This window comes from Speluncibacter jeojiensis (genome assembly GCF_029589495.1).
Taxonomy (GTDB): Bacteria; Actinomycetota; Actinomycetes; order Mycobacteriales; family Mycobacteriaceae; genus Speluncibacter; species Speluncibacter jeojiensis.
Window position 1 is genome coordinate 1 of sequence record NZ_JAAIVF010000007.1, and the last position, 227,290, is coordinate 227,290.

The window sequence follows — 227,290 nt, forward strand, 5'->3', positions numbered from 1 at the left end:
CACGCCGAGCGAGCCGCGCACCGCCACCACAGTGCCCAGGTGTTCGCCACCTGACGGAGCGTTCGACAGCGCCGCGGCACCGGCGGTTCCGCCGTCGACCGCGCGCCGCGAGTACACGTACGTACGTGACGACACCCCGCCTGCCCCATCGGTCGCGGCGCCCAGAGTCCACCCAGATGGGACAGACGGGATCGTCGCATCCCACGTGGTGACGATCCACACCAGCAGATCCCCAGCTTGCACACCGGCCGGCGGGGTAGCCGACAGGGTCGCCGTGGTGGTCGAAACAGCGAGCGCACCGACGTACGTCGGTGGCGTGCCGGGCGCCGCGGACGCGGTCGCCGGCCGCATGATCCCAGTCGCCTTGATCCGCGGCGCAACCACGGCCGCGCCGGTCTGCTCGCCGCCAGGGAACAGGTTCGGCGACGGGTAGGTGTCGGCACCGGGGTAGGGGGCGGAGAATCCGTGTGCCGCGCGGAGGAACCCAGAACCGAGGAGGCGCGGTGCCCGCAGGCCCTCACCCCGCCCAGTTGCCGGCCGGACACGTCCGATCGCGGTCATGCGAGCCGCGGTGATGGTCACATCGCCCGATGCCGGCCGGACGCGTCCAGTGGCCCGCATCTTCGGTGCAACGATCAGCGCGTCCGCGGATACGACCGCGCTGCGAAGCATCGCGGTGCCCCGCATCTTCGAGGCGATCACATCGCCGTCGTCGAGGTGGCCCCACTTCAGTGGCGGGATCATGAACCCGGACGCAGTCATGCGCTGCACGGGGGCGACAAGCGCATCTGCGGTCACTGTGGGTGCCACGATCCGCCCGGCCGCAAGCATCCGTCCGGCGGCGATGTCGACGCACGTCGACACCGCGACCGCCTGCGACATCGCACCCGACCCGCGCATGACGCTAGCGGCCACCAGCGAGTCCGCGCGCGCTGCAGCGGCCCGCATCCGGCCGGCCGCGAGCAGCCGCGAGGCCCGCACCACGGCCGACCGAGTTCCGTCCCACACGACCTTCTCGCCCAGGTACGCCCGCACCACGTGCCGGGTGCCGACGCGCATGTAGGAGGCCGACTGGCCCCGCTTGAACACTCCCGGCATCCGCCGACCTCCTACCTAGCGTTGCGGTTGTCAGGCTGCGGTCAGGCCGGCGAACCCGAGCGCATCCAACGTGACCGCGAACTTGCCCGCCGTGGTCGACACGTCGCCACCGAAGTCGATCCACCCGATCAGCGGCTTGTTCGTCGCCGGGGTGTCGTCGTAGATCACCGCATACCGGGCGGTGATCGTCGACGCCGGCCACTCCGGGTTCGCGGCGGCGATGTTCACCGTGTCCGTGCCCGCGTCGTAGGTGACCGCAACCGAGTTGAGGGTGAGCCCGCCTGCGGTGTAGCCGGTGCCGACCGCCTCGCTCGTCACCTGCGCCTTGTACTGGTGCGCATCCTTGTCCGGCGAGTACGCGGACGTGACGAGCATGATCTTGAGTGTGTCGCCGCCGTTCGCCGACGATGCGATCTTCACCTCCTTGTTCAGTGCGGACAGGAGGAACTTGCCGTACATGGTTCCGGTGGCCATCGTGTGCTCCTAGTTCTCGGTGACGATGTAGAGGGTCTGTGGGTCGGGGGTAGCGATCTGCTCGTACGCGGCCTGGGTGAGCGCCTGGACGCGGTGCACGTCGCCGCCGTCGCGCACCCATCCAGTACCGGGCGGGAGCGCGTCGGGGAGACCAGCGTCGATCAGTGGCCACAGCCGGATCGGTGCCGAGCTGGCCGGGATCACGATGTCGTAGGCGTGGGGTCCGATCTGGACGCGCGCCGGGCCGGGGTCGAGGTCGGTGGTGGTGAGCACGCCCGCGACGAGACCGAACGTGTGCCGACGGGTGGTGACAGTGCCGGTGTGGGTGTCGTTCTCCCGCAGCACCGTCGTCCAGAACGTCACCGTCGACGTGTCAGGGACGCCGGCCAGGTCGGCGATCTGCTCCGAGATGACTGTCACGCGATCACCCGACCGAACTGGTACAGCGCCACGAAGTGCAGCACCTGCCACAACACGAACATGGGGCCTCCTAGCTGAGGGTGCCGCCGTCGGGGACGGTCGGCGCGTAGTTGATGTGGTCGACATCGCGGGACCAGCGCGACGCGTACAGGCCGGACTTCTCGGTGCCGCCGATGCACCGCACGTAGCTGCCGTTCGCGCCCCAAAACCACGACGACGCGTCCGGGCCCTTCCATGCCATCGACAGCCGTACCGAGCACCAATGGCTCGGCGCGGAAGGATCGTCCGCGGCCGGCATCGGCGGGAGCACGAACGTATGCGAGAAGTGCGACGACTGCTGCCGCTCCGGTGGCAACGGACCGTATGGTCCGGAGTCCCAGCTCGTCACCACCGTGGTCGCCTCGAACGCGCGAGCCGTGATGAGTCCGCCGGCGGCGTCGACCACCTCCACGATGTAGGTGGGGGCGATCGCCTCCTCGATGTGATGGGTCGCGAATACCGGAACGCCGCCGGGCAGGGTGTAGTAGTAGCGCAGCTCGTCGTGATACGCGCGGTAGGCGACGGACATCATCACGTCGACCCGCCACAGCCCACCGGCCGTGAGCCGGATCTGGCCGTGGTACTGGTCTGATGAGTCGATCGCTGCGTTCTTGGCCGGGCCGACCTGGCGGTCGAATGGGACGACGACGGCCGCCTTGTTCTGCGGGAGCTGCCAGCTGTGCCCCATCACCGCGCACCCGTAGCCGGACGAGTTGTCGAGCAGATCCGTGCGGTCGTTCAGGGTGAGCTGTCCGTCCTTCATCTCGGCGACCTTCGAGCGGAACTCGCCCTGCTTGGCGCGGAAGTTGTTCTGCGCCTGACCCCACGAGTCCAGCACGGGCGTCTTCATCGCAGCCTTCGCGGACGCTTCGGTGATGTCCTGGCCGTAGCGGGAGCCGACCACCCACGCGCCGTCCGGTGCGGAACCACCCGGTGTGGTCACGACAGCATCCCGCCGTCAGGGACGGTGGGCAGCACCAGCGCGTTGTCGATGCCGGTCGACCACTTGTTCACCGACAGCGCCGATCTGGTGGTGCCGCCGAAGATCCATGCGCCGGACTGCTGGTGCTTCAGCTCGAGGTGCACGGCGTAGTTCGGGCCCGGCAGCACGAAGGTGTGACTGAACGCTGCGGTCTCGGCGCCGGCCGACGTGATGACGACATCGAACGTCTTTCGGGAGAACTCCGTCGATCCAGTCATCACGACGATCGACAGCTGCGCCACCACGAACTGAGTCGACCCGAACCATCCCGGCGGGGGCGGGTAGAACGTCACGTGGGCGTCGCAGCGCCACAACCCCTTGGTGCCCATCGTGATGCCGTTCGACTCCGGGGTCGCGTCATCACGCGGGCCGATCTGGGTGTCGAACGGAAGTGTGATCCACTTTCCGCCGTTGACGTTCCAGTTCTTCGACATGAACAGGCAGCAGTAGCCGCGGGCGCCCTCGAGCAGATCGGTACGGTCGGACAGTTCCAGCTGCCCGTCCTTGAGGCCGTCGATCGCCGTGCCCCACGAGTCGAACTCGCCGTGCCACTCTTCCTGCGCCTCGCCCCAGCTGCCCAGCGAGGCGCCGCGAATGATCGCCTTCGCGGACGCTTCGGTGATGTCCTGGCCGTAGCGGGAGCCGACCACCCACGCGCCGTCCGGTGCGGAACCACCCGGTGTGGTCATCGGCTACTCCTCATGCAGGGGCGGCGGGTCGGGTACGTCGATCCCGGAATCCCGCAGCCGCTTGGCGACGTCGTGGTCCCACTGCGCGTGGGAGCGGAAGATGACTGCCCGCCTCGCCTTGTCTTCCCGGTCCGCCTTCTTGTGGTCGGCCAGCTCCTTGCCGAGCCGGTCGAGCTGCTTCTGCTGCGTCTCGACCATGTTCTGCGCGATGTCCGTGAACACCTTCGCGGTGTCCGCCCGCGTCTTTCGGTGCGCGAGCCACCAGGCGATGATCGCCAAGAAGATCGGCCCGGCGCCGATCGCGGCGAGCCAATCCTGGGCGCTATCCACCGAGCCTGCGCTCGAGGTCACGGCGCGCAGCATCAGCCGCGGCCGCGCCCTGCGCGATCACCGGCGCTGCAGTCGCGACGACGCGCTGCTGTGCCTGGCTGAGCCGAAGCTGTGCGCGCTGCAGGTTCCTGGCCGCCGACTCGACGTCGGGGACATTCAGAGTCACGGCAGACTTCGGCGCCGGTGCCGGGGTGCGGTCGACGTGCAGCACCGCGACCACGAGGCCCGCGGCGCCGAGGACCTGCGCGACCAGCCCCAGCCACTGATCCGACTGATCCGAGGTAATCCACCCGACCGCCGCGCCCGTCGCGAGCACCGCGGCGAGCACCGCGTACACCGCCTGCCGGACCGCCGGCCACTTCGCCATCAGCGCGCTCACCGCTGCACCCCCAGCTTGTCGGCGAGCTTCTCGGCGAGGCGCTCGGTGCGGTAGGTGGCGGCGTCGATGCACTGCTGGAACGTCGGCACATCGAAGTTCGGCGGCGCGGTTCCATCGGCCGGCGCTATCAGCGACGGACGCTGGCCGCACATCGCAGCGTGGATCGCTCGGGTCTTGTCGAGCAGTTCGCGCTGCTCGGCGTCGGACAGTGCCATCAGTAGACCTCCCTGGTCGGTGGGGTTGAGGCGCGCGTTCACGCGCCGGATGAACTCGTCCATCGGGAAACCGTCGCCCGGGTCGGAATGCCCGCCGCCGCGGCGCCCGAAGTCGCGGTGCCCGACAATGCCCTTCGGCCGGATCGGCCAGCCCGAGCGGCCACCGTCGCCGGCGTACACCGCGGGAATGCCGAACTGCTGGCAGGCCGCCGCCGCGGCTTGGGCGGCGCGGTCGAGCATCGCGGACTCGTTGAGCCCGTCCGCCGTGTCGGTCGACAGCCACCGGTCCGGCGACCAGCTCGCGTACGACCCGGCCAGGCAGATGTGCACCGCGATGTCGTTGGCCTCCATCGCGGCCCACGGGGCTTCGGTCACGGGCACGTTCAGCACGGTGCGCTCGTCGTCGACGGCGAGGTTGTAGGACACCTGGTTCGCGTTGCAGAACCGTGCGAGCCCAATCGCGTCACCGGTGCCGCCTTCCTGCGTGTGGATGGCGATGTAGTCCGTGCGGACGCGGGGGCCGTTGCTGTTGCCCGTCGCGTTCGCCGGGGTGGTGGGGTTGAACCCGAACAGCGTGTCGGTGATGCCGTAGTCCGGCACGGTCGCCTCCGGTGTCGTGCCGCGGGTGGCGGCGTCGTAGATGGTCTGCGCCTCGGCCATGCGCTCGTCGTAGCGGTTCGGGAACGCGGATGCCTGCACGGCCTGCGCCCACCCGCCCGGGGTGCGGTCGGCGAGCTCGTACGGCAGCTTCGCGAGTCGGGCGAAGAACAGGCCAGCCGAGCTGGTCGGGTCCATGCAAGTGCGGGCGTCCGCCCACCACCACTGCCCGTTCGCTCCGCGCCGCACCTGCTGCTGGAACGCACCGACGCTGAACCCATCGAAGCCCACCGCGTCGTGCGGCAGGTCGATACTCTCGGGCACCTTCGGGTTCGCGTAGACCACGATGTTCGTCTCGACGAGCATCGTCGCGATGCCGATCACGATGCCCCGCGGCGTGATACCGCGGCGTCGGCCCTCCGCGATCACCGCAGCGACGATCTGGTCTCGGGTGTAGTTCATTCGGCCGGCCACCTCCGCAGGATCTGATCGCGGTGCTTGCCGGTCATCTCCACCGCCAACACCCGCCGCCGCTCCTGCTCACCGGCCGCCATGAGGTAGCCGTTGACAGTCGAGGGGGAGTGGTCGCCGGGCTGGAACAGCTCACGCGCACCGGCCACTGCAGCGACGTCCGCCACTGGCGGCTTGTCCTTGACGACGCCGGTGTAGCGCAGCTGCTCCGCGACCACCTCCTGCTCGTGCGGGGTGTAGTCGTCCATGTTCGGGATCGACACAGGGCTCGGGTCGTCGTCGTCAACCGGCACCCACGCCGCGGACCCGTTCAGCGTGTGCTGCTGCCCGCGGTACGGGGCCCGGAACTTCAGCTTCGGCTCGGGCAGCTGCGAGACGTGGATCATCCCGTTCTCGTCGGCGAGCTGCGCGATCGTCGGGGCGTGCACGAACGCAAGATCGACCAGCCGCTGTGACCACAACTCCCGGGTGTCCGGGTGCATCGTGAACCCCTGGCCGGCCCCGCCGAACGGCAGCGCGACGAGTGCCCACTGGAAGCACTGCCGCGGATCGTCCTGATCGCACGTCTCGAGCGTTGGGAGACGCTCGCCCATCTACATCACCCCCAGTTCCTTGAGCATCGACAGGAAGTCCTGCAGCATCGAGAACGCCTTCATCACCGGGTCCTCGAATTGCCTTGCGCCGATGGTGATCTTCCAGTTCGGTGTCGTGGACCGATCCCACGCGAGCACCAGCTCGCTGACGCGGTCGACGAAGATCTTCCCGGGCATTTCCCGGATCGTTGTTCCGATGCGGTCGCCGAGGAAGAAGTGCCCGTGCCCGCGTTCACCGATCCGCCACGGACAGCCGTCTGCGATGGTGACCGTGTGGGATGTGGTGCCGCGGGTCTGGTACATGCCGGTGCGCATCGCCAGCAGCCACGCCAGGGTGTACGCCCGGTCCGCACCGTCCGCCCACTTCTCGTGGTAGTGTGACCAGCCCAAAGCCTGTGCGCGACTGACGTTCTTCCACTTGCCGAACGCGAGGATCGTGTCGGTGTACAGCGGCTTGAGCACCGCATCGATCGCGCCGCCCAACGGTGGGACGCCGGGGATCATCGCCGTGAGGTCGCCGACCGTCTGGATCGCTGCGGAGATCAGCTCGTTCACGCCGGGCATTGAGTGCCCGCCCGCGACCACCCCGACATCAGTCGGGGGTTTGATCGAGAACGACGACGACTGAATCCCGGTGTGCGGTCCGTCGCGGAACACGACCGCCGGCATCGACGGGACCGTGCCCATCCAGCCCGGCTCCCGGTACTGCGCAGGGATGTTCGGGTCCGGCACAGTCTCCACGGTCTCGTCGAGCCCGTTGCCGCCGATGTTGACCAGCTCGCGGATCAGGCCGCCGAACAGGTCGCCACCGAACGATGTGCCGGTGTTCCACGCGGACTTGTCGACCAGGTCGAACACGAGGCAGCCGTGCCGCACGTTCGCGCCCGGCCACGGGGGAGGGTCGCCCTTGAGGTGGCGGCGGCACTCCCACGACAACTGCGCGTCGTCGACGGTGTTCTTCCCGACGTCGTGCATGTTCTTGAACCGGGCGTGCACGATCGCGCCCACTGACCGGTCCGGCTCGAGGTCAGGCTTGACGACCATCGACCAGGTGGACTGGTCGAGGTTGTTCCACTTTGACGGGTCCATCGGATTGTCCGGCAGCATCCACAGCGACGCCTCGAGCCGAAGGATGTTCACGAACAGCGTCGTTTTCAGCGCCCACTTCGCCGGCCCGAACAGCACCCACAGGCGCGGGAACTGGATCTCCGCCGGCAGGAACGGATTCGACCAGGCGAGGATGTGTTTCAGTTCCTCGTAGTCGTGCTTGAAGATGATCCGGCAGGTCCGCTGTCCCTGCTCGTTCGTGACGATGAGGACGTCGTCCATTCGTCCGGACCAGCGGGCGCCGTCCTTGTCGACGGTGACGTGGATGTTCTGCGTGGACCGGTTGTGGACCTCGTACGCCCAGCGGGACAGGAAGTAGTCGACCGGCATCTCGATCGAGGCTGTTCCGGTCTCGTTGTCGAGCCACTGGAAGTTCGCGGAGTTCTCGCGCTTGCAGATCCCGCGCAGATTCCAGTTGCCGTCCCACAGCCGGACCAGCGGCGGTGCGATCCGCTGGACTCGGTCCTCGCGGAGCCGGTCGGCGATCTCGGCGAACGCGGAATCGAAGTCGATCTGCGGGTCGATCGTTGGTGCCGTCACCGGTCACCTCCTCTCACTCAAGCCCCCACGGCCGCGACCACGGCCGCCGGCACCGCACCTGCACCGACCAACCGGACGCCGCGTTCGACACCCCGACGGGCAGTTGGGTTTCTGGCGTGTACGGCGGCACCGAATACAGGAACGCAACCCCATTCATCTGCGCCCACAACGGCTCACCCGATCCGGGTTTGCCGAGCTTCCCGTTCGACTTGCGCAGGAACGTCACGACCTGCCCGTCGCGGGCCTCCGGGTCGGTGTCGACGAGGATCGACTGATTGGCGATCGACGGCCCGGGCATCCAGATTTGCCGGGCCGCGTCCTCATCGGCCCGGTCGTATTCGTCGCTGCCGAACGAGAAGTCGGGCAGCAACGCCTTCGCGGCGGGCACCGACTGTGGTTGCCACACCAGCCATATCGGGTTGTCGGTCGGGTTCGACACGGCGACGTCGCCGAGTTGTACCTTGTGCCCGGTCTCCGATGACGGATCGGCCGGTCGGGTGTCGATGGTCGACGTCCAGGTGTCGGTGACGTCGTCCTCCCACCACCACGGGTTGTGGGCACGGCACGTCATCACCACCCGCTCCACCTCGCCCTGGAACGGATCCGACTCCGGTTTGAAGATCGGCTGCTGCGCCAGGCGCAACGACAGATACCGGCGGGACTCCTCCGTCTCGATCCACAGTCGGCAGTCCCTGTCGTACGCCCACGCCTTGCGCCACTCGGAATCGTTCTGTGCCCACGAGTTGCCGTTGTCGTCGGTGATGACGACACCGAACACGATGTCCCGGTGCAGATTCCGCAGGCCGCCGTAGTCCGATCCCGTCTGGAATGCGGCCGCGTTCGCGATCGTCTGCACCGGGGCATCCCAGATGCCGTCGACGTCGGTCGCAAGGTAGACACCCTGGTCGCCGCATCCCTCACCGGAGAGCCGGAACCAGGTCCCGTTCACCCCTTCGAGTTCGACGATGGTGTTCACCTGCTACCGCCCATCCCGGCGGCCTGCTGGCGGCGCCGCTTGTCGACTTCCCGGAACGCTTCCTGCACATCGGCGACGACGATCGTCACGCCGTCGTTGACGCCCTTCGCGCCGAGCTTGAACAGCTGCGGCAGAGCACCATCCGAGCCGGACACGCCGAGGTCGGACAGGAACTGGTCGGTGTTCGCCTTCGCGAAATCGTTTAGCCCATACCGCTTCTCACCGCTGTAGGCGGATTCAGCACCGGTGCCGCCGACCGGAGGTGTCGACGACGGCGTGGACCCGCCGGGCGTCGTGGACGTGGACGGCTCGACCGGTCCGCCGGTCATGCCACGGAGCACGTCGACGAAGTCGGGCCGCTCGAGCACCTTCACCAGCCGCTCGAACGCCTCGGTCATCTCCGGCGACAGAACCCGCTCCGGCTTGAGGGTGTTCTTCATCATCGCGCCGATCCCGTTTGCGATGCCGCCGTTGTCGTACCAGCCGTTCTGTTCCCAGAACGCCTTCGCCGCCAAGGGATCGCCGTAGCGGTCCTTGATGTACCGGGCGCCGGCCGCGCCCTGGATACCCGGGTTCGGGTTCTCGTCGGGCAGGTACTGCGCCTTGGTGGAGTCCTTGAACTGGAACAGTCCGAACGCGCCACCATCGGGGTTGCGGTTCGTCGGGTTCCAGCTGGATTCCTTGCCGATGATCCACTGCGCGGCATCCCATTCGGCGCCGGTGTCCCACCCGTAGGCGGCGAACGCCTGCTTGACCTGATCCATCACCGGGCCGGTCCCAGGCGTAGACGAACCGCCTTCGGAGCTGCCCGCCTTGCCGGCGAGGAAGTCGTACACCTTGCCGCGCATGTGGTCGAACACCGTCTTCGGCAGACGGCCCACATCGGAGTCCCCGAAGGCGGGGATGTTCCGTCCGATCGGGGCCATGACCGCGTTGAACGCGTCCGCGACCCGTCGCCGCAACCACCCGAATAGGCCGCCGCCTCCGGACCCGGAGCCGCCGGACTTGAACTCGCCGCCGATCTCGGGAAGGAAGTACCGCAACCCGAACATGCCGTTGTCCGCGCCGCGGGCGGGACCGCCCCAGCGGACACCGTTGTCGCCGGACGATTCGGCGTTGGTGCCGTCGATGGTGCCGGCCATGTGGGAGTTCTCCCCACCGCCGCCACGCATGACGCCGATCGACACCCGGCCGCCGAGTCCGGGCTTCCAGCCCATCGACTCGAAGTTCGATTCGGTGTTGAACTGGCGGCCGGATCGGGCGGCCATCCCATTGAGCACGTTGATGATCCCCGACCACAGGCCGGAGCAGTCCCACGACGGGTCACCGACACCGCCGTACTGGTACGGCTTTCCGTCCTCGCCCGCCATGAACGCCTTCGCTCGGCCGACCGCCGCGTCCGCTGCGGATCCGCCACCGGCGAGGTAGGTGCGCCCGTTCGCGCCGACGAACATGCCCTCGGCGAGCGCCTTCCCGTTCGCCGTGACCGGGTGGTAGTTGAGCCGGTCCAGGTTGCTGGTGCCGATCGCCGACACGGCCTTCGCGTTGAGGACGTACTCGCCGTTCGACAGCATCGCGGGGATCTTGTCGTCGGTCGGCCCGCCCGGGCCGGACACCCGGCCGCCGGTCGCGAACTTCGCCAGCTCGCCGAGCTTCGCCTCGGGCAGCTCCGGCAGGTGTAGCCATCCGGCGACCTTGTTCCACGCGTTGCGGATGCCGTTGTTGTAGACGGCATCGACGACGAACTTGACCGGCTTGGCGACGATCCCGCGGATGGTGTCCCACACCTTGCCGATGAACCCGACCGCGGAGTCGAACGCGGTCTTGACCGTGTCGAGCCCGGACTTGAGCACGGTCCACGCCGGGGTGATCACATTGTCGATCACCCAGCGGATACCGGCACCGAGACCGTCCCACGCGGGCTTGATGACGTTCTCCCACACCCACTTGAAGAAGTCACCGACCGCCCCGAGCGCCGCCTTCAATGCCGACCACGCCGGGTTGATGACGTTCGCCCACACCCAGTTGATGCCGTTACCGAGCGCAGTCCACGCCGGGTTGATCACCGAGTTCCACACCCACGCGAAGAACGATCCGACCGCGCCGAGCGCGGCCTTGAGCGCACCCCATGCGGGCGAGACGACGTTCGTCCACACCCACGAGATGCCGGCACCGAGCGCATTCCATGCGGGCTGGATGACGCTCGTCCACACCATCTGGAAGAACGCGCCGACCGCGGAGAACCCCGCCTGCATCGCCTCCCACGTCGGGGCGAGCACGGACATCCACAGCCACGATGCGACCGCAGCGAGCCCGTCGAACACCGGCTTGATGACGCCGACCCACACCGACTGGATGACCCCGGAAAGCAGGTTCCACGCGATCATCACGGGGGTGATCAGCACGGCCATGAGGACTGCCGCGGCGATGCGCGCCGCGAGGGCGAGACCATCGAACACCGGCTTGATGATCGAGTTCCAGGTGAACGACAGGGCCGCGCCGATCGCGTTCCACGCCACCGTGAACGCGCCCTTGATCTGATCCCAATACTTCGTGACCACCGCTACCAGAGCGCCGAGCGGTCCGCCGATGATCGTGATGATCAGCCGCCAATGGTCCTTGATGAAGTCGACAGCACCGCCGATGCCCTTCGCGATCCCCGACGCCACACCGGAAATGACCTTCCCGAACGCGGCGAACGTCGGCTTCAAAAACCCATTCCACACCGCCGAGGTGGCCGTTTTGATGCCGTCCCACGCGGACTGAACCACCTTGCGGAAGCCCTCGAAATGCTTGTACGCGTAGATGACACCAGCAACCAGCCCGGCCAGGGCAACCACAATGAGGGTGACCGGGTTTGCGTCCATCACGAGGTTGAGCGCGGCCTGCGCGATCGTCCACGCCTTGACCGCACCGACGACGGCGAGGATCGCGCCGCCCATCGACCCAAGGATCGCGCCGATCGGCTTGAGCACGTCGACATGCTGGCCGAGGAAGTCCATCGCCTTCGAGATGTCGCCGAACACCCGCTCGGCCACCGGCTGCAGGTCGGCCATGATGTTGTTCTTGAGGACGACGAGCTTGTCCTTGAACGACACCGTCGCATCGGCGGTCGCCAAAATGCCGTCGCCGGCGACAGCGGCGGACTTGTGCAGGTTGTCGAGGTTCAACACCCCTGCCTGGAGGGCGTCGAGGAAGGCTGGGGCCTGCTTCGCGCCGAACAGCTTCGCCGACAGGTCCAACGCGCCCGCCTCGTCGCCCGCCGCCAGCATCGCGTCGATGCCGTCGACGGCGTTGTTGAGTGCGACGTTCATGTCCTCGCCGGGCTTGGCGACGTTGACCAGGCCCTTCGCGAGCCCCTTCGTCATCGCATCCGCGTCGAGACCGGACTTTTCCAGCCGGGTCATCAGATCCGCCGACTCGCCGATGTTCAGTCCCAGCGCCCGCAGGCTCGGTCCACCCTTGTCCAGGCTCGCGACAAGGTCGTTCACGGACACGCCACTGTTCTGCGACGCCTTGAACAGTTGATCCATCGCCGCGCCGGTGTCCTGCGATTCGACACCGAACCCACGCATCGCCTTGCCGAGTTGCTGCACATTGATCGCAGCACCCTGCAACCCGCCCAGCTCGACAACCTGACGGCCGACCGTCTTGAGGGCATCCCCGGTCAGGCCCATCGTCTGATTGACCTGCGCGGTGGCCTTGCCGATCTCCTCGAAGCTGGCCGGCGTTTCCCGGCCGATCTGCGTGGCAACCGCGTTGAGTTCCTTGAGCTTGTCGCCGCTCGCGCCGGTCGTCATCACGATCGTGCGGGACATCTCGTCGAACTGGGACCCCATATCGAACAACTGCTTGCCGACCATGCCGACCGCACCGGCGGCGATCGCACCGAACGCCTTGAGGTGATCCCCGGAGACGATCGACTTCTTTCCGATGTTCTCCACACCGGTCGCGGCGTCGTCGGAGGCCCGCTTGACGCCGTCCTGCGCACGCTCGTAGTCGGCGGACGCCGCCGACACCTTGCGGGTGGCGGCCTCGTGCCCGCGCTTCGCGTCGGCGACCCGGGCTTCCGCCGCGGCGATCTGCGATGCGGTCGCGTTCGACTTGTCCCGCGTCTCTTGCAGTTTCAGCTCCGCGACACGCACCTTGTCGGATGCGCTGGCCTCCTTGTCGCGGGCCGCCGCGAGGGTGCCGGATGCTTTCTCGACGGCAGCCTTCGCCGACTCGATCCCGACTGCCACAGCCTGCCCGGCATCCTGCCCGGCCTTCTTCCCGGCCGTGACCAGCGGAGCGCCGAGTTCGCCCGCAAGGTTGCCCTGCAAGCCCTTGAGCACGGGGATTACCTGGAGTGCGGCATAGCCGATGGTCGTCACGGGCGCACCACCTTTCGGCTAATCGGAGGGTTGCGTGCTGGTGAGTGCGCGTTTCTCGCGGCGGCGTTTCGCCGCGATCCGCTGCCGCCGCAGCCTGGCCCGCTCCGGGGTCTCGCGCACGTCGATGCCTTGCTTGCGCGGGTTCGGCCGGGCCGGATGCTCCTTGCCGGACAGGACGTGCACGACGTCGGAGAGCAGGTAGGCGTGATCGTCCCAGCGGGGGCGGCCGTCGTTGAAGTGCTTCACAATCCGGGCGTCGCCCGGCAGGTCCTGGATCATCACCCAGATCTCCCGCAGCGTGAGCCTGCGGGTGCCGTCGGCGGCGAACCTCCACCGATCCGAGTAGCGGACCCCGTAGATGCGACGTAGGTCGGCTTCTACGAGGTCCGCGTGCTCGTCGAGGAATCGGTAGAGGAACGTCAGTTTCCCGCGCCGCCGAACCCGAACTCGTCGGCGATCCGCTCGGAAAACGCTTCGAAGTCCCGCTTCTTGGGGTGCCGGACAATGAACTGGGCCCACTGCCTCGGGCCGAGTAGGTGCTCGATCGCGTCGATGTGCTGCTGCCTCGAGAATGCCTGCACCGCGAGGATTGGCCAGTCGTCCTGATCGGCCGGGACTTCGTACTCGCGGCCGCCGAACTCGATGACGACCATCTCGTCACCCTCGGCTTCGCGCCGCGGCGCGGGCTTGCGCTTCTTGGGCTTGCGGTCCTGCGGGCGCGGCGCGTTCGCGGGGATCTTCGACCGCTGCCGGGTACGGGCGCGGGCGGCCTGCAAGTCGTCGGCCGGCTCGGCGACCGCATCGGTGTCCTCGAAGTCGTCGTCGAAATCGTCGATGTCGTCGTACTGGTCGCTCATGGGTGCGGGTTCCCTTCATGGTTGGTGGTGAGTCCGTCTCGGCGCACGAGCGCCGGCGCGATCGCGACGACGACCTCGGATGCCGCAGCGTGCGTGAAGCCCTCGGCCATCAGGTCGGAGTGCAGCGCGTACAGCGCGGCGGCCGTGGACCGGCTCGCAGCCGATGGTTGGTCGAGCCGCTCGATCTCGTCGCGGGCCGCGGCCACAGCGGCAGCGATCCGCGCTCGTTGCGAACGTGGGTACGGTCCGGCGTTGCCGAGTCGCTCCCACGCGGCCTGGATCTCTTCTTCGGTCGGTAGAGCCATGTGCGGGTTCTCAATTCGTGCGTGTGCGGGTTCCTGGATGTCGGCGGCGCGGCGAACCCGCACGGAACTCCGCGCCGCCGACGCTCAGGGGGTCATGAGACTGTGACGGTCCCGGACGGGGTCAGCGACGCACCGGAGCCGGTGAGAGTTCCGCCGTTCGCGAGGGTGACCGTGTAGGGGCCGCCCGCCGAGCCGGTGACGGTGACGTTGCTGGCACCGACCGTCGACAGCGCGCCGACCGCGGTCTTGACAGCCGCCGCGGTCGCGTCGTACGCGATCCCTGCGGTGGTCTGCCCGTCGACGGTCAGCGTGAACGTGCCACCGGTGGGGGAGCCGCCGAGCGCGACCGTCTTGGTGACCGGGGAAGTGGAGGCCTGCCGGTCGAACAACTCACCGGCACCGTTCGCGAACAGGCCGCACTGGACCTCCCACTTGGTGATGTCGGACTCGTTGCGGTTGTTCGCGGGCACCCAGATACGGGCGCGCTGCGTCGACCACAGCCGCTCCTTGTCGCCGAAGTCGGACGTCGTCTCGAAGCCGATCCACCGGTAGACGGGCTTGGGCATGACGAGCTTCGTCTCGGTCGACCCGGGCCAAACCAGACCGCGGACAGTCGGGTTGTCCTCGAGCGGACTGAACTTCCGCGACAGCTCGAAGTTCTTGGCGCCGATCTTGATCAGGCCGATGCCCCAGCCGTAGTGCTTGGCCTCGTCGGACGACCGGTCCTCGGAGAATCCGTCGTCGCCGTCGAGGATGCCCGCCTCCGGCCAGATCGCGTCGTCGACGTCGGTGGCGATGTCGGTCGGCAGCGCCGGGCGGGTGGGAGCGTCGGACAGGAACACCCGGGCATCGGCCCAGATCTTCGCGAGGTCAGGGTTTCTGGCCATGACAAATAGCCCCTCTCGGGTTTGGGTTGATGTGAGGTATGCGGGTTCACCCACCCGTGAGGGGTGGTGGAATCGAGTGCGCCCGATCAGGCGGTGGTGCGGATGGTGACGCGGAGCAGGAACGACGCCATCGCGGCGTGGTTGTCGCCGTCGCGGGCGTCGAGCAGCGCCGACGGTTCGGTGGTGTGCGCGACACCCGGGATACGGTCGGCGAGCAGGAATCCCATACAGCGGGACGCGACGGCACGCGCCGCGCTGCGACCCTTCGCCCACACGGTCACCCGGATCATTGGATGGGTGGCGACCGGCCACGACGCGGCGCCGCCGTCGTCGAACACGGCGACATGCGCAGGCCGGTCGGGGGTCCAGGTGGCGGGCAGGTTCAGCGCGACCGTCACCCCCGGATCGGTGGCCGCGAGCCGCGCCGCGAGGTGGTCCTTGACCTTCCCGGCCGCGTCGGCGGGGAACCGCAGCGGCCGGGTCACCGCAGCTTCACCGGGATACCGAGGGCGGCGGCGGCCTTCGTCAGCGCCCCGTCCTTCGCCTGCCGGTCGGCCGGCACCCTCACCGTTGCGGCCCTGCGGTCGGTGGTGTACTCGACCACCTCCGCGCCCGTGCCCGCGTTGGCGGCAATGTCCCGGGCCGCGGCGTTGACGACGGCCGCGAACTCGGGAGACTTGAGCAGTTCGGCGATCTCGCGCCGGTTGAGTTTGATGCTCACCCCGGTCTCGCTCATCACCCCTCCGTCCGGTAGGCGTCCACGACCAGGCAGGGCAGGTCGTCATCGGGCCAGTCGCTGCCCCCCGCGACGACGTGATAGTCACCGCCCCGCACCGTCACCACCGCGCCGGTGGGGATACCGCCGGCGGGCGGGGCGGTGAGGTAGAGGCGGATGGTATTGCGGATCGTGTTGCGGCCGTGCACCAGATGCTCGACCGGGCCGAGCGGTTCGACCACACACCCCGACACCGTGACCGGAGCGCCAGGATGCGTGACCGGATCGTCGTTGCCGTCGACCCCGACGCCAGGACGGAACGTCACCGTCTCGGTGTGCATCACAAGTTCCTGTAGGTGCGCGGCAGCCGGATCGGGTCGACACCGGGTGACCGGTCACCGAAGAACGCCCGCGGGCCGGTCGGCTTCCACAGCCCGAGCAGCTGCAGGTGCGATTCGGTGAAGTCGAGCATTTCCGCGAGCCGTGTCGGATCGGCCGCCGCACCGGACTCGGTGCGCGGCCCAACCGTCTTCGACCACGATCCGCGGCCCTCGAACTGGTTGCGCTCGAGTGCCGACCGGACCACACCGATCGACACGATCTTCGCGGCCGGGTCGGCGGCGTCGATGCCGGGTTTGCGGCCCCGGATCCACAGGGCCGCCGCGGTCAGCAGCAGCCCGGCCCAGGATCGTTCCACCGCCGAGAGGGGGCGCCAGGTCGCTTCGACGTCATCCGGTGTGGCGAACGGGTCCATGACGCCCACCTCCCATCGGGTGTTGTATTCAGTCGGCGAGCGCGATCAGCTCGGACTTGGACAGCTTCTCCGCCTCGGCCTGCTCGAGTCCCTGCGCGACCGCGTAGGCGACCCACGTCGACTTCGGCGCAGTCGCCGCCGGACGGCCGTCCTTGACCGGCTTCACCTGCGGCGGTTCGATGCGGCCGCCCCGGCTAACGATCAGACCAGCATCGGCGAGCCGGTGCGCGTCGGCGTCGGCGAGGTGCTCGATCGTCGCGCCCCGGTAGTGGTAGCCGAGCCTGCCCAGCTCGTCGGCCACCACCACCAGCGGCGCAATCACGGTGAACGACACGGTCAGACCTTGTTGATGAAGATCGCGGCGTTCGGCTCGGTGATCACCGGGACGGTGACGCGGCGGGCACGGATGCGCCACTGGTCGTTCTCGTCGTCGCGCATCGTCTTGACCTCGATGCCGGCGGCACCGTCGGAGGTGACGTAGCCGGGGCCGCCGAGCTGCTCGTCGGCCATGCCGCCGAGCACCCGCGAATCGAGGACCAGCGCCTTCCCGCCGACGGGCAGGTTCGGGGTGCGCAGCCACCGCAGACCGGCCACGACCGGGAAGTCGCCCGTCTGCACCGGCGCCGAACCGTTCTCCCGCGGCAGCAGGTTCGCGATCTTGTCGTCCGACATGACCGCCGCCCACGTCAGATCGTCGACGACGACGGTGTCCGGCTCGTAGCCCTGATTCAGGGCGCGGATCGTCGCCACCGCCTTGAGCACGTCCGCGAGGATCTTCGGGGTGCCGGCGGTCCAGTTACCGGACCCGGCGCCGCCGGTCGCGTCCATCGTCTGGGTGACCTGCGAGGCGATCGCCGACATGGTGAACCCGTCGATGGTCTTCACGAGCTGGTTGACCTGCTTGGTCAGCGCCCGGTTGATCGGGTCGAATGCGGCCCGCTTAATCGACTCGTCGGTGATCAGCGAGTCCTGGCCCCACTTGTCGACCTTCGCCAGCTGCGCCGGTCCGGTGCCGATGGTGGTCAGCGGGTACTCGGCGCCGGGGGCGACAGCCTGCGGCGAGCGGTCCGAGTAGATGTTCTCGTTCTGCTCGTAGAGCACCGCGCCGCCGGACACCTGGAACCGCGACGACAGCAGCATGTCGCCGACGAACCGCTGCTGCGCGATCGTGCGGAGCTGCCGCAGGATCAACGTCGGGGATGCCATGAACCGGTTCGCGCTGAGCACGTCACCCGTGAGGACGGGCGGCTGCGGCGGGTAGGAGATACCCATGATGAAACCTCTTTCCGCCCGTCACGCGGGCAAAGGGAAACCCCGCCGGCACAGCGCCTGGCGGGGTTGAAGTGGTAGTGCGGTCGGGCCGGGTCAGCGGGCGAGCTTGACCCACACCTTCCCGTCAGCAGCGGTCGAGATCGCGACACCGACGACCTGGCTGTAGTCGGTGACCGAGCCGATGGTGGCGACCTTGCCGGACGCGGCGGGAATGACCGCGGCCCCAGCGGTGATCGCAGCTGACGCCGCGAGTTCCTGCACTCCCTCGGTCAGCACGGTCACCCGGGCACCGGACGGCGCGTCGTAGGCGGCGACGCCAACCCACGCGGCGGTCGCGGTGCTGGTGGGGGCGACGGTCTTGTCGCCGGAGATGGCGAGCAGCTGCCCACCGGTGACCGCCGCGGAGGTGGTCAGGGTGAACTCGTCGCCGTCGTCGAAGATCGGTGCGTAGTCGGACATGGTCACGCCTCCTGTCGGCCCGAGATGCGGGCGAAGAACTCGTCGTCGGACACGGTCTGCGGGGCGTCGACGGCGTGGCCGATCTCGGCGACCGGGATCGTCCCGGCGGCCAGCGAGTTGAGCACCTCGGCGTGACCCGGATCGGCGGCCAGCAGCGACACCCACCGGTCCCGCGATGCGGGCGCGATCTTCCCGGCGGCGACCGCCGAGTCGACCAGCGCGGACCGGTCGTCGGCCTCCTGCCGGGCGCGGGCCTCCTCACCGCGGCGGGCCGCGGCCTGCAAGGTGGCGAGCTGCGCGGCGTCGATGGCGACAACCCCGTCGGGCAGCCCCGCGGCCGGCGCAGCGGCCGGGTCGGTCGCGGCGTCGAGCGCCTCGTCACGCTCCGCGACCACGGCGGTCACGGCGGCCAGCAGGGCCTCGTCGGTGACCTCGGCATCGGTGATGCCGAGCGCCTCCCGAAGACCCTCGTTCAAAGTCGGCATGATGCCGTCCTCTCGGTTGATTTCGGATTCCTCTCCACGCTCGGCAGAGAGAGTGTGTGCGGCGATGATCGCCGGGGCGGGCGCCTGGGTTCGGCCCGCATGGTTGAAGATCGACAGGTCGAACGACGCCGACACCACGGCATCCGCCGTGCCGGAAGGGGTTTCGACACGATCCGCCAGGCCCGCGTCGACAGCCTCCTGATCGGAGAACCACGTCTCGGCGTGCATCGCGGCCCGCCACTGCTCGACCGTGCCACCAGCACGCTCCGCATAGATCGAGGCGATGTTGTTCGACACCCGCTCGAGGTTGTCGGCCATCTCCTGCATCGCCTTCGCGTTCCCGGACAGGGCGCCGGACGCGTCGTGGATCATCATCTCCGCGTTGCGGCTCATCACGACCTGATCACCGGCCATCGCAATGAAACTGGCTGCGCTGGCGGCGAGCCCGTCGACGACGGTCGTCACCGTGGCGGAATGCCCCCGCAACGCGTTCATGATCGCGATGCCGTCGAACACGTTCCCGCCAGGAGAGTTGATCCGCACCGTGATCGCCGGCGCGTCGATGCGGGCGAGATCACGCACGAAACTGTCAGCCGAGACGCCCCAGTACGAGTCGATCTCGTCGTAGATGAACACCTCCGCCGCCGTATCCGGTTCGGTGTTGTTGACGATCCGGTACCACGGCTCGCGCTTGCCCATCGGGCCTCCTGTGCTCACGGGGTCGTGCCCGTCGTGTCCTGCTTCGGCGGCAACCCGAACTGGGTGCGCACCGACTGCTCGAGCATCCGGTCGGGGAACAAGATTCCGGCATCGACGAGCAACTTGATCGCCTCCGCAGTCGCGTCCCGGCGGCTGCCGATCTCGTCGAACACGATCTTCGGGGCGATCTCGTCCTCGCCGAAGTTGATGTCGACGATGTCCTCGACGATGTGCTGGTTCGCGGTGTCCGCGACCTGCTGCGCCAACGTTTGCAGCGACAGGACGAAGAAGTCCGCGAACGTCGACCCCAACGCCCACGACCCGGTCTGCGCGCCGAGGTTCAGGAAGTGCGCCAGCACCGCCCGGCCGATCTGCTCGTCGTGGTAGCGGATCGCCGGTGTCGCATCGGGCAGGTTGCCCTCCACACCCAACAGCCGCAGCTTCGCCTCCCACGGCACCGCCGCGCCCGAGGCGTCCCCGGACCGGAACGACGTAGCCATGTCCCGGCCGGCTTCGATGTCCTCGGTCGAATCCGACGGTCCGGCCTGGTACACGGGCACGCCCATGCCGTTGCGTTCGATGGTTTGTGCCTGCACCCGCAGCAGCCGGTCCTTGATCACCCAATGCTTGTAGGCGGGCCGCAGCAGCGAGTTACCAATCCAGTTTCCGCCCTCGCGGTCGTGCACGTACGCGACCAGCCGCGACACTGGGATCACCGACGACGACGGGGAAGTCGTGCCGTAGTCACCGGCCACACCCATCGGGTATTGGGCGATCGACTCGAGCCCACCGTCGCGGGCCACCCTGATCGACGCGATGGTGCGCGGCATCCGCGGCGCCAGCTTCGCCAGCCGGGCATGACCCGCAGCGTCGATGCGGTACACCTGCTCGAAGAACATGTGCCCGTACTGGATCATCAACAGCGCCAGTTGCAGATGGTCGCCCCACGCGAACCGGCCCTTGGAGCGGGTGGCGTGCAGCTGGGGTTCCTCGCCGAGCAGCGGCAGCCGCAGATCCTCCGCGACCATCTGCGCCACCTCGGGTCGCGCCCCGTTCGGGTCGATCCGCCACTGGGTGCGGCGCACCGGAAGTGTCACCGCCCGCAACACTGACGTGACCTGCGCATCCTGGCGGCGCATCATCTCGTACACGCGAGACGACATTGGCCACCGAAGCTCCGGCGTCGACTCGGCATCGAGCTGCCAGTAGTCGCCGGGATAGGCGACGGCATAACCGATCTCAGACTTTGGAACACTCGTGATGTCGGGCATCGTCACCTCCTCTCAGAATCCGGCGGACATCAGGTCGGCGGTCTCACTGAGCACGCCTCCACTGTCGGTCTTCGTAAACGTCGGCCGCTGCGGCGTTCTCGTCGCCCGCGCACCGAACGTGAGCAGCGCCCACCGCGCCAACGTCGCCGCGACCAGCGGGGAAATCACCTGCGCACCCTTGCGGTTCCACGCCCACCCGCCGCCGGACAACTCCCGCTTCGTCGCACCCTCGAGCGATTCCGCCAGTAGCGGATCACCGGTGTGCGACAACAACTGTCCGACCGCGTCGTCGTAGAACCCGCCGCACGCCTGCACCAACTGCGCAGCGGTCGTCGTCTCCGGCTCGATGCCCTCATTGAGCAGGTCCGGTAGCAGCGACATCGCCGGGGACTGCTTGTCGATCACCAGCGCGCACGGATTCCACCGCGCCACCAGATCGACCAGCGTCGACACCACACCGGCGGTCGGTGCCTCATGAAACCCGACCTCGAGGTGGATCTGCCAGGTCGCGGTGCGCGACGCCGCAGCGATCGAACACCACTGCCGCGACGGGTCCATGTCCACCGCCAGCGCAATCGGACCGATCAGCTTCGGTGACGCATCGGCCATGCCCGACCACACCTCCGGGTCAATGACCCGCTCGTGGTCATCGGCGTTCGGATCAACCCAGATACCCAACCGCTCACGGGCGAACTTCTCATCGTCCATACCGTTGCGTTCGACCGACCGCACAAAGTCGCGGTCCAGGCGAATATCCAACCCAGGGTTGGCGATCCACCACGCCCGCTCATCGTCAAGATCCGCATCATCGGGCGCGGACCACTCGTAGAACGACAGCCGGTCCTCACCGGCAATGCCGCGGGTTCGAATCTTCGCGAGCTGCTCGGACGCCTCCATACCGGCCGAGGACACGTACCAGATCTGCGCATTCGGCACCGCCGCCAACGTGGGCAGCATGTCCGCGATCAACTCCGAGTCGAGGTTGAACGCCTCATCGAAAAACATGGTGTCGCCGGTGAACCCGCGACCTGACCCGTTCGAGCGGGCGAAGAACTGCATCCGGCCCCAGTCCAACTCGATGCCGGTCTCTTCGTTCGACTGCCGATACCGGCCCTTGACGAGCCGATCCAAGTCCGGGGTCTGCTGGCACAGGTCGCGGATGCGTCGGTACATCTGCTTCGCCGTCTTGAACTGGTGCGCCGAGTAGATGATCATCGGATCCCGCGTGAGGAACATCGCGGCGAGCTGGCGGGCCTCGATGACCGCGCCCTTGCCGTTCTGCCGCGGCACGATCAACCCGATCTCGAACGCCGCCCACTTCCCACCCCGGCGTTCCCCTAGCGACTCCTCGAGCACGAACTGCTGCCACGGGTCCAGCTCGAGTCCGGCGTGCGCGGACAGGTCGATCGCGTCCTGGCCGAGCGTCGAGAAGAACGGCGGGCAGCTATGAAGACGCGGACGCTGATTGTCGATCACGTCGACGCTTGGCGAGGTCGTCAAGGAACGATCCCTCCTCCGACGTGCTCGACGCGGCGATCTCGGCGAGCACCGACTGCAATCGGCCGGCGAGCGCCGCCACATCCCGCGGCGACTCGCACATCTCCAAATCGGCCGCCAAGCGGTCCCTGAGCGCGGTGAGCGCCGTGACCTGGTCGCCCGATGCGACAGCCGCCGCGAGCCCGCCAGAATCGGCCACGGGCACCTCCTGTGCGTGTGGAAATTCGGCGTGGGGAGAGAGAAGCCTGACTGGCTGCCGTGGGGAGTCATGGCCCCCGGGTCGATATTTTTCGGCGGATTGCCTTGTCACCAGTCCAGGGCGCACCAGCGGGACCGGTCCGATGGGGTCGGTTCGATGTGCTGCCCGGTCAGTGCGGGGCGTTGCGTGTCCCTGCTGCCGTCTCCGCGCTTCTTGTTGCACCGCCCGTGAAGCAGCCGGTCGGCTTTGGTGCCTCCATGGGCTCTAGCGACGCTGTGGTCGGCCGCGAGTGCTTCGTTGTCCCAGTTGCGGGCTGGGTCTCGGTGCATCGGCTGGTTGCACCACCAGCACGGTGCGCCGTCGACGTGTCGCGTAAGGAGCCGATCGCGCTGCTTCTGGTGTGACCAGCCGAGACCTTTCTCGGTGGTGGTGCGGCCCGTCATGTCCGCGCCCGCATCGCCTCTGACCTCTGGGCGAGGAGCTTGTCGATCTGGTGGGGGATGTCCTTGTGGCGCAGTCGGTAGCCGTGTGCGTCGTAGCCGCGCTGTGCGAGACGGAGTTGCCCGTCGATGCGGGCGATGGTCTCGGCCGGGGTCATCGCTTGCGCCAACCCGCGCGAGGGATCGGGTCGTGGTGGCAGTGCACGTGCACGGTGATCGGCTCGACCGGTGCGGGCTGCTGCTGGGCGATGGCCTGCCCGATGCGGATGAGCACCTGGCCGGTGAGCGAGGTGATGGCGTCGATCGGGTTCACGACCGGGCCACCAGGCGGTAGTGGTCTGCTCGTCCTCGGCAGGTGACGTTGTGGCGGTGGAGGAGTCGACAAGCGATGCGGCCGGTGATCCAGACGGCGTGTTCTGCGATGGTGTCGATGACGTTCACGCTGGCTCCTCCGCGAGTGAGGGAAGTTGAGCCGGTTGGTAACCCGGTCCGGCGGCCGGGCCCGCGTGCGCTGGCAAGCTGCAACGGCGGGGGTCAGTGCCCGTCAGGACAGCGAGGTCACGACGGGGAGCAGAGCGAGAGCGAGCTTCCCGAGAGCGGGGAGGAACTCGACGAACGCAACGAGGGTGGTGGTCAGCATGTGGTCACCCCCTCTCGCATTGCGTGGTGGGTGGGGGTGTCCTCGGCCAGTGGGCCGTCGCCGTGGTCCCGCACTGGCCGAGGAATCACGAAAGCCGCGGCGTGCTGTAGGCACACTGCGGCTCCGTGGGTCACTCTACGCGATTGTTGCGGGTTGTCACGCACCCGACTGTTCGGTGACGTCGGGTGCGCCGATCAGTCGGGCGAGGAAGGCCAGCTGGTCGGGTGGCCAGTGGGTTCCGCACACCGCGCAGTGGCACCCCTCGGCGTCGATGTGGAGGACATCAGCGCGGATGGTTTCCCCCAACCCGTCCCGCCGGTAGACGTACCGTTCGCCGCACTCTGGGCAGGGCTCGCGGACTTCCATGCGGGGTCCGCCGGCGAGGATCGTTTCGGCTGCGCGTACCCAGCCGTGGATGGTGTTGGTGATCTGCCGAGCTTGCCCGGTGTCCTGGGGTCGCCAGGGCCGGTGGGCTAGTCCGGCGAGCAGGGACAGGATGTGGCCCTGCTCGGGTGTGGCCCAGGCGCGGACTGTGGTGTCGACGGTGGTGATCCAGTCGATCGTCTCCAACCATGCTGGGGCGCTGGAGTTGAAGGCGCCGGGGGAGACGCCGCGCTTCGACTCGTGGACGGCCTGCTGCATCTGGACGTACAGGCATGGCGCGGTCAGGGTGCGGCCGTCGTGGATGGTGGTGCGCACCCCGGTCAGTCGGTGGATCGCGGTGTCCAGGTGGTGGAGCGCGTCCCGCAGGTTCTCATCGGTGCTCATGTGATCGCCCATCCGCCTTTCCCCTTGAGTCTCATGGTCTGACCGCGTTGCTTGCTGCGACGGAACTTGTGGATGTGGTCGGTGGGTTCGCCGTGCTCGGCTACGACGGATTCGATGTGGTCGGCGAGCGACGTGTCCGGCGTGAACCATTCGCGGCCGTCCGCGAGGCAGTGCGCGAAACGGTGGTGCATCTGCCGCTCGGTGTCCTTCGAGCCGGGGTGCACCGCGAGCAGTTGCGTGTCTGGCGGGTAGGCGCGCATCCGCCGGCGAACGTCCTTCGAGTACCCGATTTTGATTCGGTCGCCGATCCGCGCGTAGTAGACTTCCCCGGCCGAGTAAAGGCCGTGTGCGAGCTTCCCAACGGCGTCGACCAGGTCGATGTACGCCCTCCGAGCGGTCGTCCACTCCGCTTTCAGCGTCGCCACGGCCTCGGTGCGGGTGATCGGTTCCAGATCGGTGTCGGTGATGAGGCGCAAACCTCCGGTGTCAATGTCGGTCACTGGTCGGCCTCCTCGGTGTTGGTTTCAGCGATGACGGACAGCGTGTAGCCCTCGGGCGCCACGGTCACCGGATGCGTCGGATGCACCGCCACCGTGATGAAGTCCCCGATCCGCAGGATGATCGACGTTTCGTCGAGTGAATCCGTGACGCTTTCGAGCGGGCCGGCGATCAGCGTGCCGTGATAGCGAAGCGCGACGGTCCGGCCGATGTGGTCGCTCCGGTAGGTCGGTTGCCCGTCCATGCCGTTGGTGGCGAGTTCGACCGCGGCGACCTCGCCGGCGCCGGGGTTGGGGAGTGCGCGCAGTCTCCCCGCGAGTTCGAGCTTCACTGGTCGGCCTCCTCGGGGGTCCAGAGCACGCGGGCGGGGAATGCCTCGTCGTTGAAGGTTGCTGGCGATCCATCACCAGCCGTGAACCAGTGGCCGCGGTCCTTCTGTGCCGCCAGGACGCCGCCGATGGCGACGATCGTGTAGTCCGGCAGCGCCGCCAGTTCCTCGACGTTCTCGATCACGCGGGGACGGCGGTAGCCAGCGGCCAGGATGTGCTCGGCTGTGTCATGCCAGTCCTTCGGCACGGTGGACTCGATGATCCACAGCGGCGGACACTCGTTCATCAGCTCGGCCAGGTGGTCACGGTCGGTGTCGCTCATCGGGTGGCCTCCTCGGCTAGTTGGGCGGCGGCGCAATCGTCGTGCCACACATGGGTTTCCCACTCTTGGCCATCGTGACCATCGGGCAGTGACGGAAACATGACTCTGTCGAGCTGCCAGATCAGCTGCCCGTCCTCGATGGGGTTTGCGCACCGGTCGCACTCGGTGTCCGTCGAGCTCTCGCAGGCGCACACGTCCGGGTTTCGGTCGGTGCACCCAGTGAAGTCGAACCCGTCAGCCTTGAACGGGGCTGTCGGCTTGTCGGCGATCATGTACCCGGCCTGGTCGAGCGCGGCGAGGATGTTGTCGGCCTTCTGTCGGTGTGCATCGCCCGCACCGTTGGTGTGCCAGGTGCAGGCGGCTAGCTCAGCGGCGATCACGTCGGCGGGGGTCTGCGCGGTCACGGCAGGACCTCCGTGAAGGGGCCGTGGGCGGTGTCCCAGTCGGCGCTCAGCTCAAACTCCTCGGACCTGACCCGATGTGGTGGCTCGATCGGGGTCCATGTGCACCCCTGACGGTCCCGCACCTCGACGTCGTGCGGCACGTCGGCGAGCGAGTCCCAGGCGCGGGCAACGCGGATGCCGGACGGCATGGGTGTGCAGTCGCCGAACCACTTGCGGGCGTACTCGATGTTCTTCTGGTCTGCCGGGTGGATGGAGTCGGCGCCGCGCAGCGCGATCTGCGTCGCCGCGATCACCTCCGGCCCGATGACCCGTGCCCTGTCGGGGATCAGGTGGGCCTTGGCGGCGCGGGCGACAGCGATCCAGCTCAGACTGGGCGGCTCATCCGACATCTCGCCCCGGCCGCCCATGTGCCACTCATGCCTGAGCACCCGTGCCAGTTCCTCCACCTCCCGGTCAGCGACGGCGTACGCCTCCATGTCCCGAATCACGCCCTCGATGACGGTCATCGCGTGCTCGCCGATGCCGCAGCCGGACAGGTAGTCGAGGTGTGTCCGCATCGTCTCGGCGGTGATGTCGATCTCGGCGGTCGGCTCGCTCATGCTCGCACCGCCTGCATCTGTCCGAGCGCGGTGTCAACGGCGTTGGTGTCGACAGGCTTCTCGTCGAGGCCGGAAATCCGTCGCCATGCGTCGATGGCGTGGTTCGTGAACTCGATGAGGGCGGCGGACTCGGCAGCGGACTCGGCGGCGGACCAGGCGGCGGACCGGGCGGCGGACTCGGCGGCGGACTCGGCGGCGGACCAGGCGGCGGACCAGGCGGCGGACTCGGCGGCGGACCAGGCGGCGGACCAGGCGGCGGACTCGGCGGCGGACTCGGCGGCGGACCAGGCGGCGGACCCGGCAGCGGACCGGGCGGCGGACCAGGCGCTTTCCATCTCACCCTTGGCGACCTTGCGGTGCATCTCGGCGATGCGCTCGATCACGACAGCGCCGTCCTTGTCGGCCGCACGGATCGCACCCCACACCGGCGACGTGAGCATCTCCGCCATCCACTCGTGAATCACCGAGTCCGACACGCCTGCGGTGCCGACGGTGCGCCAGCCGAGATCGAGGGCGATCACGGCGTTCTCGGGCGACAGGAACCCGTCTGGCCCGGCCAGGTTGTCATTGACCATCTGCACCAGCGACGCCAGCGGACGCGCCGAACAGGACGGGTAGTCGGTGATCTTGGTGTCACCGTTGATGTAGCTGATGACGTTCATGGCGCAGCCCTTGCCACTGCCGGCGCCGTGCGAGCCCTGCGCGAGACGAAGCGGGTTGGTGATGCGGGACAGGTCGAGATCGGTCACAGGGAGCCTCCAAGGGTGAGTAGCTGGCAGATGGTCAGCCGCATAGTCGGGAAGGTGACGGCGTGGCCGTGGGCAGCCCACGTGCCGGTGGCGGATGTCAGCTCCATGTTCCGTTCCTTTCGTCGAGCTTCGCGAGGGCCTCGAACATGAGGCCGGTGGTGATGGTCACGGCGGCTGCGATGCCGGCGGCGGCGAGTGCGGTCGCCGCGAGGGTGGTCCGCAGGCGGGTCATCGGACTGCTCCCGATTGGGCGAGTGCGGCGGCGAGCATGTTCCTGATGGCCGCAAACCGCGGGTTACCCACGGCCCGTTCGGTGATGTGCACCCGATCCGAGGTGGTGCGGACCCCTCGCAACTGGTCGGGGTGGGTGACGATCAGCGCGGCCCGGGCCCGCCAGATGGGGAGCGCAGCGGTGGCGCAGTCCTGACCGTCGCGCAGGTTCAGGGCGACGATCACGTCCCCGTTCACGCGACCACCTCGAGGCGGCTGGTGAACACGGCGACGTCGGTCGAGGACAGGTTCTCGCCGGACGGCCTGTTCGACGGTTCGTCGAGGCGGGTCAGGCCGGCGTAGTTGCCGACGATCCGGTCGACATGCCAGGTGCCGAGCATGTCGGCGATCGTCACCGTGTCGCCGACTGTGGGGGTAGGGGTTGTCATGGCTTGTGGTCCTTCGGGTTACGGGACGATGGGGGAGCAGTCGACGGCCAGCCACATCTGCGAGCCGACGCCCCTCTCGGCGCGGTGCAAGATCGGCATGATCTTCGACATCCACTCAGGGGTGTCATCGGGGACGAGGCCGGCATCGACCAGGCCGTCGCAGATCGCCTTCAGGTCGCCGACGAGGTTGTCCTCGTCACGACGCCGGTTGTCGCGGGGCCGATAGTGCAGCTCCACCCGGACGTGGCCGGCCGGTTCGATCTGCCGTTCCCGGATCAGCGTCGCGACGTCGTGCCGGATCTGCGCAACCTTCTTCGCCTTCACTCGGTAGTGGTCGCGGCCGTTGAGGGACAGCATCGGTGTCGTCCACGGCAGGGTGATCGTGTGGGCGGCCATCAGAACGGGGGCTCCTCGGTCTGCTGCGGCGCGTTCGCGGCACCCCACGGGTCATCCGCTGCCGGAGCGCTGTTCGACGCTCTCGCGGCCTTCTGCGGCTTTGCGGTCGCGTACTTCAGCGACGGGCCGATCGAGTCGATCAGCAGCGACGTGGCCGAGCGCTTGTCGCCGGTGTTTCGGTCGGTCCACTGCTCGGTCTTGAGCCGGCCGGTGACGACGATCTCGCAGCCCTTTGTCAGCGACTCGGCGACGTTCTCCGCTTCCTGCTTGAACAGGGTTCCGCGGATGAAGAACACGTCGCCGTCGACCCACTCGTTGCGGTCGCGGTCGAACTTGCGGGCGTTGAACGCGAGGTTCATGGTCGCCACGGCCACGCCCGAGGGTGAGAACCGAAGCTCGGGATCAGCGGTGAGCCGGCCGGTTCCAGTCATGATGGGCAGGGACATCAGGCATCCTTTCGCGCCGCTTCGAGGGCGGCGATCTTGTCGTCGATTCGTTGGTCGAGCGCGGCCTCATAGACGCGCCGTTCGTCGGAGGTCATGCGGTCGAGGCGCTCGCGCCGGACTCGGCGCGCGGCCTTGACGATGTCCGCGGGCAGAGGCTTGAACCCGCTTCCGAACTCGCAGTAGGCGATCGAGACGCCTTCGATCAGGTCCGTGAGCTGCAGCCCGTAGCGGGCGAACACGTCGCCCCACGCGATCGCCATCGCCTCGCCGCCGTTCGGGAACCACGGGTCGTGCGCGGCGCACTTCGTCAACACCAGGGCGCCGATGCGCTTGTTGTCGCTCATGAGATCGCCTTCTGGTCGGTGTCGTTCGCGATCGCGAGCCAGCCGGCAATCTTGTCGTCGTGCCGGGAGCGGCCAGTGGCGCCACGGGCGGGGAGCGGTTCGTCGAGCCAGCCGTCCCGGTTCAGCCATCCCTCGGCGTACTTCGTGAACTGGTCCTCGCGGTTGGGGTCGGTCGCGTATCGGCTGGCGCCAGCGACCAGCTCGGCATCGTCGGCCCGGCGCCGAGCGCGGCGCCACGCCTCAAGGGCTTTCCGCTTCCCAGACTTCCGGGGGTACGCGGTCCAGAACTCCTCGAACGCGGCCGGATAGGTCGCGGGGTCGCTCGACGGCGCAGCCGGTGAGCAAGAGCTCTTTTCCTCTGTTCCCCTGTTCCCCTGTTCCTCTGTTCCAGTCGATGGGGACTCGCGACACTCTCGCGAGGATTCCGCGACAACCTCACGAACGGTTGCGTTCTCGCAGGTCGGGAGCGGGTAGCGGGGCTTGTTCGGCCGGTCGATCCGCTGGTGCTTCTCCCAGTTGGTCACGTACAGCAGATCCCGCGAATCGACGGTGTAGCGGATGATGCGACGAGCCTCAGAAAGCTGCTGCAACCCTCGCGACACCCTCGCGAATGTCTCGCGAGCATCGCGCTCGACGTCATCGGCGAACAGGTCTGTCGTGATCAGTGAAAGCCGGTCCTGCCCAACCCCGTTGTCGTCGACGTACGACCACAGCCCGATGAACAGCAGCCGCGTGTCCCAGTCGGCGATCGTCGAGATGTCCTGAGACCGCCAGAACTCGGGCTTGATCGAACGAATCCTCATCAGTTCTTCACCTCCGATCCGAACGGGCAGAACCCGGCACCGAAGTGCCACTCGTAGACGGCTTCCGACTCGAACTCGAGTCCGCAGATGCACCTGGTCATGCCGGCCGCCAGGGACTCTGCGGGTCGCGGCGGACGATCGGGAACGTCGCCTCGCCCTGCGCGCGGGTGATGTCGAGAAAGTCGGCGCACGCCTTCGCGCTGACGCGACGGACACGGGTGTGCAGGTGCCGATGCGGGGTGTCGCACCACACGCCGACACCGTGCAGACACCCCACGTCGACGACGTCGGCGTTGAGCGTGCAGACGCCCTTGGCGTGCACCCAGTCGCCGCATAGCAGGTCCAGCAACGTCGGCGCGCTCACCACAGCACCTCCTGTTCGACGATGCCGCCGAGGTCTGTCAGCAACACCTGACGGCCACGCCACCGCACCGGTACGTGCGCCGGCTCGTCGTTCTGTGACACCAGCCAGCCCGCCCGCAACGCCCGCTCACGGTTCGACTCGATGTGCGCGTGGCACACCCAGCACACGTGCAGCAGCCCGGATGGGAAGTTCGTCGAGTCACGCTTGGTGCCGCCCATGCCTCGGGCACGACGGTGGTGGATCTGGTGCGCGGTCAGCAGGCACGCGGGCCCGGCGATGACCTCGCAGTCGCCACCGGACCGGGCGAGCAGCGCGTCGACCTGATCCTGCGACGGCCCGGTCTTGCGGCGACTCATGACGCACTTCCGAAGTTGAGTGCGCCTTGCGCGAGCCGCTTCGCGATGACCTCGCAGTACCGTTCATTGAGCTCGACACCGACGGCCCGGCGCCCGGCGGTCGCGGCGGCAACGAGGGTGGATCCGCTGCCGGCGAAGGGGTCTGCGATGACCCCGGCCGGGCATTTGTCGATCAGCCGCCACAGCAGGTCGATCGGCTTCTCGTGCGGGTGCAGGCGCCCGTTCTTCGCGGTCGACTGGACTGGCGGGCAGGTGAGGACGTTGGAGTCCCGTCGCCCGGTGAATCCCTTCCCGAGCACATAGATTTCCTGGTCCGACGGCTTCCAGGGGACGGACAGGTCACCCATCCCGAGTGCACCCTTGGTGTCCCAGATCAGTCGGGTGTGGGTGCGTTCGGGGCGTGGGATGCGCCAGGTGCCGAACACGAGCGCGGGCCGGTCACCCCACGCGGTGAGGGCAGTGTCGCGGGCTGCGGTGTCCTTGTCTCCGAGGATTGATGCGGCCAGGTCTGCGCGACGGCTACCGGATTGGTAGTCGATGCCGTAGGGCGGGTCGGTGAGCAGCACGTCGGCGTCGAGCCAGCCGTCCAAGATGCTCATGCGCCCTCACCCCGACCGGCCAGCTGGACCTCGGCCCGCACCGTGGCGCCGTGCGACCGGCCGACGTCGATCCGTGACTGCAGGGTTCGGACGGTGCGCTGCAGCCCGCGAACGGTTGCCTCGGATACCCGAGCGGCCAGCCGAATGTCGTGGGTCTCGATGACCGCCTGCGACTTCCGGAAGTCCACGGACCCGGACACCCGCACGAACGCCTTGGCCTCCGCGAGTTTCGCGTCCTCGGCCAACTCGGTGGCGCGGATGTCCTCCTCGTTGAGTTGCTGCGTCACCTTCTCCAGCTCGCGGGAGAGGGCCAGCAGGTGCCGCGCCACACCATTGGCGTCGAGCTGCCCAGGCTCGATCATGACTGCCCCCGGTAGAACTCGGTCATCTTGCGGATCGCGTCGACGTCGGTCGAGTCGCGCAGCTCCCCGTTGCCGTCGTTGCGGAACGTCTCCACAGCCTCGGCCGGGTCGATGCCCTTGAACTTCAGCGTCGCCAGCAGGGCCTCACGTGCCTCGTCGGCCGGCGACTTCGCGGCCCGCTCGTGCGTGTCAGCGTCCGGGTCAGGCTCCTGCGTCGGCACCGTGAGCCCCTGCAGCAGGAACGTGCGGTACGCCACCGACTGCGCCTTGCTCACCGCCTTGTCGCCGGCGTCCGCGGCCTCGCCGTACGTCGACCCGGCGAAGCTGTCGCCCGCGGGACCGAACACCGTGTACCGCATGTGCACGGTCGCGTTCCGCATCTGCCCGCCGGCCTTCGTCGGGTACCGCTCCGACTCGATCGACAACGCCTCCGGGATGATCACGACACCGTGCTCCCGCAGCGCCGGGCCGACCGTGTTCATCGTCGCGTCGATGCCACGGAAGTTGAAGTTCTGCTGCGTGTTCCGCTCGCTCTTGGAGATGCCCAACACCTCGGCCATCACCGCGGCGAACGCCTCGTGAACGGTAGGCTTCTCGGTCACTGCGCACCGCCGATCGCCAGCACCGCGCCGAGGTCGATCTGGCCGCGGGCGTACATGCCCGCGATCAGCACATCCGCTTCCTCGCTGGCGGTGTAGCGGGCCGTCGTCTTCCGCGCCTCCGGCACAGACACCGCGGTCCCGGCCGGCAACTCGCTGCCCGCCGCGTGCGCTGCCAGTACGCGGGTGATCACGTCCTTGCGGGCCCACTCCCGCAGCCGGACGATCTCCTCGACCGCGTCGGGGTCCTCGTCGTACATCCACGGGATCACGACGGACTCGTCGATCTCCACGACCGGCTTCGGCTTCGTCGCCCGCGGGATCAACACCATCCCGATCTCGCGGCCCTCGTCATCGACGACCGCCTCCGAGCCGCGGGCCATGTCTTCCGCCAGCTCGAGCTTCGCCGCGGACTCGACCTCCGCTGCCTTCTTCTTGATCGCGGCCGCGATCGCGATGCGCCGCACAATGTCCTGCCTGCTGCTCATTGATTGTTCCTGTTCTGCTGCGGCCAGCTGGTGACAGCGGCCGGGTATTCGAGGTCGACGGGGAAGATGTGATGGCCGGCGCGGGTGTAGGTGAGGATCACGCGGGGTTCGCCCGATGCGGTGTGGATCGCGGCGGTGCGGAACACGCGGGCCAGGCCGTCGGTGATGATGCAGCCGTACGGAAGTCGTTCGACGTCGTCGGTTGTCCACAGCATCATCGGGATCACCCCTCAGCCAGCGCGGCCGACATGCGCGCGGCCAGTGCGGGCGAGACTGACGCGGACCAGTACACGGACCCGTCCCGAATGATCTCGACCCGCTTCCGTCCGGGCGTGAAGTCGGATTCGATGGTGAGATAGTCACTGCCGCAAGGGATCGTGATCATCGGTCGTCTCCTTCATCGCCGGTGCGGCCGGTGTAGATGAAGCACCACGGCTCGTGTTGGGGGAATCCGGGTGCGGTGCCGCCGCACGTGCACTTCGAGTCCTGGGCCACGTCACCACCCGCCGATCGCGCCGATGTGCTGCGGGCAGCCGATGAGGATCGACCAGCCGAGCATCTGCCCGGTCGCGAATCCGCCGGTCCCGGCCGCGACGTGGTCGGCGATGATGTCGGCGAACGTGCCACCGGCGTCGAGTCGCGCGCAGGCGGGGTTGACCGAGGACGAGGTGGCGGCGGTGGTCGTGCTGGCCGACGCGGCCGCCGGTGCGGCGAAGGTGGCCGCGGCGATGACGGCGGCGGCGATCAGGGTGTTACGCATGGTGGTTCCCCTCCGGGAGGATGTGGTTCGGGAAGTGCTGGGCGAGTGCTGCGGTGATGTCTGCGCACACGGTGTCGAGGTCGTCGCCGTCGAGCGTCGGAACCTGCGTGACGAGGGCGAGCGCGGCGAGGGCGTATCGGACGGCGAACCGGTCCGCGAGCGACGGCACGGTGATGTTGTCGACGAGCGCGGAAAGGTCGCACTCGGCCCCGAGCGGCGCGGTCATGACCACACCCGCAGGAACGTGCCGGCGTCGATCACGCCGAGCGCGACAAGGCAGAGGCCGGCCAACACGGACAGGTCGTAGAAGACCCACGGCAGGCTGCTCATCGGGTCACCCCGTAGGCGATGCCCCACGCGACGACCAGGCCGATCACCGCAATCACGAGGAGCGCGTGCAGGATCTGCCGGGCCGACACCTGCTGGCAGGCGGTCGGCGCATCCAGGTCGGTGTCGGGCGTGACCAGCTCGCCGCGGTCGACGATCGTCTCGACCTCATCGAGCCAGTGGGCGGGTGCGAATCCTGTGGTCACGATGCGTCCCCTTCGCAGTCGGTTTCGTCGGCGTCGATTCGGTCACCGATGAGGTCTCGGATTGCTTCAGGGATCGCGGCGAGTCGGAGCGCTCGGACCTCGGCGAACCGTTCGGCAACGGCAGCTTGGTACTCGTCCCAGTGGGCGACGATCAACTGCTCCCGCGCGGCGCGCTCGACTTCGGCGCGCTCGCCGCCGGGGGATGAAGCGAACTGGCCCGCCAGGTGACTCACGCACACGACGGAATGGATTCGCTTCTCGCGCCACTCGCCGTGGCGCACGTAGGTGCCACGGGGGTAGAGGATCATCTTCGATGCGACCGGCGGCCCACACGGCGACCGCTTCTGCTTCCCGGCCTGACTGCACACCAGTCCGTCTCCGGGCGACCAGGGCCGAATGAAGGTCTCGGTCTCGTTCCGCTCGCCGATCTTGATCCAGTCGCTCACGCCTTCACCGCCGCAACGTCGAGGGTCAGCGGGGCGTAGTGCTCGCGCCACACCTGCTCCATGAGGGGCCGGTCGGCTTCGGTGTAGGCACGCACCTCGCGGGTCTGCCCGTTCGACAGGTCCAGCGGATACATCTCCGGCTCGCGGCCGTGCTCTGCGATGTACGCGGCCTTCACGCGCTTCCCGAACACGCCGGCAACCGACTTCAACTTGGTGCGGGACAGGTTCTTTCCCTTGAGGAAGTCCTGCGTGTACAGCGGCTTGCGGGTTTGGTCGAGTTCGGCGTGCTCACCCAGACCGCGTGCCAGCACCACGCGGGCACGCGCCTCGAGGTGGTCGGGGTGGATGAGGCCCTGCGCGGCCTGGCACAGCTCCATCTGCGCGCGCGCCTGGAAGATGAGGGCATTCGCCTGGTGTTCGGTGGCGCGGGGGTTGATGACACCGCCGTCGTGGAAGTACGCGTCGAGCGCGTCGGCGGCCTCGGCCTGGTAGGCGACGATCACCGGGCGCGCGGCCTCATTCACGCGCTTCTCGTCGATGGTCGCGAGCCACATCGTGAACGTGCGGCGGTCGATCATCGCCATCTCGCGCGCCTTGCCATCCACGGCAACCGTGGCCCTCAGGTCCACGGTTGCCCACGACTTGGTCTTGAGCTTGCGGAGCTGCTTCGAGTGGTCGATGCCGAGCGCATCGCAGGCGTGGCGGAGGGAGACCATCGGCTGGCCGTCGATCTCGGCCGCGGTGATCGGGGCGTCGACGCCGGGCACCGGGATGGTGGCGAGTGTCGTATCGTTGGTCATGTCTGACCTTTCCTCTATTGGGTGTTGGACACCGGCCGTCAGCAGTTGCGCCTGCTGGCGGCCATTCATCTACGAGCCGGTGATCGATGCGGTCTGCTGATCCAGCCAGGCTTGGACGTCGGACCAGCGGTAGCGGATCTGGCGGTTGCCGAGCTTCACGAACTTCGGCCCGGCCCCCCGGAATCGCTTCTGCGCGAGGTCGCTGACAGTGACTTGCAGGTACTCGGCGACCTCTGGTGGCGTCGCGAGCCTGCTGTTGGGTGCGGGCATGTGGAACGTCTCCCTGGTTACTCGTTGGAAGTTGGGCCGAAGGATCGCAGTGTGGCGATCGCGCTGTCGGCAGGTCCGTCTGGCGTTCGTCCCTTGACCTGTGCCAGCCAGGCCTCGATTGCGTCGTCACCCGTCACGTGGTCCTCCGATTCGTTCTGCGAGTTGCTGCATGAGTGTCGTCGCAAGCGCGGTCTCGAAAACCTTTGATAGACCGCGGTTTCCGCGTTCTGCCTGCGATAGTGATGCCACCGATCGACGTACGCCAGTGGCTTCTTCGACGAGGTTTAGGAGGCTGGTCTCGGTCAGTCCGAGGAGTTCGCGGAGGCGTCTGACGGGGAGTGAGACGGTGGCTTCCGGAACCCGCTTCCGACCCTCAGGTCCGCGTCGTTCGTCACCGGTGAGCATGGAATGAGCATAACCACGATGGAACCAGAATGGAAGTAATTAGAAGTTGGTAAAAACGCAGGTCGCGATCTTGTAACGGTTTCCCCAGGTGGTGGAACTACGCCAGTGTCATTTGTCCTGGTCGTGTGACAGTTGGAAGTTTCGCGCTTATGGCTTGCTTTTACCGAGAACCTGTTTCACACTGATGCGTATGGACGCAGACATGGCCCGCCTTGGGCAGGTCATCCAACAGCGACGTGACAACGAACTGGGGCTTACCCAGGAGGAAGTCCGAGAGGCCGGCGGTCCATCGATCGCCACGCTGTCGGCACTGGAGAACGGGGTAGGCAAGCCGCCGAGCCGGGCCACCCTCCGCAAACTCGACGCCGCCCTCCAGTGGTCACCCGGAAGTGCAGAGCGTGTATGGCGAGGCGGCACACCCGATGCGCTGACGCCGGCCGTACCGCTGACGGAGCTTGATCGCACCCACGCGAAGTACCGCGCGCTCGCGCAGGCCGGCTCGGTCAGTGGAATGGTTGTCGTCGCGCTTACTCGCGTGGCTAGGGTGTCGGAAGTCGCAGGCAACATCGCGCAACTGGCGGCGAAGCTACCGCCGAGCGACGAGGCCGACGCGCTGGTAAATGCAATCAGCGAGCAGCTTCTGACGGCGACCGACGAGCTTCTCGTTGCTGCAGTCGCGAGCGAGAAGGGGCCGGGCATTCTCTCGGCGCTTGAGCAGAGGCTCGCCCGGACACTCCCGAACGAGATCGAATCGTGACCAACTGAGTGTCACGAATTACATCCCGATTGAGATAGTCGGTTCGTGAACACTGACAGAACATGCACAGGCTGCGCCCCTACTGATTGTGAGAATTGTGTGATAGGACAGTTCCCGCACATGGTGGCTCGGGCATCAGACATGCTCCGTGCGATCCGCAGCCTGCGCGACGCCGACGATGGGCAGAGGTTCGGTAGCTGATGGCAGCTATTTCCCCCTACATGACGAGCTCTGGGCAGAAGCGGTACCGCGTCAGGTACCGCACCCCAGATCACCGGCAGACCGACAAGCGCGGGTTCACAACGAAGAAGCAAGCCGAGGCATTCGCAGCGACCATCGAGGTTGCGAAGCTGACCGGCTCCTACGTTGCGCCAGCGGCCGGCCGGGTAACGGTCCGGGACTACGCCGACATGTGGCTCGCCGGGAAGGCGAACCTGCAGCCCTCCACCCGGGCCCGGTACCAATCGAGCCTGGACGCGCAGGTCCTCCCGAAGTGGGGAGACATCTACATCTCCGCGATCACTCACGAGGGTGTCCAATCGTGGATCGGCAGCATGAGCGACCAGATGAAGCCGGGCAGCGTGCGAAAGCATCACACCGTCTTGCATCAGATCCTCGCTACCGCGGTGAAGTCGAAGCGGCTGGTCGCCAACCCGGCCGCGGACATCGACCTGCCCAAGCAGGACGAGAAGCAGCGCCGGTACCTCACTGCCGGCCAAGTGGCATCCCTCGCGTCGGCCGCCAAGGCTCGGGCCGACATCGTCTATACGCTCGCCTACTGCGGGCTGCGCTGGGGCGAGCTGGCCGCGCTGCGCGTCGGCAGCGTCGACCTCGACCGCGCGCGCTTCTACGTGCGCCAGTCGGTGACCGAGGTCAACGGGAAGCTCGAGTGGGGCGCCCCGAAGTCGGGCAAGGGCCGAGACGTACCGATCCCGGCATTCCTGGTCGCGCGTCTGAAGAAGGTCGTCGACGGGCGGGCGCCGGAAGAGCTGGTGTTCCCCGCGGGCGGCGGCGGGCCAATGCGCGTGCGCAATGCGCGCCGCGACTGGTTCAGCGGCGCGGTGAAGACTGCCGGCTGCCCGGATGGATTCACACCCCACGAGCTCCGGCACACCTGCGCGAGCCTGGCGATCCGCGCCGGCGCGAACATCAAGACGCTGCAGCGGATGCTCGGGCACGCGTCGGCCTCGCTGACGCTGGACCGGTACGGGCACCTGTACGAGGACGATCTCGGTGCGGTCGCTGACCAGCTAGATAAGGCGGCGCGTGATGCTGGGTCATGCTCGTAGCTTGCGGGCGAGTGTGGGCAAAATGTGGGCAAAGGTCGCGGTGTCGTTGCCTGCTGGATGCCCAGATCATGCCTATGACCTGGCGATCGAGTATGTGCCCTCGGCAGGATTCGAACCTGCGACACCCGCTTTAGGAGAGCGGTGCTCTATCCCCTGAGCTACGAGGGCGGGGACCGGTGGCAGTGTACCCGGCGCGCGTGCGGTCACGCACACCGTGAGCGAGGTGTCGGCAAGCCCCCACTTGCTCCGGCTCGCTCCGTCCTCGGTTGACCGCCGGCGCCGGGCGGGTCTAGGTTACTCAACCGTCAGATGTGTGTGTAACTGGTGGTAACGGAGGAATGGAGCGGCGGCATGCGACCACTCGCGCTTTCCGTACCCGACGTGGCGGTGCCGGACCGGTCGGTGACCGGCCGCCGCATGCTCGCGCTCGCCGTCATCTGCCTCGCCGAGTTGCTCGTGGTGCTCGACAACACCGTCGTCAACGTCGCGTTGCCGTCGATCGGTGCCCAACTGCGCGCGACGATGAGCGGACTGCAGTGGGTGGTCGACGCCTACACGCTCACGTTCGCCGGCCTTTTGCTGGCGTTCGGGCACCTCGGGGACCGGCACGGCCGGCGCCGGGCCATGACGATCGGCCTGATCGGCATCGCCGTCATGTCGGTCGGCGGTGCGCTCGCAGGGGACCTCGGTCAGCTGATCGCTGCGCGGGCGGCGATGGGGGTGTGCGCGGCGGCGGTGTTCCCCGCCACGCTCGCACTGATCATCAATCTGTTCCAGGATGCCCGCGAACGCGCCATCGGCATCGCCGCGTGGACGGCGATGGCGGGCTTCGCGATCGCCATCGGCCCGACCGTCGGCGGCTGGCTGCTCGACAACTTCTCGTGGCACTCGGTCTTCTGGGTGAACGTGCCCGTCGCGGTCCTCGTCGCGGCGGCCGCCGTCGCCGTGGTCCCCGAATCGCGCGCCGACCACAGCGGGCGCGTCGACCTCCTCGGCATCGCACTGTCGTTGATCGGGGTCACGGTGCTGGTGTGGACGATCATCGAGGCGCCGCACCACGGCTGGCTCTCGACCACCAGCGTGTCCGGCTACCTCGCCGCGGCGATCACGCTCACCGTCTTCGTGTGGTGGGAACTGCGCACGCCGTCGCCGGTGCTGAACATGCAGCTGTTCCGGATCCGCCGGTTCTCGTTGCCCGCGTTGGCGATCGCGGTCGGCTACTTCTCGATGTTCGGGTTCCTGTTCATGATCACCCAGTACTTCCAGGCGGTCCGCGAGTACACCCCACTGGAGTTCGGCATCCACTCGCTGCCGTTCGCTGCGGCGGTCGGGATCGGGGCGCCGGTGGCGACGCTGGCGGCCCAGCGGTTGGGCACGACCGCGGTGATGGTGTGCGGTCTGCTCGTCCTCGCGCTCGGCATGTTCATCGCCGGGCAGGTCACCGTCGACACGCCGTACTTCGGGCCGGTGCTCGTCTCGATGGTGCTGATGGGCCTGGGACTGGCGATCGTGCAGGGTCCGGCCACCGAATCGATCATGGCGTCGGTGCCGCCCGAGCAGGCCGGCGCCGGGTCGGCCGTCAACGACACCACCCGCGAGATCGGCGGCACGCTCGGCGTCGCGGTGCTCGGGTCGATCCTCGCCTCGGTCTACACAGGCAAGGTCGGGCCGCGGATCGATGCGATCCCCGACAGCATCATGACGCCGGACCAGAAGGGCATCGCCCGCCAGACCGGACTGAGCGTGCTCGAGATCGCCAAGCACAAGGTCAACCCGATGTTCGCCGACCAGAAGGCGGCGCTGATCCACGCGATGAAGGTCGCCAGCATGGACGGCTTCCACGTGGCCTCGGTGGTGACGGTGTCCGCGGTGCTGGTGTGCGCCGCGGTCGTCGCCGTGTTCCTGCCGTGGCGTCCCACCGGGACCTCGGTGCTGCTCGGCTGGCGCGGCGGCGCGGCGACCGATCGCGAACGCGTCCACATGCCACAGTGAGCCGGTGACCGATCGCGACCTGCCCCGCACCGATCCCGCACTGGCCGAGGTGCTCGAGGAATTGCGGCGGCGCGAGCCGATCTTCCACCGCCCTGAGTCGGGGACCACCCGCGCCGACTTCGAGGCGATGACCGCGCACGACTTCTGGGAGGTCGGGGCGTCCGGGCAGCGGTATGACCGCGAGTACGTCCGGTCGGTGCTCGACGCGCGGGACCGGGACGCGGAAGACCCCTGGCAGACAAGCGACTTCCGGTGCGCCCGGCTCGGCCCTGACGTCTACCTGCTGACCTACACACTGGTACAGGGGCCACGGGTGACCCGCCGATCCACCGTCTGGGAACGCCGCGACGACCGATGGGTGATCCGCTATCACCAGGGCACCCTCGTCGGTTCCGGGCCCGGGCCCGAGCCGCCTGTGTAAAACTCGGGTATGGGCGTGCCGAGTTTCCTCTTGGGCGGCAGCCGTGTCGTGGCGCTGGTCGCGATGTCGGCGGGGGTGCTCGCTGTCGCGGGCTGCGGGACCGGCGCGTGGCCGTCGAACGCCGGCACCAGCACGTCGCTGCCGCCGACCGCGACCACCCCGAACATTGCCGCGACCGCGGGTGCGTGCGGGTTGCTGACCCCGGCGGAGGTCATCGCCGCGACCGGCGCCGAGGTCGGGCGGGTGAGCTACCTGGGCGACGGATGTGTGTGGGAGCGAACGCAGGACGGCAGCGATCCGGTGCTGAACCTGCAGACGACGACCACCCAGGACGGCGACATCGCCACGACCTTCGCCCGCCGCCGTGCCGAGTTGGCCGATCCCACCCAGAACCCGGGTATCGGCCAGGCGTCGTTCGTGGTCAGCGGGATCCCCGGCGCGGTCGACTGGGTGCAGGACGGCAAGATGTTCGACCTGCGCATCATGGACAGTGGCCCGGGGGTGGACCGGAACGCGGCCGCGCTCACGTTGGCTCAGCAGGCCTCCGCGCGGGTGGGCCAGAGTTGACCGGGAGGCGGTCGTGGCGTTCTATCGGCAACTCGGCACCGTTCCCCCGAAGCGGCACACACAGCACCGCGCTCCGGGCGGGGAGCTGTATCACGAGGAGCTGATGGGGGAGGAGGGGTTCACCTCTGACTCGTCGCTGCTGTATCACCGCGGGGTTCCGTCGGCGATCGTCGACAGCCGGGTGTGGGAGTTCGGGGACCAGGCCACAGTCCCGAATCATCCACTGCGCCCGCGGCATCTGCGCCTGCACGAGCTGTTCACCGACTCCGCCGCCCGGGCCGACGCGGTGACCGGCCGCCGGCTGTTGCTGGGTAACGGCGACGTGCGGCTGTCGTACGTGGTGGCGCGGCGCGAGTCGCCGCTGTACCGCAATGCGGTCGGCGACGAGGTGGTGTTCGTGGAGTTCGGCGCCGCGACAGTCGAGACGGTGTTCGGCGCCCTGCGCGCCCGTGCCGGGGACTACGTGCTGGTGCCCCGGGCGACCACCCACCGGTGGGTACCGAACGGTCCGGCCCCGTTGCGGGCGTATGTGATCGAGGGCTGCGGGCACATCGCACCGCCGGACCGGTACCTGTCCCCGCGCGGCCAGCTGCTCGAGAGCGCGCCGTACTGCGAACGCGACCTGCACGGCCCAGGCGACACCCTGCTCGTCGACGCGGCCGATGTCGAGGTGTTGGTCAAGCACCGCACCGCGGCCGGCACGGTCGTCGGCACCGCGATGGTGTGCGCCACCCACCCGTTCGACGTGGTCGGCTGGGACGGCTGCCTGTATCCGTACACCTTCAACGTCGCCGACTTCGAGCCGATCACCGGCCGCGTGCACCAGCCGCCGCCGGTGCATCAGGTGTTCGCGGGCAACGGATTCGTCGTGTGCAACTTCGTGCCTCGCAAGGTCGACTACCACCCGCTGTCGATCCCGGTGCCGTACTACCACTCCAACGTCGACTCCGACGAGATCATGTTCTATTGCGGCGGCGACTACGAGGCGCGCAAAGGCGCCGGCATCGGTCGCGGGTCTGTCTCGGTGCACCCCGGCGGCCACACACACGGCCCGCAGCCGGGCGCCTACGAGAACAGCATCGGCATCGAGTACTTCGACGAGCTGGCGGTCATGGTCGACACGTTCCGGCCGCTCGAACTGGGCGAGGGCGGACTTGCCTGTGAGGACCCCGAGTACGCGTGGTCGTGGGCCGGTCGGCGCGGTCCGGCGGGCGGAGGTGGGAGCGGTGCGTGAGCTGGTGGCCGGGCTGTGTGACGATGCGGCGCTGTTCCCTCCGGGCGACGCCGAGTTGCGCCTCGCACTGCGCGATCACGCCGACCACCGCCGCGGACCGCGTGCGGAACTGCTGGGCCCCTTCGTGATTCCTGCCGCGCGGATCGACGAGGTGGCGGCGGCCGCGACCGCGCCGGTCGACGTGTCGGTCACGGTCCCGGGCGGGCCGGCCGAGGCAGGGGCGGCGCTGACCCGGCTGCAAGCGATGCCGCACCTGACGGTCCGCGCCGTCGAGGTCGCGCTGCCGGAAGGACTACCGGTGACCGCGGGACTGTGCGGGGCGGTCGCCGCACTCGAGGCGCCTCGGGTGTATCTCGAGGTGCCGCGGGACGACCGCCGCGCCGCCGTGCTCGACGGGATCGCGGGCGGGGTGTTCGCGAAGCTTCGCACCGGGGGACCGACCGCGCGGGCGCACCCCGACAGCCGGGAACTGGCCGACGTGCTCACCCGACTGGTCGCCGCGGGGATCGGGTTCAAGGCCACCGCCGGGCTGCACCGTGCGATCCGGCACCGCGACCGCGCCACCGGATTCGAACAGCACGGGTTCCTCAATGTGATGCTCGCGGTCCACCGCGCGCGGTGCGGCGACTCGGCGGCAGAGCTCGCCGAGGTGCTCGAGGAGCGAGACGGCGCGCGCATCGTGGAAGCGCTGTGCGGGCTTGACCGGTCGCAGATCACCCTGTTGCGCAGCTCATTCCACTCGTTCGGCACGTGTAGCATCGCCGAGCCGATCGCCGACCTCGTCCGACTGGGACTGATCGCAGAATCGAGTGTGAGCCGATGACCGCCGTCGACATCCCCGCGGGATCGCCCTTCGGACTGGACAACCTGCCGTACGGGGTGTTCTCGACGCCCGGCACCGCACCCCGGGTGGGGGTCCGCGTCGGCGACCGCGTGCTCGATCTTGCGGCGCTGTTCGAGGATCTCGAGATTCCCGATCCGGCGCTGTCCGCCGACTCGCTGGGGCCGTTCATGGCCCAGGGCCCGGCGCGCTGGGCGGAGGTCCGCGACCGCCTGCAAGACGAACTGGCCGGGCACTCGCGGCGTGGCGAGTTCGGCCAGTTCCTGCACACGCTCGACCGGGTGCACCTGCACCTTCCGTTCCGAGTGGGCGACTACGTCGACTTCTATGCCAACGAGCACCACGCACGCAACCTCGGTGCGATCCTACGGCCGGGATCCGCGGCACTGCACCCGAATTGGAAGTACCTGCCGGTCGGCTACCACGGTCGGGCCGGGACGGTCGTGGTCTCGGGGACCGAGGTGGTGCGGCCGAGCGGGCAACGGCGCGGCATCGAGACCGACATGCCGACGTTCGGGCCGTCGCAGAGACTCGACATCGAGGCCGAGGTCGGATTCGTCGTGGGGGTGCCCAGTCGGCGCGGCGTCCCGATACCGCTCGGCGATTTCGATGCGCACGTCTTCGGGGCGGTGCTGGTCGACGACTGGTCGGCCCGCGACATCCAGGCCTGGGAGTACGTGCCGTTGGGCCCGTTCCTGGGCAAGTCCTTCGCGACGTCGATCTCGGCGTGGGTGGTGCCGATGGGGGCGCTCGAGCACGCGCGGATCGCCCAGCCGCCGCAGGATCCGGAGCCGCTACCGTACCTGCGCGGTGACCGGGCGTGGGGGCTGGATCTGGCGATGGAGGTCAGTTGGAACGGTCAGGTGGTCAGCCGGCCGCCGTACGCCCAGATGTACTGGTCGCCCGCGCAGATGCTCGCGCACCTGACGGTCGGCGGGGCGAGCGTGCGCACCGGCGACCTGTTCGCGTCGGGCACGGTGTCCGGCGCCGAGCGAAGCCAATGCGGATCGCTGATCGAGTTGACCTGGGGTGGAACGGAGCCCGTGACGGTCGGCGGTCGGCCGAGCACGTTTCTCGAGGACGGCGACGAGGTCGTCATCGCCGCGACAGCGCCGGGGCCGGGCGACGCGCGGATCGGGTTCGGTGAGGTCAGGGGGCGGGTGATCGGTCGACCCGAAACCGCCGGCTGAGCGGCGCGAGTTCGCCGGGCGTACCGAGCGCGGTCCCGGCCAGCGGAACACCTGCACTGCACATGTGATCCGGATTACATGATGAGCCGAAAGGCTGTGCGGTGGAGGGAGCGGAATGTCGGGTCGAGTGACAGACAAGGTCGCGTTCGTGACCGGGGCGGCGCGTGGGCAGGGACGGAGCCACGCACTCAGGCTCGCCGAGGAGGGCGCCGACATCATTGCTCTGGACCTGGCAGGCGGCATCGACAGTGTGACGAGGTTCTATCCGCCCGCCACGGCGGAGGACCTCGCCGAAACGGTCCGCGGGGTCGAGCGGCTCGGCCGGCGGATCATCGCAGACAAGGCCGATGTGCGCGATTTCGACGCGGTGCGATCGATCGTCGACCGCGGCATCGCCGAGCTGGGCCGCATCGACATCGTCGTCGCGAACGCCGGCATCTTCATCAGTGGTGAACCGGCACATCGGATCACGGAGGAGGAGTGGGACGACGTCCTCGACGTCAACCTCAAGGGAGTGTGGCACACCTGCAAGGCCGCAATCCCGCACCTGATCGAGCAGGGCGACGGAGGATCGATCGTCCTCACCAGTTCCACCGCGGGAATCAAAGGCCCAGCCAAGACGGCTGCCTACGCATCCAGCAAGCACGCGGTCGTGGGTTTGATGCGTGCCCTGACAAATGAGCTGGGCGAGTACAGGATTCGCGTCAACACGGTCCATCCCGGTGCCACTGACACGCCGATGATCATCAATGACCGCTGCTACGGTCTCTTTCTCCCGGGAGTGGAGCACCCGGCGAAGGAGCAGGTGGCCCCGATGTTCGCGGCCACCAACGCGATTCCTGTCCCGTGGGTGGAGCCGGTCGATGTCTCCAACGCGGTGCTGTTCCTTGCCTCGGACGAGGCGCGTTATGTGACGGGCACGGAACTCAAGGTCGACGCCGGGTTCACCACCCGCTGAGGTCGGAGGAGGAAGCAGAGATGACGACGCAGTTGGATCACCCCACCCTCGATGCAGACGCCGTCGCCGAGGTAGCGCAACAGTGGCTGAGCGGCTTCGCCGAACTGCTGCGCACGGCGTCCGGCGGCGAGTCGCTTCTGCACCAGAACCTGTGGTGGCGCGACCTGCTCGCGTTCACCGGGGATCTGCGCAGCCTGCACGGCCGCGACAAGGTCGATCGGCTGCTCGCCGTTGCGCTCACCCAGCACGTGCGCGGCGAGCAGGTGGACCCGACTTCACCGCCGGTCTTCGTTCCGGTGGGCGAGGGGGCAATCCGTCTGCTGTTTCGGTTCGACACGCAACTCGGGCACGTGCGCGGCGTCGCGAGCCTGGTGTTCGACCGCGGCAACTGGCGGGCACGGAACCTGCTCACCGCGTTGGACTCGCTGGCCGGACACGAATCGGCGATTGGTGACAGTCGACCCCAGGGCACCGAGATGCCCGAAGGCAGGATCGAGTACTGGTCGGCGCGGCGAGAGCGTGAGCTCGACTGCCGGGACCGCGATCCGGAGGTCCTCGTGATCGGCGCCGGACACTCCGGTCTCGCGCTGGCCGCGCACCTCGGCGCACTGGGCGTGCGAACCCTCCTGGTCGATCGCGCCGAACGGGTCGGCGACAACTGGCGCGGCAGATACGACTCGTTGGTGCTGCACGATGCGGTGTGGTCCAACCACCTCCCGCTGATGCCGTTCCCGCCTAACTGGCCGGTGTTCACACCCAAGGACAAGATGGGCGACTGGCTCGAGCTCTACTCCCGGGCAATGGAACTGAACGTGTGGACGCGTTCGGAGGTCGTGGAGACCACGTTCGATCCCGACGACCGCAGGTGGACCGTCGTGGTGGACCGTGACGGCACGCGCCGCACTCTGCGCTCGTGGCATGTCGTGCTGGCCACCGGGCTCAGCGGCACCGAACCGATGATGCCGGACTTCGAGGGGACAGAGGACTTCACCGGCGAACTGCTGCACTCGAGCGACTACCGGACCGACCGGGCGCGCCGCGGAACGCGGACTGTGGTGATCGGCACCGGCAACAGCGGCCATGACATCGCACAGGACCTCCACGAGTCCGGCGCCCGGGTGACGCTCGTGCAGCGGGGTCCCACCCACGTCGCCAGCGGACGCGCCCTCTCGGAGCGCGGACGCTTCCGGTACGGCGAGCACACCGAAACCGATGTGGCGGATCTGCTCGACGCGGCCGTCGCCCGGCGGGATCCGCAGTTCGTGGACGGGCTGCGGAGGGGGGTGGGCCTGCTGGCGGAAGAGGATCGGGATCTACTCGACGGGCTCACCGCCCGCGGCTTCGTGCACAACAGCGGACCGGACGGGGCAGGGGTGATGATGCTGTTCCTCACCCGCAACGGCGGCTACTACATCGACGTGGGTGCGTCGCCGATGATCGTGGACGGCCGAATCGGGCTGGCTTCGGGAGCGATCAGCCGGCTCGTGTCGGACGGCTTGATCCTGGCCGACGGTACATACGTCCCGGCCGACACGATCGTGTGTGCCACCGGCTTCCGCGGCATCCTCGAGACCGCGCGGAACATCCTCGGTGACGACGTGGCGGACGCGTGCACCCCCGTGTGGGGGCTCGACGACGAGGGCGAACTGCGCTCGGTGTGGCGACGGTCCGGCCACGACCGCTTCTGGCTGAACGGCGGGAACTTCATGCTGGTGCGAAACTACAGCAAGTATCTGGCGCTGCAGATCAAGGCCGACCTCGCCGGAATCGAACTGCCCGGGCTCTGCTGACGGCGGTGCACTGGGGAGTCCCACCTCCCTAGCCCCTTGTCGCCGAGACCATCCACCGGTCGCCCTGATGCGACGACTCGTCGAGCGGCGGGGGAGTGCGCCCGTACTTGCGGGCGAGGTCCGCGGTCGGGAAGACCTCGCCGCGCCAGCCGTAGCGGTCGAGCCACCGGGTTGGATCATCGGGCCCGTTCGAGCGCAACAACTCTCGCCACTCGTCACGGTCGATCGGGCTGTCCGGAAGCTGCGGCAACGTCTGCGCATCCTCGAGGAAGTGGGAGCTGGTCAGTGTCGCGCCCAGCCGGCTGCCGGGCGCCGACATCGCAGCGATCCGGGTCATCAGCACGTCGACGTCCTGCGGCGTGAGGTACATCAGCAGTCCCTCGAGTACCCACGCGGTCGGATGGTCATCGTGGAATTCCGCTCGGCGCAGCACATCCGGCCAGTCGGTGCGCAGGTCCACCGGCAGCGTCACCCGGGTCACGGTGGCCTCCGGCTGCGCCGCGCCGAGCACCGAGCGTTTGAACTCCAGCATCGGAGCGGTGTCGACCTCGAAGATCGTCACCGGCGCCGGCCAGTCCAGGCGCAACGCACGGGTGTCCAGCCCGGCGCCGAGGATCGCGACCTGCGTGCAGCCGCCGCGGACCGCGTCGAGCACGAAGTCGTCGAGGAACCTGGTGCGGGCCGCCATCCACAGCGTCAACTGGTCGTCGCGCGGCTCGTCGGCGGCCTCGTGCTGCGGGATCCACCCCGAGGCCTCGACGAACGCGTGTGCCCAGGGATCGACGAAAAGATGGTCGGCGCGGAGGCTTTCGCGCTCGCGTGCGGCCGCCACCAGCACCGCGGTCTTGCCCACGCCACTCGGTGCGTTCATCACCACTCACCGTTCCTCTCGCTCACGCGTCCTCGCCGACGGGATACGGCGGAACGCCGATGCCGGTCACCCGTAGGTTTCCCCACGGGTCGCGTTCGGTCAGCCGCGCCGACCGGACCGGGCCGTCGCCTATCTGCAGCGCGGCGGCGGGGGTCGACGGGGTCGTCAGCGTGTCCGTGGACGGATCGCGGCTGATCCGTCCGTACCAGTGGAAGTGGCCGTCTCGCGGGTCGAGGTGGCCGGTCAGGTGTACGTCGGCGGACACCCGCTGCGGGCCGACGACGAGCATGGCCGGGCCCTCGTACAGGTCGGGGTCGGTGCGGTCGGCGGCCGAGGTCAGCTCATAGTCGTCGGGGTCGACCCGGCGCAGCCGCCGTCGGAACGCCCGGCCCGACACGGGCCGCGACTCACGACCGAACGCGCGCTGCACACTCAGCCGCACCTCGATCCGGGTGGCGCCCGCGCACTCCATCAACTCCACACCGCCACGGATGTGCCGCCGCCGTGCGTTGGTGACGAGCCTGCGGTCACCGGGAAGCAGGAACAGATTCGGGAATCCGGCGATCGCGACACCCAGGAACGGGTGCGGACCGTCGCGCCACGCCTGCCCGATGGTCACCCCTGCCCGCCCGACGAGATGATCCCGCGGCGAGGGGCCGGCGCCGCGCCAGACGATGATGCGCGGATGTTCGACGGCGCCTCCCGGGTGGCGCACCGCCCAGCGGTCGGTGTCTTCGTCGAACTCGCATGCCGTACCGGCACTCACACCGATCACATCGGAGGGGAGTCGGGTCGTGGCGGTCACGGCGGCACCGCTCAGTCGAGGAAGCCGCCGCGACGCCACCCGCGGCGGGCCAGCGGACCCATCAGCCCGGAGTCGTCGAGGAACCGGCCCAGGCCCGCGAAGCCCATCAGCCGCGCTCGGCGGAAGTTCTCGTTGGCGCGGGCCTGCCGCTGCGCCTCGACCGGGTCGAGCCCGGCGCGTGCATAGATGCCGCGGTGGGTGAACAGGTGGTACATCAGCAGGCCGCCGAGCCCGTTGACGTTGCCGACGATCAACCGCTCGAGATGGCCGGCGTGCTGCATCCGCCGCCGCACACCCTCGCGGGCGAACCGGATGTGCCGCGACTCCTCGGTGACGTGGATGCGCATGAGCCGGGCGATCATCGGCTGCAGTTGCGGGTCGGCCATCATGCGGCGCTGCAGCGAATCGAAGATCTCCTCGCCGATCAGCGCCGACACCCACAACAGGGAGCCGCGGAAGGTGTGCGGCAGCAGGTTCACGACGAGCAGGCGCCAACCGCGCAGCCGGAACGGCCGCGCGCCGGCGGTGTCGATGGCACGGCCGAACATGATCATGTGCCGCGTCTCGTCGCCGATCTCGGTCAGCGCGTAGTGCGGGTGCCGGGCGGTCGGGTCGTCGTGCAGCAGCGAGCGCAGCAATGCCTGGTTGAGGATGTTCTCGAACCAGATGCCGACGCTGAGTACGTTCGCGAGTTCCTGTCGGGACAGCTCGATGCGCTCGGACTCGCTCATCGTGTGCCACAGCGGGGTGTCGTACAGCGAGAGCAGTTGCGGCGGCAGGAAAAACTTTTCGGGGTCGAGTCCGGCGTCCCAGTCGATGTCGACGATGGGCTGATACGAGCGCGTGACCGACCCGGCGAGCAGGCGTGTGGCGACGGTGTCGCGGTCGGGGACCGTTGTCGACGGGGAGGTCGTGGCGGCGTGGACCGCCGGTGGGCCGTGCCGAATCGTGTGCGTCATGGTCGATCACTCCCGAGCTGAGGAGTTCGCAGATCCCTCAATTCCGAAGGTAGGCCGTATCTGTGATCCGCGTCAACAGGTATCGCGGTCGGCGGGTCCGGTGGGTGTCGCGGAGTCCGTCGGCGCAGAATCGGTCCATGCGGAACACACTTGGCATGATCACGGTCGGCGCCGCCCTGCTGCTGGGGGTCACCGCGTGCGGCAGCACCCACGAAGCGCAGGCGCCCTCGGTGCCGACCGAGTTGCCGCCGAACACCGTGCTGGTGCGGGACATGCAGTTCACCCCCGACCACCTCACGGTGAAGGCGGGGCAGACTGTCACCTGGAAGTTCGACGACCAAGGGATTCCGCACGACGTGACCGGCACGGGACAGGCCGCGGGCATGCTGAAGTCCAGCACGATCGCCAACGGCACCTTCTCGTACGTCTTCAAGGATCCCGGCACGTACGACTACATGTGCAGCCTGCACCCCCAGATGACCGCCTCGGTCACCGTAGTTCCCTGAGATGTCTCGGTGGGCTGACTGCCCGCTGCGACGTCAGGAGCCGTAGCCGGTGATGCCCGCGCGGGCGTACTGCGCGAACGGGCCCTGCGCCCCGCTGTAGGAGTTCAGGTCCACCGGCCCGGACACGCCGGGCAGGCGACCGGAGTCGGTGTACTGCCAGAACGTCCAGTTGGTCCAGCCGCCGGGCAGCGGTCCCGGGTTGTTCTGGCCGTTGTAGCTGGCGATCCACAGCGGGTAGTTGGCGAACTGGGTGGTGTTCGCCATCGCGTTGCGCCAGAAGTTCGGGTACGTGTAGATGATCGGCTGCCGTCCGGTGAGCGCCTGCACGGTGTCCAGGTACTGGTGCAGCCAGCCGATGAGCTGGGCCGGGGACTGGCCGGCGGCGTTCTCGAAGTCGATGACCGGCGGCAGGTCCAGCGGTCCGTTCTGGCCGAGCACGACCGCCGAATAGAACGCGGCCTGCGCGACCGCGGGCAGGCTGGGGTCGGCGTAGTGGTAGGTGCCGCGGGCGACGCCGGCGGCGCGCATCAGCAGCGAATCCTGCACGAAGTACGGATTGACGTAGTTCAGGCCCTCGGTCGCCTTGACCATCGCGAACTGCTGGCCCGCGCCCCGGACCTGGAACCAGTTGATCAACGTTCCGTTGGTGTGCTGCCATGAGGAGACGTCGGGTCCCTGCTCGGCGGCCGCGACACCGGGCGCGGCCAGCAGCAGGGCGCCGGCCATCACGGCGGGCAGCAGACGCAGCGGACGTCGGAACAGTTTCACTCGAGGATTCGGCACCGTGTGATGCTAGGCATACACCGCTGTCCGTGTCCTGTCATCGGGCAAGCAGTTCCCTGAATACCGCGTCGGCGCGGACGGGCACGGGTCAGTCCACGCGCTGGTAGCTGAGGAAGCGGTAGCGCAAGCCGGTTTCGGACGACTGCCACTCGCTCGGTGCGGCGGTCCACTGCGGCCCCAACTCCGGCGCGTAGGCATCGCCCTCGATGTCCAGGTCGATTTCGGTGACCTCGCAATGTCCTGCGAGTTCGAGTGCGGCGCAATAGATCTGTGCGCCGCCGATGATCCAGCACCGGCTCTCGCCGGCGAGCGAGACCGCGTCGGCGACCGAGCCGGTGGTCTCGGCGCCGTCGAGGACGAGGTCGCGCTGCCGGGTCACCACGATGTTGCGGCGGCCCGGGAGGGGACGGAACCGCGGCGGCAGCGAGTCCCAGGTGCGTCGGCCCATGACGACCGTGTGGCCGGTCGTGGTCTGCTTGAAATGTGCCATGTCCTCGGGCAGTCGCCACGGGATGGCGTTGTCGCGGCCGATCACGCCGCGGCGAGCCTGCGCCCAGACGAGGCCGATCCGGTCGCGGTCGTGCTGGTCCCGGTCCACCTTCTCCCGCCCCACTAGACGGCCACCGGCGCGCTGATCGCCGGGTGGTGGCGATAGTCCACGACCTCGATGTCCTCGTAGGTGTAGTCGAAGATCGAGTCCCGTTCGGCGAGCCGCAGCCGTGGGTACGGGTACGGGTCGCGGCCGAGTTGTTCACGGACCTGTTCGACGTGGTTGTCGTAGATGTGGCAGTCGCCGCCGGTCCAGACGAACTCGCCGACGCCCAGTCCGGCCTGCGCGGCCATCATGTGCGTCAGCAGCGCATAGCTCGCGATGTTGAACGGGACGCCGAGGAACAGGTCCGCGCTGCGCTGATACAGCTGGCAGGAGAGTTTGCCGTCGGCGACATAGAACTGGAAGAACGCGTGGCACGGCGGCAGCGCCATCTGCGGGATCTCGCCGACGTTCCAGGCCGAGACGATGTTGCGGCGCGAGTCGGGGTCGGTCCGCAGCAACTCGAGGGCCGCGGTGATCTGGTCGATGTGCTCGCCGGACGGGGTCGGCCACGAACGCCACTGCACGCCGTAGACGGGGCCGAGTTCGCCGTCGGCGTCGGCCCACTCGTCCCAGATCGTCACGCCGTGTTCCTGCAGCCAGCGCACGTTCGAGTCGCCGCGCAGGAACCAGAGCAGTTCGTAGACGATCGACTTGAGGTGCACGCGCTTGGTGGTGATCAGCGGGAAACCCTCGGACAGGTCGAAACGCATCTGGTGGCCGAAGACGCTGCGGGTTCCGGTGCCGGTGCGGTCGGACTTGGGGGTGCCGGTCTCGAGGACGTGCCTGAGCAGGTCTTCGTACGGGGTCCGGATCGCCGTGGCCATGGTGTCCAAGTCTGCCATGCGCGGTGGACGGCGTCCGCGAGGGCGGTGCCGGGGATGGCCCGCGCCGATACACTGGGACGGGTCCCCGGACGCTCTGTTGGAAGGAGCACCGCGATGGCTGCTGATGAGTTCACCGACATCGACCTGGTCTCCGGTGCGGAGGTGGGTGAGCCGCCGAGTCAGGACGACGCGCCCGACGACGGCAGCGAGACTCTCGACGACCTCGCCGTCGACCGCGAGGCGAACGAGGCCGACGTGGTCGAGCAGGTCCTCGAGGTGTCGTACGACGAGGACTATCCCGAGACCTCGCACGGGTGAGCGATCGGGGCCGGCCCCGTCTCCAGTAGCGTGTGCACCCATGCGCAAGGTGTTCGTCATCGGTATCGGTGCAGGTGACCCGGACCATCTGACCGTCCAGGCGATCAAGGCGATGAACCTCGTCGACGTGTTCTTCGTCCTGGACAAGGGGGCCGCGAAGGACGAGTTGGTGCAGTTGCGCCGGCAGATCTGCGCCGAGCACATCGTCGGCGACGACTACCGCTTCGTCGAGGCCCCCGATCCTGCGCGCGACCGCACCCCGGACGACTACCGCGGCGCCGTGCTCGACTGGCACGAGTTGCGGGCGTCGCTGTACGGCCAGATGATCCGCGACGAGCTGGGCGAGGACGGTTGCGGGGCGTTCCTGGTGTGGGGCGATCCGTCGCTGTACGACAGCACGCTGCGCATCCTCGACATGGTTGCCACGTCGGGTGCGGTGGCGTTCGAGTGCACGGTCGTTCCCGGGATCACCAGTGTGCAGGCGCTGGCCGCCGGGCATGCGATGGTGCTCAACCGGATCGGCGAACCGATCCACATCACGACCGGCCGACGGTTGCGCGCCGGGTTGCCCGACGGTGTGGAGAACGCGGTCGTGATGCTCGATGCGGAATGCTCGTTCGAGTCGGTGGCAGAGGGCGACGCGGGGGACGCGTGGGACATCTATTGGGGCGCGTACCTCGGCACCGCGGACGAGACGTTGATCGCCGGGCCGGTGCGTGAGGTCCAGGGCGAGATCGAGCGGGTGCGCGGCGAGATGCGCGAGCGCAAGGGCTGGATCATGGACACGTACCTGCTGCGGCGCGAGAGGTAACTCGGCCACGGAGTTGGCGGCGTTCGGGGCGCACGTACTTGCTGCGGCGCGAGAGGTAACTCGGCAGACTGGGGTCCATGCCCGAACTGCCTGAGGTCGAGGCGCTGTCGAAGTTCCTGCAGCAACATGCGGTGGGAGCGGTCATCACGAGGGTCGACGTGGCCGCGCTGAGCGTGCTCAAGACGGCGGATCCGCCGGTCGGTGCGCTCGCGGGCTCGGATGTCACGGGGGCGGCGCGGTTCGGCAAGCATCTCGGTCTGCGCTGCGGCGACCTGTGGCTGATAGCCCATCTGTCGCGTGCGGGGTGGGTGCGCTGGGTGGACGAGCCGAGCCCGGCACCGCCGAAGCCGGGTGGCAAGGGCCCGCTGGCATTGCGGGTGCACCTGCTGGCGCCGGAGGCGACCGCACCGGCGATCGACCTGACGGAGGCCGGTACCCGCAAACGGCTTGCCGTGTGGGTGGTGGCGGATCCGCTGCAGGTGCCGGGCATCGCACGGCTCGGGCCGGACGCGTTGGCGGTGTCCGAGGACGAGTTCGCGGCGCGGCTCGCCGGAACCGCGCAACGGATCAAGACTGCGCTGACGGATCAAACGGTGCTGGCCGGCATCGGCAACGCCTATTCTGACGAGATCCTGCACGCAGCAAGGCTTTCGCCGTTCGCCACCGCGAATCGGATGACCGAGGGTCAGGTTTCTGAGTTGTATGCGGCAATGCGTGCGGTGCTTGAGGATGCGGTGGACAGGTCGGTCGGGCAGGACGCGGCGCGGCTCAAGGGCGAGAAGCGCTCGGGGCTGAGCGTGCACGGCCGGACCGGTCTGCCGTGCCCGGTGTGCGGGGACACCGTGCGTGAGGTCGCCTACGCGGAGCGGTCGTTCCAGTACTGCCCGACCTGTCAGACCGGCGGCAAGATTCTGGCCGACCGCCGGATGTCGAGGTTGCTCCGTTGATCCGGACCCGGCCGCACCGCACTCAGAACGGTGGCGGGTCGTCGTCGGGCGCCGGTGGCACGATCGGCGGGCTGGTCATCCGGGGCGGGCGGGTCAGGCGCGGTGCCAGTGGCGGGCTGTGCGGTGCGCTCGCTCCGGTGGGGAGCGTGCCGGTCGTCGACGTCCAGTAGATCGCCTGTCCGGCGAGTGCGGTCGCCTGCCATAGTCGCATGGTCTTGAGCTGATGGTGAAACAAGCACAGGCACTGCAGGTTCGACAGGATCGTCCATCCGCCGCGTCGCGGATCGTGGTGGCGGTAGGCGACGATGTGGTCGAGTTGGCAGCGGGCCGCGGGCACGTGGCAGCCGGGAAAGCGGCAGTGCTGGTCGCGGGCGCGCACGAGTGCCGCGGTGGCCGCGTCGGGTCGGTAGTTCAGCGAGCCGGGCGGCGGTTCGGCGTGGCCGCCGTGCCCGTCGGGATGTTCGCCGAGTGCCAAGGCGGCGTCGGCGGTGATCGCCGCGAGCAGCACGTCGGCCATCTGGCTCCGGCCCCACGGTGCGCGACGGCGAGTGCGCAGGGGAGCCCAGGTGGGAAGAGGTCCGGCCGATCGGCGGCTACCCCGGGCGCGATAGGTGTGCACGCAGTAGCGTGGCGGCGCAGAGGTCGGCGTTTCGCTGCCGTCGTCGTGGTCCTCGGTGCCGTTCGCGGTATTGCTGTGTGCGGGACTCTCTTGTGCGGCATTGTCATTTGGAGCGTCGTTGTCCTCCGTTCCGTCGCCGATTGCACTGCCGTCGTCGTCACTGCCCGCATTGTCGTGCGATATGAGTCCGTTCTGTTCGGCGAGGTCGAGAGTCTCGGTGAGCATGGCCTGCCAGGTGGCATCGCGGGCGAGCTCGCGGGCGAGTTCCGGATCGATGGGTCCGTGGCCGTGCAGGTGCGCGGGGTTGGCGAGCAGTCCGAGAAGCGTTGCGACATCGACGGTGATCTGCACCAGCGGGGTCCGGCGACCCGGGAGTGCCGGTACGCCACTGGTCTGCGGACAGTCGTCCCGTCGGCATGTGCACGCGAGGTGCGGCTCCCGATGCAGGAGGGCGAGGAACGCATCCGCGAGCCGGTGCGCGGGCAGGCGCCGGTCGTGCTTGCAGACGGTGTCGGCCATCTCGGTGACCAGTTGCCATGCCTGCTGCCCTTCATCGGGCGTTAGTGTGGCCTCGAACCTGGACAGTTCGTCCTCGGGCACGAGTTTGACCCTGCGGAGGATGCCGGCCTCGGCGCGGTTCTCGGCGGCCTCGTCCGGAGCCTCCCGTGTGATGATGGCCGCGACCTCGGTGCCCAGCGGGCCGGGGGAGAGATGTCGGGCCGCGGCGAGAATGGCCGATTCGATCCGGGCTGCGGTCGCAGGTTTCAAGAAACAGGTGCTGGTGACGACCCTACGGACCCGCGCATAGTCGAGTTCGCCGGATTCGAATGCCGCACGGATCAAGGGGAGACGCAGGTGGAGTTCGACGCCGGTGTCGGCGTAGTTGCCGGCCATGGTCTTCGAGCAGCCCAACCGGACAGCGACTTCGGCGACCGCTCCGTTACCGCAGTCGATGATGTCGCCGTTGCCGAGCTGCACGTCACGCTCGATCCAAGCCTGCAGCAACGCACCGGCCGCGAGGACCTTCGCTGCGGCGGAACGGTTCTCGGCGCGGCAGGCCGTCGAGACGGCAGCGAGCATTCGCCGGTCTTCCCCTCGATGTTCCCCCGTGTCGATCATGACAAATATCGTACACGTGTTCGACTATCTGTGGGGTGAGTTGAATCAGTTCGGCGGAACTCATTGTCGGACTGGCCGACTCGCTGATGGCGGAGGGGCGAACGGGTCTGGTCGCAGGGTCTTGCGGCACCCGAGAACTCAGTCGGTCAGGATCAACGCCGCGCTCTCGGTGACGGCGATCGTGTGCTCGCTGTGCGCGGTGTTCGAACCGTCCGCGGACCGGATCGTCCACCCGTCGGGGTCGTAGACGATCCGGTCGGTGGCCGCCGCGAACCACGGTTCCAGTGCGAGCGTCAGCCCGGGCTCGAGTCGCATCCCCCGTCCCGCGCGGTCGCGGTTGGGCACATGCGGGTCCTCGTGCATGGTACGGCCGAGGCCGTGACCGCCGAAGTCGGTGTTGACCGGGTATCCGTACCGATCCGCGACCGCGCTGATCGCGGCGGAGATGTCGCCCAGTCGGTTTCCCGGAACCGCGGCGGCGATACCGGCCGCGAGCGCCTCCTCGGTCGCCTCGATGAGTCGCACGTCGTCGGGCCGAGGCGTGCCGACGATCAGGCTGCGTGCCGAATCGGCGACCCAGCCGTCGATGGACACGGCGATGTCCATGCTCAGCAGGTCGCCGTCGCGTAGCGCGTAGTCGTGCGGAAGTCCGTGCAGCACTGCGTCGTTCACGGACAGGCAGATCACGTTGCGGAACGGCCCACGGCCGAACGAAGGTGCGTAATCCCAATAGCAGGAGACGGCGCCCCGCTGCTCGATCAGGGTGCGCGCGCGTTGTTCGAGGTCGAGCAGGTTCACCCCGACCTGTGCGCGGTCGGCGAGGTCGTCGAGCAGACCGGCGATGAACCGGCCGGTGGTGCGCATGAAATCGATCTCGCGGTCCGTCTTGAGCTCCAGCACTGGGCAACCTTCTTCTCGAACGTACGGTATTAAAATACCAGCCTAGTCGATGATGCCGGTATTTTCATACCGACTTGGCTAGGATGGCGGCATGGTGCGTTCCCCGCTGACCCCGCAACAGATCGCCGCCGGCAAGCGCCTCGGTGCGCGACTGCGGGCGGCTCGTGGCGAGCGTCGCCCCGTCGAGGTCGCCCAGGCCGCCGGCATCTCTCCGGAGACGCTCCGCAAGATCGAGACCGGCCGTCTGGTCACGCCGGCGTTCTCGACGGTCGCCGCGCTCGCCGCGGTGCTCGACGTGCCACTGGACGACCTCGCGCGGATCTGCCTGCCCGCACACGAGTTGCAACAGACCGGGTAGCCCCCGCGAACTCGGCCTGCAACCGAACTCAGCCCCGCCGGGCCTCCAGCAACCGCAGCCACACCTCGCTCATCGTCGGATACGACGGCACCGCATGCCACAGCCGTTCCAACGGCACCCGGCCGACCACGGCGACGGTGGCGGCGTGGACGAGTTCGGCGATGTCGGGGCCGACGAACGTCGCACCCACCACCGTGTCGGTGGCGCCGTCGAGCACCAACTGCGCGCGACCGCGGTAGCCGTCGTTGTGCAGCGCCGACCCTGCGACCGCGATGTCCACCGAAACCGACTCGACGGCAAGGCCGTTGGCGCGCGCCTGTTGCTCGGTGAGTCCGACCGACCCGACCTGGGGATCGGTGAAGACCACCTGGGGAGTCTGGGTGCGGTCGGCGCTCGCGGTGTAGCGCGGCCCGTCGAGCGCTCGGCCCGCGGCACGTGCCGCGATGACGTCGCCGCACACGCGGCCCTGGTACTTGCCCATGTGCGTCAGCGCCGCCCGCCCGTTGACGTCGCCGACCGCGTACAGCCATCCGCCCGCCACCCCCGCGACGGCCAGGTGATCGTCGGTGTCCAGGGCTCGGCCCCGGGTGAGCCCGACCGACTCGAGCCCCAGGTCGGCGGTACCGGGCCGGCGGCCGGCCGCGACCACGATCTCGTCGACGGTCACCGTCTCCGCGTCGGTTGCCGTGCCCAACGAGACGGTCGCGGGCCCGCCGTGCACCCAACCCTCGCCCGACGCCCCCGGTGCCGCCCGGCGCACCGACCCGAGTTCGGTCTCGAAGAGGATCCGCGCGCCGAGTTCCCGCAACCGTTCGACGACGCGCTCGCCCGCCCACGGCTCGGACCGGGCAAGCAACGACGCTCCGCGCACCACCATCGTCAGTTCCCGAACCCCCAGCGCGAGTAGCCAGGTCGCGGACTCGCAGGCGACCACTCCGCCGCCCAGGACCAGCACCCGCTCCGGTACCTCGTGCAGATTGGTCACGTCACGCGACGTCCACGGCAGCGCCTCCGCGAGCCCGGCCACCGGGGGCACGGTCGCCGCGGATCCGGTCGCGAGCACCACGGCCTCACGCGCGTGCAACTCCAGCGCGCCGCCGGGCCGGTCGACCTCCACGGTGCGATCTCCCACGAGCCGTCCGTGGCCCCGGATCACCTCGATCCCGGCGGACCGGGCCCAGTCCACCTGGCCGCTGTCGTCGTGGCCGTTGGTGAACGCATCTCGCCGCGCCAGCACCGCCGACACGTCCAGCGGCCGGCCGTCGACCAACCCTCGGACGCCCGGCATCGCGCGGGCCTGCGCCAACACCTCGCCCGGCCACAGCAGTGCCTTGCTCGGCATACAGGCCCAGTAGGAGCACTCGCCGCCGACCAGTTCTCGCTCGACCAGCGCTGCCGTGCGCCCGCCACCCGCGACCGCATAGGCGGCGGCGTTCTCGCCCGCAGGTCCGCCGCCGATCACCACCACATCGAAGACCCGACGCTCGGCCATGGCATCGAGGCTAGTGGGTGCTTTTCGCTCTAGAGTGCACTCTCATGATTCGGACCAAGATTCTGATCACCGGCGCCAGCTCCGGGTTGGGCGCCGAGATGGCGCGTCGCTTCGCCGGCATGGGCCGCGACCTGGCGCTGTGCGCCCGGCGGACCGACCGGCTCGAGGCGCTACGCGACGAACTGCTCGCCGAGTACCCCGGGATCACTGTCGTGGTCCGGCAGCTGGACGTCGACGACCACGCCGCCGTGCCCGAGGTCTTCGGACAGCTGCGCGACGAACTCGGCGGGGTGGACCGGGTGATCGTCAACGCCGGCATCGGCAAGGGCGCCGTGATCGGCACCGGCCGCGCCGACGCCAACCTGGCCACGGCGACCACGAACTTCGTCAGCGCGCTGGCGCAGGTCGAGGCCGCCATGGAGAACTTCCGTGCGCAGGGCTCCGGGCACCTGGTGCTCATCTCGTCGATGAGCGCGGTACGCGGACTGCCGCGCAAGAAGGCCGCCTACTCGGCAAGCAAGGCCGGACTTTCCGCGATCGGTGAGGCGCTGTCGATCGAGCTCGCGAAGAGCCCGATCGCGGTGACGACGGTGCTGCCGGGCTTCATCGCGACCGACATGTCCGCTCAGGCCGACGATGCCACGATGGTCGCGCCGCTCGATCGCGGCGTGCGATCGATGGTCGCCGCGATCGAGCGCGAGCCGCGTCGTGCCTGCGTTCCCGGCTGGCCTTGGCGGGCAATCGATCTGGTGATGCCGTACCTTCCGGGGCAGGTCGTGTCCCGGTTCGCGTGACTCAGCTGCTACGCCCGCGCAGCCCGCGGTAGCGCCGCACCAGCGTGTCCGTGGACGAGTCGTCCTGCGCCGCAGGGGATTCCGTGGAGGTTAGCACCGGCACCAGCTCGATCGCCTGGGTCTTGCCCAGTTCGACGCCCCACTGGTCGAACGAGTCGATGCCCCAGATGACGCCCTCGACGAACACCGCGTGCTCGTACAGCGCGATCAGCTGACCGAGCACCGACGGGGTCAGCTTGGGCGCCAGGATCGTCGTCGAGGGGCGATTGCCGGGCATCACCTTGTGCGGCACGACATCGAGTGGAGTGCCCGCGGCTTCCAATTCCTCGGTGATCTCCTCGGCGGTCTTACCGAAGGCCAGCACCTTCGTCTGTGCGAAGAAGTTCGACATCAACACGTCGTGCATGCTGCCTTCGCCGTCGATGGTCGCGCGGTCCTCGGTCGGCTCGGCGAAACCGATGAAGTCCGACGGCACCAACCGCGTGCCCTGGTGCAGCAATTGATAGAACGCGTGCTGGCCGTTGGTACCCGGCTCACCCCAGAAGATCTCACCGGTCGACGTGGTCACCGGGGTGCCGTCCGCGCGCACGGACTTGCCGTTCGACTCCATCGTCAGTTGCTGGAGGTAGGCGGGGAAACGCTTGAGGTCGTTCGAGTACGGCAGCACCGCGCGCGAGTCCGCGTCGAAGAAGTTGCTGTACCAGACGCCCAGCAGTGCGGCGATCACCGGCGCGTTCTGTTCGAGCGGGGCGGTGGCGAAGTGTTCGTCGATCGTGTGGAAGCCGGCGAGGAACTCCGTGAACTGCTCCCGGCCGATCACCGCCATCAGCGACAGGCCCACCGCGGAGTCCACCGAGTAACGGCCGCCCACCCAGTCCCAGAAGCCGAACATGTTGTCGGTGTCGATGCCGAACTCCGACACCCGGCCCGCGTGGGTGGACACGGCGACGAAGTGCTTGGCGACCGCGCCGTCGAGGACGGACTCGCCGGCCCGCTCGCGCAGTCCGTCGAGCAGCCAGCGGCGCGCCGCGGTGGCGTTGGTCAGGGTCTCGAGCGTCGAGAACGTCTTGGACGCCACGATGAACAGTGTCGTCTCCGGGTTCAGCCCGCTGAGCTGACCGATGATGTCGGCGGGATCGGCGTTCGAGACGAAGCGGGCGGAGATGCCGCTGTCCGCGTACGCGCGCAGCGCCCGGTAGGCCATCACGGGGCCGAGGTCGGAACCGCCGATGCCGACGTTGACGACGGTCTCGATCCGCTCGCCGGTGGCGCCGCGCCATTCGCCCGACCGCAGCCGATCGGTGAAATCGCCCATCCGCGAGAGCACTTCGTGCACCTCGTGGACCACGTCGGTCCCGTCGACCGACAACGACGCATCGGCGGGCAGGCGCAGCGCGGTGTGCAGCACCGCCCGGTCTTCGCTGGTGTTGATGTGCTCGCCGCGCAGCATCGCGTCGCGGCGGGCCTCGACGTCGGCGGTGCGCGCGAGATCGACCAGCAGCCGCAGCGTCTCCCGGGTCACCCGGTGCTTGCTGTAGTCGAAGTAGAGGTCGCCGGCGGTGACGGTGAGGTCACTGCCGCGCCCGGGATCCGCCGCGAAGATGTCGCGCAGGTGCTCGTCGCGAACCTCGGCGTGGTGTGCGGACAGTGCGCCCCAGGCCTGGGTACGGGTGATATCGGTTGCGCTCGTGGCGGGGTCGGTCATACTCGCGGCTCCTCATCGCCCGACGGACGTGTCGACGTGCTGGACCGAGCCTAGTGGCCACGGCGCGCCGGGGAACACATCATCCCGGTGACTGACGCGGCAGTCGCGGTCCGGCCCTCCGGTTCCGCCGTCGCGCTCGGTGAACCGGTTCCCTCAGTGGCCCAGGCGCCCGCGGCCGAGACGCAAAAGCAGCATCGCCAGCGTATGCCCCTCCTCGCCGAGGTCGCTGAAGCGCTCGATCACCTTCATCTCGCGGCTGTGCACCAGTCGGGTGCCGCCGTTGGCCATCCGGGTGCGACCGATCTGCTGGGAGATCTCGGAGCGGCGTTTGATCGCGGCGAGGATCTCGGCGTCGAGGCGGTCGATCTCCTTGCGCAGCTCGTCGATCTCCTGCTCGCCCATCGGGGCCTCCACGGCGTCGGCGAGGTCCGCGGCCGGCGTCGCCGCTGCGTCGGGTGTCTGCTGTGTCGCTGCCATGATGCTCCCTGTCGTGTCGGGCCCCGGTGTCACGGACCTACTGGTCGTGGACCTCGTGTCGTCGTCACCCCCGTGTCGGGGGCGCGGTGCCGGCCGTTACCGATGTCAGCAGTTCCCGTCCGCCTCCTCCAGGAGTCGGGTGTGCGGTCCGTCCCCGGTCGCAGCCCCCGCGAGGTGTGAGTATGGGCTCATTTTGCCACGGGGCCCCATCCGGGCCAACATCGCGCCGGGCCGACGAGGTGCTGGTCGGGGTGGGCGACCGGTGTCGCTGTCGGTGCACGCCGGTACCGTTGAGGCACGATGAACACACTTCCTTCGGCGGCCCCCGGATCCAGTCGGCACACCGGCGCAGAGGCACTTCTCGACGGTTTGAACCCGCAGCAGCGCGCTGCGGTCGTGCACACCGGATCGCCGCTGTTGATCGTCGCAGGGGCGGGGTCGGGCAAGACCGCGGTGCTCACCAGGAGGATCGCCTATCTCCTGGCCGAGCGGGGTGTGGGGCCGGGGCAGATCCTCGCCATCACGTTCACCAACAAGGCCGCGGCCGAAATGCGTGAGCGGGTCGCCGCACTCGTCGGCGCCCGTGCCAACGCGATGTGGGTGGCCACGTTCCACTCGTCCTGTGTGCGCATCCTGCGGGCGCAGGCCGCGCTGGTGCCGGGCATCAACTCGAACTTCTCGATCTACGACGCCGACGATTCGCGCCGGCTGCTCACGATGATCGCCAAGGATCTCGACCTCGACACCAAGAAGTTCTCGCCGAGGCTGCTGGCCACGCACATCTCGAACCTGAAGAACGAGCTGATCGACCCGGAGCAGGCGAGCGCCGACGCGGCCGGGGACCCGGCCGAGCTGCCGCGCCTGATCGCGACCGTCTACACGCACTATCAGCAGCGGTTGCGGTCGGCCAACGCGTTCGACTTCGACGACCTGATCAGCGAGACCGTCGCGCTGCTGCAGTCGCACCCGCAGGTCGCCGAGTACTACCGTCGCCGGTTCCGGCACGTGCTGGTCGACGAGTACCAGGACACCAACCATGCGCAGTACGTGCTGGTGCGCGAGCTTGTCGGGCTCGAGCCTGCCGACGGCGAGCCGGGTCGGGTGGCACCCTCGGAGCTGTGTGTGGTCGGCGACGCCGATCAGTCGATCTACGCGTTCCGCGGGGCGACGATCCGCAACATCGTCGAGTTCGAGCGGGACTATCCCGACGCCCGGACCATCCTGCTCGAACAGAACTACCGCTCGACGCAGAACATCCTGTCGGCCGCGAACGCGGTCATCGCGCGCAACTCGGGCCGACGCGAGAAGCGGCTGTGGACCGACGCGGGCGAGGGTGAGCTGATCACCGGCTACGTGGCGGACAACGAGCACGACGAGGCCTCGTTCGTCGCCGCCGAGATCGACCGGCTGGTCGACGAGGGGGAGGCGACGTACGGCGACGTGGCGGTGTTCTACCGCACCAACAATTCCTCCCGCGCGCTCGAGGAGGTGTTCATCCGGCTCGGTCTGCCCTACAAGGTGGTCGGCGGCGTGCGCTTCTACGAGCGCAAGGAGGTCCGCGACATCGTGGCGTACCTGCGGGTGCTCGCCAATCCCGACGACGCGGTGAGCCTGCGCCGGATCCTCAACACCCCGCGCCGCGGCATCGGCGACCGCGCCGAGGCGTGCGTGGCGGTGCACGCGGAGAACACCGGCCTCGGCTTCGCCGCCGCGTTGCGGGCGGGCGCCGAGGGGACGGTGCCGCTGCTGAACACCCGGTCGCAGAAGGCGATCGCCGCGTTCGTCGAGATCATGGACGGGCTGCGCACCCTGCTCGACAGGGACGGGGTGCCCGACGTAGGCGACGTCGTCGAAGCGATCCTCGACCGCACCGGCTACCGGGCCGAACTCGAGGCCAGCAGCGATCCGCAGGACGGCGCGCGCCTGGACAACCTCAACGAATTGGTCAGCGTGGCACGCGAGTTCAGCGCCGACGCGGCCAACGTGGCGGCCATGGTCGAGGACACCGGGGATGCAGGTGACGGGGACGCCGCGCCTGCGGACGAGGGCGCTCCCGAACCGGGCTCGGTGGCCGCGTTCCTCGAGCGGGTGTCGCTGGTCGCGGACTCCGATCAGGTGCCGGAGTCGGGTGCGGGCGTGGTCACGCTGATGACGCTGCACACCGCCAAGGGACTGGAGTTCCCGGTCGTGTTCGTCGCCGGCTGGGAGGACGGGCAGTTCCCGCACATGCGTGCGCTCGGCGACCCGGCCGAGCTGTCCGAGGAGCGCCGGCTGGCCTACGTCGGCATCACCCGGGCCCGCCGCCGGCTGTATCTCACCCGCGCGGTGCTCCGCTCCGCCTGGGGGCAGCCGATCATGAACCCCGAATCGCGTTTCCTGCAGGAGATCCCGGCGGAGCTGGTGCACTGGCGCCGCGAGGATCCGGGCGTGAGCGGCGGCAGTCCGGGCGGCGGAGGGCGGGGCGTCGGCGGATGGGGCTCCGGGGGATTGGGCGGCGGCCGGTTGATCGGCAGCGGACGGCCGTCCTCGCGCGAGTCGGGCAGCTTCGGCAAGGCGCGGCCGCGCAACAACGACCTGGTGCTCGTCGCGGGCGACCGGGTCAGTCACGACAAGTACGGTCTGGGCACCGTCATCTCCTGCGACGGCGTCGGTACACGCGCGACCGCGACCATCGACTTCGGCAGCGCCGGAAAGGTGCGGCTGATGCTCATCGGTGGCGTGCCGATGATCAAGCTGTGAGGCCGCGGCTCCAGGATGCCGCCGTGCGGTGAGGTCGCGGCCGGGCGGTGAGCCTCAGCCGGCGTAGTGACCGAGGCTGATGCCGCGCTGCGCCAGCCACGGCAGCGGATCGACCCGCTGGGAGCCGTCAAGCCAGATCTCGAAATGCAGGTGCGGCCCGGTGGAGAACCCGCGGTTGCCCACCTCGGCGATCTCGTCGCCGGCCAGCACGTGCTGCCCGACCTGCACCAGCGACCGGTCGATGTGACCGTAGACGCTGACCGTGCCGTCGTCGTGCCGTAGCCGCACCCACATCCCGAAGCCGCTGGCCGGCCCCGAATCGATGACGGTGCCGTCGGCGACGGCATGGATAGGGGTGTCCATTGCGGCGGCGATGTCCACCCCGCCGTGGATGGTGCCCCACCGCGTGCCGAAGACGGAGGTGAAGATGCCCTGTGCCGGCAGCGCGAACAAGGGCCGACGGGAGGCGGCGTCGCGGGCAGCGCGGTCGGCCGCGTACTTGGTGCCCTTGGCGAGTTGCTCCGAGAAGGTGGCGAGGTCGTCACCCTGGGCGACGGTGAGCACCTGCGCATCGCCGGCGGGTTCGTGCGACGAACTGCCGCCGAGTGCCTGCAGCCCGCTGCCCGAGGCGAGTGCCACGTCCGAACTGTCCGACACCGACGGACCGGCGCCGCGCACCATCGACTGGCCCGCGGCGACGACCGCGCCCGCCGCGACGGCGACCACGGCCACCCGGCCCTTGATCGCGTGCGGCGGGGTCGGCACCCGATGGGCGCCGCGACGTCGGCTCTGCGGGGTGGCGGAGGTGTCCGGGGCGGCTGTGGGTGCAAACGAGGCGGCTGCATCGAGGACCGGCAGTTCCGGCTCGGCAGGCTCGACGGCTCGGGACGCGGGCGTCGACGCGGCGAACACCTCGGTCGGTGCATCCGCGGGGACGGGGGTGAACCACCGGCGCGACTGCGCGTCGGACGTCTCGTGCGCGCCGTGCCGTGAATGCGACGGAGTCGTGTTGCGGTACACCGGGATCCGGCGAGTCCGGTCGTCGTCGCGGTCCATGGTGGTGTCGAACGTGTCGGTGGCGCCGGCATCGGGGGCGGGGCGGGAAGTGGGCCGGCTTGCCCCGACGAAACGGCTCTGCGTGAAGGACGTGCGGTCGTGCGCCAAGGTTCGACAACTCCCGTCCGCGGTCCAGGTCGTGACCAGATCGTTATTTCAGCCTCGGCGACGTTAGCCAACCGATCATGTGAAAGGCAAGCCTCAGGGCGGCGTGGCAGAGAGTGTGTGGCAGCTCACAGTCGCATGGTCGATGGGTGCGGTCGCCGAGTCGTGCCGGACGGTTCGTCACCGAGATCGGCTTGTCGCGACGGGTCAGGAGCGCCGCCGGCCGATACCGTCGTGCGGGTGACACGCTCCTCTCGCTCGGCCGCCCGGTCCCGCTCCGGTTCCCGGGGCGCCGCGGCTTCCCGTCCGATCCCGAAGCGACCGGCCGGGAAGCAATCGGCCGGGACGCGACCGGCCGCGAACGCGACGCCGCACAGATGGCGGACGGCCGTCGCGGCGTGGACCTCCGGCGGGACCGGCCCGGTGCACCCGCGGCATCGGGTGGCGGTCTGGACGGCGCTGATCGGCGCGCTCGCCGTCGCGGTGGCCCCCGCCCTCGCGCCCGCACGGACGGTGCACGGCCCCGGCCCCGGCGGCGCGATCTGGCCGGCGGCGGTCGTCGTCGCGCTGTGTGCCTTCGCCCCGGGGCTGCTCGCGGCGCTCGCGCTGCGGTCGCGGCGCGCGAGCCTGGGCGCCGGTCTGCTGGCGGGTTCCGGTGCTGTCGCCGTCGGGCTGACCGTCCTGGACGTGCAACTGCTGGTCGGGCCCATCGACGCGAACCGGCTCGAGTTGCTGCGGCCGCTCACGGCGGCGCACCTGTCGCCGGGACCGGGCGCGGTCGTGGTGCTCGTCGGCCACCTGCTCGCCGTCGCCGCCGGGCTGGTGGCGCTGTCGGCCGCCCGGCGGCTCGACGACCAGCCGATGCCGGATCGTGAGCCGGACGGCGAGGAGGGGCGCGCCGTCGGTGCGCAACTCGGCTCCGCGGCGGTGCTCGCGGTGTCGGTGGCGGCAGCTGTCGCGGTGGTCGGGCTGTTCGGCGCGGCGCTGACGTCGTCCGATCCGGTGGTGCTGACGCACTCGGTCGTCGACGCCCCCTATCCGGTCGCGTTCGGGACCGTCGCGGTGGTGGCGGGCCTGCTGCTGGTGGTCGCGATGGCGCTGGTGACCTGCTCACGGTGGACCTCCGCCGGGGCGCTGACCGGGGCGGGCCTGGGTGTCCTGCAGCTGTCGGGCGGACGGCTGACCGCCGGACTCGGCGCCGGTGACCGGATCGGGGTGTCGGCGGCGACGGTGTGGTCGACCGTCGCAGCGGTGGCGCTTGTGGTGATCGGACTCGCGATCCCGGTGGTCGCGGACCTGCGCGACCGTGCGGTCCCCGCGCCGGTGCGGGCGGGGAACGGACGGGCGCCGTCGATCGGCCGCGCGCATCGGGTCGCTGGTCTGTGCGGTCTCGTGACCGCGGTGGTCGCGGTGGTCGGCGCGGTGCTCCCGGTACTGCGGGTCTCCGCGGGCCTGCCGGAACCGCGCATCTACGCCACCCGGGTGGAACTGGCCGCGGGCGTGCTCCTCGCGATCGTGGCGGTGTGGCTGCTGCTAAGCGAGTACGCGGTGCGGGTCCGTCCGGTACTGGCGGTCGTGTGGACGGTCCCGCTGCTGGGCGCGACCGCGGTGCTGGAGTCGGTGGTGTTCGCCTCCGATGTGCCGGGTGTGGGGCTGGGGCCGGGTGCGTTCGCGGCCGGCCTCGTCGTGATCGGTGCGGTGACGACCGGGGTGGCGGCCGGAATGGCCGGTGCCGCAGAACGTTCGGAGATCGACACCTCGGTCGATCCGGAGGTCGACCGGCCCGGCGCGGTGGTCACCGGCATCGGCGCCGCGGCCGCGGTCGTGTCCTTGGTGTTGCCGCTGTACACGGCCCCGGATGTCGGCGGGCGGAGCTTCGCCGCCGCCTGGATCGGGCATCTGCCGTGGGGCTGGGACGTGTGGGGGCAGGTGGTGACGGCCGTCGCGATCGCCAGCGCGGCCTTGGTCGCGGCCCGCGCGCGGCCGGCCCGCGGCGCGGCCCTGTCGGCCGGCTGCACGATCGCGGTCATCGGCTATCTGGCGACCGGGCCGCTCACGTGGGCGCGCGTCCCGGACCATCGAGTGGGACCGGCGATGTTCGTCGGGGCGCTCGCGGTCGTAGGCTTGGGCGCGGGTGCGGTGATGGCCGGGCGGAGAGCGGCTCGGGGCCAGTGACCTGCACCACTTCGGACCGGGGCTGTGATTGGCGTGCTGACGCGGGTCGATACAGTCCGAAAGACCCGCTCCTACCCCTCGGGCGGGCATCAACGCAGACGAGACGGTGAGCAGATGGATCTCTTCGAATACCAGGCGAAGGAACTCTTCGCCAAGCATGACGTGCCCACGTCGGCCGGCCGTGTTACCGACACTGTCGCCGGTGCCCGCGAGATCGCCGAGGAAATCGGCAAGCCCGTGATGGTCAAGGCGCAGGTCAAGGTCGGCGGCCGCGGCAAGGCGGGCGGCGTCAAGTACTCGGCCGACGCGGACGCGGCGCAGGCGAACGCCGAGGCGATCCTGGGCCTGGACATCAAGGGCCACGTCGTCAAGAAGCTGCTCGTCGCCGAGGCGAGTGAGATCGCGGAGGAGTACTACATCTCCTTCCTGCTCGACCGCACCAACCGCACCTACCTGGCGATGTGCTCGGTCGAGGGTGGCGTCGAGATCGAGGTCACCGCCGAGGAGAACCCCGACGCCCTCGCGAAGATCCCCGTCGACGCCGTCAAGGGTGTCGACCTCGCGTTCGCGCGCCAGATCGCCGAGGCCGGCAAGCTGCCCGCCGAGGTCCTCGACGCCGCGGCGAACACGATCCAGAAGCTGTGGGAGGTCTTCATCAAGGAAGACGCTCTCCTCGTCGAGGTCAACCCCCTCGTGCGTACGCCCGACGACCAGATCCTCGCGCTCGACGGCAAGGTCACCCTGGACGCCAACGCCGACTTCCGTCAGCCCGGCCACGCCGAGTTCGAGGACAAGGACGCGACGGATCCGCTCGAGCTCAAGGCCAAGGCCAACGACCTCAACTACGTCAAGCTCGACGGTGAGGTCGGCGTCATCGGCAACGGCGCCGGTCTGGTCATGTCGACCCTGGACGTCGTCGCCTACGCGGGCGAGAAGCACGGCAACGTCAAGCCGGCCAACTTCCTCGACATCGGCGGCGGCGCCTCGGCTGCCGTCATGGCCGCGGGCCTGGACGTCATCCTGAACGACGCGCAGGTCAAGAGCGTCTTCGTGAACGTCTTCGGTGGCATCACCGCGTGTGACGCCGTCGCCAACGGCATCATCGGTGCGCTGCAGACCCTTGGCGACGAGGCCAACAAGCCCCTCGTCGTGCGCCTGGACGGCAACAACGTCGAAGAGGGTCGCCGCATCCTCGCCGAGGCCAACCACCCGCTGGTCACGGTCGTCGCAACCATGGACGAGGCTGCCGACAAGGCTGCCGAGCTCGCCTTCGCAGCGAAGTAAGGGACACACAACAATGGCTATCTTCCTGACCAAGGACTCCAAGGTCATCGTCCAGGGCATCACCGGTGGCGAGGGCTCCAAGCACACCGCCCGGATGCTCGCGGCCGGCACCCAGGTCGTCGGTGGCGTCAACGCGCGCAAGGCCGGCACCAAGGTCTCGCACACCGACAAGGCCGGCAACGCCATCGAGCTGCCCGTCTTCGCGACCGTCGCCGAGGCCATGAAGGAGACCGGCGCGGACGTCTCGATCGCATTCGTCCCCCCGGCCTTCTCCAAGGACGCCATCGTCGAGGCCATCGACGCGGAGATCCCGCTGCTCGTCGTCATCACCGAGGGCATCCCGGTGCAGGACTCCGCGTACGCGTGGGCCTACAACGTCGAGAAGGGCGAGAAGACCCGGATCATCGGCCCCAACTGCCCGGGCATCATCACCCCGGAAGAGGCCCTCGTCGGCATCACCCCGGCCAACATCGCGGGCAAGGGCCCGATCGGGCTGGTCTCCAAGTCCGGCACCCTGACCTACCAGATGATGTTCGAGCTGCGTGAGTACGGCTTCTCGACCGCCATCGGTATCGGCGGCGACCCGGTCATCGGCACCACCCACATCGACGCCATCGAGGCGTTCGAGAAGGATCCCGAGACCAAGCTCATCGTCATGATCGGCGAGATCGGCGGCGACGCCGAGGAGCGTGCCGCCGACTACATCAAGGCGAACGTCTCGAAGCCGGTCGTCGGCTACGTCGCGGGCTTCACCGCCCCGGAGGGCAAGACCATGGGCCACGCCGGCGCCATCGTCTCCGGCTCCTCGGGCACCGCCCAGGCGAAGAAGGACGCGCTCGAGGCCGCGGGCGTCAAGGTCGGCAAGACGCCGTCCGAGACCGCCGCGCTGGCACGGGAGATCCTCAAGTCGCTGTGACACCGGGATCTGCCGATCTCTTCCGGAGACCGTTTTCGGCAGGTCATCTTCCGCGCTGCTCCTGACCGAGGGTGCGCCCGATCCGACCGATCGGGCGCACCCTTTGTCGTCTCCGTGGTCTAGCGTTGTCCCTTGCGTCACAATCGAGACATCCGACAAGGAGAAGACATGACGTTCACGCCCGGGCCGGGGGGCTACGGCGCCCCGCAGTCAGGTGGCCAGCCGCAGGGTCCGCAACAGGGTGCCCCGGCACCGCAGTCGCAGCAGTCCCAGCAGGCCTATACCGCGCAGTCCGCGAGCGCCGAGGCGCAGCCGGCCGCGGCCGGTGGGACGGAGAACGCCGGCAACGGCGGGCTGCCCCGGATCATGCGCCTGGTCGTGATCGTGCTGGGTGTGCTGAACTTCTTCCTGGGCTTCCTGCCCTACGTCTCGGCCCAACTGCCCTACGGCAACGCCAAGGTGTCCGAGAACTTCTTCGAGTTCGGTGTCCCGACCATCGGACTCTCGCTGCTCCTGCTGGCCGGCCTGATCGTCGCGACCGGACTGCTGCCCAAGCAGGCCGAGCAGCTGGGCCTGGCCGCCGCCTCGGCGATCGCCGGCTTCTTCGCGCTGCTGTTCGTGACGTTCGCGCTGGGCGACAACATCAACGTCGAGACCGGGCCGATCGTGGTCCTGGTGCTCGGGTTCATCCAGGCGCTGATCGCGGTCGCGCTGCTTCTCGTCGACGCTGGCATCGTCAAGCTGCCCGAGCCGAAGCCGGCGCCCGCGCCGGGCTACGGGATGGGGCAGCCCTACGGCCAGTACGGCCAGCAGCAGTACGGGCAACAGCAGCAGTACGGTCAGCCCCAGCAGGGCTACGGGCAGCAGCAGTACGGCCAGCAGCAGTACGGGGCCGGGCAGCAGGCCTACGGCGCACCCCAGGCCCAGTCGCCCCAGGCTCCCTCGACCCCCTACGGCCAGCCGCAGCCGTCTCCGGGATACACCGCGCCGCAGCCGGGTACCGGTGGCCAGCACGCGGCGACGCCGCAGCCGTACAGTGCGCCGACGCCGACGTACGGTCAGCAGCCGGGTCAGCCGGGTGCGTCCACCGGGCAGCCCCCGGCGTCGTCGGCCGACGATGCGACGCGGGCGTTCCCGACCCAGCCGGGCTCGGACCAGCCGGGCTCGGGCCAGCCGCCGAACCAGGGCTGATCGCCGGTCACTGCGGCGCGCCTGAGCGGGGACCGGCCGGTGGGATGTCACGCTGGTCGCGATGAGTCTGCTGCTCGACCGCCGCAAAACCGCCCGCAGGGGGGCGACCCCGGAACAGATGCGTTCGCTGATCCGGGTCGCCTTCGTACCGTCCGGCATCGCGGTTGCGCTGATCGCCGCGATCACGTTGGTGACGCTGGTGAGTGTCGACAGCAGGCTCACCGGAGTGTTCGGGGCGATCGCCTCCCTGTGGCTGGCGGTGCACCAGGTCCCGGTGCAGATCGGCAGCACCGACATCGGTGCGCTGCCGCTGCTGCCGACCCTCCTGATGATCGCCGGCGTCGCCCGGTGTTGCGCGCGGGTCACCCGCCCGGAGGATCCGCCCCCGATGCAGCTGCGCATCGTCGGTGCCGCGGTCGGCGGTTCACTGGTCGTGACCGTCATCGCCTTGGCGGTGATCCAGGACGCGACCTCGGTGACCGAACTGTCGAGCCCCGACACGCTGATCGCGCTCGGCGGCGTCGCGGGCATCCACGCGCTCGGTGCGGTCCTGGGTGTCGGGCGGCAGGTGTGGCGGCTGACCGGAGAGCGCCTGCAGGTGCCGGACTGGACCCGGACGTCGCTGCGGCAGGGCACGATCGCCGGGATGTCGCTGCTGGCCGCCGGGTCGGTGCTGATCGTCGTCGGGATGCTGCGGAACTGGTCGGCGGTCGGCGACCTGATCGGCGCCGAAGACGACTGGGTCGGACAGCTCGGCCTGGTGCTGCTGTCGATCCTGTACCTGCCGAACGTGATCGTCGGCGCCGTGGGCACCCTCGTCGGCACCGAGATGCACATCGGCGACGCGACCTTCGGGTTGTTCCACGTCACCGGTGGACCGGTCCCCGCACTGCCCATCCTGGGGGTGCTGCCGCACGCCGAGACCGGCGGTGCCTGGCTCGCACTGCTCGCCGTGATCGTGGTGATCGGCGTGCGACTGGGACAGGGCTGCCACCGCGAGCGCACCGGTGCGATCGTCCTGCTGCGCACCGTGCTGACCGCCGCCGTGGGCTGCGGGACGGCGATGGCCGTTGTCGGCTTCCTCGCCGGCGGGCCACTGGGTTCGTTCGGCTATGTCGGCGTCGAACCTCCGCTGCTGGGGCTGCTCGTCTTCGGATGGCTTGCCGTGACGGGGTCGGCCACGGTGCTGTTGGTCAAGCGGTTCGGACCTCTCCGGCGCCGACGCCGTAAGCCGCAGCAACTGGCGGCCGACGCGGAGCAACCGGCGCGCGACGCAGCCGCGAACATGATCGTGATGCCGACGACGGCCGCCACGGAAGCGGGCCGTGTGGAGTCGAGCGGCGACGTGTCGGACGAGGTGTCGCCGGACGGCGCCGACGAGGACCCGGCAGACCCCGACGAAGCCGCGGCGGAGGCGGATCGGGCCGAATCGGACGACGCGGCATCCGAGCAGGTGACCGGGGTCACGGACGAGGTTTCGGAGCAGGACCTGCCGGAAAGTGCCGCCCACCCCAGCGACTAGGCTGCTACCCGGCCGGAGTTCTTCCGGCTGTTCCGCTTGAGTGCACAGGAGATGCAGCGCTGAACGCCCCGCATGAGTCCGACCGGTTGGTGCCCGACCCGCCGGCCCGGCTCGTCGTACTCGCATCCGGGACCGGCAGCCTGTTGCAGGCGTTGATCGACGAAGCCTCCAGGCCCGAGTACCCCGCGCAGGTCGTCGCGGTCGGTGTGGACCGGGTCTGCGAAGCGGAGGAACGGGCCGCGCGCGCCGGCATCGGATCCTTCCGCGTGCGCGTCGGCGATCACGCCGACCGCGCCGCGTGGGACCGTGCGCTGTCGGACGAGGTGGCCGCGCACCGGCCCGATCTCGTCGTGTCGGCCGGGTTCATGAAGATCCTCGGCCCCGAGTTCCTGGGCCGGTTCCAGGGCCGGGTGATCAACACCCACCCGGCGTTGCTGCCGGCCTTCCCCGGCGCACACGCCGTCGCCGATGCGCTGGCCTACGGCGTCAAGGTCACCGGCTCGACGGTGCACCTGGTCGACGGGGGAGTGGACACCGGCCCGATCCTCGCGCAGGAGGCCGTGAGTGTGCTCGACACCGACGACGAGTCGAGCCTGCACGAACGAATCAAGGTGGTGGAACGGCGGCTGCTGGTCGAGGTGGTCGCCGCCGTTGCCACCCGTGGAGTTGTAGTTTCCGATGGACGAAAGGCCGTGATCCCAAGTGAGTGACCGCAAGGCTGTGCGCCGCGCGCTCGTCAGCGTCTACGACAAGACCGGGCTGGTCGAACTTGCTGCCGGGCTCCACGCAGCGGGCGTCGAGTTGGTCTCGACCGGATCGACGGCCGGGAAGATCGCCGACGCCGGGATCCCGGTGACCAAGGTCGAGGACCTGACCGGCTTCCCCGAGACCCTCGAGGGCCGGGTCAAGACCCTGCACCCGAGGGTGCACGCGGGCATCCTCGCCGACACCCGCAAGCCCGAGCACCTCGACCAGATCGCCGAACTCGGCGTCGAGGCGTTCCAGCTCGTCGTGGTCAACCTCTACCCGTTCCGGCAGACCGTGGCCTCCGGTGCGAGCGTCGACGAGTGCGTCGAGCAGATCGACATCGGCGGGCCGTCGATGGTGCGCGCCGCCGCGAAGAACCACCCGTCGGTGGCCGTCGTCGTTTCCCCGGACCGGTATGCCGACGTGCTCGGCGCGGTCGAAGCCGGCGGGTTCACCCAGGCGAAGCGGGTCGAGTTGGCCGCCGCGGCCTTCCGGCACACCGCCGAGTACGACGTTGCGGTCGCCGGCTGGATGACCGACCTGATCGAGGGTGAGGACGAGTTCACCAGCTGGCTCGGCGCCACCTGGGACCGTGTGACCGTGCTGCGCTACGGCGAGAACCCCCACCAGGGCGCCGCGCTGTACATCGACAACTCCGCGGCGCCGGGACTGGCGCAGGCCGAGCAGCTGCACGGCAAGGAGATGTCCTACAACAACTACACCGACGCCGACGCGGCATGGCGTGCGGCGCATGACCATTCGGCCCCGTGCGTGGCGATCATCAAGCACGCCAACCCGTGCGGCATCGCGGTGTCCGGGCTCGAGGGCGACGGCGCGATCGCCGACGCGCATCGCAAGGCCCACGCCTGCGACCCGGTCAGCGCCTACGGCGGCGTGATCGCCTCGAACCGTGAGGTGACCGTCGAGATGGCCGAGCAGGTCGCCGACATCTTCACCGAGGTGATCATCGCGCCGTCCTATGCCGAGGGTGCGGTCGGAGTCCTGCAGCGCAAGAAGAACATCCGCGTTCTGCTGGCTCCCGCTCCAACCGAGACCGGCGTCGAGTTGCGGCCGATCTCCGGCGGGCTGCTTGTGCAGGAGCGCGACCGGTTGCAGGCCGACGGCGACAACCCGGCGGCCTGGACGCTGGCGACCGGCGAGGCGGCCGACGAGCAGACCCTGATCGACCTCGAGTTCGCCTGGCGTGCCTGCCGCGCGGTCAAGTCGAACGCGATTCTGCTGGCCTCCGGCGGGGCGACCATCGGTGTCGGCATGGGCCAGGTCAACCGGGTGGACTCGGCCCGGTTGGCGGTCAGCCGCGGCGGCGACCGCGTGCAGGGTTCGGTGGCCGCATCCGACGCCTTCTTCCCGTTCCCGGACGGCCTGCAGGTGCTCACCGAGGCCGGCGTGCGCGCGATCGTGCAGCCCGGCGGATCGGTGCGCGACAACGAGGTCATCGAGGCCGCGCGCGAGGCGGGCGTCACCCTGTACCTGACGGGGTCGCGGCACTTCGCCCACTGACGGTCAGGCCCACCAGGTGATCGGACCACTGACGATCAGCGGGAGGTGCGCGCTCGGCTCAGCCGGGTGCGCACCTTCTGTCGCATCCGGCATCCAGACGGGGCCTGCCCGCACGGGCGGCGCCGCGGCCGGTCAGGCGGCGTGGTCGACGATGTTGCCCGAGATGACCACCTGGGCGGCGCCCCGGTCGAGCAGTTCGCGCGCCAGCACCGTGGCGGCCTCGCGCTGACCGGCGTCGGTGTGCGACAGGTCGAGCGTGATCGCGTGCCCGGTCAGGTCGGAGGGCAGGTCGGCGGGCAGTCGGTCGTGCGTGAGTTGGTTGAAACGCAGTTTCATCGGTGTTTCCTTGCTCTTTCGGTGGATCCGGCTCAAGCCTGGATCGGGTAGATGGTTGCCGCGTGTGCGGCGGGTGTCGCGGGGGCGACGGTGCGGCGAAGAACGGATGTCGGAAAAACGAGCGGTCTGAAAAGGAAAGGCACCCGGGCGGTCGGGCCCTGGGTGCCGAGAACGTCGATCTGCGGGTGATCAGAAACGATCTCGGGGTACGAGCATGCCTACGAGCCAGGAGCGCCACGCCGGTGCAGGTGTCGCCGCGAATACGTGCATGGTGCGCTTCCTTCCGTTCTCGTCGTGCTCGGATCTTGGTTAGCGAAGGACGTTACACCATCCGACGCGCGGAGCGGAAATGACCTCGCCGAACCGGACAAATCCTCGTAGCGTGGAGCAGGTGACCGTGATCACCGTTTCCGCACCCCCGGACACCACCGTCGGCGAGTTGCGCGCCTCCGGACACGTGCAGTCCTCCGTCAAGGACGAGATCCGGCGCAACCTGCTCTCCGCACTGCGTTCGGGCCGGGATCCCTGGCCGGGCATCCTGGGGTTCGGCGCGACGGTGCTGCCCCAGCTCGAACGCGCCCTGATCGCCGGCCACGACGTGGTGCTGCTCGGCGAGCGCGGCCAGGGCAAGACCCGGTTGCTGCGCACGCTCGTCGGGCTGCTGGACGAGTGGACGCCGGTGATCGCCGGCGCCGAACTGGGTGAGCACCCGTACGAGCCGATCACTCCCGCCTCGCTGCGTCGCGCGGCCGACCTCGGTGACGAGCTGCCGGTGACCTGGCGGCACCGCAGCGAGCGCTATTCGGAGAAGCTGGCCACTCCGGACACCAGCGTGGGCGACCTGGTCGGCGACGTGGACCCGATCAAGGTGGCCGAGGGGCGCAGCCTCGGCGACCCCGAGACCATCCACTTCGGGCTGATCCCACGCGCGCACCGCGGCGTGATGGCGGTCAACGAGCTGCCCGACCTCGCCGAGCGCATCCAGGTCGCGATGCTCAACGTGATGGAGGAGCGCGACATCCAGGTGCGCGGCTACAACCTGCGTCTGCCGTTGGACGTGCTGCTGGTGGCCAGCGCGAACCCCGAGGACTACACCAACCGCGGCCGCATCATCACCCCGCTCAAGGACCGATTCGGCGCGGAGGTCCGTACCCACTATCCCCTCGAGGTCGCCGACGAGATCGCGGTCATCGGGCAGGAATCGGAGACCGTCGCGGAGGTCCCCGAGTACCTGTTCGAGGTGCTGGCCCGGCTCACCCGGATGCTGCGCGAATCCAGCTCGGTGGACCAGCGTTCGGGGGTGTCGGCGCGCTTCGCCATCGCCGGCGCGGAGACGGTCGCGGCGGCGGCGCTGCAGAGGTCGGCGCGGGTGGGCGAACCGGAATCGGTGGCCCGGCCGGTGGATCTGGGCACGGTCGTGCCGGTGCTGCGCGGCAAGGTGGAGTTCGAGTCCGGCGAGGAGGGCCGCGAGCTGGAGTTGCTCGAGCACCTGCTGCGCCGGGCCACCGCGGAGACCGTGCGCGAACGGCTCGGTGGAATCGACCTGGCCCCGCTGGTGACCGCCGTGGAAGACGGCGGTCACGTCGTCACCGGTGAACTGGTCTCCGCGGCAGAGCTTCTGGCGTCGCTTCCCGACATCGAGGTGATCGACGTGATCGGTTTCCGGCTGGGGGCGCGGACCGCCGGTGAGCGGGCGGCCGCGGTCGAGTTCGCCCTCGAGGGGCTGTATCTGGCCCGGCGGATAGCCAAGGAGACCGAGGACGACGGGAGGACGGTGTACAGCTGATGGCCGACCGTCCGAGCTTCGACCTGCGCCGCGCCCACTACGGGCGCTATGCGGGTGGACCCGATCCGCTCGCGCCGCCGGTCGACCTGCGCGAGGCGCTGGCAGCGATCGGTGACCAGGTGCTCGAGGGGGTCTCGCCGCGCCGCGCGCTGCGCGAGATGCTGCGCCGCGGGTTCGCCGGTCGCCGCGGCCTGGACGCGCTGGCCGAACAGGCAAACCGCAAGCGACGGGAGATGCTGCGGCGCAACAACCTCGGCGGCACGCTGGACGAGGTCAAGCGGTTGCTGGACGCGGCCGTGCTCGAGGAGCGCCAGGAGCTTGCCCGTGCGCTCGACGACGAGGCGCGCTTCGCGGAACTGCAGATCGCCGAGCTGAGCTCGTCGCCGGCCAAGGCGGTGCAGGAGCTGTCCGAATACGACTGGCGCAGTGGGTCGGCCCGGGAGAAGTACGAGCAGATCCAGGACCTGCTCGGCCGCGAGATGCTCGACCAACGGTTCGCGGGGATGAAGCAGGCGCTCGAGAACGCGACCGATGCGGACCGGCTCCGCGTCGAGGAGATGCTGCGAGATCTCAACGCGCTGCTCGAATCCCACGCGCGCGGCGAGGACACCGGGCAGCAGTTCGAGGACTTCATGGACCGTCACGGCGAGTTCTTCCCGGAGAGCCCGGACAGCGTCGAGGAGCTGATCGACTCGCTGGCTCGCCGTGCCGCCGCCGCCCAGCGGCTGCGTCACTCGCTCACCGAGCAGCAGCGCCAGGAACTCGACGCCCTGGCGCAGCAGGCATTCGGCAGCCCTGCGCTGGCGGATCAGCTCGCCCGGCTCGACGGCAACCTGCAGGCCGCGCGGCCGGGGGAGGACTGGGAGTCCGGCCGCGAGTTCCGCGGCGACAACGGCATGGGACTCGGCGAGGGCACCGGCGCGCTGGCCGACCTGGCAGAACTCGAGGAGCTGTCCGAGGCGCTGTCGCAGTCGTATGCGGGCGCCGAACTCGACGACATCGATCTCGACGCGCTCGCCCGTCAACTCGGCGACGAGGCGGCCGCGTCCGCGAAGACCCTCACCGAACTCGAACGGGCGCTGCACGACCAGGGGCTGCTCGACCGCGATCCGGAAGGCCGGCTGCGGCTGTCGCCGGCGGCGATGCGCCGCCTCGGCCAGACCGCGCTCAAGGACGTCGCCACGCAACTGTCGGGCCGGACCGGCGGTCGGGACACCCGGCGCGCAGGTGCCGCCGGCGAGGTTACGGGTGCGAGCCGGCCCTGGGCGTTCGGCGACACCGAACCCTGGGATGTCACCCGCACGGTCGTCAACGCGGTCGTGCGCAGCGCCGCATCGGAATCCGGCCCGCCCGTGCGGATCAGCGTCGACGACGTCGAGGTCACCGAGACCGAACAGCGCACCCACGCGGCCGTCGCGCTGCTCGTCGACATCTCGTTCTCCATGGTGATGGAGGGCCGCTGGGTCCCGATGAAGCGCACCGCGCTTGCGCTGGAACACCTGGTGCGCAGCCGTTTCCGCGGCGACGATCTGCAGATCATCGCGTTCGGCCGCTACGCCCGCACCATGCGCATCGACGAGTTGGCCGGCCTGGACGAGGTGTTCGAGCAGGGCACCAACCTGCATCACGGCCTGCTGCTGGCCGGCCGGCACCTGCGCCGGCACCCGGCCGCGCAGCCGGTGGTGCTGATCGTCACCGACGGTGAGCCGACCGCTCATCTCGAGCCCGACGGCGAACCGTACTTCGACTATCCGCCGCACCCGCTGACGTTGGCGCGCACCGTGCAACAACTCGACGCGCTGGCCCGGATGGATGCCCAGATCACCTTCTTCAAGCTCGGCACCGATCCCGGGCTGGCCCGCTTCGTCGACCAGATGGCCCGGCGGGTGGCCGGGCGGGTGGTCGCGCCGGAACTCGACGGACTCGGCGCCGCGGTCATCGGCGACTACCTGACCTCGCGCCGCCGGCGGTGAGTCCTGTTGCGCTGCCGACCGGCCCTGAGCGGATAGTGTGCAAGTTCATGGACCGCGTGGTCCTTGGCGGCGTCACGGGGACGACCGAGCCGTGGCGGACTCTGCTGCATTACGTTGCACGTTGACACGTTATGTTTACGGTCCGGTCGGGTTCGGCCGGAGCGGGAATCGGCGGGCTCAGCCGAGCAGCGCCGCGCCCAGCGCGATGGCCGGCACCGCGGCCAAGGTGGTCACCAGCCCGGCGTCGCGCGCGAGCATCATGCCGCGTTGGTAGCGGCTGGCATAGGTGAACACGTTCTGCGCGGTCGGCAGCGTCGCGATGATGACCGCGGCCAGCAGCGCGTGACCGCTCAGGTCGAGCAGGTAGCGGCCGATCAGGTAGGCGACGAGCGGTTGCACGACGATCTTGAGGACCGTGGCCAGCGCGACGTCGCGCCGCGGGCTCTCGCCGCGTTTGAGGACCCGTACGCCGTTGAGCGAGATCCCGAACGCCAGCAGCGCGCCCGGGACCGAGGCCCCGCCGAGCAGATGGAACGGCTGCGCCAGCGCCTCCGGCAGCGACCATCCGGTCACCGCCGGCAGCAGTCCGGCCAGTCCGGCCAGCACGATCGGGTTGCGGAACGGCTGGACGAACGGCGCGTACCAGGCGGGGGAGCGGTCGTGCAGGACGGTCAGGTCCATGGCGGTGAGCGCGATCGGCGAGTAGATCACGATCTGGAACAGCAGCAGCGGCGCCACGAACGAGGCGTCGCCCAGGACGAACACCGCGATCGGGATGCCCAAGTTCACCGAGTTCACGTACGACGACGCCAGCGCGCCGATCACCGCCTCCGGGATCGCCCGATGCCACCAGAGCCGGGCCGCCACCAGGTAGCAGAGCCCCACGAGGAGGGCGCTGCCGCCGGCCACGAGAAGATCACCGACAGATCGGCGTGGGCGAGCGAGTCGAACAGCAGCGCCGGGGTGGCGACGAAGAACACCAACCGGCTGAGCACCTGCTCGCCGGTCGGGCCGAGGACATCGCGGCGGCCGAGCACGTAGCCCACCGCGATGATGATGAAGATGACGGAGAAGCCGGCAACCACACCGGACACGACGTGGCCGACCTCCCTGGACTCGGATGCCGAGTCAGTCTAGAGAGGGCGGCGCACGGTCGTACCGTCAGGTCAGGCCCAGTACGGGCCCGACATGAGCTTGAAGCTCGGCATGTCGGAGATCTTCACCGAGTACTCGTAGAGGCGGGTGTAGCCGGTGCGGCTGATCCGCCAGCCGTCCTCGCCCTTGACGTACTCGTCGGAGTAGATCGACGCGCCGTTGATCATGATGTCGTACTTCGGGACGATCACCGTGTCGGACAGGTACCAACTGCCGGTCGCGTGCACACCGTCGTCGGCGACGTCGATCTCGGGGTTGCCGAGGTGGTGTTCGGAGATCAGCCGCGGGCTCATCACCTTGCTCAGGTGCGCGATCAGCTCGTCGCGCGAGTCGAAGTGCAGGTCCTTGCCGTAGTCGGCGGTGACATCCGGCGTGAGCGTCTCGGCGAGGTCGTCCCATTGCCGGGTGTCGACGTCACGCATGTAGCGGTACTTGAGCCGGCTGATCTCGGCGATGGCGACCAGGTCCATCCACGTGCTCCTTCGAATGTGCGTCGAGCCGCCAGTCGGCCCGGGCCGAGAGTAGAACACATTCTAGTTTTGAGTGTGTCGTTCCTGGTGAGTGGGAGCTCGTCAGCGGTTCGTGTAGGGCAGCAGCGCCATCTCGCGGGCGTTCTTGACCGCGATGGCGACCTGACGCTGCTGCTGCGGGGTCAGCCCGGTGACGCGGCGCGAGCGGATCTTGCCGCGGTCCGAGATGAAGGTGCGCAGCAGGTTGATGTCCTTGTAGTTGACCTTCTCGATCTTCGCCGCGAACAGCGGGTTCTTCTTGGGCTTGCGGCCCTGGTCGGCACGCGACTTACGTGACGGAGTGCGTTTGACAGCCATGGTGGGTTCCTACTCGATCGACTTGTGCACGGGCAGCTCGCCGGACGGGGCCGCCTCGCGGAAAGCTCCCGCGACATCCCAAACTTACGCAGTGGAGCGGGGGCCGTCCATCGGCGTGGCCGCGCGCACCGCGCCGGATCCGGTCTCAGACGACTCTCAGCCCATAAGGTGAAACTCGTGAGCATGCGAATCTTGGTGGTCGACGACGACCGGGCCGTGCGGGAGTCGCTGCGGCGCTCGTTGACGTTCAACGGCTATGCGGTGGACACCGCGACCGACGGCGCCGACGCGTTGGAGAAGATCGGCCAGTCCCGCCCGGACGCGCTGGTGCTCGACGTGATGATGCCGCGGATGGATGGACTCGAGGTCTGCCGGCGGCTGCGCAGCACCGGTGACGACCTGGCGATCCTCGTGCTCACCGCGCGCGATTCCGTCTCCGAGCGGGTGGCCGGCCTCGATGCGGGCGCCGACGACTACCTTCCCAAGCCGTTCGCGCTCGAGGAACTGCTGGCCCGGCTCCGGGCGCTGCTGCGACGCGCGTCGTCCGAATCCGAGGCCGAGTCGCAGGCGCTGACGTTCGCCGACCTGTCGCTGGACCCGGTCACCCGCGAGGTCGTCCGGGGACAGCGCTCGATCAGCCTGACCCGCACCGAGTTCTCGCTGATGGAGATGCTGATGAGCAACCCGCGCCGGGTGCTCACCCGCAGCCGCATCCTCGAGGAGGTCTGGGGATACGACTTCCCGACCTCGGGGAACGCGCTCGAGGTCTACATCGGCTATCTGCGCCGCAAGACCGAGGCCGACGGTGAGCCGCGGCTGATCCACACGGTGCGCGGTGTCGGTTACGTGCTGCGGGAAACCCCGCCGTGATCGGTGCCCCGCCGCCGGGGCCGCTCGACCCGCCGCGGCCGATGCGGCCGCCGATGCCGCTGACCCGGTCGGTCTCGCTGCGGCTGCGGGTGACGGCGCTGGCCGCGACGGTCGCGGCGGTGCTGGTCGGCGTCATGGCGGTGACCACCTATTTCGTCGTGCGCGAGGCGCTGTACAACGCCGTCGACACGCAGTTGCAGAGCCGGGCGACGACGTTCATCGACAGTTCGGCCATCGCGCTGGACCCGCGCGGGGTCGCGGCGTTGGCGGCCGCGTTCTCGTCGGACATCAGTGTGGCCCTGATGTATCCGGACGGGTCGATCTACGCACCTGGCCACACCATTCCGATCGGCACACCGGAGATCGCCGTGGCCAGCGGCAAGGCCGGCTATTCGCTGCGCACGGCGGACGGTCAGCGGATTCTGGCCGAACGGTCCTCCACCGGGGTGACGCTGGTGATCGCGCAACGGCTCGCGCCGACCAAGGAGGTCCTCGATCGGCTGGCGCTGGTGCTCGGCATCGTCGGCGGTATCGGTGTGGTGCTGGCCGCCGCGGCCGGCACCGCGGTCGGGCGCACGGGGCTGCGCCCGGTCGCCCGGCTGACCTCGGCGACCGAGCGGATCGCGCGGACCGACGACCTGACCCCGATCCCGGTGACAGGCGACGACGAACTGGCACGGTTGACGACGAGCTTCAACGCCATGCTGCGGGCGTTGGGCGAGTCCCGCGAACGGCAGAGCCGGCTGGTCGCCGACGCCGGCCACGAGTTGCGCACGCCGCTGACCTCGCTGCGCACCAACATGGAACTGCTCATCGCCTCCAGTGAGCCCGGCGCGCCGAGCCTGCCGCCGGCCGACATGGCGGATCTGCGCACCGACGTCATCGCGCAGATCGAGGAACTGTCCACCCTGGTCGGCGACCTCGTGGACCTCGCCCGCGAGGATGCGCCCGAGACGGTGCACGAACGCATCGACCTGAGCGAGGTGTTGTACCGGAGCCTGGAGCGGGTGCGGCGGCGCCGCAACGACATCGAGTTCCAGGCGCAGGCGGTGCCGTGGTTCGTGCACGGCGATCCGGCGGGGCTGTCGCGGGCGGTGCTCAACGTGCTCGACAACGCGGCGAAGTGGAGCCCGCCGGGAACGACGGTCCGGGTGCTGCTGCGCCAGATCGACTCCGTCCATGCGGAACTCGCGGTCGCCGACGCCGGTCCCGGGATACCGTTGGCCGAGCGTGAGCTGGTCTTCGAACGGTTCTACCGGGCGACGGCGTCACGGTCGATGCCAGGCTCCGGGCTGGGCCTGGCGATCGTGCGCCAGGTCGTCGTCCGCTATGGCGGCACGGTGACGGCGTCGGAGGCTCCCGGGGGCGGCGCGCTGATCCGCATGGTGCTCCCCGGCGAGCCGGGAACTCGGGAAACGGATAGGGACGTCTCAGAGAAGTCTCAGCATGAGCGGGAAGAGTGAACCCCGAACGAAGTTCACGTGGGTGGTCGAGCCCGTGCGGTCGTGAAGACCGAAGGTCTGTCCACAAGAGGGAAAGCGACACAGATGAGCGACGAGCGCAACGAAGGCGCCGATCGGCCTGAGAACGCCGGAAGCGGTGCCCCCTCCCCGAAGCCTTCAGGCGAGCCGGATCACGGCGGCCCCGAGCAGGCGGCCCAACCGCCGGTGGGCCCGGGTGCGACCGAACTGGATGCCGCGAGTGCGGATGCCACGAGTGCCGCCGCCGACTACGGCACCACCGGATACGGCAACCAATACGGGTCGAGCCCGTACGGGTACGGCACCGGTTACGGCCAGGGTCAGTACGGTCCGGGCCAGTACGGCCAGGGGCAGTACGGCGCCGGACAGTACGGTCCGGGCCAGTACGGCACCGGACAGTACGGTCAGACCCAGCCCTTCCCGACCGGGTCGCCAACCGAGTCGGGAGCGGCGCCGGACGGCGTGAACGCGCCCGGGACAGGATCCGGCGTCGGCACCGTCACCACCCCGGTCCGGCGGCGGCCGGGAGCGGGGACGTTCGTCGCCGGGGCGCTGGCGTTGGTGCTCATCTCCGGCGGCGTCGGCGGGGTCGCCGGCGCCTACTTCAGCAGCCACAACAGCAACGACGCCGCGGTGGTCGGCTCGCTCAGTTCGACGGCGACCAAGGCGCAACCGGCCTCGGCGCCCGAGGGCTCGGTGCAGGCCGTGGCCGCGAAGGTGCTGCCGAGCGTCGTCCAGATCCAGGTCCAGGCGGGCCGCAGCGGCGGCGAGGGCTCAGGCATCATCCTGTCGAAGGACGGGCTGATCCTGACCAACAACCACGTGGCGACGGCCGAGTCGAACGGCCCGGTCAAGATGATGGTGACCTTCTCGGACGGCTCGACCGCCCCGGCCAAGCTCGTCGGCGCCGATCCGACCTCGGACATCGCGGTGATCAAGGCCGACGGCCGCGACAATCTTTCGCCGATCGCGCTCGGTTCGTCGTCGAACCTCGCGGTCGGGCAGCCGGTGGTCGCCGTGGGTTCGCCGCTGGGGTTGGCCGGCACCGTCACCTCGGGCATCGTCAGCGCGCTCAACCGGCCGGTCGCCACCAGCGGCGAGTCCGGTGACCAGAACACGGTGATCGACGCCATCCAGACCGACGCGGCCATCAACCCGGGCAACTCCGGTGGCGCGCTGGTCAACATGAACGGCGAACTGATCGGCATGAACACCGCCATCGCCACGCTCGGCGGCAGCGCGGGGATGGGCGGCGGCCAGTCCGGATCGATCGGCCTCGGCTTCGCCATCCCGGTCGACCAGGCCAAGCGCATCGCCGACGAGCTGATGAAGTCCGGCAAGGCCACCGAGGCGATGCTCGGCGTGACCGTGCCCAACCAGGACACCGTCAACGGCGCCTCGGTCATCGACGTGTTGCAGGGCGGTCCGGCCGACAAGGCGGGCATCCCGAAGGGCGTGGTCATCACCAAGATCGACGACCGGGTCATCGACAGCGGCGACTCGCTGATCGCGGCCGTGCGGTCGCACGCACCCGGCGATCAGGTCCAGGTCACCTACACCGATCAGAACGGCGGCAACGCCAAGACGGTGCCGGTCACGCTCGGAACCGCGCCGTCGGGTGGAGGACGATGAACATGCCGTGGACGGACGAACGGGTGATCGCGTTCCCCGGCACGCCGGGTGGAGCGCAACCGGCGGGCGGCATTACGGTGGACCTCATGGAGATGCAGAACCCGATGTCCGGCCGCGCACTCGTGGTGATCGTCGACGATCGGGCGGCGCACCAGGGCACCCCCGACGCGACCGGGCCGCTGGTCACCGAACTGCTCACCGAGGCAGGCTTTCTCGTCGACGGGACGGTGCTCGTCGCCGCCGACCCGGTCGCGATCCGCAATGCGCTCAACACCGCGGTGATCGGCGGGGTCGACCTCGTGGTGTCGGTCGGCGGCACCGGGGTGTCGCCGCGCGACGTCGCGCCCGAGGTGACCTCGGAGATCCTCGACCGGGAGATCCCGGGCATCGCGGAGGCGCTGCGCACGTCGGGGTTGGCGGCCGGTGCCGTCGACGCCGGTCTGTCCCGCGGCGTCGCGGGCGTGTCCGGGAGCACCCTCGTGGTGAACCTCGCCTCGTCGCGGGCCGCGGTGCGCGACGGCATGGCCACCCTCTCGCCGCTCGCCGGGCAGGTCATCGCGCAACTGTCCGCGATCGAGGGCTGATCGGACCGGTCCCGTGAGCGAGCAGCCGAAACAGCAAGGCCCGGACCGGGCCCGGATCGACCGGGCCCGGCTCGACCGTATCTTCGGAACGGTGCTGCCGGAGACCACCGACGACGAGCGGGACCCCTCGGGTGCCCCGCAGTCCGGCGCGGCACGTGCGGCGGCCTCGGACGAGTGGCTGCGCCGCAACGTGCCGCCGCATCACGGCTGAACGGTCCGGACTGCGCCCGGCCGGTGAGCCGGCGGCGGGGTCATTCGGTGCCGGGTTCACTCAATGCAGGGTGACGGTCACGGTTCGGGTCAGCGAGGCCGCGGCCACGGCGGCGGCCTGCTCGGCGGGCAGGGCGATCAGCACGATCCGGTCGCCTGCACCGGTCCTGCCGCCGGTGGCGTTCGGCACCAGGACCACGACCGCGCCGACCGCGAGGGTGCTCGCCTGGGGTTGCAGGTCGGTCCGGTCGGGGTCGGCGGCCAGCACATCGACGCGGTCGCCCTCGCGGATCAGATCGGTGAGCGCCGCCTCGGGAAGCCGGATCGGCACCATGCGCGCGTCGGGGACTCCGGCTGCCGCAGCGGCGGACCGCGGGCCGAGCAGCCGCAGGTCGGTGATGATCTCGCCTCGTCGGACCGGGCCGGTCACGGTCTGCCGGAGCACGCTCGCGGCACCGCTGACCGCGCCCTCGGGGAGCGCATCGGGCGGGCGGTCGACGATGTCGATGTCGCCGGGGCCCAGCAGCCGGCCGGGGGAGAGGTCGTGCGCGGCGACCACCACGGGAACACGGTCACGACCGACGCCATCCCGGATGAGCAGCGCGACCGCGCATGCGAGCAGCAGCACGGCGACGACGCGCCGGGCCGCCGTGGTGCGGGACCATCCCGGCCGCAGCAGTCGCTCGAGTCGCTCGCGCGGCGCGGGTCCGAGGCTCTTCTCCGCGTCGTGCGCCAGCCTGCGGGCAATCGATCGACGTCCCCACTCCACCCCGTACCCCCCGATCCGCGGACAACTGCCATGAGCAGGCTAGGTCCGGAACGGCCGTGAGGCCGGGCGGTCGGGGTCGGCCTGTGGAGATTCCGAGAGGTTGTGGAGAGCCGGGCTGTCAGCCCGCGGCGGCGGCCGTGGTGGTCGAGCCGCTCGACGAGGAGGAGCTGGTCGACGAGCTCGACGCGGCGCTGTCCGACTTCGCTGCCGGCTCGCTGGCCGTGGAGCTGCCGCCGCGGCTGTCGGTGCGGTAGAAGCCGCTGCCCTTGAAGACGATCCCGACCGAGTTGAACAGTTTGCGCAGCTTGCCGGAGCACTGGGGGCAAACGGTGAGGGTGTCGTCGGAGAACGACTGCACGATGTCGAACCGGTTGTCGCAATTCGTGCAGGCGTAGGAGTAGGTGGGCACGGGGCTCCTCGCGTTCTCTGTGTGCCGGGTCGGTGTGGCCGGGCGTTCTCGAGTGTGGTGGCGGCAGGGCCGGGGCCGTGCCTGGCACTCCGCTGTCATGAGTGCCAACAACGACCATGGTACGGGTGTTCCCGACGGGCACCGTCGTCCGTGCCCGTTGTCGGGATTCGCCGGGGTCGGGAGGACCCGGGCGAGCGGGTGTCAGCCCGGCGCGAGCCGGACCGGTCCCGACGGTGTCAGCGCCCAGCCGACCCGGATGTCGTGGCGATCCGCCGGCAGTTCCGGGACCACCTCGTCGTCACGGACGACGGCCATGAGCACGGTGCCGGGCCCGGCGTGGACGAGGGTCCGGTCGTAGTAGCCGGCGCCGCGGCCCAACCGGACCCCGCCGCGGTCCACGGCGAGCGCAGGCACCAGCACCAGCGCCGCTTCGGCGACCTGTTCGGGAGCCAGCGGTGGGCCGACGGGCTCGCGCAGACCGAACCGGCCGGCCCGCAGTCCCGTCGCCCCCGAGAACTCGCCCCACTGCAGCGGCCCGGGCGGCCCGGTCACCGGGAGCAGCACGCGGGCGCCGGCCGAACGCAGCGCGTCGAGCAACGCGAGCGAGCCGGGCTCGGTCCCGGATGGGACATAGGCGCAGACCGTGCGCCCGCCCACCGCGCACGGCAGTGCGCCCGCCGCGACGATCCGGGCCAGCTCGGTGGCCTCGCGTTCGCGCTGCTGGGCGGGGACCGCGCCTCGGCCCTGCAGGGCCCACTCGCGCCAAGGCGTCTTGCCGTCGTCGGGACGCGGGGGGTCGGTGTACACCCATGTACCTTTCGTCCGAATCGGCCGGGTCTTCGGAACCGGTCCAGTGTGGTCTCGGCTTGCCCTGGGCTGTGGCGGTCGGGCACGCTGCCCTGGTCACTCAGGGCTGTGTCCGTCGTCGCTGTGTCCGTCGTCGTGGGCCCGGGCGATAGCGACTTCGAAGCGTCTTCACATCGACGTCTGAGCACCGATCGTTAGGGTAAGGGAATGACAGAGGCCGGCCATCAGCAGACCAAGCCGTTTCGCACGGCGATCGTGCCCGCAGCCGGGCTGGGAACCCGTTTCCTCCCTGCGACCAAGACGGTGCCGAAGGAACTGCTGCCGGTCGTCGACACCCCGGGCATCGAACTGGTCGCGACCGAGGCCGCCGAGGCAGGCGCGGACCGTCTGGTGATCGTCACCTCCGAGGGCAAGGACGGCGTGGTCGCGCACTTCGCGCACGACGCCGCGCTCGAGGACACGCTGGCGCGGCGCGGCAAGACGGAGTTGCTGGCGAAGGTGCAGCGCGCGCCGGGGCTGCTGAACGTGCAGGCGGTCGTGCAGGAGTCGCCGCACGGACTCGGCCATGCGGTCGGCTGCGCGGAGAGCGTGCTCGCCGACGACGAGGACGCGGTCGCGGTGTTGCTCCCGGACGATCTGGTCCTGCCGGTCGGTGTGCTCGACCAGATGGCGGCCGTGCGTGCGCGCTACGGCGGAACCGTCCTGTGCGCGTTCGACGTGCCGCGTGAGCAGGTGAGCGCCTACGGCGTGTTCGCGGTCGACGCCACCGGCGCCGGCAGCAATGTGCTCCGGGTGACCGGGATGGTCGAGAAACCCGCGCCCGCCGACGCCCCGTCGACACTGGCCGCGGCCGGTCGCTACCTGCTCGACCGCGCGATCTTCGACGCGCTGCGCCGCATCGAACCCGGTGCGGGAGGCGAGATTCAGCTGACGGATGCGATCGCCGAACTGATCGCCGAGGGCCACCCGGTGCACGTCGTCGTGCACCGCGGTGACCGACACGATCTTGGAAATCCCGGTGGATACCTCAAGGCTGCGGTTGACTTTGCACTCGACAGTGAAGAGTACGGACCGGAGCTGCGCGCCTGGCTGATCGATCGGCTGGGACTTCCACTCGCTATCGGCGAGTTGGAGGTGGAAGAGCTCCGAAGGGAAGGATTGAATGCGCTCGGTTGAAGAGCAGCTGAGCAGAGTCACCGCTTCGGCGGTTGCCCCGCGGCCAGTGCGAGTCGCGATCTCTGAGGCCCAGGGCTTGCTGTGTGCCGAAGAAGTGGTCACCGAACGGCCACTGCCGGGGTTCGACCAGGCGGCCATCGACGGATACGCGGTGCGCAGCGTCGACGTGCACAAGGCCGGCAGCGGTGAATTGCAGGACGACGACGGCAATCCGGTCGAGCTCACGCTCCCGGTTGTCGGCGAGGTGGCCGCCGGTTCGCGGCAGCCGACCCGGCTGCAGCCGCGGCAGGCGGTCCGCGTGGAGACGGGTGCTCCGCTGCCGACGCTGGCCGACGCGGTCCTGCCGCTGACCTGGACCAACGCCGGGCACGCCCGGATCGTGGTCCGCCGACCGGTCCGGTCGGGCGACTACGTGCGTCGGATGGGCGACGACGTGCAGCCCGGCGACGTCGCGGTACGCGCAGGCACGGTGATCGGCGCCGCGCAGGTCGGGCTGCTCGCCGCGGTGGGCAGGGACAAGGTGCTGGTGCACCCGCGTCCGCGGCTGTCGGTCATCTCCGTCGGCGGTGAGCTGGTCGACATCGACCGGTCGCCGGGCGCGGGACAGGTCTACGACGTCAACTCGTATGCGCTGGCGGCCGCGGCGCGCGATGCGGGCGCGGACGTGAGCCGGGTGGGCATCGCCGGCACCGACCGGCGGCGGTTGCGCGAGGTCGTCGAGGGGCAGCTGATCCGCTCCGAGATCGTGGTGATCGCCGGGGCGGTCGGCGGCGGTGCCTCCGAGCAGGTGCGTGAGGTCCTCGCCGACCTCGGCGACCTCGAGGTGGGCCGGGTCGCGATGCACCCGGGCTCGGTGCAGGGCTTCGGACTGCTCGGCCGCGACGAAGTGCCCACGTTCCTGCTGCCGTCGAACCCCGTCAGCGCGCTGGTGGTGTTCGAGGTCATGGTCCGTCCGCTGGTGCGAATCGCACTGGGCAAGCGGCAGCCGATGCGCCGGGTCGTGCGGGCCCGGACGGTCGCGCCGATCTCCTCGATCGACGGGCGGCGCGGTTACCTGCGCGGGCAACTCATGCGCGACGAGGCCACCGGCGAGTATCTGGTGCAGGCCCTCGGCGGCGCGGCCGGTGCGTCCTCGCACCTTTTGGCCACGCTGGCCGAGGCGAACTGCCTGGTCCTGGTCGATCCGGAACTGACCGCGGTGGGGACCGGCGACGAGGTCGAGGTGGTGTTCCTTGCCCAACGCGGCTAGCCGGGCCCGACGCGCGGGGGACCGGTGAACGAGGAAGCGCCGTGGTGAGCTTCGAGCGCCCGGGCTCGGTGAACCATCCGGGCTGGCCGGCCAGACTCGGGCCGTTGACGGTGGCGGCCGGCGAGGTCCGGCTGCGACCGGTGCGCATGCGGGATGCGGCCGCGTGGAGCAGGGCGCGGATCAGCGACGAGAAGTACCTGCGCCCGTGGGAGCCCACCGGGGTCGGTCCGTGGGACGCCCGCCACCACGTCAGCGCCTGGCCGGGGATGTGCGTGAGCCTGCGCGCCGCGGCGCGGCGGGGCCTGATGCTGCCGATGGTGATCGAACTCGACAGGCGCTTCAGCGGGCAGTTGACGATCGGCAACATCGTGCGTGGCCCGCTGCGGTCGGCGTGGATCGGCTACTGGGTCGCCAGTTCGGTCAAGGACGGCGGGGTCGCGACGGCCGCGGTCGCGTTGGCCGTGGACCACTGTTTCGCGGTCGCCGGTCTGCACCGGCTCGAGGCGACGGTCCGCCCGGAGAACCTGGCCAGCCAGTCGGTGCTGCGCAAGGTCGGCTTCCGGGAAGAAGGGCTGCTCCGTGACTACATGGACGTCGACGGGGCGTGGCGCGACCACATCTTGGTGGCGATGACGGTGGAGGACCACGTCGAGTCGGCGACCGCGCGGCTCGTGCAGGCAGGCCGGGCGAGTTGGAACGCCCCGCAATCGAGCAGGTCGTGATCGGGTCGCCGCGACGGGCGGCGACGACAACCGGGGTGTCGGGATCGGTGTCGAGCGCGGACGGGCTGTGAGGAGTCCCGAACAGCCCTGTAGGAATCACGATCAACAGCGGCGTGCCTGCCAGTTCGGCGTGGGAAGTGCGGATAGCCTGAACCTCTCGGTGGACGTCCGCCGGGAGCCGGAAGCGTGAGTGTCGGAAGCAAGAGGAGGTCACCGACGTGCCGAACTCGCTTTTGTGGATCGGACTGGTCGCGGTGTGGCTGTTCGTGCTCGTCCCGATGCTGATCAACCGGCGGGAGCCGATCCGGCGCACTGGCGACGCGACTCTGGCCACGCGGGTGCTGCACCGCGGCGGCATGGCCAGGATGGTGCGCCGCAAGCCCGGTCGGCGCAGCGATCCGGCCTGGTTGAGATCCAATGCGCGGGTCGCCGTCGACGACATCGGTGACGACGCGGCAGCCGACGAGCTTCCGGACCCCGCCGAGCGGACGGAGAAGCAGGCCTTCCCGACCGAGGACGTGCGGTCGAGCGAGGATGCGCCGTCGAGCGAGGATGCGCCGTCGAGCGGGAACTCCGTGGCGGCGGACGCGGCCGAAGCCGAGGCGGTGCATGCCGACGCTGCCGATGGCGATGAGGCTGCGGCGGATATCGAATCCGGTGGTGCGGTGGCTCCTGTCGTCCAGGCCGGTGAAACCTCCGGCGCAGGAGCCGATTCCGCTTCTGAGAGCAAGACGAAGTCGACTTCGGCGTCAGTGTCTGTGTCCGGTGGCACGCTTGCCGACCGCATGCTCGGCCGGACTCCGACGGTCGTCGCCGACGTGGCGTCCACCCCGACTCCGCCGGTCGAGGAGTCCGAAGCCCCCGCGACGAAGGACGAGGCCGATCGGGATCTCTCCGAAACCGTTGCGGCAGAGATGGACCAGCCCGGGGCGGACGACCCGCTGCCGCCCCCGGCGCCCCGCAGGCGCGGTCGCGGCGGCTTCGACCCCGAGGCGGATGCCGAGGCTCGGGCGGTGCGGTACGCGTCCCGGCAGCGGACGGTGGTGGGCCTCACGGTCATGGCGCTGGCGACGCTGGTCCTGGGGTTGCTGGTGTTCTCGCCCCTGCTGTGGCTGCACGGCGTGATCGACGTCCTGCTGGTGCTGTACCTGACGTATCTGCGGCGGCAGGTCCGCATGGAGCAGGAGATCCGCCGTCGCAGGATGGCGCGTCTGGCGCGTGGCCGGCTGGACAATGCGGGTCGGGAGCGTCGGCGTGGACCTGTCCCGGAACGGCTGCGACGGCCGGGTGCGGTGGTCCTCGAGGTCGACGACGAGGACCCGGTGTTCGACCACCTGGAGTTCTACCATCCGGCGGTGCACCACGACATGGCGCGCGCCTCCGGCCAGTAGGTCTCCGGGCGGCGGGCATCAGGCCGGAACCGGTACCTGGAAATGATGTCTGACATGCCGATTCGTTGTTTCCCTCCGGGGCCTGCTATCGTTTCCACGTCAGCCGGTGAGGCCGACGCGGGGCTGTGGCGCAGTTGGTAGCGCGACTCGTTCGCATCGAGTAGGTCAGGGGTTCGATTCCCCTCAGCTCCACCACCGAGAGGCGCCTTCCGAATCCGGAAGGCGCCTCTTGTCGTATTCGGGTGGGTGCGCTGCCGGTTCGACCCTGCGCCGCGGGCCGTGGCGGCCGAAGTCCGCTCGGGCACTAGGCTCTTCGTTCATGGCACGGCGATCCGGATCGGCAATCGCGGTCCTGCTGCTGCTCGTCGGCCTCGCGGCCTGCTCGTCGGCGCCGGACCCGCACGAGGTCGATGCCGACCGCGTCGAACACGCGCTGGCCGCGCTGCCCGAGGTGACGACGGCGAGCGTCGACTACACCGATCGGCCGAGCATCGGTCCGCGTGTGCAGGCGGTCGTCCGGGTTCGGTCGGGCGCCGACCAGCGGGCACTGGTCGCGATCAGCACCACCTTCGCCGCGCAACGCGGCGCCGCCGGGCTGGGCTCGGCGCCGGCGGATCTGCGCATCCAGGTGCCCTTCCCCGGAGAGTCCGCGCAGTCGCGCCAGGAGTTCCGGCAACAGGATTTCGGTGTCCCGGAGGCGGCATTGAGCGGGCAGATCGGACTCTGGCGAGATCTGGTGCGCGCCTTCGGTCCCGCCGTCTCCGGCGTGCTCACCGCCCGGACGGCCGTCGACCCCGCGACTTTGCCCTTCCGGCAGAAATTCACGGTGGACGTCCCGTCCGACGGTCGCAGCACGACCACGCTACTCGACGCGTACCGGCGGCTTGCGGCATTGCCCGGCGCCGACGATCCGGTCCACTACTGGGAGCTGGTCGACGCGGGCACTCCGCTGCGCTCGAGTCTGTCGTCGCCGTACGGGTTGCCGTCGGAACAGGTGACGGCGACCTGGAGCGAGCTCGAGGACGCATTCTCCAATCTGCCACCGGGCAGCGACTCGGGGCTGTCGCTGGTGGCCTACGACGGCCAGTGGACGGTGGACAGTCAGATCACGCTCCCCGGCGTCTCGATGACAACGGTCCCGCCCGGGTCGTTCGCGCCCGCGACCTACCGCACGCTGGTCTGGCCGCTGCTCACCGCGCAGACGCGTGTTCTCGCGCGGACCGGGCGGCCCTTCGCCTACCGGGTGGCCAGGGTGGGGGTGCCCGGGCCCGACGGCGGCTACGACTACTTCGTGCGGCTCGCGCCGAACGAGTGCCTGCGGCCGATCGACGACACCGGGGGCGGCTGGGGCCGGGACTTGCGCAACTACTACGAAGCGCTGCCCGAGCACCTGCCCACCAGCTGTCCCTGAGCAGCCGGCTACAGGGAGACGTCCCCGGTGGGACCAAGTAGTTGATTGCTCAACTACCGCTTGTATGCTGCGAGTCATGACCCCGTCACCGTTTCGTTCCGTGGTAGTGCTGCTCGCCCGCGTCGGGCTCGGCGTGATCTTCTTCGCCCACGGCTGGCAGAAGTTCTTCACCTGGGGCATCGACGGCACCCAGGCCTCGTTCGACAAGATGGGTGCCCCGCTGCCGGACGTCTCCGCGGTGCTCGCCGCGACAGTGGAGCTGGTCGGGGGTGCGGCGCTGATCGTCGGTCTGGCCGTCCCGGTCTTCGCGGTCCTGCTGTTCCTGGACATGCTCGGGGCGTACTTCATCGTCCACGCCGGCCACGGGATCTTCATCGGCGGCGGAGGCTACGAGCTGGTTTTGGGCCTCGGCACGGGCGCGCTGCTGCTGGCGGTCACCGGGGCGGGCCGGTTCAGCGTCGACCAGCTGCTCGGCTCACGGGCGATCTGGAATCGGCGCCCGGTCGCGGCCTGAACCGACCGCCCGCGGCCGCGGACCGAACCGGCCACGGCCGATACCCGGCGGAGCCGATCGAGCTCTGCGATACTTCGCGGCATGTTGATCATCGGGATCCTGGTGTTCGGAATGCTCATCGGTGCCGCCGCGCAGCTCGTGGTGGGCAAGTCGAACGCAGGCATCGACTGGGGCCTGGCCTTCGCCGCCGGCGTCATCGGGTCGTTCATCGGTGGGCTGCTCGTCAGCCTGATCGCCGGTGACGGCCTCGCCTTCCGCCCCAGCGGGATCATCGGCTCACTGGTCGGCGCCATCATCGTGACCACGGGGTGGTCGTGGTGGCGGAGGCGCGCGTCCGTGAACGGCTGAGGTTCGAGCGGTCAGGCGCCGGTGGCGCGCAGGGCCTGCTCGACCAGGTGCAAGGCCTGCGCGTCGTCGATTCCCAGATCCCGCAGGGTGCGCACGTAGTCCATCGCGGCCCGCTGGGCGTGCAGGCGGGTGGTGTCGCCGGCGGCGGCGATGAACGAGCCCTGACGCCCGCGGGTCTCGATGGCGCCGGACTCCTCGAGTTCGCGGTAGGTCCTGGCCACCGTGTTCGCCGCCAGCCCGAGGTCCGCGGCCAGTGCGCGGACCGTGGGCAGGCGGGCTCCGGCGAGCAGTTCCCCGCGCCGCACCAACTCGAGGATCTGCAGTCGTAGCTGTTCGAACGGCGGCGTCGACGACGAGTCGTGGTCGATCCGAATGTCCAGGCTCATAGCTTGCGTCACCTTCCCGGTGGTGCGTCCCTGTGTTGTGTCAGCGCCAACTGGGCAGCCAGAGTTGCTGCTGCCATTGTTCGGGGGTGAGTGCACCGGCGGTCAGGATCGGCCACAGCCAGATGAAGTTCACCACCACCAGTGCGACGTAGCCGCTGACCAGCATCAGCCCCAGTGTGCGTCGTTCGGGATGTGCGCGTGCCCGGCCCAGGATCTGTCCCAGCGTCAAGGCCAGCAGGATCACCATGAACGGCGCCATCGGCACGGCGTAGAAGTAGTACATCTGCCGGTCCAGGTTCAGGAACCACGGCAGGAAACCGGCCAGGTAGCCGACCAGTGCGGCCGCGAAACGCCAGTCGCGACGGACCACCGTGCACCACGTCGCCCACGCCAGCAGCGGCACCGCCAGCCACCACATGGCCGGCGTGCCGACCAGCATCATCGCGCGTACACACTCGTTCGCGTCGCACCCCTTCACCTGCGGACCCTGGGCGAAGTAGTACAGCATCGGGCGCAGGCCCATCGGCCACGTCCACGGCTTGGACTCCCACGGATGGTGATAGCCCGCCGAGTTCGTCAGGTGCTCGTGGAAGTTCAGGACGTTGCCGCTGTAGTACCAGAGGCCGCGCAGCGCGGGGGGTACGAACGAGAAGTCGCCGTCGGTGCCGACCTTGTAGCCGACCACGTGCCGATCCACGCCGATCTCGCTGGCGAACCAGGCCCAGAAGCTCGCCAGGTACAGGCCCAGCGGCAACACCACGAGGCTGGCGACCGAGCGCCACGAGTCACGGACGAACGTGCCGAGCCAGGGACGCTGGACCCCGTAGGCGCGCCGGGCTGCGACGTCGAAGCCGACACACAGCAATCCGAAGAACGCCACGTAGTAGAGGCCGCCCCATTTGCAGGCGCAGGCAAGTCCGAGCATGACGCCGGTGGTGAAACGCCACCAGCGGAAGCCGAGTCGCGGACCGAGCGGGGTGTCGGCGATCCGCCCCTCGACCCACACACGGTGCAGACGCCGGCGCACCTGATCACGGTCGACGATCAACGCGCCGAATGCGGCGACCACGAACAGGGCCTGGAAGATGTCGAGCATGCCGAGCCGCGACGAGACGAACGTGACACCGTCGGCGATGACGAGGATGCCGGCGATGGCGCCCACCAGGGTGGACCGCGCCATGCGGCGGGCGATCCGGATGACGAGCAGCACCAGCACCGTGCCGACGACCGCGGAGGCGAACCGCCACCCGAACCCGGTGTACCCGAAGATCGCCTCGCCGATCGCGATCAGCTGCTTGGCCAGCGGCGGGTGGACCACCAGTTCGTAGCCGGGATTGTCCTCGATCCACCCGCCGTGCAGCATCTGCCAGGCCTGGGGGACGTAGTGCTTCTCATCGAACACAGGGGTGCCGGCATCGGTCGGGTACCCGAGCAGAACGAACCTGGTCGCGGCCGCTATCGCGCTGAGGACCAGCGTGACCACCCAGCCCCGGAATCGGTCGGTCGGCCCGAAGTCCGGTGCGGGAGCGAGGGGTTGCGGACTGGTGACGGGCGTGTCCTCCGGCGGGCAGGGTGGCTTGTCGGCCGCGTCGGTCAGGGTCGTCACGCGATGATCGTAGGCTGTGCAGCCATGAGTGGGCGTCTGGTACTGGCTGCAACCCCGATGGGCGAGATCCGCGATGCGTCGCCGCGACTGTGCGAGGCGCTCGGCTCCGCCGACGTCGTCGCCGCGGAGGACACCCGGCGCACCCGCACGCTGGCGGCCGCGCTCGGCGTGCAGATCACAGGCAAGGTCGTGAGCTTCTACGACCAGGTCGAGACCAGCAGGCTGCCGATGCTCGTCGCCGAGGTGGCGCAGGGGAGGACCGTACTGTTGGTCACCGACGCCGGCATGCCCTCGGTCAGCGACCCGGGGTATCGCCTGGTGCAGGCCTGCGTGGCGGAGGACCTTCCGGTCACCTGCCTGCCCGGTCCGTCTGCGGTGACCACTGCGCTCGCGTTGTCCGGGCTGCCCGTGGAGCGGTTCTGCTTCGACGGATTCCCGCCCCGCAAGCCCGGTGCCCGCCGCGCGTGGTTCGAGACGCTGACATCCGAGCCGCGGGCGTGCGTGTTCTTCGAGGCGCCGCACCGGTTGGCGGCCTGCCTGCAGGACGCGGTCGACGTACTCGGCGGCGACCGTCGGGCCGCAGTGTGCCGGGAACTGACTAAGACGTATGAGGAGGTCAAGCGCGGCACCCTCGGCGAGCTGGCCCAGTGGGCAGCCGAGGGTGTGCGCGGTGAGATCACCGTCGTGCTGGAGGCGGCGAGGCCGGTTGCCGCGGATCCGGTCGAACTGGTGGATGTGGTCGAGCGGCAGGTGTCCGACGGGGCCCGGCTCAAGGACGCGTGCGCGACCGTTGCCGCCGAGGCCGGGGTGTCCAAGCGGGAACTGTACGAGGCGGTGCTGGCGGCTCGGCGGGACTGAGCGGTACCGCAGAGCACGACACACCGAGGATCGACGCGGCCTTGTCGAGGCATTCCTGCCATTCCGCCGCGGGATCGGAGTCGATCGTGATGCCGCCGCCCACGCCGAGCCCGACGGTGCCGGTGTCCGCACCCGGATGGTCGGGCGCGAACTCGACCGTCCGGATCGCGACGTTCAGTTCGAGTCCGGCGAGCGGGGAGGCCATGCCGACCGCACCGCAGTAGACCCCGCGGTGCTCGGGCTCCCATTCGGACAGCAGCTGCCGGGCCCGGTGTTTCGGCGTTCCCGTCACCGAGGCCGGCGGGAAGGTGGCGGCGAGGAGCCCCGCATTGCCCACCTGCTCGGGGACGGCGGCGGCGACGGTCGACACCAGATGCCATACCCCCGGGGCAGGGTGCACCGACAGCAACTCGCGCACCGTCACCGATCCGGGCAGCGCGAGGCGCCCGAGGTCGTTGCGGACGAGGTCGACGATCATCACGTTCTCGGCTACGTCCTTCACCGACGCGCGCAGGCGCGCCGGGTCCGCGCTCAGCGGCAACGTGCCCTTGATCGGGCTCGACCGCACCTGCTCGCCGCGGCGGGCGAGAAACAACTCCGGCGACAGCGAGGCCACTGCGCCCCACTCGCCGGCGACGAACGCGGCTCGGGCGGGCGAACTGCTGCGCACGGCGTCGACGAAGAACCCGAGCGGCTCCCCGCGGTATCGTCCGCCGAAACGGCCGCACACACACGCCTGATAGACCTCGCCGGCGCGGATCGCCTCGAGACAGGCCTCCACCCCGCGGCGGTGCGCGGCGCGGTCCGGCGGCGTCCACCCGATGTGCCACTGCGCGGGCTCCCGGTGCGCGGTCCCGTCCCGCGCGGTCGTTTCCCTCGCATCCCCGGTCGGCGGGTCCGGCTCGACCGCGGCGCGCAGTTCGGCCGGGCACGGGACGCCGGTGAGCGACTCGTACCACCAGCAGCCGGCCTGGTCCTGGCGCAGCACACAGTCGGTCCAGCCGCCCGCCGCCGACGGCAGGCGCGGTTCGGCCGCACCCGAGGCGACGGACCGGTCGGGATAGCCCAGATAACCGATCCACCCGCCGCCGACGACCGGGCGAGGGGCCGTGGGTGTCGCCGGTGCCGCCGGACCGGCCATGGCCACGTCGAACGCGGACGCGGGCGGGTGCGCGACCGCCCGGACCGACGGCGCCAGCACCGCCCGTGAGTCGAACCAGTTGCCGGTCAGCGCCGCCGGCGGTGCCAGCCCCGACCGCGCCGACCTGTGGTGCAGCGCCGACAGCACCGCATCCGCACTGCCGAGGTCGCCGAGCCGATCGATCCGCACGGCATCAGCCTGTCATCGGTCAACCGCGCTCGATCCGCCGGGGACCGGTGGCCAGGTTCGCGTCGTCGGCCGCCGCGCGCCCGGCGTGCCAGCCCTCGGCGTCGACCGGGCGGGCCCGGGTCGTCCTGGTCCGCGGGAACAGCCGGGTCAGTTCGGCGTCGACCGCCGCCGACCGCCGCGCCAACGCCGGCAGCAGGTCGTCGACCGACAGGTGCGCCTCGGCGGCCGCCTCCGCGGTGGCCCGATCGTCCGCGCGCTGCAACCGCTCACCGATCCGGTCGGCGAAACCGGTGTAGAACGCCTTGCGGTAGGCGGTCGTGCGATGGCCGGCCGCGCCGGCGAGCCCGCCGGACGCGCCCTTGGCCCCCTGCAGCGCGCGGGTGGCCTGTACCAGCAGCGAGGTGAACAGCATCTCGACCTGCTCGAGGTCGATGCGGTGCCCGACGATGGTGGCGATCGCGACATCGGGCGCGAACACCGCCTGCACCCGGTTGGCCCGGCCGATGACCGCCAGCAGGTGGAACTTGGCGCCGACATAGGGGTTCTCCAGATGGACCCGGCGAGCCCCGGCCTTCGGACCGGCCGACCCCGGATCGGCGGCCAGCAGTGCAGCACCGATCGCATACCGCGTCATCAGCTCCTGCGCCTTGGCGGTGAGTGTCTCGGCCTCCTCTGGGAAGTCGGTCGATTCGGCCTTGGCCAGCAGCCCGCGGATCCGGCCGAGCACGCGCGGGTCGACCGCGCCCGGCTCGTCGTCCTCGGCGCCGGACCGCGCGGCGGGCCATCGGCTCGGCGTCGCACACAGCGGGACCCACCTGGGCAGCCGCGCCCACAGCAGCGACAGCGCGCGCCGCTGGTGCGGCGTCGTCGCCTCGGCGCCGGGGCGGGCCATGTCGCGCACCGCGTGCAGTTGCCGGACCCACTCCCGTGGCGCCCGCGCCTCTGCCCGGCTGACCGCGGCCTCGTGCACGACCGCCGACGCGGCCAGCGCCGTCAGGCTCCGGTCCGTCGACCGGCGCGTGACGTGCAGCACGTCGGCAGGCTGCCAGCCGCCCTCGTAGAGCGTGCGCAGCGCGTCGATCAGCAGCAGGTCCTCCACCCCGATGCCGACCGACTCCGCGTCCACCGTCTGCGTCATCCCGATCACACCCCTGTCTCGAAGAAACGTTCGATTCGCGATGTGGTGGAGTATGGCCTCGGCCACCGACAAGTTACGTCGACCAGTACCGCCGTACTCCGACGCGCGGCCGGACCAATAGGCTGGGGGTCATGTCTACCCCTGTGCTCACCGCGGTTGCCTGGCCTTATGCGAACGGGCCGCGCCACATCGGCCATGTTTCCGGGTTCGGCGTGCCGTCCGACGTGTTCGCGCGCTTCCAGCGAATGTCGGGCAACGACGTGCTCATGGTCTCCGGCACCGACGAGCACGGCACGCCGATCCTGGTGCAGGCCGACGCGGAGGGCATCACCCCGGCGCAGCTGGCCGACCGCTACAACCGGGTCATCGTCGGCGACCTGCAGGGGCTGGGGCTGAGCTACGACCTGTTCACCCGCACCACCACCCGCAACCACTACGCCGTGGTGCAGGAGCTGTTCCGCACGCTGCACCGCAACGGCTACCTCGTCCCCAAGACGACGACCGGCGCGATCAGCCCGTCGACCGGGCGCACGCTGCCCGACCGGTTCGTCGAGGGCACCTGCCCGATCTGCGGCTACGACGGCGCGCGCGGCGACCAGTGCGACAACTGCGGCAACCAGCTCGACCCGATCGATCTGGTCAACCCGCGCAGCAAGATCAACGGCGAGACGCCGAAGTTCGTCGAGACCGAACATTTCTTCCTGGACCTGCCGGCGCTGGCCGACTCGCTGACCGGCTGGCTCAAGGGCCGGACCGACTGGCGTCCGAACGTACTGCGGTTCAGCCTGAACCTCATCGAGGACATGCGCCCGCGCGCGATGAGCCGCGACATCGACTGGGGCATCCCGATCCCGCTCGAGGGCTGGGCCGACCGTCCGGACAAGAAGCTCTACGTGTGGTTCGACGCGGTCATCGGGTACCTGTCCGCGAGCATCGAATGGGCCGCCCGCATCGGCGAGCCCGAGGCGTGGCGCAAGTGGTGGACCGATCCGCAGGCCGTGAGCTACTACTTCATGGGCAAGGACAACATCACCTTCCACTCGCAGATCTGGCCGGCCGAGCTGCTCGGCTACAACGGCAAGGGCGCCAACGGCGGCCAGGTCGGCCCGCTCGGCGAGATCAACCTGCCGACCGAGGTCGTGTCGTCGGAGTTCCTGACGATGAGCGGGTCGAAGTTCTCCACCAGCCGCGGCACCGTGATCTACGTCGGCGACTTCCTTCGCGAGTACGGCCCGGATGCGTTGCGGTACTTCATCTCCGTCGCGGGACCGGAGACCCAGGACACCGACTTCACCTGGGACGAGTTCGTCCGGCGTACCAACAACGAGCTGGCCAACGAGTGGGGCAACCTGGTCAACCGTTCGGTGTCCATGGCGCACAAGAACTTCGGTCAGATCCCGAAGCCGGGCACCCTGACCGACGCGGACGCGGCGCTGCTGCAGACTGCGAAGGCCGCCTTCGACACCGTCGGAGCGCACCTGGGCCGCAGCCGATTCCGTGCGGCGGCGGGTGAGGCGATGCGCGTGGTGACCGCGGCCAACCGGTACATCTCGGACACCGAGCCGTGGAAGCTCGCCAAGGATCCCGACCAGGCCGACCGCCTGGCCACCGTGCTGCACACCTCGCTGCAGGTCGTCTCGGACGCGAACGCGATGCTCACGCCGTTCCTGCCGCACTCGGCGCAGAAGGTGCACGAGGCGCTCGGAGGTCAGGGCGTGTGGGCGGCGCTGCCGGAGATCCGCGAGGTCGACGACCTGGTCTCCGAGGTGCTCCCCGAGGGCCCGGTCGGTGTCGGCCTGCCCGCCGAGGGGCGCAGCTACCCGGTCATCATGGGCGACTACGCGAACGAGCAGGCGCAGTGGTCGCGCACGGAGATCACTCCCGGCACGCCGCTGGCGAAGCCGTCGCCGCTGTTCGCCAAGCTCGACACCGCGCTCGGCGAGACCGGGCCCGAGTGGGCGCCGATCGCCAAGTGAGCAAGCGGCCCGCCCCGCCCCTGCCCGAGCGGCTCGCGCCGCTGGTCGACGCGCACACCCACCTGGACGCATGCGGAGCGCAGGATCCGTCGGCCGACGGCGGCGCCTCGGTGGCCGCGATCGTCGACCGTGCCGCGGCGGTAGGCGTCGGGCGGGTGGTGACCATCGCGGACGACCTGCAGGCCGCGCGGTTCGCGGTCGCGGCCGCGAACTCGGACCCGCGGGTGTACGCGGCGACCGCGCTGCACCCCACCCGCGCCGACGCCCTCGACGACGCCGCGCGGGCCGAGTTGGAGCGGCTCACCGAGGATCCGCGCGTCGTAGCGGTGGGGGAGACCGGACTGGACTGGTATTGGCCGGGCAGGCTCGACGGCTGCGCGGAGCCGCAGGTCCAGGTCGAGGCGTTCCGTTGGCACATCGACCTGGCCAAGCGCCGCGGCCTGCCGGTGATGATCCACAACCGCGACGCCGACGCGGACGTGCTGCGGATCCTGGCGGAGGAGGGCGCGCCGGAGACGGTGATCTTCCACTGCTTCTCGTCGGGCCCGGAGACCGCGCGGGCGTGCATCGACGCCGGCTACGTGCTCAGCTTCTCGGGCACGGTGAGCTTCAAGAACGCCCGCGGCACCCGCGATGCCGCGCAGCTGGTTCCGGCCGGTCAGCTCATGGTCGAAACGGACGCGCCGTTCCTGACACCGCACCCGTACCGCGGCGCGCCGAACGAGTCGTACTGCCTGCCGTACACGGTCCGGGCGCTGGCCGAGATCCGCGGCGAGGATCCCGTCGAGACCGCCCGCGCGACGACCGCGACCGCCGAGCGGGTGTACCGGCTGGCGTGACCGACACGCCGGTCAGTTACCCACATCACATTCTGCTTGATCGTCGCTGGTGGTGGCCGTGGTCGGGCGGCGGCTCGTGATCTTCCCGGCGGGGTCGGTTTGCGCGCAACACACCGTTTCGTTACCGTTTCGTGATCGAGAAGGCCGGGATGGGGATATCCCGGGTGCACATGACCCGAAGGGCGCTGCGCCACACGGGTTTCCGTAGCAATCACTGCGTGCGCCCACCCCTGCCCGGGGACAGCCAACTCAGGGGCTCCATGTCAGCGCTGGCGCGTATCAACGGCACACCCTCCCGTCTGCTGCGGGTGGTGCTCGGCGCACTGCTGATCACGCTGGTGACCGGTGCGCTGATGGCGGTCACCCGACACAAGACCGTCACGCTGCAGGTGGACGGCCACACAGTCGAGTTGAGCACGATGAAGTCCGACGTCGGTGGCGTGCTGCGTGCTGCCGGTTACTCCGTCGGCACCCGCGACGAGGTCGTGCCGGCGGTGACGACGCCGGTGAGCAACGGCGAGACCATCGTGTTGCAGCGGGCCAAGCAGTTGACGGTCTACATGGACGGACAGCAGCGGGAGATCTGGACCACGGCCACCACGGTCGACGAAGCCCTCAAACAGTTCGACATCCTGGCCCACCGTGCCGAGGTCTCTGCGTCCCGCGCCCAGCGCCTCCCGGTTTCCGGCATGACCTTGCACGTGTCCAATCCCAAGGTGATGCTCGTCGACGACGCGGGCAAGATCACGCCGGTGTTCAGCGCGCAGCAGACGGTCGCGGACGTGCTGCAGGAGATGGGCGCCCCGCTGGGGCCGGAGGACAAGGTCGTGCCCTCGGCCGACACCCCGACCGACGCCGACATGACGATCCGCGTCACCCGCATCAAGACGGCCACCCAGGTCGTGTCCGAGCCGGTGGCCCCGCCGGAGCAGAAGACCGACGACCCGACGCTGGTGCAGGGCAAGACCGAGGTCGACAAGCCCGGGGTGCCCGGCGAGCAGACCGTGACCTACCGGGTCACCACCACCAACGGCCGCGAGTCCGCCCGCGTCAAGGTCTCCGCGGTCGTGATCAAGCCCGCCGTCCCCGCCGTCGTGCGGGTCGGCACAAAGCCGGGGCCGCCTCCGGTGCCGGCGGGCAGCATCTGGGACGCGATCGCCGCGTGCGAGTCCACCGGCAACTGGCACATCAACAACGGCAACGGCTTCTTCGGCGGTGTGCAGTTCACCCAGCAGACCTGGAATGCCTTCGGCGGCGACCAGTACGCGCCGCGCGCCGACCTCGCGACGCGGGACGAGCAGATCGCCGTCGCCAAGAAGGTGCAGCAGGCGCAGGGCTGGGGCGCGTGGCCGGTGTGTTCCGGACGTGCCGGAGCCAACTGACGGCGAGATCCGTCCCGCTGATTTTCCCCGGTCGCCGGGCGCACGGTACGTTTCCCAGGTGTCAGATCCTAGCTCTTCGGACGGTGGCCCGCGCGGGCGCGCGGCGCTGCTCGGCCCCGCCGAGGTCCGTGCGCTCGCCGACGAGCTCGGCGTGCGCCCCACCAAGACTCTGGGACAGAACTTCGTGCACGACGCGAACACCGTGCGGCGCATCGTGGCGGGAGCCGGCGTCGGCGCCGACGACACCGTCCTGGAGGTGGGGCCCGGACTGGGCTCGCTGACCCTCGCGCTGCTCGACGTCGTCGGCTCGGTGATCGCCGTCGAGATCGACCCGGTGCTCGCCGAGCGACTCCCGGCCACCGCGGCCGAACGGGCGCCCGAGCTGGCCGACCGCTTGACCGTGGTGGGGGCGGACGCGATGAAGGTCCACGCCGCCGACCTGCCCGCCGAACCCACCGCCTTGGTCGCCAACCTGCCCTACAACGTGGCGGTGCCGGTGTTGCTGCACCTGTTCTCCGAGCTGCCCTCGCTGCGCACCGCACTGGTGATGGTGCAGGCCGAGGTCGCCGACCGCCTCGCCGCGGACCCTGGCAGCCGCACCTATGGGGTGCCCAGCGTCAAGGCCCGCTACTTCGGCCGGGTCCGCCGCGCCGGGTCGGTCGGCCGCGCCGTGTTCTGGCCGGTGCCACAGGTCGAATCGGGTCTCGTGCGGATCGACCGGTACGACGAGCCCGACTGGCCCACGGACGACGAGCACCGGCGCCGGGTCTTCGCCGTGGTCGACGCCGCCTTCGCGCAGCGGCGCAAGACGCTGCGCGCGGCGCTCGCCGGGTGGGCGGGATCGCCCGCGGAGGCCGAACGGCGGCTGCGCGCGGCCGGCATCGACCCGTCCGCCCGCGGTGAGCGGCTCGATGCCGCGGCGTTCGTGCGTCTGGCCGAGACCGACTGACCGGCTAGGCTTGACCGCTGTGCTCAGCGTCGTCCCCGACCCCGTCGTCGTCACCGTCCCCGCCAAGGTCAACCTGCATCTCGCGGTCGGTGACCTGCGTGACGACGGCTACCACGAGTTGTCGACCGTGTTCCAGGCGCTGTCGCTGAGCGACGAGGTCTCGGTCGTGCCGGCCGACACGCTGACCGTGCAGGTTCAGGGCGAGGGCGCGCAGTTCGTGCCGACCGACAACCGCAACCTGGTGTGGCGGGCCGCCGAGGCCGTCGCGGACCGCGCCGGGCGCGAGCCGGCGGTGAAGATCAGCGTGCGCAAGGGCATCCCGGTGGCCGGCGGCATGGCGGGGGGCAGCGCCGACGCGGCCGCGACCCTGCTCGCGCTCGACCACCTGTGGGGTCTGGAGCTGGACCGCGCGACGCTGCACGAACTGGCGGCCGACCTCGGCAGCGACGTCCCGTTCGCGCTGCACGGCGGCACCGCGGTCGGCTCGGGCCGCGGCGAGCACCTGCTGCCGGTGCTCGCACGGGACACGTTCCACTGGGTACTCGCGCTGGCCAAGGGCGGGCTGAGCACCCCGAAGGTGTTCGCCGAACTGGACCGGCTGCGGGCGGAGGGCAGACCGCCGCGGGCCGGGACGCCGGACGCGCTGATGCAGGCGTTGGCCGCGGGGGATGCCGCGACCCTGGCGCCGCTGCTGGTCAACGACCTGCAACCGGCCGCACTGTCGTTGATGCCGGAGTTGCGCCGGACCCTGCGTGCCGGGGAGGCCGCCGGCGCGCTGGCCGGGATCGTGTCCGGCTCCGGGCCGACCTGCGCGTTCCTGTGCGCCGACGAACAATCCGCGATCCAGGTCGGCGCGGAACTGGCCGGGGTGGGCGTGTGCCGGACCGTGCGGGTCGCCGCCGGACCGGTGCCCGGTGCCCGCCTGGCGGACATCGAGGAAGGGCGCTGATGGCGAATCTGGTGAATCTCGAACAGGTGTCGAAGTCCTTCGGCATCAGGCCGTTGCTCGACCAGGTGTCGCTGGGCGTGCAGGAGGGCGAGCGGATCGGCGTCGTCGGACTCAACGGCGGCGGCAAGACGACGCTGCTCGAGGTGCTCACGGGGGTGGCCGAGCCGGACGCCGGGCGGGTGAGCCGCATCGGTGGGCTGCGGATGGCGGTGGTCACCCAGCGCGGCGAACTGCCCGCGGGGGCCACGGTCGGCGAGGTCGTCTTCGGCGGGCTGGGGCTCGCCGAGCACGAGTGGGCGTCGAACCCGCGGACCCGCGAGGTGCTCAAGGGAATCGGGTTCGGCGGTTCTCACCTGGGCGGGGACTCGTCCGGTGCGGTGCGCGAGTTGCACGCCAAGGTCGATGATCTGTCCGGCGGGGAGCGTAGGCGCGTCGCGCTCGCCGCGGCGCTGGTGCAGGACCTGGACCTGCTGGTGCTCGACGAGCCGACCAACCATCTGGATGTCGAAGGAGTGCAGTGGCTCGCCGAGCACCTGGTGGGCAGGCGCAGCGCGCTGGTGGTCGTCACCCACGACCGCTGGTTCCTGGACACCGTCGCCACCCGCACCTGGGAGGTGGTTGGCGGCAAGGTCGAGAGCTACGAGGGCGGCTACAACGACTGGATCTTCGCCCGCGCCGAGCGTGACCGCCAGGCCGACGCCTCGGAGGAGCGGCGTCGCAACCTGGCCCGCAAGGAGCTCGCGTGGTTGCGCCGCGGCGCCCCTGCCCGCACGTCGAAGCCGCGCTACCGCGTGGAGGCGGCCGAGGCGCTGATCGCCGACGTGCCGGCCCCGCGTGACTCGGTCGCGCTGGCGTCCTTCGCGCAGCGCCGACTGGGCCGGGTGGTGCTCGAGCTCGAAGACGCGACGCTGGCGACGCCGGACGGCCGGGAGCTGGTCTCGGATCTGACCTGGCGGCTCGCGCCGGGGGAGCGGGTCGGACTGGTCGGGATCAACGGGTCCGGCAAGACCACCCTGCTGCGGGCGCTGGCCGGTGAACGTGAGCCGGTCAGCGGCAAGAGGATTCAAGGCCAGACGGTGCGACTGGGCTGGCTGCGTCAGGAACTCGACGACCTGCCCACCGACATCCGGCTGCTCGACGCGGTCAAGGACGTGGCCGAGCGGATCACCTTGGGGGACAAGGAGGTCTCGGCTTCGCAGCTGGCCGAGCGGCTCGGCTTCAGTCCGGCGCGGCAGCGCACGCCCGTCGGCGACCTGTCCGGCGGTGAGCGGCGCCGCCTGCAGCTGACCCGGGTGCTGATGTCCGAGCCGAACGTGCTGCTGCTCGACGAGCCGACCAACGACCTCGACATCGACACGCTGCAGCAGCTCGAGGACCTGCTCGACGGCTGGGCCGGGACGATGGTCGTGATCAGCCACGATCGCTACCTGATCGAGCGCATCTGCGACTCGGTGTGGGCGCTGTTCGGGGACGGCAGGTTGACCAATCTGCCCGGCGGCATCGACGAGTACCTGCGACGCCGCGAGGCGCAGGCCGCCGCCCGCCCGGCCTCGGCGCAGACACAACCGGCCGCGGGTGGACAGGACTCAGCGGCGCCGAAGCGCGACGGGGCGGCCGAGCGCGCCGCGCGCAAGGAGCTGTCGCGTCTGGAGCGCACTGTCGCGAAACTCGACGATCGGGAACGCGAGCTGCACGCCGCGCTGGCCGAGGCGGCGACCGAACCCGCGCGGCTGATGGAGCTGGATGCGCAGTTGCGCCAGGTGGTCGCCGACAAGGAGGCGGCCGAGGAGCAGTGGATGGAGTTGGCGGCCGACCTGGATTGATCGGGTCGGGCGCGGTGTGTCGCGCGCTCCAGAGTTGCAACTTTGCACAGAGTTGCAGGTCTTCGACCTTTTCCGGGAGTCGACAGGTCATCCCCGGAAGACGGAACCGCTCGACACGGCAGTGATCGGGTGGAGACTGGGGACACGAGCGCTGTGCGACTGGCGGAGGTGTGAGATGTCCGGCCCGAGTTTCGATCAGCCGGGAGTGCCCCGATACGACCTGTCCGGCCCCGGGTTTCCGCAGCCCGGTGCGGTGCCGTATCTGACGGTGCGTGCCGCCCGCGAGGCGATCGACTGGTACACCCAGACGTTCGACGCGGAACTGCGCGCGGAGCCGATCGTCATGCCCGACGGCCGAATCGGGCACGCCGAGCTGTCGCTCGGTTCCGGGGTGGTGTACCTGGCCGAGGAGTTCCCCGAGATGGGGTTGCTGGCACCGCAGCCCGGCGCGACCTCGGTGAGCCTGATGCTGCCGGTCGCCGACACCGACGTGGTGCTCACGCGGGCGCGGCTCGCCGGTGGGCGGGTCGAACGATGGACCTACGAGGGGCACGGACGGCGCAACGCGACGCTGATCGACCCGTTCGGGCACCGCTGGATGCTTGCCGGCCCGCTCGCGCAGGCGACCACGGTGGACGGCTCCGCTCCGGGGGTCTGACGGCGGACCGACCCCGCCCCGGACGGCACCGCGTGCCGTGTCGGGCTTAGGGTGCGAGAAAGGTAGGTCCGTCGAAAGGGGTCCGGTGAGTTCGTCGTCGCAGTTCGTACAGACCAGGGTGGAACACGGGGTGGGGGAGATCCTCCTCGACCGGCCCACGGCGCTCAACGCGCTGGACATCGGAATGATCCGCGACATGCACGACACGCTGATGGCGTGGCGTGACGACGATGCGGTCCACACGGTGCTCGTGCGCAGCGCGATCCCCAAGGCGTTCTGCGCCGGCGGCGACATCCGCGCGGTGCGCGAGGCCGGGCTCGGCGGCGACACCGAGGCAGTGTGGGGGTACTTCTCGGAGGAGTATCGCCTCGACCAGTTGATCGCCGACTATCCGAAGCCGTACGTCGCGGTGATCGACGGTGTGGCGATGGGCGGCGGGCTCGGGATCTCCGTACACGGGGCCTTCCGGGTGGTCACCGAGCGTGCGGTGCTGGCCATGCCGGAGACGGCGATCGGCTTCATCCCCGACGTGGGTGCCAGCCACTTCCTGTCGAACCTGCCCGGCTCGATCGGGATGTACCTCGGGCTGACCGGGACCCGGCTGACCGCGGCGGACGCGGTGGAACTGGGCCTGGCCACCCATTACGTGCCGAGCCTCGAGTTGGACGACTTCATCGCGGACCTGCTGGCCGAGGACATCGACACGGCGCTGGCGAACCACATGCGCCTGCCTCCGGCCGGAGCGATTCTCGACCGCCGCGAGCGCATCGACGCGGTGTTCTCGGCCGACACCGTCGGCGGGATGCTCGACCGCCTGGTCGACGAGAAGGGTGACGACGACGGTTGGGCTGCCGAAACCCTCGCGGCGCTGGTCAAGCATTCCCCGTGGTCGATGAGCGTGACCGCGGAGCTGATCCGTCAGGGCAGCGGCAGCACGCTCGAGCACTGTCTGGGTCGCGAACTACGGGTTGCGGTCAAGATGTCGCGCTGCCCCGACTTCGCCGAGGGCATCCGCGCGGTGCTCGTGGACAAGGACCACGCCCCGACGTGGGACCCGGCGACGCTGTCCGGGGTGGACCCGGAAGCCGTGCGGGAGGTCTTCTCCACCCCGATCTGACCGGTCGAAGATAAAACTGTCGTCCGATACAAAGGGCGCGAAATCCCTGCTCCGGCAGGGGTTTCGCGCCTTTTCTGTCACCTCGTGCCGCTTTCTGTGGCTCCTCCCACTCAGTGAGACTGCCGTGATCTAGAACGCACAGTTCCTTTTACTGTTCTCCGCGTCACAACGTGAACCGCGCGTCAGCGCGCGGCCGGCAAAGGAGTTCGAAATGGGATCTACCGCTGCAAGCATGGGCGCATGGGGCAACGTTGCGAAGTACGCGGGTCTCGCCGCGGGTCTCGCGAGCGGCCTCGCCGGCGTCGTCGGCATCGGCCTGCTGCTGGCCCCGATGTCGGCCTGACATCTGCCGCATGAGCTTTCGGCAATGACGGGCGACGACGACGGTGTCGGCGTGCGTCATTGCCGGTTCTGAGGGTCGGGCGGTCTCGCCGACATCGAGGTCCCACCCAGCGGGAGCGGCGTGAGCCACATCTCACTCCCGCACATACAGTAGTTTCAGTCACATCAGCAGCGCACGAAAATGCGCCTGGTACTTAGGAGTTCGAAAATGGGATCTACCGCTGCCAGCATGGGCGCATGGGGAAACGTTGCGAAGTACGCGGGTCTCGCCGCGGGTCTCGCGGGCGGCCTGGCCTCCGCCGTCGGCATCGGCCTGCTGCTGGCCCCGATGTCTGCCTGATCCCCTCAGGATCGCTTTCGGGCGAGGGTCGGCGCCGTGGTCTGGACGGCGCCGACCCTCGCCTTCTGCGTTCGCCCGGCCCCTCCCGTTGGGAGGGGTCGGGCGAAACCAGTACCGGGACAGTCAGTCCGCGGTCGCAACCAACGGCTCGAGCGTGAGCTCGGGCAGTTCCTTCTGGATGTACTGCAGGCGCCACTTGTCGCTGAACAGTGCCAGCAGCACCCCGTCGCTGCGGGTGAACACCTCCACCCCGCGCTGACGACCCAACTCGTCCGCCGACTCGGCGTCGGTGCGCCGCGCCAACGCGTAACCGAGCGGTTCGAGCCGCGGCTCGACGTTGAACTCGGCCTTCATCCGGGCGACGACCACCTCGAACTGCATGGGGCCGACCGCGGCCAGCACCGGTGAGGCGTCGCCGCGGATGTCGTTGCGCAGCACCTGGACCACGCCCTCCGAGTCGAGTTGGTCGACAGCGCGGCGGAACTGCTTGTACTTGCTGGCGCTGTCCACCCGGACCACCGAGAAGTGTTCGGGCGCAAAGGAAGGGATCGGGGGGAACTCGATCTTCTTGTCCACGTACAGCGTGTGCCCCGGCGCCAGCGCGGTCGCGTTGACCAGGCCCACGATGTCGCCGGGGAAGGCGGTGTCGACCGTCGACCGTTCGCGGCCGACGACCGTGTGCGCGTACTTCGTGGTGAACGGCTTGCCGGTCTGCGCGTGCGTGACGACCATTCCGCGCTCGAACGTGCCGGACACGATCCGCATGAACGCCAACCGATCCCGGTGCGCCGCATCCATACCGGCCTGCACCTTGAACACCACCGCGCTGAACGGATCGGTGGTCTGCCGCGCGGTCTCGTCGACGCCGAGCCGCTGACCGGGCGGCGGCGCGAGCGCGACCAGCGTGTCGAGGATCTGGTGCACCCCGAAGTTCAGCATCGCGGACGCGAAGATCACCGGCGAGGTCTGGCCGGCGAGGAACAGCTCCTGGTCGTGATCCTGACCGGTCGCCGAGAGCAGCTCGCTCTCCTCCGCGGCGGTCTGCCACGCGTCACCCTCGCGCTCGGCCGCGGCACTCGGGTCCAGCAACTCCTCAGGTGCGATCTTCGCCCCGCCGGCGGTCCGGGTGAACCGGACGTACTCGGTGGCAGCACCATCGATGCCGCGCCGGAGCAGACCGCGGAAGTCGCCCGCCACACCGACCGGCCAGAACAGCGGTGTCGGGGTCAGGCCGATCCGGTCGTTGATCTCGTCGAGCAGTTCCAGCGGCGCGCGGCCCGGACGGTCCCACTTGTTGATCACGGTGATGACCGGGATCCCGCGGTGGCGGCACACCTGGAACAGCTTGAGCGTCTGCGGCTCGAGGCCCTTGGCCGCGTCGATCAGCATCACCGCCGCGTCGACCGCGGTGAGCACCCGGTAGGTGTCCTCGGAGAAGTCCGAGTGACCGGGGGTGTCCACCAGGTTGATCACGTTCGCCGGGGCGTCGTCGTCGCCGTCGGGCGCGGTGTAGTTGAACTGCAGCGCGGTCGAGCTGACCGAGATACCGCGGGCCTTCTCCATCTCCATCCAGTCGGAGACGGTGGATTTGCGTCCGGCCTTGCCGTGGATGGCGCCGGCCTCGGAGATCACCCGGGCGTGCAGCGCGAGCGCCTCGGTGAGCGTCGACTTGCCGGCGTCGGGGTGGGAGATGACCGCGAAGGTGCGGCGACGGCCCGCTTCGGCGGCGACGGATTTGGCGGACGCCGGCACGGACTCGGTTGTCACCGGGGATTCCTCACTTCACGGATCGGTTCGGGCGGAAGATTGACGGGTGGGCGGTCAGGGAGACCGGCAATCCAGGGTACTCGGGCTGCCCCGCGGCGCCGCAGGCGTGTAACACGCGGCCCGGCGCCGCGGAAAACCGGAGTGCAGGGCTCGCCGGCCGTGCGGGCCCGCCGAGGGGCGGAGGAGCAGCCGTGAGCAGGTTCACCGACGAGATGTTTGCCACCGCCGCCGCCAGCCCGCGCGGGCTGATCACCGGCGAACCGCACGGCGCGGTGCGCCGCGACTGGGGTGAGGTCCACCGGTGCGCGAGGCATATGGCCGGCGCCTTCGCGGCGGCCGGTGTGGGCCGCGGCGACGCGGTCGGGGTGCTGGCGGGTGAACCTGCCGACATCGCGCCCGCCTGCCAGGCGATCTGGATGCGCGGCGCCGCCCTGACGATGCTGCACCAGCCGACTCCGCGCACCGACCTCGCGGTGTGGGCGCAGGACACCGAGATCGTGCTGCGGATGATCGACGCGCGGGTGGTGGTCGTCGGTGCGCCGTTCGAGGCCGCGCGGCCGCTGCTGCTCGAGCGCGGCGTCGTGGTGCTCACCGTCGACGAACTCGCCGCCGGTCCGGACAGCGACCCGCTCGAGGTCGCCGAGAGCGACATCGCGCTGCAGCAACTGACCTCGGGCTCGACCGGCCGGCCCAAGGCCGTGCAGATCACGCACGCCAACTTCTACGCGAACGCCTACGCGATGATCGACCGGGTCGAGTACTCGTTCGACAAGGATGTGCTGATCAGCTGGCTGCCGCTGTTCCACGACATGGGGATGATCGGATTTCTCGCGGTGCCGATGCAGGTCGGCGCGGAGGTTGTGGCGATCACGCCGCTGGAGTTCCTGCGCGCCCCGCTGCTGTGGGCCGAGCTGATCGGCAAGTACCGGGGCACGGTCACCGCGGCGCCGAACTTCGCCTACTCGCTGCTCGCGCGTCGGCTCCGGCAGGCGCCGGACGGTGGGGTCGACCTGAGCTCGGTGCGGTACATGTGGAACGGCGCCGAACCGGTCGACCCCGACACGATGATCGCGCTCGCCGATGCCGGCGCTCGCTTCGGCCTCGACCCGCGGGCGCTGGCGCCGTGCTACGGCATGGCGGAGACGACGCTGGCGGTGACGATCCCCGCGCCGCTGCAGGGACAGATCCTCGACGAGGTCGACCCCGACCTTCTCTCCGCTATGGGCACCGCGGTGCCGTCGACCCGCAGCAACGCGCGCCGGCTGGCCACCCTCGGCCCGTTGGTGGCGGGCCTTCAGGGGCGGGTGGTCGACGAGGAGGGGACCGTGCTCAACCCCCGTGGGGTCGGCGTCATCGAGGTACGCGGGGCCGCGGTCAGTCAGGGCTACCTGACGGTCGACGGGCCGGTACCCGCGCAGGATGCCGACGGCTGGCTCGACACCGGCGACGTCGGCTACTTCACCGAGGACGGGCTGGTCGTGGTGTGCGGACGCATCAAGGACGTGATCATCATGGGCGGGCGCAACATCTATCCGACCGACGTCGAACGCGCCGCCTGCGCTGTACGCGGGGTCCGCCCGGGCAATGCGGTCGCGGTGCGCCTCGACGCCGGCCTGAAGCGGGAGAGCTTCGCGGTCGTGGTGGAGACCAACGACTTCCGCGATCACGCCGAGGTGCTGCGGATCGAGCACGACGTCGCCCATGCGGTGTTCGCCGAGGCGGGCGTGCGGCCCCGCATGGTCGCGGTGCTGGGGCCGGGAACGATCCCGAAGACCTCCTCGGGCAAGTTGCGGCGCGCCCGCTCGGCCGCCCTGCTGGGCTGACGCGGGTTCGCCCCGGTTGCCCGAGTTGCGCAGTCCCGCCGTGTAACTCGCGTCCAGGCGATAGCCTGATCGGGTACCCGCGTGCGGTACGCGCGCCCGGGCTTCCGGTCGGGGGAGTGATCGCCGATGGGGTGGATCCGCACGTCAGCCGCAACGGTTGTCGCGATCGTCGTGACGGCCGCGTCGGCAACCGCGTACACCGCGTACACCGTGTTCGCCGCGCTGCCTGCCGCCGCCGCCGCGCCTGAGGACCCGCCCGGGACGGTGGTGGCGGTCGGCCCGCTCGACTCGCAGCACCGGTTGCCCGGCGCGGCCCGGAATCTCCTGGTCACCTACTGGTCGGAGGGCCCGCACGACCTGCCGATGCTCAGCACCGGGGCGGTCTACGTGCCGCCCGGCACTCCGCCGGCCGGCGGTTGGCCGGTGGTGTCCTGGGCACACGGCACCACCGGACTGGCGGACGGTTGCGCGCCGACCGTCGAGAAGCCCGTGCCGAACGCGGTCGCCTACCTGACACACTGGCTCGGCCAGGGCTACGCGGTGGTCGCCACCGACTACGTGGGCCTCGGAACGCCGGGCCTGCTGCCATACCTGGACGGACGGTCGGCGGCGCACAGCGTGATCGACATGGTCCGGGCCGCGCGGTCGGTCGACCGCGACCTGGCCGCCCGCTGGATCGTCGTCGGCCAGTCCGAGGGCGGCCAGGCCGCGATGTTCACCGCGCGACTGGCCACCGGGTATGCGCCGGAACTCGATTACCGGGGCGCGGTCGCCACCGGCGTCCCCTCGAACATCGAGACACTGTTGCCGCTCGGTGGGCCTCAGTTCCCGCCGCTGCCGCTCGTCGGCACCGGCGTGTTCATGGCCTACCTGTTGGCCGGCATGCAGGCCTACTACCCGGATCTCGACGTCGGCTCCTACCTCAGCCCGTTCGGGCAGACGGTGGTCAACGAGGTGCAGGGCCTGTGCTATCCGCAGGCCGCCGCCCGATTCGGGCACGTGTCGATCGGACAGTTGCTGTCCCGCTCCGTCGACACGCCGGGCCTGCGGGCCCTGGCCGCGCGCCTGCTGGCCATTCCGACCAGCGGCTACGACCGGCCGATCTTCCTCGGCCAGGGACTGATCGACACGATGGTTCCGGCGGTCCTGACCGCCAAGCTCGTCGCCGACCTGGCGGCGAACCGAGTGGACTTCACCCTCCACGCCTATCCGACCGGCCACGTTCAGACGGTCGCCGCCGCGCTGCCGGACACGACGCCGTTCGTGGCGCGACTGCTGCCGGTCAGTCCGCGGTGAAGAACAGGTCCATGCTGACGAAGAACCAGGCGAGCAGGCCGGCGAGCGCGAGAAACGCGATGGCCAGCGGGAGGGCGAACTGGCGGGCGGGGCGCGACGGGATCGTCGCCAACGTGCACAGCAGGACCGCAACGCCGGGGACGGCCCAACTGACCCAATACCCGACAGCGGGTGGGTCGATACTCAACGGCAGGCCCTCGGGGTGCACCGACGGTTGCGGCACATCGAAGACACTCTGCATCCACCACACGAACGGGACGTAACCGAGCACCGCGAGCGCTGCACCCGCCGCCGCACCGAGCGTGATCCGTAGCGACTTGCCGGTCGACGCGGGCACCACTGGCTCGGTCTGGTTCATCGGCTCGCCGCTCAGCGGCCGTGCACTTGGTTCTGCGCGGCCTCGAGCCCGTGCTCGAGCAGCTGCTCGACCGCATCGGCGGCTTCCTCGCAGACGAGGTCCAACTCCTTGCGCTCGGCCGCGGAGAACGGCTTGAGCACGTACGCAGCCGGGTCCATCCGGCCCGGCGGGCGGCCGATGCCGACCCGCACCCGCAGGTAGTCCTTGGTGCCCAACGACGAGCTGATCGAGCGCAGCCCGTTGTGCCCGCCCTCGCCGCCGCCGAGCTTGAGCCGCACGGTGCCGAAGTCCAGGTCCAGCTCGTCGTGCACGACGACGACGTTGGCGGGGTCGATGGAGAAGAACTGCGCGCACCCGGCGACCGGACGGCCCGAGAGGTTCATGAACGTGCGGGGCTTGGCCAGCACCACCGATCGGCCCGCCATCCGGCCCTGAATGATCTCCGCGCCACTTCGCTTGTGCGCGCTGAACTTTCCGCCCATGCGTGCCGCGAGCACGTCGGCGACCATGAATCCGACGTTGTGGCGGGTGCGCTCGTACTGCGGGCCGGGGTTGCCGAGTCCGGCGACCAGGGCAGGGGCATGGGTGCTCACGTGTTCATCCTGTCAGGGCGGGTGCGGGGCGCTCAACGCAGCAGCGGCGCGCCACCGGATAGGTGGCGCGCCGCTGCTGCTGGTGCAGAGAGTCGATCAGGCCTCGGCCTCGGCCTCGGTGGCCTCGCCCTCGGCGCCCTCCTCGGCCGGTGCGGCCTGGGCTTCGACGATGTTCACCAGCAGCAGCTCGGCGTCGTCCTGCAGCGCGGTGCCGGAGGGCAGGGTGACCTGTCCGGCCAGGAACTGGGTGCCGACCTCGGCACCCGCAATCGACACCTCGACCTGCTCCGGGATCGACAGCGCGTCGGCCTCGAGCTTGATGGTGGTGGCCTCCTGGGTGACCAGCGCGCCCGGGCCGGCCTCGCCCACGAGCACGATCGGCACCTCGACGGTGACCTTCTCGCCCTTCTTGACGACCAGCAGGTCGGCATGCTCGATGTAGTTGCGGATCGGGTGCACGACGACCGACTTGGTCAGCGCCAGCTGCTCCTTGCCGTCGATGTCCAGCGAGAGCACGGCGTTGGTGCCGTGTGCACGCAGCACGGCCGCGAAGTCGCGGGTCGGCAGGTTCAGGTGCACCGGGTCGGTGCCGTGACCGTAGAGGACCGCAGGAACCTGTCCGTCGCGGCGCGCACGGCGCGCGGCACCCTTACCGAATTCGGTGCGGACTGCGGCGGTGAGACGGTTGGCGTCAGACATGACGGGCTCCTTCGCGAATGGGTGGTAGGTGTTCTTGTCGCGGCGGATGCGCTCGCGCGAACACGACCCGAGGGAAGCCCGAGAGTCGTAGTCGCGTCGATCACGGTGAGCCAAACTGGAGACGAACTCGAATGGTTCACCCTCGCCGAGACAACTCGAAAGAGCCTACCGTACGGGCGGCGGCGTCGCGAACCGGCGCCGCCGCCGGCAGGTCAGCTCGCGGCCGCTGCGGACCGTCCCGCGCGGCGGCCGAAGAAGCTGCCGTCGCCGAGTGAGGCTCCGGACGCGTAGCCGCCCGCGCACACGCCAGAGGTGCAGCGGCCCGCCGCGAACAGGCCTGGGATCGGCTCGCCGGACACGTGCACCACCTCGGAGTCGACGCTGGTGCGCAGGCCGCCGAGTGTGAACCCGCCGGTCATGCCGCGCAGGTCGATGGCCGCGACGGGCGATCCGATCGGCTTGGTCCACTCGGCCTTCTTGCCGAACATCGGGTCCTCGCCGTTCGCCGCGTGCCGGTTGTAGACGTCGACCGTCGCCTGCAGCGCGCCGCCGGGCAGTCCCATCTCCGCCTCGAGTTCCTCGACGGTCTCGCACACCCACTTCGGCTTGTGGCGCAGGAACGGGGTCGCGCTCGGCCGGGTGTGGGCCTCGTCGTGCGCGGCCTCGTCGATGATCAGGAACGCCTCGTTCTTGTTCTCGTACAACGTGGCCTGGCCGACGCGGCCCGGGTAGGTGTCCTCATTGATGTATCGCTGCCCCCGGCCGTTGACCAGGATCCCGCGGATGTACAGCTGCGGGTCGCAGAAGAACGCGACCTCGGCGGCGTCCATGTGCGCCAGGTCCGCGCCGAGGGCCTGCGCCATCTGGATCGCGCGGCCGTCGTGCTCCTCGATCGACGCGGCGGGCCGGCCGACCATCTTCGGCGCGTACGACCGCAGCATCGTGTCGTTGTAGGCGAAGCTGCCGGTCGCCAGCACGACTCCGCGTCGGGCGCGGAAGGTCACCTGCTTGCCGTACTGCTTGGCGACCAGCCCGACCACCCGTCCGTCCGCGTCGACGACCAGCGTCTGCGCGCGAACGTCGTACTCGGCGCGCACCCCGAGCGCGGTGGCGGTGTCAACCAGCGGCTTCATCAGCATGTAGCCGCCGCCGCGCTCGCCGCCGCTCTGCTTGTCGGACATCTGTGGGACGTGGCCGCGTGGCGCGGCCGGGATGGTGGCGTTGAACGGCGCCGCGTTCTCACCGCCGGTGTACTGCAGGCCGTCGTCGTACGGCGGCTCCCAGCCCGGCTCGCCCCAGAAGCTCTCCTTGAACGGCACCCCGCACTCGTCGACCAGCCAGTGGTAGTGGTCGACGCTGCCCTCGCAGTAGGCGTCGATCTTCGCCTCGTCGGTCCCCGGCCCGAGCGCGGCCTTCATGAACGCCTTCATGTTCTCGACGGTGTCCTCGAAGCCGCAGGCCTTCTGCAACGGGGTGCCGCCGCCCATGTAGATGAAGCCACCGGCCATGGCGGCCGCGCCACCCCACCCGCCGGTGCGCTCGAGCACCAGCACGTCGGCCCCGGCCTGGGCGGCGGCGACCGCGGCGGAGGCCCCCGCCACACCGAAACCGGCGATCACCACGTCGGCTTCGTGGTCCCAGTGGGCGATCTGGTCTGCGGGCAGCGGACGGATCGAGGTGGCATCGGGCATGGCAGGTCCTCTCGCAGATATTCGGGTCGGCATGACATTCGGCATGCCACGCTGATCCTGGTGTGTACCCGCCGGCCGTGAGGGCGGGGAAGGTGCTTCCCGGTCAGCGGTCGGACGTGGAACAGGCCCCTACTCCGGCAGGATCTCCAGAATGTTCTCGACCGGCCGGGCCAGCCGCACGCCGCGCTCGGTGACGACCAGCGGCCGCTCGATCAGGATCGGGTGCGCGATCATGGCGTCGAGCAGCTCGTCGTCGGATGCGTCGGCGAGCCCGAGCTCCTTGTAGATGTCCTCTTTGGCGCGGATCGCCTGGCGCACCTGCAGCCCGGCCTGCTCGATCAGCGAGGCGAGCTCCGCGCGCGTCGGCGGCTCGTCGAGGTAGTTCACGATGGTCGGCTCGATGCCGTTGTCGCGCAGCAACTGCAGCGTCTTGCGGGACGTGCTGCAGCGCCTGTTGTGATAGATGGTGGCGTTGGACTGGTCGCTCATGTCGTCAGCCTATCGGCCGGGTGCGACAGGGGCGGCGACACAACGGGCCCTTGCGGATTCCTCGCATTCGGGCCGTCGGCGCTCTACTCTCGGGAACGCACGGTTGATCGCACGCGGGGGCGTTCTGCGCGGCCCCGCCGAGGATCCGGTCCGGAGGCCGCATGGCACTGGCAGTCGATTCACCCGCGTTGACCTCGCGCGCCGCTGCCGAGGCCTACGTCGGTGGGGTGTGTTTCAAGCTCGGTCCGCCGGAGCTGGTCGGTGCCGAGCTCGAATGGCTCACGGCCTGCCCCGGAGACGATCTGCGCCGCCCGTCTCCGCAGCGGCTCGCCGGAGCGCTCGGTCATCACGCGCCCACCAGCGTCGCCCCCGAATCCCCGGCGATCCCGCTGCCCGGCGGTTCGGCCGTCACCGTCGAGCCCGGCGGCCAGATCGAGCTCTCCAGCGCGCCCCACGCGTCCGTGCGGGAACTGTGCACGGCGATGTCGGCCGATTCCGCAGAGTTGATGAGCCTGCTGCGGTCCGCTGCCATCGCGCCGGTCCCCGGGGCAGCCGACCGCGAGCGCTCCGCCGACCGGATCCTGCAGCACCCGCGGTATGCCGCGATGGAGCAGCTGTTCACCAGGGTCGGCCCGTTCGGCAAGTTGATGATGTGCAACACCGCGGCGGTGCAGGTGAGCGTCGACGCCGGGATCGACCGGGCGCAGGCCCGACGGCGCTGGCAGTTGCTCAACGCGATCGGTCCCGCGCTGGTCGCGGCTTTCGCGGATTCGCCCCGGCTGTGCGGTGCGCCGGGCGACGAGTGGGCCTCGCAGCGGATGCGCACGTGGCTGGAACTGGACCGCGACCGCACCAGAGCGCCCGAGGGGTCGCCGGTGCCGGTCGCCGACTACGCCGCGTGGAGTCTCGACGTGCCGCTGCTGTGCGTGGTCGGGTCGGGTAGCTCGTGGGCGGCGCCGGAAGGGGCGAGTTTCGCGGACTGGATCGACGGTGCGCTGGACGACGAATTGGGCCGCGAGCCGACGACGAAGGACCTCGACTACCACCTGACCACGCTGTTCCCGCCGGTGCGGGCCCGCGGGCATCTCGAGGTGCGCTACCTCGACGCGCAGCCCGGCGACGGCTGGCGCGTGCCGATCGCGGTCGTCGCCGCGCTGACCTCATCCGAGGCCGTTGCGGAGCAGGCACTGTCGATCGCCGACGGCACAGTGGGGCAATGGCGGACGGCCGCCCGGCGAGGCCTGCGTGACGGTGAATTGCGCGGTGCCGCAGTGCAACTGCTCGAGCTGGCGGCCGCGCATGCAGAGGACGCCGGCTTCGCGGGCGAGATCGGCCTCGCAGCGGCGCGATGTCGTCGGCGGCTCAGTCCGAGCCAGGAAAGGAACCGATGAGCGACATCGAACTGCTGCGATCGCGGGCCGAGGCGGAACTGGTGCGGGCGCGGGCGCGGACGACGCTGCTCACCGACAGCATCGACGACGCCGCCCTGGTCGCCCAGCACTCGCCGCTGATGTCGCCGCTGGTGTGGGACCTCGCACACATCGGCAACCAGGAGGAGCTGTGGCTGGTGCGCGACGTCGGGGGGCGTGAGCCGCTGCGGTCGGACATCGACAGTCTGTATGACGCCTTCCAGCATCCCCGCGCGAGCCGCCCGGCGTTGCCGCTGCTGGGGCCGCAGGAGGCCCGCGGATATGTGGGCACCGTCCGTGACAAGGTGTGGGATGTGCTGGGCCGCAGCAGCTTCGGCGGGCGCAGGCTCGAGGAGTTCGGCTTCGCGTTCGGGATGATCGCCCAGCACGAACAGCAGCACGACGAGACCATGCTCGCCACCCATCAGCTCCGCCGCGGCCGACCGGTGCTCGATGCGCCGGCGTCCCCCCGCGCCGCGCGACCGCCGCAGGCCGACGAGGCGATCGTGCCGGGTGGGCCGTTCCTGATGGGCACCGACGCCGAGCCGTGGGCGCTGGACAACGAGCGGCCACAGCATCGGGTGGACGTGCCGGCGTTCGCCATCGAGACCGCGCCGGTGACCAACAGGCGGTATCTGGAGTTCATCGCCGACGGCGGCTATCACCGCGAGGAGTTGTGGAGCACCCGGGGCTGGGCGCACCGGCTCGCCGAAGGTCTTGTCGCGCCGCAGTTCTGGGAGCGTGACGGCGACGCCTGGTGGCGACGGCGGTTCGGCGCGCTCGAGCCGATCGCCGAGTCCGAGCCGGTCGTGCACGTGTGCTGGTTCGAAGCGCAGGCGTTCGCCCGCTGGGCCGGCAAACGGCTGCCGACAGAGGCGGAGTGGGAGAAGGCCGCGCGCTACGACCCGAGCGGACGCTCGCGCCGCCACCCGTGGGGCGACGAGGACCCGGACGCCACGCGGGCGAACCTGGGGCAGCGGCACCTCGGGCCGGCGGAGGTCGGTGCGTACCCGGACGGGGCGTCGGCGCTTGGTGTGCACCAGATGATCGGCGACGTGTGGGAGTGGTGCTCGTCGGGCTTCGAGCCGTACCCCGGCTTCGCCGCGTTCCCGTATCGGGAGTATTCCGAGGTGTTCTTCGGCGGCGACTACCGGGTGCTGCGCGGTGGATCGTTCGGCACCGACGAGGTGGTCGCGCGCAGCACCTTCCGCAACTGGGACCATCCGATCCGGCGGCAGATCTTCGCCGGGTTCCGGCTCGCCCGCGACCTGACCCCGGACGAGATCTGACGTCGTGTGCCGGCACCTGGGGTATCTCGGTCCTGCGCGGCCGGTCTCGGAGTTGCTCACCGCGGGCGAGAACTCGCTGTACCGGCAGTCGTGGGCGCCGCGGGACATGCGCGGCGGCGGCACTGTCAACGCCGACGGCTACGGCGTCGCCTGGTGGGGCCGGGAGGACCGGTTGGTCCGCCACCGCAGTGCCACGCCGATCTGGTCGGACCCGGCGGTCGAGGGCGTGCTGAGCGCGGCGACGTCGGGCGCGGTGGTGGCCGCGGTGCGGTCCGCGACCGTTGGCATGCCGATCAGCGAGGCCGCGTGTGCGCCGTTCGTCGACGAGTGGTGGGCGTTCAGCCACAACGGCCGGGTCCCGGGGTGGCCGGAGTCGTTGGTGCCGTTGGCCTCACAACTCGATGTGATCGACCTGATGACGATGGAGACGCCGACGGACTCGGCGGTGCTGTGGGCGGCGGTGCGCGCCCGGCTGCGGGTGATGAACCCGGAGGTCGCGGTCGCGTCGGTGGTCCGCGAGGTGGCCGGGGCGGTGCCCGGCGCGCGGCTGAACCTGCTACTCGGCGACGGCCGCGTGCTCGTGGCGTCCGCGTGGGACCACGCGTTGGCGGTGCGGTCCACCCCGGACGCGGTGTACGTGAGTTCCGAACCGTTCGACGACGAGCCCGGCTGGGAACAGGTCCCGGACCGTCACCTGGTGGTCGCCCGGATCGGCGAGGTGACGGTGACGGAGATATAGAAGGAGCGCGATGAGCACGGTTTCGCTGGATGTGCACCTGACCCCCGAGCAGCTTGCCGCGGCGCTGCGGTCCGATGTGCTGCAGGGGCTCGCGGACTCGCCGAAGTGGTTGCCGCCCAAATGGTTCTACGACTCCCGGGGCAGCGAGCTCTTCGACGAGATCACCCGGCTACCCGAGTACTATCCGACTCGCACCGAGCGGGAGTTGCTGCGGCGCAGTGCCGGTGAGATCGCGATGGTCAGCGGGGCCGACACGCTGGTCGAACTGGGGTCCGGGTCCTCGGAGAAGACCCGGCTGCTGCTGGGGGCGATGCGCGACGCCGGGCATCTGCGCCGGTATGTGCCGCAGGACGTGTCGGTGAGCGCTCTCGGCGGCGCTGTCGAGCAGATCGGTGCCGAGTTCCCCGGTGTCGAGGTGCTGGGGGTGGTCGGCGACTTCACCGGCACCCTCGAGGCGCTGCCCGGCGGCCGCAAGCGGATGATCGCGTTCCTCGGCGGCACGCTCGGCAACTTCGTCCGGTCCGAGCGCGCCGACTTCCTCGGCGAGGTGGCGAAGGTGCTCGCGGCGGGCGAGAAGCTGCTGCTGGGGGTCGGGCTGGTGACCGACCCGGCGGTTCTGGTGCCCGCGTACGACGATGCGGCCGGGGTGACCGCGGAGTTCAACCGGAACGTGCTGCGGGTGGTCAACCGCGAGCTGGGCGCCGACTTCGCGCCGGAGTGCTTCGATCATGTCGCACTGTGGGATTCCGTGAACGAGTGGATCGAGATGCGGCTGCGGGCCCGCACGGCGATGACCGTCACCGTCGCGGATCTGGGCCTGACGGTCGACTTCGAGGCGGGCGAGGAGATGCGCACCGAGGTGTCGGCGAAGTTCCGGCTGCCCGGGATCGAGGGGGAACTGGACGAGGCCGGCTTCGACGTGGTCGGGCAGTGGGTGGACGAGCGACGGCGGTTCGCGCTGGTGCTGGGGGAGCGGCGGTAGGGGATGGGGTTCGCTGTCAAGGTCATCGCACCGAGTTGCGGGTGCCTATCAGGATCTATCTGCAGGTATCAAGAAAACTTGATAGTCGGTCGCTGTCCGGCGCTGGTGTAGCGCCGGACAGCCCGGCCCGAGTCAGCCCCGATTTCGCCGCTCGTACCGATCCCGCGCCACCTGGTACGCCTGATGCAGTAGCTCCTTCGCCGGTTCGGCCGTGACCGCCGCCGGGCTGATGACCGAAATCCACCCCGCAGCGCCGTACACCGGGTGGGCGAAGAACGCGTCCGGAGCGGCAGGGTCGGCCCCGTCCTCGGTGTGTTCCTGCGCGAGGCCGCGCCCCGCGTCGATGTTCAGCCGGAAGACTCCGGGGCGGTCCAGGCGCGATGAGTCGTCGCCGGGGTAGTTCTTGGTGACGATCGTCGCGAACGGTTGCGTTCGCTGCGGCATCACGCCGTCGGGCGCGTAGTAGAAGAAGCTGTCGCCCCACGCGAGCGCCGGGCTGCCGTCCCCGTCGGCCGCAGTCACCGCCAGCGCGCCGTCCCAGCCGGATACCAGAGTGATGATCGCGTCGATGTCCACGAGGTCAAGCCTGTCATCGACTCGGCGGTTCCGCGCGCTGACCGCAGTGGCCCGGGTTACCAGAGCGCCGCTCGCGGGTGGCTCCGGCGGATACAATCGAACTTTCCGCACCGGCACGGGGGGCTCTGGTTAGGAGCTGATCTCGTTGGCCGATCAGGCGAAGCTCCTCGACTACCTGAAGCGGGTCACCACGGAGCTCTACCAGGTGAAAGCGCGGCTTCGCGAGGCCGAAGGTGCGACCCGCGAGCCGATCGCCGTCATCGGGATGGGGTGCCGGTATCCGGGCGGGGTGAAGTCGCCGCAGGATCTGTGGCAACTGATCGAATCGGGCTCGGACACCGTGACCGGATTCCCCGACGACCGGGGCTGGCCGCTGTCGAAACTCTACGACCCGAAGGCCGAGCAGGCCGGTACGACCTACACGACCGCGGGCAGCTTCCTCGACGACCCGGCGGGATTCGATCCGCAGATCTTCGGCATCTCGCCCCGTGAAGCGCTGGCCATGGATCCCCAGCAGCGGCTGCTTCTCGAGACGAGCTGGGAGACCTTCGAGAGCGCGGGCCTGGACCCGCGGTCGGTGCGTGGCCGCCGGATCGGGGTCTTCACCGGACTGTCCGGCATCGACTACGGAACGCTGGCCGGCGGTGCACCGCCCGAAGATCTCGCCGGCTACTTCATCACCGGCAACGCCATGAGCGTCGCCTCCGGCCGTGTGGCCTACAGCTTCGGGCTGACCGGGCCGGCGATCACCGTCGACACGGCCTGCTCCTCGTCGCTGGTGTCGATCCACCTCGCCATGGCTGCGCTGCGCAGCGGCGAGTGCGAACTGGCGCTCGCGGGTGGGGCGACCGTCATGGCGACCCCGGGGGTGTTCGTCGAGTTCAGCCGCCAGCGCGGCCTGGCCAGGGACGGTCGGTGCAAGGCGTTCGCCGCCGCCGCGGACGGTACGGCCTGGGGCGAGGGCGCCGGCGTGATCGCGCTGGAACGCCTGTCCGATGCGCAGCGGAACGGGCGGCGCATCCTCGCCGTCATCCGGGGCAGCGCGGTGAACCAGGACGGCGCGAGCAACGGGCTGACCGCGCCGAACAGACAGGCTCAGGAACGCGTGATCCGGCAGGCACTGGCCAGTGCTGGATTGGGCCCGGCCGACGTCGACGCCGTCGAGGCGCACGGCACCGGCACCACGCTGGGCGATCCGATCGAGGCGTCCGCGTTGATCGCCTGCTACGGCCGCGATCGACCTGCGGGCCGGCCGTTGTGGCTCGGCTCGGTCAAGTCGAACCTCGGGCACACCCAGGCGGCCGCGGGGGTCGCGGGGGTGATCAAGATGATCACCGCGATGCGGTGCGGCGTGCTGCCGCAGACCCTGCACGTCGACCGCCCGACCCCCCACGTCGACTGGTCTGCCGGAGCGGTGTCCCTGCTCACCGAGAACCGGGAGTGGCCGCAGGTCGATCGGCCCCGCCGGGCCGCGGTCTCGTCGTTCGGCATCAGCGGCACCAACGCCCACCTCATTCTGGAACAGGCACCGCCGGTCGAACCTCGACCTGACGAAACTGTCGGCTCCCCGAGCGAAGTCGTGGCCTGGTTCGTCTCCGGCCAGACCGAGGCGGCATTGCGGGCTCAGGCGGAGCGGGTGCGCAAGTGCGCCGCAGACCACCCGGAACAGGCGCCGGCCGTGGTGGCCGAGGCGCTGCTGCGATCGCGAGCGACCCTCCCTCACCGCGCGGCCGTGATCGGTGATGAACCTCGAGGCCTGCTGGTCGGTCTCGATGCGCTCGGGCGGGGCGCTCCGGCGCCCAATGTGGTCGCCGGTGTGGCGGTGGAGACCGGGGACCGGCCTGTCTTCGTCTTTCCCGGCCAGGGCGCACAGTGGGTGGGCATGGCCGTGGACCTGCTGGACACGTCTGCGGAGTTCGCCGAGGGCGTGCGCGAAGTCGCCGGGGCGCTCGCTCCCCACACGAGCTTCTCCTTGCTCGACGTGCTTCGGGACCGCGACCCGGCTTCGCTGGATCGGGCCGATGTCGTCCAGCCCGCGCTGTTCGCGGTGATGGTCGGACTTGCGCGACTGTGGCGCGCCCATGGCGTCGAACCCGCCGCCGTCATCGGGCACTCGCAGGGCGAGATCGCCGCCGCCTGTGTGGCAGGCGCCCTGAGCCTGCCCGATGCCGCGCTGGTCGTCGCGGCGCGGAGCAAAGTGATCGCCGCATCGGCGCGCCGCGGCGGTGGGATGGCCTCGGTGGCGTTGTCGGCCGACGACGTGCGGGAGACGATTCGACCCTGGGCGGGCGCCGTCGAGGTGGCGGCGATCAACGGGCCGTCCGCAACGGTGCTGTCCGGCCGTGCCGATGCGCTCGACGAGTTGGTCGAACGGTGGCAGCGTGACGGTGTCCAGGCCAAGCGGATCGCCGTGGAGTACGCGTCGCATTGCGCGGACGTGTCGGTTCTGCGCAGGCCGATTCTGGACGTCCTCGCCTCGATCACGCCGCAGCGTTCGCGGATTCCGTTCTACTCGACGGTATCCGGCGGCGCGGTGGACGGCACCACCCTCGACGCGGACTACTGGTATCGGAACCTGCGCCGGCCGGTGCGGTTCGAGCAGGCGACGAGGGCGCTGATCGCGGACGGGTATCGACTGTTCATCGAGTCGTGCAGCCATCCCGTCCTGACCGCTGCGCTCCAGGAGACCCTCGACTCGGCGGGCGTCACCGGCCACGTCAGCGGGACGCTGCGCCGTGATCGCGCCGACCTACGGCAGTTCACCACCGCGCTCGCGGAGGCTCGGGTACACGGACTGCACGTCGCGTGGGATCGGGTCGGCTGGGCCCGACACGAGGACGGGCAGCCGTGGGTCGACCTGCCCACGTATGCCTTTCAGCATCGACGCTTCTGGTTGGACGAGTCCGAGTCGCCGGGTGACGCCGCGTCGACCGGTATGGATCCGGGCGGACACCCGATGCTCGCCGCATCGGTCGAACTCGGCGAGGGCCGGGGCATCGTCTTCACGGGTCTGCTCTCACCGGAGCGGCTTCCGTGGTTGCGCGACCATGCCGTGGACAGCACCGTGCTGTTGCCCGGGACGGCGTTCGTGGAACTCGCGCTCCACGCGGGCAATCGCGTCGGCTGCGGGCAGCTCGAGGACCTCGCCATCGAGACGCCATTGGTGATCCCCGTCGAGGGCGAGGTCGCCCTGCAGGTGAGTGCACTGGCCGACGGTGACGCCGGGAAGGCCACGGTGACGGTGCACTCCCGGCCCGCCGACGCCTCGCCGGAGACGCCGTGGACCCGGCACGCCACCGGGACACTGTCCGCGGCAGCGGATTTCGTCGAGCCGTCGCAGCAGCGGTGGCCGCCGACGGAGGCCACGTCGATCGACACCCGGGGACTGTACGAACAGCTCGACCAGGCCGGCTACGGGTACGGGCCGACCTTCCGCGGCCTGCGGGCGGCATGGCGCCGCGACGACGAGTTGTACGGCGAGGTGCGGCTGCGCGGTGAGGACCCGGCCGCAGCGGTCGTGGGGTACGGGATCCACCCGGCGCTGCTCGATGCGGCACTGCATCTGATAGCACTGGGATCGACCGACGCCGGTGCCGGTGGGATCCGGTTGCCGTTCGCCTGGGGCCGGGTGCAACTGCATGCGGTCGGCGCGACGAGTCTGCGCGTCCGCATCACCCCGATCGGTCCGGAGCGATGCCGGATAGTTGCATACGACGCGGACGGACGTCCGGTGCTGACCTCGGATTCGTTGACGCTGAGGGAGATCGGCGACACACACCTGTCCGCCGCGGGTCCGGCCGGCAGCCTCTACCGCGTGGACTGGATACCGATCGGTGTGTCCGGAGTGGGAACGGTCGACCTCTTACCGCTCACCGAGGCACTCGCCGGAGCCGACCCCACCGGTCACATCCTGTGGTTGTCCGGTGAGCCGGGCGAGGCATCGGACGTCCCGACCCGGGCGCACGCCGCCGCGGAGACGACATTGCGGGCGGTGCAGTCCTGGCTGGGTGACGATCGCCTGGCGGAAACCCGGTTGCTGGTGACGACCCGACTCGGGGTCGCGGTCCGCGACGACGAACCGATGGACGACGTGTCCGCTGCCGCGGTATGGGGTCTGATCGGTGCCGTGCAGCACGAGCACCCGGACCGCATCACGCTGGTGGACCTGGATGCGACAGTCGGGGTGTCCGTCGATTCCGGGCTGTTGTCGGCGGCGTTGTCGGGCAACGAGCCTCAACTGGCGATCCGCGACGGCGTGCTGCTGGCCCCCACGCTCGTCCCGGCGCCGGAACCCTCGGACAGCGCACCGGCTCACTTCGACCCGATCGGCACGGTGTTGATCACCGGCGGCACGGGGACGATCGGCAGACTGATCGCCCACCATCTCGTCGCCACGCACGGGGTCCGCCGACTGGTGTTGACCGGCAGACACGAACTCGATGGCGACGACGAAGCCGAACTGAGGGCCGAGCTCACCGAGGCGGGGGCCGAGATCGCAACTGTCGCCGCCTGTGACGTGGCCGACCGCTCGGCGGTGGCCACCCTGCTCGCGGGTATCCCCGACCTGTCCGGCGTGGTCCATGCGGCCGGGGTGCTCGACGATGTGACCGCCGCCAACATGCGCCCGGAGCAGTTGCACGCCGTGCTCCGACCCAAGGTGGACGGCGCCTGGAATCTCCACGAGCTCACCCGGAATCGAGATCTTTCGGCGTTTGTGTTGTTCTCCTCCGCGGCGGGCGTGCTCGGCGGCGCCGGACAGTCGAACTATGCGGCGGCGAACGTCGTACTCGATGCACTCGCGCAGCATCGCCGCCTCCGCGGACTGCCGGCGATCTCGATGGCCTGGGGATTGTGGGACAGGCCCAGCGGGATGACCTCCCACCTGAACTCGGACGACCTCGACCGCCTGCGGCGCAGCGGAATCGACACGATCGGTCAGGAGTCGGGTCTGGCACTGTTCGACTCGGCGCTCAAGGTGAACCGTCCGCTGATCGTGCCGCTGCGACTCTCGGCCCGCACGGCTCGATCCGACGCCGACTCGACACCGCCGATCCTGCGCCGAGTGCTCGGACTGCGCCGTCGCCACGCCGCGGCGGCCGATTCACCCACCGGCCTGGCCGAGGAGTTGCGGGCGTTGGATCCCGATGTCCGGCACGGCAGAATGCTGGATCTCGTCACGACGCACGTGGCGGCCGTGCTCGGTCACGAGGGTAAAGAGGCGATCGACCCGGAGCGAGCCTTCAAGCAACTCGGCTTCGACTCGCTGACCGCCGTGCAGTTGCGCAATCAGCTGGCCACGGCCACCGGCGTCAGCCTCCCGGCGACCCTGGTCTTCGACCATCCGACCGCCGGCGCGCTCGCCCGGGAACTCGCGGCGCGCGTGCTCGGTGGCAGTTCTGTCGCGCAACCGGCGCCGCCGGTGCGCACCGGCCGCCGCGACGACCCGATCGTCATCGTCGGAATGGCCTGCCGATATCCGGGCCGGGTGTACAGCCCGGATGACCTGTGGCAGTTGGTCTGCGACGGCCGTAACGTCGCGGGTGCCTATCCCGAGAACCGGGGCTGGGACCTCGGCGAGGTGTACGACCCCGACCCGAGCCGTGCGGGGACGACGTACATGCGCGAGGGCGGGTTCCTCTACGACGCAGACGAATTCGATGCCGAGTTCTTCGGGATCAGCCCGCGCGAAGCGGTAGCGATGGACCCGCAGCACCGCCTGCTCCTCGAGAGCGCCTGGGAAGCGCTCGAACGGGTAGGGGTGCAGCCGGATTCACCCGACCTCGTCGACACCGGCGTGTACATCGGCATGATGGGCGGCGACTACGGCTTCCAGCTGATGAGTCGGCGGAACGTCGATGCTGAGGGCTATCTGATGACCGGGACCAGCAACAGTGTGGCCTCCGGACGGATCTCGTACTCTCTCGGCTTCACGGGGCCGGCGGTCACCGTCGACACGGCGTGCTCGTCGTCGCTGGTGGCGATGCATCTCGCGGCGCGGGCGCTGCGCGACGGCGAATGCACGCTGGCGCTGGCCGGCGGCGCGACGGTGATGTCGACGCCCGGGATACTGGTCGAGTTCAGCCGCCAACGCGGGCTCGCCGCGGACGGGCGGTGCAAGCCGTTCTCCGACCGGGCGGACGGCACCGGACTCGGCGAGGGCGCGGGCATGGTGGTGCTCGAGAGACTGAGCGACGCCGAACGCAACGGTCACCGGGTGCTGGCGATCATCCGCGGGTCGGCGGTCAATCAGGACGGTGCATCGAACGGGATCACCGCGCCGAACGGCCCCTCCCAGGAACGGGTCATCCGACAGGCGTTGGCAGATGCGTCGCTCGGCCCCGCCGACATCGACGCCGTCGAGGCACACGGCACCGGGACGACGCTCGGCGATCCGATCGAGGCGCAGGCCCTGCTCGCCGTCTACGGGCAGGACCGGGTCGGTCAACCGCTGTGGCTCGGTTCGGTCAAGTCGAACCTCGGTCACACCCAGGGGGCGGCGGGAGTCGCCGGAGTCATCAAGATGGTGATGGCGATGCGGCACGGGATATTGCCCGCGAGCCTGCACGGCGACGCCCCCACCCGACACGTCGACTGGACGGCGGGTGAGGTCTCGCTGCTCGCCGAATCGGTCGCGTGGCCGCAGACGGGACGGCCTCGCCGCGTGGGCGTCTCGTCGTTCGGTATCAGCGGTACGAACGTGCACATGATCCTGGAACAGGCGCCTGACGCTCCCGCGCCGGAGGTGACGCAGCCAGCGTCCCGGTCCCCGTTGGTCTGGGTGATCTCCGGAAAGTCCGATGATGCGCTGCGTGCGCAGGCGGCGCGACTCGTCGGCTTCGTCGACCGGGCTGAGACCGAACTCCCTGATCCGGCCGATCTCGCCTACTCGCTGGCCACCGGTCGAACCGCATTCGCCCACCGCGCCGCGGTGATCGGGCGGACCGCTGGAGATCTGCGCGAGGGACTGGCCCGCATCGCCGCGGGACGGGCGGGTGGAAACGTCGTCGCCGGGACGAGCGTCCGGGGCAAGACCGCCTTCATGTTCACCGGCCAGGGGGCGCAGCGGATCGGGATGTGCCGCGGGCTCTACGCCACCTTCCCGGTCTTCGCGAACGCGCTGGACGAGGTCTGTGCGGCACTCGACGATCATGTGGAAATTCCTGTGCAGCAGGTGCTCTGGGGTGAGGAGGCGGATCATGGGAAGCTGGACAGCACCGAATTCACCCAGCCGGCGTTGTTCGCCGTCGAGGTCGCGCTGTACCGGCTGCTGCGGGATTGGGGCATCACCCCCGACTTCCTGATCGGTCATTCCATCGGGGAGCTGACCGCAGCGTACGTCGCGGGAGTGTTCAGCCTGCCCGACGCCGCCGCACTGGTGGCCGAGCGCGGCCGATTGATGGAGTCGACAGAGCCGGGTTTGATGATCGCGGTCCGGGCTCGCGCGGAGGATGTCATGGCACGGGTCGGCGGGGGTGTCGATCTCGCGGCGGTCAACGGTGCCGAGGCGGTGGTCCTGGCGGGCGCCGCACCGGACGTTCGCGTTGCGGTCGACACGTTGGCCGCCGCCGGGCTCAAGACGACGAGCCTACGGGTCGAGCGGGCCTTCCACTCGGTGCTGATGGACCCGGTCCTCGACCGGTTCACCGATGTCGTGTCGAGACTGAGCACACGGCCGCAGACGATTCCGATCGTCTCCGACGTCACCGGACGCCTCGCCACCGACGACGAGCTCGGGTCGCCGGACTATTGGGCGCGGCACCTGCGGCAACCGGTGCGCTTCCATGAGGGAATGTGTGCGCTGGACGAACTCGGCGTCACCCACTGTGTCGAAGTCGGCCCGGGGGCGGGCCTGGCCGCGCTGGCCGCCGAAGTGGTCCCGAACGCGATTCCGACGCTGCCCGGACGCGGCGACGAGGCGCAGGGGATCGCCGAGGCGATCGCCGCCGCCCACGTGCAGGGCATCACGATCGACTGGGAACGGGTCCTGCCCGGTCGGCAGCGAGTGGAACTGCCCACCTATGCATTTCAGCGACGTTCCTTCTGGCCGTCCGCGTCGGCGCGCAACCTCGGCGACCCGACCGAACTCGGGCTGTCCCCGTCGGATCATCCGCTGCTCGGTGCGGCGGTGACCCTCGACGACGACGCGACGCTGTTCACCGGACAGCTCTCACTGCAACGGGATCCGTGGCTGGTACGGACACCTGTCGACGACGACAGGACGCCGGCCGGCGAGGCGAAGGCGGTGTTGCCGACGGTGCCGGTCGAACTCACCCTGTACGTCGCGCACCACGTCGGGCTCGACCACATCGACGAACTCACACTGCACAATCCGCTGATGCTCTCGTCGTCGGGATTGGCGTCGGTCCGGGTGCTGGTGTCACCTTTCGGCACCAATGGCGTTCGGACGGTGACCATCTCGTCGAATGTCGGCGAGGACGACGTCTCGGCCGATTGGGTTCGGAACGCCTCGGCGACGATTGACGACGTCGTGGGACCCGTTGTCGGGGCACGGTACGAGGATGCGGGGGACGGGGTGGCCGCGGTACGCGTGGGGGACGGGACCGACACAAGTGGCTACGGCCTGCATCCTGCGCTGTTGCAGTCGGCGCTCGAACCCATCCTCGGTTGGGGCGGTTGGCCGCTGACCTGGTCGGGAATTCGCCTTGTCACCGCCGGCGCCGAGTCGTTGTCGGTGCGGTTCGCCGCCGGTGAGGACGGGGCGCATCGTATCGTCGCCCTCGGCCCCGACGGCGCGGCGGTGCTGACCGTCGATGCGCTGCAAGTGGTTTCGAAGGCCGTCGACGGCGGCGGTGCCGAACGTGCGGCGCAGCGTCTGTACCGGCCGGGTTGGGTCCGGGTCGAGACAGACTCGGATGCGACGATCGGCGGCCCGGTCCAACTGCTCGAGTGCGAGGTGGACGGTCGCAACGGCCCGGAGACGACCCACGAACTGTGCGCGCGGGTACTGCGTCGCCTGCAGGAATGGCTCGGCGACGACGGCGTCGGCGACAGCACCCTCGTGATCGTGACCCACGATGCGATGGAAGTCGACGACGGCGACCGCAGGGGCCGCGCCGACCTCGCCGCCGCCGCGGTGTGGGGTCTGGTGGGTTCCGCGCAGAACGAGAACCCGGGCCGGTTCGTGCTTCTCGACCTCGACGACAAGTCGGACGTCGAGGTCGCGATTGCGTCGGCCCGGGCGAGCGGGGAGCCGCAGGTCGCGGTTCGGGACGGCGTCGTGTTCGCACCTCGGGTGCGGCGGACGCATGTCGACGCCGATGCCGACTCGCCGCTCGATCCGCAGGGCACCGTGCTGGTCACCGGCGGCACCGGTGCCGTGGGATCGTTGGTGGCCCGGCACCTGGTCGCCGAGCACAGGGTCCGACATCTGCTGCTGGTGAGCCGGCGCGGACCCGCCGCCGAGGGGTGCGACGAACTCTGCCGTGACCTGAGCGCCGTGGGGGCCGAGGTGAGCGTCGTCGCCTGTGATCTTGCCGTCGAGGCCGCGGTCGCGGAGATGCTCGCGCAGATTCCGCCGGAGCACCCCTTGACGGCGGTGATCCACGCAGCCGGCGTGGTCGACGACGCGACCCTGGAATCGCTGACCCCCGAACGGTTCGACGAGGTGTTGCGACCGAAGGTCGACGCGGCCGGGCACCTGCACCGGCTGACGGCGGGACTCGACCTGAGATCGTTCGTCCTGTTCTCCTCGATCGCAGGCATCATCGGGTCTCCGGGACAGGCGAACTACGCGGCAGCGAACACGTTCCTCGACGCGCTCGCCCGCCACCGCGACACCCTCGGGCTGCCCGCATGCTCTATCGCATGGGGGATGTGGGCCACACCGAGCACCATGACGGACAAGCTCGGCGCGGCCGATCTGACCAGGATCCGTCGCAGCGGAATGATCCCGTTGACCACCGCCGACGCACTGACGCTGTTCGATGCCGCGCTGAGTGCCCACGTACCGAACGTGGTCGCCGCTCGCTTCGACAGCGCGGGTGCGGTCGAACCTTACGTCCCGGCACCGCTGCGCGGCCTGATCCGGACTTCGCGCTCGCGTGCCGCGGACCCGTCCGCGATGGGACGAAACGGGTCCGGGCCGCAGGATTGGGCGCAGCGTCTCGCGGGTCTGTCGATTCCCGAACAGCGGCATCTCATGCTCGAAATGGTGCGGGGCGGGGCCGCGACGGTACTCGGCTACGACGCGGCGGATTCGGTCGAGCCCGACCGGGCGTTCAAGGAACTCGGCTTCGACTCGCTGGCCGCGGTGGCACTGCGCAACCAACTCGGTGCCGCCACCGGGCTGCGTCTGCCGCCGACCATGGTGTTCGACCATCCGAGCCCGCGTGCCGTCGCCGAATTCCTACGCGCCGAGCTCGTTCCGGATCCGGTATCGGTCGCCCACGCCGACATCGATCGTCTCGGCACCACCCTTGCGGAGTTGGGAGACGACGGCGAGGCCCGGGCGGAGATCGCACAGCGACTGGCGAGCCTGTTCACGCAGGTCGGCGCGGCCGGCGGAACGCAGGACGGCGCGGTCGACCGGATCGACGCGGCGAGCGGCGACGAGATCCTCGACATCATCGACCGCGGCATGTGAGGAACCCGGCTGTTCATCCGCCGTCAGCCGGCGAGGCGACGCGACCCTGCAGCTGTGCGACCACGTCGGCCATCAGGTGGTCGTGGTCAGGATTGTCCGGCAGCGCCAGCGTGACCCCGACCGACATGCCGGACGAAGCCACCGGGGCGAGCCGACCGCGGATCACCTCGGCGAGGGTGTCGTAGCGGGCCGTCGGCACGATCGCGCCGAGCACCTCGTCGGTGACGACCGAGCCCAACCGGTCCCAGGCGTCGCGGCGCACCAGTTCGGCCAGCTCCGGCTGCAGGTCGGGGAAACCGTTCCGGCACAGCGCGTCTCGATAAGCTGGGGTCGAGTAGAGGAAGGCGAACAGCCGTCGTCGCCGTTCCCGCTCCGCGGCGACGTCCGCGTCGGTCGCGCCGGTGATCACCTGCAGCCCGGCGACGATGTCGAAGCCGTCCAGGGATCGGCCGGCCGCCGACGCTCCGGGGGCAAGCGCGGGAAGACACTCGTCGGTGAGATAGCGCGCATCGGAATTGGTTGGGTGCGTGACGAGTCCGTCGGCCGTCTCGCCCGCGACACCGCACATACGAGGTCCGACCGCGCCGAGGTAGATCGGCGGGACCGGGGTTTCGGTATCGGGTCCAGGGTTGAAGTACGGCTGCATGCGGGTGAACCGGTACTGATCTCCTCGGTACGCATGCAGTTCACCGGTGCGGAAGGTGTCGAACGCCGCGCGGACCACACCGACGTAGTCGCGCATGCGGGCCGCCGGCGCAGACCAGGGCATCGCATAGCGGTCTTCGATGTTCTGCCGGATCTGGCTGCCGAGCCCGAGGTGGAACCGCCCCCTCGACAGCTTCGACAGGTCCCACGCCGTGTACGCGGTCAGCAGGGGACTGCGCACGAACGCCAGCGCCACCGAGGTGCGGACGACGATCCGCTCGGTCGCCTGCAAGGCGAGCAGGGCGAGCAGGAACGGGTCGTGCACGGTCTCCGAGACGTGCAGCCCGTCGTACCCGGCGGCCTCCGCGCGGCGCGCGAACCCCGCGACCGCGCCGGGGTCGATGGCGGCGTCCGTTCCGGTGTAGACCTTCATCGGTCCGTTGTACCCGGTGACGGCCACCGTCGTCGCGGCCCGCTCGGCCTGGTGGACGACCGGCATGGCGACGGCGGGGATGGTGTCTCGCTCGGCTGGAAATGTTCGCAGAGTTGGAACCTTCCGCACACTTCCAATTCTCGCGTGGCGGCGAGACATGCAGTCCGCCGGCGTCAGGAACGCCGCTCGTAGCCGGTGCAGCGATCCCGCTAAGGTAAGGCGAACCTAAAGCTGTGGTAGCTTCCCTCCGTCAAATCTTGAGTCTCGTCGAAGTGCCGTCAGGTTCTTCGCATCACGAAGGAGCACCACCATGGGTTCGTCTGCTGATCAGCTCAACCAGTTCTCGGCCGTCGCCGGACTCGCCGGCGCACTCATCGCGCTGGTCGGCGCGGGCGCGGCGGTGGCGGCGCTGTCTGCCTGATTCGGCGAACGACGCCGCGTCGATGCCGGTCCCGTACGGTCGGGGCCGGCATCCCCTCACTGGTCAGGCTGCGCGACTGTCGATGAGCTCCGCGACGATCGACGCCGCGACCGCGCGCTGGACGGCCGCGTCGATCTGCGCCTCGTGGCCGCGGCGGGCCGCGACCGCCAGCCGGTCCGCGCATTCGTTGAGTGGATGGCCGGAATGCCCACGCACCCAGGAGAACCGGACCTTCCTGCCGAGCAGTGTGTGGCGGATCCGCTGCACGATTGCCGTGACCTCACCGTCGTCGGACTCGATTTCGAGGCATCGGTGGCGACCACAAGTTCGGGCAGGTCGACAAGTGCGGCCGGCGTCGACTCCTCGGGCAGATCCTCCTCGGCCCGAACGAATTCGGACAGCACCTCGGCGGCGTCCGCGAGCAGCCGCACGAACCGGCCCCGCGCGGCCGGCACCAATCGCACGTGCGGAAACGACCCGGCAACCGCGGTCAACTCGCGCCGGACCCCGCTGTCGGCGATGTGCAGTGGAAGCGGCTGCGCGAACGTCTCGGCGTGCCGATACAGGTGCGCGAACGCATCCAGTGCGGCCCCGTAGCGCGCCTCGGCGGTGTGACCCGCGTGTGTGAATGTCTCACTGGACTGTCCGCTCGGGCCGTCCAGCAGCGCCGCGGCAAGGGTGACGTCCTGTCCGTCCAGTCGGAGGCGGCGCAGGTGCTCCGCGGCGAGTGCCTCGAACAGCGGCGTCGGTGCGGGCGAGGTCATCACGGGTGTAGTCATCGCGGGCAGGGTCATGGGTGCGGCAACTCCTCCAGGTCGGCGATCAGAACACCATGATCAACATTGAAGGAGGGCCTGACAAAGCAAAACCGCGATAGCTGGGGTTATCAAGCCGCCGAGAAATTCTGTCGGCAAGATCGGCTACATTGCTCAGGACACCGGCGACCGCCGATTCCTGCACTGTAGAGACGAGGTGTGACACCCGATGCCCGGACAACCCGAGTTGCTGCTCTCCAAGCCGGACATCGCCGCGCTCGCGAAGGTCAAGCGCCCGGTCGTCTCGGTGTGGATCGGGCGTTATCGCGAGGGTGACCGCCCGTTTCCGACCGCGGTGCGCCGCGGCGCCGGCGGGCGGGAGTGGTTCCGCGCCGACGAGATCGCCGACTGGCTGATCGACCGCGGGCTGGGCAACAACACCTCCCTGCGCGAGGACCTCGCTCTCCATGCCGCGCTCGACCACTCGGCCGACCTCTCCGCAGAGACGATGTTCGACGGCACCACCGCACTGCTGTGCCTCAAGGCGCTGCTCGGCGAGCAGCTGGCCGAGTTCGACCCCGACGACCTGCTCGACGAGGCCGACGACCTCGACCCCGACGACGAGTTCCTGCTGAGCGAGCTGACCGCGCTCGGCGACGAGCTGGAAACACTTGCCCGGCATGTCGATTCGATGGTCGATGCGGCCTATACCCCCGCAGCCGCGTTCGAGGAGCTGATGGCGGGCCGGTTCCGCCGCGGGCACGCCGACCTCGCGGACAGCGCGCTGTCGCGGTCTGCGCTGCGTCTGTGCGCGCAGGTGTGTGCGGCGATGGTGCCGGACACCGCGGTCGAGTCGACGGTGTTCGTCGACCCGTGGGACGGCAGCGACCTGCTCGTCGCGCTGCGCGGCGAACTGGACGAGAGCGTATCCGTGCAGGCGGCCACCGGCACCGAGTCGACCGCGGCCGGCCGGTTGGCGCGACGCCGCCTCGCGACCCACGGGTGGCACCGCGCGGACGGGGGACTCGGCGGGTCCAGTCCGGTGATGGCGCTGACCCAGTTCCCGTCGCCCGCGACGCTCGCCTGGACCGACGAGCGGATCCTCACCGCGATCGACGACCTCGTCGTGCAGATGGGACCGGACCAGCGCGGCGTCATCATCGGACCCGCATCCGCGCTGATCGACACACTGGCAGGGCGGGACGAGGAGGCGATCCGCTCGGGCCTGCTGCGTACCGACCGGTTGCGCGCCGCGGTCCGGTTGCCCGAGGGGTTGTTGCTGACCCGTCCCGGTCAGGCGATGGCGCTGTGGGTGCTCGGTGCCGCCGACCCCGCGATCAAGCCGGCCGACCGCTGGACGGTGCTTGCGGACCTGTCGGCCGGGGGACTGGACGATGTAGCCGCGGAGGCGCTGACCTCCGACGTGCTGGCGGCGCTGGGCACGTGGGAGTCGGTGCGCGCGCACGCCTTCCGCTACGGCGCGGTCGTCAAGACGGCCGAGGTGCTGGCGTCGGGAACGCTGACGCCGCCGCGCCGACCCGGGCGGGCGCAGGTGCGCGGCGGCCAGGCGGCCGGGCGGGTGCTGAGCCTGGTCGACGCGGTCAACCATGCGAGGTCGGTGGAGCCGCTGCGGTTGACGGTCGAGTACCGGGAACGGTCGACGGGCGTGTTGCCGACGGCGGGTGAACTGTCGGCGCAGTCGCTGCTGCGGGTGGTGCCGGGTAACCGGATCGCCGAGCGCGACATCACCTCTCGACCCGATGAGGTCGGCGCGGTGCCGGTGATCGGGGCCGACGAGGTGACCGGCGCGGTACGGCTCGGCACGCGCTGCATCGACCGTCTCACGCTGACCCGCGACTACCCGAACAGCCGCTACACCGAACCCGGCGACGTCGTGTTCTGCAGCAGCGGCAGTTTCGGGGCGATCGTCGACGAACAGGGCTCGTCGGTGGTGTGCTCGCCCGCGCGGATCCTCCGGGTGCGAAGGCCGGAGTCGTCCGGCCTGGTGCCCGAACTGATCGCCGCGCACCTCAATTCCGGCGACGGCCCGGCGCTGTGCCGCACGCCGTGGCGCCAGTGGACGATCCCACGCGTGCAGGCCGGCCAGGTGCGGCCGACCCGCGCGGCGCTGGCCGAACTGTCGCGACGACGCCGGGAGGCCGCCGCGCTGGCCGACCGGCTCGACGCGTTGACAGGCGAACTGACCCGGGGCATCGCGCACGGCGCGCTGACGCCCACCCAGATGTCGATGAAGGAAGGCTGAAAACCAGTGCCCCCCAGGAAGAAGACGGCCGAACAGGCGCCGTCGACCATGAAGGAACTCAAGGACACCCTGTGGAAGGCCGCCGACAAGCTGCGCGGCTCCATGGACGCGTCCCAGTACAAGGACGTGATCCTGGGCCTGGTGTTCCTCAAGTACGTCTCGGATGCGTTCGAGGAGCGGCGCGGGCAGATCCGCGACGAGTTGCTCGCCGACGGCATCGGCGAGGACCAGGTCGCCGACTTCCTCGACGACAAGGACGAGTACCTGGGCAACGGCGTGTTCTGGGTGCCGCCGTTGGCCCGGTGGTCGTACCTGGCGGCGAACGCCAAGGGCGTGCAGGCCTCCGAGCAGACCCCGGGGGTGACGGCCGGCGAGCTGGTCGACCAGGCGATGCGCGAGATCATGGCCGGAAACCGTTCCGCGCTCGAGGGCACGCTGCCGATGATCTACAACCGCGACAGCGTCGATCAGCGCCGGCTCGGCGAGCTGATCGACCTGCTGGGCGACACCCGCTTCACCGGGCACGGCGCGACGCGGGCGCGGGATCTGCTCGGTGAGGTGTACGAGTACTTCCTGGAGAAGTTCGCCCGCGCCGAGGGCAAGCGCGGCGGCGAGTTCTACACGCCCGCCGGGGTGGTGCGGGTGCTCGTCGAGATGCTCGAACCGTTCGAGGGTCGGGTGTACGACCCGTGCTGCGGCTCGGGAGGCATGTTCGTGCAGACGGAGAAGTTCATCGAACGGCACGGTGGCAACGCGACCGAGGTGTCGGTGTACGGGCAGGAGCTCAACGAGCGCACCTGGCGGATGGCGAAGATGAACCTGGCGATCCACGGGATCAACGGGAACCTCGCCGATCGGTGGGAGGACACATTCGCCCGCGACAAGCACCCGGACCTGCTGGCCGACTTCGTGCTGGCGAATCCGCCGTTCAACATCAAGGACTGGGCGCGCAAGGAGGACGACAGCCGTTGGCGTTTCGGTGTACCGCCGGCCGGAAACGCGAACTACGCGTGGATCCAGCACATCGTCTCGAAGTTGTCGGCTCGGGGGAGTGCCGGCATCGTCATGGCGAACGGGTCGATGTCGTCGAATTCCGGTGGCGAGGGCCAGATCCGCGCGCAGCTGGTCGAGGCGGACCTGGTGTCGTGCATGATCGCGTTGCCCACACAGCTGTTCCGCAGCACCGGCATTCCGGTGTGCGTGTGGTTCCTGTCCAAGGACAAGGCGAAGGGCCCGAAGGGGAGCGTCGACCGGCAGGGGCAGGTGCTGTTCATCGACGCGCGCGACCTCGGCCACATGGTCGACCGGGCCGAACGGGCGCTGTCCGATGAGGACATCGCGAAGATTGCCGGCACCTTCCACGCCTGGCGCGGAACGCAATCCGCCGCGGGTGCGGAATATGTCGACGAGCCGGGCTTCTGCTACTCGGCGACCCTGCCCGAGATCAAGGAAGCCGACTACGCGCTGACCCCGGGCAGGTATGTCGGTGCCGCGCCGATCGAGGACGACGGCGAGCCGATCGAGGAGAAGCTGGAGCGGCTGACGAAGGAGCTGTACGCGCAGTTCGACGAGAGCGAGCGGTTGGCGAAGGTCGTGCGGGAGCAGCTGGGGAGGGTGCTGTGAGTACTAACCTGGGTGATCACGTCAGCCTTTGCCGCGGCACGACCTACAAGAGTCTCCTCCTCGATGAGCCGGGCCCAATGCTTCTTGGCCTAGGCTCGATCCAGCGTAACGGCGGCTTCAAGGGCGATGGGCTGCGCACGTATGGCGGGGATAGCCCTGCGAAGGTCCTGATATATCCGGGTGACATCTACGTTTCGCTGAAGGACGTAACTCATAGCGCGGACCTGCTAGGAGCCGTGGCGTGCGTTCCGGAGCAGATTGAATGTGGCCGGTTGACACAGGACACCGTGAAGTTGGAGTTCGATGGTCTGCCGATCGATCGGAGGTACGTCTACTGGGCGTTGCGGACTCCTCAGTACCGCTCCTACTGCCGGGAACGTGCGACGGGCACGACCAACCTCGGGCTATCGCGAGCAGACTTTTTCGCTTTCGGACTTCCCGCGCCCACCAAAGAGAGGCTGGCGCTTGTCGAGTTGTTGGACTCGATCGACGACAAGGTCGCCGCAAACCGCAGGCTGGCAGAGACTGCGGACGAACTCGCGGAAACGATCTTCCGCAATGCAGTTGCCGGTGATGGTCCCGACCATGAGCTGCGCGAGGTCGCAGGTCTGATTACTCGGGGAGTGGCACCGAAATACACCGACGACGAGACCGAACTGACAGTCCTAAACCAGAAATGCATCCGAAGCAAGCGAATCGACCTGACTCCAGCTCGAAGGACGTTATCCGCCAAAGTGGCGGATACCAAGCGCCTGTGCATAAACGATGTTCTGGTAAATTCCACTGGGGCAGGGACTTTGGGGCGTGTCGCTCGCTGGGTGCTGGGCATCGAAGCCACTGTTGATTCGCACGTGTCGATCGTCAGGTTTGACCCCACACGAGTCGACGAGGTGTGCGCGGGGTTTGCCGTCCTGCATATGCAGGAGGTCATTGAGATGATGGGTGAAGGAAGCACAGGGCAGACAGAGCTGTCTCGAGACCAACTCGGCAAGCTGCGCCTGCGATTCATTGCACGGGAACGTGAGCCACATGTCTCCGCTCAGCTTCAGTCACTGTCCTCGGCGTCGATCGTGCACCTTGCAGAGAACGAGAAGCTTGCCACCCTCCGCGACACCCTGCTCCCGCGCCTTATGTCCGGCGAACTCCGGGTCAAGGACGCCGAGCGCCTTGCCGAGGCTGTTCTGTGACCCACGACACTCGGCAGGAAGTCGACCCGTTCGCCGGCCTCACTCGCAGTCCAGAGCGGGTAGTCGCCGAACTCACATCCGTCGACTGGGCGGACCTGCAATCACTGGTCGAGCGGGTCAACGCACATTCTGGGGCGTTCGGCAGCTTTCAGCCCGCCGAGCAGATCGGTGAGAACCACTGGGCAACGGGCTATCCCGTCCACAACGAATTGGTCAGAGAGGCGACGCAGTTCGTCTACGAGCGCCAACTCGTGCTCCTCGGATTGAACTGGACCGAGTGGGATGAGGGGCAGCGCCGATACCAGCGCGGCGAGTTCATCGACGAGATCGCGCAACTCGATCTGCGAGAAGTATTGGCGTACATCACGATGCTCATTCGTGCCGACCGCTTCTCCGAAGGTGCGTTGCTCGACGCATTCGACAGGCGCGTGATGCCCGCGTTGCTCAACCGACTGCTCGACTTCAAGCCCCGAGGTAGAACATGAAGCCGTTCCTTCCGTATCTGCGTGTGCTCGCCGGGTTCCTCGCGGCCGTCTTCGTGTGGGTGTCGCTCAAGTCGCTGGTCCACGGCGAGATCGCCGGTGCCGTCGTCGGCCTGCTCATGGGTGCCGGTATTGCCTATCTGGCGGTCGGGCAACCGCTTCGGCAACGTCGTGCGCACCAGCGCGACGAGTACGCCGCGCTGGCCGCGCGTGCCGATGCCGCCTACGCCGCGGACCTGCGTGGCGACACGGTTGTGCCACCGCCTCCTCCCGCATCGTTGAAGCCGAAGGCGCGCAAGGGCGTTGTGATCGCGGCTGTCGTTGCTGCCGTACTGTTCCTGTTCGGTGTGGTCAATGATCTGACCGATGGTGATCAGCAATCGAAGCCGTCGTCCGGTCCAGCGGCGACGTCGATTGCGCCGGCGCTACCGGTGCGCGCGAGCGCAATGCCGCCGACCACCACCGACGCGCCGACCACCACGATGGCGCCGACCACGACGGCCGAGTCCGCGGCGGTGACGACCGCACCGCTGCCGGCGGCCGCGGCGAGTGCGGCGGGCGGCGACATGCCGGACGTGATGTGCATGAACCTGCAGGACGCGCAAGATCTGATCCAGCAGCACGGTGTGTTCTACTCGCGCAGTCGCGACGCGACCGGCAAGGGGTGCCACCAGGTTCTGGACCGCAATTGGGTTGTGGTGCAGCAGTCTCCGTCGCCGGGAACGCCGATCGGTGAGGGCGACGCGGTGCTGTCGGTGGTGAAGAAGGGCGAGCCCGGCGACTGCTCGTAGGCTCCCCTCGGGTCTGCCCTGTGCAGCGCCCACTTGCGATAGGTTGGCGCACATGGGGCAAGTGGCGAGGGGCTCGGCGCTGACAGGCGCGCTTGTCGTCGTGGTGGCGGCCGTTGCGGGCTGTGGCGGCGACTCCGACACTCGTTCGGCGATCACTCTGTCGACTCCGACGTCATCGGCGCAGCTTCCGCCCAACGTGAGTCCGCTGTCCAAGTCCGGGAGGATCGACGTGGGGTCCGGTTCGGCCGCTGCGCCCGCCACCGAACCTCCGGTGTCACTGCCGACATTGGAGTCCGTGCCCCCGGGTGTCAGCGCGATGGCGCCGCCGGCAGACGTGGCGGTGACGGACGTTCACATCGAGCACCACCCGGATTTCGATCGGGTGGTGTACACATTGGCCGGGGACGGCACCGTCTTCTGGCAGGCCAAGCGGGTTGCCGAAGCCGTCCAGCACGGCGAAGAGGGTGCGAGGGTGGACGTCGACGGCAGAGGACTGCTGCAGGTCGACATCATGGGGACGTCGCCGAGGACGAGCAGCGGCGCGCAGCAGTATGCAGGCCAGGTCATGTCGCCGGCGCAAGCGCAGTCGATTGCCGCGGTGTCCATCGGTGGGAGCGTCGGACAGATCACCCAGTCGTTCGTCGGCACCGTCGCACCTCACCCGGAATTCGCCGCACACACCATCACGGAACCCACCCAGCTTGCCGTGGACATCTATCGATAGGCGGGGCTCCGGCTGCGAAGGAGCCCATCGGTTTTCGTCAGGGCGTCGACGCCGGCTGCCACTCAGGTGCCGGCAGGCATGAACTGGGAGATCAGCCGAGCGGTGTCCTCGATGCCCTCGCAACTGGGGGCGTCGGGGGCGACGGATTTGGACGTCCGGGTCAGGATCACGATGCCGTAGGAAGTCTGCATCGCCAGCGAGCACCCGCCGTCCTCAGGAATTGTCAACGCCTGGCGTTTGTCGATCACTGTCGGCGTGAAGGCGGTGTTTTCCCGCTTTTCCTTCGCCTGTTCCTCCGCGAAACCGACATTTCCGGACGAGATGCTGATGACAAAGTCTGACGAATTGAAGCTGCAGGACAGGAAGGTGTAGTCGCCGGCGGGAAAGTCGGTCTTGCGGCGGGTCTCGGGACGGTAGCCGAGCTGGGTGATCTGGGCGTCGCTCAGGTCGAGGCAGGGGTCGAAGGCGACCGGCGGGCGACCGGAGTTGTCGGTGATGCGGGGCGTGCGGGTCGTGGTCGGTGCGGCAGTAGCAGAGGTCGTGGGCGCCGCGGTTCCTGTCGACGGCGACGAGCACCCCGAGAGCACCGCGGCTACCGCCAGTGCCAGCACGCCCACCAGGCGACTACTTGTGCTCACAGGTCGGCCGCCGAGTTGCGGAGCCTCGCGGCATTATCGGCCTCCGCTTGGGCGAAGGCCCCGCCACCGGCGGCGAAGTTCTCGCGGATTCGAGTGAGCTCGGCCCGGAACTGCGCGATGCGCCCGCGGATCGACGCCTCACCGTCGACGGCTTTGCGCGCGAATCCGGCCTGCAGCGCCTGCGCTGACGGGATGTCCCCGAACCCGCTGAGCATTGCGAGTCGGGAGGTGTCGTTCTCGTAGACGGCGAGCTTGTCGAGCAGCCGATCGCACTCGGCGACCAACTGCTTTGCCACATCCGGTTCCAGTCGAACTGATTTCCCCATGATTTCCCCCATCACGTTGTCGCGTACGACTCGCCCAGGAATGGTAGTGGAGGAGGTTGCTACCGTGTTTGGGCAGGTGTTGGGGTGGCACGCCGGGGTGCGGTGAGCGGGGAGGGCTCGGGGTGAGTGGCGGAACGCTGGACGTACGCAGTTTGGATCCATTGGCGCAGATTCTGGCGCGCAGCGCCGACGTCCTGGAGAGTGCGGCAGGCAATGTGCACGGCTCCGCGGATGCGGGTGTGTCGACAGGCGCTGTGACGTCGGCGCTGACCGCGGTCAGCGCGGCGATGAGCGCTGTCACGATGGCGGCCGCGGAGTCAGCGGATCTGGTGCAGCGCAACTCTGCAACCTTCCAGTGCACCGAGTCGGACAACGCGGCCGCGTTGCGGCAGGCAGGCGGCGGGTCATGACCGAGGGACTCGACACGCATGTCGCGGGCGACGAGAACTCCTGCCACGCGCTCGCGGCGTCCATGTCCGCCGTGGCGGGCAGCGTGCAAGCTGGTGCCGATGCGTTTCTGAAGGCACGTAGCTCATCTGAATGGGTATGGGCCTCCGGCGATGAGTTCCGCACGAAGGTCACCGCGATGTCGAACACGACCGATCGCGTCGAAGACCAGTGCCGGCGATTTGCTCAGGCGTTGACCGCGTTCGCGAATTCGCTGGCGGCGGTCAAGGCGACGATGGCGTCGATCCGGGCCAGGGCGGTCACCGGGATGCTGACCGTCACCGGTGAGACCATCGACTTTCCGACACTCGGCGGTGCGTCGGCGATGGTGGTCATCGACCAGATCAAGCTGATCGCCTTCGGCGAGGCACTGGAGGGGGTCGCCGCCGCGCGGGTCGCCGAAGCGAACGCGCACCATGCGCTCGAAGCTGCATTGGCACGGGTCACCGAGCAACTCGCCACCGTGCCGAGCGACCCCTCGCTGGTATTGGGCAACCAATCGGCGGGTCGACGACGTCGTGCCCGCGGCGCACACGGTGCTGGTCGATCCCGACCGAAGCGTCGACGGGTGGTCGCCGAACGCGGTGTTGCTACACGGTGTGTTGTCGGCAGCGGTCGACCCGTACGAACTGCGACCCGCTATCTGCTCTGGCCGACCTCGCCGATGACGTCGATGTGATCAGTTCCGGACTCCGTGTGAGTTGAGTTCCACGTCCGCCGGCCCTCGGCGACCCGTGCGTGAATGTGAGACACATCACTCGGACGGTTCGGGAACATTTCCGGCTCAGCGCACATCCAATGTTCGTCCGATCAACGACGAACAAAGGAAAATGCAATGGACGCAATGGATCTGCTCAACACCGGTAGCACTGGCGCGAACAACCTGCTGACCCTCGCGGGAAACGGCGTCGCGCTCGCCTCCAACATCGTGGGCCTCGTCTTCGCCTTCATCTGAGCGCGCCGGGCTCGCCGCCTCGAGAGGGGAGGGCGGCGAGCCGGGGCTCGGCGCGTCAGTTCGCGGTGATGATCTCGTAGTACGTGAACGAATGGCCCATCGCGTCGCAGCTGAAGCTGCCGTGGAATCCGGTCTGGCAACTGGAACCGGCATGGGAGACCTGGACGCCCGCGGTCGCACCCGTCCCGGAGGGATGGCCGACCGTGGAAATGTCCGGGTTCCCGCCCGGCAGCGTGTGCGGTGTCCCGATGTCGAAGGCGGGATGCGCAGGAGCCCAGGGTACGTCGATGACGACCTCGTTGACGGGGAACGGCACCGTCAGATCCGAACTCCCACTGCCGAGGTCGATCGACATGTAGTTCGACGGGCTGGTGAGGTCGCATCCGACCACGCCCGCATCGTCGATCGAACAGTTGAAGATGCCGTCCGAGAAGTAGACGGTGCCGGGCGTGTCGGCGTGCGCAGCCCCGGCGAACAGCACCGGCACCGCCGCGGCGACCGCAACTGCGGCGGCGGCCTTCCTTGGATCAAACTTGCGCATGTCGTCCTCCTCGTTCATCGCTGGGTGTCGAAGTCGGGAAACGGGTTTCACGAGGACGGTGGGAACGTGCCGTGTGCCTGTACGTGCACGCCGTCCCAGGTGAACGTGACCACACTCGGCCCGCCTCGGGGGCAGCACAACGGGTCGTCGTCGATGATCCACCGATACCGTACCGCCACCGAACGTGCGTCGCTGCCGATGACGTCGGTGTACGAGTACGGTTGCGGGGTTGCGGTGCCGACGTATTCGCCATCGTGGAAGAACAGCACCGCGGAAGCGAACGTGCCGTCGTTGGTTGCCGAATCGTCGACCTGCATCCACGACAGGTCGGGGCAGCCGGCGGAAAGCGGTGTGTCATCGGCCTTTCCGACCTGCCACGGCCCCCCGGCAGGAGCGGGTCCGAGCGTTGCGACGGCGTCGCGGGCGAACGCGGAGTTCGCGTCGAAGCAGAGGCCGTGACCGCTGCCGTTCGGAGGTTGTGCCGCGGCGGCGGTCGCCTCAGTGGTCTGCGCAGGAAAGGTGTGCGATGCGGAGGTGTAGTCGGCGTATCCGCGAGAGAGCGGTGGGCCGTTGCCGGCGCAGGCCGACGCCATCACCGCGATTCCCGCGACGATGAACACAGCCCTGGCGCGCATTGCTCGGTCCCAACTCTGCCGACGAAGGTACTGGCTGTGAAATCGCTGCCGCCGGACTCGTTGTTACCGCCCCTTGTGCGGCGCGACCGATTGTGGGGACCAGTAGTCGAGCATCTGAGTGAACGCCTCGCACGCGGAGTTCGAGACGCCATACGGCGCTTCGAGGTTCACGCTCAACGGAAAACCGAGCCCACGTGCCTGGTCGACCACCCGGCGATACAGGTCGACCAGGGCCCGCTGCCGTTGGTCCGCCGCCCGGACAGCCACCTCGGCGACGAACCGTTGTTCGGCGCGCACGTATTCGTTGCCCGGATCGTGCAACAGCCAGTCGATCAGCCCGACCTTCTCCTCGGCGGCGGGTATGAACCCGAACGACAACACGATTTCCGGACGTTGATCGGTGCGCGCGGCGAAGGCGCGCAGGAAGTCCACGATCCGGTCCGAGTAGAGCAGCTGCGTCAGTGCGAACGTCGCGCCGCGCTCGCACTTCTCCACCAGTCGGTCGACTTCGCCTCGGCGAGTGGGGATCACGATGACGCCCGGTCTGCGCATCAACTCGCCACAGCGTGAGAGCGCCTCCGCGACGCCGAGCCCTGGGCAGGCCGAGCGGGGGAGTCCGTGGGGCTTGCCGACGAAGGCCACCCCGGCCATGCCCGCGTCGCACAGTCGCCGTAGCCGGTCGGCGAGCTTGCGCTCGTCCAGCAGTACCGTGACCTGCGCGCACAGCCCCGCGACGCCGTCGAGCCGCGACCGGACGATCTCCCAGAAGTCCAGTACGTCCATGCGTTCGCTCATCGGCACCGGGCGGTCCGAATCCTCCGGGATGATTCCCGGGATCATCACGTGCCCGATCCGGTCGGTGAGACCGTGGGTTCGACACTGTTCGACGACTCGGTCGGCGATCTCGACCGCACGCCCGGCGCCCGCGCTCGACTCGGGCGGTGCCAGCTCGAGCGCCACCGTGTGGAAGGCCGGGGCGCCCGCCTGCTCAGACACGCTCGGCAGTGACAAGCCACGCCGGTGCGAGCAGACGACCCTGGCCGTCGGATTCGAGTGCGGCGATCGCCGCCACGAGCGGTGCGGGCGCGCGTCCTTCGAACTCGGATCGCGTGAATGCCGTTGTGTATGTGGCCGGCCGAACGTTCTGGATGGACCATCCGGTGGCTGCGAGGTTCTCGCGGAGGTTCGCCTCGGTGATCCGGTACGGTCCGGGGAACGCCTCGGGAACCCGGTCGGAGAAGCACAGCAGATGCAGCCGCGCGCCCGTCCGGCACGCCCGGTGCACGGACGCGGTGTAGTTCTGGCGCAACTCCTCGGGGAAGCAGTGGTACAGCGCGCTGTCGATGACCGTGTCGAATCGCCCCGCGTAGCCGGACAATTCGAAGGCGTCGGCGACGGCGAACTCGACCGACTTCGCCAGCCCTCGGGTGCCGGCGCGTCCGCGTGCGATCTCGATGGCGGCGGGGGAGGCATCCAGGCCGACGGTGTGGTGCCCGCCCGCGGCCAGCATCAGGGTGTTCTCCCCGGGGCCGCAACCGATGTCGAGCACATCGCCGCTGAACTGGCCGGACGCCTCGAGTTTGCGCACCACCGGCTGCGCCTCGCCGATGTCCCACGGGACCCGATCGAGCAGGAACTCCGGGGGTGCGCCGCCGGATTCGGCGGCGCCGGACTCCTGACCGGGGTGCGCCAGGGCTGCGAAGTCACCGCGATAGACGGCGTCGAAATCCGAGGGCCGTGGCGGGGTGGACGGCTGGGCGGCCTGCTCACTCATCTGCTTGCTCCTTCCCGACGGGAGCGCCGGGACGGGCCACGCGTCGGGTGAGCTCGTCCACGCACGCGAGAGCCAGTCTAGTGCGCGGCCGGCGCGCGCGGCAGACCTCGCGCGCGTTCGCTATACGGATCCGGTGCGTTCGATGATATTCACCTGCAACTGCGGGACGGTGGTGTTGCCACCGGCCTGGGTGTCGTAGCTGAACGAGCCGAGCACCTTCGCGTACATGGTGACCAGGTCGCCCTTGACGGTGTCCGCGATCAACGCGGGGGTGTCGCCCACGACCATCGTGTTCTGGTCGTAGTCGTAGCCGTCATCGGAGGGGCTGGCCCCGGTCCGGGCGAGGAACCGTCCGGTCCCGGTGGCGGAATCGAACTGGGTGACGCGACCGTAGACGATGACCTTGCGACCGATGGCCGCGGCGGGGTTCTTGGTGATCAGCGCGAAGTCGCGGTCGCTGAGCTGCTCGTAGGTCGACGGGTCCTGCTTGGCGGCCTCCTCGGCCTGCCGGCGCGCCTCCTGCTCCTGGCGCGCCTTCTCGGCCGCAGCCTCGGACTGCCGCCGCTGCTCGGCCTGTGCGGGCGATTCGGTGGTGGTCGCGGCGGCGACGGTGGTGGTGGTCGGCGTGCCGGCAGCGGCCTCGTCGGTCGACTGGGCGGAGCAGGCGGCCAGGCTTGCGCCGATGGTCAGTGCGGTCGCGGCGACGAGCACACGTGCGGTCGTCGAGGTCCTGGTCGAAGTCATGGTGGTCTCCTCTGCGTGTTGGTGAGGGACCGCGGGCCTCGCCCCTCGACGAGGCCCGCGGAAGTGGGGTGCTCTCAGGCCGCGGCTGAGCCGAGCGCGAGCAGCGGCAGCGCCATCGGCAGGACGGTGCTGCCGACGACCGCGCTGCCCACCACGGCGGCGCCGACCAGCCCCGGCGTCGGGTCCGGTGCGGCCACGTCGGCGACCTTGCGCCAGGTGCCGCAGCCTGCTGATACGAATCCGTAGTCGCCGTAAGCGATGGTGACCCGAACCGTTGCGGCGTGGGTGTCGCCTTCCTGGATGACGGCCATGTTGTCCGCGAGCCGTTGCCACAGGCAAGGGCCGTACCCGTACGGGTGGGCCTCGTAGACGCCAGGCGTGATTTCGCTGCCGACGACCCAGCCGCCGTCAGGGAACGCGGTGGCGGCCGCGTTCGCGACTCCCGTGGCGCCCAGCATCAGGCCGGCCGCTGCCAGCGAAACTCCCACGGCCCCTGCGATCTTCCGCACCATGTCCTCCTGTTGAACGTGCGTTGTTCGGTACGTTCAACAGATTCCGCGACGGCGCAGGGATACTGAAGATGGGCGTCGATAATCGGGGCTATCGCGGGAAATGGAGGCGTGGTCTTGTGAGCATCACCCTACCCATATATAAACGATATAAAGCAGCTAAAGGGATATAAGTGTAGGAGGCGGGCCGTGGCAGCACGGAATCCATTCCGACCGTCATTCGGAGCGCCACCGCCGCTGCTGGTGGGCCGCAACGCACTGATCGAAGACTTCGACGACGGCCTCGACGCCGGGCCCGGGGCCTTCGGCCGCGCAACCTTGATCACCGGACAGCGCGGCACCGGCAAGACGGTGCTCCTGAACGCACTCGAGGACTGTGCGAAAGCCCGCGGTTGGCTCACCATCGCCGAGACCGCCACCACCGGCCTCATCGCGCGCCTGGTCGACGACCACCTGCCCAGGCTCCTGGCCGAGCACGACCCGCACGGATTCGACCGCAGGATCACCGGCCTGACTGCCGGACCCGTCGGCATCACGACCACGGTGGTGCCCGACGAGCATCGCCCGCGGCCCACCCTGCGTTCACAGATTGCGCGCCTGACCGACGTGCTCGCTGTCCACGAGACCGGCCTGCTCATCACCGTCGACGAGGTGCACGCCGGGGACCGTGCCGAACTGCGGGAGCTGTTCACCGTCTACCAGCACGCGGTCCGCGAAGAACGCGATATCGGCATCGTCGTCGCCGGGCTCCCGGTCGCGGTTTCCGAGATGCTCTCCGATCAGGTGCTCACCTTCTTGCGCCGCGCCCAGCAGGTCGACCTGGCCGCCGTCGCCAACGCGGATGTCGCTGCCGCCCTGCGCGAACCGATCGAAGCGGCCGGCCGCACCATTGCCGACGAGGCATTGGGTATTGCGGTATCCGCGGTGCGCGGGTACCCGTTCCTGATCCAGTTGGTCGGCGACCTCGCCTGGCGGGCGAACCGCGACGCCACCGACGTCAGCATCGACGATGCCGAGCATGCGGCCCGAAGCGCGCCGCGGAGGATGGGCGCGATGGTGCATGCCCCTGCACTGCAGGGACTTTCCCAGGTGGACCGCGCCTACCTGGCGGCGATGGCCGTCGACGACGGGCCCAGCCGCTCGAGCGCAGTCGCCGAGCGGATGGGTGTCGCCCCCGGGTACGGATCCATGTATCGGCAGCGGCTGATCGATGCCGAACTGATCAGGCCGACAGCACATGGATACGTCGACTTCGCGATGCCGTACCTGCGCGAATACCTCCGCGAACACGCCGTCGGCGACACGCCCGAGCGCTGATCGGGCTCAGCGCAACGACACCTTCGCGCCGCCGGAGAACATCGAGTCGTGCAGTTCGATGTGGTCGGGAACCGCACCGACGGGCATGTCGTAGACGGCCTTGACCGTCACCGTGTTGCCCGGGTTGATCTGGTCCCACACCGGGACGTCACTACCCACGTTGATCGCGGCCATCGGATCGGCCTCGAACTCGCGGCCCTGCGAGTCGTACATCTTCTGGTCGGACGGGCTCAGCGACTTCGCCTTGTTCGAGGTGTTGCTGACGGTCATCGTCACCACCACGAACTGGCCCTGCGCCTTCTGCTGCAGGTACGGATTGTCGCCGACCTCGCTCAGCCCCGTCTGGACGTCGGTGACGACGAACTCGAACTTGCCGTCACGCACCGGCGTGTTCAGTGCCGGGGTGGGCTTGTCGGCGGGCTTGACTGCCGGAGCATCCGGCGCCTCCGGAGCACCGGCAACCGGCGCGTTGGCGGCGCCGGCCGGCGTGCTCGGCTTGTCAGCGCCGCTGTTGCCGCTGACCGACGCGATGACGATCACCACCGCGACGACGCCGACGATCCACGGCCACTTCTTGCGCTTCTTCTTCTCGGGGACCGGCGGCTGCGGCGGCACCGGGTACTGGGGACCCTGCGCGAACTGCGGGGCCTGGGCGTACTCCTGCTGCGGGTGGTACGGATTGGTCACAGTGTGCCTTTCGGAAAGGGCGGGAAGGGGATTCGTGCGTCATCGAGGACCATCTGCGCCGGCACTCCTTCGGTCGTGAAGCGGTGCCCGGATCGTGCCCGGGCGCCGGTGCAGCGGCCGAGAACGGCGTGGATAGGCGGGGTTATCGGGAACTGGGGTTCGCATTCGCCCGACAGGCCTTCTACGTTGATCACCATGACCGATGCACTGATCACGGGCGACCTCGTCGACCGCGGGCTCTCCGAGGACGACTGGGAGCAGTTCGCGCTCGACGAACTGGGCGAACTCGGTTGGATGCACAAGTGCGGCGCGGACATCGCGCCCGGGACGGGCGAGCGTGAATCCTGGGAGGAGCTGCTGATCCCGGCACGGCTGCGGGCCGCGATCGCGCGGCTCAACCCGAGCCTGCCGCCGGAGGTCCTCGAGCAGGCGGTGCACACGGTCGCCGCCGCGGGGTCCAGCGACGCGATCGCGGAGAACCAGGTGATCCACCGCTACCTGACCGAAGGCCTGCGAAAGATCAGCTACATCGATGTCTCCGGTGAGGAGGTCACCCCGACCATCCGGCTGGTCTCCACCGACCCCGACGAGAACGACTGGCTCGCGGTCAACCAGGTCACCGTCGTCCGCGGTGACCACAAGCGCCGGTTCGACGTCGTGCTGTACCTCAACGGCATGCCGGTGTCGATCATGGAACTGAAGAAGGCCGGCAGCGTCGCAACGAGTCTCGTCCAGGCGCACGCCCAACTCCGCACCTACGTGCGCGAGTTGCCGCTCGCCTTCCGCTTCGCGGTGTTCACGCTCGTCTCCGACGGGATCACCGCGAAGTACGGGACGCCGTTCACCGAGTTCAACCACTTCTCGCCGTGGAACGTCGACGACGACGGACACCCCGTTCCGGACGGGGCGCTCACCCCCGCGCTCGAGGTGGCGATCGACGGACTGTGCAACCAGGAGCGCTTCCTGCAACTGCTGCGCAACTTCACCGCCTTCGACGAGGGCGAGTCCGGTCTGGTCAAGCGAATCGCCAAGCCGCACCAGTACTTCGCGGTGACCAAGGCGGTCGGCACGACCGTCCAGGCGGTGGCGACGGGCGGCAAGGCCGGCGTCGTCTGGCACACCCAGGGCTCGGGCAAGTCCATGGAGATGGAGCTGTACGCCAATCAGGTGATCCGGCACCCGAAACTGGCCAACCCGACGATCGTCGTCATCACCGACCGCACCGAGCTCGACGGGCAACTGTACGAGACCTTCGCCCGCTCGCTGCTGCTGCCGGAGCGTCCTGTCCAGGTGCGCAAGCGTGAGGAGCTGCGTCAGGAGTTGTCCGGCCGGACCACCGGCGGCATCTACTTCACCACGCTGCAGAAGTTCGGGAAGACCAAGCAGGAGAAGGAGTCCGGACTCAGCCATCCGCTGCTCACCGACCGCCGCAATGTCGTCGTCGTCGTCGACGAGGCGCACCGGAGCCACTACGACAACCTCGACGGCTACGCGCGGCACCTGCGCGACGCGCTGCCACACGCCACGCTGATCGCGTTCACCGGCACCCCGATCTCCTTCGACGACCGCAACACCCGCGACGTGTTCGGCGACTACATCGACATCTACGACCTGACCCGCGCCGTGGACGACGGGGCCACCGTCCCGGTCCACTTCGAATCCCGGTTGGTCAAGGTGGCGCTGGCCGGCACGGTGAGCGAGGATGAGATCGACGCCGCCGCAGACGAGGCGACCGTCGGTCTGGACGACACGGACCGAGAGCGCATCGAACGCGGTGTCGCGGTGGTCAATGCGGTCTACGGCGCGCCGGCGCGGCTGCACCGTCTGGCCGCGGACCTGGTCGAACATTGGGAACGACGCCGCGCCGAGATGCGCAAGTTCATCGAGGCCCCGGGTAAGGCGATGGTCGTCTGCGCCACCCGCGAGATCTGCGCCAACCTCTACGAGGAGATCGTCGCTCTGCGCCCGGACTGGCATTCCGACGAGCTGACCGCAGGCAAGATCAAGGTCGTCTACTCCGGTACACCAGCGGACGTGGACCCGGTCGTGAAGCATGTGCGGCGCGACTCGCAGAACGCGGCGATCAAGAAACGGCTCAAGGACATGGACGACGAGCTGGAACTGGTCGTCGTCAAGGACATGATGCTCACCGGCTTCGACAGTCCGCCGCTGCACACGATGTACCTGGACCGGCCTCTCAAGGGTGCGTTGCTGATGCAGGCGTTGGCGCGGGTGAACCGCACCTTCCGCGGCAAGGAGGACGGGCTGCTCGTCGCCTATGCCCCGGTGGCCGACAATCTCGCCGCCGCCATCGCCGAGTACACCACCGCCGACCAAGAGTCGAAGCCGTTGGGGCGCAACATCGACGACGCGGTCGACGCGGCGAAGGATCTCATCGGGCTGCTCGAAAAGCTGCTGCACGGCTTCGACTGGAAGGCCCGCTTGCAGGCCGGCGGCCCCCGTCCGTTCCTGGACGCGGTGCTCGCCACCACCGACCACCTGCGCAACCCGCAGACCCCCGGCAACCAGGTCGGGCCGGGGGAGCAGACGCTCGCCGCGCGCTTCCGGACGTTGGCCTCCCAGTTGTCGCGGGTGTGGGCGCTGGCCGGCGGCACCGACGCGTTGCGGCCATTGGCGCGCGAGGCACGGTTCTTCGAAGAGGTCCGCGTCTACATGGCCAAGTTCGACGCAGCGGCGCGGCAGGCCCGCGGCGAGGCGGTGCCCGAGGACGTGCAGCGGTTGCTGCGGCAACTGATGGCGGCCGCGGTCGACTCCGACGAGGTCCTCGACATCTACCAGGCGGCGGGCATCGAGCGGCCGTCGCTGTCGGAGATCAATGTCGACTTCCTCACCACAACCCGCAAGGCGAAGAACCCGAACCTGGCGATCGAGGCGCTGCGCAAACTGATCAGCGAGGAATCGGCGAAGGCGGTCGGGCGCAACGTGGTCCGGCAGCGGGCCTTCTCGGACCGCATCCAAGACCTGATGCGCAAGTACACGAACAGTCAGTTGACCTCGGCCGAGGTCATCGCCGCGCTGGTCGAGGTCGCCAAAGAGGTCGTCGCCGAGGCGGAGCGGGGCGAGCAGTTCGACCCGCCGCTCGACGACGACGAACTCGCCTTCTATGACGCCGTGGCGCAGAACGAGTCCGCCGTCGACGAGCAGGGCACCGGTGTGCTCGCGAACATCGCCCGTGACCTGGTGACGGTCATGCGGCGCGACACCCGCACCGACTGGACGGTGCGCGAGGACGTCAAGGCCAAGCTGCGCACGAAGATCAAGAGGCTGCTCGCCCGTCACGGCTATCCGCCGGACAAGCAGCCCGCGGCGATCAAGCTCGTGCTCGAACAGATGGAGGCGATCGCGGCGGCGTAGCCGCCTACAGCAGTGCGAACACCCGGCACGGCCCGCCGGATCCGCCGGCGTGGGTGGGGGCGCCGACGACGACGGTGGCGCCCACCGGCGGGATCTTGTCCAGGTTCGCCAGCACCTCGACCGCGTACTTGCCCGCCCCGAGCACGCCCACGTGCGCACCGTAGTCGGCGGACCGCCCCGCGTCGACGGTCAGCGTGTCGGTGCCGATGCCGACGATGTTTCGCTCGCGGACCAGGAACTGCACCGCCGCCGGGTCGAAGCCCGGAGTGTGGTGCACGCCGTCCGCGTCCGCGTTGGTGAACGCGCCGGGTGTGGACACCCGGGCAGCCCATCCTGAATGCAGGGCGACCAGGCAACGCTCGGGGAGTGCGCCGTGCTCGCGCTCGAGAGTCAGGATGTCCCGCACTCCGAGCAGCGTGTCCGGGTCCTGCGCCGCACGAGCGGCGATGTCGATCACGGCGATCGGCACGACCAGGTCGCGCGGGTCGATGCGTTCGACGGTGATGCCGCCCAGGCTCGCGTGCGCGGGCGCGTCGATGTGCGTGCCGGTGTGCTCGTGCAGCGCCAACTCGTTGGCGAAGAACTCGCCGCCGGCCGGGTCGAACCGGGAGACCAGGTGTATCTCGAACGGGCGATCACCCGGCCACGCCGGAAAGTCCGGGGTGAGCACGTGCGTCAGGTCCACGACCGATCGGGGCCTTGGCCGACGCGGCGGAGCGCCGGTCACGGGATCGGGTCGCCGTCGCCGACCGGCAGCGTCAACTGCATGAACGTCATGTCGAGCCAGCGCCCGAACTTGCGGCCGACCTCGGGCATCTGCGCGACCGTGCGGAACCCGAACTGTTCGTGCAGCGAGATCGAGATGTGGTTCGTCGACTCGATGCTCGCGACCATCACGTGGATGCCCCCGCCGCGCGCCCGCTCGATCAACTCCGCCATCAGCGCCTTCGCGATGCCCTTGCGGTGGTGGTCGGCGTGCACGTAGATCGAGTTCTCGACAGTGAAGCGGTACCCGGCCTTCGCGCGCCACACCCCGTACGAGGCGAACCCGGCGACCCTGCCATCGTGGTCGGCGACCAGCACCGGGAACCCGTGGGCGCGCCGGTCCTCGAGCCAGCGGCGCCGGCTCTCGACGTCGACCGGTTCCTCGTCCCACGTGGCGGTGGTGTTGAGGATCGCCTCGTTGTGGATCTCGAGGATGCCGGGCAGGTCCGTGTCGTCGGCGTCGCGGACAATCCAGCGGACCTGCATGTCGGTCAGACTACTGCGCCGCGCTGCGGCGGGCCTTCTCCAACGCCGCAAGTGTGCGCAGAATCGTCGAGCGCTGCGCGGTCAGGTCCTTGAGCCGCGCTCGGGCCGCCAGACCCTGCGCCGCCTCGGCCGCCTGGATCTGCCCCTCGACGGAGGTCAATTGCGCGAGCAGTGCGGTCACCCGCTCCTCGAGCGCGGCCAGGTCCGGCGCGTCCGTGGACATCGGCTGAGCCGGCGCACGCTTCGCGGCGGCGGTACCCGCTCGGGAACTGGTGGTGGAGGTCGTGTGGCGCGATGCGGTCTCGGCGACGACGGTCGCGGCGCGCGGGCGGATCATCTTGCGGACCAGTGCCGGGTCTGGCGGCTCGGGCAACCGCATCTGGTTGAGCTCGGTGCGCGCGTCCCGTGCATCGATGCGCCACTGACGCTCTTCGTCGTCATCGGACTGCAGCGTGCCGCCGAGCGGACGCAGGCCGTACATGCCGAGGAACTTGCGTGCCTCGTCGATGACGCCTTCCTTCTCGCGGCATGTGGCACAACGGGGTTCGTTGCGGAGCATCTGAACCGATTCGGAGTCTCCGCACCACACGCAGTCGCCGGGAGTCCATCGTCGGGCTCGGTTGGTCGGTGTCGCGGCGGGGGGTGCATCGAGGGTCTGCGCATCGGTCACGGCGAACCACAATAGGTCACTACCGGCGAGTAGTCGCGTGGGGATGGACGTACGTCCAGCACTGACGTGCCATTACGGTGCCGCGCGTGACGAACGTCTCTACCCCGACTCGCCGACGACCTGTGACAACCACTCGACGAGCGGTGCCATCGTGCGCCACGCCTTGGCCACCTCGGTCTTGCAACGCGGGGTTTCGAGCCATGCCGGACAGCCGAATTCGCGTCCGGCGGTCAGTGACTTGTGTCGCAGCAGTTCGATCCGGGGGTGGTCGGGTGGATACCCCCGCGGGTGGGTCTTGAGCCGGTCGCCGCCGACGGTGAACCCGGCGGCCGTGAGCTTGTCGAGCAGTCGCCGCAACTCGTCGCCGCGCACCTCGTTGTCGATCGCCGCGCGCAGCCGCGCCACCTGTTGCGGGGTGTGCGCGTAGTAGCCGCCGGCGACGAACACCCCGGGCGCGCCGATCTGCAGGTAGTAGCCGACGCCCGGCGCGGTCTCGACGAACCCGCCCAGGTGCGTCTTGTACGGCGACTTGTCCTTGGAGAATCGCACGTCCCGGTAAGGGCGGAACACCTTCGCCGCACCGAACTCGGGCTCCAGCGCCTCGAACAGCGCGAGTGCCGGCGTGCGGACCTGCTCGTCGTAGATGTGTTTGTGCGCCGTCCACCAGGTCTTGCTGTTGTCCGCCTCGAGGTCCTCGTAGAAGTCCAGTGCGGCGATGGGAATGCCGGTGAAGGGGGCCATGCGCCGAGCCTATGTCGCCGGGGGCCGGGTTCAGGCGCACATGGGGCTGCTGCGACCGGCGAGCGCGATGAAGTGACACGCGTTGGTCCGCGAGAGCTTCCAGCTGCCGCCGTCGTCGACGAATGTCAATTGCACGTTGCGGCTCTGACCGGAGAATCCGACCTGGGTGGTGGCGGTGACGCTGCCGTCCGGGTTCGGCACCACCGGTCCGACGACGGTGGCGGTCGCGGTCGGGTACTGCGCGCGCAGCGCGCCCAGCTGGGTGAACAGCGAGGGATCCTGCTGACCGCCCTGTACGAGGGATTCCTTCTGGGCGGCAGGAACGTTCGGGTCGAGTGCGGTGCTCACCAGGGAGTTGAGGTCGGCGATCGAAGGTGTCGACGCGGCGGGTGCGACCGGCGCGGCGGCCGGGGCCTGCGCGGGGGCCGGCGCCGGGGTCGCGGCCTCGGCAGCCGGTGCGGGGGCGGGCGGCTGGTTCGCGGCCGGCGGCACCACCGGTGCGTTGACGACCGGGGCGTGCGTGGTCGGCGCGGGGGCGGTCGTCGGCGAGGTGTGCGCGGCCGCCGTTGTCAGCGGCGCGGCTTGCGTGGTGGTCGCCGCGGCCTGTGCGTGGTCCTGGGTCGTGTTCGACCCGCACGCGGTCAGCGCGGCCGCGGTCACCGCCAGACCCATCAGCGCCGTCACCGGTCGTGTTCGCATCTCAACCACCCTTCCCTCCGTAGCGGCCGCCACTATACGGAAGCGGTGCGGGTCCTGCCGGGGCCGTCGGGAAGCGGGCGGTTAGGGAAACGAGGGTCCGAGGAAGCACCTGTCGCTGCGCGCCCAGAGTTCCCACTGTCGGCTCACTTCGAACTGTTGGAACAGTTGCAACATTGCGCACTGTTCCAACTCTGGGGAAGTGACGACACACTTGCCCGACCCCGCGGCACGCCGTCTGCTGTGCATGAGCGGGCGGTCAGCGCACCTGCGCGGTGACCTCCCAGCGTCCCTCGCCGAGCAGTTCGAGCTGCCGGTTGTGGAACGGTCCGAGCGTGCTGCGATGCCCGACGCTGACCAGCATCGTGTCCGGCAGCTCGGTGCGGACCGCCGTGTACAGCGAGTGCTCGAGGCCCTCGTCGACCGCGGAGGTGGCCTCGTCGAGAAACACCAGCTTCGGCCGGCGCAGCAGGATCCGCGCGAAGCCGAGCCGCTGCTGCTCGCCTGGGGAGAGCACCCGAGCCCAGTGTCGCTCCTCGTCGATGTGCTCCTCGAGATGGGCGAGTTGCACCTTGCGCAGCACCTCGCGGGCGCGGGTGTCCTCCTCCGGCGCCGGCTGGTCCGGGTAGGACAGCGCCATGCGCACCGTGCCCAGCGGGACGTACGGCTGCTGCGAGAGGAACATCGTGTGCTCGGTGTCCGGGTGCCGGACCACACCCGACGTGTACGGCCACAGGCCGGCCAGGCTGCGCAGCAGCGTCGTCTTGCCGCTGCCCGACGGGCCCTTGACCAGCAGCGAGTCGCCCCCGGTCAGGTCCACGTCCAGGTCGGCGATCAGCGGGCGGTCGTCGGGCAGGCGCACGTCCAGACCCGAGATGGTCAGGCCCTCGGCGTTCTGCACGGCCAGCTCGGGCAGCGCCCGCGACTGCTCGTCGGCGTCGAGCAGGCCGCTGAGCCGGTTCAGGGTGGCGCGGTAGGCGGCGAAGGTGTCGTAGATGTTGCGGAAGAACGAGAGCGAGTTGTGCACCTGGGTGAACGCCTGCGACGTCTGCGTGACGTCGCCGAGTTTGATGGTGCCCGCGAAGAACCGCGGCGCCTGGATCATCAGCGGGAACACGACAGCGATCTGGCTGACGGTCAGGTTGAATCCCTGGAACTTCGTCTCCCGGAACACGATCCGCCACTGGTTTTTGATGACCGCGCCGAATCGGCTGAGCAGCGTGCTGCGTTCGACGTCCTCACCGCGGTAGAACGCGACCTCCTCGGAGTTGTCGCGCAGCCGCACCAATGCGTAGCGGTAGGAAGCGCCGAGACCCTCGTTGAGGAAGTTCAGCCGGATCAGCGGACGGCCGATCTTGAACGCGAACGCCGACGCGATGATCACGTAGATGAAGGCCAGGAACACCATCATCCGCGGGATGTGCACGCCCAGGATCGTCATCGGCCCGGACAGGTTCCACAGCACGGTGGTGAACGAGACCAGCGTGATGATCGCGCTGGTCGCGCCCAGACCGTTGTTGTTGCTGCCGATGGCCAGCGTCTGCGAATCCGTGGTGAAGGTGGTGATGTCCTCCTGGATACGCTGGTCCGGGTTGTCGACGGGGGAGTCGACGAAGTGGCCGCGGTGGTAGGCGCGCCGATCCAGCCAGTCGCCGACCATCCGCGCGTTGAGCCAGATCCGCCAGTGGATGATGAACGTCTGCGCCAGCAGGTACGTCAGCAGCGTCTCGACCACGTAGATCGCCGCCAGCACCGCGAAGACCGCGATGTAGTACCAGAAGTGGCCGGAGTTCATCTCCTGCAGTGCGGTGTACATGCCGTTGGACGAGTACGTGATCAGCACCGCGATCCGTACGTCCAGCACGCACAGCAGCAGCATGCCGAGCACGGTCACCAGCCCGCGGCACTCGAGCCAGCTCCGTCCGGGGATGAAGTAACCGATGGTGATCTGGCGGAACTGCCTGCCCCACTTGGTGTATCGCGTCAGCAGCCAGGCGGCCAGGAAGAAGCACACCACCGTGATGCCGAAGGCCTTGGCGATCCACTCCAGGCTGGTCAGCCATTCGTCACGCCAGTCCAATGTCGTCGTCAAACGTCCTCCACGGCTTCACGTCCAGACTCGGTGTTGCTGGCGAAGTCTAAGACGTGAAGCTGTGAGCGCGGACGCTAACGCCCCTACGCGCTGCCGTTGAACAGCGAGGTCACCGAGCCGTTCTCGAAGACCTCCCGGATGGTGCGCGCCAGCAGCGGCGCAATCGAGAGCACCGTCAGGTTGGCGAACTGCTTCTCCTCGGTGATCGGCAGCGTGTTGGTCGCGATGACCTCCTTGGCGCCGCAGTTCGCGAGCCGCTCGGCGGCCGGGTCGGAGAACACGCCGTGGGTGGTGGCGATGATGACGTCGCCGGCGCCGGCGTCCTTGAGCACCTTCACCGCGCCGGCGATGGTGCCGCCGGTGTCGATCATGTCGTCGATCAGCACGCAGGTGCGGCCCTCGACGTCGCCGACCACGCGATTCGACTTGACCTGGTTCGGGACCAGCGGGTCGCGCGTCTTGTGGACGAACGCGAGCGGGGCGCCGTCGAGCGCGTCGGCCCACTTCTCCGCGACCTTGACGCGGCCGGCGTCGGGGGAGACCACGCAGATGTTGTCGGTGCCGTAGTGCTCACGCACGTAGTCGGCGAGCTGCCCCTGCGCGTGCATGTGGTCGACCGGGCCGTCGAAGAAGCCCTGGATCTGGTCGGTGTGCAGGTCGACCGTGATGATCCGGTCGGCGCCGGCGGTCTTGAGCAGATCGGCGACCAGCCGGGCCGAGATCGGCTCACGGCCGCGGTGCTTCTTGTCCTGGCGCGCATACGGATAGAACGGCAGGATCGCGGTGATCCGCTTGGCCGAGCCGCGCTTGAGTGCGTCGATCATGATGAGCTGTTCCATCAGCCACTGGTTCAGCGGCGCGGGGAAGCTCTGCAGCACGAACGCGTCACAGCCGCGCACCGACTCCTCGAACCGCACGAAGATCTCGCCGTTGGCGAACTCGCGGGCGGTCTGCGGGGTCAGGCCGATCCCCAGTTCCTTCGACACCTGCTCGGCCAGCTCCGGATGGGCGCGACCGGCGAAGAGCATCAGGTTCTTGTGGTTGTCCGCTGACAGTGCGCTCACTGGTCTTCGCCGTCCTTGCTGGATTGATCGGTGTTGCGTGCGTTGTTCGATGATGCGTCTTGTGGGGAGTTCGTCGCAGCCTCCGCCGCCGCGGCGGCCTTGGCGGATCCGGTGTCGGGCCGGCGGCGCTGCACCCAGCCCTCGACGTTGATCTGGCGCGAGTCGTTGATCGCCAGCGCGCCGGCAGGCACGTCTTCGCGCAACACGGTGCCGGCGCCGGTGTAGGCGCCGTCGCCGACCGTGAGCGGGGCGACGAACATCGTGTCGGAGCCGGTCCGCACGTGCGAGCCGACCACCGTGTGGTGCTTGTGCACGCCGTCGTAGTTGACGAACACGCTCGACGCGCCGATGTTGCTGTGGTCGCCGATCGTCGCGTCGCCGACGTAGGTGAGGTGCGGGACCTTCGAGCCGACGCCGATGGTGGCTTTCTTGGTCTCCACGAACGTGCCGATCTTGCCCTCGGCGCCGAGGATCGTGCCTGGGCGCAGGTAGGAGAACGGCCCGACGGTCGCGCCCGGGCCGATCTCGGCGCCGGACCCGTGGGTGCGGACCACCGTGGCCTCGGCACCGACCTGCACGTCGGTCAGAGTGGTGTCGGGACCGATCTCGGCGCCCTCGCCGATCACGGTGGCCCCGTGCAGCTGTACCCCGGGACGCAGCACGACGTCGCGCTCGAGGGTGACGTCGACGTCGACGAACGTGCTCGTCGGGTCCAGCACGGTGACCCCGGCCCGCATCCATCGCTCCAGGATGCGTCGATTCAGCTCGAGGGAGAGCGTGGCCAGTTGCACCCGGTCATTGACTCCGGCGACCAGCGTCGCGTCCTCGATGTGCAGGGCGCGGACGGACTTGCCGGCGCGGCGGGCGATCGCGATCACGTCGGTCAGGTAGAGCTCGCCCTGCGCGTTGTCCGAGGACAGTTCCGCCAGCGCGCCGCGCAGCACGACCGCATCGAACGCATACACGCCGGAGTTGACCTCGGTGATCGCGCGTTGCGAGTCGGTGGCATCGGCCTGCTCGACGATCGCGGTGACCTCACCGTCGTGCGTGCGCAGGATGCGCCCGTAGCCGGTCGGGTCGGCGGCCGTGCAGGTCAGCACCGTGACCGCCGCGCTCGGCTCGGCGGCGTGGACCGCGAGCAGTTCGGTGAGGGTCTCGTCGTCGAGGAGCGGCACGTCGGCGGCCGTGACCAGCACGGTGCCGGCGAAGTCCGCGGGCAGGGCGGCGAGCGCGCAGCCGACCGCGTGGCCGGTGCCGTTCTGCTGCTCCTGCAGCGCCGTGCCCAGGTCGCGGCCGAGCGAGGCGGCGAGGTCGGCGACCGCCGCGCCGACCTGGTCGGCCTGATGCCCGATGACGGTGACCAGATGGTCGGGATTCAGTGCGGCCCCCGCGCGCAGCGAATGCGCGAGCATGGTGCGACCGGCGAGCCGGTGCAGGACCTTCGGGGTGGCCGAGCGCATTCGGGTACCGGCACCTGCGGCGAGGACGACGACTGCGGTCGCGCCGTTCACCGGCGAGGTCTGCACTGGCATGGAGCTCCCTTGTGATCAGCGTGGGGAGAGTCGGGGTCGGGCATACCCGCGACGGGCACCGATCCTACAGGGCGGGACCGCCGTGCCCGGAATCCGCTCCGGTGCGCTCCGTCGAGGTCCGTGATCGACGACGGCGCGTCGACTTCGCACGGCGCGGGTGCACCTCGCATGGGTCCGGGGGCATGCGAAGTGCGCGCGGGATGTGTGAGGTGCGGCGGTGGGGGTGGCGCGGCGGCGGAGTGGCGAGGGGGAGCACGCCGGCTGCGCGCGGTGCGCGGGATCGGGCGCTCCGCCGCCAGGACTCGAACCTGAACTATCTGAACCAAAATCAGAGGTGCTGCCGATTACACCACGGCGGATTGCGCGCACTGATCTTTACATGCGCCGCGGTCGTCGGTCGAGTCGATAGGGTTGGGGACATCGGACCTGCGGGAGGAGCGGCGATGGCCAGAGGTGAGCGGGGCGCGGACACGCACGAGCCGGATCGCGCTCCGCGGGCCCGGATGACCGGCACGCAGCGTCGTGAGCAACTGATCCGGATCGGAAGGTCGCTGTTCGCCGAGCGCGGCTACGAGGGCACGTCGATCGAGGAGATCGCGCAGCGGGCCAACGTCTCCAAACCGGTGGTGTACGAGCACTTCGGCGGCAAGGAGGGGCTCTACGCGGTCGTCGTCGACCGGGAGATGGCCGACGTGCTGCGCCGGGTCACCTCCTCGCTGTCGAATCACCGCTCCCGGGTGCGGGTCGAACGGGTCGCGCTCGCGCTGCTCACCTACGTCGAGGAGTGCACCGACGGGTTCCGGATCCTGGTGCGCGACTCGCCGGTGTCGGCGACGTCGGGAACCTATTCGAGCCTGCTCAACGACGCGATCGGTCAGGTCGAGCACCTGCTCGCCGCCGACTTCGCCAAGCGTGGTTTCGACCCCGACCTCGCCGCCATGTACGCGCAGGCGCTGGTCGGGATGGTGTCGGTGACAGCGCAGTGGTGGCTCGACGTGCGCACGCCGCCCAAGGAGGTGGTGGCCGCGCACCTGGTGAACCTGTGCTGGAACGGCCTGATGCACCTGGAGGCCAAACCGGCGCTGGACCCGCGCAGCATCGCCCCGGAGGGGGAACCGGTGCCCGGCCAGCCGTGACCGGGCGGGCTTAGAATTGCCTGGGCGTCGAGCACGCGGGCGCAACCAGTCGAATTGAGGAGCATTCTCGTTGTCTGCCGCACGGCCGGACGCTTCGGCGCATCCCGCCACACCGCTGTCCGGAATCGCACGAATCGGTCTGGCGGACAAATCCATTCGAGACGTTGCCGACCGTGTCGGTGCGGCCGGGTTGACCGTCGTCGGACCGAACTCGGTGCGCTCACTACTGGCCGTCGCGATCGGCGAGCAGGCCCCGCTGCTGCTGGTCGCCGCGACCGGACGTGAGGCCGACGACCTGACTGCCGAGTTGCGCGAGATGCTCGGCGATGCGGTCGCCCAGTTCCCGTCGTGGGAGACGCTGCCGCATGAGCGGCTCTCGCCCGGACCGGACACCGTCGGACGGCGCATCGAGGTGCTGCGCCGGCTGGCCCGACCCGATGACGAGGTCTACGGGCCGCCTCTGCGGGTGGTGGTGTGCACGGTCCGGTCGCTGGTGCAGCCGATGGCGCCGGGGCTCGGTGAGATCGAGCCGGTGCAGTTGCGTGTCGGCGAGGACCACGCGTTCGACGAGCTGATCGAGCGGCTTGTCGAGCTGGCCTACACGCGGGTGGACATGGTCGGCAAGCGCGGTGAGTTCGCGGTCCGCGGCGGCATTCTGGACATCTTCTCGCCGACCGCCGATCACCCGGTGCGCGTCGAGTTCTGGGGCGACGAGGTCACCGAGATGCGCGCGTTCTCGGTCGCGGACCAGCGCTCGATCCCCGAGGTCGAGGTGCCGGTGTTCGTCGCCCCGCCGTGCCGGGAACTGCTGCTGACCGCCGCCGTCCGCGAGCGGGCCGCGCAGCTCGCCGTCGAGCATGCGGCCGACGCCGCGCTCGTCGAGATGCTCGACAAGCTCTCCGCGGGCATCCCGATCGAGGGCATGGAGGCGCTGCTGCCGGCGCTCCAGCCCGGCGAGCTGACGCTGCTGACCGACGCCATGCCCGACGGCGCGCACGTGCTGCTGTGCGACCCCGAGAAGATCCGCACCCGCGCGACCGACCTGGTGCGCACCGGGCAGGAGTTCCTGGAGGCGTCGTGGACCGCGGCGTCGATCGGCGGGGCCGCGCCGCTGGATCCGCAGAAGATGAACCTCGGCGCCAGCGCCTACCGTTCGCTGCGGCAGGTCCGCGAGGCCGCACAGGCGCAGGGCCGTCCCTGGTGGACGATCAGCCCGCTGGCCGCCGGGGCCGAGGACGAGATCGAGCTGGACGTGCAGGCCGCGCCGACCGCGCGTGGTTCGGACGAGCTGGTCGCGACCGTGTTCGCCACGCTGCGTGCGCACGTCGGCACCGGTGGGCGGGCGGCGATCGTCGTCGGCGGTGCGGGCACCGCGCACCGCTTCCTGGAGCGGCTGCGCGAGGCCGACGTGCCGGCCGCCGAGCTGAGCCCGGGCACCGAGCCGGTGCGCGGTCAGGTCGGCGTGCTGCGCGGATCGCTGGTCAGCGGCGTGGTGCTGCCCGACGCGGGGCTGGTGCTCATCGCCGAGGCGGACCTGACCGGCAACCGGGTGGCCGCGGTCGGCGACGGGCGCCGGCTGCCGGCGAAGCGGCGCAACCAGGTCGACCCGCTGGCGCTGTCCGCGGGCGACATGGTCGTGCACGACCAGCACGGCATCGGCCGGTTCGTCGAGATGGTCGAGCGCACCATCGGCGGCGCGCGCCGCGAATACCTGGTCATCGAGTACGCCCCCAGCAAGCGCGGCCAGCCCGGCGACCGGCTGTTCGTGCCGATGGAGTCGCTCGATCAGCTCTCCCGGTACGTCGGCGGCGAACTGCCGACGATCAGCAAGCTCGGCGGATCGGACTGGTCGAACACCAAACGCAAGGCGCGCAAGGCCGTTCGCGAGATCGCCGGCGAGCTGGTGCAGCTGTACGCGGCGCGGCAGGCGGCGCCCGGCCACGCGTTCGCGCCCGACACCCCGTGGCAGCGGGAGATGGAGGACGCGTTCCCCTTCACCGAGACGCACGACCAGCTGACGGTGATCGCCGAGGTGAAGGGCGACATGGAGAAGCCCGTCCCGATGGACCGCGTGGTCATCGGCGACGTCGGCTACGGCAAGACCGAGATCGCGGTGCGCGCGGCGTTCAAGGCCGTCCAGGACGGCAAGCAGGTCGCGGTGCTGGTGCCGACAACCCTGCTGGCGCAACAGCATCTGCAGACGTTCACCGACCGGATGGCGGCGTTCCCGGTCACCGTCAAGGGCCTGTCGAGGTTCACCGACCCCGCGGATTCGCGGGCGATCACCGAGGGCATGGCCGACGGCGAGGTCGACATCGTCGTCGGCACCCACCGGCTGCTGCAGACCGGGGTGCGCTGGAAGGACCTGGGCCTGGTCATCGTCGACGAGGAGCAGCGCTTCGGCGTCGAGCACAAGGAGCACATCAAGGCGCTGCGCACCCACGTCGACGTGCTGACGATGTCGGCCACCCCGATCCCGCGCACCCTCGAGATGTCGATGGCCGGCATCCGGGAGATGTCGACGATCCTCACCCCACCGGAGGAGCGGCACCCGGTGCTCACCTATGTCGGCGGCTACGACGACAAGCAGGTCGCCGCCGCGCTGCGCCGCGAGTTGCTGCGCGACGGGCAGGTGTTCTACGTGCACAACCGGGTCAGCTCGATTGATAAAGCTGCGTCAAGGCTTCGACTTTTGGTACCGGAGGCCCGGGTGGTGACCGCGCACGGGCAGATGAACGAGGAGACGCTCGAGTCGACCGTGCAGGGGTTCTGGAACCGTGAGTTCGACATCCTGGTGTGCACCACCATCGTCGAGACCGGCCTGGACATCTCCAACGCGAACACGCTGATCGTCGAGCGCGCCGACGCCCTGGGCCTGTCGCAGCTGCACCAGTTGCGCGGCCGGGTCGGGCGCAGCCGTGAGCGCGGTTACGCGTATTTCCTGTATCCGCCGGAGAAGCCGCTCACCGAGACCGCGTACGACCGGCTCGCGACCATCTCGCAGAACTCCGACCTGGGTGCCGGCATGGCGGTGGCGATGAAGGACCTGGAGATCCGCGGCGCCGGAAATGTGTTGGGCGCGGAGCAGTCCGGTCATGTCGCCGGGGTCGGCTTCGACCTGTACGTGCGGCTGGTCGGGGAGGCCGTCGAGGCGTACCGCGCGGTCGCCGACGGTCGGACGGTCACCACCGAGGAAGAGGTCAAGGAGGTGCACATCGACCTGCCGGTCGACGCGCACATCCCGCCCGACTACATCGGCGGCGACCGCCTGCGGCTGGAGGCGTATCGCAAGCTCGCTGCCGCGCAAGACGAGTCGGCGATCCGGTCGGTCGTCGACGAGCTCGTCGACCGTTACGGTCCGGTGCCCGAGGAGGTCGCGCGGCTGGTTGCGGTCGCGCGCCTGCGGCTGATCTGCCGCGAGTACGGGCTGACCGAGGTGGCCGTCAGCGGCACCCAGCTCAAGCTGTCGCCGATGTCGCTGCCCGACTCGAAACAGATGCGGCTCAAGCGGATCTACCCGAGCGCCCAGTACCGGGCGACCACCGGGATGGTGCAGCTCCCGCTGCCGCGCACCGGCAGCGGCGGGGTCGGGGCGTCGCGGATGCGCGACGTCGAACTGCTGCAGTACGTCGTCGACCTGTTGTTCGCGCTCGACGGCAAGCCTGTCGGGTTCGTGTCGGTCGGGCTCGACACCGAAGGTGCCGCGGCGCAGTGACGGTCGTCCTGCTCGACCCGCGCCGTCCGACGTTGATCCCGGCCGAGGCGCTCGCCGCGCTGCACGGCCCCGTGGAGTTCACCGACGAGGTGCCCGCTCCCGTGCGTGAGTTGCGGGGTCCCGACCAGGCAACTCACGCACAAGCGGTGCTGGTGACCACCGACCGGAACCGCCCCGACGTACGGGCGCGGATCGCGGCCGGCGAGACGGTCTTCGCCGCCGAGCCGGTGCCCGGCGAGCATCTGCTGGACGCGGTCGCGGTGATGGACCGGTTGCGCGGGGGCAGCTGGGAGTCGCGGCAGACGCACGAGTCGCTGCGCCGCTACCTGCTCGAGGAGACCTACGAGCTGCTCGACGCCGTGCACTCCGGCGACCGCGCCGAGCTGCGCGAGGAACTCGGCGACCTGCTGCTGCAGGTGCTCTTCCACGCGCGCATCGCCGCGGACGCCGCCGCCGACCCGTTCGACATCGACGACGTCGCGGACACACTGGTGGCCAAGCTGAACAACCGCGCGCCGCGGATCACCGCCGAGGACGGCACCCCCATCGACGCCGAGACCCGCAACCGGATGTGGGAGGAGCGCAAGGCCGCCGAGAAGCGGCGCGCGTCGTGCCTGGACGGCATCGCGATGGCGCAGCCGGCACTGGCGTTGGCGCAGAAGGTGCTCGGACGGGCGATGGCCGCGGGCGTGCCCTCGGAGCTGGTGCCGGCAGAGCTGATCGAGGTGCGCATCGCCGCGGCGCCGCCCGAGGATGACCAGCTCAGCGCCGAGGACCAGCTGCGCAAAGCGGTGCTGGAGTTCGCCGATCGGGTGCGCCGGGCCGAGCGGTCGGCGGCCGCGTCGCGGCGGCAGACGACCGGGATGAACGCCGCCATCTGGCGGGCGCACTGGCCCTGACGGGCCGCGCTCAGGAACGGCTCGGTGCGCGGAGCAGGAAGCCCAGCCCGATTCCGAGCATCCAGGTGTCCTTGGCGATCGGCAGACCGTCCTGGCTGGGCCAGATGCTGTTCGGTTCGCGCAGCGCCGGAGTGCGCGCGTACATGCCGACCAGCCCGCCGGAGAACGCGGTCAGCGCGGCGCCGGCCAAGCGGGTCGGCACCACGGGAATCAGCAGGGCCGCACCGGTGCCCATCTCGGCGACCGAGAGCAGCTTGACGAACTGCTCCGGGGGAAGGGCCTTGAGGAATGGATACGCACCGGAGGCCATGCCGTGCAGTCCGGCGGCGGTGTCGGCGTCGGCGGACCATTTCCGCAGGCCCGAATGGAGGATGAAACCGCCGGTCGCGATGCGCGCGGGCAGGTCGGCGAGGCGGGGAAGTCGCATGCTGACTCCTGGGGTCGGTGGGTATCCGTCCCGTCCAGGGTGGCACCGGCGACCGTCCGCGTCAGGCGAACAGCGCCTTGCCCCAATAGTCGCCGACCTTCTGCACGCCCGGCGGGCACGCGAACAGCGCGCTCGACTCGTGCTTGATGTACTCGTTGAGGTTGTCGCGGTGCCCGAGCTGCGTCTGCAACCGCACGAACTGCGTGTGCGGGTCGCGTTGGAACGCGATGAAGAACAGCCCGGCGTCGAGCTGGCCGGTCCGCGGGTCGATGCCGTTGGTGTAGTTGTACGACCGCCGCAGGATCTGCACGCCGCCGTTGTTGTCGGGGTGGGCCAGCCGCACGTGCGCGTTCAGGTCGATGAGCGGCTTGCCGTCGTCGCCCTTCGCGCCGAAGTCGAGCGCGTCGAACTCGCCCTGCGCACCGATCGGTGCGCCGGATTCCTTCATTCGTCCGAACACCCGCTCCTGGTCGCCGAGGTTGTCCGAGTCCCAGGTCTCGATGGTCATCCGGATCTTCCGCGAGACCAGATAGCTGCCGCCGCGCATCCACGGCTGGTCGGCTTCGTCGTCGACCCACACCCAGCGTTCGGCGTCGGCGTCGGCCTTGATGTTGTTGGTTCCGTCCTTGAACCCGAACAGGTTCCGCGGGGTCTGCTGGTCCGACGAGGTGCTCGACGCCCGGCCGAACCCCTCCTGCATCCAGCGCAGGGCGACCGCGCCGCGGCCGATGCGGGCGAAGTTGCGCACCACATGGAACGCCACCTGTGGGTCCTGGGAGCAGGCCTGCACGCAGAGGTCGCCGCCGCTGATCGACGGGTCGAGCAGCGTGTCGCCCGGCAGCGCGGGTAGCGGCGCGAGCGCGGCGGGCCGCTTGCCGGCCAGCCCGAAGCGGTCGTCGAACAGCGAGGGGCCGAAGCCGACCGTGATGGTCAGGTCCTGGGCGCCCAGCCCGACCGCTTCACCGGTGTCGACAGGCGGATTGGCCGGGGCAGTCTCGGTCGGCCCGACGGGCTTGCCCTGCGTCATCAGCGACGCCGCCGCCGACCACAGTGCGAGCGTGACCTTCAGCTTCTCGACGTCGGTGGTCTTGACGTCGAAGGAACCGAAGACCAGCCGCTGCTGGGCGGGGGTGGTGATCCCCGCCTGCCGGGCCCCGTGGAACGGGACCTGCCCGTCGCCCGACCCCCCGCCGCGGGTGGCCTCGGCGATCCCGAAGCCTGCGGCGCCGCCGACGACCACGCCGGCGCCGGCCAGTCCCGCGCCGCCGAGGAACCGTCGCCGGCTCACCGTGGTGCGTGTCGTCGACGATGTTCCTGACGGCGCCGGTGCGCCGGACTCGTTCGAGGTCACGGTGGCCTCCTTCGGTTTCGGGGTGGGTCGGGTCTCGGTCGGGCTTCGCCGGGCGGGGTCGGTCAGCCCGCTGCGGCGATCTTGCCGCCGGCCTCGGACAGCGGGTCCTTCACCGCGGCGATCGCCTCGGACAGCGCGCGCAGGTCCTGCGGACTCACCGAGGAGAACAACGCGAACCCGCCCAGGGCGTTCGGGTCGCGGTACTTGTCGAGCATCTGGTCGACGGCGGTGAACCGGGTGCCGATGGTCTGGGCCAGCGCCGGGTCGATCTTCTCCAGGGCGGGCTTGACGGCGGCGAACGCCTGCTCGGAGCCCTCCACGTTTGCCTGTAGGTCGACGATGTCGATGTGCGAGTACCGCTCCTCCTCGCCGGTGATCTTCGTGGTCGAGACCTCGTCGAGCAGGCCGCCGGCGCCGTTGACGATCTCGTCGGGCTTGTAGGTCTGGTTCTGCACCAGATCCCGCAGCTTGCCGACGTTCGCCAGCAGGCCGTCGGCCACGGGCGCGAGACCGCTGACCGACTTGGCCTCGAACAGGCCCTTCTCGATGACGTGGAAGCCGGTCCACTGATCGGCCGGCACATCGCCCTCACGTGCGTCGATGTCCTGATCGAGGCTGTCGGATCCGATGGTGAAGCTCTCCGCGACCGGTTCGATGCGCTCGTAGTAGACGCGGCTCTTCGCGTACCCGGCCTGCGCCGCCGCGAGGTCCCCGGCCTTGATGGCGTCGACCATCGGCTTGACGTTGTCGACGAGCAGGCCGGCCTGCGTCTTGACGTACGTCGCATAGTCGGCGGCGCCCTGCTGGAGCAGGGTGGCGGTGTCGCCGGTCGCGGCGGCGGTCTTGCCGGTGACGGTGATCTTGGTGTGCTCCTGGGTGGCGCCGGGGCAGTAGAGGTCGTACTCGCCGCCGTCGAGCTTGAGCGAGAACTTGCCGGAGAACCCGGGTGCCAGGTTCTCCTTCTCGGCGATGATCCGCCCGTTCGAGAGCAGCTCGACCTCGGTGACCGCGGCGGCGTCGGTGTTCGTCGCGTTGAAGGTCACCGCGCCCGCCGTCAGCGTCGACGGGTCCGCCTTGCAGCCGGCGTCGGTGATCGTGACGTTCACGGTGCCCTTGGCCGGTGCGGCGGCGTCGGCGGAAGGCGAGGTGCCGGAACCGCAGGCGGCGGTCAACGCGGCGAGCGCGGCCGCGCCGAGGGTGACGGCGAGCATGCGCGCCTGCGGTCTCGGGTTCATCGGGGTGTCTCCTTGTGCGGGTGAAGCCGGTTGTACGCGGGGGAAGCCGGGGCGCGCGCCCAGAGGCGGGGTGCGGGCGAAGTAAGGCGAACCTTACTTCACCGGATGGGGTGCGCGATCGTCGGCGTCGGTCGAGGCGGGGGCGTCGGCTGTCGACTCCGCGGCCACGTCGCGGCGTCGGCGCCACAACAGCAGCCCGCCGGTCGCGCCCGCGAGGACCGCGAGCGCGCCGAGCGTCCACGGCAGCACGACACCGAGGGTGCGGTGCCGGTCGGCGGCCCGGTCGACGTCGGTGGCGTGCCGGGTCAGTGCGGCGACGGTTTCGTCGGTCAGCCGCCAACTGCTCTCGGCGACCGCTCCCAGGCTGACCGTGCGCCCGTCGGGGGAGGCGACGGCGACGGTCGTGCTGGACTGCTGCGCGTCGGTGAGGTCGCCGGCCGCGGTGGTGGTCACCGACAGCGTCGCCGAGTCGATGTAGCGCACCGGGATCGTCTCGGAGGGGCCGGTCACGACGACGCCCAGGGGCAGCCGGCCGCCATTGGCCTGGGCCAGTTGCTCGGCGGTCAGCGAGGCCGGCCGCAGTGCGGGGGACGGCAGGTCGATCGGGGAGACCGGGCCGTCGAAGCGGCGGGCGCCGGGCGAACCGGTGCCGTCGGAGTCCGCGCGGTTGAGCCGCGCCGCCGTCGGTGCGGTCGCGCCGGGCCAGGTGACCTCGACGGTCGCGGAGGTGCCGGTGACCGTGCGGATGCGCACCGTCGCCGCGCCGGACCGGGCGGAGTGGTCCTGGGCTGCGGGCAGCACGGGGGACGCCGCGCCGGCCCGGACCGCCTGCAGCGCGGGCGGGGCCGGGTACGAGGACGCCGAGGGGGCGGTGACGGCCAGCACGACGGCCGCGACCGCCAGGCCCACGCCCGCGCCGAGCGCGGTGCGGGCGACCGCCGCCCGACTCGGCGTCGGCCAGTTCTGCGGCCACAGCACGATCGCGAGCACCGGGATCAGATAGAGCAGCCAGCCCACGAGCTCGATGACCACCGGCTTCGGCTGGATGCCGAGCACGCCGGTCAGCAGCGACGAGCGCACCGACCCCGGCGCGACCACGCCGCTGAGGTCCAGCGCCTGCTGCTGTCCGATGTTGAGCCAGCCGGCCTCGTGGGCGGTGTGCAGTGCGGTGACGACCAGGCCCGCGGCGACCAGCGCCAGCACCACGCCGGTGGCGCGGAAGAAACGGGACAGGTTCAGCCGCACGCCGCCGCGGTAGATGCCGTAGCCCAGGGCGACCGAGACCAGGACGCCGAGCAGCGCGCCGATCGCGGCGGTGCCGGAACTGTTGCTGGCATTGAAGGCGGCGATGAGGAACACCGCGGTCTCGAGTCCCTCGCGCAGTACCGCCAGGAACGCCATCACCGCCAGCGCCATCGCGGACCCCTGGGCGAGCGCGCCGCCGGCGGCCTGCTCCAACTGCCCCTTCAGATCGCGTGAATGCTGTTTCATCCACACGACCATGTAGGTGACCATGACGACCGCGACCGCGCCGATGACGGTTTCGAGGCCCTCCTGCTGGCGCTGCGGCAGCTCCCGCGACACGACCTCGAGGGCGATGCCGATGGACAGGCAGATCAGCACGGCCGCGACGACGCCGGTCCACACCCAGCGCAGCGCCGACATGCGGCCCTGACGTTTGAGGAAGGCGGCGATGATGCCGACGATCAGTGCCGCCTCGAGGCCCTCGCGCAACCCGATGACGAAGGTGGCGAACATCGGGCGACTCCTCGTGGTGCGCGGGCCGCGAACGGACCTCGCCACGGCGATCAGACGGTAGCAGGCGAGCCTAACCAACCGATGGTGAGGCTAACCACGCCGCCGTGCAGGCCGAGCCCGCCGACAGGCGCGCCTGCGCGGAGCCCGCGGCGGCTGCGGTTAGGCTCTTTCCCCGAGACATCACGCTCACCGCGCCAACTCAGGCGTCAGCGACATCGAGGAGTACTACCCGTGGCCGTCATCGAACAGGTCGGAGCCCGCGAAATTCTCGACTCCCGTGGCAACCCCACGGTCGAGGTCGAGATCTTGCTCGACGACGGCACCTATGGCCGTGCCGACGTCCCCTCCGGCGCCTCCACCGGCGAGCACGAGGCGGTCGAGTTGCGTGACGGCGGCGGCCGCTACAACGGCAAGGGTGTCACCAAGGCCGTCGAGGCCGTCATCGGTGAGATCGCGCCCGCCGTCATCGGCATGGAGGCAGACGAGCAGCGCCTCGTCGACCAGGTTCTGCTGGACCTCGACGGCACCCCGGACAAGTCCCGCCTCGGCGCCAACGCGCTGCTGGGCGTCTCGCTCGCGGTCGCCAAGGCCGCGGCCGACTCGTCGGGCCTGCTGCTGTTCCGCTACCTGGGCGGACCGAACGCGCACATCCTGCCCGTGCCGATGATGAACATCCTCAACGGCGGCGCGCACGCCGACACCGGTGTCGACGTGCAGGAGTTCATGGTCGCGCCGATCGGCGCGCCGACCTTCCGTGAGTCGCTGCGCTGGGGCGCCGAGGTCTACCACTCGCTCAAATCGGTGCTCAAGCAGAAGGGCCTGTCGACCGGCCTCGGTGACGAGGGCGGCTTCGCCCCCGACGTCGCCGGCACCAAGCAGGCGCTGGACGTGATCAGCGAGGCGATCACCAAGACCGGACTCAAGCTGGGTTCCGACGTGGCGCTCGCGCTGGACGTCGCGGCCACCGAGTTCTACACCGAGGGCAAGGGTTACGCGTTCGAGGGCTCCACCCGCACCGCGGGCGAGCTGGCCGCCTTCTACGGCGAGCTGCTCGACGCCTACCCGCTGGTGTCCATCGAGGACCCGCTCAGCGAAGACGACTGGGAGGGCTGGGTCGAGCTGACCGCGAAGATCGGCGAGCGCGTGCAGCTCGTCGGCGACGACCTGTTCGTCACCAATCCGGAGCGCCTGCTCGAGGGCATCGGCAAGGGCGCCGCGAACGCGTTGCTGGTCAAGGTCAACCAGATCGGCACCCTGTCCGAGACCATCGACGCGGTCGACCTCGCGCACCGGTCCGGCTACCGCACGATGATGAGCCACCGTTCCGGCGAGACCGAGGACACCACGATCGCCGACCTGGCCGTCGCGCTGGGCTGCGGCCAGATCAAGACCGGTGCCCCCGCCCGCAGCGAGCGCGTCGCGAAGTACAACCAGCTGCTGCGCATCGAGGAGCACCTCGGCGACGCCGCCCGCTATGCCGGTGAGGTCGCCTTCCCGCGGTTCATCGCCGGGGGTGCCGCCAGCTGATGACCGAGCGAGGTGGGCGACGCCCCGGTGGCAGCCCCGGCGGACGCGGATCCCGGCGCGCGGAACAGCGTGCCCGGGAGCAGAACCCGCGGGCCGACCGGCAACGCCGCGCCACCGGGTCCGGGTCGCCCACCTCGCGGTCGTCTGCCTCGCGGCGCAACCAGTCCGCCCCGAACGGCCCGGGGCCGACCGGGGCGTCCGGTGGGCGCGGCAGCCGCGAGCGGGTCGTCGAACGGCGACCCCGTCGGCTCGGCAAGCTCGGCGACGGGCCCGGCGGACTCTCGCCGCGCCGCGTGGTCATCCTGGTGCTGGTGGTGTGCGCGCTGGCGTTGACGCTGTCGATGCCGTTGCGCACCTACTTCTCTCAGCGCAGTCAGGTTGCCGCGGCGGCCGTCGAGCACACCAAGCTGCAGGGCGAGATCGACTCGCTGCAGGCGCAGAACAAGCAGATCGACGATCCCAACTATGTGCGGATCCAGGCGCGCGAGCGACTCGGCTTCGTCGAGAAGGGCGTGACACCGTACGTGGTGGAACTGCCCGGAGACCAGCAGCCGCCGGTGACCGCGCCGCAGAAGACCAAGAAGCCGGGAGACCCGTGGTACACGCCGCTGTGGAACTCGATCTCCCAGCCGCTGCCGACGCCGACCCCGGCGCCGGCCCCACTACCGCCGGTAGTCCCGGCGCCGGCGACAGGACCGAACGGGTGAGTGACGAGGTATCGCAGGCCGATCTGGATCAGGTCGCGACGCAACTCGGACGGGAGCCGCGCGGCGTACTGGCCATCGCCTACCGCACGCCCGACGGCAGGCCCGCAGTGGTCAAGACCGCGCCGAAGCTGCCCGACGGCACGCCCTTCCCCACGCTGTACTACCTGACCGATCCGCGACTGACCGCGGAGGCGAGCCGCCAGGAGTCCGCCGGGGTGATGCGCGAGATGTCGCAGCGCCTCACCGAGGACACCGAGCTGGCCGCTGCCTACCGCGCCGCGCACGAGAGCTATCTGGCCGAGCGCAATGCGATCGAGTCGCTGGGCACCGACTTCACCGGCGGTGGGATGCCCGACCGCGTCAAGTGCCTGCACGTGCTGATGGCGCATTCGCTGGCCAAGGGGCCCGGCGTGAACCCGCTCGGCGACGAGTCGGTGGCGCTGGCGGCGCGACAGGGCCTGCGCGGCAGCGCGATTCCGTCGGATTGGCCGGAGATCGTCGACGAGGAGCAGGCATGAGCCGGGTCGCGGCGATCGACTGCGGTACCAACTCGATTCGACTGTTGGTGGCGGACGCCGATGAGGCGGGTCGGCTGACCGACGTGGACCGGCAGATGCGGATCGTCCGGCTCGGTCAGGGCGTCGACGCGAACGGGGCGTTCGCACCCGAGGCCATTGAACGGACCCGGGTGGCGTTGGCCGGGTATGCGCAGATCATCGGCGAGACGGGGGCGAGCCGGGTTCGGATGGTCGCGACGTCGGCAACCCGCGACGCGGCCAACCGTGAGGACTTCTTCGCGATGACCCGCGAGGTGCTCGGTGCGGTGGTCCCGGGTGCCGAGGCCGAGGTCATCACCGGCGACGAAGAGGCCCGCCTGTCGTTCAACGGTGCTGTGGGCGAACTGGATCCATCGGAGGGGCCGTTTGTCGTCGTCGACCTCGGCGGCGGATCCACCGAGGTGGTACTCGGTGACGGCGGGGGAGTGCACGCCGCCTGTTCGACCGACGTCGGCTGCGTGCGGATCACCGAACGTTGCCTGCACGACGACCCCCCGAGCCCCGCGCAGGTGGCCGAGGCGGAGGGGTTCGCGGCGCAGCGGCTCGACGAGGCGTTCGCGCAGGTACCGGTCGAGCAGGCGCGCACCTGGGTGGGTGTGGCCGGGACGATGACCACCATCTCGGCGGTCGCGCAGGGCCTGGACTCCTACGATCCCGACCGGGTGCACCTGTCGCGGCTGCCGCTCGCCGAGCTGGATCGTGTGACGCGGCAACTGATCTCGATGACCCACGCCGAGCGGGCCACGCTGGGGCCGATGCACCCCGGCCGGGTCGACGTCATCGGTGGGGGCGCGGTCGTGACGCGGGTACTCGCGCGGGAACTGTCCCGGCGCGCGGGCATCGGCGAGCTCGTTGTGAGCGAGCACGACATTCTGGACGGGATCGCCCTGTCCACGCTGTGATTCTGTCGCGCAGACGCTGTGATTCTGTCGCGCAGACGGGGTGATCTCGTCGCGCAACTGAGAAGATCCGGTCGCGCAGCTGAGAATTCGATGAGTCCGGTGGGTCCGGCTCCGGGTGCGTTCGGTCGCGATGCGATCATCTAGCGGGTGAGCACGCAGAACATCACGCGCATCCTGATCGTGGGTGGCGGCACGGTCGGAGTGGGTACGGCGGCGCGGCTGCAATCGCAGCTGAACGGTCGCCATGCGCGGATCACGCTGGTGAATCCGCTGCCGCACATGGCCTATCGCCCGCTGCTTCCGGAGGTCGCGGCCGGGCTGATCGACCCGAACGATCTGGTGGTGCCGCTGCGCAAGGTACTGCGCAAGTGTGAGGTCGTGGTGGGGACCGTCACCCGGCTCGAGCACGCCACCCGCCGCGCGTGGGTGGGCACTCCCGACGGTGAGGTCACCGAACTCGACTACGACATCGTGGTCATGACGGCGGGGTCCATCGTGCGCGAGCAGCCCGTCACCGGGGGTGCCGGGCAGCGTCGTTCCTGCAAAACCCTCACCGAGGCAACGTATCTGCGCGACCATGTGCTGTCCCGGATCGCTGAGGCCGCCGCGACGACGGATGCCGGCGAGCGTCGACGCCTGCTCACGTTCGTGCTCGTCGGCGGCGGGTACGAGGGGATGGAGTGTCTCACCGAACTCGACGACCTCGTCCGGTTCGCGGTCGGACGTCATCCCGGAATCGTCCCCGGCGAGGTGACCTGGGCCGTCGTCGAGGAGTCGGAGCGGATCCTGCGCGACGCCGGTTCGAAGCACGCGGTGCGCACGCTCGAACGTCTCGCCGGGCGCGGAGTACGGGTGTACCTGAACACCGCCGCCGAGGCGACAGGCGACGGTCACCTGACGTTGAGCGATGGCACGGAAGTCGCTGCGGGCACGGTTATCTGGAACGCGCCCTCGGCGGCGAACCCGATGCTGCTCGACACCGACCTGCCGCTGGATGCGCGGGGGCGCCTGCGCTGCACGTCGACGCTGCAGGTGGCGGGCGAGTCCGGCGCGTTCGGGGCCGGGGACATCGCAGTCGTGCCGGACCTGACCAGGGTCGACGACGATCCGTCGGCCGTGTGTCGGGCGACCGCGCTGCATGCCCACGCGCAGGCGAAAGTGCTGGCGGACAACGTGGAATCGGCGATCGCCGGAACTGCACTGCGCCAGTACCACCAGCCGAACGCCGATGCGGGCGCGAATCCGGGACTGTACCGGTCGTTCGCCGAGGTGCGCGGTGGCGGCGTCGAGGGCGGCAAGGCGCGGCTGCTGCACTGGGCCTACCACGTGGCGCGGATCCCGGGGCTGTCGCGCAAGACGCGGATCTTCTCCGGAAGGTTGCCGGGACAGCGGTTCCGCCGGCACCTCGTCGAGCGCTCGATCGGCGGGGGTTCCGCGACCGTGCACGAGATGCCGGCGCCGAGTGGGGACGCGGGCCGCGCGAAGGCGAGCTGACGGGGTCGCCACCGTTAGGGTGGAACCCTCGCCCCCGTAGCCCAATTGGCAGAGGCAGCAGACTTAAAATCTGCAAAGTGTCGGTTCGAGTCCGACCGGGGGCACCGCCGGCCCGAGCGCTACCGGAGCGGCCGGCCGTACTGGTCGCGGGGATTGCCGGCGAGCAGCACGATGCCGTCGACCAGTGGCCAGATCCACGCCGCGAAGAGCCACAGGCCCAAAGTGAAGAGGGTGAGCGCGATGTTCACCGCGAGTTGGGCGATGCCCAGACCGGTGTGCCCGGCGTAGAACCGCCCGATGCCGAAGAACCCGAAGAAGATCGACAGCAGCCCGGCCGCGACCTTCGACTTGTCGGAGTACGGCAGACCGGTGATCGGGTCGAAGCCGAACGGCGCGGGCGACGGTTGGCCGTAACCGGGCGCCCCGTACTGCGGCCCTCCGTACTGCGTCTGGCCGTATCCGTGCTGGGCGTAGCCCTGCTGGGGGTACCCGCTCGGGTACTGCGGCGACGCCGGATACTGCGGGGTGGCGTACGGGTCCGCCGGATACTGCGCGGTGGGGTACGGGTCGGCGGGATACTGCGCGGTGGGGTATTCGGGCGGCAGATGGACCGGTGGCAGCGGCGGCGTCGATTGCTCGCCGGCAGGCGGGGTCGGGGTCGGGGTCGGGCCGGACGGGTCGTGAAGGCCGGGATGCGGCTGCTGATCACCCGGCGGTGAGCCGGGATCGGCAGGATCGGGGGTGGTCACAGCGGCGCATCCTCTCGACGAAAGCTCTGATGCTAGTGGCCGTTGCGCTGGCTCGACACCCGCAGAAGGTTCGCCCGGGTGCGACATTGCACCCTTGTCTGGCGGACCGCGCACGACGACCGAGTGGAAGTGCTTGTGCGCGTGCAGGTCCGACGGGTGAGCTTGGTCACGGAAGTTGAGTGTCACCGGCGGGCGCAGATATTCTCCCTCCGCACATTCGCGATACATCCAGGGGGGAAATCGTGGCGAACAGCCATGTCCATGTGAAATTCAGTCGGGCGGCAGGCGTCGGGGCGGTGTCGCTCGCGATCGCGATCGCGATCACCGGCAGCGGTGTCGCAGCGGCCGCACCGGTGCTGCCGCAGCCGAATGCCGCCCTGGCGATGCCATCGGCCGCGCTCACCGGCATGATGCTGCCGACCGTTCCGTCCGCCGGACCCACACAGGGCCCGGACGTGAACAAGGTCCGCGACATGGCGGCCAAGGGGGCCGGCGTCGGCGCGGTTGCGGGCGGGGTCCCGGCAGCAGTGATCGGTGGTGTCGGTGGCGCAGCAGTCGGTGCCGCGGTCGGCGCCGGCGCGGGCTTCCTGGTCGCCATCGGGCCGGCCGCGGCCGCGGCCACAGTGGGTGCACTCGCCGGGTGTGCAACGACCGGGTGCCTGATCAACGGCCCGATCTTCGCTGCCGACGCGGCGGCAGGAGCGGGGACGATGGCTGTCGGCGCCTTCGCCGGCGCACTCGTCGGCGGAGCCGCCGGCGCTGCCGCGCTCGGCCTTCCGGCTGCGGCGGCGGGAGCGGGCGTCGGAGCCGGCATCGGCGCGGGCGCGGTGGCCGCGGGCGTCGTCCGTTAGCCCAGGTCGGGCCGGGCGCGCTGCGCGCCGGGAACCCTGTGGACATACTGGACGTTGACAGCTCAGACCCGGGACCATCCCGGTAGGCGCGTTGCGACAGTCGCAGCCGCACCCACGAAGAAGGGACGAACACGGTGCGCACCAGCAGCAACCCGGTGTTCCGCAATCTGGACAAGGAATACGCCACCTTCGGCGGCCCGGGCACCCGCACGGCACAGCAGGGTGGACAGCCCGGATACGGCCAGCCGGGCCAGCCGCAGTACGGCCAGCAGCCGCAGCAGTACGGCTACGGTCAACAGCCCAGCGCCGCCGAGCCCCAGCGTGCGATGACGATCGACGACGTGGTCACCAAGACGGCGATGACGCTCGGCGTGCTCACCGTCACGGCGATCATCTCGTACGTGCTCGTCGACCGCGGTCGCAAGGTCGTCGAGACCGTAAACGGCCTGGAGGTCAGCTACCCGCTGATGGCGCCGCTGGCGTTCGGCGGCATGATCGTCGGCTTCATCCTCGCGATGATCGGCATCTTCACCCGCAAGACCGACCGTCCCGCGCTGGTGCTCGCATACGCCGCGGCCGAGGGCCTGTTCCTGGGGGCCATCTCGTTCGCGTTCGCGAACCTGAGCTTCGGCGGCGGTCAGGCCCCGGGCAACGCGATCATCATCCAGGCGGTGGTCGGCACCTTCGGCGTGTTCGGCGGCATGCTCGTCGTCTACAAGACCGGCGCCATCCGGGTCACCCCGAAGTTCACCCGCATGCTGGTCGGCGCGCTGTTCGGCGTGCTGGCGCTGATGGTCGTCAACCTGATCGCCGGGTTCTTCACCGCTGGTGGCCTCGGCCTGCGCGACGGCGGCCCGATCGCGATCATCTTCTCGCTGGTGTGCATCGCGCTGGCCGCGATGAGCTTCCTCGTCGACTTCGACGAGGCGGACAAGCTGATCCGCGCCGGTGCTCCCGCCAAGGCCGGCTGGTCGGTCGCGTTCGGCCTGACCGTCACGCTGGTGTGGCTGTACCTGGAGATCCTGCGCCTGCTCAGCTACGTCCAGAGCAAGTAGCACGCAGACCGCGAACGGGCGGTTGTTCGAGCGTCGGCCGACAGGCCCGCCGAACAACCGCCCGTTCGCCTGTCGACAGCCTCCCGCGTCGTCCGCAGGTGGCGTACTGCCTGCGGTGGTCGACGGGTTGGTGCGCGAGTGTTGGAGCGTCGAACACGATCGGGAGTTCGCCCATGCAGACCTGGGCCGGCGCGAGTGGAGGGTGCTGGTCGAGTACGACGGCGACCACCACTGGCTCGAGCGTCGTCAGCGCGCCTGGGACATCGAAAGACCCGCTCGCGTCGAGGCGCTCGGCTGGACCGTGGTGCGGGTCGGCGCCGAACTGCTCTACGACCGTCCGCGCACGTTCGTCGAGCGCGTGCGCACCGAACTCCGCGCCGCGGGTGCACCCGCACCGACGACGAACGGGCGGCTGTCCGGGCATCGGCCGAGTGGCCCTGCCGGACAACCGCCCGTTCGCGGCTACGAGATCAGCTCAGGCGCTCGAGCACCATCGCCATGCCCTGGCCACCGCCGACGCACATGGTCTCGATGCCGAAGGTCTTGTCCTGCTCGCGCAGGTTGTTGATCAGCGTGTTGGTGATGCGCGCACCGGTCATGCCGAACGGGTGGCCCAGCGCGATCGCGCCGCCGTTGATGTTCAGCTTGTCCTCGTCGATGCCCAGCTCACGCTGCGAGCCGACGACCTGGACCGCGAAGGCCTCGTTGATCTCGAACAGGTCGATGTCCGACAGCGCCATGCCCGACACCTTGAGGACCTTGCGGACCGCCTCGATCGGGCCCAGGCCCATGATCTCGGGGGACAGGCCGGTCGCGGCGGTGGCGACCACGCGCGCGAGCGGGGTCAGGCCGAGGGCCTTCGCCTTGGTGTCGCTCATGATGACCAGCGCGGCCGCGCCGTCGTTGAGCGGGCAGGCGTTGCCGGCGGTGACGGTGCCGTCGGGGCGGAAGACCGGCTTGAGGCCGGAGATGCCCTCGAGGGTGGTGCCGGCGCGCGGGCCGTCATCGGTGGAGACGACGGTGCCGTCGGCCAGGGTGACCGGGGTGATCTCCTTCTCGAAGAAGCCGCGCTTGATGGCCTCCTCGGCGCGGTTCTGCGAGCGGACCGCCCACTTGTCCTGGTCCTCGCGGGAGATGCCGGTCAGCGACGCGACGTTCTCCGCGGTCTGGCCCATCGAGACGTAGACGTCGGGAAGCAGGCCCTCGGCGCGCGGGTCCGACCACGGGGTGCCGCCCTCGGCGAGCTTGGCGGTGCGGGCCTCGGCGTCGGCGTACTTCGGGTTGTGGGTGTTCGGCCAGCCGTCGGCGTTGCCGGTCTTGAAGCTGGACACCGACTCGACACCGGCCGAGATGAACACGTCGCCCTCACCGGCGCGGATGGCGTGCATGGCCATCCGGGTGGTCTGCAGCGAGGAGGAGCAGTAGCGGTTGACGGTCACACCCGGCAGGAAGTCGTAGCCGAGCGCGGCGGCGACGACACGGCCGATGTTGAAGCCGGACTGTCCGCCGGGCTGGCCGCAGCCCATGATCAGGTCGTCGATCTCGGTGGGGTCGAGCTCGGGCACCTTGGCGAGCGCCGCGGCGACCATCTGGGCGGCCAGATCGTCCGGGCGAACGTCCTTGAGCGAACCCTTTCCGGCGCGGCCGATGGGTGAACGCACGGCGGAGACAATGACTGCCTCAGGCATGGGAACTCCTTATATCCGATGAATGCGTCTGACCACGTCAGAGCAGGCCTACAAAGCATGATGTGCACGGTCGACCGTGCAGCTTGCCGACCCTCACGTTACGTGGCCGGTTGCGCGGGCGATTCACGCCTCCGCCGTTGCTGCGCGCGTGCGGCGTCGCGGACCGCCTCCGCGGGCACCTCGCCGAACGGGTTCGGCTCGCCCACCAGACCCGCCCGCTCGTTGCGGACCTCCTCGTGGCGGCGCCAGATGCGGTCCAGCACCTCGGCGGTGCGGTTCGCCATCCGCCGCGACTCCACGGCCGCGGACACCTGCGGCAGCACCGGCAGCGGACCGCCGGACCACACGCCCAGCGCCGTGCACAGCGCGGGCAGCAGCTGCTCGCCGGCCAGCTCGTAGCCCGCGGCCGACGGATGGAAGTGGTCGGCGGAGAACAGTGCGTCGGGCGTGGCCAGGAATTCCGGCGTCAGCAGGTCCGCGAGCGGGACCGGCACGCCTCCCGCCGCGCGGGTGGCCGCCGCCTGCTCCTTGGCAAGCCGCAGCCCCCACCGCCGGACGACCGCGCGCAGCGGCTGCGGGATGGTGGTGACCACCCCCAGATCCGGGCAGGTACCGACGACGACCGCCGCGCCGCTGCCGTGCAGGCGCGCGACCGCCTCGCCGAGCCGGTGCGCCGAGCCGCGGGGCGAGAGCCGGGTGGTGACGTCGTTGGCCCCGATCAGGATGACGGCGGCGTCCGGGGGCGGCCCGGCGACGAACATCGCGTCGACCTGTCCCTTGAGACCCTTCGAGGTCGCGCCGACGATCGCCTTGGTGCTCAGGCGGACGCGCAGGCCGGTCTCCTCGGCCAGGCCGCGGGCCAGCAACACGCCCGGAACCTCGTCGGGCACTTCGCAACCCAGTCCGGCGGCGGTGGAGTCGCCGAAGATCATCAGGTGCAGGTCGACCGCGCTCGTCCGGGTCCACCTCTCGGGGTGGCCGCATCCGGGGGAGTAGACGCCGTCGGCGCGGGGTGGTCGCCCGGTGGGCCTGCCGATCACGCCGCGCGTGGCCTGGGCCTGGCGCAGAAGGTAGTTGTAGGCGGCCCAGCCCGCGCCGCCGGCGAGCGCGCCGGAGCCGACCGCGGCGGCGCCCGCCTTCGTTGCCGTCACCCACGTGGGGTGCTCCCCGTATCGCAAGCCCGAGACCTCCCCGAACGGCAGTTCACCTACCGCCAACGTAGCGCCGCGCGCGGGTGTGTGCGGGCCGGACGGGCCGATCGTCGCGACCTCGACTCACCGGGCGGCGCGGAGTCTGGAACCATGGAGGCATGCGCATCGCGAACTCCGTCGTCGACCTCATCGGCAACACCCCGCTGGTCAAGCTCAATTCGGTGACCGGTGACATCAAGGGCACGGTCGCGGCCAAGATCGAATACCTCAATCCGGGTGGCAGTTCGAAGGACCGGATCGCGGTCAAGATGATCGACGCCGCCGAGGCCTCCGGCGAACTCAAGCCGGGCGGCACCATCGTGGAGCCGACCTCGGGCAACACCGGGATCGGCCTCGCGCTCGTCGCGCAGCAGCGCGGCTACAAGTGCGTGTTCGTCTGCCCGGACAAGGTCAGCGAGGACAAGCGCAACGTGCTCAAGGCGTACGGCGCCGAGGTCGTCGTGTGCCCGACCGCGGTGCCGCCGGAGCACCCGGACAGCTACTACACGGTCTCCGACCGGCTCGCCCGCGAGATCCCCGGCGGCTGGAAGCCGAACCAGTACTCCAACCCGGGCGGACCGGCCAGCCACTACGAGACCACCGGACCGGAGATCTGGCGCGACACCGAGGGCAAGGTCACCCACTTCGTCGCGGGCGTCGGCACCGGCGGCACCATCACCGGCACCGGCCGCTATCTCAAGGAGATCTCCGGCGGCAAGGTCAAGGTCATCGGCGCGGACCCGGAGGGCTCGGTGTACTCGGGCGGAACCGGCCGGCCCTACCTGGTCGAGGGTGTCGGCGAGGACTTCTGGCCCAGCGCCTACGACCCGTCGATCCCCGACGAGATCATCGCCGTCTCGGACGCCGACTCGTTCGACATGACCCGGCGCCTGGCCCGCGAGGAGGGGCTGCTGGTCGGCGGCTCCTGCGGCATGGCCGTGGTGGCGGCGCTGCGGGTCGCCGAGCGCGAGGGTCCGGACGCGGTGGTGGTCGTGCTGCTGCCCGACGGCGGCCGCGGCTACCTGTCGAAGATCTTCAACGACCAGTGGATGGCGTCCTATGGTTTCCTGCGCAGCCGCCTCGACGGTTCGACCGACGAGAAGACCGTCGGCGACGTGCTGCGCGGCAAGTCCGGCGAACTGCCCGACCTGGTGCACACCCACCCGTCGGAGACCGTGCGCGACGCCATCGAGATCCTGCGCGAGTACGGCGTCTCGCAGATGCCGGTCGTCGGCGCCGAGCCGCCGGTGATGGCGGGCGAGGTGGCGGGAAGCGTCACCGAACGCGACCTGCTCAGCGCCGTCTTCGAGGGGCGCGCGACGCTGGCCGACCCGGTCGCCAAGCACATGAGCACGCCGTTCCCGCTGATCGGCTCCGGCGAGAGCGTCAGCGCGGCGACCAAGGCGCTCGGCGACACCGATGCACTGATGGTCGTCGACGACGGCAAGCCGGTCGGCGTGATCACCCGGCACGACCTGCTCGGCTTCATCAGCCAGGGCGCATAGAGGTGGTCGCGCAGCACAGCGCAACTGTGCCGCGTGACCACCTTGTTCCACCTCGGCCGGCACGTCGCGGCCTGGCCGGAGAATCTCGAATCCCGACGCAATGAGGACGCGAGGTATACCCGGCCACACCCTCGACAGGGGTGTGGCCGGTATCCCGTTTCCTGCGCGTTCTTCTGCCTACGCCTGCGAACAGGCCGGCCAGATTCGCAAGCCCCCGGACTATCTACCCACCTTGCCTTGACCTGTTCACCAACCCGACGACGGCAAGCCGGTCGGTGTGATCACCCGCCACGAGCTGTTCGGCTACATCAGCAGGGCGCCTGGAGTCGCGGGCGCCTACCCTCAGCGGAAGGCTTTCGATCCGGTCAGTGCCTGGCCGATGACCAGTTGGTGCACCTCCGAGGTGCCCTCGTAGGTGAGTACCGACTCGAGGTTGTTCGCGTGCCGGATCACCGGGTACTCGAGGGTGATCCCGTTGGCGCCCAGGATGGTCCGGCACTGACGGGCGATGGCGATGGCTTCGCGGGTGTTGTTCAGCTTGCCGACGCTGACCTGCTCGCCGGTGAGCTCGCCGCGGTCCTTGAGCCGGCCCAGGTGCAGGGCGAGCAGTTGCCCCTTGCCGACCTCGACGGCCATGTCGGCGAGCTTGGCCTGGGTCAGCTGGTAGCCGGCGAGCGGCTTGTCGAACACCTCTCGGGTGCGTGCGTAGTCGACCGCGCACTCCAGGCAGTCGCGTGCGGCGCCGATCGCGCCGAAGACGATGCCGAAGCGGGCCTCGTTCAAGCAGGACAGCGGACCGGACAGTCCGCGCGCCTCGGGCAGCATGGCCTCGGCCGGCAGGCGCACGTCCTGCAGCACCAGCTCCGAGGTCACCGACGCCCGCAGCGACAGCTTGTGCGTGACGGTGTTGGCCTTGAACCCCGGCGTGGTGGTCGGGACGAGGAAACCGCGCACACCCTCGTCGGTGCGGGCCCAGATCACCGCCACGTCGGCGGCCGAGCCGTTGGTGATCCACATCTTGGTGCCGTTGAGCACCCAGTCGGAGCCGTCCCGGGTGGCGCGGGTGCGCATCCCGCCGGGATTGGACCCGAAGTCCGGCTCGGTCAGCCCGAAGCAGCCGATCGCGCGGCCGGCCGCCATCTCGGGCAGCCACTGTTGCTTCTGCTCCTCGCCGCCCCAGTGGTGGATCGCGAACATCGCCAGCGAACCCTGCACCGACACCAGCGACCGGATGCCGGAGTCGACGGCCTCGAGTTCCTGGCAGACCAGCCCGTAGCTGGTCGCGCTCATCCCCGCGCAGCCGTAGCCCTCCAGGTGCATGCCGAGCACGCCGAGCCGGCCGAGTTCGAGCGCCAGCTCGTGCACCGGGATCTCGCCGATCTCGAACCAGTCGGCGATGTGCGGACGGATGCGCTGGGCGCCGAATCGCTTGACGGTGTCCCGGATCTCGCGCTCGTCGTCCGTGAGCAGACCGTCGATCGCGAACAGCGCTTCGACGTCGATGGGGGTGGGGTTGGTTTCGTCCGCCATGCCCGTCAGCCTACGATCGGCCGAGCATGCCGGTGAAGTTCCCGGCAAACATCGGCGGCCGGGCGGGTCGCCGGGGGAGTCGACCGCCCGTCGGGGCGATGCGGGGGGATCGAAATGGGAATGTCGTCGGTGCGTGTGCGGACGAGGTGCGGTGCGGCGATATCGGCGATCGCGGCGGCGGTGGCGCTCGCCGGGTGCTCGGCCGGGGTACAGGGCACGGCGGTCGCCGCCGGTTCGGCGCACGGCGCGCCCGCAGCGGCCGGACCCGGTTCGGCACCGGATACGACGGTGTCGTCGAGCCCGTCCGGTCCGCCGAGCCCGTCGGCGCCCGGTGCGGGGGCGCATGGTGGAACCGGAACGGCCCGGCCGGTGCGCGGGACCGTCCCGTCGTGCAAGCAGATCGGGTCGTTGGCCGGATCCTCGCTGCGGGGCTTCGAGCCGGCCGGTCAGGACATCGTCACCGCGACACGGCAGAACTGCCGCTTCACGACCGGGCTGCTCACCGCGGGCGGGAAGAACATCAGCGTCGCGGTGTCCGACAACCCGTTCACCGTCGAGCTGCTGCAGACCATGTTGGCGAACCGATCGATGATGGGGGACAACGCGATCGACGACCCCAGGGTCGCGCAGCTGGGTGTCGTCGGGCAGCGCATCGACAGTGCGGGCGGCACCGTGGTCACGCTGATGCTCGCGGGCAAGACGGTCACCGTGCTGGGCGTGGGCACGCAGTCGGGGGGCGTGGACAAGTTGCTCGACGTCGCGTTGCCGGTCGCGTCCGCGTTGCTGAAGTAGCCCGGCCGGTCGGGCGCGCCGGGTCGGTGAATCCGGTCTCGGTAGGCTGTCACGCATGAGTGAGCAGCGCAGCCATGCAGGACAGGGGTTCTCCACGAAGGCGATCCACGCCGGGTACGAGCCCGACCCGCTCACCGGTGCGGTGAACGTCCCGATCTACGCCTCGTCCACGTTCATGCAGGACGGTGTCGGCGACATGCGCAGCGGCTTCGAGTACGCGCGCACCGGCAACCCGACCCGTCGCCCGCTCGAGGCCAACCTCGCCGCGATCGAGGGCGGCAGCTACGGCCGGGCGTTCGCCTCGGGCATGGCCGCCAGCGACTGCATGCTGCGCGCGGTGCTGCGCCCCGGTGACCACCTGGTCATCCCCAACGACGCCTACGGCGGCACCTTCCGGCTCATCGACAAGGTCTTCTCGCCGTGGGGTGTCGAGTGCACCCCGGCCGCGGTCACCGACGTCGACGCCATGCGCGCGGCGATGCGCCCGAACACCAAGCTTGTGTGGGCCGAGACGCCGACCAACCCGCTGCTCAACGTCGGCGACATCGCCGCGCTCGCGCAGGTCGCACACGACGGCGGCGCAAAGCTGGTGGTGGACAACACCTTCGCTTCGCCCTACCTGCAGAACCCGATCGCGCTCGGCGCGGACGTGACCCTGCACTCGACCACCAAGTACATCGGCGGCCACTCGGACGTGGTCGGCGGTGCGTTGATCACCGACGACGAGGAACTCGACGCCGCGTTCGCGTTCCTGCAGAACGGGGCCGGCGCGGTGCCGGGGCCGTTCGACTCCTTCCTGACCCTGCGCGGCATCAAGACGCTCGCGGTGCGCATGGAGCGGCACTGCGACAACGCGGAGAAGGTCGTCGACTTCCTGGCCGGGCACTCCGCCGTCGCGCAGGTGCTCTACCCGGGGCTGGCCGAGCACCCCGGCCACGCGGTCGCCGCCAAGCAGATGCGCCGGTTCGGCGGCATGGTGTCGGTGCGGCTCAAGGGTGGCAAGCAGGCGGCGCTGGACCTGTGCGCGCGGACCGAGGTCTTCACGCTCGCCGAGTCGCTCGGTGGCGTCGAGTCGCTGATCGAGCACCCCGGTGCGATGACCCACGCCTCGACGGCGGGCTCGCTGCTGGAGGTGCCGGACGACCTGGTGCGCATGTCGGTGGGCATCGAGGACGCCGCCGACCTGGTCGCCGATCTCGAGCAGGCACTGGGCTGAACCTCGGCCCGGGCGGGCGCTCCGGTGGCACGATGAGCCGGTGGAGCTGCTTACCCTGGCCCAGATGTGTGCCGCCGCGGGCGAACTCGCTTCGGTGGTGCGCCGGACGCCCGTGCTGCCCTCGCGGGTGCTGAGCGACCACGTCGGGCATCCGGTGGGGTTCAAGTGCGAGAACCTGCAGCGCACCGGCTCGTTCAAGCCGCGCGGGGCGTATCTGCGTATCGCCCGGCTCGGCGCGGACGAGCGGTCGCGCGGTGTGGTCGCGGCCAGTGCCGGCAACCATGCGCAGGGCGTCGCGTGGGCGGCCGCCACCCCGGGGCTGTCCGCGACGGTCTTCATGCCCACCGAGGTGCCGATCCCGAAGTTGTTGGCCACCAAGGCATACGGCGCGACCGTTCATCTGGTGGGCGAGTCGGTCGACCACGCGCTGGCGGCGGCGCAGACCTTTGCCGAGGACACCGGCGCGGTGCTCATCCACCCGTTCGACCACCTCGACGTGGTGGCCGGGCAGTCGACGGTGGGTCTCGAGATCGTCGAGCAGATGCCGGAGGTCGGGACGGTCGTGGTGCCGACCGGCGGCGGGGGACTGCTTGCGGGGATCGCCGCCGCGGTGCGCGCGTTGCGACCGAGAGTGAGGGTGATCGGCGTGCAGGCCGCGTCGGCCGCAGCCTGGCCGGCCTCGCTCGCCGCCGGGCATCCGGTGCGCGCGGATCAGCTGGCGACGATGGCCGACGGGATCGCGGTCGGCCTGCCGGGGGAGGTCCCGTTCGCGCACGTGTCCCAGTTGGTCGACGAGATCGTCACGGTCACCGAGGAGGAGCTGGCGCGGGCACTGCTGCTGTGCCTGGAGCGGTCCAAGCTGGTGGTCGAGCCGGCCGGCGCCGCTGCGGTGGCGGCGCTGATGTGCCGGGACCTCGGCGGCGAGGGTCCGGTGTGCGCGGTGGTGTCCGGCGGCAACATCGACCCGCTGCTGCTGACACACGTCACCACCCACGGTCTGCGAGCGGTCGGCCGGTACCTGGCGGTCCGGGTGACGATCTCGGATCGGCCGGGCAGCCTTCTCGAACTGCTGCGCGGGGTCAGCGGGTGCGGCGCCGGCGTGGTCGACGTCGTCCACTCGCGGATCACCGGGCAGCTGGAGGTCGGCGAGGTCGAGGTCGAGTTGATCCTGGAGACTCGCGGGCCCGATCATCAGCAGCAGGTGCTCGAGGCGATCCGGGCGGTCGCCTCCCAACCCGTGCAGGTACTGTGACTGCCGCCTTCGGCGTCCGCATGTGACGGGAGTTGCCGCACAGATTGGTCACAGAACGGTAACGATTGCTCGTGTGGTGCCGACGTTTCGGGGGACGGCGTCGCGAACGGCTCGCGCCGAGAGCGCCGGAGAACCACAGCCACGAAGTAGGGGAAGGACGTGACGATGGCCGGCGCACACCGGGCACCCAACCGCTGGAGCACCACTCGACGAGGTGCCGCCCTGCACACCGCCGCGGTCGCGGCGACGCTCGGCACCATCGCCTCGGCCGGGGTGGCGCATGCGGCGCCGACCGCCGGCGTGACCTCCGCCGACACGGGCGTCACCCCTGGAGCCGGCGCGACTCCGGGGGCAGGTACCCCGATCGAGACCGGCACGGCCACCGATACGGGCGCGACGGGCGGGCTCGGGTTCGTCGGACTCGGCAGTGTCGGTGATTCGCTCAACAACGGCGCGCTGGACTGGACGAACATCGGCCACGGCAACGTGGGCTCGTCGAACACCGGCGCGGACAACGTCGGGTTCAACAATGCCGGCTGGGCCAACACCGGTTCGGCGAATGCGGGCGCGGGCAACACCGGCTGGAACAACATCGGCGCGATCAACACCGGTTCGGCGAATGCGGGCGCGGGCAACACCGGCTGGAACAACATCGGCGCGATCAACACAGGTTCGGCGAACGGCGGCGCGGGCAACACCGGCTGGAACAACGCGGGATGGGCCAATTCGGGCATCGGCAACACCGGTTCGGCGAATGTCGGGGGATTCAACCTGGGCGCGAACAACACGGGCTGGTTCAACATCGGCGTCGGCAACGAAGGCTGGTTCAACATCGGCTTCGCGACCACGCCCCCGCCGGTCGCCGGCGCGCTTCCCGGTGTGAACGTGCACGTCGAGCGCAGCGCCACCCCGGCCACCGGCGTCGACTCGATCGGGCGTCCGCTCCACGGCAGGCACTGAGCGGCGCGTCGGCGACCGCCCGGCCCGTTACGGCGATTCGGCAGGCGATCGGTGACGCGGAACGGTACCGTCACGGCTGCAAGATCGGATTCTGCTGTGGGTCCAGTCACGCTCTGCGGCCCGAGGAGGAGCGCTTCATGATGGCTGCCAAGCACGCGATCGCAGGCCCGCGACGCACCACGGTGCGCGCGTTGTTCGTCTGCTCGACGCTCGCCACGCTCGCGTTCGGGACCACGGGCATCGCGCATGCCGACACCGGCTCATCCGACACCGGTTCGCTGCAGGCGGCCGCGATCCACGCCTGCAGGCCGGTCGGCCTTTCCGACATCGAGGTGCTGGCCCAGGCGGTGGCGCCGGGCATGGTGCTGCCGTGCAGCGACGTCGCGAGCCTGCTGGGGATCAGCAGCGCCCCGGGCAGCTCAGGCGGAGGGTCGTCGGGCATGTCCTCGCACACGTCCAGCGCGGTCGGCTCCAACAACATGGGCGAGAACAACACCGGGTCGTACAACGTCGGGCCGAACAACACCGGATCGAACAACATCGGCTCCTCGAACACAGGCTCCGGCAACGTGGGGTCGGCGAACACCGGGTCGGGCAACGTCGGCTCGGCCAATACAGGCTCCGGCAATGTGGGATCCGCGAACACCGGTTCGACCAACAACGGCTCGGCCAACACCGGTTCGTCGAACAACGGCTTCGGCAACACCGGTTCGACGATGAACGGGTCCGTCGTCACCGGCATCGGCTCGGTCGGGGTCGGCTCGACCGGCATCAACTGGAACTTCTAGCGACCGGCGGCCGTCTGCGGGTGGAGATCGAGCGGGACAGCCCCGACCGACGACGCGCGTTCGCAAGCCTCCATAAACCGGCAGATTCTGATGGTTTATCGAGGCTTGCGAAATGGTGATCTCCTCCGCGCGCAGCGTCGGTCTGTGGCACGCCGGCACCCCGTGCGCACAAAGGCGGCCCGCATCCGGATCATCCGGTCGCGGGCCGCCTTCGTGGGCTGGGGGTTGTTGCGGCTACACCCCGCGGTACGGCTCCGCGCTGAGCAGCGTGACCTTCATGCTCGAGCCGTTGGGCAGCGTGTACTCGCGGGTGTCGCCGACGGCCGCGTTGATCAGCGCGCCGCCGAGCGGGGAGCTCGGCGAATAGACCTCGAGCTGACCGTCGCGGGCGCCTTCCTCGCGGGTGGCGATGAGGAACGTCTCGGTGTCCGACTCGTCACCGTCGTAGTAGACCTTGACGACCGAGCCCGGCAGCGCGACGCCGGACTGGGTGGGCGCCTCGCCGACCTTCGCGTTGTTGAGCAACTCCTGCAGCTGGCGAATACGCGCCTCCTGCTGACCCTGCTCCTCGCGGGCAGCGTGGTAGCCGCCGTTCTCCTTGAGATCGCCTTCCTCGCGCCGCTCGTTGATCTCGGCGGCGATGACCGGGCGGTTCGCGATGAGACTGTCGAGTTCACTCTTGAGCCGATCGTGTGACTCCTGGGTCAGCCAGGTCACCTGGGTCTCGGTCATCCTCGTCACTCCCTAAGTAAGTGGTGCCGCCGAGCGTGTCGGCGGCCGTTGGGACGTGGTGGCTCCATGATCCACCCACGTCCGGCGCAAATGCAGCAATACACGACTCCAGCCCGGAGCCGTGTATCCGACAATGGTAGCACCGACGGAGCGGCCCGGCAGGTGATCGCGATGTCCGCGCCGGACTGATCGGGGAGGGGTGAGGTCGAGAAAAGTCCTGGTCAGCCCGCTTTCAGATAGCTCGGGACGTTGTATCCGCACCCGTAGACGTCGGCGTAACCCGACGGTGCCGACGTCGTCAACTCGGTACGGAAGGTGATGGTCTTGTCCTTCGAGGCCGGGATGAGCACCTCGCGCCGGCCGGTTTCGGCGCCGTCGCGGGACTTGGTGCGGACGATGCACGACGCCGGGCGGGACGGGTCGTCCCGGGTGAGGGTGAAGTCGATCTGCACCGTCGAGTCGTTCTTGACGTCGAACGAGACCATCTTGGAACTCAGGTCGTTGGTGCTGGAGAACTTGATGTAGCCGATATACGCGATGGCCAGGCCCAATGCGACGACCACGACCGTCAGCGCCACGCGGGTCGCCCGCCGCGACCGCGGCGTCCCGCCGGTGGTCGGATACCGCCCCTCGGGTGGTGATTCCGGCGCTGCGGTGCTGTTCATGGTGATGCTTTCGGGTTCGGTCGGGCGATCGGTTCGGGGTAATGCTTCGGCCACTGCAGTGCTCCGGCCGACGGGATGGGACTATGGACCCGATGGCATCCGTTGATACCGGAAGATCCGTGGCCCACCGTCGGCGGGCACCGCGGTTCCACCTTATGACGATGCCGGCGCGAGGATCCGACCGGGACCGGCGAGACGGTCCCCGGAAGCAGAGGTGAGGGTACAAGTGGGCGGTCTGCGGCTCATGGCGGTGCACGCGCATCCCGACGACGAATCGAGCAAGGGCGCGGCGACCATGGCGCGCTACGCGGCGGAGGGCCACGAGGTGCTGGTGGTCACCCTCACCGGCGGCGAGCGTGGCGACATCCTCAACCCCGCGATGGATGTGCCCGGCATCGCGGACCGGATGGAGGAGGTCCGCCGCGAGGAGATGGCGCGCGCGGCGAAGATCCTCGGCGTCGAGCAGACCTGGCTGGGGTTCGTCGACTCCGGCCTTCCCCAGGGCGACCCGTTGCCGCCGCTGCCCGAGGGCTGCTTCGCGTTGGTGCCGCTGGAGGAGTCGACCGAGGCGCTGGTGCGGGTGATCCGAGACTTCCGCCCGCACGTGATCACCACCTACGACGAGAACGGCGGGTATCCGCACCCCGACCACATCCGGTGCCACGAGGTCTCGATGGCCGCCTACGAGGCCGCCGCGGACCCGCAGCGCTTTCCCGACGCCGGGGATCCGTGGGAGGTGCTGAAGGTCTACTACTCGCACGGATTCATCCGCAAGCGCCTCGTGCTGTTCCAGGAGGAGTACGAGCGGCGCGGCGAAGAGTTCCCGATGGCAGACTGGTTGAAGAAATGGAAGACCGAGCAGGGTGACCTGATGGCCCGCGTGACCACCCAGATCACCTGCGGCGAATACTTCCCGCAGCGGGACGACGCGCTGCGGGCGCATGCGACGCAGATCGACCCCAACGGATCGTTCTTCGCGGTGCCGCTGGAGATTCAGCAGAAGATCTGGCCCACCGAGGAGTACGAGCTCGCCAAGACCAGGGTGAGCACCGCGATCCCCGAGGACGACCTGTTCGCCGGCATCGACACGGGAGAAGACAAGTGATGCAGTCCGCGACACTACTGCTGGCTCAGGGTGTCCTGTGGCACGCCGACTTCGTCGACCCGAACAAGGACAACCCGAACGGACCCGAGTTCGGCAAGGCGTCCCCGATCGGCCTGGTGCTGATCCTGCTGCTGCTGATCGGCACCTTCCTGCTGATCAGGTCGATGAACCGGCATCTGCGCAAGCTGCCCGACAAGTTCGAGCGGGACAACCCCGAGGCGGACCAGGACGCCGACGACGGCACCGACCGCCGCCCGTCGCAGCCGACCGGCGACCACCTCGAGGAGCAGGCCCCCAGCGGCGGCGCCGCGCCGCCGCACACACCCGCCGGATAGGCGCATCCGACCGGCTAGGTTTGGGCACGTGAGTCACGACCGCAACACCCTCGGCCAGGCCACCAGTCCCTACCTGCTCCAGCACGCCGACAACCCGGTGCACTGGCAGCAGTGGGGTCCCGAGGCGCTCGCATGGGCGCGTGAACGGGACGTGCCGGTGCTGCTGTCGATCGGCTACTCGTCGTGCCACTGGTGTCACGTGATGGCCCACGAGTCGTTCTCCGACCCCGCGGTCGCGGAGGTGATGAACCGTGGCTTCGTGTGCATCAAGGTCGACCGCGAGGAACGCCCCGACCTCGACGCGGTGTACATGAACGCGACGCTGGCGATGACCGGTCAGGGCGGGTGGCCGATGACCTGCTTCCTCACCCCGGACGCGGAGCCGTTCTACTGCGGCACCTACTACCCGCCGCAGCCACGGGCGGGAATGCCGTCGTTCCCGCAGTTGCTCACCGCGATCTCGGACACCTGGACGCACCGCCGCGACGACGTGCTCCAGGCGTCGGCGGCGGTCGTCACCGAGCTGCGGCGGGCCTCCTCGGGACTGCCCGACACCGGCGTGCCGGTCGACGCCGTGCTGCTCGACGCCGCCGTCCACGCGGTTCTCGCCGACGAGGACCGGGAGCGCGGTGGGTTCGGCGGTGCACCGAAGTTCCCGCCGTCCGCGCTGCTGGAGGCGCTGCTGCGGCACGTCGAACGCACCGGCGACGAGAGAGTGCTGGCCGCAGCGGTCCGCACCGCCGAGGCGATGGCGCGCGGCGGGATCCACGACCAGCTCGCCGGCGGCTTCGCGCGCTATTCGGTCGACGCGGACTGGGTGGTCCCGCACTTCGAGAAGATGCTCTATGACAACGCGCTGCTGCTGCGCGCCTATGCGCACCTGGCGCGGCTGACCGGGTCGCCGGCGGCGGCCGCGGTCGCCGCGCGCACCGCCGAGTTCCTGCTGCGCGACCTGGCCACCGCCGAGGGTGGATTCGCCTCGGCGCTCGACGCCGACACCGACGGCGTCGAGGGCGCGACCTACGTGTGGACGCCCGCCGAATTGACCGAGGTGCTCGGCGACGAGGACGGCCGGTGGGCGGCCGACCTGCTGGCGGTGACCTCGGCCGGGACGTTCGAGGGCGGCGCGTCCGTTCTGCAGCTGCGTGCCGATCCGGACGATCCGGCGCGGTCGGAGCGGGTGCGGTCCGCGTTGCTCGCCGCCCGCGACCTCCGGCCCCAGCCGGGCCGGGACGACAAGGTCGTGACCGCCTGGAACGGGCTCGCGGTGACCGCGCTCGTCGAGGCCGGCCTGGCCTTGGGCCGGCCCGAGTGGATCGCGGCGGCGCAGCGGTGCGCGCGGATGCTCCTCGACCGGCACTTGGTCGACGGGCGTCTGCGCCGCGCCTCGCTCGGCGGCGTGGTCGGGCAGGCGCCGGGCGCGCTTGACGATCACGCGTGTCTGGCGGTCGGGCTGCTGGCCCTGCACCAGGCGACCGGCGACGCCGACCTGCTCGACGCGGCGTGCCGGCTGCTCGACGACGCGCTGGCCCACTTCGTGGATCCCGCCGAGCCGGGCAGCTGGTTCGACAGCGCGGACGATGCCGAGGCGCTGGTGCACCGACCTCGCGATCCGATGGACGGCGCCACCCCCTCCGGAGCATCGACGCTGGCAGAGGCGCTGCTGACGGCGGCCGCGCTCGCCGGGCCCGAGGCGTCCGCCCGCTACGGCGCGGCGGCAGCCGGGACGATCGCGCGGGCCGCGGTCCTGCTGCGGCGCGCACCGCGGTCCGCCGGACACTGGATGGCGGTCGCCGAGGCGCAGGTGCGCGGGCCGATCCAGGTCGCCGTCGTGGGCACGGAAGGCGCGGGTCCGCTGCTGGCCGCGGCGCGCCGACACGCCCCCGGTGGTGCGGTGGTCGTCGCAGGCACACCCGGGTCGACGCCGCTGCTGCAGGACCGTCCGCTGCAGGGCGGGCTCGAGACCGCCTACGTGTGCCGGGGGTTCGTCTGCGACCGCCCGGTGACCACCGTCGACGCCCTCCGCGCCGCCCTGTGAGGCGGGTTGCGGGGTCCGGGACCCCGCAACCCGCCTCACGGCTCAGCGGGCGCGGCGGGCGCGGACCGCGGCGGCCAGATCCTCGAGCAGCGTCTCGGTGGTCGCCCAGTCCATGCACGCGTCGGTGACGGACTGGCCGTAGGTCAGCGGCTGGGCGTCGATGCTCTGGTTGCCGGCGACCAGGAAGCTTTCCAGCATCACGGCCGCGACCGACTCCGAGCCGTCGGCGACCTGCGCACCCAGCTCGCGGGCGACCTCCGCCTGCCGCACGTGCGACTTGCCGCTGTTCGCATGGCTGGCGTCGACCATCAGGCGCGCAGGCAGGCCGGCCTTCTCCAGCAGCGCAACCGCGGCGGCGACGTCCTCGGGCCCGTAGTTGGTGCCACCTCGCCCGCCGCGCAGGATCACGTGCGGATCCGGGTTGCCGGTGGTCCGGACGACCGCGGACAGTCCCGAAGGGTCGGTGCCGAAGAACACGTGGCCGGCACGCGCCGAGCCGCAGCCGTCGACCGCCACCTGCACGTTGCCGTCGGTGCCGTTCTTGAACCCGATCGGCATCGACAGCCCGGAGGCGAGTTCGCGGTGGACCTGGCTCTCGGTGGTGCGCGCGCCGATCGCTCCCCACGAGACGGTGTCGGCGATGTACTGCGGACTGGTCGGCTCGAGGAACTCGCACCCGACCGGGAGGCCGGTGTCGAGCACGTCGAGCAGCAGCGTGCGCGCCACCCGCAGACCGCGCGGCACGTCGTAGGACTCGTCGAGCCCCGGGTCATTGATCAGGCCCTTCCAGCCGACCGTCGTCCGCGGCTTCTCGAAGTACACCCGCATGACCACGCACACGTCCTCACGCAGACGCTCGGCGACCGGCGCGAGCAGTCGCGCGTACTCGAGTGCGGCGGACGGGTCGTGCACGGAGCAGGGGCCGACCACCGCGAGCATGCGGTCGTCGAGGCCGGAGAGGATCGCGCGGACCTCGTCGCGGCTGCGGGTCACCAGTTCGGCGCGGTCATGTCCGAGCGGCAACTCGGTGAGCAACTCGGCGGGCGAGGGCAGCGGCCGGAACTCGGCGATGTTGAGGTCGCTGGTGTGGGCCGGGTCGAGATCGGTGCCGGTCGTGGGCTCGGCTGCAGTGTCGAGATCGACAGTCATTGATGGACCTTCCGCGAAGTGTGGCGGCGGGCCTGAAGTGATCCGGTGCCCGCCTCGTTAACGGCGAAAGGCAGAGACGAACGTCTCTGCCTTGGGCTCCGGATGGAATGGGGGGTCAGCGCACTGAACCTCCGACTCCACCCGGAGCCGAGGTAAAGCGCCAATATGCGCGGACCACAATCACGCCGACGAGCATAGCAGCTACCCGAACACGACCAGCCAGACCGCCACCAGATGGCAGATCGCGGCGACTGCGGTGGCGGCATGGAAGAACTCGTGGTGGCCGAACGTGGCGGGCCAGGGATCGGGCCACTTGGTGGCGTAGAGCACGGCTCCGACGCTGTAGAAGACGCCGCCGACGGCGAGCAGCACCATCGGCGCGATGCCCGCGGTGTGCACCAGCGTCGGGGCGACGAACACGATCACCCAGCCGAGCAACAGATACAGCGGCACGCCGACCCAACGCGGGGCGGTCGGCCACAGCATCTTCAGCACGACCCCCGCCAGCGCGCCCGTCCAGACCACCGCCAGCACCACACGTCCGGTCGACGGCGGCAGCCCGAACATCGCGAACGGCGTGTAGCTGCCCGCGATGAACACGAAGATCATCGAGTGGTCCGCGCGTTTCATGCGGGTGCGGGCGCGCACGGTCCGCCAGGTGATCCGGTGATAGGTCGCGCTGACCCCGAACAGGCCGCACACCGTGAGGCTGTAGATCGCCGTCGCCAGCGCTGCGCGGGTGCCGACCAGAGGCCACGACACCGCCACCAACGTGATTCCGGCCACGACGGCGACGCTGCACGCCCAGAGGTGGATCCAGCCACGCATGCGGGGCTTGACCGGGTGCGTTTCGGGGGCTGCCTGGGGCTTCACCATCTGCGTCGGCACGAACCTACGGTACCGTAGGTTTCTGTCCGGGCGGCGCCGGTTGCGGTCGTCGGAGTGGCGTGGATCGCACGGCGTAGGCTCGCTAGCCGTGGTGATGATCGGGTGAAGGTGCAGGATTCGCTGTACCGGCTGTATGAGCGGCGACTGCGGCGGGGACTCGAGGGTGCCCAGCGACCGCGACACGTCGCGGTCATGTGCGACGGGAACCGTCGATGGGCGCGGGAGAACGGATTCACCGACGTCAGTCACGGCCACCGGATGGGTGCGCTGAAGATCGCCGAGATGCTCGGCTGGTGCGACGCCGCGGGTATCGAGATGGCCACCATCTACCTGCTCTCCACCGAGAACCTGCGCCGCGACGCCGAGGAACTCGACACCCTCCTCGAGATCATCACCGACGTGGTCGAGGAGATCTCCGGCCCCGGCAAGAACTGGCGGGTCCGCATCGTCGGCGCGCTCGAGCTGCTGCCGGACGACCTGGCCCGCCGGCTGCGGGATGCCGCCGACGGCACCGAGGGGCGCACCGGGACCCACGTCAACGTCGCCGTCGGGTACGGCGGCCGGCAGGAGATCTGCGATGCGGCGCGGTCGCTGCTGCAGTCCGAGATGGACAGGGGAGTCGGCGGCCCGGACCTGATCGAGTCGATCACGCCGGACGCGATCGGCAAGCACCTCTACACCTCCGGGCAGCCCGACCCCGATCTGGTCATCCGCACCTCGGGAGAGCAGCGGCTGTCCGGATTCCTGTTGTGGCAGAGCGCCTATTCGGAGATCTGGTTCACCGAGGCGTACTGGCCGGAGTTCCGGCGCGTCGACTTCCTCCGCGCGCTGCGCGACTACGCCGCGCGGCACCGTAGGTTCGGGGCCTGAGCCCCTGTGTGGGAGTTGCGGGGTCGGGACCACGCAACTCCCACACAGGGTGCGTCAACGCCCGTAGACGGCGTCGAGGTACCGGTTGGCCCGCGCGGACCCGACCAGCTGCGGTCCCATCTTGTTCATCACGTAGGCGATCGTGAGGTTGCGGTCCAGGTCGGCGACCACCACCGAGCCACCGAACCCGGTCCACCAGCACGCCCGGCCGGCGGGCACGCCGGGCATCGACGGGCTCGGCAGCGCCCAGCCGAGCCCGAAGCGCACGTGCGCGCCGAGCACCGGGTCCCTGCCGTCGGCCTGGACCTCGAAGATCCGCCCGACGGTCTCCGGAGCGGCGAAGCGGCGCCCGCCGACCGTGCCGCCGCAGGTGATCACCGACTGCACCAGTGCCACCGAGCGCGCGTTGCCCTGCCCGTTCGCCGCGCCCAGTTCCGCGGCGAGAAAGCCCGGATCGGTGGTGAGCGCGGGAGCGAACGCCGGGTTCGTCAGCGTCCGCAGCATGAGGCTGTCCGTGGGCAGTGAGGCGTAGTCGAACCCGGTGGGCGGGGGAGGAACCAGCGTGGCGATCCGTTCCGGCTGCGCGAGAAGTGATTCGGGTGCGCCGATCCAGTAGTCGGCGCCCAGTGGTACGGCGACCTCGGCGGCGAAGAACTGGCCGAGGCTCACGCCGGTGATCCGGCGCACCAGTTCGCCGACAAGGGTGCCGAAGGACATCGCGTGGTAGCCGGAACTCGCCCCGGGCGTCCACCACGGTGCCTGCCGCGCAAGCAGATCCGCAGCCGATGGCGTGTCGTACAGGTCCTCGACACGCATCCGTTCGTCCCATCCGGACAGGCCGCTGGTGTGCCCGAGTACGTGCCGGACCAGGACCGTCTGCTTGCCGGCCGCGGCGAACTCGGGCCAGTACTCCGCGACCGGTGCATCGGGGTCGAGCAGGCCGCGGTCGACGAGCACGAGTGCGGCCAGCGCGGTCATCGTCTTCGTGATCGAGTAGGTGTTGACGACGGTGTCGCGGGTCCAGGGCCGTCCCGAGGCGGCGTCCGCCGTCCCGCCCCACAGGTCGACGACGACCTCCTCGCCCGACATCACGCACAGCGACGCCCCCAGCTCGACGCCGGTCTCGAGATTGTGCCGCAACAGTTCCCGGACGCCCTCGAATCCGGGCGCGCAGACGCCGTCGAGGACCGGTTCGCTGCGTTCCTCGGTGGCGGTGGTCGTCAACGCACACCCACGGGGCTCTGTGCGCGCTTCTCGCCTGCCTCGATCTCCTTGAGCAGATCCTTTGTGTAGCGGGCGAAGTCGATCTGGATGGTGTGCCGCGGAGCGTTGTAGTACTGCGCCAGGTGCTTGTTCTCGTCGTGCGTGATCAGCTCACACATCTCGTGTTCCGGCGGCAGCACGTACTGCCCTGCCAGGTGCCGAGCGATGAGCTTGCTCTGCTGTTCGGCGAGGTTGACGATCGTCGGCGACGACTGCGCCAGCCCCGCGTAGTACAGGTCGTCGACGCCGGGCTTCATGATCCGCTTGAACAGCGGATAGCGGTGGTCCGAGTCCGGCTGCAGGTCGGCGTCGTCGAAGAACGGGAACGTCATCTGGTAGCCGGTCGCGAACACCAGGACGTCGACCTCGATGCGTTGTCCGTCGGTCAGGACAACGGCGTCGCCGTCGAGGCGCGCGATCGCCGGCACGCAGGTCACGTCGCCGGAGCCGGCCTTGGCGAGGAAGTCGATGCTCACCGACGGGTGCGCGGACAGCGGCTCGTGGTCGGGCTTGGGCAGGCCGTAGTCCTCCATGTTGCCGAGGGTCTTCTTGATCGCCCGACGGGAGATGGCCAGGCCCAGCTTCTTCGGCATCCACGGCGGCATCATCATCTTGTCGGCGGGCTTGCCGCCGCGGTACTTCGACAGCACCCACACGCCGCGCCGCGCCGACAGCCACAGGTGCTCGGCGACCGACCGGCTCGACACCTCGGAGGCGATGTCCAGCGCCGAGTTGCCCATGCCGACGACCATCACCCGCTTGCCGTGCATGTCCACCGGTTCGAACGGGGTGCGGTAGTCGTGGCTGTGGATGACCGTGCCGTCGAAGCTGCCGGGATACTCGGGGATGCGCGGGTTCCAGTGGTGCCCGTTGGCGACCACCAGCGCGTCGTAGGTGCGGGTCTCACCGGTGTCGAGGGTGACCTCCCAGCCGCCGCCGGTGCGCCGGGCGGCACGCTCGACCGCGGTGTTGAAGGTGATGGTCTCGCGCACGCCGAAGTGGTCGACGTAGTCGCGGAAGTACTGGTGGATCAGCGTGTGGTGGGGGAAGTGCGGCCAGTCCTTGCCCGCCGGGTACTCCTCGAACTCGAGCCGCGTGGTCGAGGTGTCGATGTGCAGCGACTGGTAGCAGGCGGACTTGCCGTTGGGGTTGTTGTAGTACCAGTTGCCGCCCACGTCGTCGGACATCTCGAAGCAGTCGTAGGCGATGCCGAAGTCTTTGAGCCGCTTGGCCGTGGTGAATCCGGAGCATCCTGCACCGATGATGCAGACCGTGGGTGTGGGCATGGTCGTGTCCCTTTCCGCGCATACCGTTTCAAGCATGTGATGCGGCTCATAGAACGCGCTCGCTGACGCACTGTCAAGCGAGTCGACTTGTGAATTGTCCCGATGCGGTGTGCGCTGGTGGCCGTGGAGGGAAAGACGAGATCCCGTGAGAGCGACCATGCCCGTGCCGGCGCGGTGCCCCGAGGCGGGGAGCGGCCGTCGCAGCGCGACCGGCAGAAGCAGCGGACGCGGCGGCAGCTGCTCGACGCGGCCCGCACCCGCTTCGCCGAGGTGGGCTACGCGGCGGTGACGGTCGACGACATCACCAGCGCCGTCGGCTGCAGCCGGGCGACCTTCTACCTGCACTTCTCCGGGAAGCTCGACGTCCTGCAGTGCATCGGTGCGGAGACGACCGCGCCGCGGGCCGTCGAGCTCTACGCGGAACTCGACGACGTGCTCGTCGGTGGCGCGCGGGAGGACTTCGCGCAGTGGATGCGCCGCGCCATCGACTGGTTCGACCGTAACCGTGAGATCCTGCCGGCCTGGGACGAGGCGCTGACGCTGGAGCCGTCGTTCCGTCAGGCGGCGAAGGGGGCGATCGACGCGCTGCCGGAGGCGATGCCGCGTTACCTGGCGCGCTGGCCGCAGGACCGTCGCCCCGAGGCGCGGCTGCGGATCGAGTTGATGGTCACCCAGCTCGAGCGCTTCTTCACCCGGTGGGCGGTGCAGGGCACGATCGAGGTGTCCCGCGCCGCGGCGGCCGACGTGCTCACCGACATCTGGTACCCGGCACTGAGCGCGACGGCAGATGGATCGTGTCGGCCGACCGACTCGGCGTGACCGGCCGGATCAGAGCTTGCGCAGCCGCAACCGATTGATGGTGTGGTCGAAGTCCTTGCGCAGCACCAGCGTGGCCCGCGGGCGGGTGGGCAGGATGTTCTCCACCAGGTTGGGGCGGTTGATCGAGTGCCAGATCTCCTGGGCGGCGATCGTCGCGTGCTCGTCCGACAGCGCCGCGTAGTGGTGGAAGTGCGCGTTGGGGTCGGCGAAGGCGGTGCTGCGCAGCGCCAGGAAACGCTTGACGTACCAGTGTTCGATGTCCTCGATGCGGGCGTCGACGTAGATCGAGAAGTCGAACAGGTCCGAGACCATCAGGCGCGGGCCGGTCTGCAGCACGTTCAGGCCCTCGAGGATCAGGATGTCGGGCTGGCGGACCCACTGCCGCTCGCCCTTGACGATGTCGTAGGACACGTGCGAGTAGACCGGTGCGGACACCTCGGCGGCGCCGGACTTGACCTCGGTGACGAACCGCAGCAGTGCGCGGCGGTCATAGGACTCGGGAAAACCCTTGCGGTGCATGATGCCTCGCCGGCTCAGTTCGGCGGAGGAGTACAGGAAGCCGTCGGTCGTCACGAGATCGACGCGCGGGTGGGTGTCCCAGCGGGACAGCAGTGCCTGCAGCACGCGCGCGGTGGTCGACTTGCCCACCGCGACACTGCCGGCCACGCCGATGACGAACGGCACCTGGCGGTCGGGGTGCTTCTCGCCCAAGAACGTGCCGGTCGCGGCGAACAGGCGTTGCCGGGCGGCGACCTGCAGGTGGATCAGACGCGAGAGCGGCAGATAGACCTCGGCGACCTCGTTCAGGTCGATCTGTTCACCGAGACCCCGCAGCTTGTGCAGGTCCTTTTCGGTGAGCACCTGCGGAGTCGACTTACGCAGGTCACGCCAGTGCTTGCGGTCGAACTCGACGTACGGGCTGGGCTCGCTCACCCGTGACATTCGCGGACCTCGCGCGGGTGCGGTCCGTGCGGACAGCGGCCGGGACGGCAACTGGTGGAGTCGCGGTGCATAACGTGAGTCAACACTGTCCGGTGGGTCCGGAGCGAGCCGGGTCACCCACGGCGGTCGGGTCGCTAGGCTCGGCAGGCGTGGAGACTTCCGACCTGATCGACGAGTACCTGCTGCTGGGACTGCGGTTCGACCGCCTCGAGGAGGGGTTCGTCGATGCGTACACCGGCGACCCGGCCCTGCGTCGCCGCGTCGAGAACGAACCCGCGCCGGAGCCGCGGACGCTCGCACGCGACGCCGCCGAACTGATCGCCCGAATCCCCGGCAACGGCCTGGAACCCTCCCGAGCGGGCTTCGTCGCCGCGCACCTGCGGGCGCTGGAGTGTTCGGCACGCAAGTTCGCCGGCGACCGGATCGGGTTCGTCGACGAGGTCGAGGCGTACTTCGACGTGCGCATCGAGCTCGGCGACGTCGAGGACTACCGCCAGGCACACCGCGCGATGGACGAGGTGCTGGCCGGCCCGGGGACGCTGTCCGAGCGGATGTTCGCACACCGCGCCGCCGACGAGATCCCGCCGGAGCGCCTCGGTGAGTGTGTGGAGGCCTTCTCCAGCGCGCTGCGCGACCGTGTGCGCGCCGACTACGCGCTGCCCGACGGCGAGATCGTCGAGTACGAGGTGGTCGGCGACAAGCCGTGGTCGGGCTTCAACTACTACCTGGGCGGCTACCGGTCGAAGGTGGCGATCAACTCGGACCTCAAGCAGTACATGTCGCACCTGCCGCGGCTGATCGCGCACGAGGCCTACCCGGGCCACCACACCGAGCACTGCCGCAAGGAGGCGGGCCTGGTCGGGGCCGGGCAGCGCGAGCAGACGATCTTCCTGGTCAACACCCCGCAATGCCTGATGGCCGAGGGTCTGGCAGACCTGGCGCTCGAGGCGGCGGTGGGGCCGGGCTGGGGCCGGTGGGCGCAGGAGATCTACGCCGATCTGGGGCTGCGGTTCGACGGCGAGCGGGCCGAACGGCTGTCCGCGGCGTCGTCGAACCTGCTCGGGGTGCGTCAGGACGCGGCGCTGCTGCTGCACGACCGCGGCGCCGACGCCGACGAGGTCGCCGCGTTCCTGCAGCGCTGGAGCGTGAGCACCCCCGAGCGGGCCCGGCAGACGCTGCGGTTCCTGTCCTCGCCGCTGTGGCGGGCTTACATCAGCACCTATGTGGAGGGCTACCGGTTGCTGCAGCGGTGGCTGGAGGTCCGGCCCGCCGGGATGCCGACGGCGCAGCGGTTCGTCCGGCTGCTCGACGAGCCGCTGATCCCGTCGCAGATCCGGGCCGAACTGGGCTGAGAACCCTGGATTGGTTCGTCTACGTGGTCTTTCGTAGACTTGGGCTGATGCCCGCATCGGCCGACCGTCCGCAGACCTGGGAGCCTCCTCGATGACCTCTGTATCGCCCGCCACCTCGAGCATGAATGCCTCGCTCGCCGAACTCGACCCCGAGGTCGCGGAGGCGATGGCCGGTGAGCTGGGCCGTCAGCGCGACACCCTCGAGATGATCGCCTCGGAGAACTTCGTGCCGCGCGCGGTGCTGCAGGCGCAGGGCTCGGTACTGACCAACAAGTACGCCGAGGGCTACCCGGGACGTCGCTACTACGGCGGCTGCGAGCACGTCGACGTCGTCGAGAACCTGTCCCGTGAGCGCGCCAAGGCGCTGTTCGGGGCCGACTTCGCGAACGTGCAGCCGCACGCCGGCGCGCAGGCCAACGCCGCGGTGCTGATGGCGCTGATGAACCCGGGCGAGAAGCTGCTCGGCATGGACCTCGCGCACGGCGGGCACCTGACGCACGGCATGAAGCTGAACTTCTCCGGCAAGCTCTACCAGGTCGCCGCCTACGGCGTGCGTGAGGACACCCACGTCGTCGACATGGACATCGTCCGCGAGAAGGCGCTGGCCGAGCGCCCGCAGGTGATCATCGCCGGCTGGTCCGCCTACCCGCGTCAGCTCGACTTCGCGGCGTTCCGGTCGATCGCCGACGAGGTCGGTGCCAAGCTGTGGGTCGACATGGCGCACTTCGCCGGGCTGGTCGCGACCGGCCTGCACCCGTCGCCGGTGCCGCACGCGGACGTCGTCTCGACCACCGTGCACAAGACCCTCGGCGGCCCCCGTTCCGGCATGATCCTGGCCAAGCAGGAGTGGGCCAAGAAGCTCAACTCCGCCGTCTTCCCCGGTCAGCAGGGCGGGCCGCTGATGCACGCAATCGCCGCGAAGGCCGTCGCGATGAAGATCGCCGGCTCCGACGAGTTCGCCGAGCGTCAGCAGCGGGTGCTCGCCGGCGCGAAGATCCTGGCCGAGCGTCTGTCCGCGGCCGACGTCGCCGGCAACGGCATCTCCGTGCTCACCGGCGGCACCGACGTGCACCTGGTGCTGGTGGACCTGCGCAATTCGCAGCTCGACGGCCAGCAGGGCGAGGATCTGCTGCACGAGATCGGCATCACCGTCAACCGCAACGCCGTGCCGTTCGACCCGCGCCCGCCGATGAACCCGTCGGGCCTGCGCATCGGCACCCCGGCGCTGGCCACCCGCGGCTTCGGCGATGAGGCGTTCACCGAGGTCGCCGACATCATCGGCACCGCGCTCGCGGCCGGCCAGTCGGCCGACGTCGCGGCGCTGCGCGCCCGGGTGACCAAGCTGGCCCAGGACTACCCGTTGTATCAGGGTCTGGAGGACTGGAAGCTCGTCTGACTTCGGACGACTGTCGACGCGCCCACGAGCGGTTCAATGCCGACTCGCGGGCGCGTCGGTCGTTTCCGGAGCCTCGACCAGCGTCGGGTAGTCGCGCAGGTCGATATCGTTGGCGCCCCGGTCACCGAACTTGATCATCAGTTCGAACATCGATGAGCCGACGAACCAGTCGCGCACGCGGATGCCCATCCGGGTCTTCGGGGCCAGGAAGCGGCCGGGGTTGCTGGATCCGGCGATCTGGTTGTAGCGCTGCATGATCTCGTCGTAGCGGGGAAGTGCCACGGTGTGGTCGCCGGCGGCGAGGGCGAACTCGCCCGCCAGCACATAGGCGCCGACCACGGCCAGTCCGGTCCCGAATCCCGCAAGTGTGTTGCCGTATCCGGCGTCGCCGACCAACGCGATGCGGCCGGTGACACAGGACGGCATTCTCACCACGCTGAGCGAGTCAAGGTAGAAGTCAGCGGCCTCATCCAGTTCCACCAGCATGCGCGGGACCTCCCAGCCGACTCCGGCGAAGGTCTCCTTGACGATTCGGCGCTGAGCTTGCTCGTCATCGCGTGCGTAGTCCAGTTCGGGTGCGGCGAACATGTACAGCTGTTCGGCCTTCGGACCTCCGCTGACCGCGAGCTTGCCCGGCGTGTTGTGCGCGTAGGACACCTCACGTCGCGGGCCGTCGGTGCGCCGGGGGCCCGTCGCCGAATTGGCGAGGCAGTAGTAGTAGCCGCGGTGGCGGACATGGTCGCGTTCGGGCCCGAAAGCCAGCCTGCGCACCCGCGAGTGCACGCCGTCGGCGCCGACGACGAGGTCGAAGGTGCGGGCAGGACCGTGTTCGAACTCCACCCGCACCCCGTCGGCGCAGTCGGTGAGCGCGCGGACCGAGTCGCCGAAGACGTAGGTGCAACTCTCCGCCGTGCGCGTGTAGAGGAGCTCGGCGAGGTCGCCGCGCAGGATCTCCACATCGCCCCCGGTGAAGTCGCCGGAGATCAGCGAACGAGGGTTGCCGTTGTCATCGACCATCACCATGTCGCCGCCGCCGGTCTGCCGGTCCCGCACGGCGTCGAGGATGCCCATCCGCTCCAGCACTGTCAGATGCGTGGTGCCCTTGAAGTCGACGGCTTGCCCGCCTGGGCGCAACTCGGGGGCGCGTTCGACGACCGTGACGTCGAAGCCGTAGCGGTCGAGCCAGTAGGCGAGGGCAGGTCCGGCAATGCTCGCACCCGAGATGAGGACGGTCTTGGTGTGCATGGATACTCCGCTCTGAAACTGTATCTAGTAGAATCTGTTTCTGATGGACACAGAAGAGCGTATGGTAGACACAGTTTCGGGTCAACCCCGATTTTCTGGAAGGAAGATGCGATGTCGGCTCCGACCGTTGTCGAGCTGCTCTGGGGTACAGGGCGCAAGTCCCGGCGTGGTCCGAAGCCGTCGCTGTCGCTGGAGGTGATCGTCGGCGCGGCTATCACGCTGGCCGACGTCGAGGGGCTGGGCGGTGTGTCGATGCAGCGAGTGGCCGACCGGCTCGGCTACACCAAGATGTCGCTGTACCGATACGTGCCCGGCAAGGCGGAGCTCACCGCGCTGATGCTGGAGCAGGCCCTGGGATTGCCGCCGGACCGCGCCGCGGCGCAGCGGGTTCCAGGAGAGCCATGCTGGCGGGCGGAGTTGCGACTGTGGACTGAGGAGATCTTCCGGAGGTACCGAGCGCATCCGTGGTCGGTCGAACTGTCTGCCGGCATCCGGCCGATGGGGCCGCACGAGCTCGGCTGGCTCGAGTGTGCGCTGGCCTCGATGGCGGGGATCGGGCTCACCGGGGCGGAACGGCTGGACACCGTCGTGGTCCTGAACGGCCACGTTCGCAGCCTGGCCCAGCAGTCGAGGGGCGTGGGTGCGGACGCCGTGGAGGAGCAGCTGCTGGAGCAGATGGCAGAGGTGATGACGGCGGCAGGCGACCTGTTCCCCGAGGTCGTCGAGGCGCTCGGTGAACAGGCGGCTGCGGCGCCGGACCGGGTCGACGCTCTGCGCTTCGGTGTCGACCGGATTCTCGACGGACTGGAGGCCCTCGTCGCGCGCCGTGCGGGCTGACCGGCACGACGCCGGTACCCGGTACGAGCTGATGGCTAGCGCCCGCCGATGTCCTCCGACCACAGTTCGGGATGCGCGGACATCATGGTGCGCATGAGTTGTGCGGATCCGGCATCGTCGAGGACGATCACGTCGACGCTGCGCCGGCGCAGCAGGTCGAGTTCGCCCGCGAACGTCCGGCTCTCACCGACGACGACCCGCGGCACCTGGAACAGCAGAATCGCGCCCGTGCACATCGGACACGGCGCGAGTGTCGAGTAGAGCGTGAGGTCCGCGTAGTCGGTGCGCCGGCCGGCGTTTCGGAAGCACGTCATCTCCGCGTGCAGGATCGGATCGTCGTCCTGCACCCGGCGGTTGCGACCGGTCGCGATCAGTTCCTCGCCGCGGAACAGCGCGGCGCCGATGGGGATGCCGCCCTCGTCGAGGCCCGCCAGCGCCTCGGCCAGCGCGACGCCGTAGCACGAACGCACCTCGGATCGTCGGGTCATGTCGTCGTTCCCCTCGGTGGGCTCCTGGAGACATGATGCGCCGTTCACGGATTGTTCATCGTGTCGATCGGGCATCCTGTCGGACCGAGGTCGTAGCGTGAGTGGCAACGGGCGGCATGAAACGCCGCCCGTCCGGGAGGTTTTCGGTCGTGACGGAGTTGTTCGGCACGAGGGGACCGGCGCCCGGTCCCCGTGGGCGCTGAGTCCACCAGGAGACCGACCGGCCCAGCGAACAACCGCCTGTGCGGGTGCCGCGCCGGCGTAGGAGTCACCGTGTCGATCACTTCGGCAAGCTCGGGCCCCGCTCGCACCTACGTTCTCGACACCTCTGTCCTGCTCTCCGACCCCTGGGCGGTCACCCGCTTCGCGGAACACCACGTGGTGCTGCCGCTGGTCGTGATCTCCGAACTCGAGGGCAAGCGTCACCACCACGAACTCGGCTGGTTCGCGCGCGAGGCGTTGCGGATGCTCGACGACCTGCGCATCGAGTACGGCAGGCTCGATCGGCCGATCCCGGTCGGCGGTCAGGGCGGCACGATCCACGTCGAACTCAATCACACCGACCCCGCCGTCCTCCCGGTCGGATTCCGCACGGAGTCCAACGATTCGCGCATCCTCGCCTGCGCGTTGAACCTGGCGGCGGAGGGCCGCGACGTGGTGCTGGTCAGCAAGGACACGCCGCTGCGGGTCAAGGCGGGATCGATGGGCCTGCCCGCCGACGAGTACCACGCGCAGGACGTGGTGACCTCCGGATGGACCGGCATGACCGAGCTCGAGGTGACCCACGCCGACGTCGACCGGATCTTCGAACAAGGGGTGCTCGACCTCACCGAGGCGCGGAATCTGCCCTGCCACACCGGTGTCCGGTTGCTCGGCGGAACGTCGAGCGCGCTCGCGCGGGTGAACGAGGACAAGCGGTTGCAACTGGTGCGCGGCGACCGGGAGGCGTTCGGGCTGCACGGACGGTCGGCGGAGCAACGCATCGCGCTCGACCTGCTGCTCGACGAGAGCGTCGGGATCGTCTCGCTCGGCGGCCGCGCCGGGACCGGAAAGTCCGCGCTGGCGCTGTGCGCGGGCCTGGAGGCGGTGCTCGAACACGGCAGCCATCGAAAGGTCGTGGTGTTCCGGCCGCTGTATGCGGTCGGCGGCCAGGAACTCGGCTACCTGCCGGGCTCCGAGAACGAGAAGATGGGGCCCTGGGCGCAGGCCGTCTACGACACCCTCGAGGGGCTGGCGAGCCCGGCCGTGCTCGAGGAGGTGCTGAGTCGCGGCATGCTGGAGGTGTTGCCGCTCACGCACATTCGGGGCCGCTCGCTGCACGACTCGTTCGTCATCGTCGACGAGGCGCAGTCGCTCGAGCGCAACGTGCTGCTGACCGTGCTGTCACGGCTGGGACGTGGCTCGCGGGTGGTGCTGACCCACGACGTCGCGCAGCGGGACAACCTGCGGGTCGGTCGGCACGACGGGGTGGCCGCGGTGATCGAGAAGCTCAAGGGGCACCCGCTGTTCGCGCACGTCACGCTCACCCGTAGTGAACGGTCGGCGATCGCGGAACTGGTCACCGACATGCTCGAGGAGTACACGTCGGGGGTGTGAGTCACCAGGAGGGTCGGCGGCCCGGGGCAGCCGACCCTCCTGGGTGAGGTTGTCGCCGCGCTCAGTTCGCCTTCATCGCGTTGCCGACGATCGGGCCGAGCACGCCCTCCATCGAGCCGAGCATCGGGGCCGGGACGGCGTTGACGACCGAGAACTGCTCGGTGACGGTCGACGAGACCTGGCCGGAGGCATCGGCGCAGGCCGCCACGTACGAGTAGTTGCCGTTGGCGAGATGAGAGATCGAGTAGGTGGCGCTCTGACCTGCTGCCGCGGCATTCGGGAAGGCGGCCCAGTTGCCGGTCGCCTGACTCCATCCGGTGGGGAAGACCTGGGTCGGCAGCAACTGCAGTCCGCTGGGAAGCTTGATCACGGCCACGCCGCAGGCCGACGCCTCGGTGTTCGGGTTGCTCACGGTGATCGTCGCATTCGACCACATGTCGAAGCTGGCCTGGACCTTCGGCGGGAGCGGGGCCGTGGTGGCCGCACCGGCCAGCGGCGCGAGAGCACCTCCGATGGCGCAGACGGACGCCGCGGTGATCACCGCACGCAGCACATTACGGCCAGTCATCAACTCTGTTCCCTTCGTTCACGTTTCACCCGTTGCCGGGCGGCGCCATTACAGCACGGCGTCAGACGGCCACGCGGTCGCCTTGTGGTAACTCCCCAATTGTGAAATGACAGATCCCAAAGCGGCGATGATGCGGCGTGTGCCCGCGCTCAACCGCGCGTGAACGTTCCCAGATGATCCTTGTCGTAGAACTCGAGCCTGAGGTCGTTGCCGTGGAAGGTGGCGGCCGAGATCTGACCGAAGCCGTTCTCGCCGGGCGGGGTGAACACGAAGGTGCCGCCGCTCCAGTGGGTGAGCGGGAAGGTCATGTTCTTCGGACCCAGGGTGAGCGACAGGGTGTCGTTGGCGACGGTCACGGTCGCCGGACCGTAGTAGTCGTTGGCGTAGGTACCCGCATAGTCGGCGAGTGGTCCCGCAGGTGCGGGGTTCTTCGGCGGGGTCTTGCCGGCGAGCGATCCGGTCGGCTCGTTCATCGCGGCGAACGCCTTCTTGTACAGCGCGCCCCAGTCCTGCTTCACGGCGCCGAACTGCACCAGGTCGGCGAACTCCGCGTCGAGGGTCTCGGGCACGCCGATCGGGGCCGCATTGGTCAACGTGACGATGCCGACGTTCGCCGACGGAATCAGCGTGAACGCCGTGCCGGCGCCGAGGTCGAACGCACCCGAGTGGCTGAGCACCACCCGGCCGGCCGCGGAATTGCCGACGTTGAAGCCGTATCCGTAGAACCCGGCGCGCGCGTCCGGGGTGGTCGGGGGACTGGACACCGCCTGCGGCGAGATCGCGGGCAGCAGGTCCTGCGCCGGGACAATCGTCTTCCCGTCGGCGGTCCCGTTTGCGAGCACCATGTTCATCCACTTGGCGAGGTCGTCGACCGAGGAGCTGACACCGCCCGCGGGGGACTGCGCATCGGGTTGGCGCGGCGGATCCGAGACCTGGTAGCGACCGTCGACGAGCACGTGTCCGGCGGCCCGGTCGGGGCGCGCCTCGAAGTCGGCGAAGCGGGAACTTGTGGACGACATGCCCAGTGGGCCGTAGAGCGCCTGTTGCGAGAGTGTCGCCCAGTCGGTGCCGGCCGCGTCTGCGACCCCTTGTGCGGCAGCGGTCAGGCCGAAGTTGGTGTACGCGTAGGAATCCCGGAACGGTGCCAGCGGCAGCAGCTTGAGGCGGGCCTGGATCTGCTGACGGTCGTCGCCGAGGTCCTCGAGCAGGTCGCCGGCATGCTCGGGCAGCCCCGAACGGTGCGCGAACAGGTCGCCGACCGTCACGTGGTCGGTGACGTACGGGTCACTCAGCTCGAACTGCGGCATCAGCTGGTGCACCGGCGTGTCCCAGGTGACCAGGCCCTTCCCGACCTCGTGCGCGACCGTCGTCGCAGCGATCGACTTGGACACCGACGCGAGCTGGAACACCGTGTCGGGGTCCACCTTCTGGCCGGTGTCGACGTTGCGGACGCCGAAGCCCTTGCGGTACACGACCTTGCCGTCGTGCACGACCGCGACCGCCATGCCCGGGATGTGCGACGAGGCCATCAGGTCGTCGGCGAGCTGGTCGATCCTGCCCACGGCGGCGGACACCTGGCCGGGTGGGATCTGCTCGCCGGCAACGGCGTTCGGGGGCGGGGGGCCGGGACTGGCGGCCGGCGGCGCCGTGGCGGTGGTGGCGCCGGGCAGCGGCTGCGGATTGTCGGCGCAGCCGGAGATCGTCAGCGCCACCGCCACCGCGGCGGACCCCAACGCGACCGACAGCCTTCTGCCTGTGTGCACCGCGGCCTCCTGCGGTCCGGAAACGGGACTTCTCCGAAGATCAGCGTAGAGGAGTCCCGACGGCACGGCGCCTCGGTCGCCATCGCCGGGGCGGACGCCGTGGATGTGCGCCGGCTGGGTGCGATCTGGGACTGTGCTGCCGACTGCGCGCGAATCGCGGATTCGGACGGCGCGCCGCGGTCGGCCCGGGCACACTGGGGCGATGCGCCGGACACAGATGAGGCGGCTGTGGTCGCTGAGCCTTCTGACCGCTCTGTTGTGCCTGCTCGCGGGTCTGGCCGGCCCCGGGGCGTCGGCCGATCCGGGCCCCTTCGGGGGCGACTCCGGTCAGGTCATCACGGTGTTCGCGCCGAGTCCGTCGGCGACCAGCGCGACGCTGACCGCCTGGGATCGCGGCGCGGACGGCAGTTGGCGCGTGGTCGCCGGGCCGATGGCCGCCGATGTGGGATCCGACGGCATCGGCCAGGCCAGCGAGGCCGCGTCGCGCACACCGGCCGGCACCTTCCCGCTCACGGTGGCATTCGGCCGGCTGGCGAACCCCGGCACGGCGATGCCGTACTTCCGGACCGACTCCCAGGACTGGTGGGACGAGAACCCGCTCTCACCCACCTACAACACCCACGTGCGCGGCCCCGTCAGCCCGGGTGGCAACAGTGAGAACCTCTACGAGTCCGGCAGCGTCTACGACTATGCCGTGAACATCGGCTACAACCTGGCGCGGATCCCTGGCGCCGGATCGGGGATCTTCCTGCACGTGTCGGCGGGGACGCCGACGGCCGGGTGCGTGTCCGTCCCGGAGAACTCCATGCAGCAGATCGTCCGCTGGCTCGACCCGGCACGCCGGCCGGTGATCGACATCGGCGTGGGGACCGCGCCGACGCCGTGACGGCCGGTCGACTCCTGACGGACTACGCCGTCATTCGTCGTCGACGTCGGTCATCGACAGCACGTCGAGCCGGCGGTCGAGTTCCTCGAGCGAGAGCTCGTCGCCGATCAGGCCGCGGTCGATGACGGCCTGACGGATCGTCTTGTGCTCCTTGAGCGCCTCCTTGGCGACGGCGGCGGCCTCCTCGTAGCCGATGATCGAGTTGAGCGGCGTCACGATCGACGGCGAGGACTCGGCGAGCCGGCGCAGCCGGTCCACGTCGGCGGTCAGGCCGGAGATGCACCGGTCGGCGAAGAGCCGGGAGACGTTGGCCAGCAGCCGGATCGACTCGAGCACGTTGCGCGCCATCATCGGGATGTAGACGTTCAGCTCGAAGGCGCCGTTGCCGCCGCCCCACGCGATCGCCGCGTCGTTGCCGATCACCTGGGCGGCCACCTGGGTGACCGCCTCGGGCAGCACCGGATTGACCTTGCCGGGCATGATCGACGAGCCGGGCTGCAGGTCGGGCAGATGGATCTCGGCGAGACCGGTGAGCGGCCCGGAGCCCATCCACCGGATGTCGTTGGCGATCTTCGTCAGCGAGATCGCGACGGTGCGCAGCGCGCCGGACAGCTCGACCAGCCCGTCGCGGGCGCCCTGCGCCTCGAAATGGTCGAGCGCCTCGGAAAGCTGGTCCAGCCCGGTCGACCGCTGGAGTTCCGCGACCACGCGCCCGCCGAATCCGGCCGGAGCGTTGAGCCCGGTGCCGACCGCGGTGCCGCCGATGGGGAGTTCGCCGAGTCGTGGCAGCGTCGCGATCAGCCGCTCCACGCCGGCCTCGACCTGCCGGGTGTAGCCGCCGAACTCCTGCCCCAGCGTCACCGGCACTGCGTCCATCAGGTGGGTGCGGCCCGACTTGACGACCGTGCGCCACTGGGTCGCCTTGTCCAGCAACGCGAGCCGCAGGTGGTCGAGCGCCGGGACCAGATCCCGGACGACCGCCTCGGTCGCGGCGAGGTGGGTGGCGGTCGGGAACGTGTCGTTGGAGGACTGCGACATGTTCACGTGGTCGTTCGGGTGGACCGTGACGCCGGCAGCCGCCGCGAGCGAGGCGATGACCTCGTTGGCGTTCATGTTCGAGCTGGTGCCGGAACCGGTCTGGAAGACGTCGATGGGGAACTGGTCGTCGTGGCGGCCGTCGGCGATCTCCGAGGCCGCCACGACGATCGCGTCCGCCCGGGCGGCATCGAGCAGACCCAGCTCCTGGTTCACCCGGGCGCACGCCGCCTTGAGCAGGCCCAGCGCACGGATCTGGGCCCGCTCCAGGCCGCGCCCGCTGATCGGGAAGTTCTCCACCGCACGCTGGGTCTGCGCGCGCCACAGCGCGGCGGCCGGCACCCGCACCTGACCCATGGTGTCGTGCTCGATCCGGTACTGCCCCTGGTCACCTGCGGTCGCGTCGGAGGTCATGGACAGCACTCTGCCACCGCGGGCACGTCATCGCGAGGCGATCCGGAGCACGCCGGTGACCGTGCCCTGGTACTGCACCTTGCCGGGTGCGATGGTGCCGACCATCTGCAGCGTGTCCAGTTGCGCGCCGGTGCCGATGTTCTGTTGCGCGTCGACCTTGCCGGTCGATGCGTCGATCACCGTGTAGCGGTAGCTGTCGGCCGCGCCGCCGACGCTGCCGATGAACCCGCCCTGCGCGGCGCTGCCGCTGCTGCCGCCACCGAGGGCCGGTTCGCGGGCGACCGTGTAGATCTTGCCGTCGGCGACCGACAGGCGCGGCACCGCGGAGGAGCGGACGTTGTTGCTCCATTTGACGGTGCAACCGTTGCCGTCGGGGTTGACGTCGATCCGGGTCATACCGCCGGTGATCGGGGCGCCCGACGGCCGGCTCGGCCCGGCGTTGGCCGGCAACGCGGGATACGGGTAGCCGTAGGTGCTCGCGACGAACACGCTGTTGCCGGAGCCGATGGGCGAGTTCTCGGTGCCGTTGATCGCCGGGGTCGTGCAGACCTGGCTACCGGTGGCGCTGTTGTAGACGATGAGGTTCTCGGTCGGCACGGCGTTGTCGGTGATCGCCAGGTACTCGGTGCCCGTGCGCGGCCCGAAGAAGGTCGGGCTGGCGCCGCTGCCCCAGCTGAGCTGGCCGGGCTTGCGTGCGGGCCCGCGGTCGTAGGCCTGACGCCAGACGATGTGCGGTGCGCCGCCGACGGCGTCCAGCAGGTACTGGGCGTGGTCGGTGGTGATCGCGACGCCCTCGGGGGCGGTGGAGATGCTGTTGTCGACGCCCTCGCCGGGCGCCAGCACGATCGACTGCGCCTGTCCGGTCGCGGGGTCGACGTAGCCGGCGGACGCGTTGTCGGTGGCGAACCAGACGCGGCCCTGCTGGTCGGGCATCAACGCCGCCACGTGGTCGCAGTCCCCGCCGCCGCAGTGCCCGGACACCGCCGCGGTGATGTCGGTGCGGGAGGCCACGAACAGCCGCCACGTGCCGCCCGGGCCGCCGCGGTCGTGCCCGATGCGCAGCAGGTCGCCGCTGCCGTCGACGGTGACCATCTGGTTCTTGTCGTCCAGGTAGGCGTAGACGCCGCCGAGCAGGCTGCCCTTGGTCAGTGACAACGAGGCGGTCGAGTGTCCGGTCGCCGGGTCGAGCAGGTGCACGGTCGGGGTGCGGTTCGCGATCGTCGTGCACAGTGCCTGCGGGATGCCGTCCGAGCCCTGCAGGATTGTCGGGCAGGCCGAGGCCAACGGCGTGTCGGCGATGTTCACCGAGCCGGTTCCCGGACCGGGCAGCGGAGTGCTGTCGGACGATTCGGCGTCGCCGTGCATGGTCGCGGTGCCCATCGGCCCGAGGAACGGATTGGCGGGCGGCAGCGGCCCGAAGGTGTCGGCGGAGGCGGTGCCCGCGCCGATCAGCAGGGTCGTGGCGGCGGCGAGGACCACCGGGACCGCACGGGTGAGCTTGCGTGACGCCTTGCGTGGCACAGAGAACCTCCAGGTCGGGGGATCGGGCGGATGTCGATGGCGTGCTGTCGGGTCGGGTCGATCGAAGGGTCAGGTATCCGGGTGGTTCAGGGTCCGGCGGACCGGTGCGGTCAGCGCGGCGGTGAGCATCGCGACGAGGTTCGCGACGAAGTCGTCGTGGTCGAGCAGCACGAGCTGGGCCTCGTCGATGCGTCGGGCACGGTCGGCCAGGCAGACGGTGAGCATGCTGATCAGCAACGAGAGCCGTTCGAGTGCAACAGGTTCCGGCAGTGTCTTGACGCATTCACGCTCGAGGGCCTGTAGCTGGCCGGCGACCGCGCTGCCCCGCAACGGATTCGGCAGGTCGTGTGTGCGCATGCCCGCGCTGCCCGCCAACTGCACGATGATCCGCAGGAAGTCCCGGCCGTCCGCGGTACGCAGTTCCTCGGAGACGGGCCGGGTGAGGTCGTCGACCAGAGTGGGCAGGTCGTCGGGGGGTGGTCCCGGCGGTTGGCGCTGCTCGATGCGCGCCATGTGCCGGTCGAGGATCGCGCCGAGCAGGCCCCGGCGGGAGCCGAAGTGGTAGCCGACCGCCGAGTCGTTCGACTGTCCGGCCCGGGCGATGATCTCGCGGGTGAGTGCGCCGTCGACCCCCTTGCGTGCGAACAGGTGCTCGCCGGCGAGCAGCAGTTGCTCGCGGGTGGCGGTCGAATCCCTTGGCATGCCCGGATGCTAACGGATACTGTTACTAACAGATGTCATTAATTCGAAATTTACCGTGACAGGACCCGAGAAGACGGGGAAGGACCCGAGATGACACTGACCGACGCCCCCACGTACAACCCGTTCGATGCGGCGTTCCAGGCCGATCCGTACCCCGCGTACCGGCAGTTGCGCGACCACGACCCGGTCCACCGCCACGAGCAGGAGGGTGCGCCGGCGTTCTGGGCGCTGTCGCGGTTCGACGACATCTGGAACGCGGTCCGCGACAGCGCGAGCTTCTCGTCGGAGCAGGGGCTGACGTTCTATCCGGACGAGATCGGCCAGCTGGGCCTGGCCCCGACGATCGTCATGCTCGACCCGCCGCGGCACACCAAGCTGCGCTCGCTGATCGCGAAGGGCTTCACGCCGCACCGGGTGATGTCGATGGAGCCGCTGATCCGTGAGTTCGTGCGCTCACGCATCGACCTGATCGAGACCAAGGCGCGGGCGGGGGAGCAGGTCGACCTGCACCAGGACTTCTCCACGCAGATCCCGACGTTCGTGCTGGCCGAACTGTTCGACATCCCCGAGTCCGACCGGATGCAGTTCGACCCGTGGGTCACGGCGCTGACGGCGTTGCAGGACAGCGGGTTCGACATCCAGGCGCTCGGCGCGCAGCACGCGGTCGCCGAGATGTTCGGCTACTTCGGCGAGCTGATCACCGCGCGGCGGGCGGCGCCCGGCGAGGACATGATCAGCGCGCTGACCCAGGCCGAACTCGACGGGGAGCGGCTCACGGACTGGGACATCCTCGGCTTCTGCTTCGTGCTGGTCGCAGGCGGTAACGACACGACCGGCAACCTGATCTCCCACGGGGTGATGCTGCTCGACGGCGACCACGCCCAGCGTGAGCGGCTGGTCGCCGAGCCGGATCTGATCCCGAACGCGCTGGTGGAGTTCCTGCGGCTGGAGAGTTCCGTGCAGGGGCTCGCGCGCACCACCTTGCGGCCGGTGCGGATCGGCGACGTGGAGATCCCCGAGGGGGAGAAGGTGATGATGCTCTACGGCTCGGCGAACCGGGACGAGCGCGAGTACGGCGAGAGCGCCGACCGGCTCGACATCACCCGGCAGTTCCCCCGGCACCTGGCGTTCAGCAGCGGCGTGCACTTCTGCATCGGCTCGCATCTGGCCCGGCTGCAGGCGCGCCTCGCGTTCGAGGAACTGCTGGCGCGACAGCCGCACATCGGCGTGGACCTGTCGGGGTCACAACGGCTGAATTCGGCGTTCACCCGCGGCTGGGTTCACCTGCCCGCCACCGGTATTCGCTGACGAAACTGTGCGTGGGTTGCGGGGCCGGGACCCCACAACCCACGCACAGCCGATCACGGCAGCGGGGGCTGCGCGCCGTCGACGCCGTCGAAGTTGATCGAAGAGAACTCGTGCAGCTTCTCGAGACGGTGGTAGGCCTCGATCATCCGGACCGTGCCGGACTTGCTGCGCATGACGATCGACTGCGTGGTCGCGCCGCCGCCGTAGTAGCGCACGCCCTTGAGCAGTTCGCCGTCGGTGACGCCGGTCGCGCAGAAGAAGATGTTCTCGCCGGTGACGAGTTCCTCGGTGGTCAGCACGCGGTCCAGGTCGTGTCCGGCGTCGAGCGCCTTCTGCCGCTCGGCCTCGTCCTTCGGGGCCAGCTTGCCCTGCAGCGCGCCGCCCATGCAGCGCATCGCCGCGGCGGCGATGATGCCCTCCGGCGTGCCGCCGGTGCCGAGCAGCATGTCGACACCGGAGTCGGGACGGGCGGTGGCGATCGCACCGGCGACGTCGCCGTCGGAGATCAGCCGGATGCGCGCGCCGGTCTCGCGGATCTCGCGGATCATGTCGGCGTGGCGGGGACGATCCAGGATCGTCACGGTGGTGTCGGAGACCGCGCGGTTCTTGGCCTTCGCGACGCGGCGGATGTTCTCGGCGACACCCGCGGACAGGTCGATGACGTCGGCGGCCTCGGGACCGACGGCGATCTTCTCCATGTAGAACACGGCCGACGGGTCGAACATGGCGCCGCGCTCGGACACCGCGAGGACCGCGATCGAACCCGGCGCGCCCTTGCTCATCAACGTGGTGCCGTCGATCGGGTCGACCGCCACGTCACACAGCGGGCCGTCGCCGTTGCCGACCTCCTCGCCGTTGTAGAGCATCGGCGCCTCGTCCTTCTCGCCCTCGCCGATGACGACGACGCCCTGCATCGAGACGGAGCTCACCATGTGGCGCATGGCATCGACGGCGGCACCGTCGCCGCCCTCCTTGTCACCCCGGCCGACCCACCGGCCGGCAGCCATGGCGGCGGCCTCGGTCACACGCACCAACTCGAGGGCGAGGTTGCGGTCCGGGGCCTCGCGGCGGTTGGGTGTGGTGCTAGCCGTCATTGGGCATTGCCTCCCTGGTAAGTCCCCGGGCGCCGCCGCCGATCACGCGGAACTCCCGGCCGGTTGTGTATGTGGTGGCGCCGGTGAATGCCATCTGTGTGACCCAACCCGCGCCGGGCTGATTCTCCCATCACCACCCGGGCGTGGCGCATCCGCCGTCCCACTCGCGCGTCGGGGCTGGGATACTGGTTGCCGTGCCAGCCGACAAGCCCCGTTTTCTGCAGAACAACCGCGACATGGCGCTCTCCATGATCCCGCTCGTGTTGATCTGCATCGTCGTCGCGGCCATAGCCGGTCAGTGCTCGTTCAGCCCCGGCCACCCCACCCAGGGGAAGATCCCGCACTACGACGCGACCGACGCGCTGCGTGCCGACGCCCAGCAACTGACGTTCCCGATTCGGCTGCCCCGCACGCCCGAGGGCTGGCAGTCGAATTCCGGTGGTCACGACACCGTCAACGGCAACGACGGCGGCGAGGCGACGTCCGTCGGCTACATCACCCCGGCCGGCGACTACGTCCGGATCACCCAGTCCAACGCCTCCGTGCCGGCGCTGGTGCGGTTCGTCGCGGGGGGTGCGCGCGGCGTCACCGGCGAGGAGTCGGTCGCCGGGCACCAGTGGAGCGTCTACGCGCAGACCGGTGCGGAGCCGATCTGGACGACCGACATGGGGTCGGTGCGCATGCTCATGACCGGCAGCGGCACCGACGGCGAGTTCCGCCAACTGGCGGCCGCGACGACCGGTGAGGCGCCGCTGCCGTCGCAGCCCTAGCCGGAACCGGCCCTGGCGTGAACCGGCGCGGTCGGGCCCGCGACCTCCGAGCGGCTGCGTGACGGCTCAGTCGTCCTCGTCGTCTGCGTTCTCGCCGGCGTCGGCCAGCGCCCGTTCGACCCGCGCCCGTGCACCGGCAAGGTGCTCCTCGCACCGCTTCGCCAGCGCTTCCCCGCGTTCCCACAGCGCGAGGGAGGCATCGAGGTCGAGCCCGCCCTGCTCGAGGACCCGCACCACGTCGACCAGCTCGTCGCGGGCCTGTTCGTAGTCCAGTTCCGAGATCGGGGTGTCGGTGTCGTCCATCGGATGGCTCCTCCTGGTCGGTGATGCTCTCTGGCGGTGTCGACGGCGTGGTCGTCGGCGGGTTTGATCCACGCGCGGTCGCCGGTCCGTATCGTCCGGCCTTCAGCTCTCGCGGCTGATGACGGCGGCGCGGACGGCGCCGTCGCCGACCCGCACGCGCAGCTGTGCGCCGGGCGGGGAGTCCTCGACCGTGTGCAGCACCTCGGCCGTGCCGTCCGGCAGCACCCGCTGCACCACCGCATAGCCGCGCGCGAGGGTGGCGGCAGGGCCGAGCGTGGTCAACCGGGCGCGGAGGTGCTCGACGGCGGTCTGCTGCGCGTCGACGGACCGCACGACGTCGCGCCGCGCGGCCACCCGCAGGCGCTCCACCTCCTGGGTCAGGTGGTCGATCGAACGCAGCGGATCCGCGAGCACCGGCCGGCTGCGTAGCTGCTCGAGATGCCGGACCTCGCGCTGCACCCAGTTGCGCAGGGCCGCGGCGGCGCGGTCGCGCAACTCGGCCAACAATGCGCGCTCGGCCTCGACGTCCGGCACGATCCGCTTCGCGGCGTCGGTCGGGGTGGCCGCCCGGACGTCGGCCACGAGGTCGGAGAGCGGACTGTCCGGCTCGTGGCCGATCGCGCTGACCACCGGTGTGGTGGCGGCGACGATGGCCCGGCACAGCGTCTCGTCCGAGAACGGCAGCAGGTCCTCGACGCTGCCGCCGCCGCGGGCCAGCACGATGACCTCCACCGACGGGTCGGCGTCGAGTTCGCGCAGCGCCCCGACGATCTGCGGGACCGCCGTCGGACCCTGGACAGGGGTGTTGCGGATGGCGAACCGCGCCTGCGGCCACCGCGATTGCGCGACGGAGACGACGTCACGCTCGGCCGCCGAGGCGCGGCCGGTGATCAGCCCGATGGTGTTCGGCAGGTACGGCAGCGGCCGCTTCAGACGCGGGTCGAACAGTCCCTCCGCGGCCAGCAGGGCGCGCAGGCGCTCGATGCGGGCCAGCAGTTCGCCCAGCCCGACCGCGCGGATCTCGGTGACGCGCAGCGAGAAGCTGGCACGTCCCGGGTGCAGCGTCGGCTTGCCGTACATCACGACCTGGCTGCCCTCGGTCAACGGCACCTGGGTGCTGCGCAGCAGGTTCGGCGAGCACGTCACCGACAGCGACATGTCGGCCGAGGGGTCGCGCAGGACCAGGAACGCGACCCGGGTGCCGGGACGGGCGTTGATCTGGGTGATCTGGCCCTCGACCCACACCCAACCCAGGCGGTCGATCCACTGGGAGACCTTCGTGGTGACAACCCGGACCGGCCAGGGTTGCTCGGCGGTGCTGGCCCCCGGTCGGTCGCCGGACGGTGCGGTCGGGCCGGGGTTCACTTCGCGGTCGTCGAGGTGATCCGGTTGCCGAGCATCGTCACGAACGGTGCGCGCGCACGCCCGGCCTTCTCGTAGTCGAGCAGCTCGGTGAGCTCCTCGGTCGACAGCGTGCGCAGGCGGGCACGCAGCTGGGCGAGGGTGAGCGCGTCGTAGTCAAGGAACTCGGCGATCTCGGGGGTCGAGGGGACTGTTCCGCTGCCGTTGGCGGGTGCGGGCTCGCCGATGTGGTCCTTGCTGTCGGAGCCGGCGGCGCCCTCGGTGTCGGTCTGCGGCTTCGGCGCCGTGGAGTACAGGGCGAACCGGCCCGCGGTGGTGCGGGAACCGTCGGCGCCGGACTGGTCGCTGCCGTCGTGCGCGTCGGCGTGATCCTCGTCGAACACCGCCCAGCTGGGCTGCTCCTGGTCGGGGTAGAGGAAGGACAGCGCCTGATCGCCCTTGATCGCCAGCGAGGTCATCGTCTGCTGGACCCGCATCCCCGTCTGGAAAACCAGGCTCACCGACGTCATCGGCAGCATGACCGCCGTCGTGGGCAGCTTGCGGGTCTCTTCGACGACGGTGACGGCGAGCCCAGCGGCGACGCGGGCCATGAACGGGGGACGGATCATGGCACAAGCGTGCCCTATCGCCGCGGCGATTGGTAGCTGAGGTGTCCGATTCGGAGCACCGCACCGTACCCTGGGGGCATGTCTTCTCCCGTACATGCCGGTAACGGCAAGCGTGTCCTGCTCGCGGAGCCGCGTGGCTACTGCGCCGGCGTCGACCGGGCGGTCGAGACCGTCGAGCGCGCGCTGGAGAAGCACGGCGCGCCGGTGTACGTGCGCAAGGAGATCGTGCACAACCGGCACGTGGTCGAGACGCTGTCCGAGCGCGGCGCGGTGTTCGTGGACGAGACGGACGAGGTCCCAGAGGGCGCACTGGTCGTGTTCTCCGCGCACGGCGTGTCCCCGGCGGTGCGTGACGCCGCGGATCAGCGGCAACTGCGCACCATCGACGCGACCTGCCCGCTGGTGACGAAGGTGCACCAGGAAGCCAAGCGTTTCGCCCGCGACGACTACGACATCCTGCTGATCGGTCACGAAGGCCACGAAGAGGTCGAGGGCACCGCGGGTGAGGCGCCCGACCACGTCCACCTGGTCGACGGTCCGGATGCGGTCGGCGGTGTGACCGTCCGGGACGAGTCCAAGGTGATCTGGCTGTCGCAGACCACGCTCAGCGTCGACGAGACGATGCAGACCGTCGAGCGTCTGCGCGAGCGGTTCCCGCTGCTGCAGGATCCGCCGAGCGACGACATCTGTTACGCGACCCAGAACCGGCAGGGCGCGGTAAAGGCGATGGCGCCCGAATGCGATCTGGTGATCGTCGTGGGGTCGCGCAACTCGTCGAACTCGGTGCGACTGGTCGAGGTCGCGCTCGGTGCCGGCGCGGACACGGCGTACCTGGTCGACTACGCCCGCGAGATCCGACCCGAGTGGCTCGACGGGGTCCGCACCGTGGGTGTCACCTCGGGGGCCTCGGTCCCGGAGGTGCTCGTTCGCGGAGTGGTGGATCTGCTGGCCGAGCACGGGTTCGCGGACGTTCAGCCGGTGACCACGGCCAACGAGACCCTGGTGTTCGCCCTGCCCCGCGAGTTGCGCGCCAGCCGGACCTGATCGGACGGTCCGTGGTCGTCGTGGGGCGGCCGCGGGCTTCGCCGGGGGGTGCTAGCTGGGACGCTCGTCCTCGTATGAGCGGAAGCGCGGCGCCGTCCAGCCCGGGTTGGTGTGCGGACGATCGCCGTGCGCGGAATCGGTGCGCGGGGCCGGCGCATCCTCGTCGCGGTCCCGGTAGCGGACGCGGGGGATCGGGGTGGACATGGTCGGGTGCGGATCCACCCCGCCGCGCAGCGGCACCCGGGGCCGCGGATGCCTGGCGGCCGGGGCCGGGCTGCCGCTCGGGGTGCCCATGCGGCGGGCGGGCATGGGGAAGGTGACCGTCGGATCGCTCAACCGGTAGTCGTCGTCGCGGATGCCCGTCGGTTCGAACGACGTCGCGGGCGCCGGACGCTCGGCGTGACGTCGCGGCTGGATCTCCGGGCGCGACCATCGGGACGAGCGAGGCTCTTCGGTGGGGACACGTCGGGCACCGGTGCGCGGACCCAGGTCGGCAGCGACGAACTCGCCGGTGCGGTTGCGGCCGCGCTCGGGGTCGCGGCGCCGGTTCGCCGAGCCCGGGTCGGCCGCCCGGCGACGCCCGGTGGTCGGCTCCGCCGCCCGCCGCCTGCCCGTGGTCGGCTCGACATCCTCGGCGAGGTCCTGCCGGGCCGAGGCGTCGCGGCGTGAGGACGTGTCGCGTTGGCGCGCCGTCTCGCGCCGTCGGGCCGCCTTGCGTCGCTCCGCCGCGCCCCGGGACGCGGTTCTGCCGGCGGACGAGCCCTCCTGATGCTGGAGGTAGAGCCTGACCCCGCCGATCGCGAGCACCACGATTGTCGTGAACACCATCATCGGGAAGCGGTCGACCAGCGGCAATGCCAGATCGAGGATCAGATTCTTCAGTCCGTGGCCGGTGTCGGTGGTGAGGGTCTCGTAGGCCAGGGGGACCCCGATGAACAAGATCAACGGCGGCTGCACCATGGCGGAGAACAGGCTGCGGTTCTGGACCGCGACCACCGCGCCGACGCAGCCGAGGAAGTAGAAGACCGCGAACACCGAGGTCAGTTCGTTGCCGCGCGCGGCGTCGAGCAGATAGCCGACGAAGGCGCCCGCAACACCGCACAACACTCCGCCCCACCAGGGGATACCTGCTGTGGTGGGCACGATGGACCGCTGCTCGAGCGGTACCCGGGCACGGGCACGTTGGGTTGCGGTCACACATCGAGGTTAGCGGTAATGGGTCAGCAGGCCGGGTTTGCATCACGGTGCGTGTCCCGTGTCTCGGGTGCCCCGATGGTCCTGGGCCATGCTTCGACCTGCCGGATCTCGGTCGGCTCGGTGGTCGACACCTCCAATTCTGTGAGTTTCCGTGCCGTCACCATCACCCTCGATTCCATCGATGCGGCGGTCGAGTTGAAGGCGTCGACG

General features: G+C 69.7%; 230 protein-coding genes, 4 tRNA genes and 1 pseudogene (1 of these 235 cut by a window edge). 98 read left to right on the top strand and 137 right to left on the bottom strand.

The features are described from left to right. The 58 genes from G4X40_RS18655 to G4X40_RS18945 form a co-directional block, all read right to left on the bottom strand. On the bottom strand, positions 1-1,098 hold a 1,098-nt coding region (locus G4X40_RS18655; RefSeq protein ID WP_277834727.1), incomplete at its 3' end, for a hypothetical protein. Positions 1,099-1,128: 30 nt separating this feature from the next. Continuing rightward, on the bottom strand, positions 1,129-1,572 hold the full coding sequence (locus tag G4X40_RS18660) for a hypothetical protein (protein ID WP_277834728.1): 444 nt from the start codon (positions 1,570-1,572) through the stop codon (positions 1,129-1,131). A 9-nt stretch (positions 1,573-1,581) separates the two neighbouring features. Further along, positions 1,582-1,992, bottom strand: coding sequence for a phage upper tail fiber protein (locus G4X40_RS18665; RefSeq protein ID WP_277834729.1), 411 nt, complete (start codon positions 1,990-1,992; stop codon positions 1,582-1,584). 70 nt (positions 1,993-2,062) lie between these two features. Further along, complete coding sequence (locus tag G4X40_RS18670; protein WP_277834730.1) at positions 2,063-2,974, bottom strand: hypothetical protein; 912 nt, start codon at positions 2,972-2,974, stop codon at positions 2,063-2,065. Beyond that, positions 2,971-3,702, bottom strand: coding sequence for a hypothetical protein (locus G4X40_RS18675; RefSeq protein ID WP_277834731.1), 732 nt, complete (start codon positions 3,700-3,702; stop codon positions 2,971-2,973). Before G4X40_RS18675 ends, G4X40_RS18670 begins: the two co-directional genes overlap by 4 nt. A gap of 3 nt (positions 3,703-3,705) precedes the next feature. Beyond that, on the bottom strand, positions 3,706-4,053 hold the full coding sequence (locus G4X40_RS18680; RefSeq protein WP_277834732.1) for a hypothetical protein: 348 nt from the start codon (positions 4,051-4,053) through the stop codon (positions 3,706-3,708). After that, complete coding sequence (locus G4X40_RS18685) at positions 4,025-4,411, bottom strand: hypothetical protein (protein ID WP_277834733.1); 387 nt, start codon at positions 4,409-4,411, stop codon at positions 4,025-4,027. The genes G4X40_RS18680 and G4X40_RS18685 overlap by 29 nt, the downstream gene beginning before the upstream one ends. Beyond that, positions 4,408-5,685: a peptidoglycan recognition protein family protein gene (locus tag G4X40_RS18690; protein ID WP_277834734.1), complete on the bottom strand. Its 1,278-nt coding sequence runs from the start codon at positions 5,683-5,685 to the stop codon at positions 4,408-4,410. Before G4X40_RS18690 ends, G4X40_RS18685 begins: the two co-directional genes overlap by 4 nt. Next, positions 5,682-6,287, bottom strand: a complete 606-nt coding sequence (locus G4X40_RS18695) for a phage gene 29 protein family protein (RefSeq protein ID WP_277834735.1) — start codon at positions 6,285-6,287, stop codon at positions 5,682-5,684. The genes G4X40_RS18690 and G4X40_RS18695 overlap by 4 nt, the downstream gene beginning before the upstream one ends. After that, positions 6,288-7,934 carry a Gp37-like protein gene (locus G4X40_RS18700; protein WP_277834736.1) on the bottom strand — a complete coding sequence of 549 codons (1,647 nt, stop codon included), beginning with the start codon at positions 7,932-7,934 and terminating at the stop codon, positions 6,288-6,290. It abuts the gene before it with no gap. 13 nt (positions 7,935-7,947) lie between these two features. Then, positions 7,948-8,910 (bottom strand): phage tail protein, encoded by a 963-nt coding sequence (locus tag G4X40_RS18705; RefSeq protein WP_277834737.1) that lies wholly within the window; start codon positions 8,908-8,910, stop codon positions 7,948-7,950. After that, positions 8,907-13,283, bottom strand: a complete 4,377-nt coding sequence (locus G4X40_RS18710) for a phage tail tape measure protein (RefSeq protein WP_277834738.1) — start codon at positions 13,281-13,283, stop codon at positions 8,907-8,909. Before G4X40_RS18710 ends, G4X40_RS18705 begins: the two co-directional genes overlap by 4 nt. 18 nt (positions 13,284-13,301) lie before the next feature. After that, complete coding sequence (locus G4X40_RS18715; RefSeq protein ID WP_277834739.1) at positions 13,302-13,565, bottom strand: hypothetical protein; 264 nt, start codon at positions 13,563-13,565, stop codon at positions 13,302-13,304. A gap of 137 nt (positions 13,566-13,702) precedes the next feature. Beyond that, on the bottom strand, positions 13,703-14,140 hold the full coding sequence (locus G4X40_RS18720) for a hypothetical protein (RefSeq protein WP_277834740.1): 438 nt from the start codon (positions 14,138-14,140) through the stop codon (positions 13,703-13,705). Continuing rightward, complete coding sequence (locus tag G4X40_RS18725; RefSeq protein WP_277834742.1) at positions 14,137-14,445, bottom strand: hypothetical protein; 309 nt, start codon at positions 14,443-14,445, stop codon at positions 14,137-14,139. The genes G4X40_RS18720 and G4X40_RS18725 overlap by 4 nt, the downstream gene beginning before the upstream one ends. A 92-nt stretch (positions 14,446-14,537) precedes the next feature. Next, positions 14,538-15,332: a hypothetical protein gene (locus G4X40_RS18730; RefSeq protein WP_277834743.1), complete on the bottom strand. Its 795-nt coding sequence runs from the start codon at positions 15,330-15,332 to the stop codon at positions 14,538-14,540. An 86-nt stretch (positions 15,333-15,418) separates the two neighbouring features. Beyond that, positions 15,419-15,817, bottom strand: coding sequence for a hypothetical protein (locus G4X40_RS18735; protein WP_277834744.1), 399 nt, complete (start codon positions 15,815-15,817; stop codon positions 15,419-15,421). Beyond that, positions 15,814-16,068, bottom strand: a complete 255-nt coding sequence (locus G4X40_RS18740; protein ID WP_277834746.1) for a hypothetical protein — start codon at positions 16,066-16,068, stop codon at positions 15,814-15,816. The genes G4X40_RS18735 and G4X40_RS18740 overlap by 4 nt, the downstream gene beginning before the upstream one ends. Further along, positions 16,068-16,388 (bottom strand): hypothetical protein, encoded by a 321-nt coding sequence (locus tag G4X40_RS18745; RefSeq protein ID WP_277834747.1) that lies wholly within the window; start codon positions 16,386-16,388, stop codon positions 16,068-16,070. Before G4X40_RS18745 ends, G4X40_RS18740 begins: the two co-directional genes overlap by 1 nt. Further along, positions 16,388-16,801, bottom strand: a complete 414-nt coding sequence (locus G4X40_RS18750) for a hypothetical protein (protein WP_277834748.1) — start codon at positions 16,799-16,801, stop codon at positions 16,388-16,390. The genes G4X40_RS18745 and G4X40_RS18750 overlap by 1 nt, the downstream gene beginning before the upstream one ends. A gap of 28 nt (positions 16,802-16,829) precedes the next feature. Beyond that, the gene (locus G4X40_RS18755; protein ID WP_277834749.1) at positions 16,830-17,135 is read right to left on the bottom strand and encodes a hypothetical protein; all 306 of its coding nucleotides are present in this window, start codon (positions 17,133-17,135) and stop codon (positions 16,830-16,832) included. 2 nt (positions 17,136-17,137) lie between these two features. Next, entirely contained in the window at positions 17,138-18,073 is a 936-nt protein-coding gene (locus G4X40_RS18760) for a phage major capsid protein (protein ID WP_277834751.1), read from the bottom strand. 93 nt (positions 18,074-18,166) lie between these two features. Next, entirely contained in the window at positions 18,167-18,532 is a 366-nt protein-coding gene (locus G4X40_RS18765) for a capsid cement protein (RefSeq protein WP_277834752.1), read from the bottom strand. 2 nt (positions 18,533-18,534) lie between these two features. Further along, positions 18,535-19,716 carry a head maturation protease, ClpP-related gene (locus G4X40_RS18770; RefSeq protein WP_277834753.1) on the bottom strand — a complete coding sequence of 394 codons (1,182 nt, stop codon included), beginning with the start codon at positions 19,714-19,716 and terminating at the stop codon, positions 18,535-18,537. 14 nt (positions 19,717-19,730) lie between these two features. After that, positions 19,731-20,987, bottom strand: coding sequence for a phage portal protein family protein (locus G4X40_RS18775; RefSeq protein WP_277834755.1), 1,257 nt, complete (start codon positions 20,985-20,987; stop codon positions 19,731-19,733). Between the two features lie 12 nt (positions 20,988-20,999). Further along, positions 21,000-22,487 carry a terminase large subunit gene (locus tag G4X40_RS18780; RefSeq protein WP_277834756.1) on the bottom strand — a complete coding sequence of 496 codons (1,488 nt, stop codon included), beginning with the start codon at positions 22,485-22,487 and terminating at the stop codon, positions 21,000-21,002. Further along, positions 22,432-22,683, bottom strand: a complete 252-nt coding sequence (locus tag G4X40_RS18785; protein WP_277834758.1) for a hypothetical protein — start codon at positions 22,681-22,683, stop codon at positions 22,432-22,434. The genes G4X40_RS18780 and G4X40_RS18785 overlap by 56 nt, the downstream gene beginning before the upstream one ends. A 439-nt stretch (positions 22,684-23,122) precedes the next feature. Further along, complete coding sequence (locus G4X40_RS18795) at positions 23,123-23,281, bottom strand: hypothetical protein (protein ID WP_277834760.1); 159 nt, start codon at positions 23,279-23,281, stop codon at positions 23,123-23,125. Beyond that, complete coding sequence (locus G4X40_RS18800) at positions 23,278-23,436, bottom strand: hypothetical protein (protein ID WP_277834762.1); 159 nt, start codon at positions 23,434-23,436, stop codon at positions 23,278-23,280. Before G4X40_RS18800 ends, G4X40_RS18795 begins: the two co-directional genes overlap by 4 nt. Then, a complete protein-coding gene (locus tag G4X40_RS18805; protein WP_277834763.1) occupies positions 23,433-23,564 on the bottom strand; it encodes a hypothetical protein in 132 nt (43 codons plus the stop codon). The genes G4X40_RS18800 and G4X40_RS18805 overlap by 4 nt, the downstream gene beginning before the upstream one ends. Positions 23,565-23,919: 355 nt before the next feature. Continuing rightward, positions 23,920-24,531 carry a DUF7341 domain-containing protein gene (locus G4X40_RS18810; RefSeq protein WP_277834765.1) on the bottom strand — a complete coding sequence of 204 codons (612 nt, stop codon included), beginning with the start codon at positions 24,529-24,531 and terminating at the stop codon, positions 23,920-23,922. Continuing rightward, entirely contained in the window at positions 24,528-25,031 is a 504-nt protein-coding gene (locus G4X40_RS18815) for a GIY-YIG nuclease family protein (protein ID WP_277834767.1), read from the bottom strand. The genes G4X40_RS18810 and G4X40_RS18815 overlap by 4 nt, the downstream gene beginning before the upstream one ends. Further along, the gene (locus tag G4X40_RS18820; protein ID WP_277834768.1) at positions 25,028-25,360 is read right to left on the bottom strand and encodes a hypothetical protein; all 333 of its coding nucleotides are present in this window, start codon (positions 25,358-25,360) and stop codon (positions 25,028-25,030) included. The genes G4X40_RS18815 and G4X40_RS18820 overlap by 4 nt, the downstream gene beginning before the upstream one ends. Next, positions 25,357-25,680, bottom strand: a complete 324-nt coding sequence (locus tag G4X40_RS18825) for a hypothetical protein (RefSeq protein ID WP_277834770.1) — start codon at positions 25,678-25,680, stop codon at positions 25,357-25,359. Before G4X40_RS18825 ends, G4X40_RS18820 begins: the two co-directional genes overlap by 4 nt. Beyond that, positions 25,677-26,084, bottom strand: a complete 408-nt coding sequence (locus G4X40_RS18830) for a hypothetical protein (RefSeq protein ID WP_277834772.1) — start codon at positions 26,082-26,084, stop codon at positions 25,677-25,679. Before G4X40_RS18830 ends, G4X40_RS18825 begins: the two co-directional genes overlap by 4 nt. Continuing rightward, a complete protein-coding gene (locus G4X40_RS18835) occupies positions 26,081-26,683 on the bottom strand; it encodes a hypothetical protein (RefSeq protein ID WP_277834773.1) in 603 nt (200 codons plus the stop codon). Before G4X40_RS18835 ends, G4X40_RS18830 begins: the two co-directional genes overlap by 4 nt. Further along, positions 26,680-27,432 carry a hypothetical protein gene (locus G4X40_RS18840; protein ID WP_277834774.1) on the bottom strand — a complete coding sequence of 251 codons (753 nt, stop codon included), beginning with the start codon at positions 27,430-27,432 and terminating at the stop codon, positions 26,680-26,682. Before G4X40_RS18840 ends, G4X40_RS18835 begins: the two co-directional genes overlap by 4 nt. Positions 27,433-27,529: 97 nt before the next feature. Further along, on the bottom strand, positions 27,530-27,664 hold the full coding sequence (locus tag G4X40_RS18845) for a hypothetical protein (RefSeq protein WP_277834775.1): 135 nt from the start codon (positions 27,662-27,664) through the stop codon (positions 27,530-27,532). Then, entirely contained in the window at positions 27,661-27,900 is a 240-nt protein-coding gene (locus tag G4X40_RS18850; RefSeq protein ID WP_277834776.1) for a hypothetical protein, read from the bottom strand. Before G4X40_RS18850 ends, G4X40_RS18845 begins: the two co-directional genes overlap by 4 nt. After that, a complete protein-coding gene (locus tag G4X40_RS18855) occupies positions 27,897-28,091 on the bottom strand; it encodes a hypothetical protein (RefSeq protein WP_277834777.1) in 195 nt (64 codons plus the stop codon). Before G4X40_RS18855 ends, G4X40_RS18850 begins: the two co-directional genes overlap by 4 nt. 18 nt (positions 28,092-28,109) lie before the next feature. Then, entirely contained in the window at positions 28,110-28,487 is a 378-nt protein-coding gene (locus G4X40_RS18860) for a RusA family crossover junction endodeoxyribonuclease (RefSeq protein WP_277834778.1), read from the bottom strand. Then, a complete protein-coding gene (gene ssb, locus G4X40_RS18865) occupies positions 28,487-28,933 on the bottom strand; it encodes a single-stranded DNA-binding protein (RefSeq protein ID WP_277834780.1) in 447 nt (148 codons plus the stop codon). The genes G4X40_RS18860 and ssb overlap by 1 nt, the downstream gene beginning before the upstream one ends. Continuing rightward, positions 28,933-29,277, bottom strand: a complete 345-nt coding sequence (locus tag G4X40_RS18870) for a hypothetical protein (RefSeq protein WP_277834782.1) — start codon at positions 29,275-29,277, stop codon at positions 28,933-28,935. Before G4X40_RS18870 ends, ssb begins: the two co-directional genes overlap by 1 nt. Next, complete coding sequence (locus G4X40_RS18875) at positions 29,274-30,131, bottom strand: hypothetical protein (RefSeq protein ID WP_277834783.1); 858 nt, start codon at positions 30,129-30,131, stop codon at positions 29,274-29,276. The genes G4X40_RS18870 and G4X40_RS18875 overlap by 4 nt, the downstream gene beginning before the upstream one ends. 46 nt (positions 30,132-30,177) lie before the next feature. Next, positions 30,178-30,444 (bottom strand): hypothetical protein, encoded by a 267-nt coding sequence (locus G4X40_RS18880; protein WP_277834785.1) that lies wholly within the window; start codon positions 30,442-30,444, stop codon positions 30,178-30,180. After that, the gene (locus tag G4X40_RS18885) at positions 30,441-30,800 is read right to left on the bottom strand and encodes a hypothetical protein (RefSeq protein WP_277834787.1); all 360 of its coding nucleotides are present in this window, start codon (positions 30,798-30,800) and stop codon (positions 30,441-30,443) included. The genes G4X40_RS18880 and G4X40_RS18885 overlap by 4 nt, the downstream gene beginning before the upstream one ends. Next, positions 30,797-31,399 carry a site-specific DNA-methyltransferase gene (locus G4X40_RS18890; RefSeq protein ID WP_277834789.1) on the bottom strand — a complete coding sequence of 201 codons (603 nt, stop codon included), beginning with the start codon at positions 31,397-31,399 and terminating at the stop codon, positions 30,797-30,799. The genes G4X40_RS18885 and G4X40_RS18890 overlap by 4 nt, the downstream gene beginning before the upstream one ends. Beyond that, positions 31,396-31,761 (bottom strand): hypothetical protein, encoded by a 366-nt coding sequence (locus tag G4X40_RS18895; protein WP_277834791.1) that lies wholly within the window; start codon positions 31,759-31,761, stop codon positions 31,396-31,398. Before G4X40_RS18895 ends, G4X40_RS18890 begins: the two co-directional genes overlap by 4 nt. Further along, positions 31,758-32,363, bottom strand: a complete 606-nt coding sequence (locus G4X40_RS18900; protein ID WP_277834792.1) for an ERF family protein — start codon at positions 32,361-32,363, stop codon at positions 31,758-31,760. Before G4X40_RS18900 ends, G4X40_RS18895 begins: the two co-directional genes overlap by 4 nt. Beyond that, on the bottom strand, positions 32,360-32,848 hold the full coding sequence (locus G4X40_RS18905; RefSeq protein ID WP_277834794.1) for a hypothetical protein: 489 nt from the start codon (positions 32,846-32,848) through the stop codon (positions 32,360-32,362). Before G4X40_RS18905 ends, G4X40_RS18900 begins: the two co-directional genes overlap by 4 nt. Further along, on the bottom strand, positions 32,845-33,066 hold the full coding sequence (locus tag G4X40_RS18910) for a hypothetical protein (protein WP_277834795.1): 222 nt from the start codon (positions 33,064-33,066) through the stop codon (positions 32,845-32,847). The genes G4X40_RS18905 and G4X40_RS18910 overlap by 4 nt, the downstream gene beginning before the upstream one ends. Before the next feature lie 5 nt (positions 33,067-33,071). After that, positions 33,072-33,233, bottom strand: a complete 162-nt coding sequence (locus G4X40_RS18915; RefSeq protein WP_277834797.1) for a hypothetical protein — start codon at positions 33,231-33,233, stop codon at positions 33,072-33,074. 111 nt (positions 33,234-33,344) lie between these two features. Beyond that, positions 33,345-33,608 (bottom strand): hypothetical protein, encoded by a 264-nt coding sequence (locus G4X40_RS18920; RefSeq protein WP_277834799.1) that lies wholly within the window; start codon positions 33,606-33,608, stop codon positions 33,345-33,347. After that, positions 33,601-33,834, bottom strand: a complete 234-nt coding sequence (locus G4X40_RS18925) for a hypothetical protein (RefSeq protein WP_277834801.1) — start codon at positions 33,832-33,834, stop codon at positions 33,601-33,603. The genes G4X40_RS18920 and G4X40_RS18925 overlap by 8 nt, the downstream gene beginning before the upstream one ends. Before the next feature lie 100 nt (positions 33,835-33,934). Next, on the bottom strand, positions 33,935-34,141 hold the full coding sequence (locus G4X40_RS18930; protein ID WP_277834802.1) for a hypothetical protein: 207 nt from the start codon (positions 34,139-34,141) through the stop codon (positions 33,935-33,937). Continuing rightward, on the bottom strand, positions 34,138-34,587 hold the full coding sequence (locus G4X40_RS18935; RefSeq protein ID WP_277834804.1) for a hypothetical protein: 450 nt from the start codon (positions 34,585-34,587) through the stop codon (positions 34,138-34,140). Before G4X40_RS18935 ends, G4X40_RS18930 begins: the two co-directional genes overlap by 4 nt. Beyond that, positions 34,584-35,387: a phage antirepressor N-terminal domain-containing protein gene (locus G4X40_RS18940; protein WP_277834805.1), complete on the bottom strand. Its 804-nt coding sequence runs from the start codon at positions 35,385-35,387 to the stop codon at positions 34,584-34,586. The genes G4X40_RS18935 and G4X40_RS18940 overlap by 4 nt, the downstream gene beginning before the upstream one ends. Before the next feature lie 69 nt (positions 35,388-35,456). Further along, a complete protein-coding gene (locus tag G4X40_RS18945) occupies positions 35,457-35,657 on the bottom strand; it encodes a helix-turn-helix transcriptional regulator (RefSeq protein WP_277834806.1) in 201 nt (66 codons plus the stop codon). 595 nt (positions 35,658-36,252) lie between these two features. On the opposite strand from G4X40_RS18945, the gene G4X40_RS18950 reads away from it, so the two are divergent. Together G4X40_RS18950 and G4X40_RS18955 are read left to right on the top strand one after the other, a co-directional pair. Then, positions 36,253-36,819 (top strand): helix-turn-helix domain-containing protein, encoded by a 567-nt coding sequence (locus tag G4X40_RS18950; RefSeq protein ID WP_277834808.1) that lies wholly within the window; start codon positions 36,253-36,255, stop codon positions 36,817-36,819. 221 nt (positions 36,820-37,040) lie between these two features. Beyond that, positions 37,041-38,108, top strand: a complete 1,068-nt coding sequence (locus G4X40_RS18955; protein ID WP_277834809.1) for a tyrosine-type recombinase/integrase — start codon at positions 37,041-37,043, stop codon at positions 38,106-38,108. Positions 38,109-38,203: 95 nt separating this feature from the next. Here G4X40_RS18955 and G4X40_RS18960 read toward each other — a convergent pair. Beyond that, positions 38,204-38,276, bottom strand: a tRNA-Arg gene (locus G4X40_RS18960). Positions 38,277-38,459: 183 nt separating this feature from the next. On the opposite strand from G4X40_RS18960, the gene G4X40_RS18965 reads away from it, so the two are divergent. From G4X40_RS18965 to G4X40_RS19000, 8 genes are all read left to right on the top strand, one after another. Beyond that, on the top strand, positions 38,460-40,100 hold the full coding sequence (locus G4X40_RS18965; RefSeq protein ID WP_277834811.1) for an MFS transporter: 1,641 nt from the start codon (positions 38,460-38,462) through the stop codon (positions 40,098-40,100). 4 nt (positions 40,101-40,104) lie between these two features. After that, positions 40,105-40,521, top strand: coding sequence for a nuclear transport factor 2 family protein (locus G4X40_RS18970; RefSeq protein WP_277834813.1), 417 nt, complete (start codon positions 40,105-40,107; stop codon positions 40,519-40,521). 9 nt (positions 40,522-40,530) lie between these two features. Next, positions 40,531-41,088, top strand: a complete 558-nt coding sequence (locus G4X40_RS18975) for a hypothetical protein (protein ID WP_277834815.1) — start codon at positions 40,531-40,533, stop codon at positions 41,086-41,088. A gap of 13 nt (positions 41,089-41,101) precedes the next feature. Continuing rightward, the gene (locus tag G4X40_RS18980; RefSeq protein WP_277834816.1) at positions 41,102-42,322 is read left to right on the top strand and encodes a homogentisate 1,2-dioxygenase; all 1,221 of its coding nucleotides are present in this window, start codon (positions 41,102-41,104) and stop codon (positions 42,320-42,322) included. Further along, positions 42,315-43,145, top strand: coding sequence for a hypothetical protein (locus G4X40_RS18985; RefSeq protein ID WP_277834817.1), 831 nt, complete (start codon positions 42,315-42,317; stop codon positions 43,143-43,145). The genes G4X40_RS18980 and G4X40_RS18985 overlap by 8 nt, the downstream gene beginning before the upstream one ends. Then, the gene (fahA, locus tag G4X40_RS18990) at positions 43,142-44,353 is read left to right on the top strand and encodes a fumarylacetoacetase (protein ID WP_277834819.1); all 1,212 of its coding nucleotides are present in this window, start codon (positions 43,142-43,144) and stop codon (positions 44,351-44,353) included. Before G4X40_RS18985 ends, fahA begins: the two co-directional genes overlap by 4 nt. 115 nt (positions 44,354-44,468) lie before the next feature. Further along, positions 44,469-45,311 (top strand): mycofactocin-coupled SDR family oxidoreductase, encoded by an 843-nt coding sequence (locus tag G4X40_RS18995; RefSeq protein WP_277834821.1) that lies wholly within the window; start codon positions 44,469-44,471, stop codon positions 45,309-45,311. Positions 45,312-45,331: 20 nt separating this feature from the next. Next, positions 45,332-47,101: a flavin-containing monooxygenase gene (locus G4X40_RS19000; protein ID WP_277834822.1), complete on the top strand. Its 1,770-nt coding sequence runs from the start codon at positions 45,332-45,334 to the stop codon at positions 47,099-47,101. A gap of 28 nt (positions 47,102-47,129) precedes the next feature. On the opposite strand, the gene G4X40_RS19005 is transcribed toward G4X40_RS19000, so the two are convergent. From G4X40_RS19005 to G4X40_RS19015, 3 genes are read right to left on the bottom strand one after another with little or no spacing between them, the layout of a single operon-like run. Next, positions 47,130-47,972, bottom strand: coding sequence for an SAM-dependent methyltransferase (locus G4X40_RS19005; protein WP_277834823.1), 843 nt, complete (start codon positions 47,970-47,972; stop codon positions 47,130-47,132). A gap of 22 nt (positions 47,973-47,994) precedes the next feature. Next, positions 47,995-48,777, bottom strand: a complete 783-nt coding sequence (locus tag G4X40_RS19010; RefSeq protein ID WP_277834825.1) for a DUF4873 domain-containing protein — start codon at positions 48,775-48,777, stop codon at positions 47,995-47,997. An 11-nt stretch (positions 48,778-48,788) separates the two neighbouring features. Continuing rightward, positions 48,789-49,736, bottom strand: coding sequence for an AurF N-oxygenase family protein (locus tag G4X40_RS19015; RefSeq protein WP_277834826.1), 948 nt, complete (start codon positions 49,734-49,736; stop codon positions 48,789-48,791). A gap of 137 nt (positions 49,737-49,873) precedes the next feature. Between G4X40_RS19015 and G4X40_RS19020 the strand changes: the two genes are divergently transcribed. Then, entirely contained in the window at positions 49,874-50,242 is a 369-nt protein-coding gene (locus G4X40_RS19020) for a plastocyanin/azurin family copper-binding protein (protein WP_277834827.1), read from the top strand. A 33-nt stretch (positions 50,243-50,275) separates the two neighbouring features. Here G4X40_RS19020 and G4X40_RS19025 read toward each other — a convergent pair whose 3' ends face one another. The 3 genes from G4X40_RS19025 to G4X40_RS19035 all read right to left on the bottom strand — a co-directional run bounded on the left by G4X40_RS19025 (position 50,276) and on the right by G4X40_RS19035 (position 52,444). Next, positions 50,276-50,968, bottom strand: a complete 693-nt coding sequence (locus tag G4X40_RS19025) for a glycoside hydrolase family 25 protein (protein WP_277835201.1) — start codon at positions 50,966-50,968, stop codon at positions 50,276-50,278. A 145-nt stretch (positions 50,969-51,113) separates the two neighbouring features. Further along, positions 51,114-51,638, bottom strand: a complete 525-nt coding sequence (locus G4X40_RS19030; RefSeq protein ID WP_277834828.1) for a dihydrofolate reductase — start codon at positions 51,636-51,638, stop codon at positions 51,114-51,116. After that, entirely contained in the window at positions 51,638-52,444 is an 807-nt protein-coding gene (locus G4X40_RS19035) for a thymidylate synthase (protein ID WP_277834829.1), read from the bottom strand. The genes G4X40_RS19030 and G4X40_RS19035 overlap by 1 nt, the downstream gene beginning before the upstream one ends. Positions 52,445-52,558: 114 nt before the next feature. Here G4X40_RS19035 and G4X40_RS19040 point away from each other — a divergent pair, with 114 nt between their 5' ends. The 3 genes from G4X40_RS19040 (at position 52,559) to G4X40_RS19050 (ending at position 54,520) form a co-directional block, all read left to right on the top strand. Further along, positions 52,559-52,762, top strand: coding sequence for a hypothetical protein (locus G4X40_RS19040; protein WP_277834832.1), 204 nt, complete (start codon positions 52,559-52,561; stop codon positions 52,760-52,762). A gap of 40 nt (positions 52,763-52,802) precedes the next feature. Continuing rightward, on the top strand, positions 52,803-53,573 hold the full coding sequence (gene cobF / locus G4X40_RS19045) for a precorrin-6A synthase (deacetylating) (RefSeq protein ID WP_277834834.1): 771 nt from the start codon (positions 52,803-52,805) through the stop codon (positions 53,571-53,573). Positions 53,574-53,650: 77 nt separating this feature from the next. Further along, positions 53,651-54,520, top strand: a complete 870-nt coding sequence (locus tag G4X40_RS19050) for an Fpg/Nei family DNA glycosylase (protein WP_277834836.1) — start codon at positions 53,651-53,653, stop codon at positions 54,518-54,520. A gap of 22 nt (positions 54,521-54,542) precedes the next feature. Here the strand turns inward: G4X40_RS19050 and G4X40_RS19055 are convergent, their stop codons facing one another. Then, on the bottom strand, positions 54,543-56,258 hold the full coding sequence (locus G4X40_RS19055; protein ID WP_277834838.1) for an HNH endonuclease signature motif containing protein: 1,716 nt from the start codon (positions 56,256-56,258) through the stop codon (positions 54,543-54,545). A gap of 138 nt (positions 56,259-56,396) precedes the next feature. Next, complete coding sequence (map, locus tag G4X40_RS19060; protein WP_277834840.1) at positions 56,397-57,158, bottom strand: type I methionyl aminopeptidase; 762 nt, start codon at positions 57,156-57,158, stop codon at positions 56,397-56,399. A gap of 91 nt (positions 57,159-57,249) precedes the next feature. Between map and G4X40_RS19065 the strand changes: the two genes are divergently transcribed. Next, positions 57,250-57,516, top strand: coding sequence for a helix-turn-helix domain-containing protein (locus G4X40_RS19065; RefSeq protein WP_277834841.1), 267 nt, complete (start codon positions 57,250-57,252; stop codon positions 57,514-57,516). A gap of 28 nt (positions 57,517-57,544) precedes the next feature. Here the strand turns inward: G4X40_RS19065 and G4X40_RS19070 are convergent, their stop codons facing one another. Next, positions 57,545-59,008 carry a dihydrolipoyl dehydrogenase family protein gene (locus G4X40_RS19070; protein ID WP_277834842.1) on the bottom strand — a complete coding sequence of 488 codons (1,464 nt, stop codon included), beginning with the start codon at positions 59,006-59,008 and terminating at the stop codon, positions 57,545-57,547. A 44-nt stretch (positions 59,009-59,052) separates the two neighbouring features. Between G4X40_RS19070 and G4X40_RS19075 the strand changes: the two genes are divergently transcribed. Beyond that, entirely contained in the window at positions 59,053-59,802 is a 750-nt protein-coding gene (locus tag G4X40_RS19075) for an SDR family oxidoreductase (RefSeq protein ID WP_277834845.1), read from the top strand. 1 nt (position 59,803) lies between these two features. Here the strand turns inward: G4X40_RS19075 and pgi are convergent, their stop codons facing one another. Together pgi and G4X40_RS19085 are read right to left on the bottom strand one after the other, a co-directional pair. Beyond that, positions 59,804-61,507, bottom strand: coding sequence for a glucose-6-phosphate isomerase (gene pgi, locus G4X40_RS19080; RefSeq protein WP_277834847.1), 1,704 nt, complete (start codon positions 61,505-61,507; stop codon positions 59,804-59,806). Positions 61,508-61,660: 153 nt separating this feature from the next. Further along, positions 61,661-61,984 (bottom strand): chorismate mutase, encoded by a 324-nt coding sequence (locus G4X40_RS19085; RefSeq protein ID WP_277834848.1) that lies wholly within the window; start codon positions 61,982-61,984, stop codon positions 61,661-61,663. Positions 61,985-62,284: 300 nt separating this feature from the next. Here G4X40_RS19085 and pcrA point away from each other — a divergent pair, with 300 nt between their 5' ends. Beyond that, positions 62,285-64,723 carry a DNA helicase PcrA gene (gene pcrA / locus G4X40_RS19090; protein WP_277834850.1) on the top strand — a complete coding sequence of 813 codons (2,439 nt, stop codon included), beginning with the start codon at positions 62,285-62,287 and terminating at the stop codon, positions 64,721-64,723. A gap of 54 nt (positions 64,724-64,777) precedes the next feature. Here the strand turns inward: pcrA and G4X40_RS19095 are convergent, their stop codons facing one another. After that, positions 64,778-65,887, bottom strand: a complete 1,110-nt coding sequence (locus tag G4X40_RS19095) for a M23 family metallopeptidase (RefSeq protein ID WP_408642252.1) — start codon at positions 65,885-65,887, stop codon at positions 64,778-64,780. 420 nt (positions 65,888-66,307) lie between these two features. Between G4X40_RS19095 and G4X40_RS19100 the strand changes: the two genes are divergently transcribed. The 7 genes from G4X40_RS19100 (at position 66,308) to purH (ending at position 75,240) form a co-directional block, all read left to right on the top strand. Next, complete coding sequence (locus G4X40_RS19100; RefSeq protein WP_277834851.1) at positions 66,308-68,059, top strand: hypothetical protein; 1,752 nt, start codon at positions 66,308-66,310, stop codon at positions 68,057-68,059. A 114-nt stretch (positions 68,060-68,173) separates the two neighbouring features. Next, positions 68,174-69,343: an ADP-forming succinate--CoA ligase subunit beta gene (sucC, locus tag G4X40_RS19105; protein ID WP_277834852.1), complete on the top strand. Its 1,170-nt coding sequence runs from the start codon at positions 68,174-68,176 to the stop codon at positions 69,341-69,343. A 13-nt stretch (positions 69,344-69,356) separates the two neighbouring features. Further along, positions 69,357-70,259 carry a succinate--CoA ligase subunit alpha gene (sucD, locus tag G4X40_RS19110; protein ID WP_277834853.1) on the top strand — a complete coding sequence of 301 codons (903 nt, stop codon included), beginning with the start codon at positions 69,357-69,359 and terminating at the stop codon, positions 70,257-70,259. A 168-nt stretch (positions 70,260-70,427) separates the two neighbouring features. Next, positions 70,428-71,450 (top strand): DUF5336 domain-containing protein, encoded by a 1,023-nt coding sequence (locus tag G4X40_RS19115; RefSeq protein WP_277834854.1) that lies wholly within the window; start codon positions 70,428-70,430, stop codon positions 71,448-71,450. 61 nt (positions 71,451-71,511) lie between these two features. Beyond that, entirely contained in the window at positions 71,512-72,972 is a 1,461-nt protein-coding gene (locus G4X40_RS19120) for a cell division protein PerM (protein WP_277834856.1), read from the top strand. An 86-nt stretch (positions 72,973-73,058) separates the two neighbouring features. Beyond that, positions 73,059-73,682: a phosphoribosylglycinamide formyltransferase gene (purN, locus tag G4X40_RS19125; RefSeq protein ID WP_277834857.1), complete on the top strand. Its 624-nt coding sequence runs from the start codon at positions 73,059-73,061 to the stop codon at positions 73,680-73,682. Continuing rightward, positions 73,675-75,240 (top strand): bifunctional phosphoribosylaminoimidazolecarboxamide formyltransferase/IMP cyclohydrolase, encoded by a 1,566-nt coding sequence (gene purH / locus G4X40_RS19130; RefSeq protein ID WP_277834858.1) that lies wholly within the window; start codon positions 73,675-73,677, stop codon positions 75,238-75,240. The genes purN and purH overlap by 8 nt, the downstream gene beginning before the upstream one ends. A 132-nt stretch (positions 75,241-75,372) precedes the next feature. Here the strand turns inward: purH and G4X40_RS19135 are convergent, their stop codons facing one another. Further along, positions 75,373-75,576, bottom strand: coding sequence for a hypothetical protein (locus G4X40_RS19135; RefSeq protein ID WP_277834859.1), 204 nt, complete (start codon positions 75,574-75,576; stop codon positions 75,373-75,375). 400 nt (positions 75,577-75,976) lie between these two features. Between G4X40_RS19135 and G4X40_RS19140 the strand changes: the two genes are divergently transcribed. Together G4X40_RS19140 and G4X40_RS19145 are read left to right on the top strand one after the other, a co-directional pair. Next, a complete protein-coding gene (locus tag G4X40_RS19140) occupies positions 75,977-77,362 on the top strand; it encodes an ATP-binding protein (protein ID WP_408642259.1) in 1,386 nt (461 codons plus the stop codon). Continuing rightward, a complete protein-coding gene (locus G4X40_RS19145; RefSeq protein WP_277834861.1) occupies positions 77,362-79,335 on the top strand; it encodes a vWA domain-containing protein in 1,974 nt (657 codons plus the stop codon). The genes G4X40_RS19140 and G4X40_RS19145 overlap by 1 nt, the downstream gene beginning before the upstream one ends. Before the next feature lie 177 nt (positions 79,336-79,512). On the opposite strand, the pseudogene G4X40_RS19150 reads toward G4X40_RS19145, so the two are convergent. The 3 genes and pseudogenes from G4X40_RS19150 to rpsR all read right to left on the bottom strand — a co-directional run bounded on the left by G4X40_RS19150 (position 79,513) and on the right by rpsR (position 81,317). After that, a pseudogene (locus tag G4X40_RS19150) lies at positions 79,513-80,429 on the bottom strand (AEC family transporter). Between the two features lie 72 nt (positions 80,430-80,501). Further along, the gene (locus G4X40_RS19155; RefSeq protein ID WP_277834863.1) at positions 80,502-80,960 is read right to left on the bottom strand and encodes a nuclear transport factor 2 family protein; all 459 of its coding nucleotides are present in this window, start codon (positions 80,958-80,960) and stop codon (positions 80,502-80,504) included. A gap of 102 nt (positions 80,961-81,062) precedes the next feature. Continuing rightward, on the bottom strand, positions 81,063-81,317 hold the full coding sequence (rpsR, locus tag G4X40_RS19160) for a 30S ribosomal protein S18 (protein WP_277834864.1): 255 nt from the start codon (positions 81,315-81,317) through the stop codon (positions 81,063-81,065). A 183-nt stretch (positions 81,318-81,500) separates the two neighbouring features. Here rpsR and G4X40_RS19165 point away from each other — a divergent pair, with 183 nt between their 5' ends. The 5 genes from G4X40_RS19165 to G4X40_RS19185 all read left to right on the top strand — a co-directional run bounded on the left by G4X40_RS19165 (position 81,501) and on the right by G4X40_RS19185 (position 86,095). After that, the gene (locus G4X40_RS19165) at positions 81,501-82,187 is read left to right on the top strand and encodes a response regulator transcription factor (protein ID WP_277835206.1); all 687 of its coding nucleotides are present in this window, start codon (positions 81,501-81,503) and stop codon (positions 82,185-82,187) included. Positions 82,188-82,228: 41 nt separating this feature from the next. Continuing rightward, a complete protein-coding gene (locus G4X40_RS19170; RefSeq protein WP_277835208.1) occupies positions 82,229-83,650 on the top strand; it encodes a HAMP domain-containing sensor histidine kinase in 1,422 nt (473 codons plus the stop codon). 84 nt (positions 83,651-83,734) lie between these two features. Further along, positions 83,735-85,300, top strand: a complete 1,566-nt coding sequence (locus G4X40_RS19175; protein ID WP_277834865.1) for a S1C family serine protease — start codon at positions 83,735-83,737, stop codon at positions 85,298-85,300. A gap of 86 nt (positions 85,301-85,386) precedes the next feature. Beyond that, positions 85,387-85,884 carry a MogA/MoaB family molybdenum cofactor biosynthesis protein gene (locus G4X40_RS19180; RefSeq protein ID WP_277835209.1) on the top strand — a complete coding sequence of 166 codons (498 nt, stop codon included), beginning with the start codon at positions 85,387-85,389 and terminating at the stop codon, positions 85,882-85,884. Between the two features lie 13 nt (positions 85,885-85,897). Then, entirely contained in the window at positions 85,898-86,095 is a 198-nt protein-coding gene (locus tag G4X40_RS19185; RefSeq protein WP_277834866.1) for a hypothetical protein, read from the top strand. Positions 86,096-86,155: 60 nt separating this feature from the next. On the opposite strand, the gene G4X40_RS19190 is transcribed toward G4X40_RS19185, so the two are convergent. The 3 genes from G4X40_RS19190 to G4X40_RS19200 all read right to left on the bottom strand — a co-directional run bounded on the left by G4X40_RS19190 (position 86,156) and on the right by G4X40_RS19200 (position 88,079). Continuing rightward, positions 86,156-86,863 carry an SAF domain-containing protein gene (locus tag G4X40_RS19190; protein ID WP_277834867.1) on the bottom strand — a complete coding sequence of 236 codons (708 nt, stop codon included), beginning with the start codon at positions 86,861-86,863 and terminating at the stop codon, positions 86,156-86,158. 118 nt (positions 86,864-86,981) lie between these two features. Next, the gene (locus G4X40_RS19195; RefSeq protein ID WP_277834868.1) at positions 86,982-87,272 is read right to left on the bottom strand and encodes an FmdB family zinc ribbon protein; all 291 of its coding nucleotides are present in this window, start codon (positions 87,270-87,272) and stop codon (positions 86,982-86,984) included. A gap of 201 nt (positions 87,273-87,473) precedes the next feature. Beyond that, positions 87,474-88,079, bottom strand: a complete 606-nt coding sequence (locus G4X40_RS19200) for a 5-formyltetrahydrofolate cyclo-ligase (protein WP_277834869.1) — start codon at positions 88,077-88,079, stop codon at positions 87,474-87,476. Between the two features lie 207 nt (positions 88,080-88,286). On the opposite strand from G4X40_RS19200, the gene G4X40_RS19205 reads away from it, so the two are divergent. The 8 genes from G4X40_RS19205 (at position 88,287) to G4X40_RS19240 (ending at position 94,890) form a co-directional block, all read left to right on the top strand. Further along, positions 88,287-89,255: a UTP--glucose-1-phosphate uridylyltransferase gene (locus G4X40_RS19205; RefSeq protein ID WP_277834871.1), complete on the top strand. Its 969-nt coding sequence runs from the start codon at positions 88,287-88,289 to the stop codon at positions 89,253-89,255. After that, a complete protein-coding gene (gene glp, locus G4X40_RS19210) occupies positions 89,242-90,504 on the top strand; it encodes a molybdotransferase-like divisome protein Glp (protein ID WP_277834873.1) in 1,263 nt (420 codons plus the stop codon). Before G4X40_RS19205 ends, glp begins: the two co-directional genes overlap by 14 nt. Positions 90,505-90,548: 44 nt before the next feature. Beyond that, positions 90,549-91,226 carry a GNAT family N-acetyltransferase gene (locus G4X40_RS19215; protein WP_277834875.1) on the top strand — a complete coding sequence of 226 codons (678 nt, stop codon included), beginning with the start codon at positions 90,549-90,551 and terminating at the stop codon, positions 91,224-91,226. A gap of 218 nt (positions 91,227-91,444) precedes the next feature. Next, entirely contained in the window at positions 91,445-92,617 is a 1,173-nt protein-coding gene (sepX, locus tag G4X40_RS19220) for a divisome protein SepX/GlpR (RefSeq protein WP_277834877.1), read from the top strand. Between the two features lie 119 nt (positions 92,618-92,736). Continuing rightward, a tRNA-Ala gene (locus tag G4X40_RS19225) sits at positions 92,737-92,812 on the top strand. Positions 92,813-92,936: 124 nt separating this feature from the next. Then, positions 92,937-94,028, top strand: coding sequence for a hypothetical protein (locus G4X40_RS19230; protein WP_277834878.1), 1,092 nt, complete (start codon positions 92,937-92,939; stop codon positions 94,026-94,028). 76 nt (positions 94,029-94,104) lie between these two features. Continuing rightward, positions 94,105-94,542, top strand: a complete 438-nt coding sequence (locus G4X40_RS19235) for a DoxX family protein (protein WP_277834879.1) — start codon at positions 94,105-94,107, stop codon at positions 94,540-94,542. Between the two features lie 81 nt (positions 94,543-94,623). Continuing rightward, positions 94,624-94,890, top strand: coding sequence for a GlsB/YeaQ/YmgE family stress response membrane protein (locus G4X40_RS19240; RefSeq protein WP_277834880.1), 267 nt, complete (start codon positions 94,624-94,626; stop codon positions 94,888-94,890). Between the two features lie 11 nt (positions 94,891-94,901). Here G4X40_RS19240 and G4X40_RS19245 read toward each other — a convergent pair whose 3' ends face one another. Both G4X40_RS19245 and G4X40_RS19250 read right to left on the bottom strand, forming a co-directional pair. Further along, positions 94,902-95,276 carry a GntR family transcriptional regulator gene (locus G4X40_RS19245; protein ID WP_277834881.1) on the bottom strand — a complete coding sequence of 125 codons (375 nt, stop codon included), beginning with the start codon at positions 95,274-95,276 and terminating at the stop codon, positions 94,902-94,904. 40 nt (positions 95,277-95,316) lie between these two features. Next, on the bottom strand, positions 95,317-96,873 hold the full coding sequence (locus G4X40_RS19250; protein ID WP_277835210.1) for a dolichyl-phosphate-mannose--protein mannosyltransferase: 1,557 nt from the start codon (positions 96,871-96,873) through the stop codon (positions 95,317-95,319). Between the two features lie 33 nt (positions 96,874-96,906). On the opposite strand from G4X40_RS19250, the gene rsmI reads away from it, so the two are divergent. Continuing rightward, a complete protein-coding gene (rsmI, locus tag G4X40_RS19255) occupies positions 96,907-97,740 on the top strand; it encodes a 16S rRNA (cytidine(1402)-2'-O)-methyltransferase (RefSeq protein ID WP_277834883.1) in 834 nt (277 codons plus the stop codon). Here rsmI and G4X40_RS19260 read toward each other — a convergent pair. Continuing rightward, positions 97,652-99,070 carry an aminodeoxychorismate synthase component I gene (locus G4X40_RS19260; RefSeq protein WP_277834884.1) on the bottom strand — a complete coding sequence of 473 codons (1,419 nt, stop codon included), beginning with the start codon at positions 99,068-99,070 and terminating at the stop codon, positions 97,652-97,654. The two genes, rsmI and G4X40_RS19260, sit on opposite strands and share 89 nt — an antisense overlap. A gap of 19 nt (positions 99,071-99,089) precedes the next feature. After that, entirely contained in the window at positions 99,090-100,208 is a 1,119-nt protein-coding gene (locus G4X40_RS19265) for a DUF2786 domain-containing protein (protein ID WP_277834886.1), read from the bottom strand. Positions 100,209-100,339: 131 nt separating this feature from the next. Between G4X40_RS19265 and metG the strand changes: the two genes are divergently transcribed. The 10 genes from metG (at position 100,340) to G4X40_RS19315 (ending at position 110,583) form a co-directional block, all read left to right on the top strand. Further along, positions 100,340-102,184: a methionine--tRNA ligase gene (metG, locus tag G4X40_RS19270; RefSeq protein WP_277834888.1), complete on the top strand. Its 1,845-nt coding sequence runs from the start codon at positions 100,340-100,342 to the stop codon at positions 102,182-102,184. Then, positions 102,181-103,023: a TatD family hydrolase gene (locus G4X40_RS19275; protein ID WP_277834889.1), complete on the top strand. Its 843-nt coding sequence runs from the start codon at positions 102,181-102,183 to the stop codon at positions 103,021-103,023. The genes metG and G4X40_RS19275 overlap by 4 nt, the downstream gene beginning before the upstream one ends. 260 nt (positions 103,024-103,283) lie before the next feature. Continuing rightward, positions 103,284-104,405, top strand: a complete 1,122-nt coding sequence (locus G4X40_RS19280; protein ID WP_277834891.1) for a resuscitation-promoting factor — start codon at positions 103,284-103,286, stop codon at positions 104,403-104,405. Positions 104,406-104,463: 58 nt separating this feature from the next. After that, positions 104,464-105,354 (top strand): 16S rRNA (adenine(1518)-N(6)/adenine(1519)-N(6))-dimethyltransferase RsmA, encoded by an 891-nt coding sequence (rsmA, locus tag G4X40_RS19285; RefSeq protein WP_277834892.1) that lies wholly within the window; start codon positions 104,464-104,466, stop codon positions 105,352-105,354. A 19-nt stretch (positions 105,355-105,373) separates the two neighbouring features. After that, entirely contained in the window at positions 105,374-106,303 is a 930-nt protein-coding gene (locus tag G4X40_RS19290) for a 4-(cytidine 5'-diphospho)-2-C-methyl-D-erythritol kinase (protein ID WP_277834895.1), read from the top strand. Continuing rightward, positions 106,303-108,126, top strand: a complete 1,824-nt coding sequence (locus tag G4X40_RS19295; protein ID WP_277834897.1) for an ABC-F family ATP-binding cassette domain-containing protein — start codon at positions 106,303-106,305, stop codon at positions 108,124-108,126. Before G4X40_RS19290 ends, G4X40_RS19295 begins: the two co-directional genes overlap by 1 nt. 175 nt (positions 108,127-108,301) lie before the next feature. Next, positions 108,302-108,784, top strand: coding sequence for a VOC family protein (locus G4X40_RS19300; RefSeq protein ID WP_277834898.1), 483 nt, complete (start codon positions 108,302-108,304; stop codon positions 108,782-108,784). 85 nt (positions 108,785-108,869) lie between these two features. Continuing rightward, positions 108,870-109,901 (top strand): enoyl-CoA hydratase/isomerase family protein, encoded by a 1,032-nt coding sequence (locus G4X40_RS19305; RefSeq protein ID WP_277834900.1) that lies wholly within the window; start codon positions 108,870-108,872, stop codon positions 109,899-109,901. A gap of 211 nt (positions 109,902-110,112) precedes the next feature. Then, positions 110,113-110,244 (top strand): hypothetical protein, encoded by a 132-nt coding sequence (locus G4X40_RS19310; protein WP_277834902.1) that lies wholly within the window; start codon positions 110,113-110,115, stop codon positions 110,242-110,244. 207 nt (positions 110,245-110,451) lie between these two features. Then, entirely contained in the window at positions 110,452-110,583 is a 132-nt protein-coding gene (locus G4X40_RS19315; protein WP_277834904.1) for a hypothetical protein, read from the top strand. A gap of 123 nt (positions 110,584-110,706) precedes the next feature. Here the strand turns inward: G4X40_RS19315 and G4X40_RS19320 are convergent, their stop codons facing one another. Next, entirely contained in the window at positions 110,707-112,350 is a 1,644-nt protein-coding gene (locus G4X40_RS19320) for a peptide chain release factor 3 (protein WP_277834905.1), read from the bottom strand. Positions 112,351-112,541: 191 nt separating this feature from the next. On the opposite strand from G4X40_RS19320, the gene G4X40_RS19325 reads away from it, so the two are divergent. After that, a complete protein-coding gene (locus G4X40_RS19325) occupies positions 112,542-114,173 on the top strand; it encodes a fatty acyl-AMP ligase (protein WP_277834907.1) in 1,632 nt (543 codons plus the stop codon). Between the two features lie 126 nt (positions 114,174-114,299). Next, positions 114,300-115,469 (top strand): lipase family protein, encoded by a 1,170-nt coding sequence (locus G4X40_RS19330; protein WP_277834909.1) that lies wholly within the window; start codon positions 114,300-114,302, stop codon positions 115,467-115,469. On the opposite strand, the gene G4X40_RS19335 is transcribed toward G4X40_RS19330, so the two are convergent. The 5 genes from G4X40_RS19335 to arsC all read right to left on the bottom strand — a co-directional run bounded on the left by G4X40_RS19335 (position 115,456) and on the right by arsC (position 119,299). Then, on the bottom strand, positions 115,456-115,827 hold the full coding sequence (locus tag G4X40_RS19335) for a hypothetical protein (protein ID WP_277834911.1): 372 nt from the start codon (positions 115,825-115,827) through the stop codon (positions 115,456-115,458). The two genes, G4X40_RS19330 and G4X40_RS19335, sit on opposite strands and share 14 nt — an antisense overlap. Positions 115,828-115,838: 11 nt before the next feature. Next, entirely contained in the window at positions 115,839-116,420 is a 582-nt protein-coding gene (gene pth, locus G4X40_RS19340; RefSeq protein WP_277834913.1) for an aminoacyl-tRNA hydrolase, read from the bottom strand. 96 nt (positions 116,421-116,516) lie between these two features. Then, entirely contained in the window at positions 116,517-117,119 is a 603-nt protein-coding gene (locus tag G4X40_RS19345; protein ID WP_277834915.1) for a 50S ribosomal protein L25/general stress protein Ctc, read from the bottom strand. Between the two features lie 212 nt (positions 117,120-117,331). After that, positions 117,332-118,810, bottom strand: a complete 1,479-nt coding sequence (locus G4X40_RS19350; RefSeq protein ID WP_277834917.1) for an FAD-dependent oxidoreductase — start codon at positions 118,808-118,810, stop codon at positions 117,332-117,334. 129 nt (positions 118,811-118,939) lie between these two features. Beyond that, a complete protein-coding gene (arsC, locus tag G4X40_RS19355) occupies positions 118,940-119,299 on the bottom strand; it encodes an arsenate reductase (glutaredoxin) (RefSeq protein WP_277834919.1) in 360 nt (119 codons plus the stop codon). Between the two features lie 161 nt (positions 119,300-119,460). On the opposite strand from arsC, the gene egtA reads away from it, so the two are divergent. Genes egtA through egtD form a run of 4 tightly spaced genes read left to right on the top strand, consistent with a single transcriptional unit; the run spans position 119,461 to position 123,718 of the window. After that, on the top strand, positions 119,461-120,690 hold the full coding sequence (egtA, locus tag G4X40_RS19360) for an ergothioneine biosynthesis glutamate--cysteine ligase EgtA (RefSeq protein WP_277834921.1): 1,230 nt from the start codon (positions 119,461-119,463) through the stop codon (positions 120,688-120,690). Beyond that, on the top strand, positions 120,687-121,997 hold the full coding sequence (gene egtB / locus G4X40_RS19365) for an ergothioneine biosynthesis protein EgtB (protein ID WP_277834922.1): 1,311 nt from the start codon (positions 120,687-120,689) through the stop codon (positions 121,995-121,997). Before egtA ends, egtB begins: the two co-directional genes overlap by 4 nt. A 4-nt stretch (positions 121,998-122,001) precedes the next feature. Continuing rightward, a complete protein-coding gene (egtC, locus tag G4X40_RS19370) occupies positions 122,002-122,736 on the top strand; it encodes an ergothioneine biosynthesis protein EgtC (RefSeq protein ID WP_277834924.1) in 735 nt (244 codons plus the stop codon). A 10-nt stretch (positions 122,737-122,746) separates the two neighbouring features. Beyond that, entirely contained in the window at positions 122,747-123,718 is a 972-nt protein-coding gene (gene egtD, locus G4X40_RS19375; RefSeq protein ID WP_277834926.1) for an L-histidine N(alpha)-methyltransferase, read from the top strand. 132 nt (positions 123,719-123,850) lie between these two features. Here the strand turns inward: egtD and G4X40_RS19380 are convergent, their stop codons facing one another. Continuing rightward, entirely contained in the window at positions 123,851-124,294 is a 444-nt protein-coding gene (locus G4X40_RS19380; protein WP_332844344.1) for a DUF6194 family protein, read from the bottom strand. Between the two features lie 145 nt (positions 124,295-124,439). Between G4X40_RS19380 and G4X40_RS19385 the strand changes: the two genes are divergently transcribed. Then, positions 124,440-134,897, top strand: a complete 10,458-nt coding sequence (locus G4X40_RS19385) for a type I polyketide synthase (RefSeq protein ID WP_277834927.1) — start codon at positions 124,440-124,442, stop codon at positions 134,895-134,897. Between the two features lie 13 nt (positions 134,898-134,910). On the opposite strand, the gene G4X40_RS19390 is transcribed toward G4X40_RS19385, so the two are convergent. Together G4X40_RS19390 and G4X40_RS19395 are read right to left on the bottom strand one after the other, a co-directional pair. After that, positions 134,911-136,041, bottom strand: coding sequence for a TIGR03617 family F420-dependent LLM class oxidoreductase (locus tag G4X40_RS19390; protein WP_277834928.1), 1,131 nt, complete (start codon positions 136,039-136,041; stop codon positions 134,911-134,913). Positions 136,042-136,459: 418 nt separating this feature from the next. After that, positions 136,460-136,663, bottom strand: a complete 204-nt coding sequence (locus G4X40_RS19395) for an RNase H family protein (protein WP_277834930.1) — start codon at positions 136,661-136,663, stop codon at positions 136,460-136,462. Between the two features lie 717 nt (positions 136,664-137,380). Between G4X40_RS19395 and G4X40_RS19400 the strand changes: the two genes are divergently transcribed. The 6 genes from G4X40_RS19400 to G4X40_RS19425 all read left to right on the top strand — a co-directional run bounded on the left by G4X40_RS19400 (position 137,381) and on the right by G4X40_RS19425 (position 144,221). Continuing rightward, positions 137,381-139,414: a hypothetical protein gene (locus tag G4X40_RS19400; RefSeq protein WP_277834931.1), complete on the top strand. Its 2,034-nt coding sequence runs from the start codon at positions 137,381-137,383 to the stop codon at positions 139,412-139,414. A 6-nt stretch (positions 139,415-139,420) separates the two neighbouring features. Beyond that, positions 139,421-141,037, top strand: a complete 1,617-nt coding sequence (locus tag G4X40_RS19405) for a class I SAM-dependent DNA methyltransferase (RefSeq protein WP_277834932.1) — start codon at positions 139,421-139,423, stop codon at positions 141,035-141,037. After that, a complete protein-coding gene (locus tag G4X40_RS19410; RefSeq protein ID WP_277834933.1) occupies positions 141,034-142,224 on the top strand; it encodes a restriction endonuclease subunit S in 1,191 nt (396 codons plus the stop codon). The genes G4X40_RS19405 and G4X40_RS19410 overlap by 4 nt, the downstream gene beginning before the upstream one ends. Next, complete coding sequence (locus tag G4X40_RS19415) at positions 142,221-142,709, top strand: DUF6508 domain-containing protein (protein WP_277834934.1); 489 nt, start codon at positions 142,221-142,223, stop codon at positions 142,707-142,709. Before G4X40_RS19410 ends, G4X40_RS19415 begins: the two co-directional genes overlap by 4 nt. Further along, the gene (locus G4X40_RS19420) at positions 142,706-143,497 is read left to right on the top strand and encodes a PASTA domain-containing protein (RefSeq protein WP_277834936.1); all 792 of its coding nucleotides are present in this window, start codon (positions 142,706-142,708) and stop codon (positions 143,495-143,497) included. Before G4X40_RS19415 ends, G4X40_RS19420 begins: the two co-directional genes overlap by 4 nt. Before the next feature lie 229 nt (positions 143,498-143,726). Continuing rightward, positions 143,727-144,221 carry an AMIN-like domain-containing (lipo)protein gene (locus G4X40_RS19425; protein WP_277834938.1) on the top strand — a complete coding sequence of 165 codons (495 nt, stop codon included), beginning with the start codon at positions 143,727-143,729 and terminating at the stop codon, positions 144,219-144,221. 62 nt (positions 144,222-144,283) lie between these two features. Here the strand turns inward: G4X40_RS19425 and G4X40_RS19430 are convergent, their stop codons facing one another. Beyond that, positions 144,284-144,838, bottom strand: a complete 555-nt coding sequence (locus G4X40_RS19430) for a DUF3558 domain-containing protein (RefSeq protein ID WP_277834940.1) — start codon at positions 144,836-144,838, stop codon at positions 144,284-144,286. A gap of 17 nt (positions 144,839-144,855) precedes the next feature. Next, on the bottom strand, positions 144,856-145,155 hold the full coding sequence (locus tag G4X40_RS19435) for a hypothetical protein (protein WP_277834942.1): 300 nt from the start codon (positions 145,153-145,155) through the stop codon (positions 144,856-144,858). A 152-nt stretch (positions 145,156-145,307) separates the two neighbouring features. Here G4X40_RS19435 and G4X40_RS19440 point away from each other — a divergent pair, with 152 nt between their 5' ends. Together G4X40_RS19440 and G4X40_RS19445 are read left to right on the top strand one after the other, a co-directional pair. Beyond that, positions 145,308-145,595, top strand: a complete 288-nt coding sequence (locus G4X40_RS19440; RefSeq protein ID WP_277834943.1) for a hypothetical protein — start codon at positions 145,308-145,310, stop codon at positions 145,593-145,595. Then, positions 145,592-146,311, top strand: coding sequence for a hypothetical protein (locus tag G4X40_RS19445; RefSeq protein WP_277834944.1), 720 nt, complete (start codon positions 145,592-145,594; stop codon positions 146,309-146,311). The genes G4X40_RS19440 and G4X40_RS19445 overlap by 4 nt, the downstream gene beginning before the upstream one ends. 331 nt (positions 146,312-146,642) lie before the next feature. On the opposite strand, the gene G4X40_RS19450 is transcribed toward G4X40_RS19445, so the two are convergent. The 6 genes from G4X40_RS19450 to G4X40_RS19475 all read right to left on the bottom strand — a co-directional run bounded on the left by G4X40_RS19450 (position 146,643) and on the right by G4X40_RS19475 (position 150,793). After that, positions 146,643-147,128, bottom strand: a complete 486-nt coding sequence (locus tag G4X40_RS19450; RefSeq protein WP_277834945.1) for a hypothetical protein — start codon at positions 147,126-147,128, stop codon at positions 146,643-146,645. A gap of 47 nt (positions 147,129-147,175) precedes the next feature. Further along, positions 147,176-147,763, bottom strand: a complete 588-nt coding sequence (locus G4X40_RS19455; RefSeq protein ID WP_277834946.1) for an LppP/LprE family lipoprotein — start codon at positions 147,761-147,763, stop codon at positions 147,176-147,178. Positions 147,764-147,826: 63 nt separating this feature from the next. Further along, on the bottom strand, positions 147,827-148,759 hold the full coding sequence (locus G4X40_RS19460; RefSeq protein ID WP_277834947.1) for a mycobacterial-type methylenetetrahydrofolate reductase: 933 nt from the start codon (positions 148,757-148,759) through the stop codon (positions 147,827-147,829). Next, complete coding sequence (locus tag G4X40_RS19465; protein ID WP_277834948.1) at positions 148,752-149,537, bottom strand: class I SAM-dependent methyltransferase; 786 nt, start codon at positions 149,535-149,537, stop codon at positions 148,752-148,754. The genes G4X40_RS19460 and G4X40_RS19465 overlap by 8 nt, the downstream gene beginning before the upstream one ends. Positions 149,538-149,657: 120 nt before the next feature. Continuing rightward, a complete protein-coding gene (locus G4X40_RS19470) occupies positions 149,658-150,281 on the bottom strand; it encodes a DUF2510 domain-containing protein (protein ID WP_277834949.1) in 624 nt (207 codons plus the stop codon). 74 nt (positions 150,282-150,355) lie between these two features. Beyond that, entirely contained in the window at positions 150,356-150,793 is a 438-nt protein-coding gene (locus G4X40_RS19475; RefSeq protein WP_277834950.1) for a hypothetical protein, read from the bottom strand. Between the two features lie 240 nt (positions 150,794-151,033). On the opposite strand from G4X40_RS19475, the gene G4X40_RS19480 reads away from it, so the two are divergent. Beyond that, positions 151,034-152,107, top strand: coding sequence for an ATP-binding protein (locus G4X40_RS19480; protein ID WP_277834951.1), 1,074 nt, complete (start codon positions 151,034-151,036; stop codon positions 152,105-152,107). Between the two features lie 6 nt (positions 152,108-152,113). Here the strand turns inward: G4X40_RS19480 and G4X40_RS19485 are convergent, their stop codons facing one another. Next, the gene (locus G4X40_RS19485) at positions 152,114-152,794 is read right to left on the bottom strand and encodes a DUF4352 domain-containing protein (protein WP_277834952.1); all 681 of its coding nucleotides are present in this window, start codon (positions 152,792-152,794) and stop codon (positions 152,114-152,116) included. 195 nt (positions 152,795-152,989) lie between these two features. Here G4X40_RS19485 and G4X40_RS19490 point away from each other — a divergent pair, with 195 nt between their 5' ends. Then, on the top strand, positions 152,990-156,169 hold the full coding sequence (locus G4X40_RS19490; RefSeq protein ID WP_277834953.1) for a type I restriction endonuclease subunit R: 3,180 nt from the start codon (positions 152,990-152,992) through the stop codon (positions 156,167-156,169). Between the two features lie 4 nt (positions 156,170-156,173). On the opposite strand, the gene G4X40_RS19495 is transcribed toward G4X40_RS19490, so the two are convergent. The 9 genes from G4X40_RS19495 to G4X40_RS19535 form a co-directional block, all read right to left on the bottom strand. Further along, positions 156,174-156,956: a cyclase family protein gene (locus tag G4X40_RS19495; protein ID WP_408642260.1), complete on the bottom strand. Its 783-nt coding sequence runs from the start codon at positions 156,954-156,956 to the stop codon at positions 156,174-156,176. Continuing rightward, complete coding sequence (locus G4X40_RS19500) at positions 156,893-157,420, bottom strand: GNAT family N-acetyltransferase (protein WP_277834955.1); 528 nt, start codon at positions 157,418-157,420, stop codon at positions 156,893-156,895. The genes G4X40_RS19495 and G4X40_RS19500 overlap by 64 nt, the downstream gene beginning before the upstream one ends. Positions 157,421-157,430: 10 nt before the next feature. Next, on the bottom strand, positions 157,431-158,090 hold the full coding sequence (locus G4X40_RS19505) for a hypothetical protein (RefSeq protein WP_408642253.1): 660 nt from the start codon (positions 158,088-158,090) through the stop codon (positions 157,431-157,433). A 99-nt stretch (positions 158,091-158,189) separates the two neighbouring features. Continuing rightward, entirely contained in the window at positions 158,190-158,831 is a 642-nt protein-coding gene (locus tag G4X40_RS19510) for a DUF2461 domain-containing protein (RefSeq protein ID WP_277834957.1), read from the bottom strand. Between the two features lie 30 nt (positions 158,832-158,861). Further along, a complete protein-coding gene (locus tag G4X40_RS19515; protein WP_277834958.1) occupies positions 158,862-159,530 on the bottom strand; it encodes a hypothetical protein in 669 nt (222 codons plus the stop codon). Between the two features lie 256 nt (positions 159,531-159,786). Then, positions 159,787-161,607 carry an ABC transporter ATP-binding protein/permease gene (locus tag G4X40_RS19520; RefSeq protein ID WP_408642261.1) on the bottom strand — a complete coding sequence of 607 codons (1,821 nt, stop codon included), beginning with the start codon at positions 161,605-161,607 and terminating at the stop codon, positions 159,787-159,789. A gap of 95 nt (positions 161,608-161,702) precedes the next feature. Further along, positions 161,703-162,683, bottom strand: coding sequence for a ribose-phosphate diphosphokinase (locus G4X40_RS19525; protein WP_277834960.1), 981 nt, complete (start codon positions 162,681-162,683; stop codon positions 161,703-161,705). Continuing rightward, the gene (gene glmU / locus G4X40_RS19530) at positions 162,680-164,215 is read right to left on the bottom strand and encodes a bifunctional UDP-N-acetylglucosamine diphosphorylase/glucosamine-1-phosphate N-acetyltransferase GlmU (protein WP_277834961.1); all 1,536 of its coding nucleotides are present in this window, start codon (positions 164,213-164,215) and stop codon (positions 162,680-162,682) included. The genes G4X40_RS19525 and glmU overlap by 4 nt, the downstream gene beginning before the upstream one ends. Before the next feature lie 287 nt (positions 164,216-164,502). Next, positions 164,503-164,574, bottom strand: a tRNA-Gln gene (locus tag G4X40_RS19535). 84 nt (positions 164,575-164,658) lie between these two features. On the opposite strand from G4X40_RS19535, the gene G4X40_RS19540 reads away from it, so the two are divergent. From G4X40_RS19540 to G4X40_RS19550, 3 genes are all read left to right on the top strand, one after another. Then, positions 164,659-165,351, top strand: coding sequence for a TetR/AcrR family transcriptional regulator (locus tag G4X40_RS19540; protein WP_277834962.1), 693 nt, complete (start codon positions 164,659-164,661; stop codon positions 165,349-165,351). A gap of 139 nt (positions 165,352-165,490) precedes the next feature. After that, positions 165,491-169,066 carry a transcription-repair coupling factor gene (gene mfd / locus G4X40_RS19545; protein WP_408642262.1) on the top strand — a complete coding sequence of 1,192 codons (3,576 nt, stop codon included), beginning with the start codon at positions 165,491-165,493 and terminating at the stop codon, positions 169,064-169,066. Then, a complete protein-coding gene (locus G4X40_RS19550; RefSeq protein ID WP_277834963.1) occupies positions 169,063-169,965 on the top strand; it encodes a MazG family protein in 903 nt (300 codons plus the stop codon). The genes mfd and G4X40_RS19550 overlap by 4 nt, the downstream gene beginning before the upstream one ends. Positions 169,966-169,975: 10 nt before the next feature. Here the strand turns inward: G4X40_RS19550 and G4X40_RS19555 are convergent, their stop codons facing one another. The 4 genes from G4X40_RS19555 to efeU all read right to left on the bottom strand — a co-directional run bounded on the left by G4X40_RS19555 (position 169,976) and on the right by efeU (position 174,736). Further along, positions 169,976-170,392, bottom strand: a complete 417-nt coding sequence (locus tag G4X40_RS19555) for a DoxX family membrane protein (RefSeq protein ID WP_277834964.1) — start codon at positions 170,390-170,392, stop codon at positions 169,976-169,978. A gap of 61 nt (positions 170,393-170,453) precedes the next feature. Then, positions 170,454-171,743: an iron uptake transporter deferrochelatase/peroxidase subunit gene (efeB, locus tag G4X40_RS19560; RefSeq protein WP_408642254.1), complete on the bottom strand. Its 1,290-nt coding sequence runs from the start codon at positions 171,741-171,743 to the stop codon at positions 170,454-170,456. Positions 171,744-171,805: 62 nt separating this feature from the next. Continuing rightward, entirely contained in the window at positions 171,806-172,978 is a 1,173-nt protein-coding gene (efeO, locus tag G4X40_RS19565) for an iron uptake system protein EfeO (RefSeq protein ID WP_277834967.1), read from the bottom strand. A gap of 93 nt (positions 172,979-173,071) precedes the next feature. Then, positions 173,072-174,736, bottom strand: a complete 1,665-nt coding sequence (gene efeU, locus G4X40_RS19570; protein ID WP_277834969.1) for an iron uptake transporter permease EfeU — start codon at positions 174,734-174,736, stop codon at positions 173,072-173,074. A gap of 231 nt (positions 174,737-174,967) precedes the next feature. Between efeU and eno the strand changes: the two genes are divergently transcribed. The 6 genes from eno (at position 174,968) to G4X40_RS19600 (ending at position 180,027) form a co-directional block, all read left to right on the top strand. Further along, entirely contained in the window at positions 174,968-176,263 is a 1,296-nt protein-coding gene (gene eno, locus G4X40_RS19575; RefSeq protein WP_277834970.1) for a phosphopyruvate hydratase, read from the top strand. After that, on the top strand, positions 176,263-176,970 hold the full coding sequence (locus G4X40_RS19580) for an FtsB family cell division protein (protein ID WP_277834971.1): 708 nt from the start codon (positions 176,263-176,265) through the stop codon (positions 176,968-176,970). The genes eno and G4X40_RS19580 overlap by 1 nt, the downstream gene beginning before the upstream one ends. Next, positions 176,967-177,488: a DUF501 domain-containing protein gene (locus G4X40_RS19585; protein ID WP_277834972.1), complete on the top strand. Its 522-nt coding sequence runs from the start codon at positions 176,967-176,969 to the stop codon at positions 177,486-177,488. The genes G4X40_RS19580 and G4X40_RS19585 overlap by 4 nt, the downstream gene beginning before the upstream one ends. Next, a complete protein-coding gene (locus tag G4X40_RS19590) occupies positions 177,485-178,429 on the top strand; it encodes a Ppx/GppA phosphatase family protein (RefSeq protein WP_277834973.1) in 945 nt (314 codons plus the stop codon). Before G4X40_RS19585 ends, G4X40_RS19590 begins: the two co-directional genes overlap by 4 nt. A gap of 147 nt (positions 178,430-178,576) precedes the next feature. After that, positions 178,577-179,923, top strand: a complete 1,347-nt coding sequence (locus tag G4X40_RS19595) for an NAD(P)/FAD-dependent oxidoreductase (protein ID WP_277834974.1) — start codon at positions 178,577-178,579, stop codon at positions 179,921-179,923. A gap of 30 nt (positions 179,924-179,953) precedes the next feature. Next, a tRNA-Leu gene (locus G4X40_RS19600) sits at positions 179,954-180,027 on the top strand. Positions 180,028-180,042: 15 nt separating this feature from the next. On the opposite strand, the gene G4X40_RS19605 is transcribed toward G4X40_RS19600, so the two are convergent. After that, positions 180,043-180,672 (bottom strand): NINE protein, encoded by a 630-nt coding sequence (locus G4X40_RS19605; RefSeq protein WP_277834975.1) that lies wholly within the window; start codon positions 180,670-180,672, stop codon positions 180,043-180,045. Between the two features lie 263 nt (positions 180,673-180,935). Here G4X40_RS19605 and G4X40_RS19610 point away from each other — a divergent pair, with 263 nt between their 5' ends. The 3 genes from G4X40_RS19610 (at position 180,936) to G4X40_RS22980 (ending at position 183,146) form a co-directional block, all read left to right on the top strand. Next, on the top strand, positions 180,936-181,523 hold the full coding sequence (locus G4X40_RS19610; protein ID WP_277834977.1) for a hypothetical protein: 588 nt from the start codon (positions 180,936-180,938) through the stop codon (positions 181,521-181,523). Between the two features lie 134 nt (positions 181,524-181,657). Continuing rightward, positions 181,658-182,578 carry a Bax inhibitor-1/YccA family protein gene (locus tag G4X40_RS19615; RefSeq protein ID WP_277834978.1) on the top strand — a complete coding sequence of 307 codons (921 nt, stop codon included), beginning with the start codon at positions 181,658-181,660 and terminating at the stop codon, positions 182,576-182,578. A 202-nt stretch (positions 182,579-182,780) separates the two neighbouring features. After that, positions 182,781-183,146 carry a hypothetical protein gene (locus G4X40_RS22980; RefSeq protein ID WP_408642255.1) on the top strand — a complete coding sequence of 122 codons (366 nt, stop codon included), beginning with the start codon at positions 182,781-182,783 and terminating at the stop codon, positions 183,144-183,146. Here G4X40_RS22980 and G4X40_RS19625 read toward each other — a convergent pair. Then, positions 183,049-184,266, bottom strand: a complete 1,218-nt coding sequence (locus G4X40_RS19625; protein WP_277834979.1) for an acetyl-CoA C-acetyltransferase — start codon at positions 184,264-184,266, stop codon at positions 183,049-183,051. The genes G4X40_RS22980 and G4X40_RS19625 overlap by 98 nt on opposite strands. A gap of 98 nt (positions 184,267-184,364) precedes the next feature. After that, positions 184,365-185,417: an SGNH/GDSL hydrolase family protein gene (locus G4X40_RS19630; protein WP_277834980.1), complete on the bottom strand. Its 1,053-nt coding sequence runs from the start codon at positions 185,415-185,417 to the stop codon at positions 184,365-184,367. Between the two features lie 158 nt (positions 185,418-185,575). Here G4X40_RS19630 and G4X40_RS19635 point away from each other — a divergent pair, with 158 nt between their 5' ends. Continuing rightward, positions 185,576-186,961, top strand: a complete 1,386-nt coding sequence (locus tag G4X40_RS19635) for a cystathionine beta-synthase (RefSeq protein WP_277834981.1) — start codon at positions 185,576-185,578, stop codon at positions 186,959-186,961. Between the two features lie 342 nt (positions 186,962-187,303). Here the strand turns inward: G4X40_RS19635 and G4X40_RS19640 are convergent, their stop codons facing one another. Further along, positions 187,304-188,491: an acyl-CoA dehydrogenase family protein gene (locus G4X40_RS19640; RefSeq protein WP_277834982.1), complete on the bottom strand. Its 1,188-nt coding sequence runs from the start codon at positions 188,489-188,491 to the stop codon at positions 187,304-187,306. Between the two features lie 120 nt (positions 188,492-188,611). Between G4X40_RS19640 and G4X40_RS19645 the strand changes: the two genes are divergently transcribed. The 5 genes from G4X40_RS19645 (at position 188,612) to G4X40_RS19665 (ending at position 193,499) form a co-directional block, all read left to right on the top strand. Continuing rightward, on the top strand, positions 188,612-189,283 hold the full coding sequence (locus tag G4X40_RS19645; RefSeq protein WP_277834983.1) for a hypothetical protein: 672 nt from the start codon (positions 188,612-188,614) through the stop codon (positions 189,281-189,283). Positions 189,284-189,338: 55 nt separating this feature from the next. Next, positions 189,339-190,499, top strand: coding sequence for a cystathionine gamma-synthase (locus G4X40_RS19650; RefSeq protein ID WP_277834984.1), 1,161 nt, complete (start codon positions 189,339-189,341; stop codon positions 190,497-190,499). 64 nt (positions 190,500-190,563) lie between these two features. Further along, positions 190,564-191,751 carry a threonine ammonia-lyase gene (gene ilvA / locus G4X40_RS19655; protein ID WP_277835215.1) on the top strand — a complete coding sequence of 396 codons (1,188 nt, stop codon included), beginning with the start codon at positions 190,564-190,566 and terminating at the stop codon, positions 191,749-191,751. 165 nt (positions 191,752-191,916) lie between these two features. After that, positions 191,917-192,711 carry a pentapeptide repeat-containing protein gene (locus tag G4X40_RS19660; protein ID WP_277834985.1) on the top strand — a complete coding sequence of 265 codons (795 nt, stop codon included), beginning with the start codon at positions 191,917-191,919 and terminating at the stop codon, positions 192,709-192,711. A gap of 137 nt (positions 192,712-192,848) precedes the next feature. Beyond that, complete coding sequence (locus tag G4X40_RS19665; protein ID WP_277834986.1) at positions 192,849-193,499, top strand: hypothetical protein; 651 nt, start codon at positions 192,849-192,851, stop codon at positions 193,497-193,499. 234 nt (positions 193,500-193,733) lie between these two features. Here G4X40_RS19665 and greA read toward each other — a convergent pair whose 3' ends face one another. Together greA and G4X40_RS19675 are read right to left on the bottom strand one after the other, a co-directional pair. After that, positions 193,734-194,231, bottom strand: a complete 498-nt coding sequence (gene greA, locus G4X40_RS19670; protein ID WP_277834987.1) for a transcription elongation factor GreA — start codon at positions 194,229-194,231, stop codon at positions 193,734-193,736. Between the two features lie 221 nt (positions 194,232-194,452). Beyond that, complete coding sequence (locus tag G4X40_RS19675; RefSeq protein WP_277834988.1) at positions 194,453-194,896, bottom strand: DUF4307 domain-containing protein; 444 nt, start codon at positions 194,894-194,896, stop codon at positions 194,453-194,455. 226 nt (positions 194,897-195,122) lie between these two features. Between G4X40_RS19675 and mca the strand changes: the two genes are divergently transcribed. Genes mca through G4X40_RS19690 form a run of 3 tightly spaced genes read left to right on the top strand, consistent with a single transcriptional unit; the run spans position 195,123 to position 198,374 of the window. Further along, entirely contained in the window at positions 195,123-196,001 is an 879-nt protein-coding gene (gene mca, locus G4X40_RS19680; protein ID WP_277835217.1) for a mycothiol conjugate amidase Mca, read from the top strand. Further along, the gene (locus G4X40_RS19685; protein ID WP_277834989.1) at positions 196,001-196,336 is read left to right on the top strand and encodes a hypothetical protein; all 336 of its coding nucleotides are present in this window, start codon (positions 196,001-196,003) and stop codon (positions 196,334-196,336) included. The genes mca and G4X40_RS19685 overlap by 1 nt, the downstream gene beginning before the upstream one ends. A gap of 28 nt (positions 196,337-196,364) precedes the next feature. After that, complete coding sequence (locus tag G4X40_RS19690; RefSeq protein ID WP_277834991.1) at positions 196,365-198,374, top strand: thioredoxin domain-containing protein; 2,010 nt, start codon at positions 196,365-196,367, stop codon at positions 198,372-198,374. A gap of 42 nt (positions 198,375-198,416) precedes the next feature. Here G4X40_RS19690 and G4X40_RS19695 read toward each other — a convergent pair whose 3' ends face one another. Together G4X40_RS19695 and trhA are read right to left on the bottom strand one after the other, a co-directional pair. Continuing rightward, positions 198,417-199,523 (bottom strand): 3-deoxy-7-phosphoheptulonate synthase, encoded by a 1,107-nt coding sequence (locus G4X40_RS19695; protein WP_277834992.1) that lies wholly within the window; start codon positions 199,521-199,523, stop codon positions 198,417-198,419. Positions 199,524-199,724: 201 nt separating this feature from the next. Then, on the bottom strand, positions 199,725-200,399 hold the full coding sequence (gene trhA / locus G4X40_RS19700) for a PAQR family membrane homeostasis protein TrhA (RefSeq protein ID WP_277835219.1): 675 nt from the start codon (positions 200,397-200,399) through the stop codon (positions 199,725-199,727). Between the two features lie 114 nt (positions 200,400-200,513). On the opposite strand from trhA, the gene G4X40_RS19705 reads away from it, so the two are divergent. Further along, on the top strand, positions 200,514-201,281 hold the full coding sequence (locus tag G4X40_RS19705; RefSeq protein ID WP_277834994.1) for an isoprenyl transferase: 768 nt from the start codon (positions 200,514-200,516) through the stop codon (positions 201,279-201,281). Positions 201,282-201,335: 54 nt separating this feature from the next. Here the strand turns inward: G4X40_RS19705 and G4X40_RS19710 are convergent, their stop codons facing one another. Both G4X40_RS19710 and G4X40_RS19715 read right to left on the bottom strand, forming a co-directional pair. After that, positions 201,336-202,505, bottom strand: coding sequence for a serine hydrolase domain-containing protein (locus tag G4X40_RS19710; RefSeq protein WP_277834995.1), 1,170 nt, complete (start codon positions 202,503-202,505; stop codon positions 201,336-201,338). Beyond that, entirely contained in the window at positions 202,502-203,830 is a 1,329-nt protein-coding gene (locus G4X40_RS19715) for a flavin-containing monooxygenase (RefSeq protein ID WP_277834996.1), read from the bottom strand. The genes G4X40_RS19710 and G4X40_RS19715 overlap by 4 nt, the downstream gene beginning before the upstream one ends. 174 nt (positions 203,831-204,004) lie before the next feature. Here G4X40_RS19715 and G4X40_RS19720 point away from each other — a divergent pair, with 174 nt between their 5' ends. Next, entirely contained in the window at positions 204,005-204,649 is a 645-nt protein-coding gene (locus G4X40_RS19720) for a TetR/AcrR family transcriptional regulator (RefSeq protein WP_277835221.1), read from the top strand. Positions 204,650-204,658: 9 nt separating this feature from the next. On the opposite strand, the gene coaA is transcribed toward G4X40_RS19720, so the two are convergent. After that, positions 204,659-205,591 carry a type I pantothenate kinase gene (gene coaA / locus G4X40_RS19725; protein ID WP_277834998.1) on the bottom strand — a complete coding sequence of 311 codons (933 nt, stop codon included), beginning with the start codon at positions 205,589-205,591 and terminating at the stop codon, positions 204,659-204,661. Between the two features lie 149 nt (positions 205,592-205,740). Between coaA and G4X40_RS19730 the strand changes: the two genes are divergently transcribed. After that, positions 205,741-206,943, top strand: a complete 1,203-nt coding sequence (locus G4X40_RS19730; RefSeq protein ID WP_277834999.1) for a DUF885 domain-containing protein — start codon at positions 205,741-205,743, stop codon at positions 206,941-206,943. A 91-nt stretch (positions 206,944-207,034) separates the two neighbouring features. Beyond that, entirely contained in the window at positions 207,035-208,339 is a 1,305-nt protein-coding gene (gene glyA / locus G4X40_RS19735) for a serine hydroxymethyltransferase (protein WP_277835000.1), read from the top strand. Between the two features lie 33 nt (positions 208,340-208,372). Here glyA and G4X40_RS19740 read toward each other — a convergent pair whose 3' ends face one another. After that, the gene (locus G4X40_RS19740; protein ID WP_277835003.1) at positions 208,373-209,584 is read right to left on the bottom strand and encodes an FAD-dependent monooxygenase; all 1,212 of its coding nucleotides are present in this window, start codon (positions 209,582-209,584) and stop codon (positions 208,373-208,375) included. Positions 209,585-209,695: 111 nt separating this feature from the next. Here G4X40_RS19740 and G4X40_RS19745 point away from each other — a divergent pair, with 111 nt between their 5' ends. Beyond that, positions 209,696-210,421 (top strand): TetR/AcrR family transcriptional regulator, encoded by a 726-nt coding sequence (locus G4X40_RS19745; protein WP_277835004.1) that lies wholly within the window; start codon positions 209,696-209,698, stop codon positions 210,419-210,421. A gap of 35 nt (positions 210,422-210,456) precedes the next feature. Here the strand turns inward: G4X40_RS19745 and G4X40_RS19750 are convergent, their stop codons facing one another. Continuing rightward, positions 210,457-210,909 carry a nucleoside deaminase gene (locus G4X40_RS19750; protein ID WP_277835023.1) on the bottom strand — a complete coding sequence of 151 codons (453 nt, stop codon included), beginning with the start codon at positions 210,907-210,909 and terminating at the stop codon, positions 210,457-210,459. A 273-nt stretch (positions 210,910-211,182) separates the two neighbouring features. Here G4X40_RS19750 and G4X40_RS19755 point away from each other — a divergent pair, with 273 nt between their 5' ends. Continuing rightward, on the top strand, positions 211,183-212,505 hold the full coding sequence (locus tag G4X40_RS19755; RefSeq protein ID WP_408642256.1) for a PhoH family protein: 1,323 nt from the start codon (positions 211,183-211,185) through the stop codon (positions 212,503-212,505). Positions 212,506-212,566: 61 nt separating this feature from the next. Here the strand turns inward: G4X40_RS19755 and G4X40_RS19760 are convergent, their stop codons facing one another. Continuing rightward, positions 212,567-213,073 carry a hypothetical protein gene (locus tag G4X40_RS19760; RefSeq protein WP_277835025.1) on the bottom strand — a complete coding sequence of 169 codons (507 nt, stop codon included), beginning with the start codon at positions 213,071-213,073 and terminating at the stop codon, positions 212,567-212,569. Between the two features lie 149 nt (positions 213,074-213,222). Next, a complete protein-coding gene (locus G4X40_RS19765; RefSeq protein ID WP_277835027.1) occupies positions 213,223-214,836 on the bottom strand; it encodes a serine hydrolase in 1,614 nt (537 codons plus the stop codon). A gap of 202 nt (positions 214,837-215,038) precedes the next feature. On the opposite strand from G4X40_RS19765, the gene G4X40_RS19770 reads away from it, so the two are divergent. Then, positions 215,039-215,722, top strand: coding sequence for a L,D-transpeptidase family protein (locus tag G4X40_RS19770; RefSeq protein WP_277835029.1), 684 nt, complete (start codon positions 215,039-215,041; stop codon positions 215,720-215,722). Between the two features lie 30 nt (positions 215,723-215,752). Here G4X40_RS19770 and G4X40_RS19775 read toward each other — a convergent pair whose 3' ends face one another. From G4X40_RS19775 to G4X40_RS19785, 3 genes are all read right to left on the bottom strand, one after another. Next, on the bottom strand, positions 215,753-217,171 hold the full coding sequence (locus G4X40_RS19775) for a class II fumarate hydratase (protein ID WP_277835031.1): 1,419 nt from the start codon (positions 217,169-217,171) through the stop codon (positions 215,753-215,755). A 27-nt stretch (positions 217,172-217,198) separates the two neighbouring features. Further along, a complete protein-coding gene (locus G4X40_RS19780) occupies positions 217,199-218,692 on the bottom strand; it encodes a hypothetical protein (RefSeq protein ID WP_277835032.1) in 1,494 nt (497 codons plus the stop codon). Between the two features lie 69 nt (positions 218,693-218,761). Further along, a complete protein-coding gene (locus G4X40_RS19785; RefSeq protein WP_277835034.1) occupies positions 218,762-219,394 on the bottom strand; it encodes a TetR/AcrR family transcriptional regulator in 633 nt (210 codons plus the stop codon). Positions 219,395-219,484: 90 nt separating this feature from the next. Between G4X40_RS19785 and G4X40_RS19790 the strand changes: the two genes are divergently transcribed. After that, positions 219,485-220,702 carry a cytochrome P450 gene (locus G4X40_RS19790; RefSeq protein ID WP_277835037.1) on the top strand — a complete coding sequence of 406 codons (1,218 nt, stop codon included), beginning with the start codon at positions 219,485-219,487 and terminating at the stop codon, positions 220,700-220,702. A gap of 53 nt (positions 220,703-220,755) precedes the next feature. On the opposite strand, the gene glpX is transcribed toward G4X40_RS19790, so the two are convergent. Further along, the gene (gene glpX, locus G4X40_RS19795; RefSeq protein WP_277835039.1) at positions 220,756-221,796 is read right to left on the bottom strand and encodes a class II fructose-bisphosphatase; all 1,041 of its coding nucleotides are present in this window, start codon (positions 221,794-221,796) and stop codon (positions 220,756-220,758) included. A 194-nt stretch (positions 221,797-221,990) separates the two neighbouring features. On the opposite strand from glpX, the gene G4X40_RS19800 reads away from it, so the two are divergent. After that, a complete protein-coding gene (locus G4X40_RS19800; RefSeq protein ID WP_277835041.1) occupies positions 221,991-222,566 on the top strand; it encodes a DUF4245 domain-containing protein in 576 nt (191 codons plus the stop codon). A 66-nt stretch (positions 222,567-222,632) separates the two neighbouring features. On the opposite strand, the gene G4X40_RS19805 is transcribed toward G4X40_RS19800, so the two are convergent. The 3 genes from G4X40_RS19805 to G4X40_RS19815 form a co-directional block, all read right to left on the bottom strand. Continuing rightward, a complete protein-coding gene (locus tag G4X40_RS19805) occupies positions 222,633-222,869 on the bottom strand; it encodes an exodeoxyribonuclease VII small subunit (RefSeq protein WP_277835042.1) in 237 nt (78 codons plus the stop codon). Positions 222,870-222,971: 102 nt separating this feature from the next. Further along, on the bottom strand, positions 222,972-224,234 hold the full coding sequence (xseA, locus tag G4X40_RS19810; RefSeq protein ID WP_277835044.1) for an exodeoxyribonuclease VII large subunit: 1,263 nt from the start codon (positions 224,232-224,234) through the stop codon (positions 222,972-222,974). Then, positions 224,231-224,839 (bottom strand): lipid droplet-associated protein, encoded by a 609-nt coding sequence (locus G4X40_RS19815; RefSeq protein ID WP_277835046.1) that lies wholly within the window; start codon positions 224,837-224,839, stop codon positions 224,231-224,233. The genes xseA and G4X40_RS19815 overlap by 4 nt, the downstream gene beginning before the upstream one ends. Positions 224,840-224,917: 78 nt before the next feature. Here G4X40_RS19815 and G4X40_RS19820 point away from each other — a divergent pair, with 78 nt between their 5' ends. Continuing rightward, the gene (locus G4X40_RS19820) at positions 224,918-225,883 is read left to right on the top strand and encodes a 4-hydroxy-3-methylbut-2-enyl diphosphate reductase (RefSeq protein ID WP_277835049.1); all 966 of its coding nucleotides are present in this window, start codon (positions 224,918-224,920) and stop codon (positions 225,881-225,883) included. Positions 225,884-225,934: 51 nt separating this feature from the next. Here G4X40_RS19820 and G4X40_RS19825 read toward each other — a convergent pair whose 3' ends face one another. Then, positions 225,935-227,080: a DUF6542 domain-containing protein gene (locus G4X40_RS19825; protein WP_277835050.1), complete on the bottom strand. Its 1,146-nt coding sequence runs from the start codon at positions 227,078-227,080 to the stop codon at positions 225,935-225,937. A 23-nt stretch (positions 227,081-227,103) separates the two neighbouring features. Beyond that, a protein-coding gene (locus G4X40_RS19830; protein ID WP_277835052.1) for a DNA recombination protein RmuC crosses the window boundary here: on the bottom strand, positions 227,104-227,290 show its final stretch. 1,001 nt of this gene lie beyond the right edge of the window; only the last 187 of its 1,188 coding nucleotides appear in the window; the start codon falls outside the window, past its right edge; its stop codon occupies positions 227,104-227,106.

Bases quoted from the DNA above. Each gene is read 5' to 3' on its own strand.
- G4X40_RS18660 (WP_277834728.1), bottom strand. From the start codon at position 1,572: ATGGCCACCGGAACCATGTACGGCAAGTTCCTCCTGTCCGCACTGAAC.
- G4X40_RS18675 (WP_277834731.1), bottom strand. From the start codon at position 3,702: ATGACCACACCGGGTGGTTCCGCACCGGACGGCGCGTGGGTGGTCGGC.
- G4X40_RS18690 (WP_277834734.1), bottom strand. From the start codon at position 5,685: ATGAACTACACCCGAGACCAGATCGTCGCTGCGGTGATCGCGGAGGGC.
- G4X40_RS18695 (WP_277834735.1), bottom strand. From the start codon at position 6,287: ATGGGCGAGCGTCTCCCAACGCTCGAGACGTGCGATCAGGACGATCCG.
- G4X40_RS18720 (WP_277834740.1), bottom strand. From the start codon at position 14,140: ATGAGCGACCAGTACGACGACATCGACGATTTCGACGACGACTTCGAG.
- G4X40_RS18725 (WP_277834742.1), bottom strand. From the start codon at position 14,445: ATGGCTCTACCGACCGAAGAAGAGATCCAGGCCGCGTGGGAGCGACTC.
- G4X40_RS18730 (WP_277834743.1), bottom strand. From the start codon at position 15,332: ATGGCCAGAAACCCTGACCTCGCGAAGATCTGGGCCGATGCCCGGGTG.
- G4X40_RS18740 (WP_277834746.1), bottom strand. From the start codon at position 16,068: ATGAGCGAGACCGGGGTGAGCATCAAACTCAACCGGCGCGAGATCGCC.
- G4X40_RS18745 (WP_277834747.1), bottom strand. From the start codon at position 16,388: ATGCACACCGAGACGGTGACGTTCCGTCCTGGCGTCGGGGTCGACGGC.
- G4X40_RS18750 (WP_277834748.1), bottom strand. From the start codon at position 16,801: ATGGACCCGTTCGCCACACCGGATGACGTCGAAGCGACCTGGCGCCCC.
- G4X40_RS18760 (WP_277834751.1), bottom strand. From the start codon at position 18,073: ATGGGTATCTCCTACCCGCCGCAGCCGCCCGTCCTCACGGGTGACGTG.
- G4X40_RS18765 (WP_277834752.1), bottom strand. From the start codon at position 18,532: ATGTCCGACTACGCACCGATCTTCGACGACGGCGACGAGTTCACCCTG.
- G4X40_RS18770 (WP_277834753.1), bottom strand. From the start codon at position 19,716: ATGGGCAAGCGCGAGCCGTGGTACCGGATCGTCAACAACACCGAACCG.
- G4X40_RS18775 (WP_277834755.1), bottom strand. From the start codon at position 20,987: ATGCCCGACATCACGAGTGTTCCAAAGTCTGAGATCGGTTATGCCGTC.
- G4X40_RS18795 (WP_277834760.1), bottom strand. From the start codon at position 23,281: ATGACCCCGGCCGAGACCATCGCCCGCATCGACGGGCAACTCCGTCTC.
- G4X40_RS18810 (WP_277834765.1), bottom strand. From the start codon at position 24,531: ATGAGCACCGATGAGAACCTGCGGGACGCGCTCCACCACCTGGACACC.
- G4X40_RS18825 (WP_277834770.1), bottom strand. From the start codon at position 25,680: ATGAGCGACACCGACCGTGACCACCTGGCCGAGCTGATGAACGAGTGT.
- G4X40_RS18835 (WP_277834773.1), bottom strand. From the start codon at position 26,683: ATGAGCGAGCCGACCGCCGAGATCGACATCACCGCCGAGACGATGCGG.
- G4X40_RS18845 (WP_277834775.1), bottom strand. From the start codon at position 27,664: ATGACCCGCCTGCGGACCACCCTCGCGGCGACCGCACTCGCCGCCGCC.
- G4X40_RS18855 (WP_277834777.1), bottom strand. From the start codon at position 28,091: ATGACAACCCCTACCCCCACAGTCGGCGACACGGTGACGATCGCCGAC.
- G4X40_RS18860 (WP_277834778.1), bottom strand. From the start codon at position 28,487: ATGGCCGCCCACACGATCACCCTGCCGTGGACGACACCGATGCTGTCC.
- ssb (WP_277834780.1), bottom strand. From the start codon at position 28,933: ATGTCCCTGCCCATCATGACTGGAACCGGCCGGCTCACCGCTGATCCC.
- G4X40_RS18870 (WP_277834782.1), bottom strand. From the start codon at position 29,277: ATGAGCGACAACAAGCGCATCGGCGCCCTGGTGTTGACGAAGTGCGCC.
- G4X40_RS18885 (WP_277834787.1), bottom strand. From the start codon at position 30,800: ATGAGTCGCCGCAAGACCGGGCCGTCGCAGGATCAGGTCGACGCGCTG.
- G4X40_RS18890 (WP_277834789.1), bottom strand. From the start codon at position 31,399: ATGAGCATCTTGGACGGCTGGCTCGACGCCGACGTGCTGCTCACCGAC.
- G4X40_RS18895 (WP_277834791.1), bottom strand. From the start codon at position 31,761: ATGATCGAGCCTGGGCAGCTCGACGCCAATGGTGTGGCGCGGCACCTG.
- G4X40_RS18905 (WP_277834794.1), bottom strand. From the start codon at position 32,848: ATGAGCAGCAGGCAGGACATTGTGCGGCGCATCGCGATCGCGGCCGCG.
- G4X40_RS18910 (WP_277834795.1), bottom strand. From the start codon at position 33,066: ATGATGCTGTGGACAACCGACGACGTCGAACGACTTCCGTACGGCTGC.
- G4X40_RS18915 (WP_277834797.1), bottom strand. From the start codon at position 33,233: ATGATCACGATCCCTTGCGGCAGTGACTATCTCACCATCGAATCCGAC.
- G4X40_RS18920 (WP_277834799.1), bottom strand. From the start codon at position 33,608: ATGCGTAACACCCTGATCGCCGCCGCCGTCATCGCCGCGGCCACCTTC.
- G4X40_RS18925 (WP_277834801.1), bottom strand. From the start codon at position 33,834: ATGACCGCGCCGCTCGGGGCCGAGTGCGACCTTTCCGCGCTCGTCGAC.
- G4X40_RS18940 (WP_277834805.1), bottom strand. From the start codon at position 35,387: ATGACCAACGATACGACACTCGCCACCATCCCGGTGCCCGGCGTCGAC.
- G4X40_RS18945 (WP_277834806.1), bottom strand. From the start codon at position 35,657: ATGCCCGCACCCAACAGCAGGCTCGCGACGCCACCAGAGGTCGCCGAG.
- G4X40_RS18950 (WP_277834808.1), top strand. From the start codon at position 36,253: ATGGACGCAGACATGGCCCGCCTTGGGCAGGTCATCCAACAGCGACGT.
- G4X40_RS18955 (WP_277834809.1), top strand. From the start codon at position 37,041: ATGACGAGCTCTGGGCAGAAGCGGTACCGCGTCAGGTACCGCACCCCA.
- G4X40_RS18965 (WP_277834811.1), top strand. From the start codon at position 38,460: ATGCGACCACTCGCGCTTTCCGTACCCGACGTGGCGGTGCCGGACCGG.
- G4X40_RS18975 (WP_277834815.1), top strand. From the start codon at position 40,531: ATGGGCGTGCCGAGTTTCCTCTTGGGCGGCAGCCGTGTCGTGGCGCTG.
- fahA (WP_277834819.1), top strand. From the start codon at position 43,142: ATGACCGCCGTCGACATCCCCGCGGGATCGCCCTTCGGACTGGACAAC.
- G4X40_RS18995 (WP_277834821.1), top strand. From the start codon at position 44,469: ATGTCGGGTCGAGTGACAGACAAGGTCGCGTTCGTGACCGGGGCGGCG.
- G4X40_RS19000 (WP_277834822.1), top strand. From the start codon at position 45,332: ATGACGACGCAGTTGGATCACCCCACCCTCGATGCAGACGCCGTCGCC.
- G4X40_RS19005 (WP_277834823.1), bottom strand. From the start codon at position 47,972: ATGAACGCACCGAGTGGCGTGGGCAAGACCGCGGTGCTGGTGGCGGCC.
- G4X40_RS19015 (WP_277834826.1), bottom strand. From the start codon at position 49,736: ATGACGCACACGATTCGGCACGGCCCACCGGCGGTCCACGCCGCCACG.
- G4X40_RS19020 (WP_277834827.1), top strand. From the start codon at position 49,874: ATGCGGAACACACTTGGCATGATCACGGTCGGCGCCGCCCTGCTGCTG.
- G4X40_RS19025 (WP_277835201.1), bottom strand. From the start codon at position 50,968: ATGGCCGGCGCCCTGCTGCTGGCCGCGCCCGGTGTCGCGGCCGCCGAG.
- G4X40_RS19035 (WP_277834829.1), bottom strand. From the start codon at position 52,444: ATGGCCACGGCGATCCGGACCCCGTACGAAGACCTGCTCAGGCACGTC.
- G4X40_RS19040 (WP_277834832.1), top strand. From the start codon at position 52,559: ATGGCTGCTGATGAGTTCACCGACATCGACCTGGTCTCCGGTGCGGAG.
- cobF (WP_277834834.1), top strand. From the start codon at position 52,803: ATGCGCAAGGTGTTCGTCATCGGTATCGGTGCAGGTGACCCGGACCAT.
- G4X40_RS19050 (WP_277834836.1), top strand. From the start codon at position 53,651: ATGCCCGAACTGCCTGAGGTCGAGGCGCTGTCGAAGTTCCTGCAGCAA.
- G4X40_RS19055 (WP_277834838.1), bottom strand. From the start codon at position 56,258: ATGATCGACACGGGGGAACATCGAGGGGAAGACCGGCGAATGCTCGCT.
- G4X40_RS19065 (WP_277834841.1), top strand. From the start codon at position 57,250: ATGGTGCGTTCCCCGCTGACCCCGCAACAGATCGCCGCCGGCAAGCGC.
- G4X40_RS19070 (WP_277834842.1), bottom strand. From the start codon at position 59,008: ATGGCCGAGCGTCGGGTCTTCGATGTGGTGGTGATCGGCGGCGGACCT.
- G4X40_RS19075 (WP_277834845.1), top strand. From the start codon at position 59,053: ATGATTCGGACCAAGATTCTGATCACCGGCGCCAGCTCCGGGTTGGGC.
- pgi (WP_277834847.1), bottom strand. From the start codon at position 61,507: ATGACCGACCCCGCCACGAGCGCAACCGATATCACCCGTACCCAGGCC.
- G4X40_RS19085 (WP_277834848.1), bottom strand. From the start codon at position 61,984: ATGGCAGCGACACAGCAGACACCCGACGCAGCGGCGACGCCGGCCGCG.
- pcrA (WP_277834850.1), top strand. From the start codon at position 62,285: ATGAACACACTTCCTTCGGCGGCCCCCGGATCCAGTCGGCACACCGGC.
- sucC (WP_277834852.1), top strand. From the start codon at position 68,174: ATGGATCTCTTCGAATACCAGGCGAAGGAACTCTTCGCCAAGCATGAC.
- sucD (WP_277834853.1), top strand. From the start codon at position 69,357: ATGGCTATCTTCCTGACCAAGGACTCCAAGGTCATCGTCCAGGGCATC.
- G4X40_RS19115 (WP_277834854.1), top strand. From the start codon at position 70,428: ATGACGTTCACGCCCGGGCCGGGGGGCTACGGCGCCCCGCAGTCAGGT.
- G4X40_RS19120 (WP_277834856.1), top strand. From the start codon at position 71,512: ATGAGTCTGCTGCTCGACCGCCGCAAAACCGCCCGCAGGGGGGCGACC.
- G4X40_RS19135 (WP_277834859.1), bottom strand. From the start codon at position 75,576: ATGAAACTGCGTTTCAACCAACTCACGCACGACCGACTGCCCGCCGAC.
- G4X40_RS19145 (WP_277834861.1), top strand. From the start codon at position 77,362: ATGGCCGACCGTCCGAGCTTCGACCTGCGCCGCGCCCACTACGGGCGC.
- G4X40_RS19155 (WP_277834863.1), bottom strand. From the start codon at position 80,960: ATGGACCTGGTCGCCATCGCCGAGATCAGCCGGCTCAAGTACCGCTAC.
- rpsR (WP_277834864.1), bottom strand. From the start codon at position 81,317: ATGGCTGTCAAACGCACTCCGTCACGTAAGTCGCGTGCCGACCAGGGC.
- G4X40_RS19165 (WP_277835206.1), top strand. From the start codon at position 81,501: ATGCGAATCTTGGTGGTCGACGACGACCGGGCCGTGCGGGAGTCGCTG.
- G4X40_RS19170 (WP_277835208.1), top strand. From the start codon at position 82,229: ATGCGGCCGCCGATGCCGCTGACCCGGTCGGTCTCGCTGCGGCTGCGG.
- G4X40_RS19175 (WP_277834865.1), top strand. From the start codon at position 83,735: ATGAGCGACGAGCGCAACGAAGGCGCCGATCGGCCTGAGAACGCCGGA.
- G4X40_RS19180 (WP_277835209.1), top strand. From the start codon at position 85,387: ATGGAGATGCAGAACCCGATGTCCGGCCGCGCACTCGTGGTGATCGTC.
- G4X40_RS19205 (WP_277834871.1), top strand. From the start codon at position 88,287: ATGACAGAGGCCGGCCATCAGCAGACCAAGCCGTTTCGCACGGCGATC.
- glp (WP_277834873.1), top strand. From the start codon at position 89,242: ATGCGCTCGGTTGAAGAGCAGCTGAGCAGAGTCACCGCTTCGGCGGTT.
- G4X40_RS19230 (WP_277834878.1), top strand. From the start codon at position 92,937: ATGGCACGGCGATCCGGATCGGCAATCGCGGTCCTGCTGCTGCTCGTC.
- G4X40_RS19235 (WP_277834879.1), top strand. From the start codon at position 94,105: ATGACCCCGTCACCGTTTCGTTCCGTGGTAGTGCTGCTCGCCCGCGTC.
- G4X40_RS19240 (WP_277834880.1), top strand. From the start codon at position 94,624: ATGTTGATCATCGGGATCCTGGTGTTCGGAATGCTCATCGGTGCCGCC.
- G4X40_RS19245 (WP_277834881.1), bottom strand. From the start codon at position 95,276: ATGAGCCTGGACATTCGGATCGACCACGACTCGTCGTCGACGCCGCCG.
- rsmI (WP_277834883.1), top strand. From the start codon at position 96,907: ATGAGTGGGCGTCTGGTACTGGCTGCAACCCCGATGGGCGAGATCCGC.
- G4X40_RS19265 (WP_277834886.1), bottom strand. From the start codon at position 100,208: ATGACGCAGACGGTGGACGCGGAGTCGGTCGGCATCGGGGTGGAGGAC.
- metG (WP_277834888.1), top strand. From the start codon at position 100,340: ATGTCTACCCCTGTGCTCACCGCGGTTGCCTGGCCTTATGCGAACGGG.
- G4X40_RS19280 (WP_277834891.1), top strand. From the start codon at position 103,284: ATGTCAGCGCTGGCGCGTATCAACGGCACACCCTCCCGTCTGCTGCGG.
- G4X40_RS19295 (WP_277834897.1), top strand. From the start codon at position 106,303: ATGGCGAATCTGGTGAATCTCGAACAGGTGTCGAAGTCCTTCGGCATC.
- G4X40_RS19300 (WP_277834898.1), top strand. From the start codon at position 108,302: ATGTCCGGCCCGAGTTTCGATCAGCCGGGAGTGCCCCGATACGACCTG.
- G4X40_RS19310 (WP_277834902.1), top strand. From the start codon at position 110,113: ATGGGATCTACCGCTGCAAGCATGGGCGCATGGGGCAACGTTGCGAAG.
- G4X40_RS19315 (WP_277834904.1), top strand. From the start codon at position 110,452: ATGGGATCTACCGCTGCCAGCATGGGCGCATGGGGAAACGTTGCGAAG.
- G4X40_RS19330 (WP_277834909.1), top strand. From the start codon at position 114,300: ATGGGGTGGATCCGCACGTCAGCCGCAACGGTTGTCGCGATCGTCGTG.
- G4X40_RS19335 (WP_277834911.1), bottom strand. From the start codon at position 115,827: ATGAACCAGACCGAGCCAGTGGTGCCCGCGTCGACCGGCAAGTCGCTA.
- G4X40_RS19345 (WP_277834915.1), bottom strand. From the start codon at position 117,119: ATGTCTGACGCCAACCGTCTCACCGCCGCAGTCCGCACCGAATTCGGT.
- G4X40_RS19350 (WP_277834917.1), bottom strand. From the start codon at position 118,810: ATGCCCGATGCCACCTCGATCCGTCCGCTGCCCGCAGACCAGATCGCC.
- arsC (WP_277834919.1), bottom strand. From the start codon at position 119,299: ATGAGCGACCAGTCCAACGCCACCATCTATCACAACAGGCGCTGCAGC.
- egtA (WP_277834921.1), top strand. From the start codon at position 119,461: ATGGCACTGGCAGTCGATTCACCCGCGTTGACCTCGCGCGCCGCTGCC.
- egtB (WP_277834922.1), top strand. From the start codon at position 120,687: ATGAGCGACATCGAACTGCTGCGATCGCGGGCCGAGGCGGAACTGGTG.
- egtD (WP_277834926.1), top strand. From the start codon at position 122,747: ATGAGCACGGTTTCGCTGGATGTGCACCTGACCCCCGAGCAGCTTGCC.
- G4X40_RS19390 (WP_277834928.1), bottom strand. From the start codon at position 136,041: ATGCCGGTCGTCCACCAGGCCGAGCGGGCCGCGACGACGGTGGCCGTC.
- G4X40_RS19400 (WP_277834931.1), top strand. From the start codon at position 137,381: ATGCCCGGACAACCCGAGTTGCTGCTCTCCAAGCCGGACATCGCCGCG.
- G4X40_RS19420 (WP_277834936.1), top strand. From the start codon at position 142,706: ATGAAGCCGTTCCTTCCGTATCTGCGTGTGCTCGCCGGGTTCCTCGCG.
- G4X40_RS19445 (WP_277834944.1), top strand. From the start codon at position 145,592: ATGACCGAGGGACTCGACACGCATGTCGCGGGCGACGAGAACTCCTGC.
- G4X40_RS19450 (WP_277834945.1), bottom strand. From the start codon at position 147,128: ATGCGCAAGTTTGATCCAAGGAAGGCCGCCGCCGCAGTTGCGGTCGCC.
- G4X40_RS19455 (WP_277834946.1), bottom strand. From the start codon at position 147,763: ATGCGCGCCAGGGCTGTGTTCATCGTCGCGGGAATCGCGGTGATGGCG.
- G4X40_RS19465 (WP_277834948.1), bottom strand. From the start codon at position 149,537: ATGAGTGAGCAGGCCGCCCAGCCGTCCACCCCGCCACGGCCCTCGGAT.
- G4X40_RS19470 (WP_277834949.1), bottom strand. From the start codon at position 150,281: ATGACTTCGACCAGGACCTCGACGACCGCACGTGTGCTCGTCGCCGCG.
- G4X40_RS19475 (WP_277834950.1), bottom strand. From the start codon at position 150,793: ATGGTGCGGAAGATCGCAGGGGCCGTGGGAGTTTCGCTGGCAGCGGCC.
- G4X40_RS19490 (WP_277834953.1), top strand. From the start codon at position 152,990: ATGACCGATGCACTGATCACGGGCGACCTCGTCGACCGCGGGCTCTCC.
- G4X40_RS19500 (WP_277834955.1), bottom strand. From the start codon at position 157,420: ATGCAGGTCCGCTGGATTGTCCGCGACGCCGACGACACGGACCTGCCC.
- G4X40_RS19510 (WP_277834957.1), bottom strand. From the start codon at position 158,831: ATGGCCCCCTTCACCGGCATTCCCATCGCCGCACTGGACTTCTACGAG.
- G4X40_RS19515 (WP_277834958.1), bottom strand. From the start codon at position 159,530: ATGCGAACACGACCGGTGACGGCGCTGATGGGTCTGGCGGTGACCGCG.
- glmU (WP_277834961.1), bottom strand. From the start codon at position 164,215: ATGCCAGTGCAGACCTCGCCGGTGAACGGCGCGACCGCAGTCGTCGTC.
- G4X40_RS19540 (WP_277834962.1), top strand. From the start codon at position 164,659: ATGGCCAGAGGTGAGCGGGGCGCGGACACGCACGAGCCGGATCGCGCT.
- G4X40_RS19555 (WP_277834964.1), bottom strand. From the start codon at position 170,392: ATGCGACTTCCCCGCCTCGCCGACCTGCCCGCGCGCATCGCGACCGGC.
- efeO (WP_277834967.1), bottom strand. From the start codon at position 172,978: ATGAACCCGAGACCGCAGGCGCGCATGCTCGCCGTCACCCTCGGCGCG.
- efeU (WP_277834969.1), bottom strand. From the start codon at position 174,736: ATGTTCGCCACCTTCGTCATCGGGTTGCGCGAGGGCCTCGAGGCGGCA.
- G4X40_RS19580 (WP_277834971.1), top strand. From the start codon at position 176,263: ATGACCGAGCGAGGTGGGCGACGCCCCGGTGGCAGCCCCGGCGGACGC.
- G4X40_RS19590 (WP_277834973.1), top strand. From the start codon at position 177,485: ATGAGCCGGGTCGCGGCGATCGACTGCGGTACCAACTCGATTCGACTG.
- G4X40_RS19625 (WP_277834979.1), bottom strand. From the start codon at position 184,266: ATGCCTGAGGCAGTCATTGTCTCCGCCGTGCGTTCACCCATCGGCCGC.
- G4X40_RS19635 (WP_277834981.1), top strand. From the start codon at position 185,576: ATGCGCATCGCGAACTCCGTCGTCGACCTCATCGGCAACACCCCGCTG.
- G4X40_RS19640 (WP_277834982.1), bottom strand. From the start codon at position 188,491: ATGGCGGACGAAACCAACCCCACCCCCATCGACGTCGAAGCGCTGTTC.
- G4X40_RS19645 (WP_277834983.1), top strand. From the start codon at position 188,612: ATGTCGTCGGTGCGTGTGCGGACGAGGTGCGGTGCGGCGATATCGGCG.
- G4X40_RS19650 (WP_277834984.1), top strand. From the start codon at position 189,339: ATGAGTGAGCAGCGCAGCCATGCAGGACAGGGGTTCTCCACGAAGGCG.
- ilvA (WP_277835215.1), top strand. From the start codon at position 190,564: ATGTGTGCCGCCGCGGGCGAACTCGCTTCGGTGGTGCGCCGGACGCCC.
- G4X40_RS19660 (WP_277834985.1), top strand. From the start codon at position 191,917: ATGGCCGGCGCACACCGGGCACCCAACCGCTGGAGCACCACTCGACGA.
- G4X40_RS19665 (WP_277834986.1), top strand. From the start codon at position 192,849: ATGATGGCTGCCAAGCACGCGATCGCAGGCCCGCGACGCACCACGGTG.
- greA (WP_277834987.1), bottom strand. From the start codon at position 194,231: ATGACCGAGACCCAGGTGACCTGGCTGACCCAGGAGTCACACGATCGG.
- G4X40_RS19675 (WP_277834988.1), bottom strand. From the start codon at position 194,896: ATGAACAGCACCGCAGCGCCGGAATCACCACCCGAGGGGCGGTATCCG.
- G4X40_RS19685 (WP_277834989.1), top strand. From the start codon at position 196,001: ATGCAGTCCGCGACACTACTGCTGGCTCAGGGTGTCCTGTGGCACGCC.
- G4X40_RS19695 (WP_277834992.1), bottom strand. From the start codon at position 199,523: ATGACTGTCGATCTCGACACTGCAGCCGAGCCCACGACCGGCACCGAT.
- trhA (WP_277835219.1), bottom strand. From the start codon at position 200,399: ATGGTGAAGCCCCAGGCAGCCCCCGAAACGCACCCGGTCAAGCCCCGC.
- G4X40_RS19715 (WP_277834996.1), bottom strand. From the start codon at position 203,830: ATGCCCACACCCACGGTCTGCATCATCGGTGCAGGATGCTCCGGATTC.
- coaA (WP_277834998.1), bottom strand. From the start codon at position 205,591: ATGTCACGGGTGAGCGAGCCCAGCCCGTACGTCGAGTTCGACCGCAAG.
- glyA (WP_277835000.1), top strand. From the start codon at position 207,035: ATGACCTCTGTATCGCCCGCCACCTCGAGCATGAATGCCTCGCTCGCC.
- G4X40_RS19740 (WP_277835003.1), bottom strand. From the start codon at position 209,584: ATGCACACCAAGACCGTCCTCATCTCGGGTGCGAGCATTGCCGGACCT.
- G4X40_RS19745 (WP_277835004.1), top strand. From the start codon at position 209,696: ATGTCGGCTCCGACCGTTGTCGAGCTGCTCTGGGGTACAGGGCGCAAG.
- G4X40_RS19750 (WP_277835023.1), bottom strand. From the start codon at position 210,909: ATGACCCGACGATCCGAGGTGCGTTCGTGCTACGGCGTCGCGCTGGCC.
- G4X40_RS19760 (WP_277835025.1), bottom strand. From the start codon at position 213,073: ATGACTGGCCGTAATGTGCTGCGTGCGGTGATCACCGCGGCGTCCGTC.
- G4X40_RS19770 (WP_277835029.1), top strand. From the start codon at position 215,039: ATGCGCCGGACACAGATGAGGCGGCTGTGGTCGCTGAGCCTTCTGACC.
- G4X40_RS19775 (WP_277835031.1), bottom strand. From the start codon at position 217,171: ATGACCTCCGACGCGACCGCAGGTGACCAGGGGCAGTACCGGATCGAG.
- G4X40_RS19785 (WP_277835034.1), bottom strand. From the start codon at position 219,394: ATGCCAAGGGATTCGACCGCCACCCGCGAGCAACTGCTGCTCGCCGGC.
- G4X40_RS19790 (WP_277835037.1), top strand. From the start codon at position 219,485: ATGACACTGACCGACGCCCCCACGTACAACCCGTTCGATGCGGCGTTC.
- glpX (WP_277835039.1), bottom strand. From the start codon at position 221,796: ATGACGGCTAGCACCACACCCAACCGCCGCGAGGCCCCGGACCGCAAC.
- G4X40_RS19805 (WP_277835042.1), bottom strand. From the start codon at position 222,869: ATGGACGACACCGACACCCCGATCTCGGAACTGGACTACGAACAGGCC.
- G4X40_RS19815 (WP_277835046.1), bottom strand. From the start codon at position 224,839: ATGATCCGTCCCCCGTTCATGGCCCGCGTCGCCGCTGGGCTCGCCGTC.
- G4X40_RS19820 (WP_277835049.1), top strand. From the start codon at position 224,918: ATGTCTTCTCCCGTACATGCCGGTAACGGCAAGCGTGTCCTGCTCGCG.